Source organism: Micromonospora sp. NPDC049051, assembly GCF_043197575.1.
Lineage (GTDB): Bacteria > Actinomycetota > Actinomycetes > Mycobacteriales > Micromonosporaceae > Micromonospora.
This window is the reverse complement of the sequence record NZ_JBICTL010000003.1, coordinates 874,857-1,105,542: the sequence shown is the minus strand read 5'-3', so window position 1 is coordinate 1,105,542 and position 230,686 is coordinate 874,857. Positions and strand designations below refer to the sequence as shown.

The 230,686-nt window shown below is 75.0% G+C and carries 122 protein-coding genes (1 of these 122 running past the window's edge); 74 read left to right on the top strand and 48 right to left on the bottom strand.

Annotation, left to right across the window (positions count from 1 at the left end; translation table 11 throughout):
* The 15 genes from ACGFIR_RS16640 to ACGFIR_RS16570 form a co-directional block, all read left to right on the top strand.
* Positions 1–1,705, top strand: the 3' portion of a protein-coding gene (locus tag ACGFIR_RS16640; protein ID WP_393145793.1) for a type I polyketide synthase. 20,891 nt of this gene lie to the left of the window's left edge; the window shows 1,705 of its 22,596 coding nt (coding positions 20,892–22,596); its start codon lies off the left edge, out of view; the stop codon is at positions 1,703–1,705.
* Between the two features lie 26 nt (positions 1,706–1,731).
* A complete protein-coding gene (locus ACGFIR_RS16635; protein WP_393145791.1) occupies positions 1,732–31,509 on the top strand; it encodes a type I polyketide synthase in 29,778 nt (9,925 codons plus the stop codon).
* A 196-nt stretch (positions 31,510–31,705) separates the two neighbouring features.
* Complete coding sequence (locus ACGFIR_RS16630) at positions 31,706–32,155, top strand: hypothetical protein (protein ID WP_393003754.1); 450 nt, start codon at positions 31,706–31,708, stop codon at positions 32,153–32,155.
* Positions 32,156–32,211: 56 nt separating this feature from the next.
* Entirely contained in the window at positions 32,212–32,943 is a 732-nt protein-coding gene (locus ACGFIR_RS16625; protein ID WP_393003752.1) for a hypothetical protein, read from the top strand.
* Positions 32,944–33,789: 846 nt separating this feature from the next.
* Entirely contained in the window at positions 33,790–43,929 is a 10,140-nt protein-coding gene (locus tag ACGFIR_RS16620; protein ID WP_393145789.1) for a type I polyketide synthase, read from the top strand.
* Positions 43,930–43,972: 43 nt separating this feature from the next.
* On the top strand, positions 43,973–58,534 hold the full coding sequence (locus ACGFIR_RS16615; RefSeq protein WP_393145787.1) for a type I polyketide synthase: 14,562 nt from the start codon (positions 43,973–43,975) through the stop codon (positions 58,532–58,534).
* A 41-nt stretch (positions 58,535–58,575) separates the two neighbouring features.
* Complete coding sequence (locus ACGFIR_RS16610) at positions 58,576–69,804, top strand: type I polyketide synthase (protein ID WP_393145785.1); 11,229 nt, start codon at positions 58,576–58,578, stop codon at positions 69,802–69,804.
* Positions 69,805–69,850: 46 nt separating this feature from the next.
* Positions 69,851–83,989: a type I polyketide synthase gene (locus ACGFIR_RS16605; RefSeq protein ID WP_393145783.1), complete on the top strand. Its 14,139-nt coding sequence runs from the start codon at positions 69,851–69,853 to the stop codon at positions 83,987–83,989.
* An 11-nt stretch (positions 83,990–84,000) separates the two neighbouring features.
* Complete coding sequence (locus ACGFIR_RS16600; RefSeq protein ID WP_393145846.1) at positions 84,001–94,989, top strand: type I polyketide synthase; 10,989 nt, start codon at positions 84,001–84,003, stop codon at positions 94,987–94,989.
* Between the two features lie 72 nt (positions 94,990–95,061).
* Positions 95,062–100,020 (top strand): type I polyketide synthase, encoded by a 4,959-nt coding sequence (locus ACGFIR_RS16595; RefSeq protein ID WP_393145844.1) that lies wholly within the window; start codon positions 95,062–95,064, stop codon positions 100,018–100,020.
* A 51-nt stretch (positions 100,021–100,071) separates the two neighbouring features.
* Positions 100,072–109,566, top strand: coding sequence for a type I polyketide synthase (locus tag ACGFIR_RS16590; RefSeq protein ID WP_393003738.1), 9,495 nt, complete (start codon positions 100,072–100,074; stop codon positions 109,564–109,566).
* A 70-nt stretch (positions 109,567–109,636) separates the two neighbouring features.
* Positions 109,637–115,075, top strand: coding sequence for a type I polyketide synthase (locus tag ACGFIR_RS16585; RefSeq protein WP_393145842.1), 5,439 nt, complete (start codon positions 109,637–109,639; stop codon positions 115,073–115,075).
* A gap of 87 nt (positions 115,076–115,162) precedes the next feature.
* Positions 115,163–116,215 (top strand): ABC transporter ATP-binding protein, encoded by a 1,053-nt coding sequence (locus ACGFIR_RS16580; protein WP_393145781.1) that lies wholly within the window; start codon positions 115,163–115,165, stop codon positions 116,213–116,215.
* Entirely contained in the window at positions 116,212–117,051 is an 840-nt protein-coding gene (locus ACGFIR_RS16575; RefSeq protein WP_393003734.1) for an ABC transporter permease, read from the top strand. Before ACGFIR_RS16580 ends, ACGFIR_RS16575 begins: the two co-directional genes overlap by 4 nt.
* A gap of 345 nt (positions 117,052–117,396) precedes the next feature.
* The gene (locus tag ACGFIR_RS16570; protein ID WP_393003732.1) at positions 117,397–118,809 is read left to right on the top strand and encodes a glycosyltransferase; all 1,413 of its coding nucleotides are present in this window, start codon (positions 117,397–117,399) and stop codon (positions 118,807–118,809) included.
* A gap of 65 nt (positions 118,810–118,874) precedes the next feature.
* Here ACGFIR_RS16570 and ACGFIR_RS16565 read toward each other — a convergent pair whose 3' ends face one another.
* Entirely contained in the window at positions 118,875–121,691 is a 2,817-nt protein-coding gene (locus ACGFIR_RS16565; RefSeq protein ID WP_393003800.1) for an AAA family ATPase, read from the bottom strand.
* 559 nt (positions 121,692–122,250) lie between these two features.
* The gene (locus ACGFIR_RS16560) at positions 122,251–125,106 is read right to left on the bottom strand and encodes an AAA family ATPase (protein WP_393145779.1); all 2,856 of its coding nucleotides are present in this window, start codon (positions 125,104–125,106) and stop codon (positions 122,251–122,253) included.
* A gap of 1,360 nt (positions 125,107–126,466) precedes the next feature.
* On the opposite strand from ACGFIR_RS16560, the gene ACGFIR_RS16555 reads away from it, so the two are divergent.
* Positions 126,467–127,843: an AMP-binding protein gene (locus tag ACGFIR_RS16555; RefSeq protein ID WP_393145777.1), complete on the top strand. Its 1,377-nt coding sequence runs from the start codon at positions 126,467–126,469 to the stop codon at positions 127,841–127,843.
* Positions 127,844–127,888: 45 nt separating this feature from the next.
* On the opposite strand, the gene ACGFIR_RS16550 is transcribed toward ACGFIR_RS16555, so the two are convergent.
* Entirely contained in the window at positions 127,889–128,368 is a 480-nt protein-coding gene (locus ACGFIR_RS16550) for a cold-shock protein (protein ID WP_393145775.1), read from the bottom strand.
* Between the two features lie 174 nt (positions 128,369–128,542).
* Here ACGFIR_RS16550 and ACGFIR_RS16545 point away from each other — a divergent pair, with 174 nt between their 5' ends.
* On the top strand, positions 128,543–129,205 hold the full coding sequence (locus ACGFIR_RS16545) for a 4'-phosphopantetheinyl transferase (RefSeq protein ID WP_393145773.1): 663 nt from the start codon (positions 128,543–128,545) through the stop codon (positions 129,203–129,205).
* Here the strand turns inward: ACGFIR_RS16545 and ACGFIR_RS16540 are convergent.
* A complete protein-coding gene (locus ACGFIR_RS16540; RefSeq protein ID WP_393003722.1) occupies positions 129,202–130,611 on the bottom strand; it encodes an acyl-CoA synthetase in 1,410 nt (469 codons plus the stop codon). The genes ACGFIR_RS16545 and ACGFIR_RS16540 overlap by 4 nt on opposite strands.
* Positions 130,612–130,828: 217 nt before the next feature.
* Between ACGFIR_RS16540 and ACGFIR_RS16535 the strand changes: the two genes are divergently transcribed.
* The 5 genes from ACGFIR_RS16535 to ACGFIR_RS16515 all read left to right on the top strand — a co-directional run bounded on the left by ACGFIR_RS16535 (position 130,829) and on the right by ACGFIR_RS16515 (position 134,447).
* Positions 130,829–131,503: an HAD-IA family hydrolase gene (locus ACGFIR_RS16535; protein ID WP_393145771.1), complete on the top strand. Its 675-nt coding sequence runs from the start codon at positions 130,829–130,831 to the stop codon at positions 131,501–131,503.
* Between the two features lie 368 nt (positions 131,504–131,871).
* The gene (locus ACGFIR_RS16530; protein WP_393003718.1) at positions 131,872–132,813 is read left to right on the top strand and encodes an ABC transporter ATP-binding protein; all 942 of its coding nucleotides are present in this window, start codon (positions 131,872–131,874) and stop codon (positions 132,811–132,813) included.
* Complete coding sequence (locus tag ACGFIR_RS16525) at positions 132,810–133,547, top strand: ABC transporter permease (RefSeq protein ID WP_393003716.1); 738 nt, start codon at positions 132,810–132,812, stop codon at positions 133,545–133,547. Before ACGFIR_RS16530 ends, ACGFIR_RS16525 begins: the two co-directional genes overlap by 4 nt.
* A gap of 256 nt (positions 133,548–133,803) precedes the next feature.
* Complete coding sequence (locus ACGFIR_RS16520) at positions 133,804–134,046, top strand: DUF5988 family protein (protein ID WP_393003714.1); 243 nt, start codon at positions 133,804–133,806, stop codon at positions 134,044–134,046.
* A gap of 20 nt (positions 134,047–134,066) precedes the next feature.
* The gene (locus ACGFIR_RS16515; protein ID WP_393145769.1) at positions 134,067–134,447 is read left to right on the top strand and encodes a VOC family protein; all 381 of its coding nucleotides are present in this window, start codon (positions 134,067–134,069) and stop codon (positions 134,445–134,447) included.
* A gap of 93 nt (positions 134,448–134,540) precedes the next feature.
* On the opposite strand, the gene ACGFIR_RS16510 is transcribed toward ACGFIR_RS16515, so the two are convergent.
* From ACGFIR_RS16510 to ACGFIR_RS16475, 8 genes are all read right to left on the bottom strand, one after another.
* A complete protein-coding gene (locus ACGFIR_RS16510; RefSeq protein ID WP_393145767.1) occupies positions 134,541–135,491 on the bottom strand; it encodes a DUF6528 family protein in 951 nt (316 codons plus the stop codon).
* Between the two features lie 101 nt (positions 135,492–135,592).
* Positions 135,593–137,308: a hypothetical protein gene (locus ACGFIR_RS16505; protein WP_393145765.1), complete on the bottom strand. Its 1,716-nt coding sequence runs from the start codon at positions 137,306–137,308 to the stop codon at positions 135,593–135,595.
* A gap of 5 nt (positions 137,309–137,313) precedes the next feature.
* Positions 137,314–138,765, bottom strand: coding sequence for a VWA domain-containing protein (locus ACGFIR_RS16500; RefSeq protein ID WP_393145763.1), 1,452 nt, complete (start codon positions 138,763–138,765; stop codon positions 137,314–137,316).
* A 35-nt stretch (positions 138,766–138,800) separates the two neighbouring features.
* A complete protein-coding gene (locus ACGFIR_RS16495; protein ID WP_393145761.1) occupies positions 138,801–140,981 on the bottom strand; it encodes a tetratricopeptide repeat protein in 2,181 nt (726 codons plus the stop codon).
* Positions 140,978–141,847, bottom strand: coding sequence for a hypothetical protein (locus tag ACGFIR_RS16490; RefSeq protein ID WP_393145759.1), 870 nt, complete (start codon positions 141,845–141,847; stop codon positions 140,978–140,980). Before ACGFIR_RS16490 ends, ACGFIR_RS16495 begins: the two co-directional genes overlap by 4 nt.
* A gap of 14 nt (positions 141,848–141,861) precedes the next feature.
* The gene (locus ACGFIR_RS16485) at positions 141,862–142,944 is read right to left on the bottom strand and encodes a transporter substrate-binding domain-containing protein (RefSeq protein ID WP_393145757.1); all 1,083 of its coding nucleotides are present in this window, start codon (positions 142,942–142,944) and stop codon (positions 141,862–141,864) included.
* Positions 142,941–144,323, bottom strand: a complete 1,383-nt coding sequence (locus ACGFIR_RS16480; protein ID WP_393145755.1) for a hypothetical protein — start codon at positions 144,321–144,323, stop codon at positions 142,941–142,943. The genes ACGFIR_RS16485 and ACGFIR_RS16480 overlap by 4 nt, the downstream gene beginning before the upstream one ends.
* Before the next feature lie 249 nt (positions 144,324–144,572).
* Complete coding sequence (locus ACGFIR_RS16475) at positions 144,573–145,811, bottom strand: PucR family transcriptional regulator (RefSeq protein ID WP_393003696.1); 1,239 nt, start codon at positions 145,809–145,811, stop codon at positions 144,573–144,575.
* Positions 145,812–145,895: 84 nt separating this feature from the next.
* Here ACGFIR_RS16475 and ACGFIR_RS16470 point away from each other — a divergent pair, with 84 nt between their 5' ends.
* Positions 145,896–146,987, top strand: a complete 1,092-nt coding sequence (locus ACGFIR_RS16470) for a ferredoxin reductase (RefSeq protein ID WP_393145753.1) — start codon at positions 145,896–145,898, stop codon at positions 146,985–146,987.
* A gap of 14 nt (positions 146,988–147,001) precedes the next feature.
* A complete protein-coding gene (locus ACGFIR_RS16465; RefSeq protein ID WP_393145751.1) occupies positions 147,002–148,144 on the top strand; it encodes a fatty acid desaturase family protein in 1,143 nt (380 codons plus the stop codon).
* Positions 148,145–148,329: 185 nt separating this feature from the next.
* Here the strand turns inward: ACGFIR_RS16465 and ACGFIR_RS16460 are convergent, their stop codons facing one another.
* Complete coding sequence (locus ACGFIR_RS16460) at positions 148,330–149,895, bottom strand: polysaccharide lyase family 1 protein (RefSeq protein WP_393145749.1); 1,566 nt, start codon at positions 149,893–149,895, stop codon at positions 148,330–148,332.
* 467 nt (positions 149,896–150,362) lie between these two features.
* Here ACGFIR_RS16460 and ACGFIR_RS16455 point away from each other — a divergent pair, with 467 nt between their 5' ends.
* Positions 150,363–152,180, top strand: a complete 1,818-nt coding sequence (locus ACGFIR_RS16455) for an acyl-CoA dehydrogenase (RefSeq protein WP_393003688.1) — start codon at positions 150,363–150,365, stop codon at positions 152,178–152,180.
* A 70-nt stretch (positions 152,181–152,250) separates the two neighbouring features.
* Here ACGFIR_RS16455 and ACGFIR_RS16450 read toward each other — a convergent pair whose 3' ends face one another.
* A complete protein-coding gene (locus ACGFIR_RS16450; RefSeq protein WP_393145747.1) occupies positions 152,251–153,939 on the bottom strand; it encodes a long-chain-fatty-acid--CoA ligase in 1,689 nt (562 codons plus the stop codon).
* 108 nt (positions 153,940–154,047) lie between these two features.
* Here ACGFIR_RS16450 and ACGFIR_RS16445 point away from each other — a divergent pair, with 108 nt between their 5' ends.
* Positions 154,048–155,676, top strand: a complete 1,629-nt coding sequence (locus ACGFIR_RS16445; protein WP_393003684.1) for a glycosyltransferase 87 family protein — start codon at positions 154,048–154,050, stop codon at positions 155,674–155,676.
* On the opposite strand, the gene ACGFIR_RS16440 is transcribed toward ACGFIR_RS16445, so the two are convergent.
* Together ACGFIR_RS16440 and ACGFIR_RS16435 are read right to left on the bottom strand one after the other, a co-directional pair.
* Positions 155,633–155,809 carry a hypothetical protein gene (locus ACGFIR_RS16440; RefSeq protein ID WP_393003682.1) on the bottom strand — a complete coding sequence of 59 codons (177 nt, stop codon included), beginning with the start codon at positions 155,807–155,809 and terminating at the stop codon, positions 155,633–155,635. The two genes, ACGFIR_RS16445 and ACGFIR_RS16440, sit on opposite strands and share 44 nt — an antisense overlap.
* Positions 155,810–155,921: 112 nt before the next feature.
* Entirely contained in the window at positions 155,922–156,635 is a 714-nt protein-coding gene (locus tag ACGFIR_RS16435; RefSeq protein ID WP_393003680.1) for a spermidine synthase, read from the bottom strand.
* 115 nt (positions 156,636–156,750) lie between these two features.
* Between ACGFIR_RS16435 and ACGFIR_RS16430 the strand changes: the two genes are divergently transcribed.
* On the top strand, positions 156,751–156,999 hold the full coding sequence (locus ACGFIR_RS16430) for a hypothetical protein (protein ID WP_393145745.1): 249 nt from the start codon (positions 156,751–156,753) through the stop codon (positions 156,997–156,999).
* Positions 157,000–157,160: 161 nt separating this feature from the next.
* Here the strand turns inward: ACGFIR_RS16430 and ACGFIR_RS16425 are convergent, their stop codons facing one another.
* The 8 genes from ACGFIR_RS16425 to ACGFIR_RS16390 form a co-directional block, all read right to left on the bottom strand.
* A complete protein-coding gene (locus ACGFIR_RS16425; RefSeq protein WP_393145743.1) occupies positions 157,161–157,496 on the bottom strand; it encodes a hypothetical protein in 336 nt (111 codons plus the stop codon).
* A gap of 282 nt (positions 157,497–157,778) precedes the next feature.
* Positions 157,779–158,435: a response regulator gene (locus tag ACGFIR_RS16420; protein WP_393145741.1), complete on the bottom strand. Its 657-nt coding sequence runs from the start codon at positions 158,433–158,435 to the stop codon at positions 157,779–157,781.
* Positions 158,417–159,538, bottom strand: a complete 1,122-nt coding sequence (locus ACGFIR_RS16415; RefSeq protein WP_393145739.1) for a hypothetical protein — start codon at positions 159,536–159,538, stop codon at positions 158,417–158,419. The genes ACGFIR_RS16420 and ACGFIR_RS16415 overlap by 19 nt, the downstream gene beginning before the upstream one ends.
* The gene (locus tag ACGFIR_RS16410; RefSeq protein WP_393145737.1) at positions 159,531–160,589 is read right to left on the bottom strand and encodes a sensor histidine kinase; all 1,059 of its coding nucleotides are present in this window, start codon (positions 160,587–160,589) and stop codon (positions 159,531–159,533) included. Before ACGFIR_RS16410 ends, ACGFIR_RS16415 begins: the two co-directional genes overlap by 8 nt.
* A gap of 207 nt (positions 160,590–160,796) precedes the next feature.
* On the bottom strand, positions 160,797–161,705 hold the full coding sequence (locus ACGFIR_RS16405; protein ID WP_393145735.1) for a sulfite exporter TauE/SafE family protein: 909 nt from the start codon (positions 161,703–161,705) through the stop codon (positions 160,797–160,799).
* Entirely contained in the window at positions 161,702–162,307 is a 606-nt protein-coding gene (locus ACGFIR_RS16400; RefSeq protein WP_393145733.1) for a rhodanese-like domain-containing protein, read from the bottom strand. Before ACGFIR_RS16400 ends, ACGFIR_RS16405 begins: the two co-directional genes overlap by 4 nt.
* A 54-nt stretch (positions 162,308–162,361) precedes the next feature.
* Positions 162,362–163,765, bottom strand: a complete 1,404-nt coding sequence (locus tag ACGFIR_RS16395) for a rhodanese-like domain-containing protein (protein ID WP_393145731.1) — start codon at positions 163,763–163,765, stop codon at positions 162,362–162,364.
* 178 nt (positions 163,766–163,943) lie between these two features.
* Entirely contained in the window at positions 163,944–164,213 is a 270-nt protein-coding gene (locus ACGFIR_RS16390) for a metal-sensitive transcriptional regulator (protein ID WP_393003670.1), read from the bottom strand.
* Positions 164,214–164,425: 212 nt separating this feature from the next.
* On the opposite strand from ACGFIR_RS16390, the gene eccB reads away from it, so the two are divergent.
* Positions 164,426–165,811, top strand: coding sequence for a type VII secretion protein EccB (gene eccB, locus ACGFIR_RS16385; RefSeq protein WP_393003668.1), 1,386 nt, complete (start codon positions 164,426–164,428; stop codon positions 165,809–165,811).
* 16 nt (positions 165,812–165,827) lie between these two features.
* Here the strand turns inward: eccB and ACGFIR_RS16380 are convergent, their stop codons facing one another.
* The 4 genes from ACGFIR_RS16380 to ACGFIR_RS16365 form a co-directional block, all read right to left on the bottom strand.
* Positions 165,828–166,433 carry a class I SAM-dependent methyltransferase gene (locus ACGFIR_RS16380; RefSeq protein ID WP_393145729.1) on the bottom strand — a complete coding sequence of 202 codons (606 nt, stop codon included), beginning with the start codon at positions 166,431–166,433 and terminating at the stop codon, positions 165,828–165,830.
* 100 nt (positions 166,434–166,533) lie between these two features.
* Positions 166,534–167,400, bottom strand: coding sequence for a carbohydrate ABC transporter permease (locus ACGFIR_RS16375; protein WP_393003664.1), 867 nt, complete (start codon positions 167,398–167,400; stop codon positions 166,534–166,536).
* Positions 167,400–168,359: a carbohydrate ABC transporter permease gene (locus tag ACGFIR_RS16370; protein ID WP_393145727.1), complete on the bottom strand. Its 960-nt coding sequence runs from the start codon at positions 168,357–168,359 to the stop codon at positions 167,400–167,402. Before ACGFIR_RS16370 ends, ACGFIR_RS16375 begins: the two co-directional genes overlap by 1 nt.
* Positions 168,356–169,750, bottom strand: coding sequence for an ABC transporter substrate-binding protein (locus ACGFIR_RS16365; RefSeq protein WP_393145725.1), 1,395 nt, complete (start codon positions 169,748–169,750; stop codon positions 168,356–168,358). Before ACGFIR_RS16365 ends, ACGFIR_RS16370 begins: the two co-directional genes overlap by 4 nt.
* 116 nt (positions 169,751–169,866) lie before the next feature.
* Between ACGFIR_RS16365 and ACGFIR_RS16360 the strand changes: the two genes are divergently transcribed.
* The 6 genes from ACGFIR_RS16360 to ACGFIR_RS16335 all read left to right on the top strand — a co-directional run bounded on the left by ACGFIR_RS16360 (position 169,867) and on the right by ACGFIR_RS16335 (position 175,677).
* Positions 169,867–170,907 carry a zinc-binding alcohol dehydrogenase gene (locus tag ACGFIR_RS16360; RefSeq protein ID WP_393003658.1) on the top strand — a complete coding sequence of 347 codons (1,041 nt, stop codon included), beginning with the start codon at positions 169,867–169,869 and terminating at the stop codon, positions 170,905–170,907.
* Positions 170,904–171,722 (top strand): TIM barrel protein, encoded by an 819-nt coding sequence (locus ACGFIR_RS16355; RefSeq protein WP_393145723.1) that lies wholly within the window; start codon positions 170,904–170,906, stop codon positions 171,720–171,722. Before ACGFIR_RS16360 ends, ACGFIR_RS16355 begins: the two co-directional genes overlap by 4 nt.
* Positions 171,719–173,080 carry a hypothetical protein gene (locus ACGFIR_RS16350; protein WP_393145721.1) on the top strand — a complete coding sequence of 454 codons (1,362 nt, stop codon included), beginning with the start codon at positions 171,719–171,721 and terminating at the stop codon, positions 173,078–173,080. The genes ACGFIR_RS16355 and ACGFIR_RS16350 overlap by 4 nt, the downstream gene beginning before the upstream one ends.
* Before the next feature lie 123 nt (positions 173,081–173,203).
* Complete coding sequence (locus ACGFIR_RS16345) at positions 173,204–173,587, top strand: DUF2267 domain-containing protein (RefSeq protein WP_393003652.1); 384 nt, start codon at positions 173,204–173,206, stop codon at positions 173,585–173,587.
* Between the two features lie 269 nt (positions 173,588–173,856).
* Complete coding sequence (locus ACGFIR_RS16340; RefSeq protein WP_393003650.1) at positions 173,857–174,612, top strand: thioesterase II family protein; 756 nt, start codon at positions 173,857–173,859, stop codon at positions 174,610–174,612.
* 129 nt (positions 174,613–174,741) lie between these two features.
* Positions 174,742–175,677, top strand: coding sequence for a TauD/TfdA family dioxygenase (locus ACGFIR_RS16335; RefSeq protein WP_393003648.1), 936 nt, complete (start codon positions 174,742–174,744; stop codon positions 175,675–175,677).
* Between the two features lie 94 nt (positions 175,678–175,771).
* On the opposite strand, the gene ACGFIR_RS16330 is transcribed toward ACGFIR_RS16335, so the two are convergent.
* Positions 175,772–177,034 carry a hypothetical protein gene (locus tag ACGFIR_RS16330; protein ID WP_393145719.1) on the bottom strand — a complete coding sequence of 421 codons (1,263 nt, stop codon included), beginning with the start codon at positions 177,032–177,034 and terminating at the stop codon, positions 175,772–175,774.
* 323 nt (positions 177,035–177,357) lie between these two features.
* On the opposite strand from ACGFIR_RS16330, the gene ACGFIR_RS16325 reads away from it, so the two are divergent.
* Both ACGFIR_RS16325 and ACGFIR_RS16320 read left to right on the top strand, forming a co-directional pair.
* Complete coding sequence (locus ACGFIR_RS16325) at positions 177,358–178,992, top strand: BCCT family transporter (protein WP_393145717.1); 1,635 nt, start codon at positions 177,358–177,360, stop codon at positions 178,990–178,992.
* A gap of 126 nt (positions 178,993–179,118) precedes the next feature.
* Positions 179,119–179,697 carry an AAA family ATPase gene (locus ACGFIR_RS16320; RefSeq protein ID WP_393145715.1) on the top strand — a complete coding sequence of 193 codons (579 nt, stop codon included), beginning with the start codon at positions 179,119–179,121 and terminating at the stop codon, positions 179,695–179,697.
* 25 nt (positions 179,698–179,722) lie between these two features.
* Here the strand turns inward: ACGFIR_RS16320 and ACGFIR_RS16315 are convergent, their stop codons facing one another.
* From ACGFIR_RS16315 to ACGFIR_RS16295, 5 genes are all read right to left on the bottom strand, one after another.
* Positions 179,723–180,598: an alpha/beta fold hydrolase gene (locus tag ACGFIR_RS16315; RefSeq protein ID WP_393003640.1), complete on the bottom strand. Its 876-nt coding sequence runs from the start codon at positions 180,596–180,598 to the stop codon at positions 179,723–179,725.
* 177 nt (positions 180,599–180,775) lie between these two features.
* A complete protein-coding gene (gene prfH, locus ACGFIR_RS16310; protein ID WP_393145713.1) occupies positions 180,776–181,384 on the bottom strand; it encodes a peptide chain release factor H in 609 nt (202 codons plus the stop codon).
* Complete coding sequence (locus tag ACGFIR_RS16305; protein WP_393145711.1) at positions 181,381–182,556, bottom strand: RNA ligase RtcB family protein; 1,176 nt, start codon at positions 182,554–182,556, stop codon at positions 181,381–181,383. Before ACGFIR_RS16305 ends, prfH begins: the two co-directional genes overlap by 4 nt.
* A gap of 279 nt (positions 182,557–182,835) precedes the next feature.
* Positions 182,836–183,780 carry a class D beta-lactamase gene (gene blaOXA, locus ACGFIR_RS16300; RefSeq protein ID WP_393145709.1) on the bottom strand — a complete coding sequence of 315 codons (945 nt, stop codon included), beginning with the start codon at positions 183,778–183,780 and terminating at the stop codon, positions 182,836–182,838.
* 93 nt (positions 183,781–183,873) lie between these two features.
* The gene (locus tag ACGFIR_RS16295) at positions 183,874–184,479 is read right to left on the bottom strand and encodes a DUF4291 domain-containing protein (RefSeq protein WP_393145707.1); all 606 of its coding nucleotides are present in this window, start codon (positions 184,477–184,479) and stop codon (positions 183,874–183,876) included.
* 118 nt (positions 184,480–184,597) lie between these two features.
* Between ACGFIR_RS16295 and ACGFIR_RS16290 the strand changes: the two genes are divergently transcribed.
* Positions 184,598–185,077, top strand: coding sequence for a type II toxin-antitoxin system PemK/MazF family toxin (locus ACGFIR_RS16290; protein ID WP_393145705.1), 480 nt, complete (start codon positions 184,598–184,600; stop codon positions 185,075–185,077).
* 3 nt (positions 185,078–185,080) lie between these two features.
* Here the strand turns inward: ACGFIR_RS16290 and ACGFIR_RS16285 are convergent, their stop codons facing one another.
* A complete protein-coding gene (locus ACGFIR_RS16285; RefSeq protein ID WP_393145703.1) occupies positions 185,081–185,731 on the bottom strand; it encodes a flavodoxin family protein in 651 nt (216 codons plus the stop codon).
* Between the two features lie 117 nt (positions 185,732–185,848).
* Entirely contained in the window at positions 185,849–186,499 is a 651-nt protein-coding gene (locus ACGFIR_RS16280; protein ID WP_393145701.1) for a GGDEF domain-containing protein, read from the bottom strand.
* Between the two features lie 263 nt (positions 186,500–186,762).
* Between ACGFIR_RS16280 and ACGFIR_RS16275 the strand changes: the two genes are divergently transcribed.
* From ACGFIR_RS16275 to ACGFIR_RS16235, 9 genes are all read left to right on the top strand, one after another.
* Complete coding sequence (locus ACGFIR_RS16275) at positions 186,763–187,002, top strand: DUF397 domain-containing protein (RefSeq protein ID WP_393145699.1); 240 nt, start codon at positions 186,763–186,765, stop codon at positions 187,000–187,002.
* 185 nt (positions 187,003–187,187) lie between these two features.
* On the top strand, positions 187,188–188,021 hold the full coding sequence (locus ACGFIR_RS16270) for a helix-turn-helix domain-containing protein (protein WP_393145840.1): 834 nt from the start codon (positions 187,188–187,190) through the stop codon (positions 188,019–188,021).
* 107 nt (positions 188,022–188,128) lie between these two features.
* The gene (locus ACGFIR_RS16265; RefSeq protein ID WP_393003622.1) at positions 188,129–188,980 is read left to right on the top strand and encodes an SAM-dependent methyltransferase; all 852 of its coding nucleotides are present in this window, start codon (positions 188,129–188,131) and stop codon (positions 188,978–188,980) included.
* Positions 188,981–189,142: 162 nt separating this feature from the next.
* Complete coding sequence (locus tag ACGFIR_RS16260; protein WP_393145697.1) at positions 189,143–190,198, top strand: LacI family DNA-binding transcriptional regulator; 1,056 nt, start codon at positions 189,143–189,145, stop codon at positions 190,196–190,198.
* A gap of 299 nt (positions 190,199–190,497) precedes the next feature.
* On the top strand, positions 190,498–192,051 hold the full coding sequence (locus ACGFIR_RS16255; RefSeq protein ID WP_393145695.1) for a protein kinase: 1,554 nt from the start codon (positions 190,498–190,500) through the stop codon (positions 192,049–192,051).
* Between the two features lie 354 nt (positions 192,052–192,405).
* Positions 192,406–193,212 carry a DedA family protein gene (locus tag ACGFIR_RS16250; RefSeq protein ID WP_393145693.1) on the top strand — a complete coding sequence of 269 codons (807 nt, stop codon included), beginning with the start codon at positions 192,406–192,408 and terminating at the stop codon, positions 193,210–193,212.
* Between the two features lie 602 nt (positions 193,213–193,814).
* Positions 193,815–194,402: a hypothetical protein gene (locus ACGFIR_RS16245; RefSeq protein WP_393145691.1), complete on the top strand. Its 588-nt coding sequence runs from the start codon at positions 193,815–193,817 to the stop codon at positions 194,400–194,402.
* Positions 194,403–194,503: 101 nt separating this feature from the next.
* Entirely contained in the window at positions 194,504–195,478 is a 975-nt protein-coding gene (locus ACGFIR_RS16240) for a pirin family protein (RefSeq protein WP_393145689.1), read from the top strand.
* Between the two features lie 41 nt (positions 195,479–195,519).
* Positions 195,520–196,185 (top strand): hypothetical protein, encoded by a 666-nt coding sequence (locus ACGFIR_RS16235; protein ID WP_393003609.1) that lies wholly within the window; start codon positions 195,520–195,522, stop codon positions 196,183–196,185.
* A 249-nt stretch (positions 196,186–196,434) separates the two neighbouring features.
* Here ACGFIR_RS16235 and ACGFIR_RS16230 read toward each other — a convergent pair whose 3' ends face one another.
* The gene (locus ACGFIR_RS16230) at positions 196,435–197,088 is read right to left on the bottom strand and encodes a DUF1345 domain-containing protein (RefSeq protein ID WP_393145687.1); all 654 of its coding nucleotides are present in this window, start codon (positions 197,086–197,088) and stop codon (positions 196,435–196,437) included.
* A gap of 302 nt (positions 197,089–197,390) precedes the next feature.
* Positions 197,391–197,663: a DUF2795 domain-containing protein gene (locus ACGFIR_RS16225; RefSeq protein ID WP_089000708.1), complete on the bottom strand. Its 273-nt coding sequence runs from the start codon at positions 197,661–197,663 to the stop codon at positions 197,391–197,393.
* 154 nt (positions 197,664–197,817) lie between these two features.
* Here ACGFIR_RS16225 and ACGFIR_RS16220 point away from each other — a divergent pair, with 154 nt between their 5' ends.
* A complete protein-coding gene (locus ACGFIR_RS16220; RefSeq protein WP_393003605.1) occupies positions 197,818–198,228 on the top strand; it encodes a DUF2267 domain-containing protein in 411 nt (136 codons plus the stop codon).
* Positions 198,229–198,283: 55 nt separating this feature from the next.
* Here ACGFIR_RS16220 and ACGFIR_RS16215 read toward each other — a convergent pair whose 3' ends face one another.
* Complete coding sequence (locus ACGFIR_RS16215; protein ID WP_393003603.1) at positions 198,284–199,450, bottom strand: CaiB/BaiF CoA transferase family protein; 1,167 nt, start codon at positions 199,448–199,450, stop codon at positions 198,284–198,286.
* Between the two features lie 74 nt (positions 199,451–199,524).
* Here ACGFIR_RS16215 and ACGFIR_RS16210 point away from each other — a divergent pair, with 74 nt between their 5' ends.
* From ACGFIR_RS16210 to ACGFIR_RS16170, 9 genes are all read left to right on the top strand, one after another.
* On the top strand, positions 199,525–200,703 hold the full coding sequence (locus ACGFIR_RS16210; protein WP_393003601.1) for a glycosyltransferase family 4 protein: 1,179 nt from the start codon (positions 199,525–199,527) through the stop codon (positions 200,701–200,703).
* Positions 200,696–201,685, top strand: a complete 990-nt coding sequence (locus ACGFIR_RS16205) for a glycosyltransferase family 9 protein (protein ID WP_393003599.1) — start codon at positions 200,696–200,698, stop codon at positions 201,683–201,685. Before ACGFIR_RS16210 ends, ACGFIR_RS16205 begins: the two co-directional genes overlap by 8 nt.
* 236 nt (positions 201,686–201,921) lie before the next feature.
* A complete protein-coding gene (locus ACGFIR_RS16200; RefSeq protein ID WP_393145685.1) occupies positions 201,922–202,941 on the top strand; it encodes a TerC/Alx family metal homeostasis membrane protein in 1,020 nt (339 codons plus the stop codon).
* Positions 202,942–203,021: 80 nt separating this feature from the next.
* Positions 203,022–203,612 (top strand): sulfite oxidase-like oxidoreductase, encoded by a 591-nt coding sequence (locus ACGFIR_RS16195; RefSeq protein ID WP_393003796.1) that lies wholly within the window; start codon positions 203,022–203,024, stop codon positions 203,610–203,612.
* Entirely contained in the window at positions 203,609–204,343 is a 735-nt protein-coding gene (locus ACGFIR_RS16190; protein WP_393003595.1) for a ferredoxin reductase, read from the top strand. The genes ACGFIR_RS16195 and ACGFIR_RS16190 overlap by 4 nt, the downstream gene beginning before the upstream one ends.
* Positions 204,344–204,362: 19 nt before the next feature.
* Positions 204,363–204,656, top strand: coding sequence for a DUF6510 family protein (locus ACGFIR_RS16185; protein ID WP_393145683.1), 294 nt, complete (start codon positions 204,363–204,365; stop codon positions 204,654–204,656).
* Positions 204,653–205,096, top strand: coding sequence for a hypothetical protein (locus tag ACGFIR_RS16180; RefSeq protein ID WP_393003591.1), 444 nt, complete (start codon positions 204,653–204,655; stop codon positions 205,094–205,096). Before ACGFIR_RS16185 ends, ACGFIR_RS16180 begins: the two co-directional genes overlap by 4 nt.
* Positions 205,097–205,156: 60 nt before the next feature.
* Positions 205,157–205,690 carry a GNAT family N-acetyltransferase gene (locus ACGFIR_RS16175; protein WP_393003589.1) on the top strand — a complete coding sequence of 178 codons (534 nt, stop codon included), beginning with the start codon at positions 205,157–205,159 and terminating at the stop codon, positions 205,688–205,690.
* 148 nt (positions 205,691–205,838) lie between these two features.
* A complete protein-coding gene (locus ACGFIR_RS16170) occupies positions 205,839–207,140 on the top strand; it encodes an NAD(P)/FAD-dependent oxidoreductase (RefSeq protein ID WP_393145681.1) in 1,302 nt (433 codons plus the stop codon).
* Positions 207,141–207,185: 45 nt separating this feature from the next.
* Here the strand turns inward: ACGFIR_RS16170 and ACGFIR_RS16165 are convergent, their stop codons facing one another.
* Entirely contained in the window at positions 207,186–207,980 is a 795-nt protein-coding gene (locus ACGFIR_RS16165; protein WP_393003585.1) for a spermidine synthase, read from the bottom strand.
* Between the two features lie 62 nt (positions 207,981–208,042).
* Positions 208,043–209,020, bottom strand: coding sequence for a DUF2267 domain-containing protein (locus ACGFIR_RS16160; RefSeq protein ID WP_393145679.1), 978 nt, complete (start codon positions 209,018–209,020; stop codon positions 208,043–208,045).
* A 230-nt stretch (positions 209,021–209,250) separates the two neighbouring features.
* Here ACGFIR_RS16160 and ACGFIR_RS16155 point away from each other — a divergent pair, with 230 nt between their 5' ends.
* Complete coding sequence (locus ACGFIR_RS16155) at positions 209,251–209,565, top strand: hypothetical protein (protein WP_393003581.1); 315 nt, start codon at positions 209,251–209,253, stop codon at positions 209,563–209,565.
* 69 nt (positions 209,566–209,634) lie between these two features.
* On the opposite strand, the gene ACGFIR_RS16150 is transcribed toward ACGFIR_RS16155, so the two are convergent.
* Both ACGFIR_RS16150 and ACGFIR_RS16145 read right to left on the bottom strand, forming a co-directional pair.
* Positions 209,635–209,979 carry an STAS domain-containing protein gene (locus tag ACGFIR_RS16150; RefSeq protein WP_393003579.1) on the bottom strand — a complete coding sequence of 115 codons (345 nt, stop codon included), beginning with the start codon at positions 209,977–209,979 and terminating at the stop codon, positions 209,635–209,637.
* Between the two features lie 56 nt (positions 209,980–210,035).
* Positions 210,036–210,392 (bottom strand): STAS domain-containing protein, encoded by a 357-nt coding sequence (locus ACGFIR_RS16145; RefSeq protein WP_393145677.1) that lies wholly within the window; start codon positions 210,390–210,392, stop codon positions 210,036–210,038.
* Positions 210,393–210,676: 284 nt separating this feature from the next.
* Between ACGFIR_RS16145 and ACGFIR_RS16140 the strand changes: the two genes are divergently transcribed.
* The 5 genes from ACGFIR_RS16140 to ACGFIR_RS16120 all read left to right on the top strand — a co-directional run bounded on the left by ACGFIR_RS16140 (position 210,677) and on the right by ACGFIR_RS16120 (position 215,221).
* Complete coding sequence (locus ACGFIR_RS16140; protein WP_393145675.1) at positions 210,677–212,425, top strand: PP2C family protein-serine/threonine phosphatase; 1,749 nt, start codon at positions 210,677–210,679, stop codon at positions 212,423–212,425.
* The gene (locus ACGFIR_RS16135; protein WP_393145673.1) at positions 212,422–213,474 is read left to right on the top strand and encodes a B12-binding domain-containing protein; all 1,053 of its coding nucleotides are present in this window, start codon (positions 212,422–212,424) and stop codon (positions 213,472–213,474) included. Before ACGFIR_RS16140 ends, ACGFIR_RS16135 begins: the two co-directional genes overlap by 4 nt.
* 91 nt (positions 213,475–213,565) lie before the next feature.
* Positions 213,566–213,913 carry an STAS domain-containing protein gene (locus ACGFIR_RS16130; RefSeq protein WP_393003571.1) on the top strand — a complete coding sequence of 116 codons (348 nt, stop codon included), beginning with the start codon at positions 213,566–213,568 and terminating at the stop codon, positions 213,911–213,913.
* A gap of 70 nt (positions 213,914–213,983) precedes the next feature.
* Entirely contained in the window at positions 213,984–214,430 is a 447-nt protein-coding gene (locus ACGFIR_RS16125; RefSeq protein ID WP_393003569.1) for a response regulator, read from the top strand.
* A 257-nt stretch (positions 214,431–214,687) separates the two neighbouring features.
* On the top strand, positions 214,688–215,221 hold the full coding sequence (locus tag ACGFIR_RS16120) for an ATPase (protein ID WP_393003567.1): 534 nt from the start codon (positions 214,688–214,690) through the stop codon (positions 215,219–215,221).
* 39 nt (positions 215,222–215,260) lie between these two features.
* Here the strand turns inward: ACGFIR_RS16120 and ACGFIR_RS16115 are convergent, their stop codons facing one another.
* From ACGFIR_RS16115 to ACGFIR_RS16105, 3 genes are all read right to left on the bottom strand, one after another.
* Complete coding sequence (locus tag ACGFIR_RS16115) at positions 215,261–216,109, bottom strand: hypothetical protein (protein WP_393145671.1); 849 nt, start codon at positions 216,107–216,109, stop codon at positions 215,261–215,263.
* 344 nt (positions 216,110–216,453) lie between these two features.
* The gene (locus ACGFIR_RS16110; protein WP_393003563.1) at positions 216,454–216,882 is read right to left on the bottom strand and encodes an OsmC family protein; all 429 of its coding nucleotides are present in this window, start codon (positions 216,880–216,882) and stop codon (positions 216,454–216,456) included.
* A 78-nt stretch (positions 216,883–216,960) separates the two neighbouring features.
* Positions 216,961–217,908, bottom strand: coding sequence for a serine/threonine-protein kinase (locus ACGFIR_RS16105; protein ID WP_393145669.1), 948 nt, complete (start codon positions 217,906–217,908; stop codon positions 216,961–216,963).
* A gap of 172 nt (positions 217,909–218,080) precedes the next feature.
* Between ACGFIR_RS16105 and ACGFIR_RS16100 the strand changes: the two genes are divergently transcribed.
* The 3 genes from ACGFIR_RS16100 to ACGFIR_RS16090 all read left to right on the top strand — a co-directional run bounded on the left by ACGFIR_RS16100 (position 218,081) and on the right by ACGFIR_RS16090 (position 220,737).
* Positions 218,081–218,314, top strand: a complete 234-nt coding sequence (locus ACGFIR_RS16100; RefSeq protein WP_393145667.1) for a hypothetical protein — start codon at positions 218,081–218,083, stop codon at positions 218,312–218,314.
* 205 nt (positions 218,315–218,519) lie between these two features.
* Positions 218,520–219,266 (top strand): response regulator transcription factor, encoded by a 747-nt coding sequence (locus tag ACGFIR_RS16095; RefSeq protein ID WP_393003557.1) that lies wholly within the window; start codon positions 218,520–218,522, stop codon positions 219,264–219,266.
* A complete protein-coding gene (locus tag ACGFIR_RS16090; RefSeq protein ID WP_393145665.1) occupies positions 219,244–220,737 on the top strand; it encodes a sensor histidine kinase in 1,494 nt (497 codons plus the stop codon). Before ACGFIR_RS16095 ends, ACGFIR_RS16090 begins: the two co-directional genes overlap by 23 nt.
* A gap of 83 nt (positions 220,738–220,820) precedes the next feature.
* On the opposite strand, the gene ACGFIR_RS16085 is transcribed toward ACGFIR_RS16090, so the two are convergent.
* Complete coding sequence (locus tag ACGFIR_RS16085) at positions 220,821–221,672, bottom strand: arginase family protein (RefSeq protein ID WP_393145660.1); 852 nt, start codon at positions 221,670–221,672, stop codon at positions 220,821–220,823.
* A gap of 37 nt (positions 221,673–221,709) precedes the next feature.
* On the opposite strand from ACGFIR_RS16085, the gene ACGFIR_RS16080 reads away from it, so the two are divergent.
* From ACGFIR_RS16080 to ACGFIR_RS16070, 3 genes are all read left to right on the top strand, one after another.
* Entirely contained in the window at positions 221,710–222,396 is a 687-nt protein-coding gene (locus tag ACGFIR_RS16080) for a helix-turn-helix domain-containing protein (RefSeq protein ID WP_393145658.1), read from the top strand.
* 75 nt (positions 222,397–222,471) lie between these two features.
* Positions 222,472–223,176, top strand: coding sequence for a hypothetical protein (locus tag ACGFIR_RS16075; protein ID WP_393145656.1), 705 nt, complete (start codon positions 222,472–222,474; stop codon positions 223,174–223,176).
* Positions 223,173–223,538, top strand: a complete 366-nt coding sequence (locus ACGFIR_RS16070) for a winged helix-turn-helix domain-containing protein (protein WP_393145654.1) — start codon at positions 223,173–223,175, stop codon at positions 223,536–223,538. The genes ACGFIR_RS16075 and ACGFIR_RS16070 overlap by 4 nt, the downstream gene beginning before the upstream one ends.
* Before the next feature lie 62 nt (positions 223,539–223,600).
* On the opposite strand, the gene ACGFIR_RS16065 is transcribed toward ACGFIR_RS16070, so the two are convergent.
* Complete coding sequence (locus ACGFIR_RS16065) at positions 223,601–223,996, bottom strand: VOC family protein (RefSeq protein ID WP_393145652.1); 396 nt, start codon at positions 223,994–223,996, stop codon at positions 223,601–223,603.
* Positions 223,997–224,185: 189 nt separating this feature from the next.
* Between ACGFIR_RS16065 and ACGFIR_RS16060 the strand changes: the two genes are divergently transcribed.
* The 6 genes from ACGFIR_RS16060 to ACGFIR_RS16035 all read left to right on the top strand — a co-directional run bounded on the left by ACGFIR_RS16060 (position 224,186) and on the right by ACGFIR_RS16035 (position 230,551).
* The gene (locus tag ACGFIR_RS16060) at positions 224,186–224,335 is read left to right on the top strand and encodes a hypothetical protein (RefSeq protein ID WP_165947858.1); all 150 of its coding nucleotides are present in this window, start codon (positions 224,186–224,188) and stop codon (positions 224,333–224,335) included.
* 8 nt (positions 224,336–224,343) lie between these two features.
* Complete coding sequence (locus ACGFIR_RS16055) at positions 224,344–225,768, top strand: methyltransferase (protein WP_393003547.1); 1,425 nt, start codon at positions 224,344–224,346, stop codon at positions 225,766–225,768.
* On the top strand, positions 225,761–227,842 hold the full coding sequence (locus tag ACGFIR_RS16050) for a sulfatase-like hydrolase/transferase (RefSeq protein WP_393145650.1): 2,082 nt from the start codon (positions 225,761–225,763) through the stop codon (positions 227,840–227,842). Before ACGFIR_RS16055 ends, ACGFIR_RS16050 begins: the two co-directional genes overlap by 8 nt.
* A 297-nt stretch (positions 227,843–228,139) precedes the next feature.
* Positions 228,140–229,423 (top strand): citrate synthase, encoded by a 1,284-nt coding sequence (locus tag ACGFIR_RS16045; protein ID WP_393003543.1) that lies wholly within the window; start codon positions 228,140–228,142, stop codon positions 229,421–229,423.
* A gap of 232 nt (positions 229,424–229,655) precedes the next feature.
* Positions 229,656–230,036: an SH3 domain-containing protein gene (locus ACGFIR_RS16040; protein WP_393003541.1), complete on the top strand. Its 381-nt coding sequence runs from the start codon at positions 229,656–229,658 to the stop codon at positions 230,034–230,036.
* Between the two features lie 125 nt (positions 230,037–230,161).
* Complete coding sequence (locus ACGFIR_RS16035) at positions 230,162–230,551, top strand: SH3 domain-containing protein (protein ID WP_393145648.1); 390 nt, start codon at positions 230,162–230,164, stop codon at positions 230,549–230,551.
* Positions 230,552–230,686 lie beyond the last annotated feature (135 nt).

Genomic DNA, 230,686 nt, shown 5'->3' with positions numbered 1-230,686 from the left:
CGACCAGCCGCACCCCGCGCACCCGGCCGTGCCCGTCGGGACGGCCGCCACGCTGCTGCTGCTCCAGGCCCTGCACGACACCGGGGCGACCGCCCGGCTGTGGTGCCTGACCCAGGGCGCGGTCAGCACCGGCGACGGGGACACCGTGCCCGGCGTCGCCCAGAGCGGGCTCTGGGGCCTGGGGCTCGTGGCGGGCCTGGAACACCCCCAGCTCTGGGGCGGCCTGGTGGACCTGCCCGAGCAGGCCGACGCGACGGCGTGGGACCGGCTGGCGCGGGTGGTGACCGGCGCCGGCGACGAGGACCAGCTGGCCGTACGCCCCTCCGGGGTGTTCGTCCGTCGCCTGGTCCGTTCGGCACCCGCCGCCCCCGACACGGCGCAGCGGTGGCAGCCGTGCGGCACGGTGCTGGTCACCGGCGGCACCGGCGCGCTGGGCGCGCACGTGGCCCGTTGGGCGGCGGCCAACGGGGCGGAGCACGTCGTGCTGACCAGCCGTCGCGGCGAGCGCGCACCGGGGGCCGTGGAACTGCGCGCGGAACTCACCGCGCAGGGCGTCCGGGCGTCGGTCGTCGCCTGCGATGTCGCCGACCGTGACCAGGTGGCGGCGCTGCTGGCCCGCCTCGACGAGGACCCCGCGCCGTTGACGGCCGTGGTCCACGCGGCGGGCGCCGGCGAGTCCGGCCTGATCGCCGACACCGACCTGGCCGCGTTCGCGGGCGTGCTCGACGGCAAGGTGGCCGGCGCGCTGCACCTGGACGCCCTGCTCGGCGACCGGCCGCTGGACGCGTTCGTGCTCTTCTCCTCCATCGCCGGGGTGTGGGGCAGCGGCGGGCAGTCCGCGTACGCCGCCGGAAACGCCTTCCTCGACGCGCTGGCGGAGCACCGTCGCGGCCGTGGCCTGGCGGCGACGTCCGTGGCCTGGGGACCGTGGGCCGACGGCGGCATGGCCACGGGCGAGGCCCAGCAGATGCTGGCCCGGCGCGGCCTGACCGCCATGGCGCCGGCCGACGCCGTGCACGCCATGCGGTACGCCGTGGGCCTGCCCCGGGCGGCGCTGACCGTGGTGGACGTCGACTGGACGGTCTTCGCCCCGGCGTACGCCTCGGCCCGCCCCCGGCCGCTGCTCGACGACATCGCCGAGGCCAGGGAGGCGCTGCACGCCCTGGCCGGGGAGCAGCAGCCCGGCGGGGCGGCCGACGCCCTGCGGGAACACCTGCTCGCCCTGCCCCGCCCCGAGCGGGTCCGGCACCTGGTCGACCTGGTGCGTACCCACGCCTCCGCCGTGCTCGGCCACGCGGGCACCGACCGGGTCAAGCCCCAGCGGGCCTTCAAGGAACTCGGATTCGACTCGTTGACGGCGGTCGAGCTGCGCAACCGGCTGACCGGCGCGACCGGCCTGTCGCTGCCGGCGACCCTCGTCTTCGACTACCCGAACCCGGCCGTGCTCGCCGAGAACCTGCTCGACGGCCTGCTGCCCGAGGCGGCGCAGGCGGACGACGGCGACCCGGCGGAGGTGGCCGTCCGGCAGGCGCTCGCGGCGATCCCGCTGGCCCGCATCCGCGAGGCCGGGCTGCTGGACCTGCTGCTCAACCTCGCCGACGCCGACGGCGGTACCGGGGCCGAGCCCACCGACGAGGTCCTGGACCTCGACGACCTCGACACCGACACCCTCGTCAGGCTGGCGCTTGACGGAACCGATTCCTGACCGTTGTCCCCAGTACGGAGCTCATGATGTCTACGTCCGCAGACAAGGTCGTCGAGGCGCTTCGCGCGTCGCTCAAGGAGACGGGCCGCCTCCGCCAGCTCAACCAGCAGTTGACCGCCGCCGCCCGGGAGCCGATCGCGATCGTCGCGATGTCCTGCCGCTACCCGGGCGGCGTCGCCAGCCCCGAGCAGCTCTGGGACCTGGTGGCCTCCGGCGGCGACGCGATCGGCGGCTTCCCGACGGACCGGGGCTGGGACCTGGACAACCTGTACGACCCGGACGCCGACCGGGCCGGCCGCTCCACCACCCGCGAGGGCGGCTTCCTCTACGACGCGGCCGACTTCGACGCCGAGTTCTTCGGCATCTCGCCGCGTGAGGCCGTGGCGATGGACCCGCAGCAGCGGCTGCTGCTGGAGACGTCGTGGGAGGCGTTCGAGCACGCCGGGATCGCGCCCGCCTCCATGCGCGGGCAGAAGGTCGGCGTCTTCGTCGGCACCGCCGCGAACGGCTACGGCATGGGCCCGCAGAGCGAGGCCGAGGGGGCCGACGAGGGTTACCTGCTGACCGGTACGGCCACCAGCGTCGTCTCCGGGCGCATCGCGTACGCCCTCGGCCTGGAGGGCCCGGCGGTCACGGTCGACACCGCCTGCTCGTCGTCGCTGGTCGCCCTGCACCTGGCGTGCCAGGCGCTGCGGCAGGGCGACTTCGACCTGGCCCTGGCGGGCGGCGTGTGCGTCATGGCCACCCCCGGCCCGTTCGTGGGCTTCTCCCGGCAGCGGGGGCTCGCCCCCGACGGCCGGTGCAAGTCGTTCGCCGCCGCCGCCGACGGCACGGGCTGGTCGGAGGGCGTCGGCATCCTGCTCGTGGAGCGGCTGTCCGACGCGCAGCGCAAGGGCCACCCGATCCTCGCCGTGATCCGGGGCAGCGCCGTCAACCAGGACGGCGCCTCCAACGGCCTGACCGCCCCCAACGGCCCCGCCCAGCAGCGGGTGATCCGGCAGGCCCTCGCGAACGCCCGGCTGACCACGGCCGACGTGGACGCGGTCGAGGCGCACGGCACCGGCACCGTCCTCGGCGACCCGATCGAGGCGCAGGCCCTGCTCGCCACGTACGGGCGGGACCGCCCCGCCGACCGGCCGCTGCTGCTCGGCTCGATCAAGTCGAACATCGGTCACAGTCAGTCCGCCGCGGGCGTGGCCGGCGTGATCAAGATGGTGATGGCGATGCGGCACGGGCTCGTCCCGTCCACCCTGCACGTGGACGAGCCGACGCCCAAGGTGGACTGGTCGGCCGGCGAGGTGTCGCTGGTGACCGAGGCGACGCCGTGGCCGGCGACCGACCGTCCCCGCCGCGCGGCGGTGTCGTCGTTCGGCATCTCCGGCACGAACGCGCACACCATCATCGAGGAGCCGCCGGCCCCCGACGCCGCCGACGCCGCACCGGCCCCCACCGTGGCCCTGCCGGCGGTGCCCGTGCTGCTCTCCGCCCGATCGGAGGCCGCGCTGACCGCGCAGGCGGGCCGCTGGGCCCGGTGGCTGGAGGACGACGAGGCCCTCCGCACCGTGGACGTCGGCTGGTCGTCGGTCGTGTCGCGCTCCCCGCTGGAGCACCGCGCGGTGCTCACCGCCACCGGCCGCGAGGAGCTGCTGACCGGGCTGCGTGCCCTCGCCGCCGGGCAGCCGTCCGGCGCGGTCGTCGCCGGGCAGGCGGCCGACCGGGGCCCGCTCGCGGTGCTCTTCTCCGGTCAGGGCGCGCAGCGTGCCGGCATGGGTCGGGAGTCGTACGCCGAGTTCCCGGTCTTCGCCGCCGCCCTCGACGAGGTGTGCGCGCAGCTCGACCCGCTGTTGCCGCGCCCGCTGAAGGAGGTGCTGTTCGCCCCCGAGGGCTCCGCCGAGGCGGAGCTGCTGGACCAGACCGCGTTCACCCAGGCCGGCCTCTTCGCCGTCGAGGTGGCGCTGTTCCGGCTCGTCGAGTCGTACGGCGTGGCGCCGGACTTCGTGGGCGGCCACTCGATCGGCGAGGTCACCGCCGCGCACGTGGCCGGGGTGCTGTCCCTGGCCGACGCGGCGGCACTGGTGGCGGCGCGGGGCCGGCTGATGCAGGCGCTGCCGGCCGGCGGCGGGATGCTCGCCGTCGCGGCGGCCGAGGCCGACGTCCTCGCCACGCTCGACGGCCTGGCCGACGTGGGAATCGCGGCCGTCAACGGGCCCACCTCCGTGGTCGTCTCCGGCACCGTCGAGGCCCTGGACGAGGTGGAGCGGCTCTGGCGGGAACGGGGTACGCGCACCCGCCGGCTCACGGTCAGCCACGCCTTCCACAGCCCGCTGATGGAACCGATGCTCGCCGAGTTCCGCACCGTCCTCGACGGGCTGACCTTCGCCGCGCCGTCGCTGCCCGTCGTGTCGAACGTGACCGGCGCGCTCGCCGACGCCGACGAGATCCGCACGGCCGACTACTGGGTGCGCCACGTCCGGGAGGCCGTCCGCTTCGCCGACGGGGTCACCGCGCTGCGCGCCGCCGGCGTGGACGCGTTCCTGGAGATCGGCCCGCGCAGCGTACTGACCGCGATGACCCGGGACGTGCTGAGCGGGCAGCAGCCGGCGGACGCCGACGAGGACACCCCTGTCATCGCCGTGCCCGTCCTGCGCGCCGACCGCCCCGAGGCGCGGGCCCTGCTCGCCGCCCTGTCCGAGCTGCACGTCAACGGATCACCCGTCGACTGGCCGGCCCTCTACGCCGACGCCGGAGCGACCCCGGTCGCCCTTCCCACGTACGCGTTCCAGCGGCAGCGCTACTGGCCCGAGCAGTTGCCGGTCTCGGTCACCGGCCCGGTCAGCCCCGACGTGGTGGACGTCGAGTTCTGGTCGGCGGTGGAACGCTCCGACGTGGCGGCCCTCGCGGCGCAGTTCGGCGCCGACGGCGCGGCCCTGGACGTGCTGGCCCCGGCCCTGCCGGTCCTGTCGTCCTGGCGCAAGGCGCGACTGCGGGACGCGGTCGTCGACGGCTGGTCGTACCGGGTGGTGTGGAAGCGGACCGCCGCCCCCGCAGCCGTCACCCCGTCGGGCCATTGGCTGCTCGTGGCACCCGCCGACGACGCCCCCACCACGGAATGGGCCGAGGCGCTCGCGGGGGCGCTGACCGCCGCCGGCGGCGAGGTGTCCCGGCTGGCGGTCGACCCGCTCGCCGAGCGCGCGGACATGACGTCGCGGGTGGCCGAGGCCGTCGGGGACGCCCCGTTCAGCGGGATCGTGTCCCTGCTGGGACTGCTGGACCGGCCGCACCCCGCCCAGCCGGCGGTGCCGCTCGGCACGGCCGCCACGATGACGCTGGTGCAGGCCCTGCACGCCGCCGACGTCGCGGCGCCACTGTGGATGGTCACGCGGGGCGCGGTCGGCACCGGGGACACCGACCCGGTGCGCAGCGTCGCCCAGGGCGGGCTGTGGGGCCTGGCCCGGGTCGCCGGGCTGGAGCACCCGCAGCTCTGGGGCGGCCTGGTCGACCTGCCGGACGGGCCCGAGCGCGGCGACTGGGACCACCTGGTGGGCGTCCTGACCGGCGGCGGCCCCGAGGACCAGGTCGCCGTACGGCCCTCCGGTGTCTTCGTACGGCGACTGGTGCGCGCCACGCCGGCGACCGTGGGCACCGTCGACCGCTGGCAGCCCTCGGGCACCGTCCTCATCACCGGCGGCACCGGGGCGCTCGGCGCCCACGTGGCCCGCTGGGCGGCGGCCAACGGGGCGGAGCACGTCGTGCTGACCAGCCGCCGGGGCGAGCACGCCCCCGGGGCGACCGAGCTGCGCGACGAGCTGACCGGGCTCGGCGCCCGGGTGACCCTGGTCGCCGCCGACATGGCCGACCGCGCCCGCGTCGAGGCGCTGCTGCGCGACGTCGACGCCGACCCGGCGCCGCTGACGGCGGTGGTGCACGCCGCCGGGGTGGGCCAGCTGAACATGCTGGTCGACACCGACCTCGCCGGGCTGGCCGGGGTGCTGGACGGCAAGATCGCCGGTGCCGTGCACCTGGACGAGCTGCTGGGCGACCGGCCGCTCGACGCGTTCGTGCTGTTCTCCTCCATCGCCGGCATCTGGGGCAGCGGCGGACAGGCCGCGTACGCCGCCGGCAACGCCTTCCTCGACGCCCTCGCCGAGCGGCGCCGCGCCCGCGGCCTGGCCGCCACCGCCGTGGCCTGGGGACCCTGGGCCGAGGGCGGCATGGCCAGCGGCGAGGGGCAGGAACTGCTGGCCCGCCGCGGCCTCAGCCCGATGTCCCCGGCCCAGGCCGTGTACGCGCTGCGCAGCGCCGTCGGCCGGGCCGCGCCGTCGGTGACCGTGGCGGACGTCGACTGGTCCCTGTTCACCCCCGCGTTCGCCGCCGCCCGCGCCCGCCCCCTGCTCGACGACATCGCCGAGGCGCGCGACGCCCTGCGCGTGGTCGACGCGGAACCGGAGGACACCGCCGGTGGCGGGCTGCGGCAGCACCTGCTGACGCTGCCCCGCGCCGAGCAGGACCGCTACCTGACCGACCTCGTACGCACGCACACCGCCGCCGTGCTCGGGCACTCCGGCACGGACCTGGTCAAGGCCAACCGGGCGTTCAAGGAACTCGGCTTCGACTCGCTGACCGCCGTCGAGCTGCGCAACCGGCTCGGCGCCGCCACCGGCCTCACCCTGCCCACCACCCTGGTCTTCGACTACCCGAACCCGGCGGCCCTCGCCGACCACCTGTCGGCGACGCTGCGCCTGCACGAGGTCGAGACCGTCACCGCCTGGGGCCCCGCCGGGCCGGTCGACGACGACCCGATCGTCATCGTCGGCATGAGCTGCCGGTACCCGGGCGGCGTGGCCAACCCGGACGACCTGTGGGACCTGGTCGCCACCGGGCGCGACGGGATCAGTGGCTTCCCCGACGACCGGCACTGGGACATGGGACGGCTGCTGGCCGTCGACGCCGACGGGCAACCCGTCTCGCACACCCGCGAGGGCGGCTTCGTCGACGGCGCCACCACCTTCGACCCCGGTTTCTTCGGCATCTCGCCGCGCGAGGCGGTCGCCATGGACCCGCAGCAGCGCCTGCTGCTGGAGGCGTCCTGGGAGGCCATGGAGCAGGCCGGCATCGACCCGGACGAGCTGCGCGGCAGCCGTACCGGCGTCTTCGTCGGCGCCTCCCCGTCGGGCTACGGCACCACCGACACCCCGGCCGAGCTGGCGGGCTACCAGCTCACCGGCGGCGCGCACAGCGTCATCTCCGGCCGGGTGTCGTACACCTTCGGGCTGGAGGGCCCGGCGGTGACGGTCGACACCGCCTGCTCGTCGTCGCTGGTGGCGGTGCACCTGGCCGCCCAGGCGCTGCGCGGCGGCGAGTGCGACATGGCGCTCGCCGGCGGCGTCACCGTCATGGTGACCCCGGGCGCCTTCGTCGAGTTCTCCCGCCAGGGCGGCCTCGCCCCGGACGGGCGCTGCAAGTCCTTCGCCGCCGACGCCGACGGCACCGGCTGGTCGGAGGGCGTCGGCGTGCTGCTGGTCCAGCGGCTCTCCGACGCCCGGCGGCAGGGCCGCCAGGTGCTCGCCGTCATCGCCGGCAGCGCCGTCAACCAGGACGGCGCCTCCAACGGCCTGACCGCCCCCAACGGGCCGGCGCAGCAGCGGGTGATCCGGCAGGCCCTCGCGAACGCCCGGCTGACCACGGCCGACGTGGACGCCGTCGAGGCGCACGGCACGGGCACGACGCTCGGCGACCCGATCGAGGCGCAGGCGCTGCTGGCCACCTACGGCCAGGGCCGCCCCGCCGACCGGCCGCTGCTGCTCGGCTCGATCAAGTCGAACATCGGCCACAGCCAGGCCGCCGCCGGCGTCGCCGGCATGATCAAGATGGTGCAGGCGATGCGGTACGGCCTGCTCCCGTCCACCCTGCACCTCGACGAGCCGACCCCGCACGTGGACTGGTCCGCCGGCGCGGTGTCCCTGCTCACCGAGGCGCGCCCCTGGCCGGCGGTGGACCGGCCGCGCCGGGCCGCCGTGTCGTCGTTCGGCATCAGCGGTACGAACGTCCACCTGATCCTGGAACAGCCGCCCGCGCCCACCGCCGGTGACGAGCCGGACGCCGGTGACGAGCCGTCCCGGACGCCGTCGGTGCTGCCGGTGCTGCTCTCGGCCCGGGACGCGTCGGGACTGTCGGCGCAGGCCGGACGTTGGGCGCAGTGGCTCAGCGGTACGGAGACCCCGCGTCCGCTCGACGTGGCGTGGTCGTCGGTGGCGTCACGCTCCGTGCTGGAACACCGGGCGGTCGTGTCCGGCGCGAGCCGGGAAGAGCTGCTGGCGGGCCTCGAAGCCGTGTCGGCGGGCGAGCCCTCGGTCGGCACGGTCACCGGCCCGGGCGGGCAGCGGGGCCAGCTCGCTCTGCTCTTCTCGGGTCAGGGTGCGCAGCGTGCGGGCATGGGTCGGGAGTTGTACGCCGGGTTCCCGGTGTTCGCGGCGGCGTTGGACGAGGTGTGTGGGCAGCTGGATTCGTTGCTGCCGCGTCCGTTGCGGGAGGTGTTGTTCGCTGAGGCGGGTTCCGCTGAGGCGGAGTTGTTGGACCAGACTGTCTTCACTCAGGCCGGGTTGTTCGCGGTCGAGGTGGCGCTGTTCCGTCTTGTGGAGTCGTTCGGAATCGTTCCGGACATGCTCGCCGGTCACTCGATCGGCGAGGTGACGGCCGCGCACGTCGCCGGGGTGCTGTCCCTGGCCGACGCGTGCGCTCTTGTGGCCGCGCGGGGTCGTTTGATGCAGGCCCTGCCCACGGGCGGCGGGATGTTGGCCGTGGCGGCCGATGAGGCCGCAGTGGTGGAGTCGATCGCGGGCCTGGGCGACCGGGTGGGTATCGCGGCGGTCAACGGACCCACCGCAGTGGTGGTGTCGGGTGCGGTCGACGCGCTGGACGAGGTGGAGCGGCTCTGGCGGGATCGGGGCGCGCGCACGCGCCGGTTGACGGTGAGCCACGCGTTCCACAGTCCGTTGATGGAGCCGATGCTGGCCGAGTTGCGGGCGGTCCTGGATGGCCTTACCTTTGCCGCGCCGCTGCTGCCGGTCGTGTCGAACGTGACCGGTGCCCTGGCCGGCGACGAGATCCGCACCCCGGAGTACTGGGTGCGGCACGTGCGGGAGGCCGTGCGCTTCGCCGACGGGGTGACCGCGCTGCGGAGCGCCGGTGTGGACACGTTCCTGGAGGTCGGGCCGCAGAGCGTCCTGACGGCGATGGCCGCCGACGTGCTGCCCGACGACGACGGTGTGCTGGCTGTCGCGGTGCAGCGTCGGGACCGGCCGGAGGCGCAGGCGTTGCTGCACGCCCTGGCCGAGTTGCACGTGCACGGGGTGCCGGTGTCCTGGCGGCAGTGGTTCACCGACAGCGGTGCGCGGCGGGTGGACCTGCCCACGTACGCCTTCCACCGGGAGCGGTACTGGCTGCCGCCGGCCGGCCAGTCGGCCGACGTCTCGGGGGCGGGTCTCGGCGTGGCCCGGCACCCGCTGCTCGGCGCGGCGGTGTCGGTCGCCGGCGAGGACATGGTGGTCCTGACGGGCCGGCTGTCGGTGTCGACCCACCAGTGGCTCGCCGACCACGTCGTCTCCGGCGCCGTGGTGGTGCCGGGCACCGCGCTGGTGGACCTCGTGGTCCGGGCGGGCGACGAGGTCGGGGCCTCCCGGGTCCGTGAGCTGACCGTGCTCGCCCCGCTCGTGCTGCCCGCCACCGGCGGCGGCGTACGGGTGCAGGTCCGGGTCGGTCCCGTCGACGGGACCGGCAGCCGGTCGGTGACCGTGCACTCCCAGCCCGAGGACGACCCGGAGTCGGGCTGGACCCGCCACGCCGACGGCCTCGTCGGCGCCCCCACGGCCGACGAACCCATCCTGGGCGCGTGGCCGCCGCCCGGCGCGTCCGAGGTGGACGTCACCGGTTGGTACCCGACGGTGGCCGAGCACGGGCTCGCGTACGGGCCGGTCTTCCAGGGCCTGCGGCGGGCGTGGACCGCCGAGGGCGAGGTGTTCGCCGAGGTCGCCCTCCCCGACGAGATGGGCGGGGACCCGGCGGGCTTCGGGGTGCACCCGGCGCTGCTGGACGCCGCTCTGCACCCCGTCGGGCTGCTGCCCGCCGACGAGGCGGGCGGCGGGGCCCGGGTGCCGTTCGCGTTCGAGGGGGTGCAGGTCCACGCCGTCGGGGCCCGGACGCTCCGCGTCCGCCTCACCGCCTCCGGCAACTCCGTGCGGCTGGCCGCCGTCGACGAGACGGGCGTCCCCGTGGTGTCGGTGGACTCGCTGACGCTGCGCGAGATGACCGGTCTGGCGGCCGCCCCGGACGAGGCGCACCGCTCCCTGTTCGAGGTCTCCTGGCAGCCCGAGCAGATCGCCGCGCCCGACGGGGCGTACGGCTGGGCCGTGCTCGGTGGGCGTCCGCTCGACGGCGTCCCGCAGCTTCCGGCGTACACCGATGTCGCGGCGGTGACCACGGCGGTGTCGGACGGCACCGCCCCCGCGGCCCTGCTGCTGCCCGTCACCCCGGCGGTCTCCGGGGCGGACGTGCCCGACGCGGTCCGGTCGGTCACGGCCGAGGTCCTCGGCACGGTGCAGGCGTGGCTGGCGGCCGACCCCCTGGCGGACTCGCGGCTGGTCGTCGTGACCCGTGGCGCGGTGGCCGCCGGCACGGACGACCGCGTCACCGACCTGGCGGGGGCGGCGGTCTGGGGCCTGCTGCGCTCGGCCCAGTCGGAGCACCCCGGCCGGATCGTGCTGGCCGACCTGGAGTCCGGCGTCGACCTGGACGCCGACCTGCTGGCCCTGCTCGCCGCAGCCGCCGACGACCCCGCTCTCGGCGGGCAGCTCGCGGTGCGGGCGGGCACGGCGTACCTGCCGCGGCTGGTCCGTGCCGCCGGCGCCGCGCGCCCCCCGGCGACCCTCGGGCGGGGAACCGTCCTCGTCACCGGGGGCACCGGATCGCTGGGCGCCCTGGTGTCCGAGCACCTCGTCACCGCGTACGGCGTGCGTTCGCTGGTGCTGGTGTCCCGGCAGGGGCCGGCGGCCCCCGGCGCCGACGCACTGGTGGAGCGGCTGGCCGCGCTGGGCGCGACCGCCCGGGTGGTCGCCACCGACGTGACCGACCGCGAGCGCGTCGGCGAGCTGGTCCGGTCCATCACCGCCGAGGACCGCCTGGCCGGGGTGGTCCACACCGCCGGAGTCCTGGACGACGGCGTGGTCAGCGGGATCACCGCCGAGCGGTTGGCGGACGTGCTGGCCCCGAAGGTCACGGCGGGCTGGTGGCTGCACGAGGCGACCGCCGAGCTGGACCTCGACCTCTTCGCGCTCTTCTCCTCCGTCGCCGGGGTGCTCGGCTCTCCCGGCCAGGCCGCGTACGCGGCCGGCAACGCCTTCCTGGACGCCCTCGCCCTGCTGCGGGCGCAGCGCGGGCTGCCCGCCGTCAGCCTCGCGTGGGGCATGTGGGACACCGACGGCATGGCCGCGTCGATCAACGACGCCGACCGGGCCCGGGTGACCCGGGCCGGTCTGGTCCCGATGACGGCCCCCGTCGGGCTCGGGCTCTGGGACGCCGCCCTGACCCACGGCGGCGCGGCGCTGGTGCCGGCCGTGGTCGACCTGCCTGCCATGCGGGCGCAGAGCGCCGCCGGCCGGGTGCCGGTGATGCTGCGGACCCTGGTGGGAACGGTCGCGAAGCGTCGCCGCTCCGGCAGCGGAGCCTGGGCCGACCGGCTGGCCGGACTCGACCCGCAGGAGGCGCGTACGCAGGTGGCCCTGCTGGTGCGCGGGATGATCGCGCAGGTCCTCGGCCACGGCGGCGCGGAGGCGGTGCCGGCGGACCGGGCGTTCCGGGAGCTGGGCTTCGACTCGCTGACCGCCGTCGAGCTGCGCAACCGGATCAACAGCGCGACGGGGCTGCGGCTCACGTCGACGCTCGTCTTCGACTACCCGACCCCCGGCGCCCTGTCCGAGCACCTGTACGAGCAGCTGTCCGGGCAGGTCGCCGAGCAGCAGCACGCCGTGCGGGCGACCAACGTCGACGAGCCGATCGCCATCGTGGGCATGGCCTGCCGCTACCCGGGCGGCGTGACGAACCCGCAGCAGCTGTGGGACCTGGTCGCCGCCGGCGCCGACGGCATCGGCGAGTTCCCCACCGACCGGGGCTGGGACCTCGACCGGCTCTTCCACCCCGACCCGGACAACCCCGGGACGTCGTACACCCGCCACGGCGGTTTCCTGTACGGGGCCGCCGAGTTCGACCCGGACTTCTTCGGCATCTCGCCGCGCGAGGCGATCGCCATGGACCCGCAGCAGCGGCTGCTGCTGGAGGCGTCGTGGGAGACGTTCGAGTCGGCCGGTCTCGACCCGTCGCGGCTGCGCGGCAGCCGGACCGGCGTCTTCGCCGGGCTGATGTACCACGACTACGCCTCCGGCGTGCAGGACCTGCCCGAAGGCGTCGGCGGCTACCTCGGCACCGGCACCTCCGGCAGCGTGCTGTCGGGTCGGGTGGCGTACACGTTCGGCCTGGAGGGCCCGGCGGTCACCGTCGACACGGCGTGTTCGTCGTCGCTGGTGGCGCTGCACCTGGCCGTGCAGGCGTTGCGCGGTGGCGAGTGTGATCTGGCGTTGGCCGGTGGTGTGACGGTGATGGCGACGCCGGGGACGTTCATCGAGTTCTCGCGTCAGCGTGGTCTGTCGCAGGACGGCCGGTGCAAGTCGTTCGCCGCGTCGGCCGACGGCACGGGTTGGTCCGAGGGCGTGGGTGTGCTCCTGGTGGAGCGGCTGTCGGACGCGCAGCGCAACGGGCACCGCGTGCTGGCGGTCGTACGCGGCACTGCCGTCAACCAGGACGGCGCGTCGAACGGCCTGACCGCCCCGAACGGCCCGTCGCAGCAGCGGGTCATCCGCCAGGCACTGGCCAACGCGCGGCTGACTCCGGCCGACGTGGACGCCGTCGAGGCGCACGGCACCGGCACGACGCTGGGCGACCCGATCGAGGCGCAGGCGCTGCTGGCCACGTACGGGCAGGACCGCCCCGCCGACCGGCCGCTGTGGCTCGGCTCGATCAAGTCGAACATCGGGCACACCCAGGCCGCCGCCGGGGCCGCCGGCATCATCAAGATGATCATGGCGATGCGGCACGGCGTACTGCCGTCGACGCTGCACGTCGACGAGCCGTCCCCGCACATCGAGTGGAGTGCCGGGGCGGTCTCCCTGCTCACCGAGGCGCGCGACTGGACCGTGGCGGGCCGGCCCCGGCGCGCCGCGATCTCGTCGTTCGGCGTCAGCGGCACCAACGCCCACGTGATCATCGAGCAGCCGCCCGCCGAGGCGGACCCGACCCGCGCCGACGAACCCGCCGCCGGGCCGGTCCCGGTGCTGCTGTCGGCCCGGTCCGAGGCCGCCGTCGCGGCGCAGGCGGACCGCTGGGCCCGCTGGATCGCCGGCGACGAGGAGCTGCGCCCCCTCGACGTCGGCTGGTCGTCGGCCGTCGACCGGGCCGTACTGGAGCACCGCGCGGTGGTCGCCGCGACAGACCGGGACGAACTGCTGGCCGGGCTCCGCGCCCTCGCCGCCGGTGAGCCGGCCGCCGCCGTGGCCACCGGCGCCGGCACGCGTACGCAGCTGGCCGTGCTCTTCTCCGGTCAGGGCGCGCAGCGCGTGGGCATGGGTCGGGAGCTGTCGACCCTGTTCCCGGCGTTCGCCGCCGCGCTGGGCGAGGTGTGCGCGCAGCTCGACCCGATGCTGCCGCGTCCGCTGCGGGAGGTGCTGTTCGCGCCCGAGGGCTCCGCCGAGGCGGAGTTGCTGGACCAGACCGTCTTCACCCAGGCGGGCCTGTTCGCGGTCGAGGTGGCCCTGTTCCGTCTCGTGGAGTCGTTCGGGATCGTGCCCGACGTCGTCGCCGGTCACTCGATCGGCGAGGTGACGGCCGCGCACGTCGCCGGGGTGCTGTCCCTGCCGGACGCGTGCGCGCTCGTCGCGGCGCGGGGTCGACTGATGCAGGCGCTGCCGGCGGGCGGCGGGATGCTGGCCGTCGCCGCCGACGAGGCCGCGGTGGCGGAGTCTCTCGTCGGCCTGACGGACCGCCTCGGCATCGCGGCCGTCAACGGGCCGGCGGCCGTGGTCGTCTCCGGTGCCCTAGAGGCCTTGGACGAGGTGGAGCGGGTCTGGCGGGACCGCGGCGTACGCACGCGCCGGCTCACCGTCAGCCACGCGTTCCACAGCCCGCTCATGGAGCCGATGCTCGACGAGTTCCGCGCGGTCCTGTCTGGGCTGGCGTTCCGGGCGCCGCTGCTGCCGGTCGTGTCGAACGTGACCGGGGCGCTCGCCGACGCCGACGAGATCACCCACGCCGACTACTGGGTACGCCACGTCCGCGAGGCCGTGCGGTACGCCGACGGGATCACCGCCCTGCGCGAGGCGGGCGTCGACACGTTCCTGGAGATCGGGCCGCAGAGCGTCCTGACCGCGCTGAACGCCGACCTGCTCGCCGACGACGCGCTCGCGGTGGCCGTCCAGCGCCGGGACCGTCCCGCCCCGCAGGCGCTGCTGCACGCGCTCGCCGAGCTGCACGTGCACGGCGTACCGGTGACCTGGACGCAGTGGTTCACCGACAGCGGCGCGCGCCGGGTCGACCTGCCCACGTACGCCTTCCAGCACCAGCGGTACTGGCTCGGCGCGGGGCAGGCGCGTACCGCCGACGTGTCCGGCGCGGGCCTGGGCGTCGCCGGGCACCCGCTGCTCGGCGCGGCGGTCACCGTCGCCGGCGCCGACATGGTCGTGCTGACCGGCCGGCTCTCCCTCGCCACCCACGCCTGGCTGGCCGACCACGTCGTCTCCGGCGTGGTGATCGTGCCCGGTGCCGCCCTCGTGGAGTTGGCGGTGCGGGCGGGCGACGAGGTGGGTGCGTCGCGGGTGCGGGAGTTGACCGTCGCCGCGCCGCTGGTGCTGCCGTCGGCGGGCGCGGTGCGGGTGCAGGTACGCGTCGGCGCGGCCGACGAGGCCGGCACGCGGGTCGTGGCGGTGCACTCGCAGTCCGAAGGTGACCCGGAGGCCGAGTGGGTCCAGCACGCGGAGGGTGTGCTGGAGCCGGCGTCGGCCGACGAACCGGGTGTGGGGGAGTGGCCGCCGGTCGACGGCGTCGAGGTGGACGTCACCGGTTGGTACGCGGCGCTCACGGATTACGGCCTGTCGTACGGGCCGGTGTTCCAGGGCCTGCGTCGGGTGTGGACCGCCGCCGACGACGTGTACGCCGAGGTGCTCCTGCCCGACGAGGCGGCGGCGGAGGCCGCCCGGTTCGGCGTGCACCCGGCGTTGCTGGACGCCGCTCTGCACCCGATCGGGTTGCTGCCCGGTTCGGACGGCTCGGGTGGGCCTCGGGTGCCGTTCGCGTTCGAGGGTGTGCAGGTGTACGCCTCGGGTGCGCGGGTGCTGCGGGTGCGGTTGTCGCGTGCGGGCTCGGCGGTGCGGTTGGTGGCGTGCGACGAGTCGGGTGCGGCCGTGGTGTCGGTGGACTCCCTGGCCCTGCGCGAACTGACCGGCGTGGCCGCGGCCAGCGCGGCGGCCCGCTCGATGCTCGAACTCACCTGGCAGACCCAGGAGGTCACCCCGGCCGGGGACGCCTCCGGGTGGGCGCTGCTGGGCTCGCCGACTATCGCCGACCTGCCGGCATTCGGCGACGTCGAGGCGCTCGTCGCGGCCGTCGACGCCGGTCAGGCGGTCGCGCCGAAGGGGCTGCTGCTGACGCTCGACCCGTCACAGGTCGCCGTGCCGGAAGGGGTACGTGCGACGACCACGGCTGTGCTGGCGACGGTGCAGTCCTGGCTGGCGGCGGACGCGCTGGCGGATTCGCGGCTCGTGGTGGTGACGCGGGGCGCGGTGTCGGTCGGTGCGGAGGATCGGGTTACCGATCTGTCCGCTGCGGCGGTGTGGGGTCTGTTGCGGTCGGCGCAGTCGGAGCATCCGGGTCGGATCGTCCTGGTGGACGTCGACGGCGACGTGGATGCCGGGACGTTGGCTGTGCTGGTGGCGGTGGCGGACGAGCCGGTGGCTCACGGTGGTCAGGTCGCGGTGCGTTCCGGCGAGGTGTTCGTGCCGCGTCTGGTGCGGGCGGTCGCTCCGGCGTCGGCGGACGCCGCCGTGGTGGGTGACGGTGCGGTGCTGGTGACCGGTGGTACGGGTGCGTTGGGTGCTTTGGTGGCGGAGCATCTGGTGTCGGTGCACGGGGTGCGGTCGCTGGTGCTCGTGTCGCGTCGTGGTCTGGAGGCTGCGGGCGCGGGTGAGTTGTCGGAGCGGTTGTCGGCGTTGGGTGCGTCGGTGCGGGTCGTCGCCTGTGACGTGACGGACCGGGATCAGGTCGGTGCGCTGGTGGCCGAGGTCTCGGCCGGGGGCCGCCTGGCGGGTGTGGTGCATACCGCGGGTGTGTTGGACGACGGGGTGATCGAGCGGGTTACCGAGGAGCGTCTCGCCGGGGTGTTGGCGCCGAAGGTGTCGGCGGGTTGGTTGTTGCACGAGGCGACGGCGTCGCTGGATCTGGATTTGTTCGTGGTGTTCTCGTCGGTGGCGGGTGTGCTCGGTTCGCCGGGTCAGTCGGCGTATGCGGCGGGTAACGCGTTCCTGGACGGGTTGGCGGTGTATCGGCGGCAGTTGGGGTTGCCGGCGGTCAGCTTGGCGTGGGGGATGTGGGACACCGCTGGTATGGCGGCGTCGATCGAGGAGGCGGATCGGGCGCGATCGGCGCGGGCCGGCTTGACGCCGATGAGCGCCGAGACCGGGTTGGAGCTGTTCGACGCCGCCCTGGTGGCGGACCGACCGGCGTTGGTGCCGGCCGTGATCGACGTACCGGCGATGCGGGTAGCGCTCGGCGCCGGCCCGGTGCCGGCCGTGCTGCGTACCCTGATCGGGTCGACGGCGTCCCGACGACGGGCCGCACGGGGCGGCGACTGGGCCAACCAGCTCGCGGGCCTGGCGCCCGACGAGGCACGCGCCCAGATCGACCTGCTGGTGCGCGGTCTGGTCGCGCAGGTGTTGGGGCACGGTGGTGCGGAGTCGGTGCCGGCGGATCGGGCGTTCCGGGAGTTGGGCTTCGACTCGCTGACGGCGGTGGAGCTGCGGAACCGGTTGAACGCGGCCACGGGGCTGCGGTTGGCCTCCACGCTGGTCTTCGACTACCCGACCCCGACCGTCCTCGTCGACCACCTCCACGAACAGGTCTCCGGGCAGATCACCGCCCGCAGGACGGCGGTGCGCACCGCCAACACCGACGAGCCGATCGCGATCGTGGGCATGGCCTGCCGCTACCCGGGCGGCGTCGAGAGCCCGGACCAGTTGTGGGCACTGCTGTCCGCCGGCGGCGACGGGATCTCGGAGTTCCCCACCGATCGCGGCTGGGATCTGGAGTCGCTGTTCGACCCCGACCCGGAGCACAGCGGTACGTCGTACACGCGGCACGGTGGTTTCCTGTACGGGGCTGCCGAGTTCGATCCGGGTTTCTTCGGGATCTCGCCGCGTGAGGCTCTTGCGATGGATCCGCAGCAGCGGTTGCTGCTGGAGGCGTCGTGGGAGTCGTTCGAGTCGGCGGGTCTGGACCCGTCGCGGTTGCGGGGCAGCCGGACGGGTGTCTTCGCCGGCGTCATGTACCACGACTACGCCTCCCGCCTCATGGACCTGCCGCCGGACGCCGAGGGCTTCGTCGGCACGGGTACGTCGGGCAGCGTGCTGTCGGGCCGGGTCGCGTACACGTTCGGCCTCGAAGGCCCGGCGGTCACCGTCGACACGGCGTGTTCGTCGTCGCTGGTGGCGTTGCATCTTGCCGCGCAGGCGTTGCGCAGCGGCGAGTGCGACCTCGCCCTGGCCGGTGGTGTGACGGTGATGGCGACGCCGGGGACGTTCATCGAGTTCTCGCGTCAGCGTGGTCTGTCGCAGGACGGCCGGTGCAAGTCGTTCGCGGCGTCCGCCGACGGCACGGGCTGGTCCGAAGGCGTCGGTGTGCTCCTGGTGGAGCGGCTCTCCGACGCCCAGCGCAACGGGCACCGCGTGCTGGCGGTGGTGCGCGGCACTGCCGTCAACCAGGACGGTGCGTCGAACGGTTTGACGGCGCCGAACGGTCCCTCGCAGCAGCGGGTGATCCACCAGGCTCTCGCCAACGCGCGGCTGACTCCGGCCGATGTCGACGCGGTGGAGGCGCACGGCACCGGCACGACCTTGGGTGACCCGATCGAGGCGCAGGCGCTGTTGGCGACGTACGGGCAGGAGCGTCCGCAGGATCGGCCGCTGTTGCTCGGGTCGGTGAAGTCGAACATCGGGCACACGCAGGCGGCTGCCGGTGTGGCTGGTGTGATCAAGATGGTGCTGGCGATGCGGCACGGTCTCGTGCCGCCGACCCTGCACGTGGACGAGCCGTCTCCGCACATCGACTGGTCGGCCGGGGCGGTGGCTCTCGCGACGGAGCCCACGCCGTGGCCGGCGGTGGGTCGGCCGCGTCGGGCGGCGGTGTCGTCGTTCGGGATCTCCGGTACGAACGCGCATGTGATCATTGAGCAGCCGCCGGCTGAGGTGGTCGAGGGCGAGGTCGTCGCCAGCGACGTGCCGCCGGTGGTGCCGGTGTTGCTGTCGGCCCGTTCCGATGCGGCGTTGTCGGCGCAGGCGGGTCGGTGGGCGGGCTGGCTCGCTGCCGACGAGGCGCTGCGTCCGCTGGACGTCGCCTGGTCCTCGGTCACCACCCGACCCGCGCTGGAGCACCGGGCGGTCGTGACCGCCGCCGGCCGGGACGACCTGGTCGCGGCGTTGACCGCCCTCGCCGGCGGGGAACCCGTCGGTACGGTCGTCTCCGGCGCCGCCGGGCAGCGGGGCCAACTCGCCCTGCTCTTCTCGGGTCAGGGCGCGCAGCGTGCGGGCATGGGTCGGGAGTTGTACGGCGAGTTCCCGGTGTTCGCGGCGGCGTTGGACGAGGTGTGCGCGCAGCTGGATCCGTTGCTGCCGCGTCCGTTGCGGGAGGTGTTGTTCGCTGAGGCGGGTTCCGCTGAGGCGGAATTGCTGGACCAGACTGTCTTCACCCAGGCGGGCCTGTTCGCGGTCGAGGTGGCGCTGTTCCGTCTCGTGGAGTCGTTCGGGATCGTGCCGGACATGCTGGCCGGTCACTCGATCGGTGAGGTGACGGCCGCGCACGTCGCCGGGGTGCTGTCCCTGGCCGACGCGTGCCAGCTGGTCGCCGCGCGGGGTCGGTTGATGCAGGCGCTGCCGACCGGCGGCGGGATGCTGGCGGTGGCCGCCGACGAGGCGGCGGTGGCGGAGTCTCTCGCCGGGCTGACGGACCGCGTCGGCATCGCGGCGGTCAACGGTCCGGCGGCCGTGGTGGTGTCCGGTGCCGTCGAGGCGCTGGACGAGGTGGAGCGGGTCTGGCGCGAGCGGGGTGTCCGCACGCGCCGGTTGACCGTCAGCCACGCGTTCCACAGCCCGCTCATGGAGCCGATGCTCGACGAGTTCCGCACGGTCCTGTCCGGGCTGACTCTTGAAGCGCCGCTGCTGCCGATCGTGTCGAACGTGACCGGTGCCCTGGCCGGCGACGAGATCCGCACCCCGGAGTACTGGGTGCGGCACGTGCGGGAAGCCGTGCGCTACGCCGACGGGATCACCGCGCTGCGGAGCGCCGGTGTGGACACGTTCCTGGAGGTCGGGCCGCAGAGCGTCCTGACCGCGATGGCGGCCGACGTGCTGCCCGACGACGAGGGTGTGCTGGCTGTCGCCGTGCAGCGTCGGGACCGCCCGGAGGCGCAGGCGTTGCTGCATGCCCTGGCGGAGTTGCACGTGCACGGGGTTCCCGTGTCCTGGCGGCAGTGGTTCGCCGACAGCGGCGCGCGGCGGGTGGACCTGCCCACGTACGCCTTCCAGCACCAGCGCTACTGGCCCGCCGCCAACCGGGCGCGTACGGGCGACGTGTCCGGGGCCGGGCTCGGCCGCACCGAGCACCCGCTGCTCGGCGCGGCGGTGGACCTGGCCGGCGACGACGAGATGGTGCTGACGGGCCGGCTCTCCCTGGCCACGCACCCCTGGCTGGCGGACCACACGGTCTCCGGACTGACGCTGGTCCCGGGCACCGCCCTGGTCGAGCTGGCCGTGCGGGCCGGCGACGAGGTGGGCCTCTCCCGGCTGCGGGAGCTGACCATGGCCGCCCCGCTGGTGCTCCCCGGAAGCGGGGGCGTACGGATCCAGGTGCGGGTGGACGCCGCCGGCGACTCCGCGTACCGTGCCGTCGCCGTCTACTCCCGCCCCGACGACGATCCCGAGGCGGGCTGGACGCGGCACGCGGAGGGCGTGCTGGAGCCGGCCACCGCCGACGAGCCCGACCCGATCGCCTGGCCGCCCGCTGCGGCGTCCGAAGCGGACCTGACGGAGTGGTACGCGACGCTCGCGGAGCACGGCCTGACGTACGGGCCGGTCTTCCAGGGGCTCCGGCGTGCCTGGGCCAGCGGTGGCGAGGTGTTCGCCGAGGTGGTGCTGCCGGAGGCCACCGCGACGGAGAACGTCGGATTCGGCGTGCACCCGGCACTGCTGGACGCCGCCCTGCACCCGATCGGGCTGCTGCTGGGTGGCGACGAGTCGGCCGGCCCACGGGTGCCGTTCGCGTTCGAGGGCGTGCAGGTGTACGCCGCAGGCGCGGGGACCCTGCGGGTGCGCCTGACCCGCAACGGTTCCGGGCTGCGGCTGGTGGCGTACGACGCGGCGGGCGCCCCGGTGGTGTCGGTGGACTCCCTCGCCCTGCGGGAGCTGACCGGGGTGACCGCGCCGGGCGTGGCATCGCGGTCGCTGTTCGAGCTGCGGTGGCCGGCCGTGGAGGCCACGTCCGCCGGAGAGCCGTCCGGATGGGCGCTGCTGACCGGCGGCCGGGAGCTGGCGGCACCGGTCGGAATGCCCGCGTACCCCGACGTGGCGACGGTCGCGGGGGAGGAGTCCGTCCCCCGGGCGGTGCTGCTTCCGATGCTCCCCACGTCCGCGTCGGCGGCGGAGACGCCGGAGTTCGTTCGGGCGGTGACCTCCGACCTGCTGGCGACGGTGCAGTCCTGGCTGGCGGCCGACGCGCTGACCGACTCGCGGCTCGTGGTGGTGACCCGAGGTGCCGTGTCGACCGGCGACGAGGACCGGGTGACCGACCTGGCCGCTGCGGCGGTGTGGGGTCTGCTGCGCTCCGCGCAGTCGGAGCATCCGGGCCGCATCGTCCTCGCGGACGTCGACGGCGAGCTGGACGCCGCGCTGGTGGCCCTGCTGGACGGCGTCCTGCGGGAACCGGCCGCGACCGGCGGCCAGGTGGCGGTCCGCAGGGGCGCGGTGTACTCGCCGCGGCTGGTCCGGGCCGGCATCACGGCGGCGGAGTCGCCGACCGTGGGTGATGGCGCGGTGCTGGTGACCGGTGGTACGGGTGCGCTCGGTGCGTTGGTGGCGGAGCATCTGGTGTCGGTGCACGGGGTGCGGTCGCTGGTGCTCGTGTCGCGTCGTGGTCCGGAGGCCGTCGGTGCGGGTGAGTTGTCGGAGCGGTTGTCGGCGTTGGGTGCGTCGGTGCGGGTGGTCGCGTGTGACGTGACGGACCGGGACCAGGTGTTCGGCCTGGTGGCCGAGGTCGGCGCCGGGGAACGCCTGGCGGGTGTGGTGCACACCGCCGGTGTTCTGGACGACGGGGTCGTGGAGGGGCTGACGGCCGAGCGGCTGGCGGGGGTGTTGGCGCCGAAGGTGTCGGCGGGTTGGTTCCTGCACGAGGCGACGGCGTTGCTGGACCTTGACTTGTTCGTGGTGTTCTCGTCGGTGGCGGGTGTGCTCGGTTCGCCGGGTCAGTCGGCGTATGCGGCGGGTAACGCGTTCCTGGACGGGCTGGCGGCGTACCGGCGGCAGTTGGGCCTGCCGGCGGTCAGCCTGGCATGGGGCATGTGGGACACCGACGGCATGGCCGCCTCGATCGAGGAGGCGGATCGGGCGCGTTCGGCCCGGGCCGGCCTGACGCCGATGAGCGCCGAGGTCGGGCTGGAGCTGTTCGACGCCGCGCTGGGCGCCGACCGGGCGGCCCTCGTACCGGCCGTGATCGACGTGCCCGCGCTGCGGGCGGCGACCTCCGGCGGCCCCGTGCCGGCCGTGCTGCGCACCCTGATCGGCGTGACCAGCAGCCGCCGCCAGGCGGGACAGGGCGGTGGCGGTTGGGCCGACCGGCTCGCCGCGCTGACCGAGGACGAGGGCCGCGCCCAGGTCGACGTGCTGGTGCGGGGCCTGGTCGCGCAGGTGTTGGGGCACGGTGGTGCGGAGTCGGTGCCGGCGGACCGGGCGTTCCGGGAGTTGGGCTTCGACTCGCTGACGGCGGTGGAGCTGCGGAACCGGTTGAACGCGGCTACCGGGCTGCGGCTGGCCTCGACGCTGGTCTTCGACTACCCGACCCCGGCGGTGCTCGCCGACCACCTGTGGTCGGAGCTGGCCGGGGTGCGTCAGTCGACCGCCGGCCCGGTCGCCGGCGCGGTCGTCGGCACCGACGAACCGATCGCGATCGTGGGCATGGCCTGCCGCTACCCGGGCGGGGTGGAATCCCCCGACGAACTGTGGGAGCTGCTGGCCGGCGGCGGCGACGGGATCTCCGAGTTCCCGGCGGACCGCGGTTGGGACCTGGAGTCGCTGTTCGACCCGGACCCGAACCGCAGCGGTACGTCGTACACGCGGCACGGTGGTTTCCTGTACGGCGCCGGCGAATTCGACCCGGCGTTCTTCGGGATCTCGCCGCGTGAGGCGCTCGCGATGGATCCGCAGCAGCGGTTGCTGCTGGAGGCGTCGTGGGAGTCGTTCGAGTCGGCGGGTCTGGACCCGTCGCGGTTGCGGGGCAGCCGGACGGGTGTCTTCGCCGGTGTGATGTACCACGACTATGCCTCCCGCCTCATGGACCTGCCGACCGAGGTGGAGGGCTACGTCGGCACCGGTACGTCGGGCAGCGTGCTGTCGGGCCGGGTCGCGTACACGTTCGGGCTCGAAGGCCCGGCGGTCACCGTCGACACGGCTTGCTCGTCCAGCCTCGTCGCGCTGCACCTGGCCGCGCAGGCGCTGCGTAGCGGCGAGTGCGACCTCGCGCTGGCCGGTGGTGTGACGGTGATGGCGACGCCGGGGACGTTCATCGAGTTCTCGCGTCAGCGTGGTCTGTCGCAGGACGGCCGGTGCAAGTCGTTCGCGGCGTCGGCCGACGGCACCGGCTGGTCCGAAGGCGTCGGGGTCCTGCTCGTGCAGCGGCTCTCGGACGCGCAGCGGGAGGGCCGGCGCATCTACGCGGTCGTGCGCGGCACTGCCGTCAACCAGGACGGCGCGTCCAACGGCCTGACCGCCCCGAACGGTCCGTCGCAGCAGCGGGTGATCCACCAGGCTCTCGCCAATGCCCGGCTCACTCCGGCCGACGTGGACGCCGTCGAGGCGCACGGCACCGGCACGACCTTGGGTGACCCGATCGAGGCGCAGGCCCTGCTGGCCACCTACGGTCAGGACCGGCCCGACGACCGGCCGCTGTTGCTCGGGTCGGTGAAGTCGAACATCGGGCACACTCAGGCGGCTGCCGGTGTGGCTGGTGTGATCAAGATGGTGCTGGCGATGCGGCACGGTCTCGTGCCGCCGACGTTGCATGTGGACGAGCCGTCCCCGCACATCGACTGGACCTCCGGGGCGGTGGCTCTCGCGACCGAGCCCACGCCGTGGCCGGCCGTGGGTCGGCCGCGTCGGGCGGCGGTGTCGTCGTTCGGCATCTCCGGTACGAACGCGCATGTGATCATCGAGCAGCCGCCGGCTGAGGTGGTCGAGGGCGAGCTCGTCGCCAGTGACGTGCCGCCGGTCGTGCCGGTGCTGTTGTCGGCCCGTTCCGATGCGGCGTTGTCGGCGCAGGCGGGTCGGTGGGCGGGCTGGCTCGCCGCCGACGAGGCGCTGCGTCCGCTGGACGTCGCCTGGTCCTCGGTCATCACCCGACCCGCGCTGGAACAGCGCGCCGTCGCCGTGGTGGGCAACCGGGACGACCTCCTCTCCGCGCTCCGGGCCCTCGACGCGGGCGACCCCTCCGGTGCCGTCGTCACCGGCTCCGCCACCACCCGCGCCCAGCTCGCCCTGCTCTTCTCGGGTCAGGGTGCGCAGCGTGCGGGCATGGGTCGGGAGTTGTACGCCGGGTTCCCGGTGTTCGCGGCGGCGTTGGACGAGGTGTGCGCGCAGCTGGATCCGTTGCTGCCGCGTCCGTTGCGGGAGGTGTTGTTCGCTGAGGCGGGTTCCGCTGAGGCGGAATTGCTGGACCAGACTGTCTTCACCCAGGCGGGCCTGTTCGCGGTCGAGGTGGCGCTGTTCCGTCTCGTGGAGTCGTTCGGGATCGTTCCCGACATGCTCGCCGGCCACTCGATCGGTGAGGTCACGGCCGCGCACGTCGCCGGGGTGCTGTCCCTGACCGACGCGTGCCAGCTGGTCGCCGCGCGGGGTCGGTTGATGCAGGCGCTGCCGACCGGCGGCGGGATGCTGGCGGTGGCGGCGGACGAGGCGGCGGTGGCGGAGTCTCTCACGGGGATGACGGACCGCGTGGGTATCGCGGCAGTCAACGGGCCGGCCGCCGTGGTGGTCTCGGGTGCCGTCGACGCGCTGGACGAGGTGGAGCGACTCTGGCGGGACCGGGGCGTGCGTACTCGCCGGTTGACGGTGAGTCACGCGTTCCACAGTCCGTTGATGGAGCCGATGCTGGCCGAGTTCCGTACGGTCCTGTCCGGGCTCACGTTCTCCGCGCCGCTGCTGCCGGTCGTGTCGAACGTGACCGGGGCGCTCGCTGAGGTCGACGAGATCCGCACCCCGGAGTACTGGGTGCGGCACGTCCGAGAAGCGGTCCGCTACGCCGACGGGATCACCGCGCTGCGGAGCGCCGGTGTGGACACGTTCCTGGAGGTCGGGCCGCAGAGCGTCCTGACGGCGATGGCCGCCGACGTGCTGCCCGACGACGACGCTGTGCTGGCTGTCGCCGTGCAGCGTCGGGACCGCCCGGAGGCGCAGGCGTTGCTGCATGCCCTGGCGGAGTTGCACGTGCACGGGGTTCCCGTGTCCTGGCGGCAGTGGTTCGCCGACAGCGGCGCGCGGCGGGTGGACCTGCCCACGTACGCCTTCCAGCACCAGCGCTACTGGCCCGAGGGCACGGCCGAGAAGCAGGCCGCCCCGGACGGCGGCGACGCCGAGTTCTGGACCGCCGTCGAGCGCGGCGACCTGGCCGCCCTCGCCGCCGAACTCGGTGACGACCCCGACGCCCTGGACGCGCTCGGCCCGGCCCTGCCGGTCCTCTCGCGCTGGCGTCAGCACCGGTCCCGGGACACCGCGCTGGACGGGTGGTCGTACCGGATCGGGTGGGAGCCCGTGCGGTCGAACCCGACGACCAGGCTGTCCGGGCGGTGGCTGGTCGTCACCGTCGACAGCGGCGCCGACGCGGGCGTGGCGAAGACCCTCACCCAGGCCGGTGCCAGGGTGGACACGCTGACCGTGTCGTCCACCCTGAGCCGCGTTGAGCTGGGCGAACAGCTGCGCCGTACCAGCGGGGAGGGCTGGGCCGGAGTGCTCTGCGTCCTGCCCCGCCAGGACCGGCCTCCGGCGGACACGCCGGCGCTGCCCGCCGGCACGGCGGTGCTGCTCGCCCTCGTCCGGGCGCTGACCGACACCGGCCTGTCCGGACGGGTGTGGGCGCTCAGCCGGACCGCGATGCCGGTCACGGCCGGGGAACGGGTCGACGACGTCTGGGCGGCCCTGGCCTGGGGCCTGGGTCGGGTCGTCGCCCTCGAACAGCCTGACCGCTGGGGCGGCCTGGTCGACCTGCCCGACCGCGCCGACCGCGGCGCCCGCGCCGGTCTCGTCGCGGTCCTCGCCGACGGCACCCTGGACCAGGTGGCCGTCCGCCGCAACGGCCTCTTCGGCCGGCGGCTGTTGCCGGCCGCGTCGCCGGCCGGTGCGGGTTGGCGGCCCGCCGGGACGGTGCTGGTGACTGGTGGTACGGGTGCGTTGGGTCGGCATGTGGCCCGTTGGTTGCTGGCCAACGGGGCGGCCGAGGTGGTGCTCGCTTCGCGGCGGGGTCCGGCGGCGCCGGGCGCGGCGGAGTTGGTCGACGAGTTGGGCGCGGTACGGGTGGTGACGTGTGACGTCACCGACCGGGCGGCCGTCGACGCCCTGGTGGCGGACCTGCCGGAGCTGACCGCCGTCGTGCACACCGCCGGGGCGTCCGGCGGCACCACCCCGGCGTACGAGGTGACCGACGGCGAGCTGGCGGAGACCCTGGCCGGCAAGGTGCTCGGCGCCCTGCACCTTGACGCCGCCTGCCGGGGCCGGGACCTCGACGCGTTCGTGGTCTTCTCCTCGGTCGCGGGCGTCTGGGGCGGCGGCGGGCAGGCCGGCTACGCGGCCGGCAACGCCCTGCTCGACACCCTCGTCGCCGCCCGTCGGGCGAAGGGCCTGCCCGCCACCGCCCTGGCCTACGGCCCGTGGGCGGAGGACGGCATGGCCGCCGGGGAGACCGCCGACGGGCTGCGCCGCCGCGGGTTCAGCCCGCTCGCGCCCGAGGCCGCCGTCGCGGCGCTGGGCCGCTGGGTGAACGCCCCCGAGGCGGCACCGGTGATCGTCGACGTCGACTGGTCCCGGTTCGTCACGGCGTTCACCGCCGCGCGGCCGAGCCACCTGTTCGACCGGGTCGCCCCCGCCGTCACCGAGGAACCGGAGCGGTCGGAGAGCGCCGCCGCCACCGACGGGCTGCGGGCCAGGCTCGCGACGCTGCCGGCGACCGGCCAGGAGTCGCTGCTGGTCGACCTCGTCCGCGCGGAGGCGGCGGCCGTCCTCGGCCACCCCACCACCGACCAGGTGCCGGCGGGCCGGGCGTTCCGCGAGCTGGGCTTCGACTCCCTTGCCGCCGTGCAGCTGCGGGACCGGCTGGGCCGGGTCACCGGCCTGACCCTGCCGTCGACCGTGGTCTTCGACCACCCGTCGGCGGCGGAACTGGCCCGCTTCCTGCGTACCGAAATCGTGGTCGGCGCCGACGGCGGCGCGGCCGTCGGCGGCGTGGCCTCTGCCCGGCCGGCTGCCGACGAGCCGATCGCGATCGTCTCCATGGCCTGCCGGTTCCCCGGCGGGGTGTCGTCGCCGCAGGAGCTGTGGCGGCTGCTGGCCGACGGGGTGGACGCGGTCACGCCGATGCCCACCGACCGGGGCTGGGACCTCGACGCCCTGTTCGACAGCGACCCGGAGCGGGTCGGCACCAGCTACACCCGCAGCGGAGGGTTCCTGCACGACGTGGCCGGGTTCGACGCCGCGTTCTTCGGGATCAACCCGCGCGAGGCCCTCGCCATGGACCCGCAGCAGCGGCTGCTGCTGCACACCACCTGGGAGGTCTTCGAACGCGCCGGCATCGACCCGCACCGGGTACGCGGCTCCGCCACCGGCGTCTTCATGGGCACCAACGGGCAGGACTACGCCACGCTGCTGCTGGGCGCCCGCTCCCAGGTGGAGGGCTACCAGGCGACCGGCAACGGCGCGTCGGTGGTCTCCGGCCGCCTGGCGTACTCGTTCGGGCTGCACGGCCCGGCGGTCACCGTCGACACGGCCTGCTCGTCGTCGCTGGTGGCCCTGCACCTGGCCGCGCAGGCGCTGCGCAGCGGCGAGTGCGACCTCGCCCTGGCCGGCGGCGTGACGGTGATGTCGACCCCGGGCGCGTTCCTGGAGTTCTCCCGGCAGCGCGGCCTCGCCGCCGACGGACGGGTCAAGGCGTTCGCCGACGCCGCCGACGGCACCGGCTGGGGCGAGGGCGTCGGCGTCCTGCTGCTCCAGCGGCTCTCCGACGCCCAGCGCGACGGCAACCGGATCCTCGCCGTCGTACGGGGCAGCGCCGTCAACCAGGACGGCGCGAGCAACGGCCTGACCGCGCCGAACGGGCCCGCGCAGCAGCGGGTCATCCGGCAGGCGCTGGACAACGCCGGCCTGAACCCGGGCGACGTGGACGCCGTCGAGGCGCACGGCACCGGCACCACCCTCGGCGACCCGATCGAGGCGCAGGCCCTCCTGGCCACGTACGGCAGGGACCGCTCCGCCGACCGGCCGCTGTGGCTCGGCTCGGTGAAGTCGAACATCGGCCACACCCAGGCCGCGGCCGGCGCCGCCAGCCTGATCAAGATGGTGCTGGCCCTGCAACACGAAGTGCTGCCGGCGACCCTGCACGTCGACGCGCCGACCTCGCACGTCGACTGGTCCTCCGGCACCCTGGCGTTGCTCACCGAGGCGCGACCGTGGACCGCCGACGACCGGCCCCGCCGGGCGGGCGTCTCCTCGTTCGGCATCAGCGGCACCAACGCCCACGTGATCCTCGAACAGGCGCCGCAGCGGCCGGAGCCGGTCGCCCCCGACGGGGAAGGGCCGGCGACGGTCCTGCCGTGGCCGGTCTCCGCCGCCGACCTGCCCGCGCTGCGCGAGCAGGCCGGCCGGCTGGCCGACCGGGTCGCCACGGACGACGACGCGGCCGACCTGGTCGCCTGGGCGCTCGCCGAGGGCCGCGCCCACCTCGGCCGGCGGGCCACCGTGGTCGCCGCCGACCGCGCGACCCGGCTGGCCGCGCTGCGGGCCCTGGCCGGCGGGGAGGACCACCCCGCGCTGGTCACCGCCCGGCGGCGTGCCGGCGGTCTCGCGGTCCAGTTCTCCGGCCAGGGCGCCCAGCGCCCCGGCGCCGGCCGGCAGCTGTACGACACGTTCGGAGTCTTCGCGGCGGCCCTCGACGAGGTCTGCGCGGCGCTGGACCACCAGCTGCCGCAGCCGCTGAAGCCGGTGCTGTTCGCGGCCGAGGGCAGCGCCGAGGCCGCGCTGCTCGACGAGACGGTCTTCACCCAGGCGGGCCTGTTCGCGCTGGAGGTGGCCCTGTTCCGGCTGGTCGAGTCGTTCGGGGTGGTGCCCGGGCACGTCGCCGGGCACTCCATCGGCGAGATCACCGCCGCGCACGTCGCCGGCGTGCTGTCCCTCGCCGACGCCGCCACGCTGGTGGCCGCCCGGGGCCGGCTCATGCAGGCCCTGCCCGCCGGGGGCGGGATGCTCGCCGTCGCCGCCGACGAGGCGGCGGTGGTCGGGTCGCTGGCCGGACTGGGCGACCGGGTCGGCGTCGCCGCCGTCAACGGCCCCACCGCCGTGGTGCTCGCCGGGGCCCTCGACGCCCTCGACGGGCTCGAGCGGCTCTGGCGGGAGCGCGGCGTACGCACCCGCCGGCTGCGGGTCAGCCACGCGTTCCACAGCCCGCTGATGGAGCCGATCCTGGCCGAGTTCCGGGCCGTGCTCGACGGGCTGACGTTCGCCGCTCCGCTGCTGCCGATCGTGTCGAACCTGACCGGGCGGCTCGCCGAGCCCGACGAGATCCGTACGCCCGACTACTGGGTGCGGCACGTCCGGGAGGCCGTCCGGTACGCCGACGGGATCGCCGCGCTGCGCGACGCGGGCGTGGACACCTTCCTGGAACTCGGACCGCAGGCGGTGCTGACGGCGATGACCGCCGGACTGCTCCCCACCGACGACGACGGCACGGCCGTGGCGGCGCTGCGCGCCGGCGCCGACGAGCCGGCCGCCCTGCTCGCCGCGCTGGCCGTCGTGGACGGCACCGGGCGGGACGTCGACTGGGCGGCGGTGCTCGCCGTGCTGGCCGGCCCCCGTCCGGATCCCCGCCGGCTGCCCGAGCTGCCGACGTACGCGTTCCGGCCGCAGCGCTACTGGCCGACCCTCGACGCGACGCCGACGCCGGGCGCCGACCCGGTCGACGACGCGTTCTGGCGGGCCGTCACCGACGGCGACCTGGGCCGCCTCGGCCTCGACCCGGACCAGCCGATGCGCGAGCTGCTGCCGGAACTGGAGTCGTGGCGGCGCCGCCAGCAGCTCGACGGCACCCTGGCCGGCTGGCGGTACCGGGTCACCTGGGAACGCCGGGCGCTGACCGGCGCCGACCCGGGCACGTGGCTGGTGGTGGCGCCGCCGCACCAGGTCACCGACCGGGTGCTCGCCGCCCTCACGGCCGGCGCCGCGGCGGTGCACCTGCTGACCGTCGACCCGGCCACCGTCACCCGCGACGGCCTGGCCGCCGACCTCGACCGGCTCGCCGCCGCGCACCAGCCGACGGCGCTGCTCTCCCTGCTGGCGCTGGACGAGGCGCCGCACCCGGAGCAGACCGCGCTGCCGACCGGCCTGGCGGCGAACCTGCTGCTCGTACAGGCGCACACCGGCCGCTCCGGCCCGGCCGTGCCGCTGTGGCTGGCCACCACCGGCGCCGTCGCCGTCGACGGGGAAGCGGTCGTGCACCCGACGCAGGCCACCACGTGGGGCCTCGGCCTCGTCGCCGCGCTGGAGCACCCCCGGCACGTCGGCGGAGTCGTCGACCTGCCGGCGGGCCCGGCCGAGGCGGCGTACGCGGCCCTGGTCGGGGCGCTGGTCAACGTCGACGGCGAGGACCAGCTCGCCGTCCGGGAGGCCGGCGTGCACACCCGGCGTCTGGTCCGCGACACCGCGCGGCCGGCAACGGGTGACGGGTACCGGCCGAACGGCACCGTGCTGCTCACCGGCGGGGCCGGCACCGTCGCTCGCCACGCCACGGACTGGCTGGGCCGCCAGGGCGCCGAGGTGCTTCCGCTCGCCGAGCCGGCGACCGGGAAGCTCGGTGACCTGATGGAGCAGCTCGCCGCCGAGAGCCGGCCGGTGACCGCGCTCGTGCACGTCCCGGCGGAGACCGGCTCGGTGCCGCTGGCCGAGTTGACCCTCGCGGGTCTGGCCGCCGACCTGGCCGCCACCGTCGGCGACGTCCCCGGGTACGCCGACGAGCTGGCGCACCGGTCGCTCGACGCGTTCGTGCTCTGCACCTCCACCACGGGCGTGTGGGGGGCGGGCGGCCGGGCCGGCCAGTCCGCCGGTGACGCGCTGCTGCACGCGCTCGCGGCGAACCGCCGGCACGGTGGACTGGCGGCCACGGCCGTGGCGTGGGGCCCGTGGCAGGACGATCCCGAGTCGGCCGAGCAGGAGCAGCTACGCCGGCGGGGCCTGCCGGGTCTGCCCCCGGAGCTGGCCGTCGAGGCGTTCGGGCAGGCGCTGCGCGCGGAGGCGGAGCTGATCGTCGCCGACGTACGCTGGGACCGGTTCGTGCCGACGTTCGCGTCGATGCGGCCGTGCCCGCTGCTGACCGGGGTCCCCGAGGCGGGCGCGGCGATGCCCGCCGACGACGACCGCCAGCCGGCGGACGACGAGGCGGCGACCGCGCTGCGGGAGCGGCTGCGCCCGCTGAGCCCCGCCGAACGCGAGGGCGTCCTCGTCGACCTCGTGGGCGGCCTGGCGGCGACCGTGCTGGGCCACGCCGGGGACGCGGGGCTGGAGCCCGACCGCGCGTTCCGGGAGGTCGGCTTCGACTCGATGACGGCGGTGGAGCTGCGCAACCGGCTCCGCGCCGCCACCGGCGTCCAACTGCCCGCCGCCGTGGTGTTCGACTACCCCACGCCGGCGGCCCTCGCCCGGCACCTGCGTGACCGCCTCGTCGAGGACGGCGCCGCCGCGGCGGCCCCGCTGCTCGCCGAACTCGAGCGGCTCGACGGTGTCTTCGCGGCGGACGCGCCGGACCGGCTGACCCGGCAGAAGCTGCTGGTGCAGTTGCAGGCGTTCGTCGCCCGGTGGGGCGACGAGCGTGGTCCCGTCGAGGAGAAGGCGGCCACGCACACCCTCGACGACGCCACCGACGCCGAGATCTTCGATTTCATCCACCGCGAGCTGGGTGGTCCCGGAGGGAGCCTGCCGGGGCTGTAGGAACGGGCCGGCGCGACCGCTGTCGGCGGTCGCGCCGGCCGTGGTCGGGCGGCGTGCCGCACCCGCCCGGCCACGGCCCGTGGGAACGGCGCGCGGTCACGGCCCACGAGCCCCGCCCACCGGACGGCGGGCAGTCTGCGTCGGTAGCGGCTTCGCCGTCGCCATCGCGGCCCACCTGGTCTGGGACATCTTCGCAATGGGCTGCCTGTACTGGGAGTCCGACAATTCCACGGTCCAGTTGTTCGTCGTGCAGCCGCTGAACCTCATTGTCCTCAAGGGGCCGGCGTTCGCCATCCTGCTGTTTCTCGTCATCACCGCGCTGCGTCAGGAAACGAGGTCACTGCATCGGCACCTCCGGGACGAGGCGGGCGACCCGCGTGGCGCGATCACCCCGGCCGAGGTGCCCGTACTGGTGAATCCACCGCTGCGTCTGCGGATGCGGCTACAGGCACTCCTGCGTGGTGACCGTCCGGCCTACACGCGGATGAAGCGGCTGCACTCCGCGCAACTGGACCTGGCATTCGCCAGATGGCGCCGCGACGGAGGCGACCCGCAGCCGCCGGGGGCCGAAGACGCGCTGCGGCAGCGGATTCACGGTCTCAAGACCGAATCTCCGGTCCCGGCGACCGTCGCCGGCAACGGGTGACCCCGGCCCGGACGGGGCTCCATCCGTCCTCAATGGAGTTGTGCCACACTTCCCGGGTGACGCTGCCGCCGACGTCTGATGTGCCCGACGACCCGGGTGCTACCCCGCCGGAACCCGGCCTGGCCGCGCCACCGCCACCGCCGGCGCCGCCGAAGAACAACGGACCTCTCATCATCGGTGTCATCGCTGGGGTGCTGGCGCTGTGCCTGCTCGGGACCTGTGTGGTGGCGGCCGGCGCGTTGGTCGTCGCCAACAGGGACGACGACGGCCGGCCGGTGGCCGTCGCGGACGGAAACTCTCCCGTGCCGTCGTCGACGACACCCCCGGCACCGTCCACGGAGGTGCCGTTGCCGCTGCCGGAGGAGCCGCCTCCCACGACCGAGGCGGCTCCGCCACCGCCGCCCGCGAAGATCGGGCAGTGCATCGTCGTCAGCGAGGACGGCGACTTCCTGGGTATCGGTAACTGCAACGGCACGCGGGGCACCTACCGGGTGGTGTCGGTGGACTACGACCAGGGCACGTGCGCCGATCCCAAGTCCGCGTACATCACGGAAGACGGCTACCGCCTTTGTCTCGAGCGCCATCTGGTGCGCAACTACTGTTACAAATTCCCAAAGGGCGATGGCTGGATCGTCGGCGCGTCGAAATGCAAGGCAAAGGGCACCGTGCACATCGTCGACATTGTCCCAGGGGCCGCCAACGACAGGAAGTGCACCCGGGACTACCGGTGGAACCGCTGGTACCGGTTCACGCACCCGACTGTCGTCTACTGCGTGATGCAGTATTAGCGCCCGCCGTGATGATCCCGCATCCAATGCTCCGCGCTATTGATGTGGTCACGACAGCGACGGTGAACTCGAAGCGCACGTGACGATGTTCACGCTCTGTCGGCCAGGACCAGGTCGGGCGAGGGTGTGGCCGGTGCCGGCCGGGGAAGCGGGGCCCGCCCGTGGCCCCGGATGGCACCGCCACGCCGCCGGGTCAGCCGGGCGTCGCTGAAGGAGGCACCGAACCAGCGGTACGAGAGCGGTCGCGGCGCGGCCACCTCGGGCGCGTCCCGCCCCGGGGCCCGGTCCGGACCCCTCGCGCGGCCGGCACCGAGGTGGTGGGCGGGACGGACGACGGCGGAGCGGCCCACCGGACCCGGCCGCCCCACCTGGCCCCGGCGCACCGACTCGTCGACGTCTGCCGTTTCGGCCCATCTGGCGGGCGCCCCTGGCCAGCTCCCGCAGCGGGGCGAGCCGCGACCGACGCCCACCGAGCGTCGCTCACGTCGTGCCGCCCCGTAGCCGCTACCCTGACGCGAGGACTTCGGTCGGTCATCGATTCGCTCGGTCGCCAACCGACCCACCGGAGCGCGGCTCTTATCGATCGCCGCCACGCCGGGCCCGCCTCCCTGGTCGGCGGTCCCTTACGAAACACGGGCTAGGGGCACCCGTAGGGGCACGCTAGGGGTTGTGACCGCCGTCCGGCGACAATTACCTTTCGTCCGGCGCGTAAGACCTGGTGGGGGCTGAAACGCTTATTGTCTGGCAATTCGTGGTCGGCTGAATGGGCTTAGATCTTCGCGGCTTGTGGCGTCTGTGGACGGTATTGGGTCGCCTGTTTCTTACCGGCCCGAAGAGGTGGCGTCAATGGCGACTGAAGATACGCTCCGGGAGTACCTGAAATGGGTGACGGCGGACCTTCACCAGACCAGGAGGAAGCTCGGCGAGCTTGAGGCGGCCAACCGCGAGCCGATCGCCATCGTCGGCATGGCCTGCCGGTTCCCGGGCGGGGTGGGCTCGCCCGAGGAGCTGTGGGAGCTCGTCGAATCCCGCCGCGACGCCGTCTCCGCGTTCCCCGCCGACCGTGGCTGGGACCTGGCGCGGTTGTTCCACCCGGACCCCGACCACCCCGGCACGTCGTACGTCGCCGAGGGCGGTTTCGTCGACTCGGCCACCGACTTCGACGCCGCGTTCTTCGGCATCTCGCCGCGCGAGGCGCTCGCCATGGACCCGCAGCAGCGCCTGCTGCTGGAGACCTCGTGGGAGGCGTTCGAGCACGCCGGGATCGACCCCTCGACGCTGCACGGCCACCAGGTGGGGGTGTTCGCCAGCACCACCGGCCAGGACTACGTGGGCCTGCTCCAGCAGCCGCCGCCCGGTACGGAGGGCTACATCCTCACCGGCACGGCGGCGAGCGTCGTGTCGGGCCGGATCTCGTACGCGCTCGGCATCGAGGGCCCCGCCGTCACCGTCGACACCGCCTGCTCGTCGTCGCTGGTCGCACTGCACCTGGCCTGCCAGGCGCTGCGGCAGGGCGAGTGCACCCTGGCGCTGGCCGGCGGCGCCACCGTCATGTCCACCCCGTCCGCCTTCATCGGGTTCAGCCGCCAGCGGGGCCTGGCCATGGACGGCCGGGTCAAGTCGTTCGCCGCCGCCGCCGACGGCACCGCCTGGGGCGAGGGGGCCGGCCTGCTGCTCGTCGAGCGGCTCTCCGACGCCCGCCGCAACGGCCACCCCGTGCTGGCCGTGGTACGCGGCAGCGCGGTCAACCAGGACGGCGCGAGCAACGGCCTGACCGCCCCCAACGGCCCGTCCCAGCAGCGGGTCGTGCTCCAGGCGCTGGCCAGCGCCCGGCTCGCGCCCGAGCAGGTCGACGTCGTGGAGGCGCACGGCACCGGCACCACCCTCGGTGACCCGATCGAGGCGCAGGCGCTGCTGTCCACGTACGGGCAGGGGCGGCCGGCGGACCGGCCGCTGTGGCTCGGCTCGGTCAAGTCGAACATCGGCCACACCCAGGCCGCCGCCGGCGTGGCCGGCGTGATCAAGATGGTGATGGCGCTGCGGCACGACACCGTGCCGGCCACCCTGCACGTGGACGAGCCCACGCACAACGTGGACTGGACCGCCGGCGCCGTGGCGCTGGCGACCGAGCCGCAGCCGTGGCCCGCCGGGGAGCAGCCCCGCCGCGCGGGCATCTCCTCCTTCGGCATGAGCGGCACCAACGCCCACGTGATCATCGAGGAGGCGCCCGCCGCCGACCCCGCCCCGGCGGACGCCCCGGACAGCCCCGCCACCGCGACCGACGAGGCCACCGCGCCGGCCGCCGTCGACCCGGCCCCGGTCGACGGGGCCGGCCTCGTGCCGGTGCTGGTCTCCGCCCGCGACGCCGAGTCCCTGACCGCGCAGGCGACCCGCTGGGCCGACTGGCTCGACGACCGCCCCGAGCTGCGCCTGACCGACGTCGGCTGGTCGTCGGTGCGTACCCGGGCCAGCCTCGAGCACCGCGCCGTGCTGCTCGCCGCCGACCGCAACGACCTGGCCGCCGGCCTGCGCGCGCTCGCCGCCGGCGGCGACGCCCCGGGCCTGGTCACCGGCGCGGGCCCGCGCGGCGGCAAACTCGCGTTCCTCTTCTCCGGCCAGGGCGCGCAGCGCAGCGGCATGGGCCGCGAGCTGGCCGCCGCGTTCCCCGTCTTCGGCAGGGCGCTGGCCGAGGTCTGCGCCGAACTGGACCGGCACCTGCCCCGCCCGCTCACCCCGGTGCTCTTCGCGCCCGAGGGCGACGAGGCCGCCGCACTGCTCAACCAGACCCTCTACACCCAGGCCGGCCTGTTCGCCGTCGAGGTCGCGCTGTTCCGGCTCCTGGAGAGCTGGGGGGTCGTTCCGGACGTGCTGCTCGGGCACTCGATCGGCGAGCTGTCCGCCGCGCACGCGGCCGGCGTGCTGTCGCTCGCCGACGCCGCCACGCTCGTCGCGGCCCGGGGCCGGCTGATGCAGGCCCTGCCGGCCGGCGGCGCGATGCTGGCCGTCCAACTGCCCGCCGACACCGTCCGGGCCGCACTGGTCGGCGTCGAGGACCGGGTCGCCGTGGCCGCCGTCAACGGGCCCACCGCCGTGGTCGTCTCCGGCGCCGCCGACGCCGTCGAGGAACTCGAACGCCGCTGGTCGGACCAGGGCGTACGGACCAGGCCCCTGCGGGTCAGCCACGCCTTCCACAGCCCGCTGATGGAACCCATGCTCGCCGAGTTCGCCGCCGTGGTGCGCCGGCTGGAGCTGCACCCGCCGGCGCTGCCGATCGTGTCGAACCTGACCGGCGCCGTCGCCGACCCCGACGAGATCCGCACCGCCGAGTACTGGGTGCGGCACGTGCGGGAGGCCGTCCGGTTCGCCGACGGCGTCGAGCAGCTGCGCGCCCTGGGCGTGCGTACGTTCCTGGAGGTCGGCCCCAGCGGGGTGCTCACCGCGCTGGCCCGCGACGTCCTGACCGCGGCCGGCGCCGACGACGACACCGCCGCCGTGGCGCTGCTGCGCCGCGACCGCCCCGAGCCCACGTCCGCGCTCACCGCCCTCGCGCAGCTGCACGTCGACGGGGTCGAGGTGGGCTGGGCGCCGCTGTTCGCGGGCGCCGACACCACGCGCGTGCCCCTGCCCGGGTACGCCTTCCGCCGGCAGCGGTTCTGGCCCGAGCCGCCGCCCGCCGCCCCCGCCGCCGGTGCGGACGGCGACGACGAGTTCTGGACCGCCCTGGAGCAGGCGGACGTCGACACGCTGCGCGGCGAACTGGGCGACGACGACGAGCAGGTCCAGGCGCTGCTGCCGGCCCTGCCCGTACTCGCCTCCTGGCGCCGGTCGCGGCGGGAACGCTCCCTCGTGGACGGCTGGTCGTACCAGGTGACCTGGCAGCCCGTGCCGGTCGAGGAGCGCGACGGCCCGGCGGGCCGCTGGCTGGTCGTGCTGCCGGCCGACGACGCGCCGGCGTGGGCCGACGGCCTGGCCGGGCTCTTCGGCGACGCCGAACCGCTGGTGCTGCGCGTCGGCGCCGCGGACCTCGACCGTGCGGCGCTCGCCGCCCGGCTGCGGAACCTGGTCGACGGCCGGCCCGTCGACGGCGTGCTCGCCGTCGTCGCCGGCCAGGACCGGCTGCTGCCCGAGCACCCCGGCGTGACCCTCGCCGCCGCCGGCACCCTCGCGCTCGTCCAGGCGATGACCGACCTGGACCTGGTGGCGCCGCTGTGGTGCGTCACCAGCGGCGCGGTGGCGGCGGCCCCGGGCGACCGGGTCGCGCACCCGTTGCAGACCGAGGTCTGGGGCCTCGGCCGCGCGGCGGCCGTCGAGCAGCCGCACCGCTGGGGCGGCCTGGTCGACCTGCCGGCCACCGTCGACGACGCCACCACCCGGCGGCTCGCCGCCGTGCTGGCCGGCCACGGCGGCGAGGACCAGGTGGCCGTACGCCCCGGCGGCACCTGGGCCCGGCGGCTGACCCCGGCCCCGCCGGCGGCCGACGAGAATCCGGCCGGCGACTGGTGGTCCGGGGCCGTCCTGGTCACCGGCGGCACCGGCGCCCTCGGCGGCCACGTCACCCGCTGGCTGCTCGACCGGGGCGTCGGGCGGGTGGTCCTCGCCAGCCGTCGGGGCACCGCCGCTCCCGCCGTGGCGGAACTGCTCGACCGGTACGGCGCCGACGGGCGGGTCACCGTCGCCACCTGCGACGTCACCGACCAGCGGTCCGTGGCGGAGCTGGTGGACTCGCTGCCCGACCTGACCGCGGTGGTGCACGCCGCCGGTACCGACCAGCTCACCCCACTGACCGACACCACCCTCGACGAGTTCTCCCACGTCGTGGCGGGCAAGGTGCTCGGCGCCCTGCACCTCGACGCCTGCCTCGCCGAGCGCGACCTCGGCGCGTTCGTCATGTTCTCCTCCATCTCCGGCGTGTGGGGCAGCGCCGGGCAGTGCGCGTACGGCGCCGGCAACTCCCTGCTGGACGCCCTGGCCGTCAACCGGCGCGACCGGGGCCTGCCGGCCACCGCCGTGTCCTGGACCGCCTGGGGCGGCGCGCACGGCATGGCCGCCGAGAACGTGGCCACCGAACAGCTCAACCGGATGGGCCTGCCGCCCGTCGACCCGGAGAAGGCGCTCGTCGCCCTCGACCGGGCGCTGCGCCGCCCGACGCCCTGCGTGACCGTCGCCGACGTCGACTGGACCCGGTTCCACCCCGCGTTCACCGTGGCCCGGCCCAGCCCGTTCCTCGGCGACCTGCCGCAGGTCCGGGCGCTCGTCGCGCAGGAGGAGGCCGCCGCCCCGGCGGGCGGGGTCGCCGCGCCGCTGCGTCACCTCGCCGCGCTGCCCGCGGCGGAGCAGGAGCGGGAGCTGCTGCGGCTGGTCAACGAGCAGACCGCGGCGGTGCTGGGCCACGCCACGCCCGACGAGCTGCGCGGTCGCCCGTTCAAGGACCTCGGCTTCGACTCGCTGACGGCCGTGGACTTCCGGGGGCGGCTGAACGCGGCCACCGGCCTGCGGCTGCCCACCACGCTGGTCTTCGACTACCCGACCCCCGCCGAGCTGGCCGCGCACCTGCGCGAGCTGGTCTCCGGCGCCGCCCCGGCCGACGCCCCGCAGACCGTCGTCGTGGACGCCGACGAGCCCGTCGCGATCGTCGGCATGGCCTGCCGCTACCCGGGCGGCGTCGACGGGCCGGAGGCGTTCTGGCGGCTGGTCGCCGACGGCGTGGACGCCATCTCGCCGTTCCCCACCGACCGGGGCTGGGAGATTCCCGAGCCGGCCGAGGGGACCCACCCGCCGGCGGGCGGGTTCCTCTACGACGTGGCGGACTTCGACCCCGCCTTCTTCGAGATCTCGCCCCGCGAGGCCCTCGCCATGGACCCGCAGCAGCGGCTCACCCTCGAGACGTCCTGGGAGGCGCTGGAGCGGGCCGGGGTGGACCCGGCGTCGCTGCGCGGCACCCGTACCGGCGTCTTCGTGGGTGCCTCCACCTCCGGCTACGGCACCGGGCTGACCGAGGTCCCCGAGGGCGTCGAGGGCTACCTGATGACCGGCGCCGCGCACAGCGTCATCTCCGGCCGGGTCGCGTACGCGCTCGGGCTGGAGGGGCCGGCCGTCACCGTCGACACCGCCTGCTCCTCGTCGCTGGTGGCGTTGCACCTCGCCGGGGCGGCGCTGCGACGCGGCGAGTGCGACCTGGCGCTGGCCGGTGGCGTGGCGGTGATGGCCACCCCGACGGCGTTCCAGGAGTTCTCCCGTCAGGGCGGCCTGGCCTCCGACGGGCGGTGCAAGTCCTTCGCCGCCACGGCGGACGGCACCGGCTGGTCGGAGGGCGTCGGCATGCTGCTCGTGCAGCGGCTCTCCGACGCCCGGCGGCAGGGGCGCCGCGTCCTCGCCGTGGTGCGCGGCTCCGCCGTGAACTCCGACGGCGCGTCGAACGGCCTGACCGCCCCCAACGGGCCGTCCCAGCAGCGCGTGATCCGGCAGGCGCTCGCCAGCGCCCGGCTGACGGTCACCGACGTGGACGTCGTCGAGGCCCACGGCACCGGCACCGTCCTCGGCGACCCGATCGAGGCGCAGGCCCTGCTGGCGACGTACGGGCAGGACCGGGGCGACGCCGGCCCGCTGCTGCTGGGCTCGGTCAAGTCGAACATGGGCCACGCGCAGGCCGCCGCCGGCGTGGCCGGCGTGATCAAGATGGTCCTGGCCATGCGGGAGGGCACCGTCCCGGCGTCGCTGCACGTGGACGAGCCGTCGCCGCACATCGACTGGTCGGCCGGCGACGTGGAGCTGGTGACCCGGTCCCGGCCGTGGCCGGCGGTCGACCGGCCCCGCCGCGCGGCGGTCTCCTCGTTCGGCATCTCCGGCACCAACGCCCACGTGGTCGTCGAGCTGCCCGCCGACGCGCCCGCCGACGCCGAGGCGGCCGACGCCCCGACGCCACCGGCCGCCGGTGAGGAGCGGGAACGCGCCGCCGGGCTGCTCGCCGCCGACGTGGTGGTCTGGCCCGTCTCGGCCCGCTCCGCCTCGGCGCTGGCCGCGCAGGCGTCCCGGCTGGCCCGGCACCTGCGCGCACACCCCGGCCTCGCCCCGGCGGCGGTCGGCTGGTCGCTGGCCGCGACCCGTTCGGCGTTCGACCGGCGCGCCGCCGTGCTCGGCGCGACCCCCGGCGAGCTGCTGGCCGGCCTGGACGCGCTCGCCGCCGGCACCCCGGCCGGCAACGTGGTGACCGGCACCGTCGCCAACCACGGCGCGGGACCCGTGTTCGTCTTCCCGCACACCACCCCGGCCGGCGCGGCGGCCGGCCTGGTGGGCCGCTGCCCGGTCTTCGACGACGCGCTCGCCGAGTGCCGGCAGGCCCTCGCGCCCTGGATCGACGTCGACCCGGCCGCCCTGCTCACCGGCGCCGACCCCTCCTGGGCCGACCGACCGGAGCTGGCCCGGCCCGTTCTGTTCGCCGTCGGGGTGGCGCTCGCCGCCGTCTGGCGGCACGCCGGCGTCACCCCCGCCGCGGTCGTCGGCCACGGTGACGGCGAGGTCGTGGCCGCCTGCGTGGCGGGCCTGCTGTCCCTGCCCGACGCCGCCCGGACGGTGGCGCTGCGGGCCCGGGCCGCCGCCGGCGAGCTGGACCCCGACGGCCTCCGTGCCGGCCTGGCGGGGATCGCGCCGCAGCCGGGGACCGCCCGGCTGGCCTCCGCGGTCATCGGCGACTGGGCCGACCCGGCCCGCCTCGGTGTCGACCACTGGGCCGACCCGGCCAGCCTCGGTGCCGACCTGGCCGGCCCCGGAGCGGCGCCGAGCGTCCCCGGCGCCGACCGCCCGGCCGATGTCGCCGGGGGGCCGGAGCAGCTGGACGCCGCCCTGCGCGCCGCCGTCGCGGCCGGACACGTGACCTTCGTGGAGGTGTCGCCGGAGCCGGCGTTGGCCGCCCGGGTCTCCGCTGTCCTCGCCGCGACCGGCACCCCCGGTCACGTCCTGGACACCCTCGGCGGACCGGACGACGCCGCCATCCGGCTGCTGACCGGCCTCGCCACCGCGCACGCCCTCGGCCTGCCGGTGGAGCACCGTCGGCTGCTGCCCGAGTCCGAGCCGGTGGATCTGCCCACGTACGCCTTCGACCGGCACCGCTACTGGCTGGAGCGCACCGGCGCCCACCGCTCCGTCCTGCCCGCCGTGGGCCTCGACGTGGTCGACCACCCGCTGCTCAGCGCGGTGGCCGACCTGCCCGGCGACGAAGGGCTGCTGTTCACCGGCCGGATCACCCTCGCCACCCACCCCTGGCTCGCCGACCACGCCGTGCTGGGCACGGTGCTGCTGCCCGGGACGGCCCTCGTGGAGCTGGCGTCCTGGACCGGCCGGCAGGCCGGCGCGGCGACCGTCGCCGAGCTGAACCTGGAGGCGCCGCTGGCGATCCCCACCGAGGGCGGAATCGACCTGCGGGTCCGCGTCGGCGCACCGGACGAGACCGGACACCGGCCCGTCGCCATCCACACCCGGCGCGACGACGACACCGCACCCGACGGCTCCCGGGCCTGGCAGCGCCACGCCTCCGGCCAGCTCGCCGACACCGTCGACCCGGACCCCGCGCCGGCAGCCGTGTGGCCGCCCGCCGACGCCGAGCCGATCGCCCTCGACGGGCTCTACGCCCGGCTCGCCGCCCAGGGCTACCACTACGGCCCCACCTTCCGGGCGCTGCGCGCCGCGTGGCGCTCGGGCCAGGACATCCTCGCCGAGGTCGCCCTGGACGCCGACGCGTCCACCGACACCACGGCCTTCTCCGTGCACCCGGCCCTGATGGACGCGGCGCTGCACGCCATCGGCGCCAGCGCCACGGCCGGCGCCACCGACGCCGTGACCGGCGAGGCCGCCGGTGGCGCGCCGAGCACCGACGGTGGCCCCGACATCCGCCCGGGGCTGCCGTTCACCTGGTCGGGGGTGACCATCCGGCCCACCCGCGCCCGCGAGCTGCGGATCCGGCTGCGCGCCACCGACGCCGGCTCCGTGGCCCTGACCATCACCGACACCGGCGCGACGCCGGTCGCCTCCGTGGACGGTCTGGTCCTACGGCCCATCTCCGGTGAGCAGCTGAGCGCCGCCCGCCGCTCGGCCAGCCGGTCCCTGCACCGCCTCGACTGGGTGGCCCCCGCCGCCGGCCGGGCCGACGGCAGCCCCCGGCTGGTCGTCCTCGGCGACGACTGGCCCGGCGCCGACCGGCACCCGGACCTCTCCGCGCTGGTCGCCGACGTCCGCGCGGGCGGTGCCGTGCCCGACGCGGTGGTGGTGACCTGCGCCGGACCGGCCGCCGACGAGCCGCATCCGGCCCGCCAGGCGCACCGCGTCGCCCACCGCATGCTCGCGCTGGCCCAGCAGTGGCTCGCCGAGGACGCCCTGACCGCCGCCCGGCTGGTGGTGGTCACCCGCGGCGCGGTCCGGGTCGACCCGGACGAGCAGATCGCCGACGTGCCGGCCGCCACCGCCTGGGGCCTGCTGCGCTCCGCGCAGTCCGAGAACCCCGACCGGATCGTGCTGCTCGACGTCGACGACGACGCTCCGGCCGCCGCGCTGCTGCCGGCGGCCCTGGCCACGGGCGAACCGCAGCTGGGCGTACGCGCCGGCCAGCTCCGGGTGCCCCGGCTGACCCGGCTCGGCCCGCCCCCGGCCGAGGTGCCCGGCCCCGACCTGGCCGCCGGCACCGTGCTGGTGACCGGGGCGACCGGCCTGCTCGGGCGGCTCGTGGCACGACGGCTCGTCACCCGGCACGACGTACGGCACCTGCTGCTGGTCAGCCGCAGCGGGGCGGACGCCCCGGGCGTCGCCGCGCTGGTCGACGAGCTCGCCGGACTGGGCGCCACCGCCCGGGTGGTCGCCTGCGACGTCACCGACCGCGACGCGCTCGCCCTGCTGGTCGACCAGCTCCCCGCCGACCTGCCGCTGACCGGCGTGGTGCACGCCGCCGGGGTGCTCGACGACGGCGTCCTGCCCGCGCTCACCCCCGACCGCTTCGACACCGTGCTGCGACCCAAGGTCGACGCTGCCTGGCACCTGCACGAGCTGACCGAGAAGCTGGACCTGGCCGCGTTCGTGCTCTTCTCCTCGGCGGCCGGCCTCTTCGGCGGCCCCGGGCAGGCCAACCACGCGGCGGCGAACTGCTTCCTCGACGCCCTCGCCCAGCACCGGCGCGACCGGGGGCTCCCGGCGCTCTCGCTGGCCTGGGGCCCGTGGGTCAACGACACCGGCGACGGGCAGACCGGGCACGTCGACGAGGCCCGGATGAACCGGGGCGGCTTCGTGCCGCTCGGCGCCGACGAGGGCATGGACCTGTTCAGCGAGGCGCTGCGTTTCGCCGAGCCGGTGGTCGTACCGGTCAATCTGGACCTCGCGCTGATCGGCCGGCACGGGCCGGCGGCGGTGCCACCGGTGCTGCGGTCGCTGGTCCGCCCGGCGACGACCGGCGCGGCCCGCGCCGCCGAGCGCGACCCGGCCGAGGCGCTGCGGGAGACCCTCGCCGCCACGGCGGAGGCCGACCGCGACCAGGTGCTCTCCGACCTGGTCCGCACCCACGCCGCCGCGGTCCTCGGCTACGCGTCGATCCGGTCGATCGACGTGGAGCGCGGCTTCGTCGAGCTGGGCTTCGACTCGCTGACCGCGGTCGAGTTCCGCAACCGGCTCAACGCGGCCACCGGCCTGCGGCTGCCGTCCACGCTGATCTACGACCGGCCGACGACGGCCGCGCTGGTCGAGTACCTGCGCGGCGCGCTGCTGGCGGAGCGCAGCACGTCCGCGCTGACGGTGCTCGGCGAGCTGAACAAGCTGGAGCACGCCATGCGCGCGGTGTCCACCGGCGACACCGACCGGGCCGCCGTCGGCGCCCGGCTGCGTGAACTGCTCTCCCTGTGGACCTACACCGAGTCCGGTGCGGACTCCGCCGCCGACGAGGGCACCAGCCTCGAGTCGGCCTCCGCCGAGGAGATCTTCAGCCTGCTGGACGAAGAGTTCGGCTCGGCCTGATCCGGCATGTCGCACACCTCGAACCCCGATACGGAGCGTCCCGATGCCCACTGAGGCAGAGTTCCTCGACTACCTCCGGCGTGCGACTGCCGACCTGCGCGACGCGCGCCGGCGGGTGCGCGAGGTGGAGGCCAAGGACCGCGAGCCGATGGCCGTCATCGGGATGGCGTGCCGGTTCCCGGGCGGGGTGTCCAGCCCGGCGGAGCTGTGGGACCTCGTCGACCGGGGCGGCGACGGGGTGGGCGACTTCCCGAGCGACCGGGGCTGGGACCTGGAGCGGCTCTTCCACGTCGACCCGGACAACCCGGGCACGTCGACCAGCAACCAGGGCGGATTCCTCTACGACGCGCCGCAGTTCGACCCGGGCTTCTTCGGCATCAGCCCGCGTGAGGCCCTGGCGATGGACCCGCACCAGCGGCTGCTGCTGGAGACCTCCTGGGAGGCGTTCGAGCACGCCGGCATCGACCCGCAGGCGTTGCGCGGCAGCCGGACCGGTGTCTTCGCCGGCGTCATGTACCACGACTACGCGTCGCGGGTGCTGGACCTGCCCGACGGCGTCGAGGGCTACATCGGCACCGGCAACTCCGGCAGCGTGGTGTCCGGGCGGGTGGCGTACACCTTCGGGCTGGAGGGCCCGGCCGTCACCGTGGACACGGCGTGCTCGTCGTCGCTGGTCGCCGTGCACCTCGCGACGCAGGCGCTGCGCCAGCGGGACTGCGACTTCGCCCTCGCCGGCGGCGTGACCGTCATGTCCACCCCGGGCACCTTCGCCGACTTCTCCCGCCAGCGGGGCCTGGCCTCCGACGGCCGCTGCAAGTCGTTCGCCGCCGCCGCCGACGGCACCGGCTGGTCCGAGGGAGTCGGGGTGCTGCTGTTGCAGCGGCTCTCCGACGCCCGCCGCGACGGCCGGCGCATCCTCGCCGTGGTCCGGGGCAGCGCCGTCAACCAGGACGGCGCCAGCAGCGGGCTCACCGCCCCCAACGGCCCGTCGCAGGAGCGGGTGATCCGGCAGGCCCTCGCCAACGCCCGGCTCTCGCCGGCCGACGTCGACGTGGTCGAGGCGCACGGCACCGGCACCACCCTCGGCGACCCGATCGAGGCGCAGGCGCTGCTGGCCACGTACGGGCAGGACCGGGGCGACGGCGGGCCGCTCTGGCTGGGCTCGGTCAAGTCGAACCTGGGCCACACCCAGGCCGCCGCAGGCGCCGCCGGCCTGATCAAGATGATCGAGGCGATCCGCCACCGCACCATGCCCGCCACCCTGCACGTCGACGAGCCGTCGCCGCACATCGACTGGTCCGCCGGGCAGGTCTCGCTGCTGACCGAGGCGCGGGCGTGGTCGGCCAGCGACCGGCCGCGCCGCGCCGCCGTGTCGTCGTTCGGCATCAGCGGTACGAACGCACACGTCATCCTGGAGGAGGCGCCCGTCGACGACGCCCCGTCCACGGAGGAGGCCCCGTCCGCCGCCGCCGCGCCGGTGGCGCTCCCGCTCGCCCCGGTCTTCCTCTCCGCCCGTACGCCCGAGGCGCTCGCCGGGCAGGCCGGCCGCTGGGCCGACCACCTCGCCCGCGTCGACTCCCCGCGCCCGGTGGACGTCGCGGCCTCCTCGGTCAACCGCGCGGGGCTGGAACACCGCGCGGTGGTCCTGGCCGGCGACGCGGACGACCTGCTCGCCGGGCTGCGGGCCCTCGCCGCCGGCGAGCCGAACGGCACCGTCACCACCGGGACGTCGGCGCCGCGCGGACGGGTGGCCTTCCTCTTCTCCGGTCAGGGCGCGCAGCGCGCCGGCATGGGGCGCGAGCTGTACGCGGCCTTCCCGGTCTTCGCCGCCGCCCTGGACGAGGCGTGCGGGCACCTGGACCCGCTGCTGCCGCGCCCGCTGCGCGAGGTGCTGTTCGCCGGGGCGGGCACGCCCGAGGCGGAGCTGCTGGACCAGACGGTCTTCACCCAGGCGGGCCTGTTCGCCGTCGAGGTGGCGCTGTTCCGCCTCGTCGAGTCGTTCGGTGTCGCGCCGGACCTGGTGGCCGGGCACTCCATCGGCGAGATCGCGGCGGCACACGTGGCGGGCGTGCTCTCCCTGGCCGACGCGTGCGCGCTGGTCGCCGCGCGGGGCCGGCTCATGCAGGCGTTGCCGGCCGGCGGCGGCATGCTCGCCGTCGCCGCCGACGAGGCAGCAGTCGCCGCCTCCCTCGCCGGGCTGCCCGGCCGGCTGGACGTGGCCGCCGTCAACGGACCCGCCGCCGTGGTGGTGGCCGGTGACGTCGAGGCCCTCGACGAGGTGCAGCGGGTGTGGTCCGAGCGGGGCGTGCAGACCCGCCGGCTACGGGTCAGCCACGCCTTCCACAGCGCCCGGATGGACCCGATGCTCGCCGAGTTCGGGGCCGTCGCCGGCAAGCTGACGTTCCGGCCGCCGACGATCCCGGTGGTGTCGAACCTGACCGGCCGCGTCGCCGACGCCGACCAGCTCTGCGACCCGGGCTACTGGGTGCGGCACGTACGCGGCACGGTCCGCTTCGCCGACGCCGTCGACTGCCTGCGCGCCGAGGAGGTCGACACCTACCTGGAGGTGGGACCGAACGGCGTCCTGACCGCCATGGCGCAGAACTGCCTCGCCGAACGGGCGGAGAACGAGCCGGCGCCCCTGCTGGTGCCGGCGTCGCGCCACGACCGGCCCGAGCCGCAGGCCCTCCTGGAGGCCCTCGCGCTGCTGCACGTGCACGGCCGCACCGTCGGCTGGGCGGACCTGCTCCGCCGGGCCGGCGGCCGGCACCTGGACCTGCCGACGTACGCCTTCCAGCACCAGCGCTTCTGGCTGGAGCCGGCGGGCCGGTGGACGGACGTCTCCGGGGCGGGTCTCGGGGCGGCCGGGCACCCGCTGCTCGGCGCGGCCGTCTCCGTGGCCGGCGAGGACATGGTGGTGCTGACCGGCCGCCTCGCCACGTCGACGCACGCCTGGCTGGCCGACCACTCCGTCTCCGGCGTGGTGATCGTGCCCGGTGCCGCCCTCGTGGAGCTGGCGGTGCGGGCGGGCGACGAGGTGGGTGCGTCGCGGGTGCGGGAGTTGACCGTCGCCGCGCCGCTGGTGCTGCCGCCGGCCGGCGCGGTGCGGGTGCAGGTACGCGTCGGCGCCGCCGACGAGGCGGGCGTGCGGTCGGTGACCGTGCACTCGCAGCCCGAGGAGGCCGTCGACCCCGAGTGGGTCCGCCACGCGGAGGGTGTGCTGGAGCCGGCGACGGCCGACGAGCCGGGCGTGGGGGAGTGGCCGCCGGTCGACGCCGTCGAGGTGGACGTCACCGGTTGGTACCCGGCGCTGGCCGAGCGCGGCCTGTCGTACGGGCCGGTGTTCCAGGGGCTGCGTCGGGTGTGGACGGCCGGTGGCGACGAGGTGTTCGCCGAGGTGGCCCTGCCGGACGAGGTGGCGGGCGACGCGGCGGGATTCGGGGTGCACCCGGCGCTGCTGGACGCCGCTCTGCACCCGATCGGGTTGCTGCCCGGTTCGGAGGGCTCGGGTGGGCCTCGGGTGCCGTTCGCGTTCGAGGGTGTGCAGGTGTACGCCTCGGGTGCGCGGGTGCTGCGGGTGCGGTTGTCGCGTGCGGGCTCGGCGGTGCGGTTGGTGGCGTGCGACGAGTCGGGTGCGGCCGTGGTGTCGGTGGACTCCCTGGCCCTGCGCGAGCTGACCGGGGTGTCGTCGTCCCCGGACGAGGCGACCCGGTCGCTGTTCGAGGTCACCTGGCAGGCCCAGGAGGTCGCCCCGGCCGGGGACGCCTCCGGGTGGGCGCTCGTGGGCGCGCCGGTCGGCGTCGACCTGCCGGCGTACGCCGACGTCGCGGCGGTCACCGCAGCGGTCGCCGGCCCGTCGGACGTGGCGCCGCGCCTGCTACTGGTGCCGGCGGGCGGCCTGTGCCGACCCGGCCACGTCGAGGGCGCGGACCGCCACGACACCGACCCCGACACGGTACGCGCGGCGACGTCGCACGTGCTGGCGACGGTGCAGTCCTGGCTGGCCGCGGACGCGTTGGCGGATTCGCGGCTCGTGGTGATGACCCGGGGCGCGGTCTCGGTGGCGGCGGACGACCAGGTGTCCGACCTGGCTGCTGCGGCGGTGTGGGGTATGCTGCGTTCGGCGCAGTCGGAGCACCCGGGCCGCATCGTCCTGGCGGACGTCGACGGCGACGTGGACGCCGGGCTGCTGGGCATGCTGGCGGCGGTGGCGGACGAGCCGGTGGCGTTCGGCGGTCAGGTCGCCGTGCGTGCGGGCGGGGTGTTCGTGCCGCGTCTGGTGCGCGCGGTCGCCCCGGCGTCGGCGGACGCCGCCGTGGTGGGTGACGGCGCGGTGCTGGTCACCGGCGGTACGGGTGCGCTCGGTGCGTTGGTGGCGGAGCATCTGGTGTCGGTGCACGGGGTGCGGTCGCTGGTGCTCGTGTCGCGGCGTGGTCCGGAGGCCGCCGGTGCGGGCGAGCTGTCGGAGCGGCTGTCGGCGTTGGGTGCGTTGGTGCGGGTCGTCGCGTGTGACGTGACGGACCGGGACCAGGTGTTCGGCTTGGTGGCCGAGGTCGCCGCCGGGGAACGCCTGGCGGGTGTGGTGCACACCGCCGGTGTCCTGGACGACGGGGTCGTGGAGGGGCTGACGGCCGAGCGGCTGGCCGGGGTGTTGGCGCCGAAGGTGTCGGCGGGTTGGCTGTTGCACGAGGCGACGGCGTCGCTGGACCTTGACTTGTTCGTGGTGTTCTCGTCGGTGGCGGGTGTGCTCGGCTCGCCGGGCCAGTCGGCGTACGCGGCGGGCAACGCCTTCCTCGACGCCCTGGCGGCGTACCGGCGGCAGCTGGGTCTGCCGGCCGTCAGCCTGGCGTGGGGCATGTGGGACACCCCCGGCATGGGCGCGTCCCTCGACGACGCGGACCGGGCGCGCTCGACCCGGGGCGGCATCACCGCGATGAGCGCCGAGACCGGGCTGCGCCTGTTCGACGCGGCGCTGACCGCGGACCGCCCGGCCCTGGTGCCCGCCGTCATCGACCTGGCCGCCCTCCGGGCCGCGGCCGGGGCCGGCCTGGTGCCGCCGGTGCTCCGCAACCTGGTGGGCACGACCACGACCCGCCGCCAGGCGGGACAGGGCACCACCTGGGCGACCCGCGTCGGCGGCCTGAGCGCGGACGAGGCACGGGCCCAGATCGACCTGCTGGTGCGCGGCCTCGTCGCGCAGGTGCTCGGGCACGGCGGCGCGGAAGCCGTGCCGGCCGACCGGGCGTTCCGGGAGCTGGGCTTCGACTCGCTGACCGCCGTCGACCTGCGCAACCGCGTGAACGCGGCCACCGGACTGCGGCTGCCCTCGACGCTGGTCTTCGACTACCCGACGCCGCAGGCGCTCGCCGCCCACGTACACGCCGAACTGGCTGGCGCCGCCGCTGGCCCCGCCGCGCCCGGGGCGCGGACCACCACCCGGGTCGACGAGCCGCTCGCCATCGTCGGCATGGCCTGCCGCTACCCGGGCGGCATCGAGACGCCCGACCAGCTGTGGGCGCTGCTGGCCGCCGGCGGCGAGGGGATCGGGGAGTTCCCCACCGACCGCGGCTGGGACCTGGAGAGCCTCTTCGACCCCGACCCCGACCACCCCGGGACGTCGTACACCCGGCACGGCGGTTTCCTGTACGACGCCGGAGCGTTCGACCCCGCGTTCTTCGGCATCTCGCCGCGTGAGGCGCTCGCGATGGATCCGCAGCAGCGGTTGCTGCTGGAGGCGTCGTGGGAGTCGTTCGAGTCTGCGGGTCTGGACCCGTCGCGGCTGCGGGGCAGCCGGACGGGTGTCTTCGCCGGCGTCATGTACCACGACTACGCCTCCCGCCTCATGGAGCTGGCCGACGAGGTCGAGGGCTACGTCGGTACCGGCAACTCGGGCAGCGTGCTGTCCGGTCGGGTCGCGTACACGTTCGGGCTCGAAGGCCCGGCGGTCACCGTCGACACGGCCTGCTCGTCCAGCCTCGTCGCGCTGCACCTGGCCGCGCAGGCGCTGCGTAGCGGCGAGTGCGACCTCGCCCTGGCCGGTGGCGTGACCGTGATGGCGACGCCGGGGACGTTCATCGAGTTCTCGCGTCAGCGGGGCCTGTCGACCGACGGCCGGTGCAAGTCGTTCGCGGCGTCCGCCGACGGCACCGGCTGGTCCGAAGGCGTCGGGGTGCTCCTGGTGCAGCGGCTCTCGGACGCGCAGCGGGAGGGCCGGCGGATCCACGCCGTCCTGCGCGGCACTGCCGTCAACCAGGACGGCGCGTCCAACGGCCTGACCGCCCCGAACGGCCCGTCGCAGCAGCGCGTGATCCACCAGGCTCTCGCCAACGCCCGGCTCACTCCGGCCGACGTGGACGCCGTGGAGGCGCACGGCACCGGCACGACCCTCGGTGACCCGATCGAGGCGCAAGCCCTGCTGGCGACGTACGGGCAGGAGCGTCCGCAGGACCGGCCGCTGCTGTTGGGCTCGATCAAGTCGAACATCGGCCACACCCAGGCCGCCGCCGGTGTGGCTGGTGTGATCAAGATGGTGCTGGCGATGCGGCACGGCCTGGTCCCGCCGACCCTGCACGTGGACGAGCCGTCCCCGCACGTCGACTGGACCTCCGGGGCGGTCGCCCTCGCCACCGAACCCACCCCGTGGCCGGCCGTGGACCGGCCCCGTCGGGCGGCGGTGTCGTCGTTCGGGATCTCCGGCACGAACGCGCACGTGATCATCGAGCAGCCACCCGCCGAGGCGGTCGACGCGCGGCCCGCCGACCGGCCGCGCGCCGACGTCGTACCCCTGGTGCTCTCCGCCGTGGACGCCCCGGCACTGCGCGACCAGGCGGCCCGGCTGGGCGCGCACCTGGCGGCGCACCCGGAGCTGGCGCCGGCCGACGTCGCGCACGCCCTGGCCACCACCCGGGCCGCGTTCGGGCACCGCGCCGTCGTGCTCGGCCGCGACACCGTCGGCCTGACGCGGGCCCTGGAGTCGTTGCACCTCGGCGACGCCACCGCCGACACGGTCACCGGCATCGCGCTGCGCGGCGGGGACCCGGTCCTCGTCTTCCCCGGCCACGGCGACCCGTGGCCCGCCGCCACCGTCGAGTTGCTGGACCGGGCGCCGGAGTTCGCCGCCGGGATCGCCGCCTGCGAGGCGGCCCTCGCGCCCCACGTGGACTGGTCTCTCCCCGCCGTGCTGCGCGGCGCGGACGGCGCCCCGACCCCGGCCGACCCCGGGGTGGCGCAGGCCGTCCGGTGGGCCGTGGCGGTCTCGCTGGGCCGCTGGTGGCGCTCGCTCAGCGTACGGCCCGCCGCCGTGCTCGGCCACGCCCACGGCGAGGTCGCGGCCGCCTGCGTGGCCGGCGCGCTGTCGCTGGAGGACGCGGCGAAGACGATCGCCCTCGGGGCCGGAGCCGACCCGGACGCGCTGGCCGGGATCACCCTCCGGGCGGCCGAGGTGCCGCTGTACTCGGCGGCGACCGGCGGTCCGGTCGACACCGACGGCCTCGACGCCGCCCGGTGGTACCGAGGGCTGGCCGACGGCGTCGACGCCGACCCGGTCGTACGCGCCCTGCTCGACGCGGGCCACCGGGTCCTCGTCGAGGCCGCCCCCGAGCCCGTGCTCGACGCCGGGATGCGGGAGATCGCGGTCGCCGACGACGCCGTCGTGGTGGCCGCCGCCGACACCGGGGCCGGCGGTTGGCATCGGATGCTGACGCTCCTCGCCGGGCTCCACGTGCACGGCGTGCCCGTGGACTGGACGGCGATCCTGGGCGCCCGCACCGGCCCGCCGGTCGACCTGCCCACGTACGCCTTCCAGCGCCAGCGCTACTGGCCGCAGGCACCGGTGGCGACCGGGCCCACCCCCGCCGGCTCCGACGAGGCGGACCGGCACTTCTGGGAGGCCGTGGAACGGGCCGACCCGCAGGCGCTGGCCGCCGCGATGCGGATCGACGAGACCACGGCCCGTTCCCTCGACCCCGCGCTGCCGCTGCTCTCCTCGTGGCGCCGGCGTCGCCGCGACGAGTCCACCGTGGACTCGTGGCGGTACCGGGTGACCTGGAAGCCGGTGACCGTCGCGCCGGAGGCCACCCTCTCCGGCACCTGGTTGCTGGTCGTGCCGACGGCCGCCGCCGAGCACCCCCTGGTCGACGGCGTCGCCCGGGCGCTGGGCGAGGGCGGGGCCGAGGTCGTCCGGATCGACGCGACGGAGCCGGACCGGCAGGCGCTGGCCGACCGGCTCGCGCGTACCGGTGGACCCGTCGCCGGCGTGCTCTCCCTGCTCGGCCTGGACGACGCGCCGCACCCGGCCCACCCGGTCGTCCCGGCGGGCCTCGCCGGCACGTACGCCCTGGTCCAGGCCCTCGGCGACGCGGGCGTCACCGCCCCGCTGTGGTGCGCCACCGCCGGCGCGGTCTCCACCGGCCGGGCCGACCCGCTCGACCGCCCCCGCCAGGCGATGCTCTGGGGGCTCGGCCGGGTGGTCGCCCTCGAACACCCGGACCGCTGGGGCGGCCTGCTGGACCTGCCCACCGAGCTGGACCCCCGGGACCGGGCCCGGCTCGTGGCGGTGCTGGCCGGCGTCGACGCGGAGGACCAGCTGGCGCTGCGCCCCTCCGGGGTGTTCGCCCGGCGACTGGTCCGGGCCCGCGCCGAGCGCACCGCGACGCAGGACTGGCGTCCCGCCAGCGGCGCCGTCCTGGTCACCGGCGGCCTCGGGTCGATCGGCGCCCAGGTGGCGCGCTGGCTGGCCCGCGAGGGCGTCGGCGAGCTGGTGCTCACCGGCCGCCAGGGTCCCGCCACGCCCGGCGCCGACGCGCTGGCGGACGAACTGCGCGCCGCCGGCGCCACCGTCACCGTGGCCGCCTGCGACGTCGCCGACCCCGCCGCCGTGCGGGCCCTCGTCGAGCGGTTGGCCGGGCAGGGCACCCGCATCGGGGCCGTGTTCCACACCGCCGGCGTCGCCCACGCCGCGCCGGTCGCGGCCACCGACGTGGCCGACCTCGCCGACGCCCTGCGGGCCAAGGTGGCCGGCGCGGTGAACCTCGACGAGCTGTGCGGCGACGAGCTGTCGGCGTTCGTGCTCTTCTCCTCCGGCGCGGGCGTCTGGGGCGGCGGGCACCAGGGCGGTTACGCCGCCGCGAACGCCTTCCTCGACGCGCTCGCCGAGGACCGGCGACGGCGCGGCCGGGCCGCCACCGCCATCGCCTGGGGCGCCTGGGACGGCGGCGGCATGGTCGACGCCGAGGGCGCCGCCGACCAGATGTTCCGCTCGGGCGTCCGGGCCATGCGCCCCGACCTGGCGGTCTCCGTACTGGCCGAGGCGCTCGATCACGGCGACACCACGCTCACCGTGGCCGACATCGCCTGGGACCGGTTCCTGCAGACCTACACGCTGGCCCGCCCCCGGCCTCTGATCGCCGACGTACCCGAGGTGGCGCGACTGCTCGCCGCCGGGCAACGCGACGGCGACACGCCCGACGCGGCCTCCCCGCTGCGCGGCCGGCTGGCCGGCCTCGCCGCACCGGAACGCCGCCGGGTCCTGCTCGACCTCGTACGCGTCCACGCGGCGGCGGTGCTGCGGCTGGCCTCGCCCCAGGCGCTCGCGGCGGACCGGTCGTTCCGGGAGATCGGCTTCGACTCGCTCAGCGCCGTCGAGATGCGCAACCGCCTCGCCGAGGCGGTGGGGCTGAACCTGCCGGCGACCCTGGTGTTCGACCGCCCGACGCCCGACGCCCTCGCCGAGCACCTGGCGAGCCGGCTCACCGGCGACGACACCCCGGCGGCAGCGCCCGTGCGGGCGGCCACCGTGCTGGACGAGCCGATCGCCATCGTCTCGATGAGCTGCCGCTACCCCGGCGGTGTCACCGACCCCGAGGACCTGTGGCGACTCGTCGCCGAGGGGCGCGACGGGATCGCGGAGTTCCCCACCGACCGGGGCTGGGACCTGGCCGCCATCTACGACCCCGACCCCGACCGGCCCGGCACCTCGTACGTGCGGGAGGGCGGCTTCCTCAACGACGCCGCCGGCTTCGACGCCGCCCTGTTCGGCATCTCCCCGCGCGAGGCGATGGTGATGGACCCGCAGCAGCGGGTGCTGCTGGAGAGCGCCTGGGAGCTGTTCGAGCGCGCCGGCACCGCGCCGGCCGACATGCGGGAGACCAACACCGGCGTCTTCGTCGGCACCAACGGCCAGGACTACGCGACGCTGCTCATGGCCGCCCGCGTCGAGACCGAGGGCTACCAGGCCACCGGCAACGTCGCCGCCGTCATCAGCGGGCGGCTGGCGTACCACTTCGGGTTGCAGGGCCCCGCCGTCAGCGTCGACACCGCCTGCTCGTCGTCGCTGGTGGCGCTGCACCTGGCCTGCCAGTCCCTGCGGCAGGGCGAGTGCGACGTCGCGGTGGCCGGCGGCGTGACGGTGATGGCCACCCCCGGCCCGTTCCTGGAGTTCGCGCGGCAGCGCGGGCTGGCCCTCGACGGCCGGTGCAAGTCGTTCGCCGCCGCCGCCGACGGCACCGGCTGGGGCGAGGGCGTGGGCCTGGTGCTGTTGCAGCGGCTCTCCGACGCCCAGCGCGACGGCCGGCGGATCCTCGCCGTCGTACGCGGCTCGGCGATGAACCAGGACGGCGCCAGCAACGGCCTGACCGCGCCCAACGGGCCCGCCCAGGAGCGGGTCATCAGCCAGGCGCTGGCCAACGCGCGGCTGACCGCCGCCGACGTCGACGCCGTCGACGGGCACGGCACCGGCACCCGGCTCGGCGACCCGATCGAGGCGCAGGCGCTGCTGGCCACGTACGGGCGGGCCCGTCCCGCCGACCGGCCGCTCTGGCTCGGCTCCGTCAAGTCGAACATCGGGCACACCCAGGCCGCCGCGGGCGTCTCCGGCGTGATCAAGATGGTGATGGCGCTCCAGCACGACCTGCTGCCGCCCACCCTGCACGTGGACGAGCCGTCGCCGCACGTGGACTGGTCGGCGGGCGCCGTCGCGCTGCTGACCGAGGCACAGCCGTGGCCGGACGTGGACCGGCCGCGTCGGGCCGGCGTGTCGTCGTTCGGGGTCAGCGGCACCAACGTGCACGTCATCCTCGAACAGGCGCCCGCCGCGCCGCCGGCCGACACCGGGCCGGCCCGCCCGGCCGACGGGCCGCCGATCCTGCCGTGGGTCGTCTCGGCCGACGGCGCCGACAGCCTGCGGGCCCAGGCGGCACGGCTGGCCGAGTGGCTGCCGGGCAGCGGGACGCCCGCCGCCGACGTGGCCCGGGCACTGGCCACCGGACGTTCCCCGCTGCGGCACCGCGCGGTGCTGCTCGCCGCCGACTCCGACGCCGCCCTCGCCGGGCTGCGGGCACTGGCCGCCGGGCAGGAACACCCCGCGCTCACCCGGGGCGTCGCCGAGCCCGGCGGCGCGCTGGCGGCGCTCTTCTCCGGCCAGGGCGCCCAGCACGCCGGAATGGGCCGCCGCCTCTACGAGACGTTCCCCGTCTTCGCGGCGGCGGTCGACGAGGCGTGCCAGCATCTGGACGCGTACCTGCCGCAGCCGCTGCGCACGGTGCTGTTCGCCGAGCCCGGCACCGCCGAGGCCGACCTGCTCGACCAGACGGTCTTCACCCAGGCCGGGCTCTTCGCCGTCGAGGTGGCGCTGTTCCGGCTGCTCGAACACTGGGGGATCCGGCCCGACTTCGTGGCCGGCCACTCCGTGGGCGAGATCAGCGCGGCCCACGTCGCCGGGGTGCTCGACCTGCCCGACGCCTGCGCGCTCGTCGGCAACCGGGGCCGGCTGATGCAGGCCCTGCCCGCCGGCGGCGGGATGCTCGCCGTCGCCGCGCCCGAGGTCGACGTGCTGCGGGCCCTGTCCGGCACGCCGGGGCAGGCCGCCGTCGCCGCCGTGAACGGGCCGGCCGCCGTCGTCGTCGCCGGCGCGCAGGACGCGCTGACCGAACTGGCCGCCCACTTCGCCGAACTCGGCGTACGCACCAAGCGGCTGCGCGTCAGCCACGCCTTCCACAGCCCGCTGATGGAGCCGATGCTCGCCGAGTTCGCGGCCGTGGCGGCGACCCTGTCGTACGCCCCGCCGACGGTGCCGCTGGTGTCGAACCTGACCGGCGCGGTCGTCGACGCCGAGCAGCTCTGCACCCCCGACTACTGGGTACGCCACGTCCGCGAGGCGGTCCGCTTCGCCGACACCGTCACCCACCTGCACGCCCACGGGGTGACCCGGTTCCTGGAGGTCGGACCGGACACCGTGCTGACCGCCCTGACCGCCGACGCGCTGCCGGTGGACGCCCCGGTCGTCGTGACGGGCGTGCAGCGGCCCGGCCAGGACGAGGTGGCCACCCTGCTCGGCGCGGTGGCCCGGCTGCACTGCCACGGAGTGCCCGTACGCTTCCCGGCGCTGCTTCCCGGCGCCGGACTCGTGGACCTGCCCACGTACGCGTTCGCCCACCAGCGGTTCTGGCCGACCCTCGACGCGGCGCCGGCGGGCACCCCCGCCACCGTCCACGACGACGTCGACTCGGCGTTCTGGCGGGCCGTGGCGTCCGGCGACGGCGACGAACTCGCCGGCCGGCTCGGCCTCGACGCGGACCGGCCCCTGCGGGAGCTGCTGCCGGACCTGGACCGGTGGCGGCGCCAGCAGCAGGAGGACACCCTCGCCGGCGGCTGGCGCTACCGGATCACCTGGCGGCCGGAGGCGCTCACCGCGGGCGCCGTCGACGGCACCTGGACCCTGGTGCACAGCGGCACGGACCAGCCGGTCGTCGACCGGCTCGCCGAACTCGCCGCCGCCCGGGGCGCCACCGTGCGGCAACTCGCCGTCGACCCGGCCACGACCGACCGGAGCACGCTCGCCGCGCAGCTCGCCGGCGCCGCGCCCACCCGGATCGTGTCGCTGCTCGCCCTCGACGAGCGGGCGCACCCCGACAGCCCGGCCGTGCCCCTTGGCCTGACCGCGAACCTCGCCCTGGTGCAGGCGGTCACGGACGCCCTGCCCCCGGTGCCGCTGTGGCTGCTCACCCGGCAGGCCGTCGCCACCGGCGCCGACGACCCCGTCGCCCGCCCCGCCCAGGCCACCACGTGGGGCCTCGGCCTGGTGACCGCGCTGGAACACCCCCGGCACTGGGGTGGCCTGCTGGACCTGCCCGCCACGGTGGACACCGCCGCCGCCGAGCACGTCCTGGCGGCCCTCACCGCCGCCGGGCACGAGGACCAGCTCGCGGTACGCGACTCCGGGACGTACCTGCGTCGGCTGGAGCGCGCGCCCCGCGCCGAGGCGCCCGCCGGCTGGCAGCCGCCGGACACCGTCCTGGTCACCGGCGGCACCGGCGCCGTCGGCCGGTACGCCGCCAGCTGGTTCGCCCGGCACGGCGCGCGGCGACTGCTGCTGGTCAGCCGGCGCGGCACGGCCGCCCCCGGGGCCGACGAGGCGGTGGCGGAACTGGCCGTGCTCGGCGCCGAGGCCCGGGTGCTGGCCTGCGACCTGGCCGACCGGGACGCGGTCGCGGACCTGGTCCGCGACCTGCGCGCCGACGGCGAGACCGTGCAGGCCGTGGTGCACGCCGCCGGGGTGGGCCGGCTGAACCCGGTCGCCGCGGTGACCGAGGCGGAACTCGCCGACGTCGTGTCCGGCAAGATCGCCGGCGCCCGGTACCTCGACGAGTTCCTCGACCCGGAGCCGCTCGACCTGGTCGTGCACTTCTCCTCCATCGCCGCCGTCTGGGGCGTCGGCGACCACGGGGCGTACGCCGCCGGCAACGCCTTCCTGGACGCCTGGGCGCAGTCCCGGCCGGACGGACGGGCCCGGCACCTCTCGGTGAACTGGGGACCGTGGGCCGGCGGCGGCATGGTGACCGACGCGCACGCGGCGGCCATGAGCCGGCGCGGGGTGTCCCTGCTCGACCGGGAGCCGGCGATGGCCGCCCTGCGCGCCGGCCTCGACGGCGACGACACCGCCCTCACCGTCGCCGACATCGACTGGGACCGCTTCGCGCCGGTGTTCGCCTCCGCCCGGCCCCGGCCGTTGATCAGCGACATCGCCGAGGTGGCCGCCCAGGCCGCGGCGGCGCGCGCCGACGCCGAGGACGGCGACCAGGTCGCCGGCGAACTGCGCAAGCGGCTCGGCGAGCTGTCGCAGGCCGAACAGGTGCGGCTGCTGGTCGACCTCATCCGCACCGCCGCGGGCGAGGTCATCGGCCACGACAGCCCGTACGCCGTGGAGGCCGGACGTCCCTTCCGGGACCTCGGCTTCGACTCGCTCACCGCCGTGGAGCTGCGGGGCCGGCTGGCCCGCTCGACCGGGCTGAGCCTGCCCAGCTCGGTGGTGTTCGACCACCCGACCCCGCAGGCGCTGGCCGAGCACCTGCGGGCCGAACTGCTCGACGAGGCGTCGGTGGAGGCGCTGCCCACCCTCGCGGAGCTGGACCAGTTGGAGAGCGCCCTCGCGCTGCGCGACCCGGACGACATCGGCCGGGTGCGGATCACGATGCGGCTGCACAGCCTGCTCGAACGGCTCGGCACCGCCGAGGAACGCCGGGAGGACACCGCCGAGGTGGCCGACCGGCTGCGGGCGGCCAGCAACCAGGAGCTGTTCGACCTCATCGACCAGGACCTCGGGCTCTCCTGAGCCGCCCGGGGACCTGTGGTGTCACGAGAAAGCGAGATGTCATGGCGGACGAAGAGCGGCTGCGCGAGTACCTGACGCGGGTCGTCGCCGAGCTGCAGCAGACCCGCCAACGGCTGCGCGAGGTCACCGCCGAGGAGTCCGAGCCGGTGGCGATCGTGGCGATGAGCTGCCGCTACCCGGGCGGCATCACCTCGCCCGAGGAGCTCTGGGAGTTCGTCTCGTCCGGCGGGGACGCCATCGGCGACTTCCCCACCGACCGGGGCTGGGACCTGGACCGGCTCTACCACGCCGATCCGGACAACGCCGGCACCTCGTACACCACCTCCGGCGGGTTCCTGCGCGACGCCGGGCACTTCGACGCGGCCCTGTTCGGCATCTCGCCGCGCGAGGCGGTCGCCATGGACCCGCAGCAGCGGCTGCTGCTGGAGGTCACCTGGGAGCTGTTCGAGCGGGCCGGCATCGCCCCGCTGTCGCTGCGCGGCAGCCGCTCCGGCGTCTTCGTCGGCACCTCCGGGCAGGACTACGCCGCCGTGCTGCACCGGGCGCCCGGCGTCGAGGGGTACGTGCTGACCGGCACCGCCGCCAGCGTCGTCTCCGGCCGGCTGGCGTACACGTTCGGGCTGGAGGGCCCGTCGGTCACCGTGGACACCGCCTGCTCGTCGGCGTCGGTCGCCATCCACCTCGCCTGCCAGGCGCTGCGCCAGCGGGAGTGCGGGCTCGCCCTGGCCGGCGGCGCGACCGTGCTGGCCACCCCCGGCCCGTTCGTCGAGTTCTCCCGGCAGCGGGGCCTGGCCGCCGACGGCCGGTGCAAGTCGTTCGCCGCCTCCGCAGACGGCACCGGCTGGTCCGAGGGCGTCGGCATGCTGCTGCTGGAACGGCTCAGCGACGCCCGCCGCAACGGCCACCCCGTACTGGGCGTCATCCGCAGTTCGGCGGTCAACTCCGACGGCGCGTCCAACGGGCTCACCGCCCCCAACGGCCCGTCCCAGCAGCGGGTCATCCGGCAGGCCCTGGCCGGCGCGAAGCTCACCCCCGACCTGGTCGACGTGGTGGAGGCACACGGCACCGGCACCACCCTCGGCGACCCGATCGAGGCCCAGGCGCTGCTCGCCACCTACGGCCGGGAACGGGGCGACGCCGCGCCGCTGCTGCTCGGCTCGATCAAGTCGAACATCGGTCACACCCAGGCCGCCGCCGGCATCGCCGGGGTGATCAAGATGGTGCTGGCGATGCGGCACGGCGTCGTGCCGGCCACCCTGCACGTCGACGAGCCCACCCCGCACGTGGACTGGGCCGCCGGCGCGGTCACCCTCGTCACCGAGGCCACGCCGTGGCCGGCCGTGGACCGCCCGCGCCGGGCCGCCGTCTCGTCGTTCGGGATGAGCGGCACCAACACCCACCTCATCCTCGAACAGCCCGAGCCGGCCGGCGTCGAGAACGACCGTCCGGAGGTGCCCGCGCCCGCGCCGGTGCTGCTCACCGGCCGTACCCGCACCGCGCTGCGCCGCCAGGCCGAGCGCTGGTCGCGGCACGTCGCCGACGACGCGCACCTGCGGCCGGCCGACGTCGCCTGGACCTCGGCGGTCTCCCGCTCGCCCCTGGAACACCGGGCGGTCGTCCTCGCCGACGACCGCGACGGCCTGCTCGCCGCCCTGCACGCCCTCGCCGACGACCGGCCCGCCCCCGGCCTGGTCACCGGCGCCGCCGCCGAACGCGGCGGGGTCGCGTTCCTCTTCTCCGGCCAGGGCGCCCAGCGCGCCGGCGCCGGCCGGGACCTGTACGAGGCGTACCCCGTCTACGCCGAGGCGCTCGACGAGGTCTGCGCCCACCTCGACCACCGGCTGCCCCGGCCGCTGAAGCCGCTGCTGCACGCCGAGCCCGGCACCGCCGAGGCCGCACTGCTCGACCAGACCGTCTTCACCCAGGCCGCGCTGTTCGCCGTCGAGGTGGCGCTGCACCGGCTGCTCGGCTCCTGGGGGCTGGCCCCCGACCTGGTCGCCGGGCACTCCGTCGGTGAGTTGACCGCCGCCCACGTGGCCGGCGTGCTCAGCCTCGACGACGCGTGCGCCCTCGTCGCCGCCCGGGGCCGGCTCATGCAGGCCCTGCCCGCCGGCGGCGCGATGCTCGCCGTCGCCGCCGACGAGGCCCGGGTCGCCGAGTCGATCGCCGCGCTGACCGACCGGGTCGCCGTCGCCGCCGTCAACGGCCCCGACGCCGTCGTCGTCTCCGGCGACGGCACGGCCATCGACGAGCTGGCCGAACTCTGGACCGGCCGGGGGGTGAAGGTGCGGCGGCTGCGGGTCAGTCACGCCTTCCACAGCCCGCTCATGGAGCCGATGCTCGCCGAGTTCGCCGCCGTCGCCGCCGGCCTCGACCTGCGCGCCCCGACCCTGCCGGTGGTGTCCAACCTGACCGGTGAGCTGGCCGACCCCGCGCAGCTCACCGACCCGGACTACTGGGTGCGCCACGTCCGGGGGGCGGTCCGCTTCGCCGACGGCGTACGGACCCTGCGCGCCCAGGGCGTCGGCACCTTCGTGGAGGTCGGCCCCGACGCCGTCCTCACCGCCAGCGTTCAGGCGACCCTCGCCGAGGCCGAGGCCGGCGACGCCGCCCCCGCCGTGGTGGTGCCGGTGCTGCGCCGGGACCGCCCGGACCGCCGTACCCTGCTCGCCGCCCTCGCCCAGCTCCACGTCGCCGGTACGCCGCCGCGCTGGGCGGACGTCCTCGCCGACCGGCCCGGCCAGCTCGTCGACCTGCCCACGTACCCGTTCGAGCGGCAGCACTACTGGGTGCCGGCCGAGGCGCCCGCCGACGACACCACGACGGGCGGGGCCGGCGCGCTCGACCGGCGGTTCTGGGCGGCCGTCGAACGCGCCGACCTCGACGCGCTGCGCGACACCCTCGCCGTCACCGACACCGCCGCCGCCGAGTCGCTGCGTACCCTGCTGCCCGTCCTCGCCGACTGGCGGCGGCAGCGGCAGGAACACTCCGTCCTCGACGGCTGGCGGTACCGGGAAGAGTGGCAGGTGACCCCAGAGCCCGCCCCGGCGCGGCTGGCCGGCACCTGGCTGCTGGCGCTGCCCGCCGGCGGCGTCGACGACCCGGCGGCGCGGACCGTCCGGGCCGCGCTGACCGGCGCCGGCGCCGACGTGCAGCCGCTGACCGTCGAGCCGGACGCCGACCGGGCGGCCCTCGCGGCGACCCTCGCCGGTACCGACCTCGCCGGGATCGTCTCCCTGCTCGCCGCGGAACCGCCCACCGCCGACGGCACCGTCCTGCCCGGCCTGACCGCCACCCTCGCCCTCGTGCAGGCGCTCGGCGACGCCGGCGTGGCCGCGCCGCTGTGGCTGGTCACCCGGGGCGCGGTCGCCGCCGCCTCGTACGACCGGCTCGTCGACCCGGCGCAGGCCGCGATCTGGGGCCTCGGCCGGGTCGTCGGCGTCGAGGCGCCGCACCGCTGGGGCGGTCTGGTCGACCTGCCACCGGACCCCGACGAGCGGGCCGCCACCCGGCTCGCCGCGATCCTCACCGACTCGACCGGCGAGGACCAGCTCGCGGTACGCGGCCCCGGCGTCTTCGCCCGCCGCCTCGTCCGCGCCGCCCTCGGCGACCGCCCCCCGGCGCGCCGGTTCACGCCCACCGGGACGGCCCTGATCACCGGCGGCACCGGCGGGCTCGGGGCCCGCGCCGCCCGCTGGCTCGCCGCCGCCGGAGCCGAACACGTCGTGCTGGTCAGCCGGCGCGGCCCCGACGCCCCCGGCGCGGCCGAACTGGAGGCCGAGCTGACCGGCCTCGGGGCCCGGGTCACCGTCGCCGCCTGCGACATCGCCGACCGGGCCGCCCTCGCCGACCTGCTCGACCGGGTCGAGGCCGCCGGCCCGCCGGTGCGTACCGTCGTGCACACCGCCGGCATCGCGCAGGCCACCCCGCTGGCGGACGTCACCCCGGCCGAGTTGGCCGAGGTCACCGCCGGCAAGACCGCCGGCGCCACCCACCTCGCCGATCTGCTCGCCGACCGGGAACTGGACGCCTTCGTCGTCTACTCGTCCATCGCCGCCACCTGGGGCAGCGGCGGGCAGGCCGGGTACGCGGCCGGCAACGCCTACCTGGACGCGCTGGTTCGCCAGCGTCGGGCCGACGGCCGGGCCGGCACCGCCATCGCCTGGGGCCCCTGGGCCGACGGTGGCATGCACGCCGCCGACGCCGAACGGAACCTGCGCCGCCGGGGCCTGCCCGCCATGGACCCGGCCGTCGCCATGGGCGCGTTGCAACAGGCCCTCGACCACGACGACGTCACCGTGACGGTGGCCGACGTGGACTGGGCCCGGTTCGCCCCCGCGTACGCCTCCGCCCGCCGCCGGCCGCTGCTGGAGGGCGTACCGGAGGCGCGGGCCGCCCTCGACGGCGGCGCCACGGTCGACGACGGCGACGACGGCCCGGCGGCGACCCTGCGCCGCCGCCTCGCCGCACTGACCCCGGCCCGGCAGGAGGAGAGCGTCGCCGACCTGGTCCGCGAACTCGCCGCCGACGTGCTCGGCCACGACGGCGGGGCCGCCGCCGTCCCGGCGACCACGGCGTTCCGCGACCTCGGCTTCGACTCGCTGACCGCCGTGGAGCTGCGCAACCGGCTTGCCGCCGCCACCGGGCAGGCGCTGCCCACCACCCTGGTCTTCGACCACCCCACCCCGGTCGTGCTGGCCCGGTTCCTGCTCGCCGGCCTCTTCGGCGCCGACGCCGGGGCGGCTCCCGTCGCCGCCCCGGCAACCGTGGACGACGACGAGCCGGTGGCCATCGTCGCCATGGCCTGCCGCTACCCCGGCGGCGTCGACGACCCCGAGCGGCTGTGGCGCCTCGTCGCCGACGGCGTCGACGCGATCGGCGACTTCCCGACCGACCGGGGCTGGGACCTCGACCGGCTCTACGACCCCGACCCGGCCAACCCCGGCACGACGTACGCCGACAAGGGCGGCTTCCTGCACGCGGCGGGCGAGTTCGACCCGGGCTTCTTCGGGATCTCGCCGCGCGAGGCGTCGGCGATGGATCCGCAGCAGCGGTTGCTGCTGGAGGTTTCGTGGGAGGCGGTCGAGCGGGCAGGGGTTGAGCCTGGGGTCCTTCGGGGTTCGCGAACAGGGGTGTTCGTGGGCACGAATGGTCAGGACTATGGGGCACTGCTGATGGCTGCGGGGGAGCAGGCCGAAGGGTTCGGGGCCACGGGGAACGCCGCGAGTGTGGTGTCGGGTCGGGTGGCGTACGCGTTGGGGTTGGAGGGGCCGGCGGTGTCGGTGGACACGGCGTGTTCGTCGTCGTTGGTGGCGTTGCACCTGGCGGTGCAGTCGCTGCGGCGTGGCGAGTGCGACCTGGCCCTCGCCGGCGGCGTCACGGTCATGGCCACCCCCGCCACCTTCTTCGAGTTCTCCCGGCAGCGGGGCCTCGCGGCCGACGGCCGGTGCAAGGCGTTCGCGGCGGCCGCCGACGGCACCGGTTGGGGCGAGGGCGTCGGCATGCTGCTCGTGGAGCGGCTGTCGGACGCCCGGCGCAACGGTCACCGGGTGCTGGCGGTGGTGCGTGGGTCGGCGGTCAACCAGGACGGCGCCTCCAACGGGCTGACGGCGCCGAACGGTCCGTCGCAGCAGCGGGTGATCCGGCAGGCCCTCGCCGGTGCCCGGCTGGGCAGCGCCGACGTGGACGTGGTGGAGGCGCACGGTACGGGCACCACGCTGGGTGACCCGATCGAGGCGCAGGCCCTGCTGGCGACGTACGGGCAGGGCCGCGAGGGACACGAGCCGCTGCTGCTGGGCTCGATCAAGTCGAACATCGGCCACACCCAGGCCGCCTCGGGCGTCGCCGGTGTGATCAAGATGGTGCTGGCGATGCGCGAGGGCGTGGTCCCCGCGACGCTGCACGTGGACGAGCCGTCGCCGCACATCGACTGGTCCGCCGGCGCGGTCGAGTTGGCGACGGAGTCGCGGTCGTGGCCGGCGGTGGACCGGCCGCGCCGGGCGGCGGTGTCGTCGTTCGGTATGTCCGGCACGAACGCCCACGTGATCATCGAACAGGCCGACGAGCTGTCCGAGGCCGCCGCTCCGGTCGGGCACGGTCCGGGCCTGGTGGCCTCGGATGTCGTGGTGTGGCCGGTGTCGGCGCGGTCGAAGGGCGCGCTCGCGGGGCAGGCGGCCCGGCTCGCGGACTTCCTGCGCGAGCGCGGCGACGGCGGCGCCGGTCACCTCCAGCGGGCCGCCGGAGCCGTGGTGGATGCGGCGGCGGTGGGCTGGTCCCTCGCCGCCACCCGGTCGACGTTCGACCAGCGGGCGGCCGTCGTCGGGTCGAGCACGGAGGAGTTGCTGGCGGGGCTGGATGCTCTGGCGTCGGGGTCGCCGGCCGGCAACGTGGTCGCCGGTACGGCGTCGTCGCACGGTGCGGGTGCGGTGTTCGTGTTCCCGGGTCAGGGTGCGCAGTCGGCGCGGATGGCGGCTGGCCTGGTGGGTCGTGCGCCGGTGTTCGACGCGCGGTTGGCGGAGTGTCAGCGGGCCCTTGCGCCGTACCTGGACGTGGATCTCGTGTCGGTGTTGACGGGTGATGACGAGTCGTGGTTGGAGCGGGTCGAGGTCGTGCAGCCGGTGCTGTGGGCCGTCGGCGTCGCTCTCGCGGCGGTGTGGCAGCACGTCGGGGTCACTCCGGCTGTGGTGGTCGGTCACTCGCAGGGTGAGATCGGTGCGGCGTGTGTGGCGGGGATCCTCAGCTTGGAGGACGCGGCGAAGGCCGTGGCGTTGCGGTCGCGGGCGCTGACGGTGCTGCGGGGTACCGGCACGATGGCGTCGGTGGACCTGTCGGCCGAGTCGGTCGCCGAGCGGTTGTCGGCGTTCCCCGGGGTGGGTGTCGCGGCCGTGAATGGCCCGTCGACTGTGGTGGTGTCGGGTCCGCCGCAGCCGGTCGCCGACCTGGTGGAGGCGTGCCAGGCCGACGGGGTGCGCGCCCGACTGATTCCGGTGGACTACGCGTCGCACTCGGCGGCGGTGCAGGAGGTCGCCGAGCAGTTGCGCGCCGACCTGGCCGACGTGACCCCGCGACAGGGGCACACCCGGCTCGTGTCGACGTTGACCGGGGACTGGGTGGACCCGTCCTCGATGACGGCGGACTACTGGTACGACAACCTGCGGCAGACCGTCCAGTTCGACGCGGCGGTGCGGGTGGCCGTCGCCGCCGGGCACACGACGTTCGTGGAGATCTCCCCGCATCCGGTGTTGACGATGCCGGTCACGGCGATTCTCGACGACGCCGGTGTCACCGGGCACACCCTGGGCAGCCTGCGGCGGGGCGACGACGATCCGACGCGGCTGTTGACGAACCTCGCGACCGCCCACACGATCGGCCTGCCCGTCGACCTGACGGCCGTCCTCGCCGAGGCGGACACCGTGGCACTGCCCACGTACGCCTTCGAACGGGGACGTTTCTGGCTGGACGCGCCCGCGCACCGCGTACGCGACGTCGGCTCCGCCGGCCTCCAGGACACCGGTCACCCGCTGCTCAGCGCGGCCGTACCCGTCGCCGACGACCGGACGGTGGTGCTCACCGGGCGGCTGTCGGTGCGTACCCACCCGTGGCTGGCCGACCACGCCGTCGGCGGGGCGGTGATCGTCCCCGGCACCGGGCTGGTCGACATGGTGGTCCGGGCCGGCGACGAGGTCGACGCCGGCCAGGTGGGCGACCTGACGTTGATCAACCCGCTGGTGCTCCCGCCGGCCGGCGCGGTGCAGGTGCAGGTACGCGTGGGCCCGCCCGGCGACACCGGCGAGCGGAGCGTCACCGTGCACTCCCGCCCCGAGGAGGACGCCGACGCCGAGTGGACCCGGCACGCCGAGGGCCTCCTGCTGCCGCAGCTGCCCGCCCCGGTCGCCGTACCGGGGCAGTGGCCGCCGGCCGACGCCGTCGAGGTCGACGCCGACCTGGACGCCTGGTACGCGCAGATGGCCGAGGGCGGTCTCGGCTACGGCCCCGCCTTCCAGGGGCTGCGCCGGGTGTGGCGTGGCGACGGCGAGGTCTACGCCGAGGTGGCCCTCCCCGAGGAGGCGAGCGCCGACGCGTCCCGCTTCGGGCTGCACCCGGCCCTGTTCGACGCGGCCCTGCAGGCCAGCGGGGTCACCGCCCTGCTCGGCGCCCCGGCGGACACCTCCGGCGCGGGCTGGATGCCGTTCGCCTTCCGTTCGGTCGCCCTGCACGCCCACGGCGCCACCCGGCTGCGGGCGCGGCTGCGCCCGCTCGGCCCGGACACCGTCGCGGTCACCCTCGCCGACACCGCCGGCCAGCCGGTCGCGACCGTCGAGTCGCTGACGTTCCGCCCGGTCGCCGCGGGGCGGGCCGACGAGGCCGCCGCCCTGCGCCGCAGCTCGGTGTTCCACCTGGACTGGACGCCGCTGCCGGGCACCGACGCGGCGGCGGGGGAGACGACCCGCTGGGCGCTGCTCGGCGACGACACCCTCGGCCTCGCCGGGGCGCTCGCCGCCGCCGGGCACCCGGTGCGGGCCCACGCCGACCTGGCGGCACTGGTCGTGGCGGTCGAGGAGTCCGGGGACGTACCCGACGTGGTGCTGGACCTGCGCTCCGGCGCGGAGTCGGACCCGCGGCGGGCCGGCGAGGCCGCGCACGACGCGGCCCGCGACGCGCTCGCGCTGGTGCAGCAGTGGTTGGGCGAGCCCCGGCTGGAGCGGTCCCGGCTGGTGCTGCACACCCGGGGCGCGGTCGGCGCGGCCCCGGGCGAGGCCCCGCGCGACCTGGCCCGGGCGAGCCTGTGGGGGCTGGTGCGCTCCGCGCAGTCCGAGCACCCCGGCCGGTTCACGCTGCTCGACACCGACGACGCCGCCGCCTCCCTGGCGGCGGTCCCGGCGGCCGTCGCCTCCGGCGAGCCGCAGCTCGCGCTCCGCGACGGCGTGCCGCTGGTGCCCCGGCTGGCCCGGGCGCGCGAGGCCGGCGTGCTGCCGCTGCCCGCCGACGAGGTGCCCTGGCGTCTCGACGTCACCGAGAAGGGCACGCTGGAGAACCTCGCCCTGCTGCCCGCCCCCCGCACGACCGGGGAGCTGCCGGCGGGTCACGTCCTGGTCGGGATGCGCGCCTCCGGGCTGAACTTCCGCGACGTGGTGCTGGCCCTCGGCATGGTCCCCGACCAGGAGGTGCTGGGCAACGAGGGCGCCGGTGTGGTGCTCGGCGTGGGACCGGGGGTCACCGACCTAGCCCCCGGCGACCGGGTCATGGGCATCTTCTCCGGTTCGTTCTCCTCGGCGGCGGTCACCGACCGCCGGCTGGTCACCCGCATCCCCGACGGTTGGTCGTACACCGACGCCGCCGCCGTGCCCGTGGTCTTCCTGACCGCCTGGTACGGGCTGGTGGAGCTGGCCCGGCTGCGCGCCGGGGAGTCCGTGCTCGTGCACGCGGCGGCCGGTGGCGTCGGCATGGCCGCCGTGCAGATTGCCCGCCACCTTGGCGCGGAGGTCTACGGCACGGCCAGCCCCGGCAAGTGGCCGGCGCTGCGCGCCACCGGCTTCGACGAGGCGCACCTCGCCTCCTCCCGCAGCCTCGACTTCGCCGACGAGTTCGCCCACCGCACCGGCGGGCGGGGCGTCGACGTGGTGCTCAACGCGCTGCGCGGCGAGTACGTCGACGCGTCGCTGCGGCTGCTCGCCGACGGCGGCCGGTTCGTCGAGATGGGCAAGACCGACAAGCGGGACCCGCGGCGGGTCGCCGCCGACCACCCCGGCGTCAGCTACCAGGTCTTCGACCTCATCGAGGCCGGCCCGGAGAAGATCGGCGCGATGCTGGGCGAGCTGATGGCGCTCTTCGCCGCCGGCGCGCTGCGGCCCCTGCCCCGGCGTACGTGGGACGTCCGGCGCGCCCCCGAGGCGTTCCGCTTCCTCAGCCAGGCCCGGCACGTCGGCAAGCTCGCCCTGAGCGTCCCGCAGGCGCCCCGGCTCGACGGCACGGTCCTCGTCTCCGGGGCGACCGGCACCCTCGGCGCGCTGCTCTGCCGGCACCTGGTCACCGCGCACGGCGCCCGGCAGCTGCTGCTGGTCAGCCGGCGCGGCCCGGACGCCGAGGGCGCCGACGACCTGCTCGCCGACCTCAAGGCGCTCGGCGCGGACGTGTCGATCGTCGCCGCCGACCTGGCCGACCCGGACGCCGTGGCGGACGTGCTGTCCATGGTGGACCGGCGGCACCCGCTGCGCGCCGTCGTGCACGCCGCCGGCGTCCTCGACGACGCCACCGTCGAGTCGCTCACCCCCGACCGCCTCGACGCGGTGCTGCGGCCCAAGGTCGACGTGGCCTGGAACCTGCACCGGGCCACCCTCGGCCACGACCTGAGCGCGTTCGTGCTCTTCTCGGCCGCCGCGGGCGTGTTCGGCGGCCCGGGCCAGGGCAACTACGCCGCCGGCAACGCGTTCCTCGACGCCCTCGCCGAGCATCGGCGGGCCCTCGGCCTGCCGGCGGTCGCGCTGGCGTGGGGCCGCTGGGCGCAGGCCAGCGGCATGACGGGACACCTCGACTCGGCCGACATCCGCCGGCTCGACCGGGGCGGCATGGCCGCCCTGTCCGACGACGAGGGGCTCGCCCTGTTCGACGCGGTCTGGCGCTCGGAGCGGGCGACCCTCATGCCCGCCAAGATCGTCACCGGTGTGGCCGCGCCCGGGTCACCCGTCCACCCGCTGCTGACCAACCTGGTCCGCCCCGCCGGCCGCCGGGCCGCGGCCGGCGAGGCCGCCGACGGGCAGGCGTACGCCGAGACGCTGCGCGCCCTGCCCGACGACAAGCGGGTACGTGCCCTGCGCGACCTGGTGCTGTCGCACGTGGCGGTCGTCCTCGGTCACGGCGATCCGGCCGGCATCGAGCCGACCCGCGCGTTCCGGGAACTCGGCTTCGACTCGCTCACCGCCGTCGAGCTGCGCAACCGGCTCGGCGCGGCCACCGGGCTACGGCTGCCGGCGACGCTGGTCTTCGACAACCCGACGCCCGAGGCACTCGCCGCCCACCTGGCCGGTCAGTTCGCCCCGGCGACCCCGCAGGGCGACGCGTCGACGGCGGGCCGGGAACTGGACCGGCTGGAGGCGGTGCTCGGCGGGCTCAACCCGACCGACGACGAGTTCCGCCGGATCACCGACCGGCTGCACGGCCTGCTGGGCCGGCTGACCGAGCGGCAGGCGGACGCGGACGGCGACGACGACCTGGAGTCGGCCACCGCCGAGAACATCTTCGACCTGATCGACCGCGAGCTGGAGACGTCGTGACCACCAGCCGCAACGACATCGGCATGCCGAGTGAGGTAGGTCCACGGTGAGCAACGAGGACGAGAAGTACGTCGAGTACCTGAAGCGTACGACCTCGGAGCTGCGGCGTACCCGGCGTCGGCTGCGCGAGCTGGAGGCCCGCGACGCCGAGCCCATCGCCATCGTGGCGATGAGCTGCCGCTACCCCGGCGGGGTCGACAGCCCCGAGGCGCTGTGGCAGCTCGTGCACGACGGCGGCGACGGGATCGGGCCGTTCCCCGCCGACCGGGGCTGGGACCTGGAGAACCTCTTCCACCCCGACCCCGACCACCCGGGCACCAGCTACGTGCGCGAGGGCGGCTTCGTCTACTCCGCCGCCGACTTCGACGCCGACCTGTTCGGCATCTCGCCGCGCGAGGCCGTCGCCATGGACCCGCAGCAGCGGCTGCTGCTGGAGACCTCCTGGGAGGCGTTCGAGCGGGCAGGGCTGCCGCTGCCGGCCGTCCGGGGCAGCCGCACCGGCGTCTTCGTCGGGGCGTCCTCGCACGGCTACGACGGCATGATGGCGCAGGCCGAGAACGGCGAGGGGCACCTGCTCACCGGCAACGCCACCAGCGTCATCTCCGGCCGCGTCGCGTACACCCTCGGGCTGGAGGGGCCGGCGGTCACCGTCGACACCGCCTGCTCGTCCTCGCTGGTCGCCGTCCACCTGGCGGCGCAGGCCCTGCGCAACGGCGACTGCGAGCTGGCGCTGGCCGGCGGCGTGACGGTCATGCCCACCCCGGCGGTCTTCGTCGGCTTCAGCCGGCAACGCGGCCTCGCCGCCGACGGCCGGTGCAAGGCGTTCGCCGCCGGCGCCGACGGCACCTCGTGGTCCGAGGGCATCGGCATGCTGCTGCTCACCCGGCTCTCCGACGCGCAGCGGCACGGGTACCCGGTGCTCGCCGTGGTGCGCGGCAGCGCGGTGAACCAGGACGGCGCGTCCAACGGCCTGAGCGCCCCGCACGGCCCCTCCCAGATCCGCGTCATCCGGCAGGCCCTGGCCAACGCCCGGCTCACCCCCGAGCAGGTCGACGTCGTGGAGGCGCACGGTACGGGCACCCGGCTCGGCGACCCGATCGAGGCGCAGGCGCTGCTGGCCACGTACGGGCAGGACCGCGACGACGCCGCGCCGCTGCTGCTGGGGTCGGTGAAGTCGAACATCGGGCACGCCCAGGCCGCCGCCGGGGTGGCCGGTGTGATCAAGATGGTGATGGCGATGCGGCACGGTGTCGTGCCGCCCACCCTGCACGTCGACGAGCCGTCCCCGCACATCGACTGGACCGCCGGGGCGGTCACCCTCGCCACCGCCGCCACCCCGTGGCCCGCCGTGGACCGGCCGCGTCGGGCCGCGGTGTCGTCGTTCGGCGTGTCCGGCACCAACGCGCACACCATCATCGAGCAGGCCCCGGCCTCCGCTGAGGTCGAGGACGAGGCCGGATCCGCGCCGAGGGTCCCGGCGACCCGCACCGTGGCCCCCGTGCTGCTCTCCGCCCGCTCCGACGCCGCGCTCGCCGCGCAGGCCGGCCGCTGGGCCGCCCGGTTCGCCGCCGACGAGACCCTGCGCCCGCTGGACGTGGCCTTCTCGTCGGTCACCTCCCGCTCCACCCTGGACCGCCGCGCCGTGCTGTCCGCGACCGGCCGCGACGACCTGCTCGCCGGCCTGCGCGCCCTCGCCGCCGGGGAACCGGCCGGCACCGTCGTGGTCGGCGCCGGGTCGCCGCGCGGCCAGCTCGCGGTGCTCTTCTCCGGCCAGGGCGCGCAGCGCGCCGGCATGGGCCGGGAGCTGTACGACGAGTTCCCCGTCTTCGCCACCGCCCTCGACGAGGTGTGCGGGTACCTGGACCGGGCCCTGCCGCGCCCCCTGCGCGAGGTGCTCTTTGCCGCCGAGGGGTCGGCCGACGCCGAGCTGCTGGACCGGACGGTGTTCACGCAGGCCGGCCTGTTCGCCGTCGAGGTGGCGCTGTTCCGGCTGGTCGAGTCCTTCGGCATCGCCCCCGACCTGGTCGCCGGCCACTCGATCGGCGAGGTCACGGCCGCGTACGTGGCCGGGGTGCTGTCGCTGGAGCACGCCTGCGCGCTGGTGTCGGCACGGGGCCGGCTGATGCAGGCGCTGCCGGCCGGTGGCGGAATGCTGGCCGTGGCGGCGACCGAGGCCGACGTGCTGGCCACGCTGGACGGCCTGGCCGACGTGGGGATCGCGGCCGTGAACGGGCCGACGGCGGTCGTCGTCTCCGGTGCCGTCGAGGCCCTCGACGAGGTGGAGCGGGTCTGGCGCGACCGGGGCGTGCGTACGCGCCGGCTGACCGTGAGCCACGCGTTCCACAGCCCGCTCATGGAGCCGATGCTCGCCAGGTTCCGCGCGGTGCTCGACAAGCTGACCTTCGCCGCGCCGTCGCTGCCCGTCGTGTCGAACGTGACGGGGGCGCTCGCCGACGCCGACGAGATCCGTACGGCCGACTACTGGGTGCGCCACGTCCGGGAGGCCGTCCGCTTCGCCGACGGGGTCACCGCGCTGCGGGCCGCCGGAGTCGACACGTTCCTGGAGATCGGGCCGCGCAGCGTCCTGACCGCCATGGTCGGCGACGCCCTGCCTGCCGGGGAGAGCGTGCTCGCCGTGCCGGCGCAGCGCGGGGACCGGTCCGAGACGCACGGGCTGCTGGCCGGCCTGGCCGAGCTGCACGTGCACGGGGTGGCCGTCGACTGGCAGCCGTGGTTCGCCGACACCGACGCCCAACGCGTGGACCTGCCCACGTACGCGTTCCAGCACCAGCGCTACTGGCCCGAGGTCGGCGACGCCGCCGGACGGGCCGCGCCGGGCGACGCCGCCGAGGGGGACTTCTGGGCGGCCGTGGAGCGCGGCGACCTGACCGGCGTCGCCGCCCACCTGGCGGTGCAGGACGATCCCGCCGCGGTCGAGGCCCTCGCCCCGGCCGTACCGGTGCTGTCGTCGTGGCGGCGGTCCCGCCAACGCGACGCCGTGGTGGACGGCTGGACGTACCGGGTCGACTGGGAGCCGGTACGCCCCGCCGCCGCGCCGGCGCTGACCGGCCGCTGGCTGGTCGTCACCGCCGACGCCGACGACGCCGGCGTGGCCGGGACCCTGACCGTTGCGGGCGCCCACGTCGACATCCTCACCGTCACCCCGGGCGTCGACCGCGCGGAGCTGACCGGCCTGCTGCGCGGCCACGGCGACCAGGGCTGGGCCGGGGTGCTCTGCGTGCTTCCCGCGACCGACCGGGCGCTGCCGCACGCCCCGGCCGTCTCGGGCGGCGCCGCGCTGCTGCTCACCCTCACCCAGGCGCTCGCCGACGCCGGCCTGCCCGGCCGGCTCTGGTGCCTCACCCGGGGCGCCGTCCGCGTCGGCGTCGGCGAGACCGTCGCCGACCCGTGGGCCGCCCTGGCCTGGGGCCTGGGTCGGGTCGTCGCCCTCGAACAGCCTGACCGCTGGGGCGGCCTGGTCGACCTGCCCGCCCGCGTCGACCGCACCGCCTCCGACGCGCTGCTCGCCGTCCTCGCAGACGGTGGCCACGACCAGGTGGCGATCCGCCCGCAGGGCGTCCTCGGCCGGCGGCTGCTGCCGGCCGCGCCGCCCGCGGGTGCGGGTTGGCGGCCTGCCGGGACGGTGCTGGTGACTGGTGGTACGGGTGCGTTGGGTCGGCATGTGGCTCGTTGGTTGCTGGCCAACGGGGTGGCCGAGGTGGTGCTCGCTTCGCGGCGGGGTCCGGCGGCGCCGGGCGCGGCGGAGTTGGTGGCCGAGTTGGGTGCGGTACGGGTGGTGGCGTGTGACGTCACCGATCGGGCCGCCGTCGACGCCCTGGTGGCGGACCTGCCGGAGCTGACCGCCGTCGTGCACACCGCCGGCGTGGTCGACGACGGCGTCCTCGACGGGCTCGACCTGGCCCGCATGCAGACCGTCCTCGACGGCAAGGTCCGCGCCGCCCGGGTGCTGCACGAGGCCACCGCCCACCGCGACCTCGGCGCGTTCGTGCTCTTCTCCTCCCTCGCAGGGGTCATCGGCAGCGCCGGGCAGGGCAACTACGCGGCCGCCAACGCCTACCTCGACGCGTTCGCTGCCTGGCGCCGCGACCAGGGCCTGCCCGCCACCGCCATCGCCTGGGGCGCCTGGGCCGAGGACGGCATGGCCGCCGCCCTCACCGCCCGGCTCGCCCGCGGCGGGGTCAACCCGCTCCCCGTCGCCGAGGCCGTCACCGCCCTCGGCCGGCTGGTCAACACCGCCGAGCCGGCCGTCACCGTCGCCGACGTCGACTGGGGACGCCTCGCCGCCTCCTGGGGCCGCCCGACGCCACTGATCGCCGCCCTGCCCGGGGTGCCCGCCGTGCCCACCGGCCCCGCCCGCGCCGTGGTCGTCGGCCGGTCCCTGCCGCAGCTCGCCGACCTCGTCCGCACCCAGGCCGCCGTCGTGCTCGGCTACCCGGCCGGCCAGCCGCTGCCCGACCGCACCTTCCGCGACCTCGGCTTCGACTCGCTCACCGCCGTCGAACTGCGCAACCGGCTGACCGCCGAAACGGGCATGACCCTGCCCGCCACGCTGGTCTTCGACCACCCCACGGTCGCCGAACTCGCCGCCCACCTGCACGGCCTCACCGCCGGGCACACCACCAGCGAGGTGGTCGCCGACGGCACGGGCCGCGACCGCGAGCCGATCGCCATCGTCGCGATGAGCTGCCGATTCCCCGGCGGCGTCGCCTCGCCGGAGCAGCTCTGGGACCTCGTCGCCACCGGCACCGACGCGATGAGCCTGATGCCCGGCGAGCGCGGCTGGAACCTCGCCGAGCTGTACCACCCCGACCCCGAGCACCTCGGCACCAGCTACGTCCGGGAGGGCGGCTTCGTCACCGGGGCCGGCGAGTTCGACCCGGCGTTCTTCGGCATCAGCCCCCGCGAGGCCCTCGCCATGGACCCGCAGCAGCGGCTGCTGCTGGAGACCACCTGGGAGGCGTTCGAGCGGGCCCGGATCGACCCGACCGCCCTGCGCGGCACCCGCACCGGCGTGTACGTCGGCACCAACGGCCAGGACTACGGCTCACTGCTGATGGCCACCGGGGACGTCGACGAGAACTACCTCGCCACCGGCACCTCCGCCAGCGTCATCTCCGGCCGGCTGGCGTACACCTTCGGGCTGCACGGCCCGGCGGTCACCGTCGACACCGCCTGCTCGTCGTCGCTGGTCGCGATGCACCTGGCCGCGCAGGCCCTCCAGACGGGGGAGTGCGACCTCGCCCTGGCCGGCGGCGCCACCGTGATGGCCACCCCCGGCATCTTCGTCGGCTTCTCCCGCCAGCGCGGCCTCGCCGCGGACGGCCGGTGCAAGCCGTTCGCCGGGGCCGCCGACGGCACCGGCTGGGGCGAGGGCATCGGCCTGCTGGTGCTCCAGCGGCTCTCCGACGCCCGCCGCGACGGTAACCCGATCCTCGCCGTGCTGCGCGGCAGCGCCGTCAACCAGGACGGCGCCTCCAACGGCCTCACCGCCCCCAACGGCCCCGCCCAGCAGCGGGTGATCCGGCAGGCCCTCGCGAACGCCGGGCTCACCCCCGACCAGGTCGACGCCGTCGAGGCGCACGGCACCGGGACCACCCTGGGCGACCCGATCGAGGCGCAGGCCCTCATCGCCACGTACGGGCAGGACCGTCCCGCCGACCGGCCGCTCTGGCTCGGCTCGGTGAAGTCGAACATCGGGCACACCCAGGCCGCCGCCGGCGTCGCCGGGGTGATGAAGATGGTGCTGGCCATGCGGCACGGGGTGCTGCCGCCCACCCTGCACGTGGACGAGCCCACCCCGCACGTCGACTGGAGCGCCGGCAGCGTCGAGCTGCTCACCTCCGCCCGACCGTGGGAGCCGGTCGACGGCGTACGCCGCGCCGCCGTCTCCTCGTTCGGCATCAGCGGCACCAACGTGCACACCATCCTCGAACAGGCCCCCGCCGACGAGCCGGATTCCGAGCCGACGGCCGGCGGGCCGGGCGGGGAACTGCCCTGGGTGCTCTCCGGGCGCACCGTCGACGCCCTCACCGCCCGCACCCGCGACCTGCGCGACCACCTCGACACCGTCGACGACGCCGGGCTCACCGACGTCAGCTGGTCGCTGGCCGCCACCCGCGCGTCGCACGACCACCGGGCCGTCGTCTTCGCCGCCGACCGCGACGAGCTGACCGCGTCCCTCGACGCGCTCGCCGCCGGCCGGCCCACCCCGCAGACCGTCACCCGTGTCCCCGGCACGCCGGGCGAGGTCGCGTTCGTCTTCCCCGGCCAGGGCTCGCAGTGGGTCGGCATGGCCGCCGAGCTGCTCGACACCGCCCCGGTCTTCGCGCAGACGTTCACCGCCTGCGCCGAGGCGCTGCGCCCGTACGTCGACTGGTCGCCGACCGACGTGGTGCGCGGCGCGCCCGACGCCCCCTCGCTGGAGCGGGTCGACGTCGTGCAGCCCACCCTGTTCGCGGTCAGCGTCTCGCTCGCCGCCCTCTGGGAGTCGTACGGCGTACGCCCCTCCGCCGTCGTCGGCCACTCCCAGGGCGAGATCGCCGCCGCGTACGTCGCCGGCGGTCTCACCCTGGACGACGCGGCGGCCGTGGTCGCCCTGCGCAGCCGGATCATCGCAGGCATCGCCGGGGACGGCGGCATGGTCTCGGTCGCCACCACCGCCGACGAGGCCACCGCGACGATCACCCGCTGGGCCGGCCGGATCGCCCTGGCCGCCGTCAACGGACCCACCTCCGTGGTGGTGTCCGGCGACAGCGCCGCCCTCGACGACCTCGTCGCCCACTACGAGTCCCGCGAGGTGCGGGTACGCCGCGTCCCCGTGGACTATGCGTCCCACTCCGCCCACGTCGAGCAGCTGCGCGACCAACTGCTGGAACTGCTCGCCGGGCTGCGGCCCCGCACCGGCGAGGTCCGGTTCCGCTCCACCGTCGAGGGCGACTGGCTCGACACCGCCGCCCTCGACGCCGACTACTGGTACCGCAACCTGCGGCAGACCGTCCGCTTCGACGACGCGGTACGCAGCCTCGTCGCCGCCGGCTACCAGACCTTCGTCGAGGTCAGCGCCCACCCGGTGCTGACCATGGCCGTGCAGGAGAGCGTCGAGCTGGCCGCCGCCGACCCGGACGCGGTGACCGTCACCGGCAGCCTCCGCCGGGGCGAGGGCGGCCTCGGCCGCTTCCTGCGCGCGGTGGCCGAGGTCTGGACCGGAGGTACGCCGGTGGACTGGCGGCCCGCCTTCGCGGGCCTCGCCGGGCGGCGTCGCGACCTGCCCACGTACCCGTTCCAGCGGCAGCTCTACTGGCCGCAGCCGTCCGCCGCGCCCGCCCCGGCTGCCGGCGTCGCCGGTCCCGTGGCCGACGACGAGGTCGACGCCCGCTTCTGGGCGGCCGTGGAGGCGGAGGACCTGAGCGCGTTCACGGCCGAGCTCTCCGCCACGACCGAGTCGCAGCCGGTATCCGACGCGGCGTTCGCCGACGTGCTGCCGGTCCTCGCCGCCTGGCGTCGCCGGCACCGCGACCAGGCCACCGTGGACTCCTGGCGGTACCGGGACAGCTGGACGCCGGTCGCCCCCGACGCCGCCGGCGAGCCGACCGTCACCGGCACCTGGTGGCTGCTCACCGGCCCCGACGACACCGGCGCGGCCGAGGCCGCCTTCTGCGGCGAGGCGCTGCGGCGGCACGGCGGCACCGTCGTACCGCTGGCGCTGGACGCCGACCGCACGGACCGCGCGGCGCTCGCCGCCCGGCTGCGCGACCTCGCCGACGGTGGCGCCCGGCCCGCCGGGATCGTGTCGCTGCTGCCGCTCGACGAGACGCCCGCCCCGGCGCACCCGTCGGTGCCGGTCGGCTTCGCCGGCACCGTCACCCTCGTGCAGGCGCTCGGCGACGCCGGCGTCCGCGCGCCGCTGTGGTGCCTCACCCGTGGCGCCGTCGCCACCGGCCCGGCCGACCCGCTGCCGCACCCGCTCCAGCAGCTCACCTGGGGCTTCGGCCGGGTAGCCGCACTGGAGCACCCGGACCGCTGGGGCGGCCTCGTGGACCTGCCCGACGAGCTCGACGACGCGGCCGGCCGCCGGCTGGTGCGCGTCCTTGCCGGCGCCGACGGGGAGGACCAGGTCGCGCTGCGGTGGGCCGGCGCGTTCGGCCGCCGACTGCTGCACGCCCCGCTCGGCGACACCCCCGCCCCGCGCACCTGGCGGCCCTCCGGCACCGCCCTGGTCACCGGCGGCACCGGCGCGCTCGGCGGCCACATGGCCCGCTGGCTCGCCGCCAACGGCGCCGCGCACCTGGTGCTGGTCAGCCGGCGCGGCCGGCAGGCCGAGGGCATCGCCGACCTCGAGGCCGAGCTGGTGGCGCTCGGTGCCCGGGTGACCGTCGCCGCCTGCGACGCCGCCGACCGGTCGGCGCTCGCCGCCGTCCTCGCCGACCTGCCGCCCGAGCACCCGCTGACCACCGTCGTGCACACCGCCGCCGTGCTCGACGACTCGGTGATCAACTCGCTCACCCTGGAGCAGGTCGACTACGCGCTCAGCGCGAAGGTCACCACCGCGCTGAACCTGCACGAGCTGACCCGCGAGCTGGACCTCGACGCGTTCATCCTGTTCTCCTCGATGGCCGGCACCGTCGGCAGCTCCGGCGTGGGCAACTACGCCCCCGGCAACGCCTTCCTCAACGCCCTCGCCGAGCACCGGCGGGCCCTCGGCCTGCCCGCCACCTCGATCGGCTGGGGCGCGTGGGGCGGTGGCGGCATGGCCGACGGCGAGTTCGGCCGGATGCTGCACCGCCACGGCGCACCCGAGATGCCGCCGCGGCTCGCCGTCGCGGCCCTGCACCAGGCCGTCGAGCACGACGAGACGTTCCTGACCATCTCGAACATCGCCTGGGACCGGTTCTTCGTCGCGTTCACCGCCACTCGGCCCGGCCCGCTGATCTCGGAGATCCCCGAGGCACAGCGGTTGCAGGCCACCAAGGGCCTCGCCGAGGCGAAGGAGACCGACGAGGCCAACCCCGCCGGCGCGTTCACCCGGATGAGCGCCGCCGAGCGCCAGCAGGCGCTGCTCGACCTGGTCCGCGACCAGGCGGCCACCGTCCTCAAGTACGCCGACGGCCAGGCCGTCGACCCGCACCACGCGTTCCGGGACCTCGGCTTCGACTCGGTGACGGCGGTGGAGCTGCGCAACCGGCTCGCCACCGCCACCTCGCTGCGGCTGCCGGTGACCCTGGTCTTCGACTACCCGTCACCGACCGCGCTCGCCCGGCACCTGCACGAGGAACTGGGCGGCGAGACCGCCGTGGCCGCCGAGACCGCCCCGGTGGCGCTCGGCGACGACGAGCCGGTGGCCATCGTCGCCATGTCCTGCCGCTTCCCCGGCGGGGCCAACGACCCCGAGCGGTTCTGGCAGATGCTGCACGCCGGCCGCGACGCCGTGTCCGACCTACCCGGCGACCGGGGTTGGGACGTCGAGAAGCTCTACGACCCCGACCCCTATTCCACCGGCACCTCCTACGTCCGCAGCGGCGCCTTCCTCTACGAGGCGGCGGAGTTTGATGCCGGTTTCTTCGGGATTTCCCCCCGTGAGGCGTTGGCCATGGATCCGCAGCAGCGGTTGCTGCTGGAGGTGTCGTACGAGGCGGTCGAGCGGGCAGGGGTTGAGCCTGGGGTCCTTCGGGGTTCGCGAACAGGGGTGTTCGTGGGCACGAATGGTCAGGACTATGGGGCCCTGCTGATGGTGGCGGGGGACGAGGTGGAGGGCTTCGCGGGCACGGGCAACGCCGCGAGTGTGGTGTCGGGTCGGGTGGCGTACGCGTTGGGGTTGGAGGGGCCGGCGGTGTCGGTGGACACGGCGTGTTCGTCGTCGTTGGTGGCGTTGCACCTGGCGGTGCAGTCGCTGCGGCGTGGCGAGTGCGACCTGGCCCTCGCCGGCGGCGTGACCGTGATGGCGACGCCCGGGCTGTTCGTGGAGTTCTCCCGGCAGCGGGGCCTGGCCGCCGACGGCCGGTGCAAGGCGTTCGCGGCTGGTGCCGACGGCACCGGTTGGGGCGAGGGTGTCGGCATGCTGCTCGTGGAGCGGCTGTCGGACGCCCGGCGCAACGGTCACGAGGTGCTGGCGATCGTGCGGGGCAGCGCCGTCAACCAGGACGGCGCCTCCAACGGGCTGACCGCCCCGAACGGGCCCTCGCAGCAGCGGGTGATCCGGCAGGCACTGGCCTCGGCGCGGCTCTCCACGGCCGACGTGGACGTGGTGGAGGCGCACGGTACGGGCACCACCCTCGGTGACCCGATCGAGGCGCAGGCCCTGCTCGCCACGTACGGGCAGGAGCGCGACGAGCCGCTGCTGCTCGGCTCGGTGAAGTCGAACATCGGCCACACCCAGGCCGCCGCCGGTGTCGCCGGTGTGATCAAGATGGTGCTGGCGATGCGCGAGGGCGTGGTCCCCGCGACGCTGCACGTGGACGAGCCGTCGCCGCACATCGACTGGACCTCGGGCGCGGTGGAGCTGGCGACGGAGTCGCGGCCGTGGCCGGCGGTGGAGCGCCCGCGCCGGGCGGCGGTGTCGTCGTTCGGCATCTCCGGCACCAACGCGCACGTCATCATCGAACTGCCCGAGGACCGGCCCGCCGAGAGCGCGGAGACCGACGGCGAGGCCACCGAGGGCCGCAGCCCGGGACTCGTGGCCTCCGACGTCGTCGTCTGGGCCGTGTCGGGGCGGTCGAAGGGCGCGCTGGCCGGTCAGGCCGCCCGCCTGGCCCAGCACGTCCGCGCGCACGCCGACCTCGACGCTGCGGCGGTGGGCTGGTCCCTCGCCGCCACCCGGTCGACGTTCGACCACCGGGCCGCCGTCGTCGGCGCCGGGGTGGCCGAGCTGCTGGCCGGGCTCGACGCCCTGTCCGCCGGCGCGCCGGCGGGGAACCTCGTCACGGGTACGGCCTCCGGAACGGGTGCGGTGTTCGTGTTCCCGGGTCAGGGTGCGCAGTCGGCGCGGATGGCTGCCGGGCTCGTCGGTCGTGCGCCGGTGTTCGACGCGCGGCTGGCGGAGTGCCAGCGGGCCCTGGCGCCGTACCTGGACGTGGACCTGGTTGCGGTGTTGACCGGCGAGGACGAGTCGTGGTTGGAGCGGGTCGAGGTCGTGCAGCCGGTGCTGTGGGCCGTCGGCGTCGCTCTGGCGGCGGTGTGGCAGCACGCGGGGGTCACCCCGGCTGTGGTGGTCGGTCACTCGCAGGGTGAGATCGGTGCGGCGTGTGTGGCGGGGATCCTCAGCTTGGAGGATGCGGCGAAGGCCGTGGCGTTGCGGTCGCGGGCGCTGATGGTGCTGCGGGGCACGGGGACGATGGCGTCGGTGGACCTGTCGGCCGAGGCGGTCGGCGAGCGCCTCGGGGAGTTCCCCGGCGTGGGCGTCGCGGCGGTCAACGGCCCGTCGACTGTGGTGGTGTCGGGTCCGCCGCAGCCGGTCGCTGACCTGGTGGAGGCGTGTCAGGCCGACGGGGTGCGGGCGCGGTTGATCCCGGTGGACTACGCGTCGCACTCGGCGGCGGTGCAGGAGGTCGCCGAGCAGTTGCGCGCCGACCTGGCCGACGTGACTCCGCGACAGGGCCACGTCCGGCTCGTCTCCACGCTGACCGGGGACTGGGTGGACCCGTCCTCGATGACGGCGGACTACTGGTACGACAACCTGCGGCAGACCGTCCAGTTCGAGGCCGCCGTGCGGGTGGCCGTCGAGGCGGGTCACACGACGTTCGTGGAGATCAGCCCGCATCCGGTGTTGACGATGCCGGTCACGGCGATCCTGGACGACGCCGGTGTCACCGGGCACACCCTGGGCAGCCTGCGGCGCGGCGACGACGATCCGACGCGGCTGTTGACGAACCTCGCGACCGCCCACACGATCGGCCTGCCCGTCGACCTGAGCACGGTCCTGGCCGAGACCGACACCGTGGCACTGCCCACGTACGCCTTCGACCGCAGCCGCTTCTGGCCCACCACGGTGACGGAGCAGGACGGCGCCGAGGTGACCCCGAGCGGCGTCGACTCCGCGTTCTGGGCGGCCGTCGAGAGCGAGGACCTGGCGGCGCTCGCGGAACTCACCGAGCAGGACGCGGCGGAGTCCCTCGAACGGCTGGGCGCGGCCCTGCCGGTGCTCGCCTCCTGGCGGCGCCAGCAGCGCAACCGCTCCAGCCTGGACGACCTGCGGTACCGCAGCGTCTGGCAGCCGTACACCGGGACGCCCGTCAGTTTCCTGCCCGGCGCCTGGTGGGTGATCGCCGACGAGCGGAACCCGGAGGAGGGCGAGGCCGCCGCCGTCGAGCTGGCCGGCCGGGGCGCCGACGTCCGGCTGGTGTCGGTGCCGGAGAACCTGACCGACCGGGACGCCCTCGTCGCGCACCTGAGTGGCGCCACCCGTACCGCCGACGGCGGAACGGCCCCGGTCGACGGGGTGCTGTCGCTGCTCGCCCTCGCCGACGGCGCGGTCGACGACACCCAGCCGGTGCCGCCGTTCCTCGCCCGGTCGCTGGCGCTGATCCAGGCGCTCGGCGACCTCGACGTCGCCGCGCCGCTGTGGTGCGTCACCCGGGGCGCCGCCGGTACCACCCGGGGCGGAGCGCCCGGTCGACCGGAGCAGTCGCTGCTCTGGGGCCTCGGCCGGGTCGTGGCCCTCGAACACCCCGAGCGCTGGGGCGGCCTGATCGACGTACCGGCCACCCTGGACGACCACGGCTGGGACCTGCTCTGCGCCGCGCTCGCCGGCCTCGACGGCGAGGACCAGCTCGCGGTCGACGGCGCCACCATCCTCGTCCGCCGGCTGGTGCGTTCGCCCGGCGGTGAGACCGCCACCGACGAGGCCGGCTACCCGGGCACGACGCTGGTCACCGGCGGCACCGGCGCGCTCGGCGCGGAGGTGGCCCGCTGGCTGGCCGCCCGGGGCGCCGAGCACCTGATGCTGGTCTCCCGTCGCGGTGCGGACGCTCCCGGCGTCACCGACCTCGTCCGGGAACTGACCGGGGCGGGCACGCGGGTGACCGTGGCGGCCTGCGACGTGGCCGACCGGGCGGCGCTGGCCAAGCTGCTCGACGAGGTGCCGGCCGAGGTGCCGCTGACCAGCGTGGTGCACGCGGCCGGCGTGCTGGAGGACGGGGTGCTCGACGGGCTCACCGCCGACCGGCTCGCCACCGTCCTGCGGCCCAAGGTGCTCGGTGCCCTGCACCTGCACGAGCTGACCGTCGGGCGGGAACTGCGCGCGTTCGTGCTGTTTTCGGCGATGGCCGGCCAGCTGGGCGCGGCCGGGCAGGGCAGCTACGCCGCCGCCAACGCCTACCTCGACGCCCTCGCCGAGCAGCGGCACCGCCAGGGTCTGCCGGCCACCTCGGTGGCGTGGGGTCCCTGGGCGGCCGGCGGCATGGCCGCCACCGACCAGGCCGTCGAGGAGCGCCGCCGTCGTACGGGCGTGTCCCGCCTCGACACCGGGCAGGCGCTTACGGCGCTCGCGCAGTGCGTCGCGCGGGACGAGCCGGCGACGATGGTGGTCGGCATCGACTGGGCCCGCTACGTGCCCGGGTTCGTGGCCGTGCGGCCCAGCCCGCTCATCGCGGGTGTGGCCGAGGCGCGTCGGGCCGTCGCCGAGCGGGCCGAGGAGACCGGCGTCTCCGCCGAGTCCCTGGCCGCGCTGCTCGCCGGGCAGACCGATGCCGAGCGGCGCAAGACCCTGCTGGAGCTGGTACGCGGGCAGGCCGCCGCGGTCCTCGGGCACGCCTCGATGGACGCCGTGGAGCCGGACCGGGCGTTCCGGGAACTCGGCTTCGACTCGCTGACCGCCGTGGAGCTGCGTAACCGGCTCACCGCGGCGACCGGCGTCCGGCTGCCCGCCACGGTGGTCTTCGACTACCCGACCGCCGCCGGGCTGGCCGAGTACGTGCGGGCCGCGATCGTCGACGGCGGGGTGGTCGGGGTCGCACCGGTCTTCGGTGAGCTGGACAGGTTGGAAGCGGCGCTCTCCGGCTCGGCGCCGGACCGGAGCGCCCGAATTCGGATCACCGAGCGGCTGCGGGCGCTGCTGGCCTCCCTCAACGAGGCCGACGCGCCGGCGGGCGGCGACACGGTCGCCGAGAAGCTCCAGGACGCGACGCCGGACGAGGTCTTCGACTTCATCGACCGTGAGCTGGGGATGTCCTGACGTGATCGCTGCTGCGACGACGGGTCAACACAAGGAGTGCGCGGTCCATGGCTGACGAGGCGAAGCTTCTCGACTACCTCAAGCGGGTCACCGCTGACCTGCACCAGGTGCGCCAGCGCCTGCGCGAGGTGGAGGCCGGTGAACAGGAACCGGTCGCCATCGTCTCCATGAGCTGCCGCTTCCCGGGTGGGGTGCGGTCGCCCGAGGACCTGTGGGAGGTGGTCGCGTCCGGCCGGGACGTGGTCTCCGACTTCCCCGAGGACCGCGGCTGGGACCTCGGGTCGCTCTACGACAGCGACCCCGAGCAGTCCGGCACGTCGTACACGCGGCAGGGTGGCTTCGTCCACGACGTGGCCGACTTCGACCCGGGCTTCTTCGCGATCTCCCCCCGCGAGGCGCTGGCCATGGACCCGCAGCAGCGCTGGCTGCTGGAGACCTCCTGGGAGGCGCTCGAACGGGCCGGCATCGACCCGCACTCGCTGAAGGGCAGCCGCACCGGCGTCTTCGCCGGCAGCACCGGCCAGGACTACGGCACCGTGCTGATGGGTGCCGCGCAGGGCCTGGAAGGGCACCTGATGACCGGCAACGCCGGCAGCGTCGTCTCCGGCCGGATCGCCTACACGTTCGGGCTGGAGGGGCCGGCGGTCACCATCGACACCGCCTGCTCGTCCTCGCTGGTCGCCCTGCACCTCGCGGCGCAGGCGCTGCGGCAGCGGGAGTGCACCCTGGCGCTCGTGGCCGGGGTCACCGCCATGTGCACGCCGGCCGCGTTCGTTGAGTTCTCCCGGCAGCGGGGCCTCGCCGCCGACGGCCGGTGCAAGGCGTTCGCCGCCGCCGCCGACGGGACCGGCTGGTCGGAGGGGGTCGGCGTACTGCTGCTGGAGCGGCTCTCGGACGCGCAGCGCAACGGTCACCCGATCCTCGCCGTGGTGCGGGGCAGCGCCGTGAACCAGGACGGCGCCTCCAACGGCCTCAGCGCCCCGAACGGGCCCTCGCAGCAGCGGGTGATCCAGCAGGCCCTGGCCAACGCCGGCCTCGCCTCGGGCGGCGTGGACGTGGTCGAGGCGCACGGTACGGGTACCCGGCTCGGCGACCCGATCGAGGCGCAGGCGCTGCTGGCCACGTACGGGCAGGACCGGGGGGACGCCGCGCCGCTGCTGCTGGGGTCGGTGAAGTCGAACATCGGGCACGCCCAGGCCGCCGCCGGGGTGGCCGGTGTGATCAAGATGGTGATGGCGATGCGGCACGGCGTCGTGCCGCCCACCCTGCACGTCGACGAGCCCACCCCCGAGGTCGACTGGTCGGCCGGCGAGGTCTCGCTGGTGACCGAGGCGACGCCGTGGCCGGCGGTGAACCGGCCGCGCCGCTCGGCGGTCTCCTCGTTCGGGGTGTCCGGCACCAACGCGCACACCATCCTGGAGCAGGCCCCGGCGCCCCAGCAGTCCCCGTCGGCCGCCGCCGCGCCGGTGGTCGAGCGGCCGCTCGTGCCGGTGCCCGTGTCGGCCCGCGACGCGGCGGGCCTCGCCGCCCAGGCGGCCCGCTGGGCGGCCCGGATCGCCGCCGACGAGACCCTGCGGCCCCTCGACGTGGCCTTCTCGGCGGTCACCTCCCGGTCCACCCTGGACCACCGGGCCGTGGTGCCCGCGACCGGCCGCGAGGAGCTGCTGGCCGGGCTGCGCGCCCTCGCCGCCGGGGACCCGTCGGGCACGGTGGTCGCCGGCCAGGCCGGCAACCGAGGTTCGCTCGCGGTGCTCTTCTCCGGTCAGGGCGCGCAGCGTGCCGGCATGGGTCGGGAGTTGTACGCCGAGTTCCCGGTCTTCGCCGCCGCGCTGGACGAGGTGTGCGTCTACCTGGACGCGTTGCTGCCGCGTCCGCTGCGGGAGGTGCTGTTCGCCGAGGCGGGCAGCCCCGAGGCGGGTTTGTTGGATCAGACGGTGTTCACGCAGGCCGGGTTGTTCGCGGTCGAGGTGGCGCTGTTCCGGCTGGTGGAGTCGTTCGGGATCACGCCGGAGTTCGTGGGTGGTCACTCGATCGGTGAGATCACGGCCGCGCATGTGGCGGGGGTGTTGTCGCTGGTCGACGCCGCTGCCCTGGTGGCGGCGCGTGGGCGGTTGATGCAGGCGTTGCCGGCCGGTGGCGGAATGCTGGCCGTGGCGGCGACCGAGGCCGACGTGCTGGCCACGCTGGACGGCCTGGCCGACGTGGGGATCGCGGCCGTGAACGGACCGACGGCGGTGGTGGTCTCGGGTGCCGTCGAGGCTCTCGACGAGGTGGAGCGGGTCTGGCGCGACCGGGGCGTGCGTACGCGCCGGCTCACCGTCAGCCATGCGTTCCACAGTCCGTTGATGGAGCCGATGCTGGGCGAGTTCCGGGCCGTGCTGGACGGGCTGACCTTCGCCGCGCCGTCGCTGCCGGTCGTGTCGAACGTGACCGGGGCGTTGGCCGAGGCCGACGAGATCCGCACCCCCGACTACTGGGTGCGGCACGTCCGGAAGGCGGTGCGGTACGCCGACGGGGTCACCGCGCTGCGGGCCGCCGGAGTCGACACGTTCCTGGAGATCGGGCCGCAGAGCGTACTGACCGCGATGGCGGCCGACATCCTGCCCGGCGACGACGCCGTGCTCAGCGCGGCCGTGCAGCGCAAGGACCGGCCCGAGACGCACGGGCTGCTGGCCGGCCTGGCCGAGCTGCACGTGCACGGGGTGGCCGTCGACTGGCAGCCGTGGTTCGCCGACACCGGCGCCCGCCGGGTGGACCTGCCCACGTACGCGTTCCAGCACCAGCGCTACTGGCCCGAGGCGGGCGCCGGGTGGACCGGCGACGTCACCGCGGTCGGCCTGCGCCCCGCGCAGCACCCCCTGCTCGGGGCCGCCGTCGGCGTCGCGCACGCCGAGGGCTTCCTGTTCACCGGCCGGCTGGCCCGGCGTACCCACCCGTGGATCTCCGACCACGTTGTCTTCGACACCGTGCTGCTGCCCGGCACGGGCTTCGTCGAACTCGCCCTCCAGGCCGGCGCGCACGTCGGTGCGGACCACGTCCGCGAACTCACCCTCGAATCGCCGCTGATCCTGCCCGAGACCGGGGGCGTGGACATCCAGCTCTGGATCGGCCCGGCCGACGAGACGGGCTGCCGGTCCGTGTCGCTGCACTCCGCGCAGGACGGCGAGCCGGCCGAGGGCGCCGGCGAGCGGACCTGGACCCGCAACGCCAGCGGCGTGCTGGCCAGCGGCCCCGCCGCGCCGAGCGGCCCCGTCGGCTGGTCCGACCTGACCACCTGGCCGCCGCCGGGCGCGACCGAGGTCGGCACCGACGACCTGTACGTGAACCTCGCCGCCCAGGGCTACGACTACGGCCCGTCCTTCATCGCCCTGCGTTCCGCCTGGCGGCGCGGCGACGACCTCTTCGCCGAGCTGGCGCTGCCGGAGGCCCCCGCCGCCGAGGCCGGCGGGTACGGCCTGCACCCGGCCCTGCTCGACGCGGCCCTGCACACCCTCGGCCTGACCACGCCGGCCGGGGAGCCGTCCGGGGCGGACATGCCCCCCGGGTACGGCCGGCTGCCGTTCTCCTGGAACGACGTCGCCCTGCACGGCGCCGGGGCCGCGGCGGCCCGCGTGCGGGTCTCGCACACCGGCCCCGACAGCATCTCGCTGCTGCTCACCGACGTCACCGGCGCACCGGTCATCTCCGTCGGCTCCCTCGTCCTGCGGCCGGTCTCCGCCGACCAGCTCCGCACCGCCTCCGGCGGCGGCACCGAGTCGCTGTTCCGGGTCGAGTGGGCGCCGCTCGCGCTGCCCGCCGGCCCGTCCACCGTCGACTGGGCGGTGCTCGGCGACGCGGCGGCGCTCACCGACGCGGTCGCGGCCACCGGCACGGCCGTGGCGGCGTACCCCGACCTGACGGCCCTGGCCACGGCGATGGACGACGGGACGAACGCGCCCGGCGTGCTGGTCCTGCCGTTGCTCGACCCGCCCACGTCGGCGGACGTGCCGCGCGCCGTCGCCGAGGCGACCCACCGGGTGCTCGCCGTGCTCCAGCAGTTCCTCGCCGAGGAGCGCTACGCGGTGTCCCGACTGGTGGTGCTGACCCGGGGCGCGGTCGCCACCGACCGGGACACCGACCTGGCCGACCTGGCCGGCGCCGCCGTGATCGGCCTGCTGCGTTCCGCCCAGTCGGAGAACCCCGACCGGTTCGTGCTGGTCGACGTCGACGACGTGGCCGGCTGCGCCGCCGCGCTCGTTCCGGCCGTCGCGACCGACGAGCCGCAGGTCGTGATCCGCGCGGGCGTCGCCGCCGGCGCCCGGCTCACCCGGGTCCCCGCCGTGGCCGAACCGCCGGCCGCCCCGTTCGACTCCGACGGCACCGTCCTGATCACCGGCGCCACCGGCACCCTCGGCCAGCTGATGAGCCGGCACCTCGTCAGCACGTACGGCGTCCGGCACCTGATCCTCACCAGCCGGCGCGGCCGGGCCGCCGGAGGCGTCGCGGAGCTCTGCGCCGAGTTGGAGGCGCTCGGCGTGCGCGTCACCGTCGCCGCCTGCGACGTGGCCGACCGCAACGCCGTGGCCGAGCTGCTGGCCGCGATCCCGGCGGAGCACCCGCTCACCGCCGTCATCCACGCCGCCGGCGTGCGCGACGACGGCGTCATCTCCTCGCTCACCCCCGAGCGGATGGACGGCGTGCTGCGGCCCAAGGTCGACGCCGCCTGGCACCTGCACGAGCTGACCGCCGACCTCGACCTGAAGGCGTTCGTCTCGTACTCCTCGCTGGCCGCCACCGCCGGCGGCCCGGGCCAGGGCAACTACGCTGCCGCCAACGCGTTCCTCGACGGGCTGGCCCAGCACCGCAAGGCGCGCGGCCTCGCCGCGCTCACCCTCGCCTGGGGTCTCTGGGCCGACCGCAGCGGCATGACCACCGAGCTCGACGACGTCCACCTCAACCGGATCTCCCGCTCCGGCGTCGCCGCCATGGAGGCCGAGGAGGGGCTCGCCCTCTTCGACGCGGCCTGCCGCACCACCGACGCCGCGCTCGTCCCGGCCCGGCTGGACCTGGCCGCCATGAAGGTGCAGTTCGCCGGCGGCAGCATCCCGCCCCTGTACCGGGCCCTGATCCGCACGCCCGCCCGCGCCGCCGCGGCCACCACCGGCGCGTCGCTGGTACAGCAGCTCGCCGGGCTCGGCGACACCGAGCGGGCCGCCGCGCTCGTCGAGATCGTCCGGGGGCAGGCCGCCGCCGTGCTCGGCTACCCCGACCCGGCGGCCATCGAGCCGCGCCGGGCGTTCAGCGAGTTCGGCTTCGACTCGCTCACCGCCGTCGAGATGCGCAACCGGCTCAACAACGCGTTCGGGATGCGGCTGCCGGCCACCCTCGTCTTCGACTACCCGACCCCGCACGACCTGGCGGCCTTCCTGGGTACGGAGATCGCCGGCACCCCGGTTCCCGTCCGGCCCGCGACCCCGACCGTGGCCGTGGGCGACGACGAGCCCCTGGCGATCATCGGCATGGCCTGCCGGCTGCCCGGCGGGGTGTGGTCGCCCGACGACCTGTGGCGGCTGGTGGTCGACGGCGTCGACGCGATCAGCGACCTGCCGACCGACCGGGGCTGGGACCTCGACAGCCTCTACAGCCCGGACCCCGACGCCCCCGGCACCTTCTACGCCCGCGGCGGCGGCTTCCTCAGCGGCGTCGACCGGTTCGACCCCGGCTTCTTCGGCATCTCGCCCCGCGAGGCCCTCGCGATGGACCCGCAGCAGCGGCTGCTGCTGGAGACCACCTGGGAGTCCTTCGAGTCCGCCGGCATCGACCCCGCCGACGTACGGGGCAGCAGCACCGGCGTCTTCGTCGGTACCAGCGGCCAGGACTACGGCTCGCTGCTCGCGTACTCGCCGGAGGCAGCCGAGGGCTACATGCTGACCGGGATGACCAGCAGCGTCATCTCGGGCCGGGTGGCGTACACGTTCGGGCTGGAAGGGCCGGCGGTCTCGCTGGACACGGCCTGCTCGTCGTCGCTGGTCGCCCTGCACTGGGCCGGCCAGGCGCTGCGGCGCGGCGAGTGCGACATGGCCCTCGCCGGCGGCGTGATGGTGATGGCCACCCCGACCGCCTTCGTCGAGTTCTCCCGGCAGCGCGGCCTGGCCGCCGACGGCCGGTGCAAGTCGTTCGCCGCGTCCGCCGACGGCACCGGCTGGTCCGAGGGCGTCGGCATGCTGCTCGTGCAGCGGCTCTCCGACGCCCGCCGGCAGGGCCGCACCGTCTACGCGGTGGTACGCGGCTCGGCGATCAACCAGGACGGCGCCTCCAACGGGCTGACCGCCCCGAACGGGCCCTCGCAGCAGCGGGTGATCCGGCAGGCACTGGCCTCGGCGCGGCTCTCCACGGCCGACGTGGACGTTGTCGAGGCGCACGGTACGGGCACCACCCTCGGCGACCCGATCGAGGCGCAGGCCCTGCTCGCCACGTACGGGCGGGAGCGGCCCGGCGACCGGCCGCTGCTGCTGGGCTCGATCAAGTCGAACATCGGCCACGCCCAGGCCGCCGCCGGTGTGGCCGGCGTGATCAAGATGGTGCAGGCCATCCGGCACGGCCTCGTCCCGGCGACGCTGCACGTGGACGAGCCGTCCCCGCACATCGACTGGACCTCGGGCGCGGTGGAGCTGGCGACGGAGTCGCGGCCGTGGCCGGCGGTGGACCGGCCGCGCCGGGCGGCGGTGTCGTCGTTCGGCATCTCCGGCACCAACGCCCACGTGATCATCGAGCAGGGCGACGAGCCGGCCGACGCCGCACGCGTGGACCCGCAGCCGGGCCTCGTGGCCTCCGACGTCGTCGCATGGCCGCTGTCGGGGCGGTCGAAGGGTGCCCTGACCGGCCAGGCGGCCCGCCTGGCGCAGTACGTCCGCGAGCGCGGCGAGGTCGACGCGGCGGCGGTGGGCTGGTCCCTCGCCACCACCCGGTCGACGTTCGACCAGCGGGCCGTCGTCGTCGGGTCGAGCACGGAGGAGTTGCTGGCGGGGCTGGACGCCCTGGCGTCCGGAACGCCGGCCGGCAACGTCGTCGCCGGCGCCGCCACGCCCCACGGCGCGGGTGCGGTGTTCGTGTTCCCGGGTCAGGGTGCGCAGTCGGCGCGGATGGCGGCTGGCCTGGTGGGTCGTGCGCCGGTGTTCGACGCGCGGTTGGCGGAGTGTCAGCGGGCTCTTGCGCCGTACCTGGACGTGGACCTGGTGTCGGTGTTGACGGGTGATGACGAGTCGTGGTTGGAGCGGGTCGAGGTCGTGCAGCCGGTGCTGTGGGCCGTCGGCATCGCTCTCGCGGCCGTCTGGCAGCACGCGGGGGTCACCCCGGCTGTGGTGGTCGGTCACTCGCAGGGTGAGATCGGTGCGGCGTGTGTGGCGGGGATCCTGTCGCTGGAGGACGCGGCGAAGGCCGTGGCGCTGCGGTCGCGGGCGCTGACGGTGCTGCGGGGTACCGGGACGATGGCGTCGGTGGACCTGTCGGCCGAGTCGGTCGGCGAGCGCCTCGGGGAGTTCCCCGGCGTGGGCGTCGCGGCGGTCAACGGCCCGTCGACTGTGGTGGTGTCGGGTCCGCCGCAGCCGGTCGCTGACCTGGTGGAGGCGTGTCAGGGCGATGGGGTGCGGGCGCGGTTGATTCCGGTGGACTACGCGTCGCACTCGGCGGCGGTGCAGGAGGTCGCCGAGCAGTTGCGCGCCGACCTGGCGGGCGTGACCCCGCAGCAGGGGCACACCCGGCTCGTGTCGACGTTGACCGGGGACTGGGTGGACCCGTCCTCGATGACGGCGGACTACTGGTACGACAACCTGCGGCAGACCGTCCAGTTCGACGCGGCGGTGCGGGTGGCCGTCGCCGCCGGGCACACGACGTTCGTGGAGATCAGCCCGCATCCGGTGTTGACGATGCCGGTGACGGCGATCCTGGACGACGCCGGTGTCACCGGGCACACCCTGGGCAGCCTGCGGCGGGGTGACGACGACCCGACGCGGCTGTTGACGAACCTCGCGACCGCCCACACGATCGGCCTGCCCGTCGACCTGACGGCCGTCCTCGCCGAGACCGACACCGTGGCACTGCCCACGTACGCCTTCGACCACCAGCGGTACTGGGTCGAGCCTCCCGTGCACCGGGCGCAGGACGTCAGCTCCGCCGGCCTCCAGGACGCCGGGCACCCGCTGCTCAGCGCCACGCTGACCTTCCCCGACAGCGAGCGGATGGTCTTCACCGGGCGGCTGTCGGTGCGTACCCACCCGTGGCTCGGCGAGCACCGGGTGATGGACAACATCCTGCTGCCCGGCACCGCCTTCGTGGAACTCGCCACGTACGCCGGTGAGCAGGCCGGCTGCCCGACGGTGGAGGAGCTGACCCTGCTCGCCCCGCTCGTCCTGCCCGAACTCGGCGCGCTCCAGGTGCAGCTGACGGTCGGCGACCGGGACGACGACGGGCGGCGTACCGTCCAGCTCTACTCCCGGCCCTACCGGGACGGCTCCGACGAGATCCTGGCCGACGTCGCCTGGACCTGCCACGCCACCGGTCTGCTCGGTCCGCAGCCGGCCGACGCCGCGCCCACCTTCGACCTGGGGGTGTGGCCGCCGCCCGGCGCGACGCGCGTCGAGTCCGACGACTTCTACTCCGGCATCGAGGCGACCGTCTTCGGGTACGGTCCGGCGTTCCGTGGCCTGCGGGCCGCGTGGACCCGCGACGACGAGGTCTTCGCCGAGGTCGAGCTGCCCGCCGACCACCACACCGAGGCCGGCCGCTTCGGCGTGCACCCGGCGCTGCTGGACGGCGCGTTGCAGGCCATGTCGATCGGCGGCTTCCTCGGCCGGATGGGCGACGGCGCCGACGCCAGCGTGCCCCGCCTGCCGTTCGCCTGGACCGGCGTCTCCCTGCTCGCCGCCGGCGCCACCGCCCTGCGCGTACGCGTCGCCGCGGCCGGCGAGGTCGGCGTCTCCTTCCAGGTGGCCGACGCCACCGGCGCCCCGGTGCTGCACGTCGATTCGCTGATCATGCGCCGCGTCTCCGGCGACTCCCTCGGTGCGGCCCGCTCCGGCCGGCACGAGTCGCTGTTCCAGGTGGACTGGCCGGTGCTGCCGGTGCCCACCGGCCCCGTGCCGGCGGCCACCCGTTGGGTGGCGCTCGGCGACGACCTGGCGCTAAGCGCCGCCTGCGAGGCGGCCGGTGCCCGGGTGCGTACCGACGTCGACCTCGACTCGCTGGGCGACCTGCTCGCCGGGGGCGAGCCCACGCCCGAGGCGGTGATCGTCCCGGTCGGCGACGCCGGAGACCCGACGGACCCGGCGCTCGCCGCGCAGGCGCGCGCCATCACGCACCGTACCCTCGCCGCGTTGCGGACCTGGCTCGCCGACGACCGGTTCGCCGACTCGCGGCTGGTGCTGGTCACCCGAAACGCGGTCGCGGCAGGGGAGCGGCAGGCGGTCAACCTGCGCCAGGCCCCGGTCTGGGGCCTGCTGCGCACCGCCCAGCTCGAACACCCGGGCCGGTGCCAGCTCGTCGACCTCGACGGCGCCCCGGACAGCGCCGCGGCGCTGGCCGCCGCCATCGCCTCCGGCGAGCCGCAGCTCGCCGTGCGCGACGGGCAGGTCCGCACGCCACGGCTCGGCCGGGTTCCGGCCGGCGTGGAGCCGCTGCCCGGCGGGATCGACCCGGACGGCACCGTGCTGATCACGGGCGGGACCGGCGTGCTGGGCCGTATCCTGGCCCGTCACCTCGCCACCACCCACGGCGTACGGCACCTGCTGCTGGCCGGGCGGCGCGGCGCGGCGGCCGAGGGGATCGGCGACCTGGTCACCGAACTCGCCGGCGCCGGTACGGAGGTGACCGTCGCGGCCTGCGACGCCGCCGACCCCGACGCCCTGTCGGCGCTGCTGGCCGGGGTGCCGGCAGCGCACCCGCTCACCGCCGTGGTGCACGCCGCCGGCGTCCTCGACGACGGCGTGCTGGAGTCGATGACCCCCGAACGGGTGGACGCGGTCGCCGTGCCGAAGATCGACGCGGCGTGGCACCTGCACCGCCTCACGGCCGACGCGAACCTCGCGGCCTTCGTCCTGTTCTCCTCGGCGGCGGCCACGCTGGGCAGCGCCGGCCAGTCCAACTACGCGGCGTCGAACGCCTTCCTGGACGCCCTCGCGGCGCACCGCCGGGCACACGGGCTCGCCGGTATCTCGCTCGCGTGGGGCCTGTGGGAGCAGGCCAGCGGCATGACCGGTCACCTCGGCGACGACGACGTGCGGCGGATGGCCGAGCAGGGCGCCGCCGGCCTGGCCACCCAGCAGGCGCTGAACCTCTTCGACGCCGCGTGGCGGCTCGACGCGGCGGCTGTCGTGCCGATGCGCCTCGACGTCGGGACGCTGCGCGGACAGGCGGAGGCTGGCTCCCTCGCGCCCATGCTCCGGGCCCTGGTCCGGGTGCCGACGCGGCGCTCCGTCGACGCCAGCGGCGCCCGCTCCGGCGGGGTGCAGCTCAGCCAGCGGCTCGCCGGCCTGGCCGGCCCGGAGCGGCTCAAGGTGGTGCTCGACGTGGTACGGGCGAACATCGCCGCCGTCCTCGGTCACGCCGGCGCCGACGCGGTCGACCCGAACCGGCTCTTCACCGACCTGGGGTTCGACTCGCTCACCGCCGTCGACCTGCGTAACCGCCTCAACGGCCTGTCCGGGCTGCGGCTGCCGGCGACGCTGGTCTTCGACTACCCGACGCCGACGGCGCTCGCCGAGAAGCTGACCAGTGAGATCGCCGCCGACGCGGCGCCCTCCACGCAACCGCTCTTCCAGGGCATCGACACGGTGGAGAGCCTGCTCACCGCGATCCCGCTCGACCCGGTGGCCCGCGCCCGGTTCACCGCCCGGATGCAGGACCTGCTCGCCAAGGCGTCCGACCTGGCGGCCGGGCCCGCCGTGGAAGCGGACCGGCCCGACCTCGACTCGGCCAGCGACGACGAGATCTTCGACTTCATCAGCAAAGAGTTTGGAATCTCCTGAGATGACCAACCTTCGGATCGAGGCAGGGGCCACCCGATGAGCGACGACAAGCTGCGGTACTTCCTGAAGCGGGTGACCGCCGACCTGCACGACACCAAGCGCAAGCTGCAGACTGTCGAGGCGCGCGACCAGGAGCCCCTGGCCATCGTCTCGATGAGCTGCCGCTTTCCGGGTGGCGTGCGGTCGCCGGAGGACCTGTGGGAGCTTGTCGCCGACGGCCGGGACGCGCTCACCGAGTTTCCGGACGACCGGGGTTGGGACCTGGAGGCGCTCTACGACCCGGACCCGAACAAGCCGGGCAAGAGCTACACGCGCATCGGCGGGTTCCTCGACGCCGCCGGTGACTTCGACCCGTCCCTGTTCGGGATCTCGCCGCGTGAGGCCCTCGCCATGGACCCGCAGCAGCGGCTGCTGCTGGAGACGTCCTGGGAGGCCATCGAGCGGGCCGGCATCGACCCGCTGTCGCTGCGCGGCAGCTCCACGGGTGTCTTCGTCGGGCTGAGCACCTCGAACTACGGCATGGGTCTGCCGAACGTGCCCGAGGGCGTCGACATGTACATCGGCACCGGCAACACCACGAGCGTCGCGTCGGGCCGGATCTCGTTCACCCTCGGCCTCAACGGTCCCGCCGTCAGCGTCGACACCGCCTGCTCCTCCTCGCTGGTGGCCCTGCACCTCGCCGTGAACGCGCTGCGCCGCGGCGAGTGCGATCTGGCCATCGCCGGCGGCGTCACCGTGATGGTCACCCCCGGCGTGTTCGTCGTCTTCTCCCGGCAGCGCGGCATGTCCGTCGACGGCCGGTGCAGGGCCTTCGCGGCCGGCGCGGACGGCACCGGCTGGGGCGAGGGCGGCGGCGTGCTCGTCGTGGAGCGGCTGGCCGACGCCGAACGCAACGGCCACCCGATCCTCGCCGTGATCCGGGGCAGCGCCCTCAACCAGGACGGCGCGTCCAACGGGCTCACCGCCCCGAACGGCCCCTCCCAGCAGCGCGTCATCCGCCAGGCCCTCGCCAACGCCCGGCTCGGCACCGCCGACGTCGACATGGTCGAGGCGCACGGCACCGGCACCACCCTCGGCGACCCCATCGAGGCGCAGGCGCTCATCGCCACGTACGGGCAGGACCGGCCGGCCGACCGGCCGCTGTGGCTGGGCTCGGTGAAGTCGAACATCGGCCACACCCAGAGCGCCGCCGGCGTCGCCGGGCTGGTCAAGATGGTGATGGCGCTGCGCAACGGCGTCATGCCGGAGACCCTGCACATCGACGAGCCCTCCCCGCACGTGGACTGGTCGGCCGGAGCGGTCTCCCTGCTTACCGAGTCCAAGCCGTGGCCGGAGCTGGACCGCCCCCGCCGCGGCGGCGTCTCCTCCTTCGGGGTCAGCGGCACCAACGCCCACGTGATCCTGGAGGAGTACCGTCCGCGCGTCGCCGACCCGGCGACCGTCGACGGCGAGCAGACCGGCGGGGCCACCGCCGTCGAGCCCGCGCGCCGGCCCGGCCTGGTCGCCTCGGACGTGACCCTCTGGCCGGTGTCGGCCCGGTCGAGGTCCGCCCTCGCGGGCCAGGCGGCCCGGCTCGCGGCCTTCCTGCGTGAGCGCGGCGGGATCGACGCGGCGGCGGTGGGCTGGTCCCTGGCGACCACCCGGTCGACGTTCGACCACCGCGCCGCCGTCGTCGGGTCGAGCACCGCCGAACTCCTCGCCGGGCTGGACGCCCTCGCCACCGGCCAGCCGGCCGGTAACCTCGTGAGCGGCACGGTCACCAGCGCCGGCACCGGCCCCGTCTTCGTGTTTCCCGGTCAGGGTGCGCAGTCGGCGCGGATGGCTGCCGGGCTCGTCGGCCGTACGCCGGTGTTCGACGCGAAGTTGGCGGAGTGCCAGCGGGCCCTGGCGCCGTACCTGGACGTGGACCTCGTGTCGGTGTTGACCGGGGACGACGAGTCGTGGCTGGAGCGGGTCGAGGTCGTGCAGCCCGTGCTGTGGGCCGTCGGCATCGCCCTGGCGGCCGTGTGGCGCGCGGCGGGCGTCGTCCCGGACGCGGTGATCGGCCACTCGCAGGGCGAGATCGGCGCGGCCTGTGTCGCCGGGATCCTCAGCCTGGACGACGCGGCGAAGGCGGTGGCGTTGCGGTCGCGGGCGCTGACGGTGCTGCGCGGGACGGGGACGATGGCGTCGGTGGACCTGTCGGCCGACGCGGTGGCCGAGCGCCTGCCCGCCTTCCCGGGTGTCGGTGTCGCGGCGGTCAACGGCCCGTCCACCGTCGTGGTGTCCGGCCCGCCGCAGCCCGTGGCCGACCTCGTGGCCGCCTGTCAGGCCGAGGGCCTGCGCGCCCGGCTCATCCCGGTGGACTACGCCTCCCACTCCGAGGCCGTGCAGCAGGTGGCCGAACAACTCCGCGCGGACCTGGCCGACGTCGCCCCGCAGGCCGGCCACACCCGGCTGGTCTCCACGCTGACCGGTGACTGGGTCGACCCGACCGCGATGACCGCGGACTACTGGTACGACAACCTGCGGCGGACCGTGCAGTTCGACGCCGCCGTACGGGTGGCGGTCGCCGCCGGGCACACCACGTTCGTCGAGATCAGCCCGCACCCGGTGCTGACGATGCCGGTCACGGCCATCCTCGACGACACCGGCGTCACCGGGCACACCCTGGGCAGCCTGCGCCGGGGCGACGACGACGCGACGCGGCTGCTGGCCAACCTCGCCACCGCGTACGCCATCGGCCTGCCCGTCGACCTCGCCGACGTCCTCGCCGAGACCGAGGTCGCGCCGCTGCCCACGTACGCCTTCGACCACCAGCGGTTCTGGCTCGACGGCAGCGGCGGCCCCGACCTGGAGAGCCTGCTGGCGGGCGCGGGCGGCGACCCCGGCGACGCGAGCTTCTGGGCCGCCGTGGAGCGCGGGGACGTCACCGCCCTCGCCGAGACCATCGCCACCGAGGACACCCCGGCGCACGAGGTCCTCGACGCGCTGCTGCCGGCCCTGCCGATGCTCACCTCCTGGCGCCGGCAGCGGCGCCGGCAGGCCGACATCGACAGCTGGCGCTACCAGGACACCTGGAAGCCGCTGACCGGCGTCGCCAACCGGGGCATGAACGGCACCTGGGTCGTGGTCATGCCGACCGGCGACATCATCGAGCCCTGGCAGGACGCCTGCGTCGAGGCGTTCGCGGCGGCCGGCGCGACGCTCGTGCCGGTGGCCGTGTCCACCCCCGACGTCGACCGCGACCAGTTCGGCAAGCTGATCCAGGAGGCGCTCGCCGCCGCGTCGGGCGGCGACACCGCCGCCGAGGTGACGGGCGTGGTCTCGCTGCTCGCCTTCGACGAGCTGGCCCACCCGCTGTACCCCTCCGTGCCCGGCGGCTTCGCCGCCACCGTCGCGCTCTTCCAGGCCCTCGGCGACATCGGCCTGCGCGCGCCGATGTGGAGCGTCACCTCCGGCGCCGCGTCCGTCGGCATGGCCGACCTGCTGCGCTCCCCGGTGCAGTCGCTGGTCTGGGGCTTCGGCCGGGTCGCCGCGCTGGAGCACCCGCAGCGCTGGGGTGGCCTCGTGGACCTGCCCGAGGCCGTCGAGGACCGCTGCGCCGACCTGCTGGTCGCGGCCCTCACCACCGCCGGCGAGGAGGACCAGATCGCGGTACGCCCCGGTGGCCTGCTCGCCCGCCGGCTCACCCGCGTCCCGCTCGGCGACAGCCAGCCCGCCAACCCGTGGCAGCCGTACGGCACGGCGCTGGTCACCGGCGGCACCGGCGCGCTCGGCGGGCACGCCGCCCGCTGGCTGGCCCGCAGCGGCGTGGAGAACATCGTCGTCGTCAGCCGGCGGGGCATGACCGCGCCGGGCGCGCAGCAGCTCGTCGACGACCTCACCGAGCTGGGCGCCCAGGCCACCGTGGTCGAGTGCGACGCCTCCGACCGGGACGCCCTGGCGGAGCTGATCGACCAGATCCCCGCCGAGTACCCGCTCACCGCGGTCGTGCACGCCTCCGCCGTACTCGACGACGCGATGATCAACGACATCCGGCCGGAGCAGATCGAGCGGGTGCTCCAGGCCAAGGTCGACGTCGCGTACAACCTGCACGAGCTGACGCTCGACCACGAGCTGTCCGCGTTCATCATGTTCTCGTCGTTCGCGGGCAGCGTGGCCAGCTCCGGCGTCGGCAACTACGCCCCGAGCAACGCGTTCCTCGACGCGCTCGCCCAGCACCGGCGGGGCCTCGGCCTGACCGCCACCTCCATCGCCTGGGGGGCGTGGGCCGGCGGCGGCATGGCCGAGGGGCCGCTCGGCGAGCTGCTGCACCGCCACGGCGTACCCGAGATGACCCCCGAGGCGGCGATCACCGCGCTGCACCAGGCCGTGGACCACGGCGAGGCGTTCCTCACCATCGCCGACATCGCCTGGGAACGGTTCTCCGTCGCCTTCACCGCCACCCGGCCCGGACCGCTGATCAGCGACCTGCCGGACGTCCGCCGGCTCGCCACCGCCGAGGCGGTGGCCAGCGTCGAGACCGGCGCCGGCCCGGACTCGTTGCAGGAGCGGCTCGCCGGGCTGCCCGCCGCCGACCGGCTCGCCGTGCTGCTCGGCCTGGTCCGCGGCCAGGTCGCCGCCGTGCTCAACTACCCGTCCGCCGAGTCGGTGGACGAGCACCGGGCGTTCCGGGAGCTCGGCTTCGACTCCGTCACCGCCGTCGAGCTGCGCAACCGACTCGGCTCGGCCACCGGCGTGGCCCTCCCGGTCACCCTGGTCTTCGACTACCCGACGCCGACGACCCTGGCGGAGTACCTCTTCGCCGAGGTCGCCCACGACGACGTGGTCACCCCGAACGCGCTCCTCGACGATCTGGACCGGATCGCCGACAGCCTCGACGTGGTCGCACGGGACGAGGCGGCCCGGGTGCGCGCCACCGTACGCCTGCAGGCCATGCTCTCCCGGCTCGGCCAGGACAGCGGTGGCGCCGACATCGGCCGGCACCTCGACGACGCCACCGACGACGAACTGTTCGCGATGGTGGACAAGGACCTCGGCATCTCCTGACCCCCTCAGCTCCAGCTCTCTCCCGTCTCTTTTCGAGGAAGCGGCACTCCGATGGCCAATGAAGACAAGCTCCGCGATTACCTCAAGCGGGTCATGGCTGATCTCCACGACACCCGCCGCCGACTCAGCGAGGCCCAGTCCCAGGAACTGGAGCCGGTGGCGATCGTGGCGATGAGCTGCCGGTTGCCGGGCGGGGTGCGCAACCCCGACGACCTGTGGGAGCTGTTGCGGGAGGGCCGGGACGCCGTCGCTCCCTTCCCCGACGACCGGGGCTGGGACCTGGAGCGCCTCTACCACCCCGACCCCGACCACCCGGGCACGTCGTACGCCCGGGAGGGCGGGTTCGTCGACGGGGCCGGGGACTTCGACTCCGCCTTCTTCGGCATCTCGCCCCGCGAGGCGCTGACCATGGACCCCCAGCAGCGGCTGCTGCTGGAGACGTCCTGGGAGGCGGTCGAGGCCGCCGGCATCGACCCGGCCTCGCTGCGCGGCAGCCGGACCGGGGTGTTCGTCGGCACCAACGGGCAGGACTACGGCACCCTGCTGATGATGTCGCCCGACGGCGACGAGGGGCACTCGATGACCGGGGGCGCGGCGGCCGTCGCGTCGGGCCGGGTGTCGTACGCCCTCGGGCTCGAAGGGCCGGCCGTCTCCATCGACACGGCCTGCTCGTCGTCGCTGGTGGCGCTGCACCTCGCCGTGCAGGCGCTGCGGGCGGGGGAGTGCGACCTGGCGCTGGCCGGCGGGGTGACCGTGATGGCCACCCCGGGCCTCTACATCGGATCCAGCCGGCAACGCGCCCTCTCCACGGACGGGCGGTGCCGGTCGTTCGCCGCCAGCGCCGACGGCGCCGGGTTCTCCGAGGGCGTCGGTTGGCTGCTGGTCGAGCGGCTGTCCGACGCCCGCCGCAACGGCCACCACGTCCTCGCGGTGGTACGCGGCACCGCCGTCAACCAGGACGGCGCGTCGAACGGGCTGACCGCGCCCAACGGGCCCGCGCAGCAGCGGGTCATCAGCCAGGCCCTCGCCTCCGCCCGGCTCGCCACCGCCGACGTCGACGTCGTGGAGGCGCACGGCACCGGCACCAAGCTGGGCGACCCGATCGAGGCGCAGGCACTCATCGCCACGTACGGGCAGGACCGGGGCGACGCCCCGCCGCTGCTGCTCGGCTCGGTGAAGTCGAACATCGGCCACGCCCAGGCCGCCGCCGGCGTGGCCGGCGTGATCAAGTTGGTGCTCGCCATCCGGCACGGCCTCGTCCCGGCGACGCTGCACGTCGACGCGCCGTCCCCGCACATCGACTGGACGGCCGGCGCGGTGGAACTGGCCACCGAGGCACGCCCGTGGCCCGAGACGGGCCGGGTACGGCGGGGCGCCGTCTCCTCGTTCGGCATCTCCGGCACCAACGCCCACGTGATCATCGAGCAGCCGGCGGAGCCGGCCGAGGCGCGCCCGATCGGCTCCGCCCCCGGCCTGGTCGCCGCCGCCGCGCTGCTCTGGCCGGTGTCGGCCCGGTCGAAGGGCGCCCTCGCCGGCCAGGCGGCCCGGCTCGCGGCCTTCCTGCGCGGGCGCGGCGAGATCGACGCGGCGGCGGTGGGCTGGTCCCTGGCGACCACCCGGTCGACGTTCGACCACCGCGCCGCCGTCGTCGGGTCGAGCACCGCCGAACTGCTGGCCGGGCTGGACGCGGTCGCTGCCGGCCTGCCGGCCGGAAACGTGGTCACCGGTGTGGCGTCGAGCCCCGGCGCGGGTCCGGTGTTCGTGTTCCCCGGTCAGGGCGCGCAGTCGGCGCGGATGGCCGCCGGGCTCGTCGGCCGTACGCCGGTGTTCGACGCGAAGTTGGCGGAGTGCCAGCGGGCCCTGGCGCCGTACCTGGACGTGGACCTCGTATCGGTGCTCACCGGGGACGACGAGTCGTGGTTGGAGCGGGTCGAGGTCGTGCAGCCCGTGCTGTGGGCCGTCGGCATCGCCCTCGCGGCCGTCTGGCAGCACGCCGGTGTCGTGCCGACCGCGGTGATCGGCCACTCGCAGGGCGAGATCGGCGCGGCGTGCGTCGCCGGGATCCTCAGCCTCGAGGACGCCGCGCGGACCGTGGCGCTGCGGTCGCGTGCCCTGGCGGTGCTGCGCGGTACGGGGACGATGGCGTCGATCGACCTGTCGGCCGACGCGGTCGGCGAGCGCCTGCCGGCGTTCCCGGGTGTCGGTGTCGCGGCGGTCAACGGTCCGTCCACCGTCGTGGTGTCCGGCCCGCCGCAGCACGTCGCCGACCTCGTGGCCGCCTGCCAGGCCGAGGGGGTCCGGGCGCGGCTGATCCCCGTGGACTACGCGTCCCACTCGCCGGCCGTGCAGGAGGTCGCCGAGCAGCTGCGGGCCGACCTCGCCGACGTCGCTCCGCAGGCCGGCCACACCCGCCTGGTCTCCACCCTGACCGGACAGTGGGCCGACCCGCTCACCATGGGCGCGGACTACTGGTACGACAACCTGCGGCAGACCGTGCTCTTCGACGGGGCCGTGCGGGTGGCGGTCGCCGCCGGGCACACCACGTTCGTCGAGATCAGCCCGCACCCGGTGCTGACGATGCCGGTCACGGCCATCCTCGACGACACCGGCGTCACCGGCCACACCCTGGGCAGCCTGCGCCGCGACGACGACGACGCGATCCGACTGCTGACCAACCTCGCCACCGCGCACGCCATCGGCCTGCCCGTCGACCTGGCGAAGGTCCTGCCCGCCGCGGCCACCGTCGACCTGCCCACGTACGCCTTCGACCACCACCGGTACTGGCCCGCGCCGCCGCTCTTCCTCGCCGCGCCCGACGCCGCGCCGGACATCGACCGGTGGCGCTACCGGGTCACCTGGCAGGCCGTGCCCGACCTGCCGCTGACCTGGCTCGCCGGCACCTGGCTGGTGCCGGTGCCCGCGGCGTTGGGCGACGACCCGCTGGTCATCGACGTGCTGTCGGCTCTCGGCAACTTCGGCGCGGACGTCGTACCCGTGCGGCTGGACGTCACCGACGACCCGGCGGCGCTGGCCGAACAGTTGGGCGCCGCGCTCGTCGGCCCCGACGGACCCGTCGCCGTGCTCTCGCTGCTGGGCCTGGACGAACGCGCGCACCCGGAGCACCCCGCGACCTCGCTGGCCGCCTCGGGCACCGCCCTGCTGGTGCAGGCGCTCGGGCTGCTCGGCGTCGAGGCGCCGCTGTGGTGCGCCACCCGGGGAGCCGTCGCGGCCTGTGCCGACGACCCGGCGCCGCGCCCCGTCGCCGCCTCCGTCTGGGGGCTCGGCCGCGCCGTCGCCCTGGAACACCCCGCCCGCTGGGGCGGCCTGCTCGACCTGCCGGACGTCCTCGACGCGCAGGCCGGCGCGCTGCTCTGCGCGGCCCTCGGCGCCAGCGGCGACGAGGACCCCTTCGGCGACGACGACGGCGCGGACCAGTCCGGCCGGGGCGAGGACCAGCTCGCCATCCGCGACTCCGGGGTCTTCGTGCGCCGGCTCGCCCGGATCACCGAACCCGAGCCGACCGGCTCCGGCGACGCGGACGACACCTGGCGGACGCGCGGCACCGTGCTGATCACCGGTGGCACCGGCGGGCTGGGCGGGCACCTGGCCCGCTGGGCGGCCCGCTCCGGCGCCGCGCACGTCCTGCTGGCCAGCCGGCGTGGCCCGGACGCCCCGGGGGCCGCCGAACTGGAGGCGGAGCTGACCGACCTCGGCGTACGGGTCACCGTGGCCCGCTGCGACGTCGCCGACCGGGCGCAGGTGGCCGACCTGCTCGCCGCCGTCCCCGGCGACGCCCCGGTGACCGCCGTGCTGCACACCGCCGCCGTCCTCGACGACGGGATCGTCGACACCGCCACGGCGCAGCGCCTGCACACCGTCGCCGCGCCCAAGTGCGCCGCCGCGCTGCACCTGGACGAGCTGACCCGGGACCTCGACCTGGACGCGTTCGTGCTCTTCTCCTCGGTCGCCGGCACCACCGGCAACGCCGGGCAGGGCGCGTACGGGGCCGCCAACGCCTTCCTCGACGCCCTCGCCGAGCGACGCCGGGCCGAGGGACTGCCCGCCCTCTCGGTGGCCTGGGGCGCCTGGCGCGGTGCCGGCCTGCCCGCCGACAACGAACGCGCCCAGGAGCGGCTGCGCCGGGGCGGCATGATCGGCATGGACCCGGAGCTGGCCGTCGAGGCCCTCGCCCGGGCGCTGCGGCGCGCCGAGACCACCACCGTCATCGCCGACATCGACTGGGCCCGCTTCGCCCCCGCGTTCACCCTGGTGCGGCCCAGCCCGCTGCTCGCCGACCTCGCCGAGGCGCACGAGGCGACGCAGCCCGCCCCGCAGGAGACCGCCGAGGAGGAGACGGACGTACCGTCGGCCCTGGCCCGGCGGCTCGCCGGGCTCGCCCCGGCGGAGCGCGCCGCGACGCTGCTGGAGCTGGTGCGGCAGTGCGCGGCGACCGCGCTCGGCTACGGGGCCGCCGACGACATCCCGGCCACCCAGCCCTTCCGCGACCTCGGCCTGGACTCGCTGACGGCCGTCGACATGCGCAACTTCCTGGCCGCCGCCACCGACCTGCGGCTGCCCGCGACGCTCGCCTTCGACTACCCGAACCCGACGGTGCTCGCCGCGCACCTCGACGAACTGCTCACCGGGATCGCCCCCGACGTGGCCGCCCCCGCCCCGGCCGCCGCGGCCGAGGACGACGACCCGATCGCCATCGTGGCGATGAGCTGCCGCCTGCCCGGCGGGGCGGACACCCCGGAGCAGCTGTGGCAGCTCCTCGCCGCCGGCGGCGACGCCATCGGCGAGTTCCCCACCGACCGGGGCTGGGACCTGGACCGGCTCTTCGACTCCGACCCGGAGAAGGAGGGCACCAGCTACGCCCGCGAGGGCGGCTTCGTCACCGGCGCCGCCGACTTCGACGCCGGCTTCTTCGGCATCAGCCCCCGCGAGGCCCTGGCCATGGACCCGCAGCAGCGGCTGCTGCTGGAGGCGTCCTGGGAGGCGATCGAGCGGGCCGGCATCGACCCGCACACGCTGCGCGGCAGCGCCACCGGCGTCTTCGTCGGCACCAACTACCAGGACTACCGCAACCTGATGTTCAGCGCCGAGGGCGCCGAGGGGCACCTGATGACCGGCAACGCCGGCAGCGTCCTCTCCGGTCGGGTGTCGTACACCCTCGGGCTGGAGGGCCCCGCCGTCTCGGTGGACACCGCCTGCTCGTCGTCGCTGGTCGCGCTGCACTGGGCCTGCCAGGCGCTGCGTCGCTCGGAGTGCTCGCTGGCTCTCGTCGGCGGCGTCACCGTCATGTCCACCCCCGGGGTGTTCGTCGGCTTCAGCCGGCAGCGGGGGCTCGCCCCCGACAGCCGGGTCAAGGCGTTCGCCTCCGCCGCCGACGGCACCAGCTGGGGCGAGGGCCTCGGCCTGCTGCTCGTCGAGCGGCTCTCCGACGCCCGCCGCAACGGCCACCCCGTGCTCGCGGTCATCCGCGGCAGCGCCGTCAACCAGGACGGCGCCTCCAACGGCCTCACCGCCCCGAACGGGCCGTCGCAGCAGCGGGTGATCCGGCAGGCGCTCGCCAACGCCGGCCTCACCCCGGCCGACGTGGACGCCGTCGAGGCGCACGGCACCGGCACGAAGCTCGGCGACCCGATCGAGGCCCAGGCGCTGCTCGCCACGTACGGCCGGGAACGGCCCGCCGAGCAGCCGCTCTGGCTCGGCTCGATCAAGTCCAACATCGGCCACACCCAGGCCGCCGCCGGCGTCGCCGGGATCATCAAGATGGTGCTGGCGCTGCGGCACGGCTACCTGCCGCAGACCCTGCACGTCGACGAGCCGACCGACCAGGTGGACTGGAGCGTCGGCGCGGTCGAGCTGCTCGGCGAGGGCCGCCCGTGGCCGGTCACCGACCATCCGCGCCGCGCCGCCGTCTCCTCGTTCGGGATCAGCGGCACCAACGCGCACACCATCCTGGAGCAGGCCCCGGAGCCGGCCGAGGTCGAGCAGCCGACGGGGGACCCGGCCCGGCTGCCGGTGGTGCCGGTGCTGCTGTCGGGTCGTACGGCGTCCGCGCTGGGCGCCCAGGCGCAGCGCTGGTCCGAGCAGCTCACCGGGCTGGAGGCCCCGCGTACGGTCGACGTCGGCTGGTCGTCGGCGGTCTCCCGGGCCACGCTGGAGCACCGGGCCGTCGTGCTGGCCACCGACCGGATCGCGCTGGGCGCCGGGCTGCGCGCCCTCGGCGCCGGCGAGGACTCGCCGCTGCTGGTCACCGGCGTGGCCGCGCCCCGGCCGAAGGTGGCGTACCTCTTCTCGGGCCAGGGGGCCCAGCGGGCCGGGATGGGACGCGAGCTGGCCGAGGCGTTCCCGGTCTTCGCCGCCGCCCTCGACGAGGCCTGCGCCGCCCTCGACGCGCACCTGCCCCGCCCGCTCAAGCCGCTGCTCTTCGCCGAGCCGGACACCCCCGAGGCCGGGGCGCTGGACCGCACCGAGTTCACCCAGCCGGCGCTGTTCGCGGTGGAGGTGGCGCTGTTCCGGCTGTTCGAGGCGTGGGGGGTCCGCCCCGACGCCGTCGCCGGGCACTCGATCGGCGAGTTCGCCGCCGCCCACGCCGCCGGCGTGCTCTCCCTGGCCGACGCCGCCGAGCTGGTCGCCGCCCGGGGCCGGCTGATGCAGGCGCTGCCAGCCGGCGGGGCGATGCTCGCCATCGCCGCCACCGAGGCCGAGGTGACCGCCGCGCTCGGTGACCGCGCCGACCGGGTCTCCGTCGCCGCCGTCAACGGTCCCGCCGCCGTCGTGGTGTCCGGGGCCGGCGACGCCGTCAAGGAGCTGGCCGCCGAGTGGACCGCCCGGGGCGTCCGGATCCGGCGTCTCACGGTCAGCCACGCGTTCCACAGCCCGCTGATGGACCCGGTGCTCGACGACCTCGCCGCCGTCGCCGGACGGCTGCGGTACGCGGCCCCGACCATCCCGATGATCTCCACCGTCACCGGCGCGCCGGTCGACGTGGCGGAGATCGGCACGCCGGAGTACTGGGTGCGTCACGCCCGCGAGGCCGTACGCTTCGCCGACGCCGTCGCGGCGCTGCGGGAACGCAACGTCACCGGCTACGTCGAGATCGGCCCGGACGGGGTGCTCACCGCCCTCACCCAGGCCGTGCTGGCCGAGGGCGCCCCGACCGGCGGCCGGACCCCACTGGTGGTCCCCGTCCTGCGCCGGGACCGTCCCGAGCCGACCACCCTGCTGCGGGCGCTCGCCGCGCTGCACACCCACGGCGTCTCCCCGGACTGGTCGGCCCTCTACGCCGGCACCGGCGCCCAGCGGGTCGAACTGCCCACCTACACGTTCGACCGGCAGCGCTACTGGCCGGAGCCGCCGCCCTGGGCCACCCTCGTGGCCTCCGACGAGGACACCGAGGTCGAGCGCCGCTTCTGGGCGGCGGTCGAGGCCGAGGACCTCGAGTCGCTGGCCCGCGACCTCGACGTGCACCGCGACCAGCCGTTCGGCACCGTCCTGCCCGCCCTGTCGGCGTGGCGCCGGCGCGGCCGGGAGCGGGCCCTGGTGGACGGCACCCGGTACCGGGCGGTCTGGGAACCCATGGCGGACGCCGCGCAGGAGCAGGATCCCGGCCGCTGGCTGGTCCTGCTGCCCGCCGACCGGGCCGACGACCCCGACCTGCACTCCTGCACCTGGGCCCTGGGCACCGAGGTGACCATCGTGCCGGTGGACACCGCCGCCGACCCCGACGAGCTGTGCGGAGGGTTCGCCGACGTGCTCACCGAGGCGCTCGGCGCGGGCGACGGACCGCTGTCGATCCTCTCCTTCCTGGGCCTGGACGACGCCCCGCACGCCGAGCATCCGGCGCTGCCGCGTGGCCTCGCCGCGACCGTGCACCTGCTCCAGCAGCTCGTCGACCTCGACGCGCCGGCCCGGCTCTGGTGCGTCACCCAGGGCGCCGTGGGCGTCGGCGACGACGACGTCCCGGCCAACCCCCGGCAGGCGATGCTGTGGGGCCTGGGCCGGGTGGCCGCGCTGGAGCAGCCCGCCCGCTGGGCCGGGCTGGTCGACCTGCCCACCGACCTCGAGCCCTGGACGGCGATGCGGCTCGGCGGCATCCTCACCGGCGGCGGTGTGGAGGACCAGCTCGCCGTCCGCGCGTCCGGGGTGCTGGTACGGCGGCTCGTCCCGGCCACCACCGCCGGGGAGCCCACGCCGTGGCAGCCCCGGGGCACGGTGCTGATCACCGGAGGCACCGGCGCGCTCGGCGGGCACGTGGCCCGCTGGGTGGCCGCCGAGGGCGCGGAACGGGTGGTGCTGACCAGCCGCCGGGGCACCGACACCCCGGGCGCCGCCGAGCTGCTCGCCGAGCTGACCGGCCTCGGCGTGGACTGCCGGGTCGCCCGGTGCGACGCCGCCGACCGGAGCGCGGTGGCCGAACTCCTGGCCGACCTCCGGCGGGAGGGACCGCCGCTGCGCGCGGTGGTGCACGCCGCCGGGGTCAGCGAGGTGGTGCCGCTGGCCGACACGACCCTGGAGGACCTGGCGTACGTCATCGCTCCGAAGCTGTCCGGCGCCGAACACCTCGACGAACTGCTCGACGACGCCGAGCTGGACGCGTTCGTGCTCTTCTCGTCCATCGCGGCGGTGTGGGGCAGTGGCGGGCAGGGCGCGTACGCGGCCGGCAACGCCTACCTGGACGCCCTCGCGGAGCGGCGACGTGGCCGGGGGCTGGCGGCCACCTCCGTCGCCTGGGGACCGTGGACCGAGTCGGGCATGTACACCGAGGGGGCGGCGGAGCAGCTGCGTCGCCGCGGCCTGCGGGTGATGCCGCCCGGCGTGGCGATGGCCGGGCTGCGGCACGCCCTGGCCGCCGGCGACACCTGCGTCACCGTCGCCGACGTCGACTGGGCCACCTTCCAGCCGCTGTTCACCTCGCTGCGGCCCAGCCCGCTGCTGGCCGACCTGCCGGCCGTACGCGAGCTGTCCGCCGCCCCCGCCGAGGTGCCGGACGCGTCGTCCGCGCCCGTCGCCCGGGACCTGCTCGCCGGGATGCGGGCGCTGCCCGCCGACGAGCGGCGGGCCGCGCTGCTGGAGATGGTGCGGGTCGACGCGGCCAAGGTGCTCGGCCACCCCTCCGCCGACGTGATCGAGACCGACCGGGGCTTCCTGGACCTCGGCTTCGACTCGCTCACCGCCGTGGAGCTGCGCAACCTGCTCACCGCGGCGACCGGGCACGACCTGCCCACCACGGTCGTCTTCGACTACCCGACCCCGGCCGGCCTCGCCGACCACCTGTACGAGGAGCTCTTCGCGGACGGCGTGGCCGGCGACGACGGCGACGAGGAGTCGGTCCGCCGGGCCCTCGCCGCGATCCCGCTCGACGAGCTGCGGGCGGCGGGCCTGCTCGACCAGCTGCTCCAGCTGGCCCGCACGAGCGCCGGTACGCCGGCCGTGGCGTCCGCCGCCCCGGCCACGTCGCCCGCGCCCGAGACCCAGATCAGCGAACTCGACGTCGCCGGCCTGGTCCGGATGGCCCTGGAAGGCTCCGACTCGTGACCCGGCTGGCCCTGAGGAGCCCCCGATGACTGTTTCCCTGGACCAGGTCGTCGGCGCGCTGCGCGCGTCCCTGCTCGACAACCAGAAGCTCAAGCAGCAGAACCAACAGCTCACCGCCGCGCTCAGCGAGCCGGTGGCGATCATCGGCATGAGCTGCCGGTTCCCGGGCGGCGTCGGGTCGCCGGAGCAGCTGTGGGACCTGGTGGCCGCCGGCACCGACGCCATGTCGGCGTTCCCCGACGACCGGGGCTGGAACCTGGGGGCGCTCTACGACCCCGATCCCGACCCCGACAGCCGGGGCACGTCGTACGTGCGGGAGGGCGGGTTCCTCTACTCCGCCGGGGACTTCGACCCCGCCTTCTTCGGCATCAGCCCCCGCGAGGCCCTCGCCATGGACCCGCAGCAGCGGCTGCTGCTGGAGACCGCCTGGGAGGCGTTCGAGCGGGCCGGCATCGACCCCACCACGCTGCGCGGCGCGCCCACGGGTGTGTACGCGGCCACCAGCAGCCAGGGCGACTACGCGGCGCTGCTCACCGGGGTGACCGGCGGCGTCGAGGGTTACCTCGGCACCGGCAGCGCCGCCGCCGTGGCCAGCGGCCGGATCTCGTACGCGCTGGGGCTGGAGGGCCCGGCGGTCACCGTGGACACCGCGTGCAGCTCGTCCCTGGTCGCGCTGCACCTCGCCTGCCAGGCGCTGCGGCTGGGCGAGTGCACGATGGCGCTGGTCGGCGGGGTGTCGGTGATGGCCACCCCGACCGTCTTCGTGGAGTTCTCCCGGCAGCGCGGCCTGTCCACCGACGGCCGGTGCAAGTCGTTCGCCGCCGCCGCCGACGGCACCGGCTGGTCCGAGGGGGCCGGCATGCTGCTGGTCGAGCGGCTCTCCGACGCCCGCCGCAACGGCCACCCGGTGCTCGCCGTGGTACGCGGCAGCGCCGTCAACCAGGACGGGGCGAGCAGCGGGCTGACCGCGCCGAACGGCCCGTCCCAGCGCCGGGTGATCCGGCAGGCGCTGACCAACGCGGGGTTGACCGCCGACCAGGTGGACGTCGTGGAGGCGCACGGCACCGGCACCACCTTGGGCGACCCGATCGAGGCGCAGGCGCTGCTGGCCACGTACGGCAAGGAGCGGCCCGCCGAGCGTCCGTTGTGGCTCGGCTCGGTGAAGTCGAACATCGGCCACACCCAGGCGGCGGCGGGCGTCGCCGGGGTGATGAAGATGGTGCTGGCCATGCGGCACGGGGTGCTGCCGCCCACCCTGCACGTGGACGAGCCCACCCCGCACGTCGACTGGTCGGCCGGGGCGGTGTCCCTGCTGACCGGGGCGCAGCCGTGGCCGGAGACCGGTCAGCCGCGCCGGGCCGGGGTCTCCGCGTTCGGCATCAGCGGCACCAACGCGCACGTCATCATCGAGCAGGCCACCGCAGCGGACACCGACGACGCCCGGCCGGCCGGTACGCCCGCCCCGCCGGCGCCGTGGATCGTCTCCGCCCGGTCCGCGCCGGCGTTGGCCGGGCAGGCCCGGCGGTTGCTGGAGCACCTGGCCGACCAGCCTGACCTGGACCCCGCCGACGTGGCGTACTCGCTGGTCACCACCCGCGCGGCCCTGCCGCACCGGGCAGCGGTGATCGGCGGGGACCGCGACGCGCTGCTGGCCGGCCTGCGCGCGGTCGCCGAGGAGAGCAGCTCCTCCGGGGTGGTACGCGGGGTGGCCCGCCCGGCCGGCAAGGTCGCGTTCCTCTTCACCGGCCAGGGCGCCCAGCGCCCCGGCATGGGCGCCGAGCTGTGCCGCCGGTTCCCGGTGTTCGCGGCCGTCTTCGACGAGGTGGCCGGGGAGCTGGACCGGCACCTGAGCCGCCCGCTGCGGGAGGTGGTCTTCGCCGAGCCCGACTCGCCCGAGGCGGAGCTGCTGGACCGCACCGAGTTCACCCAGCCGGCGCTGTTCGCCTACGAGGTCGCCGCGTACCGGCTGGTCACCGCCTGGGGGCTGCGCCCGCAGCACCTGCTCGGGCACTCGGTCGGCGAGCTGGCCGCGGCGCACGTCGCCGGCGTGCTGTCGCTGGCCGACGCGGCGACCCTGGTGGCGGCCCGGGCCCGGCTGATGCAGCAGCTGCCGCCCGGCGGGGCGATGCTGGCGGTACGGGCGTCCGAGGCCGAGGTGACGCCGCTGCTCGACGAGCGGGTGTCGCTGGCTGCCGTGAACGGTCCCCGGTCAGTGGTGCTATCCGGCGACGAGGAGGCCGTGCTGGCGGCGGGTCGGCGGCTGGCCGCCGAGGGCCGGCGGTCCCGCCGGCTGCGGGTCAGCCACGCCTTCCACTCCGCCCGGATGGACGACATGCTGGCCGACTTCCGGGTCGTCGCGGAGAAGGTCACCTGGCATCCGCCGGCCGTGCCGATCGTCTCCGACCGGACCGGCGAGCCGCTCACCGTCGCCCAGGCCACCGATCCGGGCTACTGGGTCGAGCACGTCCGCGACACGGTCCGCTTCCACGCCGGCGTCGCCACCCTGGCCGCTGCGGGCGTGGCGACCTTCCTGGAACTCGGCCCCGACGGCGCGCTGACCGCGCTGGCCCGCGAGTGCCTGCCCGACGTGGAACCGGCGGCCTTCGTGCCGCTCGGCCGCCGGGACCAGCCGGAGCCGGCCACGCTGCTCGCCGCGCTGGCCGCCGTCGACCTGCGCGGCGCCGGAGTGGACTGGGCGGCGCTCTTCGCCGGCAGCGACGCCGCGCGCGTCGAGCTGCCCACCTACGCCTTCCACCACGAACGCTTCTGGCCGGACCCGCCCACCGTGGACCTCGTCCAGCCCGCCGCGACCGGCGAGGACGAGGAGTTCTGGGCGGCCGTGGCGCAGGGGCGACCGGACGCGCTGGCCGCCGCGCTCGGCCTGCCCGCCGACCGGCAGGACGCGCTGACCGAACTGCTGCCCGCCCTGGCGTCCTACCGGGACCGTCGACGTCGCGGCTCGGAACTGGACGGGCTGCGCTACCGCGCCGACTGGGTCCGCGTCGACCCGCCCTCCGCCGGCACCGTGCCGGCCGGCCGGTGCCTGGTGGTGGCCGGGGCGGACACGGACGCCACGGCCGTGCTGGCCGCGCTGCGCGCCGAGGGCCTGGACCCGGTGCTGGTGACCGTGGGCGACGACCCGGACGAGATCGCCCGGGTCCTGCCGACCGACGGCGCCCCGTCGGCCGTGGTCTCGCTGCTGGCGGCGGGGGTGCCCGTCGAGGCCACCGGGACGGCCGTGCTGGCCGGGACGGCCGCGCTCGTACGGGCCCTCGGCGCCGCCGGGAGCGGCGCGCCGGTGTGGACCGTGACCCGGGGCGCGGTGGCCGTCGACGCGCACGACGCCGCGCCCGGCATGGCCGGCGCGTACCTCTGGGGTCTGGGCCGGGTGCTGGCGCTGGAGCAGCCGCGCCTGTGGGGCGGACTGGTCGACCTGCCGGCGGAGCCGGACGACACCGCGCTCGCCGCGCTCGCCCGGATCGTCGCGTCCGGCGGCGACGAGGACCAGCTGGCGGTACGCCCCGGCGGGGTGTACGCACGCCGGCTCCGGCGTGCCCCGGCCGGCGCCGCCGACGTCGACTGGCGGCCCCGGGGAGCGGTCCTGGTGCACGGGTCCGCGCAGGTGCGTACCCCGCACCTGCTGCGGTGGCTCGCCGAGCGCGGCGCGACGCACCTCGTCCTCGTCGGCCCGGTGGCGGACGCCGACACGATCGGGGGGGACGTCACCGTCACCGCCGTCGACGACCTCGACGGGCTGCCCGAGGCGCTGGACCGGCTGGCCGCCGCCGGCACCGAGGTCCGTACCGTCCTGCACGTCGCCGACTCCGACGGGGCCGGCGACCCGGTCGCGGCGCTGGAGCCGCGCGACCTGGCCGACGCCGTGGCCGCCCGTACCGCCGCGGTGGAACTGCTCGACCGGGCCTGCGCCGACCGGCCGGTCGACGAGTTCGTCGTCTTCACCTCCACCGCCGCCGTCTGGGGCAGCGGGGGAGCGGCGGTCGCCGCCGCCGCGGGTGCCGGGCTGGAGGCGCTGGCCGCCGGCCGACGCGCCGCCGGCCGTCCGGCCACCGTCGTCGCCTGGGTGCCCTGGGCGGAGGAGGTCACCGACCCGGCACAGCTGCGCCGTCGGGGGGTCGATCCGCTCCCCGCCGAGCTGGCCGTGTCCGCGCTCCAGCAGGCCGTGGGGCGCGGCGACGACCAGCTCGCGGTCGCCGACCTCGACTGGGCCGCGTTCGTGCCGGCCTTCACCGCCGTACGGCCCAGCCCGCTGCTGCGCGGCGTGCCCGAGGCGACGGTCGACGCCGACCGGGACGCCGCCGGCGGCGAGGCGACCGATCCGGCCCGGGCACTGCGTGAGCGGCTGGCCGGCGTGCCGGCCGGCGACCGGCACCGGATCCTGCTGGACCTGGTCCGGGCGCGCGTGGCCACCGTGCTCGGGCACGCCTCGCCGAACGCCGTCGAGGCCGACCGGGACTTCCTGGAACTCGGCTTCGACTCGCTGACCGCGCTGGAACTGCGGGACGCGCTGCGCCAGGAGACCGGGGCGGAGCTGTCGGCGACCCTGCTCTTCGACCACCCCACCCCTACGGCGCTGGCCCGTCACCTGCTCGGTCAGCTCCTCGGCGCGGACGCGGCCGGGGACGGCGCGAACGACGCCGGGGCACCCGCCGCGGAGAGTGCCGGCGGCGGTCTGCTCGGCGGGTTGTTCAACCAGCCGAAGGCGCGCGAGGACCCGGCCGGGTACGCCGAACTCCTGGTCAAGCTCGCCCAGTTCCGGCCCAGCTTCAGCGAACCGGCGCAGCTCACCCGCCCGGCCGGCATCCTGCGGCTGGCGGAGGGGAGCGCCAGGGCGCAGCTGGTGTGCTGCTGCACCATGTCGCTGCTCTCCGGCGCGCACGAGTACGCCCGACTCGCCGCCGGCTTCCGGGGCGTACGCGACGTCTGGGCCCTGCCCAACCCCGGGTTCGGGGTGGGCGAGGAGCTGCCCGCCGATCTCGACGCGTTGCTGCGGGTGCACGCCGACACGGTGCTGCGCGCCGTCGGCGCCGGCCCGTTCGTGCTGGCCGGTCACTCGGGTGGCGCGATGGTGGCCAACCTGCTCGCCGGGGAGTTGGAACGCCAGGGCCGCTCGCCGGACGCGGTGGTGCTCATGGACACCTACCCGGCGAACAGCGAGGTGCTCGGCGGGTGGGTGCCGCAGCTGCTCGACGGGATGATCGACCGGGACACCGCGTACACGCCGATGGACGACTGGCGGACGACGGCGTGGGCGGGCTACCTGCCCCTGTTCCTGGACTGGCAGCCGACCGAGATGGCGGCGGCGACCCTGCTGGTACGGGCCAGCGAGCCGCTGGGGGAGTGGGACGGCGAACCGGACGGCTGGCGGTCGCGCTGGCCCTACCCGCACGAGGCGGTCGACGCGGCCGGTGACCACTTCAGCATGGTCGCCGACCGGGGACCGGAACTCGCCGGCACGGTCCAGCGCTGGCTGGCCGCGCGGGGCCTGTGACCGGTCCCGCCCCTGGCGTGCCCCTAGCGCCCCCTATCGGCACACGTACATCTATCGGACCGAGGTTCCAGGACGGAGCATGACGACGTGGACGAGGCAGTGGTGGTCACGGAGCTGGTCAAGCAATACCAGCCCAACATGCCACCGGCGGTGGACGGGCTGAGTTTCTCCGTCGCCGCCGGTGAGGTCTTCGGCCTGCTGGGGCCGAACGGTGCGGGCAAGACGACGACGATCGGGGTGCTGACCACGCGGGTACGGGCCACCTCGGGCCGGGCCCGGGTGTGCGGCGCGGACGTGATCGGCGCGCCCGCCGTCGCCCGGCAGCTGCTGGCGGTCGTACCGCAGCGGGTGAACCTGGACCGGGCGCTGACCGTCCGGCAGAACCTGCTGTTCCACGCGGCGTACCACCGCGTGCCCCGGGCGCAGCGCATCCGGCGGGCGGACGAGCTGCTGGACCAGATGGGGCTCAAGGACTTCGCGAACTCCCGCACCGACTTCCTGTCGGGCGGCCTCGCCCAGCGCACGATGATCGCCCGCGCGCTGATGCACTCGCCCCGGGTGCTCTTTCTCGACGAGCCGTCCTCCGGCCTCGACCCGCAGTCCCGGCTCTTCGTGCACGACCGGATCGCCGAGCTGAAGCGGGACGGGGTGACGGTGGTGGTCACCACGCACGACATGGACGAGGCGGAGAAGCTCTGCGACCGCGTCGGCATCGTCGACCACGGCAAGCTGCTCACGCTGGACACCCCGTCGGCGCTGACCCGGACGCTGCCGGGCAGCAGCACCCTGACCCTCGTGGTGACCCCCGGCGCCCCCGCCGAGGAGGTGCGGGCCGCGCTCGAGTCGATCCCGGACGTGGAGCAGGTGGAGCACTTCAAGGTGACGGCCCCGGCGCCCGCCGCCGCGCCGGCGTTTCCGGGCATGCCGGCGATGCCGATGCCCGCGCCGGCGCTCGACGCGCCCGCCGATCCGGGCGCCCCGCTCTCCTTCCGGCTGTACACCAGCGGCCAGCCGGCCAACGCCATCCCGATGGCGATGAAGATCCTCGCCGACCTGGGCTGCGAGGTTCGTGACCTCAACATCGGCCAGCCCAGCCTGGAAGATGTCTTCATCCACCTGACCGGAAGGGAACTTCGGTGAGCGTCGCCGCCCCCGCCCCCCCGTCCGCACCGTCGCCGGCCGCGGCACCGCCGCCGGTGCGCGCGCTGGACCAGTTCGCCACGTTCCGGGCGGTGCTCTCGCGGGACCTGTTCGTCACCGGCCGGGAACTGATCGGCTTCCTGCTCCAGGTCTTCATCCAGCCGCTGTTCATGCTGCTGATCTTCGGCAAGGTGCTCGGCGACCTGGGCTACGCCAGCGACGACTTCAGCAACGTGCTGCTGCCCGGCGTCATCGCGCTGAACGCCTTCCTGATCGGGCTGGAGAACACGGCGCTGCCGATGATGATGGACTTCTCCTTCACCCGGGAGATCGAGGACCGCCTTCTGTCGCCCATGGCGATCCCCCTGGTGGCCCTCGAGAAGATTGTCTTCGGCGGCATCCGCGGCCTGATCGCCGGCGTGGTGCTCATTCCGGTCGGCATGCTCATGCTCGGTGTCACCTGGCCCGCTGCGGTCATCCTCAAGGTGATCGCGGTGCTGGCGATCGGCGCGCTGGTCGGTGCGGCGGTCGGCCTCGCCTTCGGCACGCTGGTGCCGACGCAGCACATCCAGATCATGTTCACCGTGGTGATGACCCCGATCATGTTCACCGGCGCGACCCAGTTCCCGCTGCTCGGCCTGGACTCGCTGCGCTGGTACCAGGTGGTCTGCTCGTTGAACCCGCTGACCTACATCAGCGAGGCGACCCGGTCGCTGGTCGGCCCGCCGGGCGTCGAGTCGCTGCCGCTCTGGCTGTGCATGTGCGTCCTCACCGGGGTCTTCGTGGTGTTCTCGGCGATCGGCATGCGTGGCTTCATGCGTCGCGCCATGGACTGACCGCCCCAGGATCCGATCCGCCGATGGCCCGAACCGCTCCCGCGGTTCGGGCCATCGGCGTGCGCCGTGAACGGGCAGGTCACCGCGTCGAAATAACCGCGAAGGAAATTCATCTCACCGGTGGGCGTTTCGTGTCGACCGTGGCAGGCTGTATGGACGGCGAGGGATCCTTCGTCCGGTTGCCCCGCGGCGGCAACCGTCTGATCGAAGCCTCCGTCGAACGTTGTCTCACGGCACACGTCGCATCCGACCCGCCGCCGACGAACGGCTCCCCGGACAGCCCGTCGGCGCGTACGTGACGGTCGGGCGCGCGGGTCGCCGCACAGGCGGAAGGAGTGGCGGACGGTGGACACCACCGGAGACGACCGCGGCCCAGCGGTGCTGGTCGTCACCTACAACAGCGCGGGGATGTTCAACCCGTTGCTCAGCATCGTGGGCGAGCTGAAGGCCCGCGGCGTCGGCAACGTCCACTTCGCCTCCACTGAGGACCGCCGGGCCGACGTCGAGGGGCTGCGCGGCCCGGGCCGGGTCACGTTCGTGTCGCTCGGGCCGCCCCGGCCGCAGTCGTCACCCGAGACCTGGGACGATGCGACGTACCGGCAGTTGACCACGAGCGACCGGGTCGCCAGCTTCGCGCGCTACCTCGACGTCAGCACCGACTACGACCACGTGCGGCAGCTCTACCAGCGCTGCCTGCGGGCGATCGACGAGATCGGACCGACGCTGGTGGTGGTGGACAGCCTCGCCAGCTGGGCGATGGACGCGGCGCAGACCCGTGGACTGCCCTTCGTGATCAGCGTCTCGCTGCCGCCGTCGAACTTCCTGCAGGAGCAGTTGCCGGTGCGCTACCCCGCCCCGTTCTCGGGACTGCCGCACCGGATGACGCCCCGGCAGCAGGCGGCCAACACCCGCTTCCGCAGCCGGCTCGTACGGGCGCTGATGGAGCCGGAGCGGTTGCGGCGTAGCCTCGCGGCCGTCGACAGCCGGAAGGCGGCCGGCATCCACAACGCGGAGATGCGCCCGGCGGGCTACGTCGAGGCCGCCGAGGTGCTCATGGCGTACACGGTCTTCGGCTTCGAGTACCCGTTCGCGACCGCCCCGGAGAAGCTGCGGATGCTCGGCCCCGTGGTGCCCCGGGAACTCCCGCCGGCCGACGGGGACGAGGAGCTGACCGGATGGCTCGACGAGCACCCCTCGGTGGTCTACGTCGGGTTCGGCACCATCATGCGCCTGTCGCAGGGGCAGGTGGACGCGATCGTCGAGGTCGCCGAGCGGCTCGGGCCCGAGCACGCCGTGCTGTGGAAGGTGCCCGCGCGCCAGCAGCACCTCCTTCCGCCGCCGCGGCGGCTGCCGGGCAACCTGCGGGTGGAGGCGTGGCTGCCGTCGCAGCACCGGGTGCTGGCCCACCCGCACGTGCGGGTCTTCTTCAACCACGGCGCCGCCAACGCCATCCACGAGGCCGTCCACTTCGCCGTACCGCAGCTGGTGATGCCGTTCTGGCTGGACTGCCCCGACGGCGCGGTGCGCGCGGTCGACAGCGGGGTGGCGCTCTGCGTCGAGCGGACCGACGCGCTCGACGTCGAGGACGTCCTCGCCAAGCTCGGGCGGCTGCTGGGTGAGGAGACGTTCCGGGCGCGGGCGCAGCTGTGGAGCCGGCGGATGCGGCAGGCCGGCGGGGTCACCGCCGCCGCCGATCTCGTGCTGCGGCACCGCGACGAGGCGGCGGCCCGGCGTGGCGTCGGGCTGGTCGTCGGTTGAACCGCAGGCCGCCGTACGCGCCGACGGGGCGCGGGGCCTTCGCCACCGCGCCCCGTCGGGGGCCGTCAGGACGCGGCGCCCTGCGTCTCGTCGGCCAGCGCCTCGGCGTAGGCGACGAGCCGGGACGGCAGGTCGGTGCGGCGCTTCACGTCGAGCTTGCGGTAGACCCGCGTCAGGTGCTGCTCGACGGTGCTCACCGTGATGAAGAGCTTGCTGGAGATCTGCCGGTTGGTGTGGCCCTGTGCGGCCAGCGCGGCGACCCGGCGTTCGGCGTCGCTGAGCCCGTCGTCCGGCTCCTGGAGTTCGGCCGCGGCCGGGTACGCCGGCAGGCCGCTGCCCGGCTCCCGGCGGATCAGCCGCTGCGCCAGCACCGACGCCCCGCAGTCCTGGGCGAGCTGGTAGGCGCGGCGCACGAGCAACCGGGCGCGGGCGGAGTCCCCGGCGCGCTGGAGCGTCTGGCCGGTGTCGCCGAGGGCCCGGACGAGCTCCAACCGGTCGCCGCTGGACTGGAGCAGGTTGACCGCCTCGGAGAGCAGCTTGCGCCGGTGGTCCTGGGCGGCGGTGGTCGCGAGGAGGCGCAGCGTACGGCCCCGGGTCCGGTCGTCGACCCCGTGCGGCACCCGCAGCTGCTCCTGGAGGAGCTGCGTGGCCTGCGTCTTGTTGCCGACGCTGAGCTGCACCCGGGCCAGCTCCAGCCGCCACGGCACCAGGCCGGCCGCGTCGATGCCCCAGGTGCGCATCAGCTCGCCGCACCGCCGCAGGTCGGTGGTGGCGGCGTGGGGCCGGCGTACGGCCAGGTGGTGCCGGGCGCGGGCGGCCAGGTAGTGCAGGCCCAACGGGGTGCGGAACATGCCGGGCGGGATCGGGTGGGCGAGCCACCGGTCGGCCTCGGAGAACCGGCCCGACTCGGTCGCGGAGGCGACCAGGGTGGACAGCGGGCCGGCGACCGCCACTCCCCACGCGGGGGCGGGCATGTCCGCCAGGGCGGCGCGGGCGTGGTGCTCGGCGCCGGGCAGGTCGCCGACGCGCAACGCCGCCTCCGCCCGGATCGCCCGGATCACGGCCCGCCAGCCGGGCGCGTGCTGGGCCGCCGGACGGCCGAGCAGCACGTCGCCCCAGACCGCGGCCCGGTCCGACCGGCCCGCCCAGAGCAGCGCCAGCAGGGGAGCGGTCAGCAGGCCCAGGGCGCCGTCATCCGTGTGGTGCCGTTGCAGGAGCTGCTCGGCGGTCGCCACGGTGTCGTTGTCGGCGGTCGGCGTCAACGCGGTGCCGAGCACCGTCACCGCCTGCAGCAGCGGGCTGATCGTGGTGGGCGCGCTCGCGGCGCGGCTCCAGGTGGTCGGGGTCTGCCGCACGCTGGCCAGGTGGTCGGGGTGGGAGAGGGAGACCAGCAACTGCATGATCCGCAGGCGGCCGGGCAGGACGGCCGAGCCCTGCTCCTCGTCCGCCGAGAAGGCGCCGACCGCCTCGGTGGCCTCGTCGATGCGGCCCTGCCACAGCAGGTAGGGCACGGCGGACAGACCAGCGTCCGTGGACCAGCCGGCGGCCCGCGCCGTCTGCACCAACTCGGTCAGCTGCCCGTTCACGGTCAACGGGTTGATCTGCCAGCGGGCGTTCACCAGCATCTCGGTGGTGGCGGTGCGCTGCTGCTCGTCGACCGGGGCGCGGGAGAGCAGCCGCAGGCAGGCTGCCGCCACGTCGGGACGGCCCGACGCGAGCGCGTGACCGGCGGCGTCCTGGAGCACCGGCACCATCCAGGACGCGACCGCCGAACCGGCGGCCACGAGGTGCTCGGCGACCACGCTCGCCTCGGCGCCGCGGTCGTGCAGCACCTCGGCGGCCCGCTGGTGCAGGCTGCGCCGTTCGTCGGCCGACATGTCGCCGAGGATCGAGCGCAGGATGCGCGGGTGGCGCAGTTGGTCGGACTCCATCAGACCCGAGGTACGCAGCACCCGTACGGCCGGGACCGTGGACTCGGGCACCACGTCGAGCAGGTGGCCGAGCAGTTCGGTCGTCGCGGGCCGGTTGAGCACCGCGAGCGCCTGGGCCACCCGGCGTACCCCGGGCTCGTGCCGGTAGAGGCAACCGAGCACGGCCTGGTCGAACGCGTCACCGACGACCGGGCCGTAGTCGTCGCTGCTCTCGCCGCTGGCCCGCTCCTCGAGCAGCGCCCGGGTGAGCAGCGGGTTGCCGCCGGTCATCCGCACGCAGTGCTCGGCGGTCCTGCGGGCGTCGGCGTCGTCGACGGCGCCCTCGACCAGCCGGGCGACGGCGTCGACGGTCAGCGGTGGCAGGCCGATCCGGGAGAAGTGCGGCTGGCTGAGCAGCTCGGCCCGGAAGAGCGGGTGCGGGGGGCGCAGCGTCGACGCCTCGGCGAGCACCACCATGATCCGGGCGTGGCGCAGCCGCCGGGTTACGTAGAGCAGGCAGTGCAGCGAGGCCGGGTCCGCGTGGTGCACGTCGTCGACGACGAGGATCAGGGGCCCGGTGGCGGTCAGGTCGAGCAGGGTGGCGAAGAGGCCGTGCAGCAGGGGCGCCCAGGCCCGGTCGCCGTCGGCCGCCTCACCGCCGGGCTCGGGCAGCGGTACGGCGAAGGTGGCGTCGCGCAGCAGCTTCTCGACGTGCGCCGCCGTCTCCGGGGCGAGCCGTGCGGTGTGGAACAGCTGCCCGACGACTCCCAGGTGGAGCCCGCGCTCCGCCCGCGAGCCGGCCGCGCTCATCACCTGCCCGCCCGCGCCGGCCGCCCACTCGCTGAACGACTCCAGCAGGCTCGTCTTGCCGCTGCCGACGGCGCCGGTGACCAGCGCGACGTGCCCGCGCTGTTGCTCCTCACATGCGCGGAACGCGCGCCGCAGACGGGTTGTCTGTTCCTCTTGCTGCACCAACACCAGCGGGTAAGCCCTTCTTGTACGCGGTGCGGGCCCGGGACCCCGGTGTGCCGACACCGCCCCCCCTGCCGGACAGCCGCCCCTCCACCCGCGACTACCGGATAGGGGTGGAGCGCACCGGGCCGCCGTGCCGGGTGGACCTGGAAATCTTCCGCCGGACCGGCGTTCTGGCCGTACGGTCCGCGCGTCCAGGCGAGTCTGGCACCGGCGCGGTGGTGCGACAACGGGCGCGAGACCCCATCGTTTCGCGCACAAACCTGCGGCCCCGGATCGCATTTAGGGGTTGCGCGAATCGCAATGAGGGGTGTCGGAGTCAGCCAGCCGGGGGAGACGACGCCCCGATGAACGGCTGATGTCGGGTGTGCAGCTTGATGGTGCCACATCGGGCCTGGCGGCGCACGCCCGTTGGCACGGACAGTGGCGGTGGGCGGACTCGCGGCGACGGTCGCCGGCAGCGACGGTCCGGTGACGACCGACCGGGTTGCGGGAGCCGTGACGGCCGGCGAGAGGCGAGGCGCGCGGGGTGGGGGCCGGGGTGGACGGACCGGCGGGATCAGCGCGGCCGGGGCCCGGAAGGCCGGCGGCCCGGGTCGTCGGGGCCCCGTGACGGTGGATTCAGCACCGTCGCACCGGGACGGTCCAGCCGCAGTCGGAGGGCCAGTTCGTTGCGGGAGTTGACGTCCAGCTTCCGATAGATCCGGGTCAGCCGCTGCTCGATCGCGCTGACCGTCAGGAAGAGCTGCTCGGCGATCTCCCGGTTGGTGTGGCCCTGGGCGGCCAGGGTGGCCACCCGGGACTCCGCGTCGGTCAGCCCCTGGATCACGACCACCGTGCCGGCGCGGACATCGGCGGCACCGCTCTTGGCGGTGGGGACACTGGGCCGCAGCATCGGGATGCCGCACTCCTCGGCGAGCGCCCGGGCCGACCGCGTCGCGACGCGCGCCTGCCGTCGGTCGCCGGCCTGCTGGTAGGCGTGACCGAGGTCGGCCAGGTTGTGCGCCAGCTCCATCCGGTCGCCGCACTGCCGCAGCAGCAGCACGGCGCTGCGCAGGTGCGGGATCCGGTCCTGTCCGTCCTCGGTGGCGGCCAGAACCCGCAGCGCGGCGGCCCGGTACCGGACGTGGACGGGCCGCAGCCGGGCCAGCTCGTCGCGGACCAGCCTGCCGGCCTGCTGGCGGCGGCCCATCCGGAGCAACGCCCGGGCCGACTCGGTGCGCCACGGGACGAGGCCCGAGAAGTCCAGCCGCCACCGGTGCATCAGCTGTCCGCAGAGTTGGAAGTCGGCCAGCGCGGCCTCGGGGCTTCCGGCGGCGAGGGCGTGCGTCCCGCGGGCGTGCAGGTAGTGCAGCCCGATCGGCGTCTCGAAGATCGCCGGGGGCACCGGCACCTGGAGACAGGCCGCGGCCGTGTCGAGCTGGTCCATGTAGGTCAGGGCCCGGATCCGGACGGCGAGCGGTATCCCGATCACCACACCCCAGCCCTTCGGCGAGAGCTGCCCCAGCGCCTCGTCGGCCAGCTTGTCGGCGCGGGGAAGGTCACCGAGCCGGCCGGCGATGGCGGCCCGGAGGGCGGTGAGCGTTGCCGAGGGGGTGGGGTGGTGCGGGGCGGCGGGGTGGCGTCCCAGCCGGTCGCACCAGTCGCCGGCCAGGTCGAGCCGGTCGGCGTAGATCATGGCGATGAGGGCGCAGACGGCGGTCCACATGTGGGGTTCGTCGTCCAGCCCGGTGGTGGACAGCGTCCGCTCGGCCTGCTCGACCACGCTGGCGTCACCCCGCTCGAGCACGGCGGACAGCAGGGTCGTCCCCTCGATTCCGCGCTTCACACGTGCCAGCGTGAGCGGGTTCCGCGCGGCCACGGTGGGAGCGGGGCGGTCGACCGTCACGCCGGGGTAGAGCGTCGACATCCAGCCCGTGATCACGAGTAGCTCGGCCACGGACCGCGGATCGGCGCTGTCCGTCCGCTCGCTCAGGTGTCTGACCAGCTCGACGGCCTTGTCGATCTCACCGTGCCAGAGGAGGTACTGGATGGGGCCGGCGGCCTGCTGGCTGCCGAGGTGCCCGGCGCGGATGGCGGTGGCGACGCCGATCAGGTGGGGGATCGCGGCCTGCGGGTCGAGCCGCCACTCGGCGCGCGCCAGCGCGGACCGGATCCGCGCCCGCAGGCACTCGCCGGCGCCACCCCGGTGTGCGCGGCGCAGGTACCGCAGGGCGGTGTCCACCTCGCCGTCGAGCAACGCCTGCTCGCCGGCGTCCAACAGGGTCTGCGCCATCCAGGGCTCGGTCAGCTCGTCGATTCCGACCAGGTGCGGCGCGATCCGCACCGGGGGCGCGTCGTCGTCGTGCAGCAGACCGGCCGCCCCCAGATGCAGCCGTACGCGTTCCTCGGCGGTCATCCCGTCGATCACGGCCTGGGTCACCGCCGGATGGCGCAACCCCTGATCGTTGATCAGCCCCGCGCTGGTCGACTCGTCGATGGCGTCCAGCGCGGTGCGCGACCGGGCGTCGACGAGGTGCGGCAGCAGGGTGCCGTGTAGCGGCTCGCCGGTCACGGCGAGCACCCGGGCGGCGTTGAGCACCAGGTGGTCGCAGCGGTACAGGCAGTTCAGCACGGCCTCCCGGAACGACTCCCCGATCACCGGACGGTCGGCGGGCCGGGGCGCCGCGGCCCGGTCGTCGGCGAGCGCCTGCACCAGCAGCGGATTGCCGCCGCTGATCAGGTGGCTCTCCTCGGCGATGCTCCGGGCGACCGGGACGCCGAGGCGCTGGGCGAGCAGTTGGAACGTCCCCTCGGCGGTGAGCAGCGGGAGGCGGATGCGGTGCAGCCTCGCGGGTTGCAGTAGTTCGGCGTGCACGTCCGGACGCCACGGCCGGGTGCGCGGGGCCTCGGTCAGGACGATCAGCACGGGCAGGCCGGCGATCCGTCGGGCCAGGTAGTCGAGGCAACGCAGCGACGGGACGTCCGCGTGGTGGATGTCGTCGATCGCGACGACCAGCGGGCCCCGCGAGGCCATCTCGAGTAGGGCGGTCCCGATCGCGGCGGTGGCCCGGGCGGTGTCACCGTGCTCCGTGTCGGCGTCGGTCCAGGCGAGGACGCCCGCGTCCAGCAGCCGTCCGAGGCGGGCCCAGGTGTCCGGGCTGCCGGCCTCGTGCAACGGCGCCGCGCGTACGAGTTGCCGGACCACCTCCAGCGGTACGGTGCGTTCGGCGCGGGAGGCACTCGCGCTCACGACCCGTGCGCCGGCGTCGTGGGCCCGTCGGGCGAAGGTCTGCAACAGCGTGGTCTTGCCGGAGCCGACCGGACCGGTCAGCACGGTCACCGTCCGGCTGGTCGGCGAGGCGTCGTTGCGGAACAGGTCCGTGAGCCGGCGTTCCAGCAGGCTGAGTTGGCACGACCGCTCGGTCAGCTCCATCGACGCCGCCTCCGGGGGAGCGTGCGGTCCGCGGTCACCGGATGGGCCGCTCGCCCTGCGCGGCCCCGGAGCTCGACCAGATCGGAGACCGGCAATTCTTGACCCATTCCATTATTAGCAAATATCGACAAACATCGAGCTTTGACCGAGGTGCCACCGGCTGGCTCGACCGGTCGGTTACTCCGAGTCGCGCTCCAGTCGGCGTCGGCGGCAATTCTGCAGCCCTCTCCCGGGCTGACCTCCCCCTATCGACTCCCGTGATGGTGGGAGTATGTCAGTTCGGCAATTGGGCGGCAAGCCGAGGTTTGTAAAGGATGGGCAAACATTCTTACCCGTCTCGGGTGGCGAGATCGGGCCTTGCGCCCGGATCGACAACGGAAAGTCGTCGCGCGGTCCCGTTACGTGACAGAGCGCTCTCGTAACCCATTGGTCCTGCCATTCTGGCCCGCTTGTCGATTGGCGACCGGGCTTTTACGTGCTAGGCGTCCGGTTCGTTCCCCGGTGCGTCGTCGCGGTGCGCCCCGGGCCTCGGCCGGTCACCCCCGTTCATGGCCGCTGGGCCTGTTCCGCGGGTGCGGGGCGCAGGCGCTGGAGTCGTCGTGTAATCGCTGTTCAACTCAGCGTTGATAAAACCTCGTCGACTGTCGGGGCCGTCTCGGCCCGGGCGATGGCGGGCGGCGGCGGGTGCGTCGGCTGGCGTGGTGCCGAGGTGCGGGGGTTGCGTCGGAGGTCGGGCGTGCGGCCCGGCAATTGCCGCACGCCCCGATTGTTGCGGTGCGGAAGACCGCCCACGCGAAGTGCGACTGGTGGCTGCCCGTTTCGGTCGAGGATCGGGAGCCGGCATGCGCCGGCGGGTGCCTACGATTCGGACCTTTGGGAAATTCAGCGATTATGTTGTTAAAAAAGAATTATGTATCTGCTGCCCGATGATGGCCGGAGGCGCTGACCGCCGGCCGCCGGAAGAGTCTCCTCCGATATTGCAGGCGTCAATGCATAACACGCACCGACGTAGTCCGTCAGGTTTTCTCCGGCGGAATCCGAGTTCGATTTCCGCACGTCCCGTCAAACGGATATGGCTCCAATATGTACGGCGCTGAAATAGTCGCCCCCGCCGATCGTCGCCCGAGTGGGAACAGCATCCCGTCCTACCTGGCTGGTCGGCCCCGACAGGGGATCCGGGCGCGGCGGCTAGGGGTTGTGCCGGGCGATAGCCCGGGCCTAATTTCGGGGCACCCGTTTCCAACGTCGGGTCAGCCGGATATGGGGCCGTGCGGGCCCATGACCTGAAGGGTTCTGTGGCCGTCGTGATGTCCCAGCTGCCGCCGCGACTCGTTGACGCCCTCCGCAGGGGATAGCGGAGATGACACTGCTGCCGGCGCTGCGGGGATTCGGTGCGGATCGGGCCGACGCGGTCACGGTGGCCGGCACGACCCTGTCCAGCGAGGCCCTGCTCGGCTGCGTCACCGCGGTCGCCGACCGGATCAGGGGCACGGACGCGGTCGCGGTCGACGGCGCACCGACCCCGGAGGCGGTGGTCGGAATGCTCGGCGCCGTCCTCGCGGGCGTCCCGCTCGTACCACTGCCGCCCGGCGCCGACGAGTGCGAACGGAGCCGCATCCTGCGGCAGTCCGGGGCGACGGTGGTGCTCGGCCGCGACCGTTCCGGGTCCCACCGGCTGCCCACGGTCCCGGTCGACCTGCGCGAGCGCTCCTCGACGCATCATCCCGAGCCGGAGCCGGGCGCCGACGCGGTCATCCTCTACACCGGTGGCGCCGCGGGGCCGCCGCGCGGGGTACGCATCTCGCGCCGTGCCATCGCGGCCGACCTCGACCTGCTGGCCGACGCGTGGCGGTGGAGCGAGGAGGACGTGGTGGTGCAGGGCACCCCGTTGTACCGGGCGTACGGCCTGGTCGTGGGCCTGCTGGGCGCGTTGCGGGTCGGCAGCCGCTTCGTCCACCTCGACCGAGACGCCACCGCGGGACCGGTCGGCACCATGCACCTGGCGTTGCCCGAACAGTGGGCGCGGATCGCGCTGGACGGGCCCCGGGCCCGCGCGCTGTCCGCGGCGCGGATCCTGATCTCCGCGGACGGCCCCCTGGCGTCCGCCGTGGCCGAGCGCCTCCGACTACTCACCTCGCACACCCCGGTGCAGGCGTACGGCACCACCGAGACGCTCATCGCGCTGACCGGACGGGCCGCCGACCGCACGGTCACGGGCGTCGTCGGCACCCCGCTGCCCGGCGTCGAGACGCGCGTGCTGGACCGCGAGGCCCGGCCGGTGCCGGCCGACGGCGAGTCGGTCGGCGAACTCAGCGTCTGCGGGCCCACGCTGTTCAGCGGGTACGTCGGGGGGCCGGGCTTCGCCGCCGGTCGCTGGCACGCCACCGGCGACCTGGCGAGCGTGGCCGCCGACGGCTCGTACCGGATCATCGGCCGGTGCGGACTCGACGTGGTGCACAGCCGGGGCCGGCGGATGCACGCCGGGCAGATCGAGGAGGCGCTGCTGAGTCACCCCGGGGTGCGCGACGCCGCCGTCGTCGGCACGCCGCACCACGCGCTCGGCGAGCAGGTCACCGCGTACGTCGTCGCCGAAGGGCTGACCGCGCAGGTGCTCATCGACCACGTCGGCCGGCATCTCTCGGCCGGGCAACGACCCCGGCGGGTGCACTTCGTCGACGAGTTGCCCCGCAGCGCGCTCGGGCGGATCAGGAAGTCCCTGCTGATCGCCGGCGGCTGAGCGGACCGGACAGCGGGCGGGTGCGCCACCCGACCCCCGCGTCGGTCAGCCCTCCACCCAGCCGTGCCGTCGGGCCAGGTCCAGCATCCGGGCGCGCACCGCCACGATCTGCGCGCCGGTCAGATCCGACACGGAGGTCACCAGCGCCTCGGTGGTCTCCGTGCAGAAGGCGCGCTCGGAGAGCACGTCACACAGGCCCTCGTCGTCCTCCGCGCCGCCGGTGGCCGGTCCGCCGTCCCTGCTGCGCCCGCCGCTGACCGTCACGCCCGTCCGCGCCGCAGCCGCGGTGCCGCCCGCCGGGTTGCGCTCCGCTCCCGGGGCGGCGCCGATCACCCGCACCAGCACGGCCTTGGGACCGCGGTCGGTCTCCACCGCGTCGTACTCGACCGGGACGCCGGGCGTCAGCGCCCACTTGTCGCCGTCCAGCATGTTCGCGTGCACGAACACGTCGTCGCTGCCGTTGTCCGGGGCGATGAACCCGTAGCCCCGCACCTCGTCGAACCGCACCACCTTGCCAGTAAGCATCGCTTTTCCCGCATCCATCCGACCAAAATCCGCATGCCCCGCCCGTGGGACCGGGGCCGGCCCCCAGAGTGGCAGCCACCCGTGTGGCCCGGCACCCGTACCCGACCCCTATGGTGCACCGTACCGCCGACGCGGGTGCGGCGAGGGTTGCCGCAGCGCCTAGCATCGGCGAACGTGATCGAGCAGATCCTGCCCCCCGCCGTGGCGGTGGCCGAGTCCTTCACGGACCCCACGGGCCTGACCCTGTTCCCCGAGGAAGAGGCGCTGGTGGCCCGGTCGGTGGAGAAGCGCCGCCGGGAGTTCACCACCGTGCGGCACTGTGCCCGCCTGGCCCTCGGCGACCTGGGCCTCGCCCCGGCGCCGATCGTCTCCGGCGCGCGGGGTGCCCCGGTCTGGCCGGACGGGGTGGTCGGCAGCATGACGCACTGCGAGGGCTACCGGGCGGCCGTCCTCGGCCGTACGACGGCGTTCGCCACCCTCGGGGTGGACGCCGAGCCGCACGCGCCGCTGCCCGACGGGGTGCTCGACGCGATCGCCCTGCCGGCGGAGCGGACGCGCACCGCCACGCTGGGCGCGGCCCGCCCCGCCGTCTGCTGGGACCGCCTGCTGTTCAGCGCCAAGGAGGCGGTCTACAAGGCGTGGTTCCCGCTGACCGGCCGGTGGCTGGACTTCTCCGAGGCGGACATCGTGTTCGACCCGGCCGGCACGTTCGAGGCGCGGCTGCTGGTGCCCGGCCCGGTGCTCGGCGGGGCCGAGGTGACGGGCTTCGCCGGCAGGTTCCTGGTCGAGCGGGGACTGGTGGCCACCGCGATCAGCATCCCGGCCGTCGCGTCCTAGTCCGCGCTCAGCCGCGTCTTCTGCACCTTGCCGAGGGCGTTGCGGGGCAGCGCGTCGACCAGGCGTACCTCGCGCGGCCGCTTGTGCGCCGACAGGTGCCGGGCCACGAAGTCGATCAGTTCGGCCCCGTCCACCCCGTCGCCCACCACGTACGCGGTGACCTGCTGGCCGAGGTCGGGGTGCGGGGTGCCCACCACGGCGGCCTCGCGGACCCCCGGGTGCGCCAGCAGGGCGTCCTCCACCTCGCCGGCGCCGATCCGGTAGCCACCGCTCTTGATCAGGTCGGTCGACGCCCGGCCGACGATCCGGTGCCAGCCGTCGGGGTCGACGGTGGCGACGTCCCCGGTGCGGAACCAGCCGTCCGGGGTGCGGCTCGCCGCGTCGGCGTCCGGACGGTTGAGGTACCCGTCGAACAGCGTGGGACCGGTGACCTGGAGCTCGCCCATCGCCGCCCCGTCGGCCGGCAGGACGGCGCCGTCGTCGTCGACGAGCCGCGTACGCACGCCGGGCAGCGCCAGCCCGACGGTGCCCGGTCGGCGTGGACCGTCCGCCCGCGCGCTCACCGTGATCAGGGTCTCGGTCATCCCGTACCGCTCGACGGCCCGGTGACCGGTGAGGGCGGCGAGGTCCGCGAACACCGCCGCCGGCAGCGCCGCGCTGCCCGAGACGAGCAGCCGCGCCGGACGCAGCGCCCGGGCCGCGTCCGGGTCGGCGGCGATGCGGGACCAGACGGTCGGCACCCCGAAGTACATCGAGCCGTTGGCGGCGGCGTACCGGTCGGGGCGGGGCCGGCCCACGTGGTGCAGCCGGCTGCCCAGCCGCAGCGGCCCGAGCACGCCGAGCACCAGCCCGTGCACGTGGAACAGTGGCAGGCCGTGCACCAGCAGGTCGTCCGGCGTCCACGCCCAGGCGTCGGCGAGCCCGTCCAGGCAGGCGGCGACCGCCCGGCGGGAGATCACGGCACCCTTCGGGGCGCCGGTGGTGCCGCTGGTGTAGAGGATCACCGCGGTGCGCGCCGGGTCCGGCTCGGGGTGCACGGTGTCCGACCGGCGGGTCAGGTCGACGGGCACGACGGGCCGGCCCGCGCCCTCGGCGGTGCGTTCCGCGCCGGCCGCCACCAGCAGCGCCGCCGCGCCCGAGTCGCGCAGGATGTGGTCACGCTCCATCGGCCCCGCGTCCGGCGGAACCGGCACCACCGCAGCTCCGGCGGTCAGCGCGCCCACCACGCCGACCACCGTCTCCAGGGTCGCCGTGGCCTCGATCGCCACCCGGTCGACGCCGTGCAGCTCGTCGGCCACCGCCGCGGCCAGGCGGCGCAGTTGGTCCCAGGACACCGCCCGGTCGTCGACCCGGATCGCGTCCGGGCGCTCGTCGGTGCCCTCCGTCAGCCAGCTCAGCAGCGGCATGGTGCGATCCTCTCAGCGGCTCGGGGCCGGTCCGACCCCGGCCGGGGGCGCGCCGGCACCGGACGCCGGGGCACCCGGGACGCCGGTAGGGTCGTGGGCAGCCGGCGGATCCGGGTGGGCGCGTGCGCCGCGCCGGCAGGACCGGGACGACGGTCCTGACCGTAGTCGGGGCCTGGGGGGCCTACCACCCCTACCGGCCGGGCCGGACGGGCGGGAGGTGACAGCGGTGGTCGCGGACGCGACGACGGTACCCGACGGTGTCCGGGCCGTGGTGCTCGACCTCGACGGCGTGCTGGTCGACAGCCTGGCCGTGGCCAGGGAGGCGTTCGTGCTGGCCTACGCCGAGGTGGTGGGCGACGGCGTGGCCCCGGTCGAGGAGTACTGCCGCCACCCGGGTCGGTACCTGCCGGAGGTGCTGGAGCTGATGGGCCTGCCGGCGGCGCTCGCCGAGCCGTTCGTCCGGCAGAGTAACCGCCTCGCGCACCGGGTCACCCCGGTCGACGGGGTGGCGGACCTGCTCCGCACCCTGCGCCGGCGGGGGATCGGGCTGGCCGTGGCCACCGGCCGCAGCGGCGTGCGCGCCCGGGACCTGCTCGGCCGGCTCGACCTGCTGCCGCTCGTCGACCACGTGGTGGGCTCGGACGAGGTGCCCCGCCCGAAGCCGGCGCCGGACATCGTACGGCGGGCACTGCACCTGCTCGGGGCCCGGCCGGCGGAGGCACTGATGGTCGGCGACGCGCCGAGCGACCTGGTCAGCGCGCGGGCCGCCGGGGTGGTGGCGGTGGCCGCGCTGTGGGGCGAGTCCGACGAGCAGACCCTGCGCGCTGCGGGACCGGACGTCGTCCTGACCCGGCTCGGCGAGCTGCTGCCGCTGTGCCCGGCCCGGCGATGACCAGCTGACCCTCGACCGGCCGCCGACCCTGGAACGGACGCCCGCCCTCGCCCGGACGTCGAGCATGGGACGGGCAGCGGCCTCGGGGCGGCGCCCGTGCGGACCGGACACCCGGGGTGACCGGTCGACACCCCTGCCTCCGGGACGCGTCGTCGGTCGGCACCCCTGTCCCGGGTCGTTTTCCATGTCGACACCCCCGATTCGTCAGCTGATCAGTTGATCGGGACATCGGTTGGCCGGATGATGTCGGGCGGCGGTCGACCTGGCTCCGGCCGGTACCGGCCCGTTCCCGCAAGCCGACGCCGCGATCAGCCGAGGGGTCCCGCCCTTCTCGACGGCAAACCGCACGTGAAGGAGGACCACCCCACATGCCGGTCATCGAAGTCGATCATCTGCAGAAACGGTACGGCGAGAAGATCGCGGTCGACGACGTATCCTTCACGGTCGAACAGGGCGAGATCTTCGGCGTCCTCGGCCCGAACGGGGCCGGCAAGACGACCACCGTGGAGTGCGTGCAGGGGTTGCGTCGTCCCGACGGCGGCACCATCCGGGTGCTCGGGCTCGACCCGGTCCGCGACCGCACCGAGGTGCGTCAGCGCGTCGGCGCCCAGCTCCAGGAGAGCCAGCTGCCCGACAAGGTACGGGTGTGGGAGGCGCTGGACCTGTACCGGTCCTTCTACCGCAACCGGGCCGACATCGACGAGCTGCTGACCGACCTGGGCCTGGCCGAGCAGCGCAACACCTACTTCCAGAAGCTCTCCGGCGGGCAGAAGCAGCGGTTGTCGGTGGCCCTGGCGCTGGTCGGCAGGCCGGAGGTCGCCATCCTCGACGAGCTGACCACGGGCCTCGACCCGCAGGGCCGCCGGGACACCTGGGACCTGGTCGAGCGCATCCGCGACCGGGGCGTCACCGTCGTGCTGGTCACCCACTTCATGGAGGAGGCGCAACGCCTCTGCGACCGGCTCGCGATCATCGACAAGGGACGGGTGGTGGCCATCGACAGCCCCGCCGGCCTGCTCACCCGGGTCGGCAACGAGCACCGGGTGCACTTCCGTCCGGCCGAGCCGGTCGAGGACGCCCTGCTGCTCGCGTCGCCCGACGTGACCGGGGTGAACCGCTACGGCGCGGAGATGACGGTGACCGGCACGAAGGACGTGCTCCAGTCGGTCATGTCGGTGCTCAACGGGCGCGGGATCACCTACACCGACCTGCGGGTCGAGCAGCCCAGCCTCGACGACGCGTTCGTCGCCCTCACCGGCCGTGGGGGCCGGACCGCCGCGCAGTCCCCGACCGACGGGAGGTCGTCGTGAGCGCCCTGTCCAAGCTGATCGCCGTCGAGACGAAGCTGTTCCTCCGGGAGCCGGTGTCGTTGTTCTTCGTCTTCGCCCTGCCGATCGGCCTGATGCTCGTCTTCGGTCTGCCGCAGCGCGCCGGCACGGCCGCCGACACCGGGCAGCACGCCGAGCAGACCTTCCTGCCGTCGCTCGCGCTGGCCCTCACCATCGGCATGCTCGCCCTGTTCACCCTGCCGATGGCGCTCGGCATCTACCGGGAGCGTCGGGTCCTGCGCCGCCTGGCGACCACCCCGGTGCAGCCCGCGCTCCTGCTGGTCGCCCAGGTCGTGGTCAACCTCGTGATGGGCGTGCTCGGCGCGGTGGTCACCGCGATCGCCGTACGGTTCCTGCTGGATCAGCCGGCACCGGCCAACGTGCCCGGGTTCGTGCTGGCCTTCCTGCTCGGGGTGGCGTGCCTCTTCGCCGTCGGCCTGCTGATCGCGGCGCTGGCGCCGTCGGCCAGGGCAGCACAGTCGATCGGCCCCGCGCTGTTCTTCCCGCTGCTCTTCCTGGCCGGCGCCTGGTTGCCCCGCGACCGTATGCCCAGCGCCCTGGCCGCCGTGGCCGACTACTCTCCGCTCGGTGCCACGGTCGACACCATCGGCGCGGCGTGGGCGGGCGCCAACCCCGAACTGCCGCAGCTGATCGCCCTGGCCGTGACGGCCGTGGTCGCCTCCGTGGGGGCCACCCGGTTCTTCCGCTGGGAGTGAGACCCGGGGCGTCCCGGTCGGTGCGGGGGACATCGTCGCTGCCCAGGGCCGTTCCTAGGGGTGCCCTAAGGGTGTCGGCCGAATGTGATCTGCATTACGTTCGAAGCTGAACGGGCGGCCGGTCACCGGACAGAGACGTTCGACCGCGAAGCGTCCGTTCACCCGGCAACGGGTGTCGTCAGGCCTGTGTGGACGGAGCCGCCGCTCCCACGCGGCGGCTCCTCCGAGGTGTGCGGAATGCGACGGAGGTCGTGCCATGAAGGACGTTTCGCAAGCTGATCCGGTCACCCGGGACGCCGCCGGCGTCATCGACGTCGTCCTGGAGGGCGGCCCGGTTGACCTGCCCGCCGACCTGCGCAGCCGGCGGGTGGCCGGGGCCGAGGAGAAGATCAAGGTCCTGCACTACGGCGGGTACGAGCACTTCGAGCGGGGCGCCAGCGCCGCCACGGTCGACCCGGTGGTCTTCCGCTGGACCGGCCGGACCCGGATCGCCGAGTAGGAGAAGGGCGCAGCAGTCTCATGAGGGCACAGGACCAGCGGCCGGGACCCCACCTGACGGTCGTCGACACCAACGAGGCGATCGCCTTCTACACGGACGTCTTCGACGCCGTCGCCATCCAACGGGAGTGTCTGCTCGACGGGCGCGTCCTGCACGCGGAGTTGGCCGTCGGCGGCCACCGCCTGACCGTGAGCGAGTGGTGGGAGACGGGCGGCCCGTCGTCGACCGAGGGCCGCGACGACGTGTTGACCATCGAGCGGACGGACCCGGAGTCGGTGCTGCGGCGGGCGGTGGCCGCCGGTGCCCGCGTCGAGCCGGCCGCCGACCCGTCGTGCCGGCCGCTGCTGCGCGATCCCGCCGGCCTGTGCTGGACCGTCGTCGGACCAGCCCGTCCGGCGTAGGTCTACCCTGCCCTCCACGCGACGGGGCCCGCGCTCGCCGAGCGCGGGCCCCGCTGTGGTGCGGCTGTCCCGGCACGCGGTGCCGGGCCCCGGTCACTCGAAGCCCGGCGTCCAGATGCGCGCCTTGTAGAACTCGGCGCCCGAGCGCTTGCGGTCCGGCGACTGGGAGAACCGCACGGTCGGGCTGCCCCAGGTGCGGGAGCCGGTGTTGTCGGCGCGTACGGACACCACCTCCCCGGAGGAGTGCCGCACGTACGACTTCACCCGCGTCTCGCTGGAGATCTTCCGTTTGGTGAACGAGCCGCCCGAGGTGTTGATCTCGTAGACGCCGTCGGTCGCGGTGCACAGCAGCTTGTACCTGTTGCCGTAGTCGGGTTGCAGGTCGTGCCCCAGGTTGCTGCTGCCGAGGCTCACCGAACCCCCGTAGTACTTGAGCCGGGTGTTGCGGTAGGAGCCCTCGACCGCGTAGTGCACCAGCTTGCCCTTGCCGATCGCCCAGAGGATCTTGTAGGTCGGGTCCCAGAGGACGCCGTGGGCGCCGGGAAGGCTGACCGTCTGCACCTTGGCCAGCGAGCCGAGGTTGCCGACGCTCGTCGGGGCGTAGAGCGTGAGGTAGCCGTGCGAGCTGGCCACCACGACCGAGCCGTTGCCCGGGATCCGCTCGATCGCGTGCGGGTTGCCGCCCGGGGTCGCGCTCCAGGCCAGGTCGTTGAGCTCGGTGTGCTTCTCGCTGTCGATGTCGACGATGCCCGCCCGGCCGCCGGAGGCGACCATGAGCGCGATCCAGCCCTGCTTCTGCGTCGAGCGGATCTTCACGTCCGACAGGTTGGACCACGCGCCGCCGCCGGGGCTGAAGCTCCAGTGCACGTTGGCGTCGGTCCAGCTCTTGTTCTTGTGGAACACCAGGATCTTGTTCTTGACCTGCTCGGTGGTGGCCACGTAGTAGCTGGTCGCCGCCTGCGCGGGGGCCGGGCCCAACAGGGCCGCGGTCGGCGCGGCGACCGCCCCGGCCGCCAGCCCGCGGAGAATCGTGCGTCGCTGCATGCTCAACATCCTCCCGTGATCATGTTGAGTCACACATTCTGCCACTATCGTCCACATTGGTCTGTGCCTTTCGGCGAGGAGCGAAGGAGTGACCTCGGGGCTCAGGGGCGGCGGGCGTTGCGCTTGCGTACCGCGAAGAAGAGCGCCGCGGCCCGGCGGACGCCGCCGGGACGTCGCGGGTCCGCGGCGATGTCGTGCAGCAGGTCCCGGTCGGCCCGCCCCGCGGCCAGCGTCATGAGCAGGGCGAAGCACTCCCGGGCGCCGTCCCGACCGGTGGGGCCGTCGGCGCCGTCGGCCCAGTGCGTCAGCAGTGCCGCGAGCACGTCCGCGCGGAACGACGGCGTGCCGGCCTCGCCGGCCCCGGCGCGGCCGGCGAGCAGGTGCCCGGCGGCGATCGCGCCGTCCGGCTCCGCGAGGCGCTCCCGCAGGAAGGCCGGCGCGACGGCGGCCCGGCTGATCGCCTGCAACGCGACGAACCGCGTCGAGCGGGTGTTCATCAGCGTCACCCACTCGTCCGGGCGCCAGTCACGGGCGAGCGGCCCGGCCGCCAGGTACTCCACCAGGCTGGGCCAGACCGAGGCCAGGGCGTGCCGGTCGGCCCGGAAGAGATCCGTGGCGAGCAGGATCTGCCGTACGTGCGCGGGCCAGTCGGGCAGCACGGTCGCGGGGGGCACCGGCGCGTGGGCCGCCGACCAGTCGACGACCGCCGCCACCGGATCGCCGCCGGCGACGGCGGCGGTCGCCGCCACCTCGACGAGGTCGGTGTGCCGGGCACCCAGCCAGGCGGCCACCGCCTCGCCCCCGTCGGGGCGGTGCCGCAGCGCCGCGCAGGCGTCGTCGAGGCTGTCCCGGCCGCCGCGCAGCAGGGCGCGGACGAACTCGTCGAGCAGGGCCTCCGGGCCGGGCTGCGGGGATGCCCCCGCCTGCCCGCCCTCCCAGACCAGCACCGCGATGGTGGCGGTGAGCGGATTGTGGACCGGCCCGGTGATGCGCTGGGCGTGGGTCCAGTCCAGGAACCTGCGGGCCGTGGCGCCGTCCGGGAACCAGCGGGCCGCCAGCAGCGCCACGTCGGCGTCGGTGAAGTGCGCCAGGTGGTACGCCGGGTAGCCGTCACCCAGCACGGCCAGCTCGTCCTCCGCCAGGTGCCGCGTGGTCACCAGGAGCCGCCAGGGCCGCGGCGGGCCGGCCGGGCCGGGCGGACGGGCCAGCTCCGCGAGGCGGTTGAGCACGACGGCCCGCTCGTCCGGGTCGGTGACGGCGTCGAGCGCGTCGACGCAGACCAGCCACCGCCGGCCGGGGGCGGGGGGCCGCTCGACGTCGAGCGGGACGCCCTCCCCGGGGTACGCCTCGGCGAGCGCGGCGGGCAGCGGCCGGTGCACCAGGGCGGCGGCCGGCAGGCTCACCAGCACCGGCCCGGCCGGACAGCGCCGGCGTCGACCGCGACCGGCGAGCCACCGCCGCGCCGACCGGGCGCTCTCGTAGCGTACGAGCGCCGTCTTCCCGCTGCCCGGCTCCCCGATCAGCAGCACGTCGCCGGTGCCGGTGAGCAGGTCCGCCACGTCGACGCCGTCGCCGGACGGAGCGAGCCGCGGCACCGCGCGACGCGGCACGTACACCTCGGACAGTGGCTTGACGTAGCCCCCGAAGCGGTGCGGGTGGACGATGCCGGCGTCCTCCTCCCTCCGCCACACCGGGCGCAGGGCGGCCCACCAGCCGCGCCGGCTGCGGGTGTGGCGGCGGACGGCGACGAGCGCGCCGGCGAGCGCCAGCGTGCCGCTGACGACGCTGGCGACCTTGTCCGAGACGTCCAGGTCCATCGGGGTCAGGGGCGGCCGGCGCCGGGCTGCTCGGCCGCCAGGTGGTGCGCGCCGCATCCCTCGCAGTACGCGCCGGTCTGCTCCTCGTCGCAGTGCCACCACGGCGCGGGCGGCCCCGCCGGCGCGGCCCGCTGTGCCGGCGGCTCCTGCGGTCCCCACCGGGACGTCTGGTGGGCCACGACCAGGGAGGACTGCGTGAGCCGGGCGTCGACGTCGGGCCTGAGCCGCACCCGGCCGCCGGCGGCGTCCAGGACGTCCACGATGCGGGCGAGCAGGGTGACGTCGTCGTCGCGGCCCGTGGCGTGGGCGAGCGCCACCGCGTGCCCGAGCTGCTCCTCCGCCTCGGCGACTCGGCCGGCCCGGGCGGCCGACAGCCCCCGCTGGACCGCCGCCGCGTAGTCCTGCTGGCGGGTGTAGTACGCCACGCTCTCGTTGATCTCCGAGTAGCGCAGCGCGTCCTCGGTCCACTCCACGGTGAGCGGCGCCTCGACGGGCGCGGCGTCCGCACCGGCGTGCACGCTCAGCCAACCGATGCGCCGCCGCACCCCGGGCGCCATCGCGTCGACCTCCAGGGCGACGTGGTAGTCCCGCTGGTCGTGCGGGCTCCACGCCCCGACGGGGTAGTCGGTGGCCAGCTCGCCGGCCGGCACGCCGCGCCCGGTCAGGTCGGCGAGCGCCGGGTGCACCTGCTTGACGAAGCGGACCCGGGCCAGCCCCGTGGTGCGTACGCGCAGCCGCACGTCGGGGACCCGCCGGGACATCGCCCGCCCCAGCACCGTCCGGAACTCGTCGGCGAGCCCGGTGAGGTCCTCCACCGGCACGACGGGGTTGGCGCCCAGTGCCTCCGCGATGCCCAGCAGCTCCACCGCGTCCCAGTCGTGCACGCCGTCGGCGGAGCCGATGGCGCGGCAGTCGACGGTGAACCGGCCGACGCACTCGTCCACCGCCGCCCGCAGGTCGGCGGGGCGTTGGGACTCGTTGCGCCCGTCGGTGAGCAGGATGACGTGCCCGATCGCGTCCGGTCGCGTGGCCAGCAGCTGGCGGGCCAGCAGCAGCCAGGTGCCGATGGCCGTGCCGCCGTGCGGCGCCAGGTGCCGCAGCGCGTTGCGGGCGGCGGCACGGGTGGTCTCGTCGGCGACCGCCAGCTTGCGGTCGCCGGGGTAGACCATGGTGGCGTGCGCGGTGCCGGACACGACCGCGAACGCGACCCCGTCGGGCAGGGCGTCGATGGCCGCGGCGGTGGCCTGCCGGGCGGCGCGCATCTTGGCCTGGGGCGCCCCCATCGAGCCCGAGGAGTCGATGAGGATCACCTCCGCGAGTTCGTCGTGCCGGACGTCCTCCTGGGTCGGTTCCTCGCCCCGGACGGTGGCGACCACGTCGAGCACCGCCCCGTCGGCGGAGATGCACTCGGTGTGGTGCGCGCGCAGCCGCAGCGGCAGATCGTTGGCGGGGGACACGGATGACCTCTTTCCGTCGGGGCCGGCGGTCGGGCTCACCACCACGTCACCGGCCGGTACGCGTTGGCCAGCTCGACGAGCGCGATCCGTTCCCGCCGGTCGGCGGTACGCCGGGCCCGGGAGCGGCAGCGGCGTTCGAACGCGCGGCGCAGGGTGTCCTCGTCGAGCGGGTGGCCGAACAGCCGCCGGCCGCCGTGGCGTCCCTCGGTCAGGTCGCAGCCCAGCGCGATCCGCAGGATGTGCGCCTCCACCTCCTCGCGTTCGCCGAACGGGGGCAGCTTGTCGACGGTCGCGGCCGCGTCGAGCGCGGCGTCGAGCCGGCGTCCGTCGTCCGGCGCGTCGAGCAGGATCCGCACCGCGCAGGTCACCGCCACCGGCGAGGCGCGGGAGGATTCCGGCACCCTGAGCAGGGCGTCCGCCGCGCTGCGGGCGTCGGCCGTGGCCAGCAGGCAGCGGGCCAGCCCGAACGCCGCGCCCACCACGCCCGGATCGGCGTCCCACACCCCCCGGTAGTGGTCGGCGGCCGTGCGCGCGTCGCCGTCGAGTTCGCAGGCCACGGCGTACGCGAGCCGGGTGGACACCTCGCCGGGCAGCCAGCCGTAGACCTGTTCGAAGCGGTGCCGGGCGGTGCTGGTGTCCCGCCCCACCAGGGCCACCAGCCCGCGGTGCCACCACAGCGACCAGTCCCGCAGGTCCTCCGGGAAGCCGGCGAGCAGCGGTCCCGCCTCGTCCGCCCGCCCGGCGGCGAGGTGGGCCCGCACCGCGCGGTAGGTCACCTGCGCGGTCCGTTGCGGCGCGGTCCGCAGCAGCTCGATGAGTTCGGCAGGGTCGGCGGGACCGAGCGAGGCGAGGAACCCGGCGGCCGGGTCGGCGCCGTCGACCAGGGGCGTGGGCAGGCCGAGCATGATCTCCACGGCGTCGAGGGCGTCGCGGTCGGTGTGCAGGGCGAAGGCGCACGCGGAGGGGCTGAACAGGGTGGACCGGGTCGGCCGGGGCACGCCGTCGGTCGCCGAGCTGACCTGCCGCCGTACGCCCCGGACCTGCTCGCGCATCTCGGCCGCCGAGGCGAACCGGTCCTCGGGCTCGGTGGCGGTGGCGCGGGCGAGCAGCCGCAGGAACGGGTCGAGCCGCGCGGGCACGGGCAGCCGCAGCACGTCCTGCCCCGCCGGGACGCGGGTCACCTCGGTGGAACGGGGCACCAGGGTCAGCGCGGCGAGGGTCCGGCCGACGGTGTAGAGATCCGAGCGGATGCTCGGGCCGGCGGGCCCGAGCCGCTCCACCTCGGGCGCGGTGTAGCCCGCGGTGCCCCACGCCGGACTCACCGTGTTGTCGATCCGGCGGGCCGCGCCGAAGTCGACCAGTTTGATCGGGTCGTTGGCGCCCTGCCCGCCGACCCGCATCACGTTCTCCGGCTTCAGGTCGCAGTACAGCCAGCCCTGCTCGTGCAGGTACTCGAAGGCGTCGAGGATCTGCACGGCGTAGCCCAGCGCCTGCGCCACGTCCACGGCGGTCGACCCGCCGCCCGGGCCGGCCGTGCTGCGGGCCTCCTCCAGGGTGCCGCCGTTGACGTACTCCATCACCAGGTAGCCGGCGTCCCGATCGGACTCGGGCCGCAGCGCGTGGGTGATGGTGACGATCCCCGGGTGGCTCAGCGCGATCAGCGCCTGCCGCTCGGCGACGAACGCCGCGACGGCCTCCCGGTCCTCCGGGTTGCGCTGCCCCTTCAGCACCCGCCACGCGCCGTCCATGTCCTCGTCGCGGGCGAGGAACACCCAGCCGACGCCGCCGTTGCCCAGGCAGCCCACGATCCGGTAGCGCCCGGCGCGCAGGTCGCCGTCGGCCAGGGGCGGGGTGAAGGAGTACCGGGTGCCGCAGTCGGGGCAGAACCCGGCGACGCGGGGCAGCCGGGGGCCGCGGTGGCGGTGGCACCGCGTGTTGCCGCAGTAGCGGGAGTGCTCGGGCACGACCGGCTGCGACACCACCGCCGTCAGGGGGTCGTGGGGCCGCGCGGTCGGCAGCACGGCCGGGCGCTCCCACGCCCGCGACGACGTACGCGGCGGCCGCGGGTCGACCGCCGGTGCCCGGACCGCGCCGCCGGCCGCGTCGGGCTCGGCCTCCGCGCCGGCCCCGCGGCACTCGTGGCCCCACAGCCGGCAGAACCCGTCCTCGTCGACGGTGCCGGGGCAGTTGCGTGCCGCGCAGTCGTCCGCCGTCATCGCGTACCCCCGTTCACGGTCCGCTGGTAGTCGCGCACCGCCCGGCTCGCGCCGGTCACGGTGAAGGCGTCCGGGCGCAGGGCGGCCAGCGCCTCCCGGTACGCCCGCTCGACCTCCGGGTGCTCGGCGCGGCCCTCGTCGGCGGCCTTCTGCCGGTAAGCCTCCAGCCGCCCGGTCAGCTCCAGGTGGCAGCCCCGGCGCAGCCGGCGCCGCGCGGTGTCGGTCCGCTCGACCGCCCGGTCGACGGCGGCCCCCAGGGACCCGTCGTCGCGTTCGGGCTGGACGTCGCCGCGCCACCACTGGCCCCGGCCCGCCGCCTCGGCGGTGGCGAGCCGGTCCAGCAGCCCATCGACCGCGAGCGCCGCCAGCGGATCCGTCCCGTCGCCCAACCCCTCGCCGGCGGCCTCCGCCGCGAGCTGCCGGAGCCGTTCGAGTGAGGCGCGCAGCCGCCGGGCCCGGACCGCCAGCCGGTCCCGGCCGTACGCCTCGACGATCCGGCGGATCCGGGCCACGTGTTCGCGGGCCGCGACCAGGATCTCCTGGACGCTCATCGCCTCGGTGTGCACCGGTTCGCCGGTCGCCGCGGTGAACCGGACCTGGCAGGGGTCGTCCAGCAACCGGGCCAGGGCCTCCGCGCCCGCGCCCGTCGGCTCCTCGACGCCGTCGAGGTCGTCCACCAGCCGGTCGAGGGCCAGCGACAGGCAGCCGAACCGGTGCAGCAGGTCCCGGGCCTCCTGGGCGCCAGCGGCGGCCGGACCGTCGGGCTGCCGGAAGGCGTCGGTGACCAGTTGCTGCACGTCGAGCAGCTGCTCGCAGACCCAGGCGTGCGCGGCGAGGGTGGCGTCGAGGCGTTCCCGCACGGCCATTCACCCACCGCCCATCAGTCGGCCGGCCGCGGGGTGGTCGGCGTGGGGTCGGGGGGCGGCCACCGCGTGGTCGCCGGCCCGGGCGAGGGCATGCCCCGGTCCCGGTGGCCGGCGAGCCACCGGTCGTGGGCCTGCTGCCACACCGTGGCCGTACGCGGCTGCGCCAGCACGTGGTTGACGAACGAGGTCAGCTCCCGGCCCTCGGTCAGGTGGAACGCGAAGGCGTGCGGCTCGTCGGTGAACCAGGTGCAGTTCTCGTCCCGGTGGTGGGCGCAGGACCGCCGCTCCGGCCGGGGCGCCTCGGTCACCAGCGTCGTGTCCGGTGCCATCCGGGCGAAGCCCAGCAGGATGTTGTCGTCGGTGCTGACCCCGTCCACCTGGCCCTGGCGCAGCATGACCAGGCAGTCGACCGGGTGGGGAGCCTGCACCGGCACCGGCCGCAGGCCTCCCGTGGTGCGGTAGCCGGCGATCATCGCCAGCGAGGTGGTGTTCGCGGCGGCGCAGACCCGCCGGCCGCCGAGCTGTTCCATGCCCGCGAACTCCGGGGTGCCGTCGGCGCGCCTGCGGACCAGCACCGTCTGCCCGGAGTCGAGGTAGTCGTTGGAGAACAGCACCCGCCGGGCCCGCTCGCAGGACGCCGTCAGCGAGGTGGCGACTACGTCGATCTCGCCCTTCTCGAGCATGGTGAAGGCGCCCTGGCCGGGTGGCACCGCCTTGAAGGTGAGCCGGGCGCGCGGGTCGTCGCCGGGCCAGAGGGCGCTGGCCACCGCCAGCATCAGCTCGATGTTGAAGCCCTCGAACCGTTGGGTCTGGGCGTCCCAGTGGCTCATGGTGGCGTCCGACGGGTCCACGCCGGCGACCAGTTCGCCCCGCTCGAGGATCCGGCGCGGTGGCGTCGGGGTCGGCGGGAGGCTGCGGCGTACCGGGCAGACCCCGCCGGTCTCGTCGGTGTTCGGCACCGTCGCCACCCCGGGCGGGCGCGCCGGGGGAGCGGGGGAGGGGGCCGGGGGCGCGGCGCAGCCGGCCAGGGCGGCCAGCAGCGCGAGCGACGCGGCCCGCCCGCGCCGCTTCGGCGGGCTGCGCCGGGGCGTGCTCACTGGTACTCCAGGTAGCGCTGGCGCAGCCCGGCGACCACCCCGGCGGCCGCGAGCAGGGTGACCCACGCGGCGGCGCCGCCCAGGTGGCGGCGCGCCTCGGGCAGGTCGGCGACCATCCGGGCGACCTCCTCGTTGCGGGTGGTCAGTTCCGTCAGCAGGTGCCCCTCGGCGGCGACGAAGTCCCGGCCCGCCGATCCGTCGCCGAGCACGGTGTCGACCGCGCCGCGGAAGGCGTCGGGTGCCTTGCTCTGCCGGGCCGGCCAGACCGTCTTCTCCAGGACGGTGCAGTCGATCCGGTCCCCGGGCGGTGCCGACCCCGTGGCCGGGGGCCGGCAGAGGTCCCGGCTGTCGAAGTCCGCCTTGTGCCCGGCCGGGTCGACGCTGGCGCCCAGGCCCAGGTAGACGTCGGCCCGCCCGGCCAGCAGGGAACCGAGTCGCTGCTGGGTGGCGCTCTGCGCGTCGATGGCCCGTTCCAGCTCCGGGAAGCCCCGATCGGCGTCCGGCCAGTGCCACCACGAGGAGGCCAGCATGGCCAGTACGGCCACGGTGCCCGCCGAGGCCAGCAGCAGTCCCGCGTTCAGCCGGCGGCGGGTCCGCCGGCGCAGCCACACCTGCACCAGCACCAGGGCGGCGAGGGCGGCCAGCGGCACCAGGACGGACGCGGCCAGCCACGGGCGGGCGTCGGCGCGGGCGTCCAGCAGCAGCCTGGTGTCGTAGTTCCACAGGCCCTGGGCCGCGGTGAGCAGCTCGGTGGACATGTAGTGCGACGCCTGGCGGGCGTAGGCGGAGGCGAGCACCGCGCGGGCCGCCGGACTGCCGGTGCCGGTCTGCTCCCCGCCCGCCGGTGGGCAGGGTTCCCGGTCTTCGGCGGTCGCCGTGGGCAGCGGACCGGCCACCCGCAGGGCGGCGCAGACCACGTCGCGGTAGACCTTCAGCCGGGCGGCGATCGTCGCCAGCCGGGTGAGGCGGTCCGGGTCGTCGACGGCCCGGCCCATCGAGTCGGTCAGCGTGCGCTCGACCTCGTGGACGGACGCGTCGTAGGCGGCCACCAGCGAGGCCCGCCGCTCCTCGTCCGGCGGCAGCAGGAAGACGGCGCTCGCGGCGACGTCCGCGTCGGCGAGGCCCTGGTAGATCTGCCGGGCGGTGGTGCTGGTGTCCACGGCCGTCGCCGCGGAGCGCTCGCCCAGCGTGGTGGCCGACGCGCGGGACTGTACGGCGACGACGGCGGTGGCGGCCAGCGCGGCGAGCAGCACCGCGCCGCTCAGCACGATCAGCGCCGGGGTCGTCCGGAGCGCCTCGCGCAGGCGTCCCGGGCGCGCGGGCCCGGTGGCCGGGGTCGCGCGGTCGGCCCCGGGCTCGTCCCCCGTGTGCGACGCCATGCCGGTCCTCCCGCTCGCCGAGGGCCCGTCCGGCGGCCTCCTGGCGGAAGGCGTCGAGGTACCGGAGGCGTCCCCCGTTCGCCCCGCCGGCGGGTCCACCGCGGCCTTCGGCGCTGGGGCCGGCGGCCGGTCGGCTGATCACGGACGGGGGAGGACAGGCTGACATCTTCCGCGCCAGGGCGGCACGGGTATGTCCGATATCTGACCACAGCGTGACCGGCTCGACACGCAGCGGATCGGTGCGTCGGATCAGGACGCCGTCTCGTCGCCCTCGGCGCGGGGCGGGAAGGCCAGGGCGAGGGTCAGGTCGAGGACCGTCGCCGGGTCGCTCAGGCGCTCGCCGTAGAGCTCGCGCAGTTTGCCCATCCGGTAGCGGACGGTCTGCGCGTGCACGAAGAGGTCGGCGGCGACGTCGTCGCGCCGGCCCTGGTGCAGCAGCCAGGAGCGCAGGGTCTCGGTGAGTCGTTCGGCGGTGCCGGGCGGCAGCGACGCGAGCGGCGCCAGGACCCGGGCGCGCAGGTCGGCGACGGCTTCCGGGTCGGTGCTCAGCACCAGCTGGGCGAGGTGTTCCTCGGTGTCCAGCGCCGGGCCGTCGTCGCCGGGGCGCAGGCCGAGCGCCAGGGCCCGCAGCGCCCGCTGGTAGGAGGAGGCGACCCGGGTCCAGGGTCGGGCGGGGCCGAGCACGGCGCGGCGCCCGTGCAGCACCCGGGCGAGCTGTCGCCGCCGGTCGCCGTGGCTGTCGGGCACCAGCAGCACCGCCAGGTCCTCGCCCGCCCCGCCGCCCGGCGGGTCGTCGCCGCTCTCCAGGGTGCGCGAGGGCAGCCGCGCGAGCGCCGCCCGGAGGTTGGCCCGCGACAGCAGGACGACGGTGAGGGTCTGCGGTGGGGGCCAGTCGGCCCGCTCGGCGCTGCGCAGCAGCGCGTCCTCGGGCTCCCCGGCGAGCAGCCGCTGGGTGAGCCGTTCCAGGTTGCGCCGCCGGGCCTGCCCGGCGCTGGCCAGCTCGTCGGCGTGACCGGCCACGCTGGCGGCGGAGAGTTCGTCGATGTACGCGAACATCAGCCCGGCGAACTCGGCGACGGTGGCGGCGGACGATCCGCCCTGCACGGTGGTGGTGGACATCTCCCGCCAGGAGACCCGGGCGCCGACGCGGTACGCGGCGAGCAGCGCGTCCATGCTCCGGCCGGAGCGCGCCTCGCCGCTGCCGAGGGCGTACGCGGCCTCCAGCGCGCCGGTCAGCGGAGTGCTCGGGTCACCGCCGTGGGACCGCCCGATGAGTTGGAGGAACGTGCCGAGCGCGAGCTGCACCGCCGTCTCGATCTTCTCGCGCATCTGGCCGGTCAGGGTGCCGGAGTAGCTGGGCACCTCGGCGGTGATGGCGGTGACGGTGCGCTCGGCGAGCAGAGGCAGCCGGTCGTGCAGATCGCCGGCCACCCGGGCGTCCAACTCGAGGCGGGCCGCGCGCCGCGTGGCCTCCGAGCGTTCGGACACGTTTGTTCCCTCCGCACAAAAAGCCTCGTTGAGTTTACCTTCGCAGGTCAAGATTTTATGCCATTCTGCCGCGACTATCGAATCATGACCACCACCGTCCCGAACCCCTCCGGGAAGGCGGCCCTGCGGGGCCGGATCCTTCGGCTGGCCGCGTCGGTCACCACCCCGCTGCTGCCCGACGACTACCTCGACATGGTCGCCCCGCTGCGCTCCGGCGCCGACCTGCGCGGCCGGATCCTCGCCGTGCGCCCCGAGACCGCCGACGCGGCGACGCTGGTGATCCGGCCCGGCCGCGACTGGCGCGGGCACACCCCCGGGCAGTACGTCCGCCTCGGCGTCGACGTCGACGGCGTACGCCAGTGGCGGGCCTACTCGGTCACCTCCGCGCCGGCGCGTCGGGGCGGGCCGATCTCGGTCACCGTGAAGGCGATCCCCGACGGGGTGGTCAGCAACCACCTCGTCCGCCGGGCCCGGCCCGGGACGCTCGTCCAGCTCGACCAGGCCCAGGGCGACTTCGTGCTGCCGGGCCGGCCGCCGGCCCGGGTGCTCTTCGTGACCGCGGGCAGCGGCGTCACCCCGGTCATGGGGATGCTGCGCGCCGACGTGCTGGGCGGCGCCGACGTCGTCGTCGTGCACTCGGCACCCACCCCGGACGACGTGATCTTCGGCGCCGAGCTGCGGGACCTGGCCGCGCGGGGCGCGATCCGGCTGGTGGAGCGGCACACCGACACCGACGGGCTGCTCGCCGTGGACGACCTCGACCGCCTCGTGCCCGACCACCTCGACCGGGAGACCTGGGCCTGCGGCCCGGTCGGCCTGCTCGACGCCCTGGAGCAGCACTGGACGGCCGCGGGGCGCGGCGACCGGCTGCACACCGAGCGGTTCCGGCCGACCGTCATCGCGACCGGCGAGGGCGGCACCGTCACCTTCGCCCGCTCGGGTGTCACCGTCAAGGCCGACGGCGCCACCCCGCTGCTCGACGCCGGCGAGAACGCCGGGGTGCTGATGCCCTCGGGTTGCCGGATGGGCATCTGCTTCGGCTGCGTCCTGCCGCTGCGCCAGGGCGCGGTCCGGGACCTGCGCAACGGCGCACTGACCACGGCGGTGCCCGGCGACGGCGTCCGCATCCAGACCTGCGTGTCGGCGGCGGCCGGCCCCTGCGACATCGACCACTGACCGGAGTACCTGACGTGACCGTGATCCAGAACAAGCCCGTAAACCCGATCGCCCACCTCACCGCCGAGGACATCGAGACCATCGGCAGGGAACTCGACGCGATCCGCGACCGGGTGCTCGCCGACCGGGGCGAGCGGGACGCCGCGTACATCCGCCGGGTCGTCTCCACCCAGCGCAAGCTGGAGATCGGCAGCCGGGTCGTGCTGCTGTTCTCGCTCTTCCCGCCGGCCTGGATCGTGGGCACGGCCGGCCTGACCGTGGCCAAGATCCTGGAGAACATGGAGGTCGGCCACAACATCCTGCACGGCCAGTGGGACTGGATGCGCGATCCGAAGATCCACTCCACCACCTGGGAGTGGGACATGGCCAGCCCGGCCGAGCAGTGGAAGCACTCGCACAACGAGCTGCACCACACCTACACGAACGTCCTCGGCAAGGACAACGACCTCGGCTACGGCATCATGCGGGTCGACGAGGACCAGCGCTGGCACCCGATGCACCTGGGGCAGCCGCTGTGGAACTTCGTCAACGCCTGCTTCTTCGAGTACGGCATCGCCGCGTACGACCTGGAGCTGGGGCGCAACCTGCGCAAGGGCCGGCACAAGGACCCGGAATTCCGGGCCCGGGCCAAGGCCGTCGGCCGCAAGATCCGCCGGCAGGTCCTCAAGGACTACGTCCTGCACCCGCTGCTGTCCGGGCCGTCCTTCCTGCACACCCTGGCCGCCACCTTCACCGCCAACGTGCTGCGCAACCTGTGGAGCCACTCGGTGATCATGTGCGGGCACTTCCCGGAGGGCGTGGAGACGTTCTCCAGGCGGTCCATCGTGGGCGAGACACGCGGTGAGTGGTACGTGCGGCAGATGCTCGGCTCGGCCAACATCAGCGGCAGCCGGCTGATGCACATCATGACCGGCAACCTGTCGTACCAGATCGAGCACCACCTCTTCCCGGACCTGCCCAGCAACCGTTACCAGGAGATCGCCCCCGAGGTACGGGCCCTGTTCGACCGGTACGGGCTGAGGTACACCACCGGCTCCCTGCCCCGGCAGGTCTTCTCCGCCTGGAAGAAGGTCGTCCGGCTCTCGCTGCCCAACCGCAGGACGCCCGCCCGGGCCGACGACCGTCCCGCCCCGGCCCTCGCCACGTCCGGAGTCTGATCCTCCGCCGCCCGCCGCCCGCCGCCTTCTGCTCGTTGCGGGACGCGCTGGGCGGCGGCGCCGGGTTCGGCCGCGGGGGAAGCAGGGGCCGGGGCGCGGGGGCCGTCGTGTCTGACGACCCCCGCGCCGTCGCCCGGCGACCGGTGGTGGGAGCTGCGGGACCGCCGGTGCCGGACCGCGCGCCGCTAGCCGGCGTACGTCTCGAACTCGGCGACCTTCGGCGCGCCGCCCGAGCTGGTGATCCGGTAAGTGATCTTGGCTAGCGACGTCGCGGGGAAGGTGATGGTGCCCGCCCCGCTGCCGGAGGCCAGCACGGCACCGGTGCCGTGGTTGACGAGCTGCCAGGACCCGATGCTGCCCTGGGTGCCCGACGGCTCACGGATGACGACCCGGGACACCGTGGTCGCGGAACCCCACTTGATCGAGATGTCCCCGGTCGCGCCCTCCGGCGACCAGTAGGTGCTCAGGCTGCCGTCGCGCACGTTGCCGTAGCTCGTACCGCTGGCCTTGCTGGAGCCGTCGGAGCCGGCCCCGATGCTGAGGTTGGTGCCGCCGGGCTGGGTCGGTCCCGGCGTGGGGCTGGTGGGAGCCGGGGTGGGGGTCGTCGGCCCCGGGGCGGGGGTGGTCGGCGCCGGCGACTGTGGCGTGCAGTTGCCGTCCGACTCCCGCAGGCCCATGTTGGCGCCGGCGGTCTGGCGGACGACGTCCGGCACGCAGCTGGCCCCGTCGAGGCGGTAGGAGTACGGGATGCTGACGCTGGTGTTGGAGACCGGGTCGGGGCCGGCGGGGTTGTTGTCGCCGCTGCGGCTGGACCAGGTCACGTTGTCGAAGATGTTGCCGGCGACCTGCCAGTAGCCGGCCTCGCTGGTGTAGAAGGTGCCCAGGACGTCCTTGGAGTTCCGGAAGTAGTTGTTCTCCACCTTGGCCCTGGCCCCGGCCCGGGAGTTGATGCCGGACTCGTGCAGGCTCACGTAGTGGTTGTTGTAGATGTGGGCGATGCCCCCGCGCAGCAGGGGCGTACGGGAGTCGATGTTCTCGTACAGGTTGTGGTGGAACGTGACGAAGCCGTTCGAGCGGTCGGTCTCGCTGGAGCCGATGAGGCCGCCACGGCCGGAGTTGCGCAGGATGCTGTAGGACAGGGTCACGTACTGGGTGTCGTCCTTCATGTCGAAGAGGCCGTCGTACCCCTCCGACTCCCCACCCGAGGCCTCCAGCGTGGCGTGGTCGACCCAGACGTTGCGGACGCCACTCTCCATGCCGATGGCGTCGCCGCCGTTGGACGTGGGTGAGCCGGACTTCTTGACGTTCCGGATGGTCACGTTCCGGATGATGATGTTGCGGGCCTCGCGGATGTGGATGCCCAGCTGGTCGAAGACGGCTCCGGTGCCGACTCCGATGATCGTGACGTTGCTGATCTGCTTGAGTTCGATCACGCCGGCGGCGGTGTTGCAGCTGTTTCCCGACACCTTGGCGGTGTTGCCGTGGTTGATGGTCCCCTGCACCTCGATGATGATCGGGGTGCTGCTGCTGGGCCGGGTGCACAGGGCCGTGTGGATCCCGGTTCCCGTGCTGACGCGTACCGTCTGCCCGCCCGCGCCGCCGGTGGTCCCGCCGTTCTGGGTGGCGTAGCCGGTGGCGGTGCCGACGGCCGCCGACGCCTCGTTCATCGGCAGGGCCGCCACACCGATCGCGGCCCCGACGGCCGTCGTGGCCAGTGCCACCTGGAGTCGCAGGGCGACTGGTCGTCTCATCTCTCGCCTCACTTCGTCTCGAATGCCGGGTCGTGCTGCCACCTGTCGTGGGTCGCGTCGGCGGATCGTCGGGGCTGCTGGCTGCCGGACGGCTCGCTGGTCGACCCTGAGGTGGGGGTGCTGTTCCGATGTGGATCGGGTCGGCGGTCGCGCTCCGGCTCCGACCTCGGGGCCGCGTCGGCCGCGAGGCCACCGTGACCGTGTCGCCGCCCGTTCCGCCCTGTCGTGGTGCCGTCGCCCGGTGCCCGGAAAGCGCTTTCCAGCGAAGGATAGGGAGCCGTCGATAAATCTGGCAAGGGCTTGCCCGGATTGCGGTGTCTTATCCGGGCTCGCCCGGTCGCGGCGGCTGCGGCCCGCACGGCGTCGCATGGTGCGCCGGCCGGCCGGATCAGTCAGGATGACCTGCGCGAGGGCGTCGCCCGGGCCGCGCCGCGGCCGCCGGCCCGTCCCTCGAGGGAAGGAGACCCGTGTCGTCCAGCCTGCTCTCCCGTCGCGACCTGCGCTTCCTGCTGCACGACTGGCTGGAGGTGACCCGGCTGACCGAGCGGCCCCGCTACGCCGAGCACTCCCGGGAGACCTTCGACGACGTGCTGGAACTCGCCGAGCGGGTGGCCACCGAGCGGTTCGCCCCGCACAACCGGGCCGCCGACCTCGCCGAGCCCACCTTCGACGGGGGTCGGGTGCACACCATCCCCCAGGTCAAGCAGGCCCTCGACGCGTTCGCCGAGACCGGGCTGCTGGGCGCCGGCATGGACGCCTCGGTCGGCGGCCTGCAACTGCCGCACGTCGTACGGGCCGCCTGCTTCGCCTGGCTCCAGGCCGCCAACGTCGGCACGTCGGCGTACCCGCTGCTGACCCTCGGCAACGCCAACCTGCTGCTGGCGCACGGCAGCCCGGAGCAGATCGACACCTGGGTCCGGCCGATGGTGCAGGGGCGCTTCTTCGGCACCATGTGCCTGTCCGAGCCGCAGGCCGGCAGCTCGCTGGCGGACATCACCACCCGTGCCGAGCCGCAGGACGACGGGACGTACCGGCTGCACGGCACCAAGATGTGGATCTCCGGCGGCGACCACGAGCTGTCGGAGAACATCGTCCACCTCGTGCTCGCCCGGATCCCCGGCGGCCCGCCCGGGGTCAAGGGGATCTCGCTGTTCATCGTCCCGAAGGTGCTGCTGGGCGACGACGGCGCGCTCGGCGCCCGCAACGACGTCGTGCTGGTCGGCCTCAACCACAAGATGGGCTACCGGGGCACCACCAACACGCTGCTCAACTTCGGCGAGGGCGTGCACCGGCCGGGCGGGCGCCCCGGCGCGGTCGGCTACCTGGTCGGCGAGGCGCACCAGGGCCTGGCGCAGATGTTCCACATGATGAACGAGGCGCGCATCGGGGTGGGCGCCGGCGCCACCGCGCTCGGCTACACCGGCTACCTGAAGTCCCTGGCGTACGCCCGGCAGCGGCCACAGGGCCGCCCGCTGGCCGACAAGGACCCGGCGGCGCCACAGGTGCCCATCGTCGCCCACCCGGACGTACGCCGGATGCTGCTGGCGCAGAAGAGCTACGTGGAGGGCGCCCTGGCGCTGGTGCTGTACTGCGGCCGGCTGCTCGACGAGGAGAAGACCGCGCCCGAGACGGCCGACCGGGAGCGGGCACGCCTGCTGCTGGACGTGCTCACCCCGATCACGAAGAGTTGGCCGTCGCAGTGGTGCCTGGCCGCCAACGACCTGGCCATCCAGGTGCACGGCGGCGCCGGCTACACCCGCGACTACGACGTCGAGCAGCACTGGCGGGACAACCGGCTCAACCCGATCCACGAGGGCACCCACGGCATCCAGGCGCTGGACCTGCTGGGGCGCAAGGTCACCATGCGCGGCGGGGCCGGGCTGGCGCTGCTGGTGGAGACGGTCCGGGCCACGACCACCCGCGCGTGGAAGGCCGGCGGCGAGGTCGCCGAGCTGGCCGCCTCGCTCGGCGCCGCCCTCGACCGGGTCTCCCTGGTCACCCGCCGGCTGTGGGGCACCGGCGATCCGGAGGTGGCGCTGGCCAACGCGAGCGTCTACCTGGAGGCGGTCGGGCACGTGGTGATCGCCTGGATGTGGCTGGAGCAGGTGCTCGTCGTCGAGGCGGCCGGCGGCCCCGGCGACGGCCCGGACGCCGACCTGCACGCCGGTAAGCGGCAGGCCGCCCGGTACTTCTTCCGCCACGAACTGCCCCGCACCGGCCCGCAGTTCGACCTGCTGGACAGCCTCGACCGGACCACCCTGGAGATGCGCGACGACTGGTTCTGATTCGCGCGCCGGGGCGTCGCCGGGCGTCGGGTCCGGGCCGCCGGTGCGGGGCCTGCCCGTCCCGGTGGTCTCAGCCGCCGGCGAGCAGCCGGTCGCGGACCTCGCGGCGCAGGACCTTGCCGAGCTGGGAGCGGGGCAGCTCCTCGACGACGACCACGCGGCAGGGCACCTTGTACCCGGCCAGGTGCCGCCGGCACGCCGCCCGGACGTCCGCCTCGTCGAGCTGGGTCCCCTCGTCGGCGACGACCGCCGCCACCACCTCCTCGCCGTGCTCGCCGGGCAGGCCGACCACGGCGGCGTCGCGCACACCGGGAACGCTACGCAGCGTGTCCTCCACCTCGGACGGGTAGACGTTGAACCCGCCCGTGATGATCAGTTCCTTGATCCGGTCGACCACGCTGACGAAGCCGTCGGCGTCGGTCACCACGACGTCCCCGGTGCGCAGCCAGCCGTCGGGCAGCAGTGCCGCCGCCGTCTCCGCCGGGCGGTTCCAGTAGCCGGCGAACACCTGCGGCCCGCGGACGAGCAGCTCGCCCGCCTCGCCCGGGGCGCGGTCGCGCGACGGGTCCTCGGGGTCGACGATGCGGATGTCGGTGGACGGGAACGGCACGCCGACCGTGCCCGGCCGCCGGGCGGGGGAGACCGGGTTGCCCAGGGCGACGGGCGAGGTCTCGGTCATGCCGTAGCCCTCGACGAGCAGCCCGCCGGTGACCGACTCCCACAGCTCGACCGTCGCCGGGGGCAGCGCCATGGCGCCGGAGATGGCGTACCGGGCCGAGGAGAGGTCGACCCCACGCTCCCGGGCGGCCGTGGCCAGCTTCTCGTAGATCGGCGGGACGGCGGGCAGGAAGGTCGGCGGGCGGCGGCGTACGGCGTCCAGCGTCTGGTCCAGGTCGAAGCGGGGGAAGAGCACCAGCGTGGCGCCGATGCTCACCGAGAAGGTCAGGCAGAGCGTCAGCCCGTACGCGTGGAACAGGGGCAGCACCGCGTACACCGTCTCCTCGCCGTCGCGCAGGCCCGGCACCCAGGCGCGACCCTGCGCCGCGTTGGTCCGCAGGTTCCGGTGGGTCAGGATGGCGCCCTTCGGGGTGCCGGTGGTGCCCCCCGTGTACTGCAACAGCGCCGTGTCGTCGGGGCCGGGGGCGGGGTGCGCGGCGTCGAGCGGGCTCGCCTCGGCCACCAGCCGCTCCCAGGACAGCGCGCCGGGCGCGGGACCCGTCATCGCCGCGCGGGTGGCCCGCGCCCGGGCCAGCGGCAGCCGCAGCGCCCAGCGTTTGCGCCGGGGCAGCGCCCGGGTGAGGTCCACCGCGACCACCGTCTCGACGGCCGTCTCGCCGGCGGCCTCGCGTACGAGGGGGGTGATCCTGTCCCAGACCACCGCGACGCGGGCGCCGTGGTCGGCGAGTTGTCGGGCGAGCTCCTGCGCGGTGTAGAGCGGGTTGTGCTCCACCACCACCGCGCCGAGCCGCAGCACGGCGTAGAAGGCGACGACGTGCTGCGGGCAGTTCGGCAGCACCAGCGCCACCCGGTCGCCCCGGCCGACGCCGAGCCGGCGCAGCGCCTCGGCCGCCCGGCCCACCTGGTCGGCCAGGTCGGCGTACGTGGTGCCGGCGCCGAAGAAGTCCAGGGCGACCCGGGGACCGAACCGGCGGGCGGCGTCGCGCAGCAGGTCGACCAGCGACTCGTCGGACGGCGTGACGCTCGCCGGCACGCCCGGGGCGTAGCTGCGCAGCCAGGGCCGCTCCACGCTCAGGTCCATGTCTCTCCTCCGCCGTACGTCCTGTTCCTACCCCACGGTAACCTACGGTTGCGTAGGTAGCGGTCGAGGTTCCCCCCAGCCGACCCGCGCCGGTCGTACGATCCAGGGGTGCGGGATCGACGGGTCGCAGCGCTCTGGTCGGTGTTCGTCCTGCTCGCCGCCGGGTCGTCGGCGCTCGTCACGCTCCGCCCGGACCGCCTCTCCGACCTGCACATCTATCGTGGCGCGCTGCTGCACCTGCACGCGGGCCGACCGCTCTACGAGTTCGTCGCCGACAACGGCGGCCCCTTCACCTACCCGCCGTTCGCGGCGCTCGTGCTCTGGCCGGTCGCCGCCGTGCCGGAGGGCGTCGTGCAGGGTGCCTGGCTGGTGCTCACCTGCCTCGCGGTGGTCGCCATCGCGGTGCCGGTGGGCCGCGTGCTGGCCGACGGGCACCGCCGGCACCTGGTCGTGCCGGCGGTCGCCTGCGCCCTGATGCTCTCCGCGCCGGTGCAGAGCAACCTGCGCTTCGGCCAGGTCAGCGTCTTCATCGTGCTGCTCGCGCTGCTGGACGGCATGGGCATGGCCCCGGCCCGGCTGCGGGGCGTGCTCGTCGGGGTGGCCGCCGCCGTCAAGCTGACCCCGCTGCTGTTCGTGGTCTACTTCCTCGTCACCGGCCGGTACCGGGACGCCGGGCGGGCCGTGCTGACGTTCCTGGCCTGCGCGGCGCTCGGCGCGGCCGTCCTGCCGGCGGAGAGCGGCACGTACTGGACCGAGGCGGTGCGCAACACGTCCCGGATCGGCAACCTCGCCTCCCTCGGCAACCAGTCGGTGCACGGCATGCTGTTGCGGCTCGGCCTCGACCCGGGATCGTTGCCGGCGCTGTGGGCGGCCCTGGTGGCCGTCGTCTGCGCCGTGGCCCTGCTGCGTGCCCGGCACCTGGCGGCGAACGGGCGGCCCGGTCACGCCGCCGTGCTCGTCGGCTGCGCGACCGTCGCCGCGTCCCCGGTCTCCTGGACGCACCACCAGATCTGGCCGGTCCTGGCGGCGATGCTGCTGATCGGGGCCGCCGGGTTCGCCCGCCGGGTGGCCGGCGCCGCCCTGCTGGTGACCATGGTGGTCTCGCTGGGCGTGGTGCTCGCCCCGGTCTCGCCGACCCCCGGCATCCAGTTCCTCCTCGAGAACGCGCGGGCGCTCGGCGTCGCGACGCTCTGCCTCGCCGGGTTCGGCGGGGCGGCGCTGGCCGTGGCCGGCGCGCGGCGCCGCTCCCCGGCGGCCCGTGGCTGGCTGCGGGCGGGCACCACCGCCGCGCTGGCCGTGGCGTTCTTCGCCGTGCAGCCGCTGCCGGCCGGCGCCGACCCGACCTTCAAGGCGTACGCGCTCGCCGACGTGGACAACCCGCGTTACTTCTTCGTCTGCCGCGGCCCGGTGCAGTGCGCCGCGTACGGCACGGACGCCCCGGTGACGTTCGGCACCCGCAGGGAGAAGACCAAGGTCCGGGTCAACGGCGTGGTGTCGCCCGCCGTGGCCCGGCTGGAGTACCACTCCGCCCCCGGCGGCGCGCCCCGGGTCATCCCGCTGCTGGCGCCCCACCCGGGCCCCCGGACGTTCTCGTTCCGGTCGGCGACCATGGCCCACGGCCGGCTCGTCGCCTACGCCGCCGACGGGCGACCGCTGGCCACCTACGACGAGGAGTTGGCGGCGGCACTCGACGTCACCGGCGCCCGGCGGAGTGGTGCATCGCCTGCCGCCCCTTGACCACGGCCAGGACGACGACCACGGCCAGGGCCACCACGCCGATGATCACCAACCAGCGGACCGCCTCCAGCAGCAGCCCGAGCAGGACGAGCGCGCCCGCGATGACGCCGACGACCCAGAGCATGGTCCGCATGTCCACCTCCGTGACTCCCGACCGCGCCGCGCGGCCCCCGCCCGCCTTCCCGCTGCGCACGGCGGCATGCCGGCGCCGGCCCGGGCGTCCGTCGTCAGGGCGATCCCCGGGGTCAGCGCCGGGCGACGTACACGGTGTTCGCCGACTCCCCGCCGGTCAGCGGGTTGGCGAACGGCACGACGTGCGCCCGCGCGGTGCGGAACACCGTGGCGAGGGTCGCCTCGAAGTCGGGATCGGGCGGATCGTCCGACCAGAGGGCGAACACCCCGTCGGGGTGCAGATGGGCGGCGAGCCGGCGCAGCCCCTCCGACGTGTAGAACGCGGCGTGGGTGGGGTGCAGCACGTTGCGCGGCGAGTGGTCCACGTCGAGCAGCACGGCGTGGAACCGCCGCCCCGGCTCGCGCGGGTCGAAGCCGCTGCCGTCGGCGACGGCGGCGAAGAAGTCGGCGTGCACGAAGCGGGTACGCGGATCGGCGGCCAGCCCGGCGGCGAAGGGCAGCAGTTCCCGACGGTGCCAGTCGATGACGTCCTCGATCGCCTCCACCACCAGCAGCGAGCCGACCCGGTCGTCGGCGAGCGCGGTGCGGGCGGTGTAGCCGAGCCCGAGGCCGCCGACGACCACGTCGAGGTGCTGCCCGGTCAACGGGGCCAGGCCCAGCCGGGCCAGCTCGATCTCCGCGACGGGGAAGAGGCTGGACATCAGGAACTCGTCGTCGAGCTTGACCTCGTACACCTCGACGTCGAGCGACGGGTCGCGGCGCCGACGCAGGCTGATCAGGCCGATCGGCGTCTCCCGCCAGGCCAGTTCCTCGAATCGCACTCCCACGGGCGGGATGCTACCCGGCGCGCCCTGGTGCACCCGCGCTGAACGTCGCGCGGGCAATCCTAGTCACTGCGCCCGGCAGGCCCTCGCCGAACCCTGACGGGCCCACCATCATCTGATGCAGCAGGATGACGAGATGGCCGCCGAGGACGCCACCCCAGATCGCATGACCGAAGCGGAGATTCACCAACTCGCCAGGCTGCTCGCACGGTACGCGGCCCAAGAGTTGGACCAGTTCGAGCATTGGTGTGTCGAATCGCCGTACGGCCCGGTGTTCATCGACATCAGTCGACGATGCGCTCCAGGCACCGAAGACGCGTACCACGTCCTCTGGCCCCTACCCGGTCAACCCCGCGACCCGCACTAATCTCGCTTGAACCCGCGAGACCACGGCGCCTGCACCAGACCGCCGAGCGATCTCCTGCTGGAGTACCAGAGCACTCGCGGTTCGACGAGGCGTGCACGGTGGCAGCGCGGAATGGGGTCGAAGGGCGACCCCTACCACCGATCTTCGACCCCATTCTGCGCCTAGCCGTTGTTGAGGATCCAGGTGTACCCCTGGCAACCGACCAGAGCGTCGCACGAGTACAACCTGATCCCGCTGCCGCGCCCGCCGAGCGGGTTGGGACTGGTGCTGTCCTCATAGAATTCCTTGTTGCAGTAGCCCCAGACCCCCGTGGTCAGATCGTTGCTGCACGTGCCCCTGCGGTAAAGCACCCAGGTGCTTCCGTTGTGCAGCCAGTTCTCCCACTGGGCATAGTGGCCACGGCCGTTGGTGTAGGTGTCCACCACCCAGAACTTGTCGCCGTACTTCTGGAAACACGACTTGCCGTACGGGCCGGTCTGGCACACGGAACTCGACAAACCGGGTGACGACGCGGCCACCACCTGGTCGTTTTCTCATGCGGCTGCTGTCACGTCACCGGTACCCACGGATGCGCCGGCGCTGGTCGCGACGAGAGCAGTGACCGCAAGTACGGCCCCTGCCGCTGCCGCCGTGATGCGGTTTCGTAGCTTCCCCATGATTTCCTCCGATCGGGTCATGAAAGGACTGCGGAGCTATTCCGTCTGTCCTCTGCCCGAAGGCTAGGGCGGGGCAGCAGGGTGCCGTGACGGTCGATCGACCCACGGCCCGTGTCAGGTGCGCTACAGCTCTTCCAGCCGGACCAGGCCGTCCTGAATGGCCCGGGCGACCAGCGCCGCTTTGGTGGAGGCCGGGCGTCCGGCGTTCGCATAGCGGATGCGGACCCGGTCGATGTAGCTGTTCACCGTACGCACGGACAGGCCGAGCTTGCGGGCCACCATCTCCTTGGACTCACAGGCGAACCAGTTGACCAGCACGTCGACCTCTCTCGGCGTGAGTCGCGGCCGGTCGGGCCGGGCGTCCGTGCTGATGGCGCGGGCCATGGACGGGGAGGTGTAGGGCAGGTCCTGGCCCGCCGCGCGGATCGCGGGAACCAGGTGCCCGGGCCCCTCAGTCTTGGCGAGGCAGGTGAGTGCGCCGAGGTCGAGACAGGTGAGGAAGGTGTCGCGATCCTCTCGCATGGTGTAGACGATCACTCGACGGCCGGCGTCGACGAGCCGCCGCAGGTCGGGGTACGCCGGGACCTGCCCGTTGAGCAGCAGGTCGAACACGATCACGTCGGCGGACAGACCCGGATCCGTCCACGCCACCGCCGGTGTCCTGCCGGCTTCGACAACCTGGACCGGCGGTTCGGCCGCGCCGCACCACGCCTCGATCCCGGAGATGATCGCGGGGTGGTCGTCGATGACCACCACCGTGTTCAGCCCCGCGCTTGCCATGTGGCCTCTACCCACACTTTCGCACCGTGTACGAGTCGGGTGACGGTCACCCCGCTGTGCACGGCGCCGCCTGCCGGATCGCTGTCGGCGGGATCGCTGGCGTCGGCGTCGGCGAGGAGACTCACCGTGACTCCGGTCGCCGAGCCGAGCACCGTGACCCGCATCTCGGAGGTGACGTTCGGCAAGATGCGCAACACGGGCTCCGTCAACGCGCGACGTACCGCCAGCGGTGGTGTCGGCCGTTCCCCGCACGTCCCGAGGTAGATCGCGACTCCGTGGCGTTCCGCCGGATCCAGGCAGGCGCGTAGTTCGTGCAACAGCGGATCGGCCGCCTCGTCATGTTCGGCGAACAGACGGCGTAACCGTGCCGCCGCCACGGCGTAGGCGCTGCGGGCCCGCTCGTCGCCCAGGTTCACCGAACCGGTCGTCAGGTCGGCCAGCAGCGGTATGGACGTGGTGGCGAGGTCGGCGTATCTCAGCCGGCGGTCGGCATGCAGGTGCTCCGCGATGGCCTCGGCGGTCCGCACCCGCTCCGCGTCGGCGGTGGCGGCCGACGAGGTGGCCACGAGGCCGCGCAGCGCCTTGGCGCCGGCCAGGACCGGCAGTTCGCAACCGAACATGATCGCGGTGACGACCACCAGGTCGGCGGTCTCGTGCCCCTGTCCGAGCAGCGCCAACTGCGCGAAGCTCGCGACCGTGTACGTGCCGAGGAAGACGGCCGCACCCACGACGCTGTGGTCCACCAGCAGCAGGATCCCGAACCAGCCGATGACGCCGTAGGACCATTCCTCTTCCGACATGAGTTCGGCGGCGGGGATTCCGGTGGTCGCCAGCACCGCCGCCGCGATCACCGCCGCCACCAGGACCCAGCGCGGCCGGCCGAGCGGTTCGTCCCGCAGGATCCGCACCCCGGCCACGACGGCGACCACGGTGAGGATCGCGAAGGCGAGCACCTGCTGGGCCGGGCTGCTGTAGGTCTCCGAGCCCGTCGCCAGCAACGGCAGGGCGAAACCGAACAGCGTGGTGACCGTGATCCCCAGCGTGGCCAGGCGTAGGCCGCGCAGCAGCTTCGCCGCCATGAGGTGAGCGACCGGCTCAGTCATCCGGGACCTCCAGGGAAATCCGGGTGCCGGCGCCAGGACGGGACGTCACGACCGCTCGTCCGCCGACCCGTGCCATGCGTTGCGCTATGGACTGCGACACCCCGCGCCGGTGTGGCGGTACCCGTTCCGGCGCGAAGCCCCTGCCCTGGTCGGAGACCTCCACCAGGATCCGGTCCCCGGCTCGCCTGACCACCAGTACGGCGGTGTCGACGCCGGCATGGCGCGCCACGTTCGTCAGCGCCTCCCGAGCCGCCGCGCTGATCGCCGTGGCGGGGATCGCCGGCATCGGCACGGCTGCCGGCGAGTGCACCTCCACTGCGACGGGGGCGTGCCGCGCCACCTGGTCCAACAGCCGTACCAGGTCCGTGTCGCCGTCGGGGAGGTCCGGCTGCGCGGCAAGGATCTCCAGGTCGCGGGCGGCCTGTGCGGCCAGCCACGGCTCGGTGCCGTCGACCATGCGGGTGCCGACCGCGAGCAGGGTGGCTGCCGCGGTGTCGTGCAGTACCGCCAGGTGCTCCCGTTCGTCGGCACGTCGGGCCGCCGCGACCGCGGCGTCGCGCCGGACCCGTTCGCTCGCCGCGACGGTCCGGTCAGCCTGCTGGGCTCCGGCCCGCACGAGCAGGAACAGCACCCTGGACAGGCCAGCCTCCGCGAAGGTCCACAGGCCGAGCGGAACGGTGCCCGGCCACGTCCCGGGCAGGGCAAGTGCGTTTCCGGCCAGGTGCGCCACCACGACTGCGGTGGTCAGCAGTACGCCGCCGGCTGCGGTCGTGAGCCACTGGTGCGCGATGGCCGTGACCGTCACGACGGCGAGGACCCAGTTCGTACTGTCCACCACCGCGTCCGGCGGCACGGTCCAGCGCTGGGTCAGGCACAGCAGCATGATCACCAGGGTGTCCACGGGCAGGAGCCACCCGCGGGAGCTGAAGCGGACATACACCACGCTCCAGGCGGCGAGCCCGGTGGCCACGCCCACGACCAGCGCGCGCCGGTCGGGGGCCGCCTGGAACAACGCGGCGCCGCTCACACAACTCAGCGCCGTGGTGCGCATGAGGACCGCGTAGCGTCGACCCAACCGGCGCAACTCGCCTTCGGTGGCGCCGGCAGGCTGCGGTGGTAACGGACCCGGTCGCCATGCGCTCATGACGGCGTCCCGTCCTTCGACCGCATCGGGCTCATCCCGGGGCGGAGCGGGAGCGTCGTGCGCGCCCGGGCCGACGACTACCTGCTCGAACGTCCACCAGTGTCAGCGTAATTCTTACATCGATCCCTGTCTGTGCCCAGTCGTATTGGAGTCAGACGACACCGGGCGCGGCGGAACCCGCTGGCGTCTCCGTCGCACCCCGGCGACCGCCACTGCCACCACCACCGTCGCCGTCGCGACGGTCCACGGCAGCGGGGCCGTCCGTAGTTGTTCGGGCAACTGCTGGGCCAGCACGAAGACGCCCATCGCCGCCACGAACCAGCCGAACGCGGCACGCAGCACGGCCTCCGGGACGCGCCCGGCCAGCCGGCCGCCGGCCAGGCTGCCGACGACGGCGGCGGCGGTCACGGCCGTGGCCAGGCCCGGGTCGATGTCGACCGTGGACAGGTAGCCGGCCAGCCCCGCGAACGACTTCATCGCGATGACCACGAGTGAGGTGCCGACCGCGACCGGCATCGGCAGGCCGCCGAGCAGCGCGAGGGCCGGCACCACCAGGAACCCGCCGCCGGCGCCGACCAGCCCGGTGACCAGCCCGACCAGCACGCCGTCGAGGAGCACCCGCGCCATGGGCAGCTCACGCCGTTGCCGCCCCGGGCCGGCGCGCCGACCGCGCAGCATGGCCGTCGCGGTGGCGAGCATCATGACGGCGAAGCCGGCGAGCAGGACGGCGGCCGGGACGTACGCGGCGAGGCGGCCACCGGCGTACGCGCCGGCCATGCCCGCCGCCCCGAAGAGCAGGCCGGTGCGCCAGCGGACCCGACCCGCCCGGGCGTGCGGCAGCGCGCCCACGACGCTGGTCACCCCGACGACGAGCAGCGAGGTGGCGATCGCCTCCCGGGCCGGCAGGTCGGCGACGTAGACGAGCAGCGGTACGGCGAGGATGGATCCGCCGCCGCCGAGCAGGCCGAGGCTGACCCCGATGAGGACGGCCAGCGCGACGGTCAGCGCGAGGCCGCCGGTCACGGCAGCGGCCGGGGCGTTGCGGGGTCCCCCAGCCGGCTGACGAGGGTCTGCACGTCGCAGCTCGCGCCGCGGTTGTAGGGCAGCCTGCCGAGCAGCATGCCCATTGCGCAGGTGTTGGTGACGGCGGCGAAGGTGAGGCCGGCGCCGATGAGGCCGGCGACCCACTTCAGGCCGGGTACGAACACCGAGCCCAGGATGCTGAGCAGCACGATCGAGCCGGCGACGAGGCGGACCTGCCGCTCCAGCTCCCAGCGGGGCGTGCCCCGCCGCACCGGTCCCTGGGCGGCCTGCCACGCGGTCATGCCCCCGTCGAGGACCCTGAGGTGGGGCAGGCCGACACCGGCGAGGGCCTCACCGGCCCGGGCGGCCCGGGCACCGGAGCGGCAGATCAGCACCACCGTCTCGTCGAGGTGCCGCCGCAGCTCCTCGCGGTGCTCCCTGAGCACGTCGAGCGGGACGTTGTAGGCGCCGGGGACGTGGGCCGTCTCGAACTCCGCGGGGGTGCGCACGTCCAGCATGCGGGGGGCGCGTCCGGATTCGATCAGCTCGCGCAGCGTGCCGGCGTCGAGGGTGGCGGGGTGAGTGTTCGGTGAAGTGTCCATGTCTCCTCGTCAAGGGGATGCAGCGATGAGTCGTCGTACGGGGGCGCGGGTCGGTCAGGCGGCGCGGGGGCTCATGGCGACCCCGGCGGCCTCGGCCCGGTCGAACCTGTCGTCGATGACGACGACCTCGCGGCCCGCGTTGGTCAGCAGGGACGCGGCGACGGTGGCCCGGTACCCGGAGCCGCAGTGCACCCAGACGACGCCGGCGGGCACCTCGGCGAGGCGGCCCGGCAGGTCGGGCAGGGGGATGTGCACGGCGCCCTCGACGTGACCGCCGGTCCACTCGTTGGTCATCCGGACGTCGAGCACGACGTCCGGGGCGGGCAGCCCCGCCGGGGTGTCGCCGGCCCGGGCGGCGGCCAGCGCGGGGAAGTCGGCCATACGCAGCTCACGCAGCTGCCCCGGCTCCGTCGCCCAGTGGCCGGGGTCGCCGGTGGCCTGGGCGGCCGGCCGGTCGATGCCGATGCGGACCAGTTCGCGCTGGGCGTCGGCGACCTGCTCTTCGGTCTCGGCCAGCAGGGTGAGCGGGGTGCCCCAGTCGATGAGCCAGCCGAGCCAGGTCGACATCGGGCCGTCGAGCCCGAGGGCGACCGTGCCCGCCAGGTGCGACGTGGCGTACGCCTTGCGGTGGCGCAGGTCGACGACCCACTGGCCGGCGGCGATCCGCTCCCGTAGTTCGGCGGCGTCGGCGCGGCCGACCGGGGTGAGGTCCACCGGCGGCGGGCCGGCGAGGTTCGCCACGCCCATGTGGGCGTAGTACGCGGGGTAGGCGTCGAGCCCGGCGAGGGTCTCGGTGACGAACTCGTCGGCGGCCAGCCGCAGCACGGGGTTCGCCTGCTTCTCCCGCCCGATGGTCGACTCGGGCGCGTCGGACTGGCTGGCGGAGCAGAAGCTGCCGAATCCGTGGGTGGGCCACACCTCGGCGCCGTCGGGTAGCAGGTCGGCCAGGCGCCTGGCGGAGGCGTGCTGGTGGTGGGCGAGTTCGTGGGCGTGCTGCCCGCCGAGCAGGTCGGTGCGGCCGGTGGTGCCGAAGAGCAGCGAGCCGCCGGTGAACACGCCGACCGGGCGCCAGCCGGCGCCGTCGGCCTCGTCGAGCACGTACGACAGGTGGTGGAACGTGTGCCCCGGCGTGGCGAGCACCCGCAGCCGCAGTGCGCCGGAGACGGGCACCGTGTCGCCGTCGGCCACCGGCGTCCGGTCGAAGCCGACCTCGTCGTCCGCGCCGACGAGGTAGCGGGCGCCGGTCACCCGGGCCAGCTCCAGTCCGCCGGAGACGTAGTCGTTGTGGATGTGGGTCTCCAGCACGTGCGTGACGCGGACGCCCTTCTCGCCCGCGAGGTACAGGATCCGGTCGATGTCGCGCTGGGGGTCGACGACGATCGCCACCGTGCCGTCGGAGGCCAGGTAACTGCGGTCGCCGAGCGAGGACGTCGCGATGACGGACACCTCAACTGCCATTGCCGTGCTCCTTGAGGGTCAGATACCCCGGGGGGTATATGCCGGACACACGTCGGGTATGCCGACGCGTGCGCTGTGTCTACCCGCACGCGCTGCTGTCACGCGGGCGCGTACGGGACGTTCCCGTCGATGACGGTCAGGCGAGGACGGTCATTCGGTCGCGGTCGTTCGGTCGCGGTCAGGCGAGGGCGAGGAAGAGCTTCTCCAGCTCCTCCTCGGTCATCTCCGGGGAGTCCCCCCGCTCGCGGGCGGCGGTGCAGTGGCGCATGCCGGAGGCGATGATCTTGAAGCCGGCCCGGTCGATCGCCTTCGACACCGCGGCGAGCTGGGTCAGCGCCTCGCGGCAGTCCTGGCCGGTCTCCATCATCTCGATGACCGCGTTGAGCTGGCCCCGGGCCCGCTTCAGGCGGGTCAGGGCCTCGCTCGTCATCTCGGGTCGAAGCTGCACCGCACGCCTCCTCGCTCACTCCACGATACCCCGGGGGGTACCCGTACGTGCCATGCTACCTGCTCACGTGAGGAGCGTCCGCGTCCGCGTGGTGATCCTGTTCGCACCGTCGGGGTGCCCCGCCGGGAATGCGGCGCCCCCGCGACGCAGGGTCGTCGGCGCATCGACGCAACGCTTATCCTGTGCCCCGACCGCCCACCGGAAGGGATGCGATGCCGTCGCGGCAGGACCAGCTGCACTCGTACCAGTTCACCGTCCAGCGGGCGGTCTCCGCCCTGGTGATGCGGGAGACCGACCCGGCGCAGTCGCCGTTCCGCCGGCTCGCCGGCGCCGGCCTGGCCAGCGTGCTGGTCGCGGCCATCGGGCTGGGCGGGTTCGCCCTCTACGGTCTCTTCACCGGGGGTGGCAGCACGTGGCGCGACCCGGGCGCGGTGATCGTGGAGAAGGAGTCCGGCGCCCGGTTCGTCTACCGGGAGGAGAAGCTGCACCCGGTGCTCAACTACGCGTCGGCTCTGCTGATCATCGGCGCGGAACGGCCGAAGACGGTGCTCGTCTCCCGCCGCGCCATCGACGGGGTGCCGCGCGGGCTGCCGCTGGGCATCGCCGACGCCCCCGACTCGCTGCCCGCCAGGGGGCGGCTGTCCACCGCGCCGTGGACGGTCTGCTCCGTCGCCGCCGAGGCCGACCGGGCGACGCCCCGCTCAGCCCTGCTGATCGGTGTGGCCCCCGGCGGGGGCCGGGCCCTGGGCGATGACGCGCTGCTGCTGCGCGACCCCGACGGCGGGCTGCACCTCGTCTGGCACCAGCGCCGCTACCTGGTGCGGGACAGCAACCGGGTGCTGGCGGCCCTGGCGACCACCCGGGCCGGGGCGGTCCCGGCGGCCCCGGCCCTGCTCAACAGCCTGCCTGCGGGCGCGGACCTCGCGCCGCCGACCCTGCCGGATGCGGGGGAGCGCTCCGCGGCGGTGTCCGGGGCGCGGGTCGGCGACGTCTACCTGGTGCGCAACTCCGGCGGTGGCCGGCAGTACGCCGTCGCGCTGCGCGACGGCCTGGCCGGCATCACCGAGTTGCAGGCCGGCCTGCTGCTCGCCCGCACCGGCCAGGGCGAGCCGAAGCCGATGACGCTCGGGCGGTTCGCGGCGCTGCCCAAGCTGCCCGACCTCACCCCGACGGGGCCCACCGCCCCGCCGACCGCCCCGCCCCGGCTCGCCGCCGCCGACGGGGCGGCGCTCTGCGCCCGGGTGGGCGACGACGGCGGCGTCACGGAGGTCCGGCTCGGCGTACGGCTGCCCGACCTCGCCGCCGCGCCCCGCACCGCCCCGGTGGCCGGGGGCGGGGTGCGCGCCGACCACGTCGTGGTGGAGCCGGGCCGGGGCGCGGTGGTCGAGGCGGTCGCGGCGCCCGGCGCGACCGGCGGCGCGGTCTCCGTGGTCACCGACCTGGGCCGGCGCCATGCCCTCGCCGGCGGCGAGGTGCTCGGCACGCTCGGCTACCGCGACGTGCGGCCGGTACGGCTGCCGGCCAGTCTGGTCGCCCTGGTGCCCGCCGGCGCCACCCTCGACCCGGCCGCCGCGCGGGTCGTCGCCGCCCCCGCCTGAGTCCGCCCCGCGTGGATCAGTCGGCGGGGCGGCGCAGCACGGTGACGGCGAAGTCGGCGTCGTCGCGCCACGGGCGCAGGTCCCACGTGGCGAAGCGGTGCTCCAGCCGCAGCCCGGCGGCGACGGCGTCGGCGTCAAACCCGGTCAGCGGGTAGCCCCGGTCGGTGCCGAAGCCGACCGCCAGCACGCCGTCGGGGCGCAGGTGGGCCGCGACGCGGCGCAGCACCTCCCGCTCGGTGCCGGGGGCGACGAAGGCCAGCACGTTGCCGGCGACGACCGCCGCGTCGAACGGCTCCGGCTCGCCGACCGCCGCCAGGTCCAGCTCGGCCAGGTCGGCGACCAGCCAGCGCGGGCCGGGATGGTCGGCGCGGGCGGCCTCGACCAGCGCCGGGTCGGCGTCCACCCCGACCACGGTGTGGCCCCGGGCGGCCAGCGCCGCGCCCACCCGCCCGGTGCCGCAGCCCGCGTCGAGGATCCGGGAGCCGGGCGCGACCAGCGCGTCCAGCAGCCGGGCCTCGCCGGCCAGGTCGGCCCCCTCGGCGGCCAGCCGGCGGAACCGGTCGATGTACCACTGCGAGTGCTCCGGACCGGTGTCGGTCTCCCATCGGGTCGGGTTTCCCATGCGGCCACCGTAGCCGGGCCACCGGCCTCCCCGCCGGGTCGGGGCGGTGGTCACCCGGCTCATCCTCGGTCAGTGCCCACCGCCCGGCTACCCCGCCGCCTCAGCCCTTCTCCGCGCCGCTGGTGAGCCCCTCGGTGAGCAGGCGTTCGCTGGCGAAGAAGAGGATCACGATGGGCAGGGTGAGGATCACCGAGCCGGCCATCAGCACCGTCTTCGGCACCTCGACGCCGTCCGCGAGCTGCGCCAGGCCCAGCGACACCGTCCACCGGTGCGGCTTGTCGACCAGGAACAGCAGGGCGAACAGGAACTCGTTCCAGGCGATCATGAAGTCGTACAGGGCGACGGCCATGATCGACGGCGCGGCCAGGGGGAGGCTGACCCGGCGGATGATACCGAGCCGCCCGGCGCCGTCGATGGCCGCCGACTCCTCCAGGCTGACCGGGATCGTCTCGAAGTAGTTGCGCAGCATGTAGACCGAGACGGGCAGGGTCTGCGAGATGTAGACCAGCACCAGGCCGAGCAGCGAGCCGCGCAGCCCGGCCCGGGTGAAGACCACGAAGAGCGGGATGGCGATGACGATCGACGGGAAGAGGTAGACCGCCAGGAAGAGGAAGTCGACCTGCCGCCGGCCGAAGAAGCGCAGCCGGGCGACCGCGTACGCGCCGGGGATCGCCACGGCCAGCGTCAGCAGCGTCGCCGCGACCGCGACCAGGCCGCTGTTGCGTAGGAAGGTGAGGAAACCCTGGCCGCCGTCGTCGACGGCCCTGACCACCTCGGCGTACGTGTCGAAGGTCAGCTCGCCGAGGCCCACCACCAGCGAGCCGGGGTCGAGCAGCAGCCGCTCGATGGGGCGCACCGAGAGCACCAGCATGTAGTAGAAGGGAAAGGCGGTGACCAGCAGGAACGCGGCGATCACCAGCCGGCGCAGCCAGCGCAGGCCCACCGTCTCGATCCGGTCCCGGTCCATCAGCCGTCCCTCCGTGCGCCGAAGAAGCGCAGGTACACCACCACGAACACGATGAGCACCACGGCGAGTACGACCGCCTGTGCCGCCGCCGCGCCGATGTCCGTACGCGCGGTCAGGAACTCGTAGACCCGGACGCTGACCACCTCGGTGCCGGCGGCGCCGCCGGTGAGCAGGTAGACGTCGTCGAACTTGTTGAACGTCATGATGAACCGCAGCACGCCCAGCAGGCCGATCACCGGCAGCAGCTGCGGCAGCAGGATGTGCCGGAACCGCTGGGTGGGCGTGGCCCCGTCGACCCGGGCCGCCTCCTCCAGCTCGCCGGGGACCGCCTGGAGCCGGGCGAGCAGGAACAGGAACGCGAACGGGAAGTAGCGCCACGCCTCGAAGGCGACCACCGTGGCCAGGGCGGTCGACTCCTGGGACAGGAACGGCACCGGGGTGTCCCAGCCGAGGAACCGCCGCCCCCAGTCGTTGACGATGCCGAGCTGCGGGTCGAGCATCACCTGCCAGACGAAGGTGACCGCGACCACCGGCGCCACGTACGGCAGCAGCATCGACGCGCGCACCAGGGTGCGGCCCCGGAACGGCCGGCGTACGACCAGCGCCGCCACCAGGCCGAGCACGATCGAGCCGGCGGTGCTGGACACGGCGTAGACCAGCGTGGTCCACAGCGTGTCGGCGAAGCCGGGAGTGTTCAGCACCCGCTCGACGTTGTCCAGGGTGAACTCGCCGAACAGCCCGGTGCGCCGCAGCGTGGCCAGGCGTACCCGCTGGAAGGCCAGCACGACGGTCCAGACGATGGGTACGCCGATCACGGCGACCACGACGAGCAGGGTCGGGGCGACCAGCGCGAGCCCGGCGCGGGACTCTCTGCGGCGTAGGGTCAGCGGCCGGCGGCGGGCCGGGGCCGGCCGCTCCCGGGCGGGGGAGCGGCCGGTGCCCGGTGGGGCGGTGGTCAATTGACGCCCGCCTTGATCGCCTCCACGTCCTTCTTCGCCCGGCCGGCGGCCGCGGCGGCGTCGGTCCTGCCGGCGATCACGTCGTTCAGGGCCTTGGGCACCGGCAGCTCGCCGAGGATCGCGCCGACCAGCTTGCCCTGGCCCTGGGCCAGACCCCAGCGCTGGAAGGTGTCGGGGCTGCGCCGCAGGCTCGCGAGCACGTCCTCGCCGTAGACCTCGGCGAGCGGCTTGCGGGTGTCGACCCCGGCCTGGCTGGTGTTCCAGGCGGTGAGGAACTTCTCCGGCTCGGTCAGGGTGCCCTTGCGGACGGGGAAGCGCCCCTCGGGGGACATGCCGAACCAGCGCGGGTAACCCTCGCCGAGCATGTGCTCCACGAGGGCGCTGGCCGGGCCGGTGGCCGCGCCGTCGAGCACCGCCCAGGAGCTGATCTCGCCGTACTGGGCGGGTTCGGGGCCGTTCGGGCCCTTGATCGCGGTGACGAAGCCGCTGTTGCGAGCGAGGAACGCCGGGTCGGCCTGGCACTGCGGGCAGGTCGGCCGGGCGTCGTTACGCAGCCCGGCCAGCTCGTCGAGGATGAACGGCGACCAGACCAGCATGGCGGCCTTGCCGGCGAAGTAGGTGGCCCGGGTGGTGTCGACGTCCTGCGCGCCCTTGACGGAGTTGGTGCGCATCAGCTCGCCGTAGAACCGGAACGCCTCGACGCACTCGGCCGAGTCCAGCTTCACGGCCCCGGAGTCGTCGGCGAGCTGGCAGTTGTTGGCCAGCGCGAGGTGTTCGAAGGTCTGCTGGGTGAACACGTCGCCGGGGGCGGTGGCGGCCGTGATGCCCGCGACGCCGCCGGTGTTGAGCCGTGTCGCGGCGGCGGCGATCCGCTCGTACGTGTCGGGGGCGGGCAGCCCGGCGGCGGCGAACAGGTCCTTGCGGTAGACGAGCAGCTGGCCCCAGCCGTCGCTGGGCACGGCGAGCTGCACGCCGTCGTCCGAGGTCAGCTCCAGGGCGCGCGGTGCGAAGGTCTGCCGGCCGAGTTTCTCGACGACCTCCGCGTTCGCCGAGGGGTGCAGCAGTTCGTTGCCGGCGAGGGTACGGACGCCGGCGAGCGGGAGCGCGCCGACCACGTCGGGCAGCTCCCCGGCGGCGGCGCTGGTGGCGATCAGGGAGGGGAACTGGTCCTCGTTGACGGTGACCAGGTCGACGGCGATGCCGGTGCTGGCGGTGAAGTCGGCGATGATCGCCTTGGTGGCCGTGACCCGGTCGGCCACGTCCTCCAGGCTCCACACGGTGATCTTCCTGCTGTCGCTGTCGGATCCGTCGTCGCCGCAGGCCAGCAGACCGGCCCCGGTGACTGCCATGATCAGGGTGGCGGCGAGTATCCGCATCGGAGGTGCTGACATCGGTGGCACTCCTCTCGAAGGGTATACAAAGGATTGAACGCCTTCGATTGATCAATTACAAGACATATGCCGATTTATTGCCTACGATGGAACCCAGTGCTACCGGGATGTGACTCATGGTCAACTGGGTTGTCTCACTCGCCGGGCCCCGCCGGATCAGCCTCGAGCCCTGCCTTCCGGACCCGCTCGGCCCCGGCCGGGTCCGCGTCCACACCTGCTACTCCGGCATCTCGGCCGGCACGGAACTCACCCTCTACCGGGGCAGCAACCCCCGGCTGAGCAAGGACTGGGACGACGTCAGCCGGATGTTCGTGCCCCGGCAGAGCACCGTGCCGTACCCGCTGGTGGGCTTCGGCTACGAGGAGGTCGGCGAGATCGTCGAGGTCGCGCCCGACGTGGTCGACCGGCGGGTGGGGCAGGTCGTCTGGGGCATCTGGGGGCACCGCGCCGAGGCCGTCGTGCCCGCCGACACGGTGCACCCGCTGCCCGCGAACCTGGACCCCCTCGCGGCGGTCTTCGCCCGCCCCGGGGCGATCGCCCTCACCGCGGTGCTCGCCGGCGACCTGCACCTGGGCGACTGGGTCGCGGTCTTCGGGCAGGGCGTCATCGGGCTGCTCGCCACCCGGCTCGCCGTCCTCTCCGGCGCGCGGGTCGTCGCCGTCGACCGGGTACCCGCCCGGCTGGCCCAGGCCGCCCGGCTCGGCGCGCGCCTCGTCGTCGACGCGGGCGCCGAGTCGGCCGCGACCGTGCTGCGCCAAGCCACCGACGGGAGGGGCGCGGACGTCTGCCTGGAGCTGTCCGGGGCGTACCCGGCGCTGCACGAGGCGATCCGCGCCACCACCCACGCCGGCCGCGTCGTGGCCGCCGGCTTCTACCAGGGGCAGGCCGACGGGCTCGGCCTGGGTGAGGAGTTCCACCACAACCGGATCCAGCTGGTGGCGGCCCAGGTCTCCGGGCCGACCCCGGCACCCGGCATGGCCGGCCGGTGGACCGGGGCCCGCGTCGCACACACCTTCATGGACCTGGTGGCCGAGGGCAGCGTCGACCCGCTGCCGCTGGTGAGCCACGTCGTCGACGCGAGCGCGGTGGCCGACGCGCTCGCGCTGCTCGACCGCGGTGACGCTGACGCCCTCCAAGTCGTGCTGAGGTTCCGATGACCATTCCACTCGCCTGCCAGGAACAGCTCCTGCCGGGCACCGACCTGATCCAGAAGTACGCGCTCGCCACCGCGCTCGGCTACGACGCGATCGAGCTGCGCGGCCGAGGCGACCTCGGCCTCGCCCGCCGGCTGCCCGAGCTGCGCCGGGCCCGCGCCGCCGGGGTGCCCATGCCCACCGTCTGCGTCGAGATGGACCACTTCATCGGCGACTTCGACCCCGAGCGGTCCCGCGACGCCGTGCGCAACCTGCGCTCCCAGCTCTCCGTGATCGCCGAGCTGGGCGGCGTCGGGGCGATGACCCCGGCCGCGTGGGGGATGTTCTCCCGGCGGCTGCCCCCGTTCGAGCCGCCCCGGCCGCCGGCCGGCGACCGGCAGGTGCTCGTCGACGCCCTGGGCGAGCTGGGGGAGCACGCCCGCGCCGAGGGGGTGACCCTCTTCCTGGAACCGCTCAACCGGTACGAGGACCACATGGTCAACCGGCTCGACGACGCCGTCGCCCTCTGCGCGGCCGTCGGGCTGCCCTCGGTGCGGGTGGTGGCGGACACCTTCCACATGAACATCGAGGAGGACGACGTGCACCGGGCGCTGCGCGCCGCCGCGCCGTACCTCGGGCACGTGCAGGTCAGCGACTCCAACCGTCACCAGCCCGGCGCCGGGCACCTCGACTGGCCGGCGCTGGTGCGCACCCTGTTGGAGATCGACTACCGGGGCTGGCTGGCGTTGGAGTGCCGGCTGCGCGGCGACCCCGTACGCGCCCTGCACCAGGCCGCCACCGTGCTGCGGCACGCGCTGCCCCGGCAGGCGGCGGCATGAGCACCGGCACCGCCGGCGGCGCGTACACCGCCGACGCCGGGGCCCGCGACGCCGGGGCGCTGCGCCGCCTCGCCGTCGCCACCCTCGAGGCCAACTGGGAACACGACCACACCGTGCCCTCGCGCACCCTCTACCCGCACCAGTGGAGCTGGGACTCGGCGTTCATCGCGATCGGCTGGTCCCTCGTCCGCCCCGACCGCGCCTGGCGGGAGCTGGCCAGCCTGTTCCGGGCCCAGTGGCTCGACGGGCGGGTGCCGCACATCGTGTTCAACCCGGCGCTGCGCGTCGGCTCCTACTTCCCCGGGCCGGAGTTCTGGGCGTCGGCGCTCGCCGAGGGCGCCCCGGCCGCCGCCACCTCCGGGCTGATCCAGCCGCCCGTGCACGCGCCCGCCGCCTGGCTGGCGTACCGGCGGTGCCCCTCCGAGGCCGCGCGGGCGGCGCTGCGCCGGCTCTATCCCCGGCTGGTGGCCCAGCAGCGCTACCTCGCCGCGCACCGGGACGTCGGCGGGGGCGGGCTGGCCTGCATCGTCCACCCGTGGGAGTCCGGGCTGGACAACAGCCCCGCCTGGGACGCGCCGCTGGCGGCGGTGCCCGCCGACGCGGCCGTCATGCGCGCGTACCGCCGGCACGACACCGCCCACGCCGACGCCGCGCACCGCCCCACCGACCTCGACTACGCGCGCTACGTCGCGATCGTGGCGTCCTACCGCGAGCGCCGCTACCGCGACGACGACCTGGCCGCCCGGCACCCGTTCCTGGTGGAGTGCCCCCTCGTCAACGCCGCGATGGGCGCCGCCGAGCACGCCCTCGCCCGGATCGCGCCGCTGGCCGGCGCCGACCCCGGCCCGCACCGGGAGCGCGCCGCGCGGATCACCGAGGCCCTCCTGAGCCGGCTGTACGACCCGACGACCGGCACCTTCCAGCCCCGGGACCTGCGCGCCGACCGGCTCGTGCCGACCCGCACGGTACTCGGCCTGACCCCGCTCGTGCTGCCCGACCTGCCGGCGCGGCAGGCGTCGGCACTGGTCGCCGAGGCGTGCTCCCCGCGCTTCGGGCTGGCCGCCCGGATGGACCGGCCGCTGCCCAGCCACGACCGCACGGCGCCGGGCTTCGAGCCGCTGCGCTACTGGCGCGGGCCGAGCTGGATGAACATCAACTGGCTGGTGCGGCGAGGGCTGCTGTGCCACGGACGACCCGACCTGGCCGCCGGCCTGCGCGACTCGATGATCGAGCTGGTGGCCCGCTCGGGCTGCCACGAGTACTTCCATCCGGACACCGGGGCCGGGCTCGGCTCACCGGCCTTCAGCTGGACGGCCGCGCTGCTGCTCGACGTCCTCGCCGCCGACCCGACCGGCTGAGCCGATCCGGCGGGGCACCCGACGGATCCGGCGGCGATTCCCGCTCGGCGACGCCGCCGGTCGCGACGGTTTGCCGACACCGGGCGCGGGTAAGCGCGGGGCCGGTGACGACAGGAGGCGGCCGTGCGGTTTCCCCTATTCGTCGATGCGGTGTCCCGCCGCGCCGGCCTGCCCACCACGCAGGCCGCCACGATCGCCCGCGCCGTGTTGCAGACCATGGTGGAGCGGATGAGCGGCGGCGCTGCCGCCCGCCTCCCCGACGAACTGGACGGGTACCTCACGGGCCCCGGCGGCGACGGCGCGGCTCCCGCGCCCGGACCGGCGGACTTCGTCCGTCGGGTGGGAGAGCGGGCCGGGGTGGACGAGGCCACCGCCCGGACGGCCACCGGCGCCGTCTTCGCCACCCTCCGGGAGGCGGTCACCGTCGACGAGTTCCGCGACATGGTGGCCCGCCTGCCCCGGGATTTCGACGGCATGACGCAGCCGATCCCCCGTCCGGACGCCTGACCGGCCGTCGCGCCGCCACCCGTCGAACCGCTCCCCGCGGCGACCCGGCACGCGGATCTCCGCGAACCGGCGACGCGCCCTATGCTTCTGTCGACATGGCCCCATAGGTGTTTCATGAGGCCGCTCGTGGAGCATGGCGAGCGGCCCACGTGGCCGGTCCAGCGGCGTCGACGGCTGCCCCGCACCCCGGGCGGCCCGGCCCGCCGGAGCGGCCACGCACCCGCTCCAGCGCCAGCGGCACTGGAGCGTCCCCCGACGAAAGGCGCGCGGTGACCTGGTTCCTCCCCGCCGACGACCGGCGCTCCGCCCCGGTCCAACTGTTCTGCCTGCCCTACGCCGGCGGCGGCGCGAGCATCTTCCGGCGCTGGCAGGACGGTCTCCCCGACGTCGAGGTGCTGCCGGTGCAGCTGCCCGGCCGCGAGAACCGGATCAGCGAGGACCCGGCGTTCCGGGCCGCCGACGTCGCGTACGCGATCGCGGAGCGGATCCGTGGCCCGTACGCGATCTACGGCCACTCGATGGGCGGCCGGGTCGCCTTCGAGATCGTCCGCGAGCTGCGCCGCGCCGGCCGCCCGCTGCCGCTGCGCCTCTACGTCGGGGGCGCGCGTGCCCCGCACGTCAACGCGCCCAGCCACTTCGACGGACTGTCCGAGGTGGACGACGACGAGTTGCTGCGCCGCCTGGAGGCCGGCGGCGGGTTGCCGGCGGGGCTGCTGGAGTATCCCGAGCTGGTCGAGCTGCTGCTGCCCCTGCTGCGCGCCGACTTCGCCCAGGTGGACGGCTACCGCTACACCCCCGAGGAGCCTCTGCCGATGCCGATCGTGGCCTTCAGCGGGCGCGCCGACGACACCGTCTACCGGGAGCACAGCGGCGGCTGGCGGGAGCACAGCAGCGCCGGCTTCACGTTGCACGAGATCGACGGCGGGCACTTCTTCCTCAACGAGCGGCTGCCCGAGCTGCTCGCCGTGATCCGCGCGGACCTCGCGGCGGCCCACGCCGAGGCGGCCGCCCGCCGCCACGGCTGAGCTGACCGGCACGGGCCGCCGCCGTCCGGACCGCCGTCCCGCCACGCGCGACGTCGGCGGGGCGAGGAGCCGTCAGCACCGCCATCCGCCGACGTCCGCGACGTCGGCGGCGACGACAGGAGTGAGAGCATGAGTGATCCGGGCGCCACGCTGCCGGTGGTCGTCGAGAACGACGGCCGCGAGCTGACCGAGCTGATCGCCGCCCGCCGCGCGGAGCTGCGCGCGAGCCTCGTGGCGCACGGCGGCCTGTTGTTCCGCGGGTTCGACGTGGGCGGCGTCGAGGGCTTCGACCGGGTGGTACGGGCGCTGTCCGGTGAGCCGCTGCTCTACACCGAGCGTTCGTCGCCCCGGCACGCCATCGCCGGCCGGGTCTACACCTCGACCGACTACCCGCCGGACGAGGAGATCTTCCTGCACAACGAGAACTCGTACCAGGCCCGCTGGCCGCTGACGTTGTTCTTCCACTGCCTCACCCCGCCGGACACGCAGGGCGCCACCCCGCTGGCCGACGTCCGCCGGGTGCACGACGAGATCGACCCGGCGGTACGCGAGGAGTTCCTCCGCCGCCGCTGGATGCTGGTACGCAACTTCCACAGCGACTTCGGCGCCCCGTGGCAGCACGTCTTCGGCACTGAGGACCGTGCCGAGGTCGAAGCGTACGCGGCGGCGAACCGGATCGAGGTGCAGTGGCAGGGCGCCGACGGGCTGCGTACCCGCGCGGTGCGCGACGCGGTGCACCACCGGCCCGGCTCGGACACCCCGCGCTGGTTCAACCACGCCACGTTCTTCCACGTGAGCACCCTGGCCAAGGACCTCCAGGAGGGACTGCTCGCCATGTTCGGCACCGAGGGGCTGCCGGCCAACACCTACTACGGCGACGGCGGCGAGATCCCCGACGACGTCGTGGAGCACCTGCGGGCCGCGTACCGGACGGCCAGCGTCCGCTTCGACTACCAGCGCGACGACGTGCTCGTCGTGGACAACATGACCGCCGCGCACGGGCGGGAACCGTTCACCGGCCCCCGCAAGATCGCCGTCGCGATGGCCGAGGCGCACACCCCCTGACGCTGCTGTCCGGGCCGCTGGCCCCGCACATCCCGCCGGTGTCGAGCGGGCCGGCACCGACCTCAGGCCTCGTCGCGGCGGCCCGGCGCCGACCTCAGGCTTCGTCGTGGCGGCCCGCGACGTCGGCCTCCGGCAGCTCCTCCGGATCGGCGACCCAGGCGGAGAAGACCGGAATCCCGTGCCACGGGCCGGGCTCGCCACCGCCGGGCCGGTCGTCGGTGGCGACCGCCACCACGGCGTACGGGTGGCCGAAGCGCAGTTCCGCGATCCGGGCCACCCCCTCCGGTGGCAGGCTGACCGCCGAGGCGAAGCCGGTGACGGCGGCCGCCTCGAAGCCGTACCGGCCGTAGCGGGCCACCGCCGCCTGGGCCGCCTCGAAGTCGAGCCCCGGCGAGCCCAGCAACCCCTCGAACGCCCCGGCGACGGCGGAGAAGCCCAACCCGGATGCGGTCAGGTCGTGCCGGCTGCGGGCCGACCAGCAGGGCAGCACGGCGCTGACCCGCTCCTCCCGCCCATCCGGCGCGTACGTGTAGGTCGGCTCCTCGCGCAGCGTCCACAACGGACCGTCGCCCAGCGGGACGTCGAACAGGGACCGCCGCTGTGCCGGCAGTTCACGCTCCGGCGTGTCGGCGGCGGCCGTCGCCATCTCGTGGGCCGCCGCGAGGACGTACCCGGCCGGTACGTCGGGTGCCGCGGCGACGGAGACCACCAGCAGCCCGGCCCCGCCGGGGGCGGTACGCGCCGGGGCGGCGTGCGCGGCCACGGTGCCGGCCCACACGGTGTCCGCGATCCAGCAGCGGTGGCCGTACTCCGGGCTGCGCAACACCCGGCGCAGCCCGCGGGCCCAGGCGCTGCCCGGACCGAGGGCGTCGGCCGGCGCCACCTGGAACGGATTCGCCCACGAGACGCGGGTGGCCAGCGCGCTGGCCAGCACCAGCAGCACCCGGGGGGTGACCTCCAGTGGGAACGCGTCGATGAGACCGAGCGTGTGCTCGCGGGCCCACGCGTCGAGTCCGGCCTGGTCCGGCAACGGCCCGGTCGTGGTCGACGCGGGCAGCGCCGACCGCCAGCCGTCGAGCCCGGCCGTCGCGACTCCCGGCTGCTGCCAGAACGCGGTCGCCGAGGGCACCAGCGGATGCGGCGCCGCCAGCAGGGCGCCGGCGGCTGCGGCGGCGGCCTCCGCGTCCGTGCCGAGCGCCTCCTCCAGCGCGGCGCGGGTCGAACCGGTGGCGGCCGGCGCGGCGAGCGCCAACAGCAGCCACGCGCCGAGCGGGGACGCGACGTGGTGCCCGTCGCCGATCACGGCGTGCAGACGGTCGGCGTAGTGGGCCAGGGGCGTACGGATGTCGGTCGTCACCGCCCCACTGTGCCCGCTCGATGAGGTCACGTCACCACCACCGTGGAGCGCCCCTCCGGTTTTGTCACAGCACTGTCATGAGACCGCAGGGTCCCCTCCACCATCGACGCCGAGAGTAATCGCCGGTCGTCGCCGGCGTCCCTGGCAGTCGAACTCGGGCGGGTTCCCCTGAGCCCGCCCGTGGACGGCGGGGCGCTCAGCGGTACCTGTCCGAATTCCCGGCGCCCAGACGGGTCGCGGGACAACTTGAGATGCGGGCCGACCGGCGCGCGGCGCCGGCAATGTGGCCTGCGCGCCCGGACGCCCACGGAGGTCCACAGACCATGACCGTGTCCGCCACAGGCCCGGCAATCGACGACACCCCGCCGGACGGCGCACCACCTGGACCGGGCCACCCCCGGCAGGGCATCGACCGGACGGTGCTGGGCGTCGCCGCCGTGGTGTCCGTCCTCTTCGTCGCGTGGGGCATCGTCGCCACCGACAACCTGGCTTCGGTCAGCGGCACCGCGCTCGACTGGGTGGTGCGCTCGTTCGGCTGGGTCTTCGTGCTGGCCAGCACCGGCTTCGTGGTGCTCTCGGTCTGGCTGGCGTGCAGCCGGTACGGCCGGATCAAGCTCGGCCGCGACGACGACAAGCCCGAGTTCTCCACCGTCTCGTGGGTGGCGATGATGTTCAGCGCCGGCATGGGCATCGGCCTGATGTTCTGGGGTGCCGCCGAGCCGCTGTCGCACCTGGCGACCCCGCCGCGCGGCCTCAACGAACCGAACACCCCGCAGGCCGCCCGGGTGGCCATGGAGTACTCCCTGTTCCACTGGGCACTGCACCCGTGGGCGATCTACGCCGTCGTGGGCCTGGCGCTGGCGTACTTCACCTTCCGTAAGGGCCGGCGAGGTCTGATCAGCAGCGCCTTCTTCCCCCTCATCGGGGAGCGCGCCGGTCGTGGGCCCGGCCGGGCCATCGACGTCTTCGCGATCCTCGCGACGCTGTTCGGCTCGGCCGTCTCCCTCGGCCTCGGCGCCCTCCAGATCAACAGCGGCCTGACCAACCTCTGGGACGTGCCGAAGTCCACGCCGCTGGCGATCGGCATCATCGCGGCGCTCACCGTCGCGTTCGTGGTCTCCGCCGTCACGGGCGTCAAGCGGGGCATCCAGTTCCTGTCGAACACCAACATGGTGCTCGCGGTGGCGTTGATGTTCTTCCTGCTCGTGGTGGGCCCGACGGTCTTCGTCCTCAACACGCTCACCGCGTCGACGGGCGGCTACCTGTTCAACCTCGTTCCGATGAGCTTCCGCACCGGCGCCTTCGGCGGCGAGCAGTGGATGGCCGGTTGGACCATCTTCTACTGGGCCTGGTGGATCTCCTGGACCCCGTTCGTCGGCGCCTTCGTCGCCCGCATCTCCAAGGGCCGCACCATCCGGCAGTTCATCCTCGGTGTGGTGGCCGTCCCGAGCCTCGTCAGCATCGTCTGGTTCTCGGTGTTCGGTGGCACCGCCATCGACCTGCAACTCGGCGGCACCGACCTGTCGGCCGCGGTCAAGGAGAGCCCCGAGGCGGCACTCTTCGCGGTGCTGCGGGAGTTCCCGTTCTTCACCGTCACCGCGATCGTGGTCATGGTGCTGGTGGCGCTCTTCTTCGTCAGCGGCGCTGACGCCGCCTCGGTGGTGATGGGCACGCTCTCCTCGCGCGGCAATCTGGAGCCGAAGGCCTGGCTGGTCTCGATGTGGGGCATCCTGACCGGCCTGGTGGCCGCGGTGCTGCTGCTCGCCGGTGGGCTTTCCGCCCTCCAGTCGCTGACCATCCTGGCCGCCCTGCCGTTCCTGTTCGTGATGGTCGGCATGGTGGTCGGGTTGCTCCGTGAGCTGCGGCGCGAGCCGGACAGCGCCACGATGCCCCCGCAACTGCGCGCCCTCGTGTCGGCCACCGCGCCACCGGCACCCACCGATCCCGACGCTTCCTGACCGATACCAGTGGCGGGGGCCGTCCCGGACCGGGGCGGCCCCCGCCACGCCGTGCTCGGACGTACGATCGGGCGTCCGTACGGCGGGGCCACGCAGGATCCCCCGGGCCGATTGAGGAGGCGCGCAGTGACACAGGCCCCGCCCGTCGCCGCGGCGGTGCCGCGCCTGATCGTGCTCAACGGGCCGCCCGGCTGCGGCAAGTCGACGCTGGCCCGGCGGTACGTCGAGGACCACCCGCTCGCGCTCGACCTCGACATCGACCGGATCCGCGACCTCATCGGCGGGTGGCGTGAGCAGGCCGGTCCCGCCGGCCTCCTCGCCCGCGGCGTCGCCCTGGCGGCGGCCCGGACGCACCTGACCGGCGGCCACGACGTGATCGTCCCGCAGTTCCTCGGCCGTGTCGACTTCATCGAGCAGGCCGAGCGCGTCGCGCACGACACCGGCGCGGACTTCCACGAGATCGTCCTGCTCGACGACAAGGAGAACGCGCTGCGGCGCTTCGCCGAACGCAGCCGTACCTCCAGCGACCCTGGGCATCTCGACGCCCAGCGCCTGCTCGACCGCTACGGCGGGGCCACTGAGCTGGCGGCCATGTACGACCGGCTGCTCGCGGTCATGGCCACCCGGCCCGGGACGCGGGTGGTACGCACCGAGCACGGCAGGGAGGACGAGGCCTACCAGCGGCTCCTCGCCTGCCTCGCGTAGGGCGCGGTCACCCGACCCCGCCGGGTCAGCAGTGGACCCGACCGAGGAATTCCCGCACGAGCGGCACCACCTCGTCGAGGTGCGTCTCCAGCAGCCAGTGCCCGCCGTCGAGCAGGTGCAGTTCCGCGTCGGGCAGGTCCCGCAGGTACGCCCGCGCCGCGCCCTCGGGCATGTAGCCATCGTGCGGTCCCCACACGATGAGGGCCGGCGGCCGGTGCCGGCGCAGGTACTCCTGCTGGCGCGGAAACCAGGCGAGGGTGCTCCCCTGGTCGGCGAGGAGCCGGACCAGGGCCGCGCGTCGGGGCGGATCCAGCAGTGCCGCCGCAAGCCGCCACAGGTCCGGGCTCACCCGGTCGACGAGCCGCTCGGGTAGCTCACCGAGGAACTCGCCGCGGAAGCCCGCCTCGCTGACAGCGGCGGCGAGGCGCTCGCGCCCTTCCTCGCTCGGGTGGCGCCAGAACCGTTTGAGCGGCTCGTACCTGGGGCCGTGCTGGTCCTCGTAGATGTCGCCGTTCTGGATGACGAGCCCGGCGACCCGCTGCGGCGCGGCCATCGCCAGGCGCAGCCCGAACTGGCTGCCGTAGTCCTGTAGGTAGATCACGTATCGGGTCAGCCCCAGCACCTCCGTGAAGCGTCGGAGCATGCCGGCGTAGGCGTCGAAGGTGTACGCGAACCGGTGGGGATCGGGCGTGTCGCTGTAGCCGAAGCCGGGGTGGTCGGGGGCGATGGCCCGCCACCTGTCGCCGAGGGCGGGCAGGAGGTTGCGGAACTGGAACGACGACGAGGGGTAGCCGTGCGGCAGGAGCACCACCGGCGCGTCCGGCGGCCCCGCCTCCCGGTAGAAGATCGTGATCCCGTCGACGTCGACGGTCCTGTGGTGCACGGCTGCGTCGGCCACCATGGGTCTCCTGACCGGCCACGGAACGGGTGGACGTCTCGACGGTGCCAGAAACCTGTCCGTACCGGGCGCTGTTCGGCCCTGATCGATCCCGGTGGGAGGCGTGGTGCCGGCGCTTCGGCACGCCCGCGCGGTCCTGACGTTCCGGAGCCGCGGGCGGGACGCCTTCCGCGCCGACGGCTACGGACGCTCCACGCGGATCGGGTCGCCGCGGACGAGTTCGTCGTGGATGCGCCAGCGGGCGGTGACGACGGCGCGCCCGGCGGCCTCGTCGCCGTCCGCGATGCGCTGCCGCAGCAGTTCGAGGGCGAGGCGGCGGTTGAGGCTGAACTGCCGTTCGGTGTCGACCACGACGACGAGGCCGGAGGGACGGTGGGTCGCCCGTACCGCCGTGCTCGCCTTGTTCCGGTGCTGGCCGCCCGGGCCGCCGGTACGGCAGGCCACGATGTCGACGTCCGCCTCCGCGAACGTGGTGGCCGGGCCGTCGAGCTGGCACGGCCGGGCGACGACGTACCAGTTCTTGCGGCCGGTGCCGGCCCGGTAGGGGCTGGGGGCCTGCCAGCACAGGGTGCCGGTCCACGAGGCGGCGAACGCCTCGGCGTCGGTGCCGGAGATCCGGATCAGGGCCGACCGGTGGGTGCCGGGCCGGTCGCCGGGCACGGTCTGGACGCGCTGGGTCGTCAGGCCCCGCCGGGCAGCGTCGGCCTCCAGGCGGCGCAGCAGCCGGGCCAGCGCCCACGCGCACTCCTGCGGGCCGCGCCCGGCGGACATGAACAGGTGCAGGGTCACGACCGCCCCCGGCCGCGGCGCTCGTCCCGGCGCTCGGGCCGGGCGGTGGACCCGACGTCGGGCGTCTTGTAGGTGATTAGGGGGACCGTGGTGGCCACGGGGGTGGCCAGGCCGTGGTCGACGAGGTCGCCGATGACCCGCTCGATGCGCTTGTAGGCGGTGGGTGCCTCCTCGAAGAGCAACTGCCGGTCGCCGCACACCACCAGCGACCCCACCGGGGTACGCCGCAGCTCCTCGACGGTGTGCTTGGCGCGGCTGCGGCGCAGGGCGTCGGCGCGGGACATCTTGCGGCCCGCGCCGTGCGCCACGGAGTGGTTGGCGTCCGGGCCGGCGTGGGCGGCCACCAGGTAGGAGGGGGTGCCCCGGGTGCCGGCGACGAGCACGTCGCGGCCGTCGCCCGGCGCCGCCCCCTTGCGGTGCAGGTAGACCCCGTCGCGGACCTCCACCAGGTTGTGGCACTGGTCGACGACGGGCTCGGTGGGCTCGGCCCCCAGGGCGTGGGCGACCCGGGCGGCGAGCAGCCGCCGGTTGAGCGATCCCCACCGTACGGCGTCGTCGTGCGCCGCCAAGTAGGCGCCGGGATCCGGTGCGGGGCCCGCGCCGTGGGCCTCGGTGTGCGTGCGCAGGATCCGCTCGCCCAACCCTCGCGAGCCGGAGTGCACGACGAGCACGAGGTCGCCCGCGGCGAGCCCGAGGCGGCCCGCGTGGCCCGGCTCGTAGACGGTCCCGACGCGCGCCAGCTCGACGAAGTGGTTGCCCCGACCGACGGTCCCGAGTCCCTCGGTGTGACCGCCGGGGATGTCACCGGCCACGACGGCCCACGCGGGGTCGTCGGCGTCCCGCTCGGGGTGCAGCGGCCGGTCGAGGTCGGGGAACCGGGCGGCGAGCCGCTCCGGCACGGCGCGCTTGAGTCTGATCGGGAACACGGCGATGCCGCAGCCGATGTCGGAACCCACCAGGAACGGGTACAGCACGGTGGACGCCATGGCGGCGCCGATGGGGGCGCCCTTGCCCGGGTGCAGGTCCGGCATGGCGGCGACGTGGACCATGCCGTCGAGGGCGGCCACCTGCTGGCACTGCGTCAGGGCGTCGGACTCGATCCAGCTCGTGGGGGAGGCGAACACGGCGACGGTCGCCGGGGTGGACTGCGGCAGGGAACGGTGAGGAGACAAGGACGCTCGCTTCTCGCGCAGAGGGGAATGGACGGACGGCGCCACGGCGCCGGTCGGTGCCGCGCCTGTGGCGATGGGGTGCTGGCCGTCAGAACGTCATGGCCGACACGATTCCGAAACCGTCGGCGTGCGGCAACCGGTTATCCGCCGCGTCGTTCGTGGCCCCTCGCCAGCCGTGGCCGGGCCGAAGCACGCGCGTCGGCACGCGCGCCAGGCGTTCGGGGCGCGAGCCGTGGCCGGGCCAGGGCACGCGCCCTGCGGCGCTCGGCCGGGGCGCGGTCAGGGCGCGGGCAGGGCGCCGAGGCGGTGCAGCAGCTGCCGGCCCAGCGGCAGGCGCTTGGCGGCGTCGCCGTCGGCGCGGATGTCCACGTTCAGCGCGAAGCAGTACAGCCGGTCGCCGCGCTCGACCCAGCCGACCCACCATCCGGTGCCCGGGTCGGTGGCGTCCGTCTGGCCGGTCTTGCCGTGCAGGGCGTACGCGGCGGTGCGCTCCAGGCGCAGGATGTCCCGGACGGTGGCCTGGTGTCCCCGGTCGGCCGGCAGCTCGCCACGGGCCAGCCGGGCCAGCCACCGCGCCTGCTCGTCGGCCGAGATCTCCAGCGGCCCGGCCAGCCAGAACCGGTCCACGACCGATCCGACCTGGCCGTTGCCGTAGCCGAGCCGGTGCAGCCACTCCCGTTCGCGGTCCGGCCCGATGCGGCGGGCCAGCTCCTGGAAGACGGGCACGTTGGAGACGCGGACCGCGTCGCGCAGCCCCATGTCCCGCTCCCACGCGGCGACGCGCTGCGGCCAGCCACCGTACGGGACCTTCTCCCGCTCGTCGCGCACCACGCCGGTCTCGAGCGCGATCAGGCTGTGCGGGATCTTGAACGTCGAGGCGGGGATGAACCGCCGCTCGGCCCGCTCCCGGTCGACCATGACGACGCGCCCGGCCGTGACGTCGTACATGACGAAGGTGCCCCGCAGGCCGGCCTGCCGGAACAGGCCCGCCAGGTCGTCGCGGACCTCGACCGCCGGTGCGGCCGGCGTGGGCGACGGCTCCGCGGCGGCGGTGGCGTCGGTCTGCCGGGGTGTCACGGGCGTGCTTCCGGTGCAACCGGTCGCGCCGGCGAGCAGGATCAGGGCGACGGCCGCCGCGACCGCGCCGCGTCGCGGGGAGCGGGCGCGCGTTCCGGCGAGGCTCGGCTGCGCGGTCAGTCCCCGCGCCCGCGTCGGGAAGGCCATTCCGTCACCACCTCCGTTCGTGCCGGCACCGTCGCCTCAGTCAAGCACGGTCAGGGGGTACGCCGCGCCCGGCGCTCGCGTCGTCGCGCCGGTTCACGGGCGCACGGTCGCGCCGATCACGGCGGCCACGTCGGGCGGCAGCGGGTACGGGCGCTCCGGCGGCAGCAGCGCCTCGGCGGCGGCGTCGTCCCCGGCGTCGAGCGCCGCGCGCACCGCGTGGGCGGCCGGGGTCACGTCGGTCAGGCCGACCAGCCACTCGTCGACGTAGCGCCGCACCGCCTCGCCGGAGAGCCCGACCTGGAGGGACCGGTGCGGCAGCGGAGCCAGGCGCAGGGACCGTTCCGGGTCCCACTGCACCCGTACGGGGCTGGCCCGCAGCCGCCGCGACCAGGTTTCCCGGTCGGGGTGCAGGTCGCGGTCGAAGCTGCTCGGGCACGAGTTGGTCAACGCCCACTCGAAGCCGGCGCGGGTGATCTCGACGGCCAGCACCCGCTCCTGCCCGGGCTTCGCGGCCCACCCGCAGCGGTACATCATCCAGCGGAACGACGGCTTGATCCAGGTCATCCGCTCCCGCTTGAACGGTGGCACGAAGCGGCCGGCGGCCAGCGCCGGGTGGGCGATCTCCGGCGGGTACGCCTGGTAGACGGTCACGGTGTCGGCGGTGTGCCGGGCGCGGACCTGGTGGAGGGGAACGGGCATGGCGCCGATCCTGACGACCCGTCCCGGCCCGGTCCACCGGATTGTTCCGTCCCGGCCCTCCGGTCCGCCGGTCGTCCCGCCAGGGCCGGGGCCTGCGGTGGGGGATAGGCTGCCGGTCGTGGCAGGACTTCTCAGGAGCGTGGCGGCGCGCATCGGCAGTGTGATCCCGGCACCGCGACCCCGGCCCGGCACGGCGCAGCCCGCCCGGCCCCGCCAGGTGGCCGCGTTGCAGCGCCGGCAGCTGTCGTACGCCCCGGAGCTCGACGGGCACGCCGACCCCGGCGAGATCGTCTGGACCTGGGTGCCGTACGAGGACGACCCGCGGCAGGGCAAGGACCGCCCCGTTCTGGTGGTGGGCCGGCACAGCCGGACCCTGTTCGGGCTGATGCTGTCCAGCCAGAGTGAGCGCGACGGGCAGCGGCACTGGCTCGGGCTCGGTCCGGGCGAGTGGGACCGGGACAAGCGGCCGAGCTGGGTACGGCTGGACCGCGTGCTGACCATGCGGGAGGACAGCATCCGCCGGGAGGGCGCGGTGCTGGACCGGGCGCGGTTCGACCGGGTCGGGCAGGCCCTGCGCGCCGGCTACGGCTGGCGCTGACCGTCAGCCCGGCTCGCGGCTCGGGCCGATCCCGGCGTCGCGGGTCTCCGGCGGTGGGTACGGCTGCTCGGCCAGCAGCCGGGCGAGGTGCGCGCTGTTGAGCGCCAGCGCCTTCGTGGTGCGTCCCGTGGTGTCGGGCTTGGGTCGGGCGTCGAGGTAGTCGACCTTGTGCAGCGCCTCGCCGACCCAGTAGGTGGCGCCCGCCGCGGGGCAGGTGAAGCCGACCTCGTTGAGTGCCTGCTGTACCTCGCCGATCGTGTGGTGCGCGCCGTCCTCGTTGCCGACGACCGCGACCCCGGCCACCTTGCCGTAGGTGAGCAGCCGGCCCTCGGCGTCGGTCTCGGAGAGTTCGGCGTCGAGCCGTTCGAGGACCATCTTGCACACGGCCGACGGCTGACCCAGCCAGATCGGTGTGGCGATGACGAGGATCTGCGCGGCCATCAGCTTGGACCGGATGGTCGGCCAGCCGTCGCCGTCGCCCTCGTCGGTGGAGACCCCGAAGCGCACGTCGTGGTCGACGACCCGGATCAGCTCACCCGGCACGCCCTGGTCGGCGAGCGCGTCGAGCACCTCGTGCCCGAGCACCTCGGCGCTCGACGGGGTGGGGGACCGCTTCAGGGTGCAGTTGAGGACCAGGGCCCGGATGCTCGCCACGGTGCTTCCCCTCTCGGCCGGTACGGGGCTGGTCCTCCCGGCATACCCCTCAACCGCGGCGAGACACGTCGAAACGCCTCGCGTCCGGCCGCCGACCGGGCAGGAAGGGCGGCCCGCTCAGCACTCCGCCAGGCGGGCGGTGTCGACGAGCTGCCGGGGCGCGCGGGCCGCCCCGAGGCTCTTGGCCCGGTACATGGCGGCGTCGGCCCGGTCGAGCGCCTCGGTGAGCTGCGCCGGCCCGGTGACGGGGGCGAGCCCGACGGAGGCGGTCACCCGGACGCTGAGCCCGCCCAGCGGAATGGGCGCGGCGAGGCTCTCGCAGAGCCGCCGGGTGGCGTGTTCGATCCACCGCCGGTCGATCGTCGGGCTGGCCAGCAGCCCCGCGAACTCGTCGCCGCCGAGGCGGGCGACCAGGTTGTCCCCGGCGAAGGCGGCGAGCCGTTGGGCGACGCTGATCAGCACCTGGTCGCCGGCGGCGTGCCCGTAGCGGTCGTTGATCTGCTTGAAGTCGTCGAGATCGAGCACCACGGCGATCAGCGGCTGCCCCGCCGCGTCGGTGAGCAGCGTGGCGGCCAGGCGGTAGAACGCGCGGCGGTTGGGCAGGCCGGTGAGGGGGTCGTGGCTGGCGGCGTGCCGCTCGGCGGCGAGTTCCGCCTGTAGGTGCCGGATCTCGACCTCGGCCTGGATCGCGCGGCGCCGCAGCTGCCAGGAGGTGACGAGTGCCCCGGCGGCACAGATGCCGGACGCGATGGTCAACGGATCCGGCACGAGACCTCCCATCACCACGAATGTCTGCGGCCCCGACGCGACGGTCCGCGCCCGCGCCAGGTCTCGTCGGACCGTGGGCGACAAACCCACGGTCGGTGACTCTGAGTGAACGGACGGGTACCGTCCACGTGCGTTATCATGCTCGCTGTCCGATGCAGATGCAATAGCAGATGCACGTGCAGGAAGCCCTTCGTCGATGCCGTGCGCCACTCGCGAGCCACCGCTGCCCGGCGTCGCGGGGGGCTCGCGAGAGAAAGACGCCCATGCAGCAGCCTCCGAACGGCGTTCCCATCAGCCAGTTGCCCCCGCTTCGCTGGCAGAAGAGTCGCCGGAGCAACCCCAGCGGCAACTGCGTCGAGCTGGCCGAACTGCCCGGGGGTGCCGGCATAGCCCTGCGCAACTCCCGGCATCCCGAGGGGCCGGCGCTGATCTACACAGTGGACGAGATCGCCGCTTTCGTGCTCGGCGCCCGCGACGGCGACTTCGACGACCTCATCGCCTGACGCGTCTCGTACGCGGGACAGATTTCGCGCACTGAAGGAGTTCACCTCACTCACAGTTCATGGCATGCTTACACGTCGGCCGCGCGGGGGGCGCCTGGTCGGCATGAACCGGCATGTGGAGGTCGGCTGTGACGATGGGTCCCGCCGAGGGCGGTGGTGGGGGGACCGGCCCGACGGTGCTGCGCATGTTGCTCGGCGCCCAACTGCGCCGGTTGCGCGAATCGAGCGGGGTGACCCGGGAGGGCGCCGGATGGGAGATCCGCGCCTCCGAATCGAAGATCAGCCGGATGGAGCTGGGCCGGGTCGGCTTCAAGGAGCGCGACGTCGCGGACCTGCTCACCCTCTACGGCGTCACCGCCTCCGCGGAGCGGGAGGCGCTGCTCAAACTGGCCCGCGACGCGAACAGCCCGGGCTGGTGGCACCGCTACGGCGACGTGTTGCCCGGCTGGTTCCAGTCGTACCTCGGGCTGGAGGCGGCCGCCGTGCTGATCCGCAGCTACGAGGTCCAGTTCGTCCCCGGCCTGCTCCAGACCCGGGAGTACGCCCGGGCGGTCGTGCTGCTCGGGCACGGGCGGGCCGCGCCCACGGAGATCGAGCGCCGGGTCGCGCTGCGCATGCAGCGTCAGCGGCTGCTGCACCGCGAGCGCCCGCCACAGCTCTGGGCGGTCGTGGACGAGGCCGCGCTGCGCCGGCCGATCGGCGGCCCACGGGTCATGCGGGACCAGGTGACCGCGCTCATCGAGGCGACCAAGTCGCCGAACATCCGGCTCCAGGTCATCCCGTTCGCCGCCGGGGGGCACGCCGCCGCGGGCGGGGCCTTCACCATCCTGCGCTTCGGCGACCAGGAACTGCCCGACATCGTCTACATCGAACAGCTCACCAGCGCGCTCTACCTCGACAAGCGCGACGACCTCGACTACTACGCGGTGGCGATGGAGCGACTCTGCGTCGAGGCCGAGCCGCCGGAGCGTACGCCCGAGATCCTGGGCGGGATCCTGGACGACCTCTACCCGGCGTGACCACGGCGGGGTCTCGCCCGACTCGCGCGGCGGCTACCATGGTCGCCGACCGGCGACAGTGGACGGACGCCCCCGGTCGCGGGTGGCGCAGAGTCGTGGAGGCTGCCTTGACCACCGATGCCCCGGGTGCGACGACCGGCCCCGCCCACCCCAGCGACCGCATCGACACCGCGGTGGCTCACCCCGCGCGCCGCTACAACTACTGGCTCGGTGGCAAGGACAACTTCCAGGCCGACCGGGACTCCGGCGACCGGATGGCCGCGTCCTTCCCGACCATCCGCACCGCCGCCCTGGAGAACCGCCGCTTCCTCCAGCGGGCCGTGCGGCACCTCGCGCGGGACGCCGGCATCCGCCAGTTCCTCGACATCGGCACCGGCATCCCGACCGCCGACAACACCCACGAGGTGGCCCAGGCGATCGCCCCCGAGTCGCGGGTGGTCTACGTCGACAACGACCCGATCGTGCTCGCGCACGCCCGGGCGCTGCTGACCAGCGCGCCCGAAGGCGCCACCGCCTACATCGACGCCGATCTGCGCGACCCGGAGCGCATCCTGCACCACCCCGACCTGCTGCGCACCATCGACCCGTCCCGGCCGGTGGCCCTGATGCTGGTCGCGATCCTGCACTTCGTCAGCGACGACGACGACCCGTACGCGGTGGTCAGGCGGCTGCTCGACGCGCTGCCGTCCGGCAGCTACCTGGCGGCGTCGCACGCCACCGACGACTACCTGCCCCGACACGTGGCGCAGGAGGCGAAGGCGGTGGCTGCGCGGGCCGACGGGCCGCACGGCCTGATCAACCTGCGTACCAAGGCCGAGTTCAGCCGGTTCTTCGAAGGGCTGGAGCTGGTGGAGCCCGGCGTCACCTCCGTCGCCGACTGGCGTGCCGAGGACGCCCCGCAGCCCCGCCCGTCGGTGGCCGAGGTCAGCATGTACGGGGCGGTGGCCCGCAAGCCCTGACCGCCCCCGCCCTTCGCCGGCCCGGACCGCTGCGGTCCGGGCCGGTTCTGTGCGGCCCCGTGCTCGTCCGCCACCCCACCCTCCCGCTTACGGCGTTGACGGCGGCACCCCGCGCGCCTAGTCTCTGTATCGATCCAGTCTGAATCGATACAGAGGAGCGCGGTGAAGCCGACCCTGCAAGCCGTCGCCGACGCCGTCGGCGTGTCCCGCAGCACCGTCTCCAACGCCTACAGCCGCCCCGACCAGCTCTCCGCCGCCCTGCGCCAGCGGATCCTGGACGCCGCCCGGCAGCTCGGCTACCCCGGCCCGAACCCCACCGCCCGGTCGCTGCGACGCGGCTACGTCGGCGCCGTCGGGGTGCTCTTCGAGTCGCAGCTGTCGTACGCCTTCACCGACCCCTTCGCGGTCCGCTTCCTGGCCGGCGTCGCCGAGGCGGCCGAGCGACACGGCACCAGCCTGCTGCTCGTGCCGCTGCCGGCCGACGAGGCTGCCGCGCGGCGGGCGGTGGAGAACGCCGCCGTCGACGGCTTCTGCGTCTACTGCGTCGGCGACGAGGGCTGGGTGGTCGACGTGCTCCGCGATCGCGGCCTGCCCGTCGTCACCACCGCTCCCCGCGACGACGCCGGCCCCGACGAGCGCTACGTCGGCATCGACGAGCGGGCCGCCGCCCGGTCCGTCGCCGCGCACGTCGCGGGGCTCGGGCACCGGCGGGTCGCCCTGCTCGGCGACGCCGTGCGGCCCGGCGTGGCACCGGGCGAGGTCCGCCTCGCCGACGTGGCCGACGTGGCCCACCCGACCACCCGGGCGCGCCTCGCCGGGTTCGCCGACGCCTTCGCCGAAGTCGGCGTCGCCTGGTCCGAGCTGACCGTGCTCGCCGCCACCGCCAACAGCCGGTCGGCCGGAACGGCCGCCGTCGCCGCGGCCCTCGCCGCCCCCGAACCGCCCACGGCGGTGCTGGCCTGCGCGGACGTGCTGGCCCTCGGCGTGCTCGACGCGCTCGCCGGCGGCGGCCGGCCACCCGTCTCGGTCACCGGCTTCGACGACATCGCCGAGGCCGCCACCGCGGGCCTCACCACCGTGCGGCAACCCGCCGAGGAGAAGGGACGCATCGCCGCCCGGCTCCTGCTCGACCCGCCCGCCGATCCGGCGGCGGCGCACGTCCTGCTGCCCACCACACTCGTCGTCCGGTCCTCCACCGGACCCGTCCCAGGGAGCTGACCATGGAACAGCCCACCGGCTTCATCCTCGCCGTCGACGCGGTGAACCGACACGTCAACTCCGCCCGGCCGGACGCCCCCGTGCGCCCGGAGCGGCCCCGCGTCGCGTGACTCGCGCCCACCCGACTGGCCACCGCCGGCGCCATGCGCCGGCTCGCCGACCGCATCCAGCCGCCGCCCGTCGCCAGCACGCCGCGCTGCTCCTGAGCGCAGGCCGTGGCCCGCCCGGACCGGACGACCGGCACCCGGGCGGGCACCGCGCTGGTGGCGACCGGCCCCGGCAGGGCAGACTGAACGGCTATGTCGCCGTTCTCGCCCACCCTGCGGTTGCACGACCGGTACGTCCTGCGCGAGCGCATCGGTCTCGGCGGAATGTCCGAGGTGTGGCGCGCCGACGACGCGGTGCTGCACCGACCCGTCGCCGTCAAGGCCCTGACCCGGGAGTTCGCCACCGACCCGCAGCTGCGGGCCACCATCCAGCGCGAGGCCCGCGCCGCCGCGCGGCTCACCCACCCGCACGTCACCCAGGTGTACGACTACGGCGAGGCGACCCTCGACGGCGGCATGGTCGTGCCGTACCTGGTGATGGAGTTGGTGCAGGGGCGCAACCTCGCCGACCGGCTCGCCTCCGGCCCGCTGCCCTGGCCGGAGGCGGTGCGGATGGCCGCCCAGGTCGCCGGCGCGCTCGCCGCCGCCCACCGCATCGGCGTCGTGCACCGCGACGTCAAGCCCGGCAACGTCATGCTCACCGAGACCGGCGCCAAGGTGCTCGACTTCGGCATCGCCGCACTCGCCGGACCGCTCCACCCGCGCGCCGGACAGACCGGCGAACTGCTGATGGGTACCCCCGCCTACTTCGCCCCGGAGCGGATGCGGCCCGGGCCGCCCAACCCGGCCAGCGACGTCTACGCCCTCGGGGCGCTGCTCTACCGCACCCTCACCGGTCGGGCCCCGCTGCCCGTGCAGACCTGGGAGGACGCGCTGGAGGTGCACGCCGGACACCGACCGGTGTCGCCCCCGCGCGTCCCGGGGCTGCCGGCCGACATCGTCGAGCTGACGCTGGCCTGCCTCGCCACCGACCCGGCGCACCGGCCGAGCGCCGCCGCGCTCGCCACCCGCCTCGGCGCCGGTGTCCCGGCCGGCCCGCCCACGGTCGTCGCGCCGCCCCCGCCGACCGCCACGTCGCACCTGCCGGCCGCCGCGCCCGCCCCGCCGGCGCATCCGCCCACGCTGATCGACCGCTCCCTGTCGGCGCCGGCTCCGGGGCCGACCACCGGCCGCGCCGGGGTGCCGTACCCCGCCCCGGCGGGCGGGCGTCATCCGGTGACCACCCGTACGGCCCGACCCGGCCCGGCTGCAAGCACGAGGACGACGCGCGACCGGCCCCTCACCGCACTGGTCGCCGTCGGCGTCGCGCTGCTCGTCGGGCTCGTCGGAGTGTTCGTCCTCGCCGACGACGGAAGCCCGCCGCCGGCGGCGGCCCCCGTCACCGACGCGCCCACCACCACCGAGCCGGCACCAGCGCCGACCAGCGCCTCCGCCCCGCCGCCGGTGACCGCGCGGCCCGACCCGGTCGCCCTGCCACAGTTCGTCGCCGAGTTCGCCGCGCTGCTCGCCTGGGCGCAGGCCCGCGGCGAGATCGACCGCAAGACGGTCGAGGGGCTGCGGGACAAGCTCGCCGACCTGGCCCGGGGCAAGCAGAAGGACCGGGCCAAGCGGGTCGAACAGCTGCGCGAGCGCCTCGCCAAGGCCGCCGACGAGGGGCAGATCCCGCCCGACACGGCACAACGCCTCGACGACCTGCTCGACCGGGTCGTCGCGGGGCTGCCCGACGACGACGAGGACGACGACTGAGCCGCTCAGCCGACCTCGACCGGCGAGCCCACCCGACCGCCGCGCACCACCTGCGCGTACGCCCCCCACGCACGGCTGCGGGCCCAGCTGCGGCAGCGGCGCGACCCGGTTGAGCCGGGCCGGTACGCGCAGCGCCTCGCTCTGCCGGGGGAGCGGCGTGCGCCAGGGTCGGCACCGCACATCGTGGGGTCGGGGCGAGCACCCGCAGCACCAGCTCCGGGCCGATCCGCCGCTCGCGGCCGACCCAGTCGTTCTCGGCGAGCCGTCCCTCCGCGCCGCCACTGTGGAGCGTCCGTCGAGCGGAGGGGCCGGCCCCGTGGCGGATTCTCAGGAACGGTTCGTAGCGTGTGGGTCATGATTCGTACCGCGCACGCCCTGCTCGCCTCCGGCACCGACACCGCGGAGGCCGCGCCGCCCGAGGACGGACTGGTCGGCTTCGTCATCGGACTGGTCGAGCGGCTCGGCGGCCCCGGCGCGGGTCTGGCCGTCGCTCTGGAGAACCTCTTCCCGCCGATTCCCAGCGAGGTGATCCTGCCGCTGGCCGGCTTCGTCGCGGGTCAGGGCCGGATGAGCGTGGTGAGCGCGATCTTCTGGACCACCCTCGGCTCGCTGCTCGGCGCCCTCGCGCTGTACTGGATCGGCGCCGTGCTGGGCCGGGAGCGGATCCGGGCGATCGCGCAGCGGCTGCCGCTGGTCAAGCTCAGCGACGTGGACCGCACCGAGGAGTGGTTCCTGCGGCACGGGGTGAAGGCCGTCTTCTTCGGCCGGATGATTCCGATCTTCCGCAGCCTGATCTCCATCCCGGCCGGCGTGGAGCGGATGCCCGTGCTGACCTTCGCGGTCTACACGACGCTCGGCAGCCTGATCTGGAACACCACCTTCGTGATGGCCGGCTACCTGCTCGGCGACAACTGGCACCTGGTCGAGGGCTACGCCGGCGTGTTGCAGAAGGTGGTCATCGTCGCCTGCGTGGCGGCCGCCGGCTGGTTCGTGGTCTCCCGGATCATCCGGGCGCGGCGGGGCGTGGCGGAGGCCGTCGACCCCGTTCCGCCCGTCGACCCCGCCCCGCTGCCGTCGGCGCCGGATCCGACGGGGCGGGGCACGATCTACCGCAGCGCCCACTCCGACGCGCAGGCCCCGCACCGCGACCTGTCCCGCTGAACCCGGTGCGGGGCGCCACCCGCCGCCTGCGCGTCCTCCCGGGCGGGATCTTGGTCGGAAAGCGCCCCCGCGAGCGCCGTTTCGTACCAGGATCTCGCCGGCTCACCCCGCAACCGCCCACGTCGGGTGTCGGGTTTGTGAGTAGATGTCCGGATGGGGCTTGGCGGTATGTGGTCGTCGGGGGTCGGAAAGGCGGGGTGTCCGGTTCGGGGTGTGACCGGCCGCATCGTGGGGGCGGAATCGTGGCCGGGGCGGGGTCGTTACACCATGCGTACGACCGAGCAGGGCCAACCCGCTCCGTGCGGGCAGGGGCCATCCGCCCGAGGGTACGAGGCCACACCTCGATCGAGGTGGCGGGCTGGGATCCCGGGGAATGGTGGCGGGCCGGTCGTGGTTACACATGGTCGCGGTCGACGTGAGGGCATCCCCCGCCCCGCGAGACAGCCCGGTTCCGCAGGCTGGCGTGACCGATCTGATCTTCCTCCAGTGGTGTTGCTGGAGTTTTCCCCTTTGAGTTCGTTGGGCGCCTGACGGTGCTTGCATCCGCGTGTAGCCGATCCCCCTCGGTGCGTGGGTGTCGACCCCCGAATGGAGCATCTGTGATGAACACGATTCTGCGTAAGAGCGTTCTTGGTGTTGCGGGTCTGGCGTTTGCCGGTGGCGTGTTCGCCGGTCCGGTTGCCGCGCATGCCGTGCCGGTGGTGGAGTCGGTGCCGGTGGCGGTGGCGGCTGACAAGCCGTCGGTCGACAAGGGCAAGTTGGTGCCGCATGGTGTGCAGGGTGCGCAGTCGCGTGTCGACCTGTCCGACGAGCAGGTGGCCAACGTGAAGGCGATCATCGCGGCGACGAAGAAGGCCGGTATGGACGAGCGGGCGGCCGTGGTGTCGATCGCGACCGCGTTGCAGGAGTCGAAGCTGGAGAACCTGGGTCACCTGGGTGACCGCAACGACCACGACTCGCAGGGCCTGTTCCAGCAGCGTCCGTCCAGCGGGTGGGGCACGGTCGAGCAGATCACCGACCCGGAGTACTCGACGACGGCGTTCCTGAAGGGCCTGAAGCAGGTCGACGGGTGGCAGGAGATGCCGCTGACGAAGGCCGCGCAGACGGTGCAGGTGTCGGCGTACCCGGATCACTACGCCCAGTGGGAGCAGATGGCCGCCGACCTGGTGGCTGAGCACTGGAACAGCTGACCCGCGTACGTGAATGAGTGATGCCGCTGGCCGGTACCCCACCCGGGGTGCCGGCCAGCGGCATGCCCGGACCGGTGGCGGCTCGGGCGTACAGTCGGGCGGTGGAGCGCACCGAGAAGATGCCCGCCGCCGAGACCCGACCACCCGGCGTGACCACGGCCGATCCCGGCAGCGTCCTGCTGCCGGGCCACGACGTGCCGCTGGGTCGCTACACCACCGTCCGCCGGCTGCTTCCACAGCGGCAACGGCGGATGGTCGGCGCGTGGTGCTTCGTGGACCACTTCGGCCCGGACGACGTGGCCGAGCGGCCCGGCATGGAGGTGCCGCCGCACCCGCACACCGGCCTGCAGACCGTGACGTGGCTGCTCGACGGGGAGATCATGCACCGGGACAGCCTGGGCAACGTCCAACCGATCCGTCCCGGGCAGCTCAACGTCATGACCTCGGGGCACGGCATCGCCCACTCGGAGCGGTCGCCCGAGCGGCATCCGCCGCTGATGCACGGCGTGCAGCTCTGGGTGGCGCTGCCGGATCCGGCCCGCGCCGGAGCCGCCGACTTCGCCCACCACGCCGACCTGCCGCGCTGGCGCGACGGCGAGCTGGACGTCACCCTGCTCGTCGGCGAGTTGGCGGGCGAGCGGTCCCCGGCCGTGACGTACACGCCGCTGCTCGGCGCCCAGCTGGAACTGCGCGGGCCCGCACCGGCCACGCTGCCACTGCGCGCCGACTTCGAGTACGGGCTGCTGGCCATGTCCGGCACCGCAGAGGTCGACGGGGTGCCGTTCGCGCCCGGGGCGCTGCTCTACCTCGGCGCCGGCCGGGAGCGGCTGACCCTGACGGGCGAGCCGGGCAGCCGGCTGCTGCTGCTCGGCGGGGCCCCGTTCGAGGAGCCGCTGGTGATGTGGTGGAACTTCGTCGGCCGCTCGCACGAGGAGGTGCTCGCCGCCCGGGAGGACTGGATGGCGGGGCGACGCTTCGGCGTCGTCGCCGACGATCCCGCCCCGCCGTTGCCCGCCCCGGCGCTGCCGACCACCCGCCTCAAGGCGCGCGACCGCAGCGGCGGGCTGCGGGGCTGAGGCGGCAGGCGTGGCCGGGCGCGGCGCGGGTAGACGCCGGCATGCCGACCACAGCCACTTCCCGCGTCGAGGACAGGAAACGCCTGGTACGCCGGCTCGCCGGCAGCGGTCGAGGCTTCGCCGAGCAGTACGGCTTCCGGGTGATCAACAATCCGTCGAGCCTGTTCCAGGTGCTCTGCCTCGCCGTACTGCTGGCCCGCCGGGGTGACTTCCGGCGTGCCGTGGACAGCGCGCACGCCCTGCCCGCGGCGGGCTGGGACAGCGCCGCCCGGCTGGCCCGTTCCCTGCACGCCGACCGGGTGCGCGTGCTGCGCGACAGCGGCCAACGCGGTGACGTCGACGCGCTCGCCGACACCCTCGGTGATCTGGCCCGCGCGGTGGTGGAGCGCTACCGGGGCGACCTGCGCCGGCTGCGCGCGGCGGCCCACCACGACCCGGCCCGGGAGCGGGAGCTGCTCGCCGAGCTGCCCGGAGTCGACGCCGAGGTGGTCGACCTGTTCCTGCGCGAGGCCCAGGCGCTGTGGCGGGAGGTGGCGCCGGTGGCCGACCGTCGGGCACTCGTCGCGGCCCGCCGGCTGGGGCTGGGGCGCTCCGCTGACGACCTGGCGGGCCTGGCCGGCAGCGGGGAGTCGGAGCGCCTGGCCTGGCTGGTCGGCGCGCTGGCCCGGGTCGACCTGGAGAAGCGGTACGCGGAGCTGACCGCCTGACGCTCGGTGGGCTGGCCCACAGTTCCGCCGTAATCAGCCGAACGGATGATGTTTCATCGTATGATGGTCGCGGCGCTGATGACCGCCCGGTTCGGGCGTACATCGACCGCCTGTTGGTCGCGGCCCGGTTCGGGCCCGACCAGCCACCGGACAGGTGCTGTGTGGCGCCCCGGTCGCGGTTCGCGACGGGGGCGCCCCGCCTGTCCGGCACCGCGGCGTCCCGCCCCTGCCGACCGCGTCGCCGGGCTACTACCTCGCCAAGCCGGCCAGCAGGTTCACCGTGACCGCGATGATGAACGCCCCGAACAGGTACGACACCATCGCGTGTCGCAGCGCCGTACGGCGCATCTCGTTGTCGGTCAGTGCCGTGTCGGAGACCTGGAAGGTCATCCCGACGGTGAACGCCAGATAGGCGAAGTCCGAGTAGCGGGGCGGATCCGCCTGGTTGAAGTCGACCCCGCCGTCCGGCCCCGTGTAGTAGATCCGCGCGTAGCGGGCGGCGAACACGGTGTGCACCACCAGCCAGGACAACACGACGCTGAGCACGCCCAGCCCTCCGTAGACGTTGCGGGCGGGTGCGCCGGACGCGTCGTGGGTCCGGGTCACCACGACGCCGACGGCCAGCAGGCTGGCCAGGCAGGCGATGAGCAGGAGCGCGTCACGCGCCGCCCGGTTCGGGTCCTCGTGCACGGCCACCAGGGCCGTACGCCGCGCGTCCATCGGCCACAGCTTGTGCCAGACCAGCACCAGCCAGCTCAGCGCGGCGGCGTCCCAGCCGGTCAGCGGCGCCAGCTCCGGCGTGACGGTCAGCGCGGTGAGCCCGCCGACGATCACGCCGACCACGCCCATCACGGTGAGCTGGATGGCGGCCGGGGTGTGCCCGACCGGCCGGCGGGTCGTCATCCGTCACCGGTGCGGTCCCGCCCGGCGCGGGTGCCGCGATACGGTCCGGCCCGGCCGCCGGTACGGCTGCCAGCTAGCGACCCGGTGCCCGTGCCGCGCCGCGATCCGGTGGGGCTGCCAGACCGCGACCCGGTGCGCGTGCCGAGTCGCGATCCGGTACGGCTGCCGCGCCGCGACCCGGTGCGCGTGCCGCATCGCGACCGCGCGCCCCGCGACCGCGTGCCCCCGTGCGGCACCGGCAGGCCTGGCGGCCCCGGCACGTCCGGCGGCCCCGGCAGGCTGCTGGCCCGGAACAGCAAGGCTCAGATGCCGCGCAGGTGCTGCGACACCCGCTGGTGCCGCTTGTCCCGGGCCTGTGCCGCCCGTTGGGCGGGGCCGACCTCCGGGGCCGCCTCGATACCCGCCGAGCGGGCCACCTCGTTGCCGTTGGCGTAGTCGACCGGGGGCAGGGCCCGCAACGCGCGCAGCACGTCCGGCGGGGCGCCCTCCCGTTCGGCCTCGCGTACCACGTCGTCCTTCCCGGCCGGGTAGTCCAGGCTCGACAGGTACTGCAGCACGTCGGCGTAGCTCGCCATGGTGTCGGCTCCTCCGGGGCATCGATCGGGTCACGACCGGCGGCGGTTACCCGCACCACGGGTCGTCACGCGCCGCCCGGTGCGGAAATTGCCGTCGTTTCCCGGCCGGGCCGGCGGGTACGCGCAGGCCCCGACGCAACCCGAAGGAGACCGGATGAACTACGACACCTTCGTCGACCAGGTCGCCCAGCGCACCCGTACCTCCTCGGACCAGGCCGTGGCGCTGACCCGGGCGACCCTGGAGACCCTCGCCGAGCGCCTGACCGGCGGGGAGGTGCTGGACCTGGCCGCCCAGTTGCCCAAGCCGTTGCAGCTCGTGTTGAAGCCGAGCCCGCGCACCGAGTCGGCGGAGCGGTTCGGCGCGGCCGAGTTCGTCGCCCGCGTCGCCGTGCGGGCCGGCGTGACCGAGCCCGCCGCCCGCGACGCCGCCCAGGCGGTCTTCGTCACCCTGCGCGAGGCGATCAGCGGCGGCGAGTTCGACGACGTGGTGGTCCAGCTGCCGCGCGACTACCGGGACATGGTCGAGCCCGCGATGGCGCCGGGCGCCACCCTGCGCCGGTCCTGAGCCGGCGGCTGATCCCCGGGCGGCACCCTCGCCGCCGACAAGGTCCCGCCGGCGCTCAGGCGACGGCGCCGGCGGCGCGCAGGGCGGCCACGCGCTGCGGGTCGAGGCCCGCCTCGACCAGGACCTCGTCGGTGTGCTCGCCCGGCTGCGGCGGCGGGCGGCGCAACGCGGTCGGGGTGCCCGAGAAGCGGGGTGCCGGGGCCGGCTGGGTCACCCCGTCGCGTTCCACGAAGGTGCCCCGCGCGGCGAGGTGCGGGTGCTCCGGCGCCTCCCGCCAGTCCAGCACGGGCGCCACGCAGGCGTCCGAGGAGCCGAGCAGCGCCGTCCACTCGTCCCTGGCGCGGGTACGGAACAGCCGCGCCCACGACCGGCGCAGGGCCGGCCAGTTCGCCGGGTCGGTGCGGTCCAGCGCCTCGTCCGGGGGCAGCGGGAAGCCGGTACGCCGGACGAGTTCCTCGTAGAAGCGTGGCTCCAGGGCGCCGACGGCCAGGTACCGGCCGTCGGCGCACTCGTACGTGTCGTAGAAGGGGGCGCCCCCGTCGAGCAGGTTCACCCCGCGCGCGTCCTGCCACATGCCGAGCCGGCGCAGCGCGTGGATCTGGGTGCTGAGCACCGCCACGCCGTCGACGATGGCCGCGTCGACCACCTGGCCCCGCGCGCCGCCGCGCACCGCGTACAGGGCGGAGACCAGGCCGAGCGCGAGCATCATCGCGCCGCCGCCGAAGTCGCCGAGCAGGTTCATCGGCGGCACCGGGCGCTCGCCGGCCCGGCCGATCCCGTGCAGCGCCCCCGTCAGCGCCACGTAGCCGATGTCGTGCCCCGCGTACGGGGCGGCCGGGCCGTCCTGCCCCCAGCCGGTCATCCGCCCGTAGACGAGCCGGGGATTGACCGCGAGACAGTCCGCCGGGCCGACACCGAGCCGCTCGGTGACCCCCGGCCGGAAGCCTTCGATCAGCGCGTCGGCGCCGGTGACCAGGGCGAGCACCGCCTCCCGGCCGCCCGGGGACTTCAGGTCCACCCCGACCGAGCGGCGTCCCCGGTTGAGCAGGTCCGGGTGCGGGGTGCCGAACGCCGCCGGGTCCACGTCGGTGGCCCGGTCCACCCGGATCACGTCCGCGCCCAGGTCGGCCAGCATCATCGCGGCGAACGGGCCGGGGCCGATGCCGGCCAGCTCGATCACCCGTACGCCGGCCAGCGGGCCGGCCGCAAGGTCCTCGGTCATCGGCACACCATAGGCGAGGCGCGTTTGCCTCGTACGGGGTCGGGAACCCGCCCGCCGAGCACGGGGGAGGTGGCGTGGCCGACGACCGGATCAGGGTGGCGATGCTGCACGGTCCCGGTCGGCCCGACGCCGACGGCGTCAGCGACTACGTGACGCACCTCGTCGGGGCGCTCGACGGCGTGGGCGTCGAGGTGACGCCGGTGCCGGTACGCCCCGACGGCGACCGGGAACGCTGGCGGGCCGCGACCGTCCGGGCCGCCCGCCGGGTGCGCCAGCTGGCCCCCGACGTGGTGCACGTGCAGTTCGCCCCGTCGGCGTACCGGTTCTCGGGGCAGCCGGGACTGCTGCCGTGGCGGCTGCCCCGGCGGGTGCCGCTGGTCACCACCCTGCACGAGTACGGCTGGTGGGCCTGCCCCGGCTGGCTGCCGGGACGGCTCTGGTCGGCGCTGGAGCGGGCCCGCTGCTGGGACCGGGAGTCCGGCCGGCTCGTGCCCGCCAGCGCGGCCGTGATCGTCACGAACCCCGGCCACGGCGAGGTGGTCCGCGCGCGCACCGGCCGGACGGCCACCCACATCCCGATCGCCCCGAACGTCGTCGACCACGTCGGCGCGCCCACCGCGGGGACGGGCCTGCGGGCGGAGCTGGGCCTGCCCGAGGGGGCCCCGCTGCTGGCCTTCTTCGGCTTCGTGCACCCGGTGAAGGGAGTGCGGTACCTCATCGAGGCGCTGCCCGCGCTGCGTCGCGACCACCCGGACCTGCGGCTGCTGGTGGTCGGCGGCTTCACCTCGCAGGCGCTACCCGAGCGGGAGGCGCAGGAGTTCCGCGCCGAGCTGACCGGGCTGGCCCACCGGTGCGGGGTGGCCGACGCCGTGACGTTCACCGGTCACCTGCCCGCCGAGCGGGTCTCCGCCGCGCTGCACGCCGCCGACGCGGCGGTGCTGCCGTTCACCGCCGGGGTGAGCACGAAGAGCGGGGCCCTGCTCGCCGCGCTCGCGCACGGCCTGCCGACCGCCGTGACGCAGCCCGACGACGGCGACGGGGAACTGCGCCGAAGCGGCGCGGTGGCGGTCATCGGCGCCCGCCGGGACAGCGCCGCGATCGCGCGTACCGTCGGGCGGCTGCTCGCCGATCCGGTGCTGCGCCGCCGGCTCGCCGAACGCGGGCGCGCCTTCGCCGCCGCGTACTCCTGGCCGAGGGTGGCCGCCGCGCACCGCGACCTCTACGCCCGGACCCTGGGCCGCGCGGATGCCTGACCGGTACGCGGACATCCTGGTGGTCGACCTGCTCGGCGGGATCGGCGACCTGATCATGCTGCTGCCGGCGGTGCACGGCCTGGCCCGCCGCAACCCCGGCACGCGGCTGCGGGTGCTCACCCACGATCCCGGGGCGGACCTGGTGCGCGTCGACCCGGCGGTCGCCGAGGTGCGCACGCCCCGGCACGGCGGGCCGGGCGCCGAACGGGAGGCCGTCGTCGAGGCGCTCGCGGCCACCCGGCCCGACCTGGCGGTCACCACCACCCGCTACGACGGCATCCCCGACCTGCTCGCCGCCGCTGCCGGACAGGCCGTGACGAACCTGTGGCGCGATCCGCCGCCGGAGCAGCCGGTCGGCGACCGCTACCTGGAGATCCTCTGCGCCGAGGGGCTGCTCGGGGCGGCCGACCGGGCCGTCCGGCCCCGGGTGCACCTCGCCGACGGGGCCCGGCGGGCAGGGGAGCGGGCGGTGGCCCGGCTGGTGGGCGAGCCGCCGGCCCCGCCGGTGGTGCTCGTCACCGACGCGGGCATGGCGGTCAAGCGCTGGCCGCAGGGGCACTGGCGGGAGCTGGCCCGCGCCCTGACCCGGCGCGGGCACCCGGTGCTCACCGTGGGCCCGGTCGACCCCACGGCGCCGGTCGGGGCGCCGCTACCCCGCTCGGACCTGCCCACCCTCGCCGGGCAGTTCGCGGCGGTGGGCCGCCGCGGTGGGGTGGTGGTCGGGCCGGACACCGGGCCGGTGCGGCTCGCCGCCGCGGCCGGCGCGGCGACGGTCGCGCTGTTCGGTCCCACCGACGCCCGGCGGTACGGGATGGGCGGCGCCGACCTGCAGGGCCTGCCCGGGTGCGCGTACCGGCGTCCCACCGCCATCACCGAGCAGCCCTGCTGGTGGGAGGCGCGCTGCCCGCTCGACGCGGACGCGCCGGCGTGCATGGTCGACCTCGACGTGGACGCCGTGCTCGCCGCCGTCACCGCCCGCTGACCCGCCGCGTACCGCCCGACGGATAACGCGTACGTGCAGGTGAGGTGACGGACGAGCGATCTGGTGTGCCCCGTTTGCCGCGTCCACGGGCCTGCCCTAACCTTGTCGCGACGAGGGGAGTACTTCCCACGAGCCATCCCGGTCAGTACGGCGTGCCCGAAACACGCCTCGGGTGGCTGCCCACCAAAAGTGGGTGAAGGAGACCTCGAACATGACAGGGTGTTCGAGGAGGCTCCATGTCCGATTTGCCGTATCTTGCCGCCACCGGTCTCCAGTCGGTGGGCACGCCCACGCTGTGGGGCGTCACCATCGCCGCCGTGATCCTGCTGCTGGTGCTGGACTTCCTGGTCACCCGCAAGCCGCACGAGGTGTCGATGCGGGAGGCGCTGGGCTGGTCCGCCTTCTACATCGCCCTGCCGCTGGCCTTCGGCGCCTGGGTCTGGTACCGCTTCGGCTCGAAGCAGGGTGTGGAGTACCTCACCGGTTACCTCGTCGAGAAGTCGCTCTCGGTCGACAACCTGTTCGTCTTCATGCTGCTGCTGGCCGCGTTCGCCGTACCGGCCGAGCTGGCCCAGCGGGCCCTGCTCTACGGCATCACCGGCGCGCTGCTGCTGCGCGCGGTGTTCATCGCCATCGGCGCGGCGGCCCTGCAGACCCTGGACTTCGCCTTCCTGATCTTCGCGATCATCCTGCTGCTCACGGCGGCGAAGCTGCTGCGTGACGCCCTCACCGGGCACGAGCAGGAAGTCGACATCAGCAAGATGCGGTCGGTGCGGCTGCTGCGCAAGTTCATGCCGGTCACCGAGGACTACCACGGCCCGAAGATGGTCGTCCGCATCGCCGGCCGGCGCACGCTCACCCCGTTCGCGCTCGTGGTGACCGCGCTGCTGGCCACGGACATCGTCTTCGCCGTCGACTCGGTGCCCGCCGTCTACGGCATCACCGAGGACCCGTACCTGGTCTTCGCCACCAACGCGTTCGCCCTGCTGGGGCTGCGCGCGCTCTACTTCGTGCTGCACGCCGCGCTCAGCCGGCTGGTGCACCTCAGCTACGGCCTGGCGATCATCCTGGCGTTCATCGGCCTCAAGCTCGGCCTGCACTGGGCGCACGGCATCTGGCCGGGCGTGCCGGAGATCCCGACCCTCGCCTCCCTGGGCGTCATCGTCGGCGTCCTGGTGATCGTCACCCTCACCAGCCTGCGGGCCACCAGCAAGGCCGGCCGGGGCGAGAAGGAGATCGTGATCGAACGGCACTGAGGCGTCACCCGTCGCGGTACGGTCCCGTCCGACCGCGCCCGCCCGCCCGATCCGGCTGCTACGACTGACGGGTGGGAATCGTGTCACCGGGCTTCCAGGGTCGGCCCCGCGCCGCGGAGCCGACCCTGCCGCCGGGGCAGTACCTGACGCGGGACTTCCCCGTGCTCTCCGCCGGCCCGACGCCGAAGGTGCCGCTGGAGACCTGGGAGTTCGTCATCTCCACCGAGACCGGCGTCGAGTTCCGGTGGAGCTGGGACGAGCTGATGGCGCTGCCCCAGGAGACCCCGACGGTGGACATCCACTGCGTGACCCGCTGGTCGAAGCAGGACACCGACTGGCAGGGAGTCTCGCTGGACACGCTGCTGGAGGGGATCGACACCGGCGCTGGGTACGCGCAGGCCCACTCGTACGGCGGTTACACCACGAACCTGCCGCTGGCCGACCTGCGCGGCGGTCGGGCGTGGGTCGCGCACCGCTTCGACGGCGCGCCGCTGCCCGCCGAGCACGGGGGCCCGGCCCGGCTGCTCGTACCGCACCTGTACTTCTGGAAGTCCGCCAAGTGGGTGCGCGGCATCCGGCTCACCGTCGAGAACCAGCCCGGATTCTGGGAGACCGCCGGCTACCACGACTACGGGGACCCGTGGCGTGAGCAGCGGTACCAGGGCGATTGAGCGCCCCGCTGCGGTGGCGGGTCGCCCGGTTGCGCGAGCGCCGGGTGGAGACGCCCACCGCGCAGACCCTGGTGCTGGAGGTGCCCGGCTGGCCGGGCCACCTGCCCGGGCAGCACGTCGACGTGCGGCTGACCGCCCCCGACGGCTACCAGGCGGCGCGGTCGTACTCGCTGGCGGCCCCCGTCGACGGGGACCGGGTCGCGCTGACGGTGCAGCGGGTACCCGACGGTGAGGTGTCGCCGTACCTGATCGACGTCTACGCCGAGGGCGACCCGGTGGAGGTGCGCGGCCCGGTCGGCGGCTGGTTCGTCTGGCGGCCGGAGGAGACCTCGCCGGTGCTGCTGGTGGCGGGCGGGTCGGGCGTCGTGCCGCTGATGGCGATGGTCCGCGCCCGCCGCGCCGCCGGCAGCCAAGTGCCGTTCCGGCTGCTCTACTCGGTGCGCACCCCGACCGACGTGTTCTACGCCGACGAGCTGCGCCGCCGGGTCCGCGACGACCCGGGCCTGGACGTCGCGTACGTGTACACCCGTGAGGCGCCGGAGGGCTGGCGCGGCGAGCCGCACCGGATCGGGCGGGCCGACGTCGCCAGCCACGGCTGGCCGGCGGAGCGGGAGCCGCTGTGCTACGTCTGCGGCCCGACCGGGTTCGTGGAGACCGTCGCGGACCTGCTCGTCGGGCTGGGCCACCGGAGCGGGCGGGTGAAGACCGAACGGTTCGGCCCGACCGGATGAGCGTCGAGAGGAGCGGACGATGACCGACCCGTCGTACCTGGACGGCAACATGCTCGACGGCCCGCTGCGGGAGCTGTTCGCCGTCGACCTGAGCACGGCCACCGGGCGGTGCGCGCACTGCGGCACCCTCGGTGAGTTGGCCGGCCTGCGGGTCTACACGCACGCGCCCGGGCTCGTCGGTCGCTGCCCGAACTGCGCCGAGGTGATGCTGCGGCTGGTCCGCTCGCCCGAGCACGCCTGGCTGGACCTGCGCGGGGCCACCTTCCTGCGGGTGCCGATGGCGGCGGAGCAGCCGTACCGGAGCCCGCGGTGACGGCGGGGGAGGGCGACGCGACCCGCGGATCGGACGGCGACGGGGCAACGGAGGAGGCACTGCGGGCGCGATCGGCACGGGAGGTGTTCGACGACCACCTGCGGTTGGCCGCCGAGCACCGGTTCGCCGAGGACCTGGCGCGCAACGTGTCACCGTCGTGCGTGGTCCTGGAACGCCGGGGAGTGTTCCGCGGCCACGCGGGGGTCCGCGAGCTGGCCCGGTGGCTGGAGGACGAGCTGCCCGGCGCCCGGTACGAGTACACGAACCGGATGGTCGAGGACCGGATGGCGTTCCTGGAGTGGACGGCCCAGATCGAGGGCGTACGGGTCCGCGACGGGGCGGACTCGTTCCTCATCGAGCAGGGCTGGATCGTCGCCCAGACCATCCACTACACGCTGGAGCGGGCCGGCGCCCCGGCGGACCCGCCCGCAGGCAGGTGAGAGCCGGGCCGCTCGCAACCGGCTGGACAACGGCGGGGCCCGGGGCGACAGTGGTTCGCCGTGAGATATCTGCGTACGGCGGGCCCGGCCGCCATCCGTCGGCCCCGTCCCGGCGACGAGGCCGAGTTCGTCGCGGCGGCCCGGCGCAGCCGCGACCTGCACCACCCCTGGCTCGCCGCACCCGACGACCCGGCGCGCTACGCCGCGTACCTGCGCAAGATCCGCCGCCGTGACCACGCCGGCTACCTGATCTGCGACCGGGACTCCGGGGCGATCGCCGGCTACGTGAACATCAGCGGGATCCTCCTGGGGGCGCTGCGTGGCGGCTACCTCGGCTACGCCGCCTTCCTGCCGTACAGCGGCACCGGGCACGCCTCCACGGGGGTCGGTCTGGTGGTCCGGCACGCGTTCGACACGCTCGGCCTGCACCGGCTGGAGGCGAACATCCAGCCGGGCAACGAGCCGTCGCGCCGCCTGGCCCGCAAGCTCGGTTTCCGGCTGGAGGGCTACTCGCCGGACTACCTGTTCATCGACGGGGCGTGGCGCGATCACGAACGGTGGGCGATCACCGCCCCGGCACCCGCCGTCTCGTAGGCATCTCCCTGCTGATCCCGCCGGGTGCGGACGTTCGGGCGACGCGGGGAGGTGGAGGCGGTGAGGGTGCCGGGTATGTCCGGTTGGCCGGGTGACAGCCGTCCGACTCGCCGCGTTTGTCCCGCCCCGGCGCGGGTACGGGGCCGCAATGACGAAACCTCGTGTGGTGATCGTGGGGGCCGGGTTCGCCGGTTACCACGCGGCGAAGACGTTGAGCCGGCTGGCCCGGGGCCGGGCCGAGATCGTGCTGCTGAACTCCACCGATTACTTCCTCTACCTGCCGCTGCTGCCCGAGGTTGCCGCCGGCGTGGTCGAACCCCGCCGGATCTCCGTGCCGCTGACCGGAACGCTGCCCGGGGTGCGGGTGCTCATCGGCGAGGCCGACCACGTCGACCTGCAGAACCGCTGGGTCGGCTTCACCCAGCCGGAGGGCGACCGCAACCGGATCGCGTACGACCGGCTCGTGCTGGCCGTCGGCAGCGTCAACAAGCTGCTGCCCATCCCCGGCGTGACCGAGTACGCGCACGGCTTCCGTGGCCTGCCCGAGGCCCTCTACCTGCACGACCACGTGGTCCGGCAGATCGAGCTGGCCGAGCAGGCCGAGGATCCGGCCGAGCAGCGGGCGCGCGCCACCTTCGTGGTCGTCGGCGCCGGCTACACCGGAACCGAGGTCGCCGCACACGGCCAGCTGTTCACCGACGAACTGGTCTCCCAGCGCCCCCGACTCAAGATCCGCCCGAAGTGGATGCTGCTGGACGTCGCGCCCCGGGTCCTGCCCGAGCTGGACGAGCGGATGTCGAAGACCGCCGACCGGGTGCTGCGCCGCCGCGGCGTGGACGTGCGGATGGGCACCTCGGTGGCGGTGGCCACCGCCGACGGGGTCACCCTCACCGACGGCGAGTACGTGCCGACCTGCACCCTGGTCTGGTGCGTCGGCGTACGCCCCGACCCGTTCGTCGCCGAGCTGGGTCTGCGTACCGAGAAGGGCCGCCTGGTCGTCGACGAGTACCTCACCGTCCCCGGCTTCCCCGAGGTGTACGCGTGCGGCGACGCCGCCGCCGTGCCCGACCTCACCCACCCCGGGCAGATCTGCACCATGACGGCGCAGCACGCGCAGCGGCAGGGCAAACTGGCCGCGCACAACATCGCCGCCTCCTACGGGCAGGGACGGCGCAGGCCGTACAAGCACCACGACCTGGGCTGGGTGGTGGACCTGGGCGGCCGGGACGCGGCGGCGAACCCGCTGAAGGTGTCGCTGTCCGGGCTGCCCGCCAAGGCGGTGACCCGTGGTTACCACCTGCTGGCGATGCCGGGCAACCGGGCCCGCGTGAGCGCCGACTGGATGCTCGACGCCGCACTGCCCCGTCCGGCCGTGCAGCTCGGCCTGGTCCCGGCCAACGCCGTTCCGCTGGAGAGCTCCTCGCCCGAGGTGGCCGTCCGGGCGCGCTGACGCGCCGGGGCCAGTCGTTGTCCGAGCGCGCGGTCGGGCCGCGATTCAGCGCGCGGTCAGGGTCGCGTCGGTGGCGGGACGGGCGCCGGCCACGAACGCGTCCAGGGCCGGCCCGTGCAGCACGCCACCGGGCACCGGATCCCGCGCGACCCGGGCGGACAGCCGGGCCACCGGCAGTCGCCCGGGCCGCGCCGCGGCGGCGAACACCACGTTGCCGTACCGCCGCCCGCGCAGCATCCGGCGGTCGGCGACCAGGCAGACGTCGGCGAGGACGGCCCGCAGGGTCGCGGCGTGGACCCGGGCGAAGACCAGCGGCGGCAGGTCGGTGACGTTGACCAGGAGTACGCCGTCGGGGCGCAGCGCCCGGGCCACCTCGGCGACGAACTCCACGCTGCGGACGTGGGCGGGCATCCGCGCCGCCCGGTAGATGTCGACCAGCACCAGGTCGTAGCCGGCCGAGGGCAGCCGGGTCAGGGCGTCCCGGGCGTCGGCCACCCGTACGTCGACGCCGGCGGGCGGCGCCGGCAGCTCCCGGGTCACCAGGTCGACCACGGCCGGATCGCGTTCCACGACCAGCTGCGGCGAGCCGGGCCGGGTGGCGGCCACGTAGCGGGGCAGCGTCAGCGCGCCGCCGCCGAGGTGCAGCACGTCCAGCGGGCGGCCGGGCGGGGCCGCCAGGTCGACGACGGCGGCCATCCGCCGTACGTACTCGAAGCGCAGGTGCCGGGGGTCGGCGACGTCCACGTAGGACTGCTCGACGCCGGCAGCGAGGAGCGTACGCCCGGTGGGGCGGGCCGGGTCGACGACCAGCTCCAGCCGGGGCGCGTCGCGGGGATCCACCCCGGCAGGCTAGCCGAGCCGGGGTGGGCCGGCGGGTGGCCGCCCGCCGGCCCACGCGAGCCTCAGCCGGCCGCCATCCCGGTGCCCGCCTCGTCGATCGCGTCGTCGACGGCGTGCGCGAGGTCCACGTCCATCGCGGTCACCGCGCCCGCCTGCCGGGACCGTACGGTCAGCACGGCGCTACCCGGGTCGGGGCGGCTGATCCGCGGGCTGCGCCCGGTCTCCTGCCGCAGGCGGTCGATCCGGTCCAGCACCCGGTCGAGGTTGTCCGCCGGCAGCTGGACGGTGCGGGTCAGCGCGTTGCCGTCGCCGGACCAGTACGGCAGGTCGCCGAGCGCCTCCCGCAGGTCCGCGTCGCTGAGCGGGGGCGTCGCGCTGACCGCGCCGACCACCCCGCCACCGACGGGCGGCGGTTGCAGGAGGTCCCGCAGGCCGTCGGGCACGTGCAGCGACTCGATCAGGTCACCGTCGTGGTCGGCCAGCGCCGCCACGGTCGCCTCCGCCTGGTAGCGGGCCTGCTCCGGGGTACGGCCGCTGATCCGGCCCACCTCGGCCAGGAAACCGGGCAGTTCCCGGTGCCGGCGGATGCCGTCCACGGGGACGACGTCGTGCAGCTTGGCCGGCACGGCCGCCAGCAGTCGGCGGCGTTCCGCCTCGTCCAGGGCGAACGCGAGGACCAGCACGGTCGACTCGACCCCCACCTTGGCGCTGCGGAAGTCGGCCCCGGTACGCCGTACGACGTCGTCGACGAGCGCGTGGTAACCCATCGGCGTACCGTCCGGTGCGCCCGGTGCCCGCTTCGGCAGGGGGCGGCCGGCCTCCGGGACGCCCGCCGGCGGCGGAGCCGGCCCGCCCCGGGTGCTGTCCGGCTTGTGCCGCCCGGCCGGCGGCGGACCGGCGCGCTTGCCCTGATCCAGGTGCGTGATCTGCTTGGAGGCGCTCAGGCTGGCGCCCGTCTCGCTGGCCTGCATGCCGCGCTCGCGCGCCTGGCGGGCCAGCGCCCGGCGGCGCTGGTTGTCGCCCTCCATCTGCTTGCGCATGGTGACACCTCGCTTCCGCTGGTGTTCCCGTCGCTTCCGCCGGTCGCCTTCCCGTCGTCGCCGGCACCGAAACGGACGCCGGCGGCCGGGCCGGCGACGCCTGCGGGGCGGGACGCCGTTGGCGCCTGCGGGGAAGCTTCATCCGGCCGGGGTGAGGGCCCCTCACCCGGTGGGGGCCGACGATCGCAGCGGACCGGGGTACTTCCGAGAACGCGGAAGGGCAGGTCGTCATGAAGCGGATCGTCGAGATCGTTCCCGCCCGACCCGGCTGGTACGCCCGCTGGCGCCTCTCACCCGAGGACACCCGCTGCTACCCGGTGAGCCTGTGGGCGCTGCTGGAGGAGGGTGACGGCTCGGGGCGCGAGGTGGTCGGGGTGGACTGCATCGGGCAGTGGCCCGGCGCGGACGACAACGAGGCGGGTGGGGTGTTCGTCCGCTATCTCTTCCAGACTCCCGATTCCGGGCCGCCCGAGGACGCCGAGCCGCCAACCACGGGACAGCGGCGGAGCACCGGGCCCCGGCTGCAACCCGTCACCACACCCTGATCATCACTCCGGCCCCCGGCCCCTGGTCCCAGGGTCGGGGGCCACCCCTCGCCGGTGCGGGGGACCGGCTCAGCCCGCCCGGCGGATGTCGCCGTCGGCGGCGCGTTCCACCATGAGCAGCTCGGTCAGGCCGGTGCGGTCGAGCAACTGCTGGAGCTGGGGACCGACCCCGCAGAGCCGGACCGCGCCCGTGCCGCCCTGATGGGCGGTCAGGAACGCGCTGAGCCCGGACGAGTCGCACAGGCTGACCGCGCTCAGGTCGAACAGGAGTTCCTGGTAGCCGTCGCGGCGCAGCTCGGCGGCGGCGGTGACGAGGTCCGGGGCGGTGTCGAAGTCCAGCTCACCGGACAGCCGGAGCCGGGCGCGTCCGGCGTCGAGCCGGGTCACCTCGATGGTCAACAGCTGGGCGGCCATGCGTCCATGTTCCCAGTCGGGGGCCGCCGTGCAAAGCCAGGGGCCGTCGGGTCGCGTCAGAGCGTGCCGGTGGGGCGACGGGCGGCATCCTCGGCCGCCGTCAGGCCCTCGCCCAGCGGCCGGGCGAGCAGGCCCGTCACGCCGGTCATGTCCAGGATCGTCTGCAGGAACCGGGGCACCGCGTGCAGGCGGAGAGCGGTGTCGCACTGCTGCCCCTCGCGCCACGCGTGCACGATCACCCCGAGGCCGGTGCTGTCGATGAAGAGCAGGCCGCCGAAGTCGAGGACGAGGCTCTGGGGAGCGTCCACGAGCATCCGGTCGACCTCGGCGCGCAGCGGGCCGGCGGTGGTGTAGGCGAGGTCGCCCCCGACCCGGATGAGCGGTGCGGCCGGATCGGACAGGTCGACTGCCATGCTCAACGGAGTAACCTCGGGTTTGCTCCGGTATGACAGCACGATCACGCCTTTCCGCAGGCCGCCTGGGTGCAGGGGTGAGGGGATCGTAACAATCCCCGGCGGGTCCCGCCCGGTACGCGAGCGCCGCCCGGGCTGCTCCGGGCCGTACCGCTGCGGGTGCATCAGGGCGACGGCTGCCAGGTGGCGGTCGCGGCACACGGGCGTAGGGTGGTGTCAGAGATTTGACCACCTGCGCCGCGTCGCGGTGCTACGGCCGTCGACAAGGAGTGGGGCTTCAGCTGGTGACTGCTGCCGACGTGCGGGACTGGGAGCCCGGCGACGGACGGATCTCTACGCCGCGTGCCGCACGGGCCACGGCGTGGTCCGCCGACGCCCCGGCTCGCCCCGCACCCGTGCGCGCCGACCGGGAGCACCGCACGCCCGAGTGGTCCGAGGTCGTCGAGCACTTCCGCGAGGGCCTCGTCGTCTGTGACGCGGGGGGTGTCGTCCGGCACGTCAGCCCGGTCGCGCAGCGGCTGCTGCCCGAGGTCGCCCCGGGTGAGCTGCTCGCGGCGGCCGGCATCGCGGGGCTGGCCGGCGACGCCGAGTTCAGCCACCACGGCCGCCGGCTGCGTGCGCGCCGGGTGCCCCTGTCGGGCGCCCGCTGCTGCTGGTACGTCGAGGACGTAACCGACAGCGTCACCCGCTCCGACGCCCTGCTCGCCGAGCGGGCCCGCTCGGCGTTCCTGGCGGTCGTCGGTGAGAAGCTCGGCAACCCGCTGCACCCGGACCGGGCCGCCGCGGCGGTGGTCCGGCTGGCCGTGCCGACGCTGGCCGAGGTGGCGGTGCTGGTGCTGACTCCCCGTTCCGGGCGGGCGCGCTGGTGGCGGGCCGCACGCAGCGACGACGACGCCCCGGTCGTGGACAGCGGCGTCGTGCCCGCGTCCGACCTGCCGGCGGCGATCGCCGAGGGGCTGGACGGCGGGGAACCGCACACCGTCGACTGGCTGGTGGAGCAGGCCGTGGAGGCCGGCTGGCTGTCCGGGTCGACCCCGGCGGAGGTCTCCGCGCGGGTGGTGCCGCTGCCGGGCCGGGACGCCCCGGCCGGCGCGCTGCTGGTCGCGCGGCGCGTCGAGCGCGGCTACGACGGGGCTGACGTGGACCTCGTCCGGGCCTTCGCGGCCCGGGCCGGGGCGGCCCTGACCACGGCGCTGCTCTACCGCGACCAGGCCGAGGTCGCCGACACGCTCCAGGCGAGCCTGGTGCCGGTGGAACCGGCCGAGGCGACGGGCGTGCAGTGGGGCACCGCCTACCGCCCGGCCCAGGCCGGACTGCGCATCGGCGGCGACTTCTACGGTGCGCACCGGCTGGCCGACGGCGGCTCGGTGTTCTTCCTCGGTGACGTCTCCGGCAAGGGTGTCGAGGCGGCTGTCTTCACCGGCCAGTTGCGGCAGTGCCTGCAGGCGCTGCACCGGGTCGAGTGGCAGCCGGGGCGGCTGCTGAAGCTGCTGAACGACGCGCTGCTGGAGACCAGCCAGGCACAGGGGCAGGGGCGTTTCGCGACCATGGTGCTGGGCGTGGTCCGCGCGCAGCGCGAGGGCGGCCTGACCCTGACGATGGCCGGTGGCGGCCACCTGCCGCCGCTCGTGCTGCGCAATTCCGGCGAGGTCGAGCCGGTGCCGCTGTCCGGCATGCTGGTCGGCGTGGTCCCTGATCCCCGCATCGGCGAGGTGACCGTCCGGTTGGAACCGGGCGAGACCTGCCTGCTCTACAGCGACGGGGTCACCGAGGCGCGCGGCGGGCGCCGCGGCGACGAGCAGTTCGGCACGGAGCGGCTGGTCCACGCCCTCAGCGGCTGCCAGCGGATGCCGGCGCCCGCGCTGGCCGAACGGGTCGAGCAGGTGACCTGCGACTGGTTGGCCCACGGCGACCACGACGACATCGCCGTGCTCGCGCTGCGCGCGACCGGTCCGGGTGAGCGGGCGACCCGGCATCTGCACGCGGTGCCCGACACGGCCACGCCGGCCGAGGTGAGGGGGATCCGACCGTGACCGCCACTCCGACCGCCGCCGAGGCCACTGCGGCCGGCGCCTGGTCCGGATACCTGGACTGCCTCCAGGAAGCCGACGAGTACGCCGCCGTCGAGGTGGCCGTCGGCCTGCTCGAGGCCGGCGTGCCCGCCGAGCGGCTTCTGCTCGACCTGGTCGCGCCAGCGCAGGCCGAGGTCGGGGAGCGGTGGGCGCGCAACGAGTGGAGCGTCGCGCAGGAGCACGCCGCGACGCACATCAGCGAGCGGGTGGTCGCGGCGGTGGCCGCGTACGCGAACCCGCGCCCGACGCGGGGCCGGGTGGTGGTGGCCTGCATGGACGGTGAGTGGCACGCCCTGCCGCCCCGGCTGGTGGCCGAGGTGCTGCGGTTGCGCGGCTGGCAGGTCACCTTCCTCGGCGCGAGCGTTCCCGCGCCGCACCTGGTGTCGTACCTGCACCGGCACGACGCCCACGCGGTGGCGCTCGCGTGCGCGCTGCCGATGCGTCTGCCGCACGCGCACCGCATGGTCGAGGCGTGCCGCCGGGTGGACGTCCCGGTGGTGGTGGGGGGCCGGGGATTCGGGGTGGACGGTCGCTGGGCACGCCGCCTCGGCGTCGCATGGGCGCCCGACGCCCCGAGCGCCGCCGACCTGGTCGCCGACGAGCGCGCGCTGCGCCGCGTCCCGCCGGCGGAGCTGAGCCACCTGGCCGACGACGAGTACACCAGCCTGGGCAAGCGGCGCGGCGAGCTGATCGACGGGGCACTGGCGGACCTGAGCGAACGCGTACCGGGGACACGCGACTACACGCCGAGTCAGTTGGACTTTACGGTCAGCGACCTCGGATACATCGTGGACTTCCTGGCCGCCGCGCTCTACGTCGACGACAGTTCGCTGTTCACGGAGTTCGTCGACTGGCTGGTCGAGATCCTCACCAGCCGCGGTGTGCCTGCCGCCACGCTGGCGTCGACTCTGGAACACTACGGGCGGGTCCTGCGCGACTTTCCCCGGGCCGCGCGGTTCCTGGCGGCGGCCCGATCGGCCGCGGCCACGGCGGGCGGCCAGCCCGGGTGACGCTGAGCGCCGGTGCGGCCGTGCCGGTCACCCCTGCTTATACTTGCCACACTGCAAGGATCGTCCTGTGGTGGAGCGAGGGAGACCAGGGGTGACGTTCACCGTCACGTACGCCGACCGCGACGGCGGGGCGACGCGCCTGCGACTGGCCGGCGAGCTCGACCTCAGCACCGCGCCCGAGCTCAACGCCGCCATCGACCGGCTCGTCGACGCCGGCAAGCGCCGCCTGCTCGTCGATCTCACCGACCTCACCTTCTGTGACTCCACCGGGATCGCCGCCTTCGTCCGGGGTGACAACCGGGTCGCCGCCGACGGCGGTTGGCTGCGGGTGACCGGCGCGAGGGGGCGGGTCGACCGGCTGCTCCAGGTGACCGGGCTGGCGGAGGTGCTCAGACACGATTCCGGCAGGGCCGACCCGACAGCGCGCTCCGCCGGCTGATGGGCTAGATTTCCCCGCCGGCACAGAGCGCCTAGCGATTCTCCGTTCCACCGACACGAAGCAGGTAGTGATGGGTGCAGAAACCCCGAGTCCGGTTCGCATCCTCGTGGTGGACGACGACCCGGGCGACGTGCTGATGATCGAGGAGGCCCTCGCGGACTCCGACGTCGACAAGGTCATCGATGTCGTCAGCGACGGCCAGGAGGCGATGGAGTTCCTGCGTCGCGAGGGTCGCCACACCGACGCCCGGCGGCCGGACGTCATCCTGCTCGACCTGAACATGCCCCGGATGGACGGGCGGCAGGTGCTCGGCGAGGTCAAGGGCGACGAGGACCTGCGTACGATCCCGATCGTCGTGCTCACCACCTCCAACGCCGACACGGACATCGTGGGCAGCTACACGTTGCAGGCCAACGCCTACGTCACCAAGCCGATCGACCTGGACGACTTCAACGACGTGGTGCGCCGCATCGACGAGTTCTTCGGCCGGGTGGTCGTGCTTCCGAAGCGCTCCTGAGCCGCCGCCCTGCCCGGCGACGGCAGCAGGTACCGCCCCGACCGGTGGCGGCAGCAGGCGCAGTCCCGTCCGGCGGAGGCAGCAGGTGCCGCGCTCGCCGGCTGGCCCGGCCGGGCGCCTCTGCGCGGATCGTCCCCGCCGGCGCGCCCGGCCGCGTCCGCATGGTGAACAATTTTCCCGAACCCCCTCCGCTGCCGCCCCCAGCGCCGAGGATCCAGGGTGGGGAAGGAATCACCGGCTGCCTGGGGGGCGACAGTATGAGGTTCTGCGTCGTGGAGACCGGATACGACCAGGGGCAGGTCGATTCCTGCCTGGACGAGATCGGCATCCGGCTGGCCCGGCTGGCCGCCCGGGCGGAGGGCGCCGCGAGGGCCGGGCGCGAGTGGGACGAGATCCGGGACGAGGCGACGGCGCTGCGTGGGCTGCTGCAACGGCTCGACCTCGGCGACGCGGACCGGACCCGGCGCGCCGGCGAGGCGGCGGACCTGCTGACCCGCGCGCGCGTCGAGCTGGACGCCGCCCGGGAGGAGGCCCGGCAGGTGCGCGAGCGCGTCTACGCCGAGGCGGTGCAGGCCCGCCGGGAGTTCGAGGAGGCGCTGCACGCCCGGCGCCGGCGCGAGGAGCGGGTGGACCGGATCCTCGACGGCCTGACCACCGAAACTGTCCCGGCCGACACCCCGACGGCTGCGGCCGCGGTGCCGGGCGGCGGTGTGCCGGCTACCCGGATCGGCGCCCGTGGCGGCGCGGACGCGGCCAGCGACCCGCCGGGCGGCCGGGCCGGGATCCGCTGACCCCGGTGCCGCAGGGGCGTCACGTGCCCCTGGCGGCCGTCACGTCAGCGCGGCGACGACCGTGGTGGCCAGCCCCTCGTGCTGGGCGTACGCGTCGGGGAAGGCCGAGATCTGGACGGCCTGGGCGGCACCGGCCACGCTCATCTGCTGCCAGCCCGGCACCTCCCGCAGCGCCTCGTAGAAGGCCCGTGCGGCGTAGGCCGGGCGCATCAGGTCGCGTACGGTGCCCCAGCCGCTGCTCGGGCGCTGCTGGAACAGGCCCACGGAGTCGTGGTCGGCGCCGCTGCCCTGGTGGGGGTACTGGCTGGACTCCGGGAGCACGTCGCTGGCGAGGTTGTAGAGCCGGCTCTCCTGCATGGCGGTCGCCACGGCGACGATCATGGCGCGGCGGGGCATCTTCAGCTCGGCGCCCACGTCCACGATGATCTTGGCGTTGTCCATCTGCGCCTGGGTGAGTCCGGCGACCGGGCGTGGGCGGGGCGGCGGGGTCGGCTTGCGTGGCGCCTTGCGGGTCGCCGAGGGGGTCGGCTTCGGCGTCGGGCTGGGGCTGAGCGAGGGCGAGGGGGAGGCCGAGGGGGTCCGCTCCAGTGACCGCGAGGCGCGGTCGTCGTCGACGGCCCGCTCGATCAGCGCCTCGGCCACGGGCTCCCGCGCGGTGTCGGCGTCCCCGCGCGTGCCGGCGAACGCCGCGACGCCGAGGCAGCAGGTCACGCCGGCGGCGAGTGCGGCCCGGACGGGGGTCGAGGCGAGCAGGGCCCGGCCGCCACGGCGCGGCGCCTCCCGTACGCGGTGACGGCCTGTCGTCCGATCGGTTGAGGTGGGATCGTCCGGTCGGGTGGCCGGCGGATCCTGGGTCAGCTTCTGGTCGAGGGGATCGTCGTGGTGCACCCGCCGAGGCTAGAAAGCTGAGCGCCGCCTGCCATCGGTCTGCTTGGTGGCATGCGCCACAATTTGCGTCGATCTGCGGGGCGAATGGGGGCGGCGGGCAAGGAAAGCCGCCATTCGCCCTTGTCCACCCCTCCGTATTTATCCGATTAGGGGTAGGAAAACGGGTGGAAGTTGGTCTTGGGTCGGGGCGAAACGGGCGGAGCCGGACCCTCCACCGAACGGTGGAGGAGCTCCCCCGAGTCGGACGACCTCCGGTCGGTCAGCGGGGCGACCCGACGCGGGGACGGCTGGTCCCGGTGCCTACCGGCCGTGCCGGGGCCACCAGAGGCGTCCGGAGGGGGAGGTCAGTGCCGGCCGTTCTCCGCAGGCGTCACGGTGAGCCGGTGCCGGCTGCCGTCGCCGCTGGAGAAGGGCCACAGCCGGTCCGCGTGCTCCACCAGCTCGGTCAGCTGTTGCCGGCTGAGGCCCGCCGACGAGATGGAGGCGTGCACGTCGGCCCGGTACCTGCCGTCGTCGTCGCGCCCGAGCTTCGCCTCGGCGCGTACCTGCACGGTGTGCGCCTCGTCGGTGATCTCGCCCGCCGCCTCGACCGCCGCGTGGTGCAGGCAGGACGCGAAGGCGGCGGCGAGCAGCTGCTCCGGGGTCAGCCCCGAGCAGTGTGGCGCAAGTGGGGACGCCAGAGCCGTGGACAGGCTCCCGTCGTCGGTGCGTACGTGGCCGCCCTCGGCGGTCGCGGTGGCCGTCTCGTTCAGCCAGGAGCTCGATTCCGGCATCGCGTTCCTCCCGTCGCTCACCCGCCCGGCTACCCGGCACCCGGGCCGTGAAACCGCAGGTGACCGGCGCGAGGAGGTTCAGCCGGCCTGGGTGGACCAGTCGGGTAGGGGAGCCGCCTCGGTCGCCTCGGCCGCCGCCCGCTCGGTCCACGGCGAGATCGGCCCGCCACGCTGCCGCGGTATGGCCGGCTGGCGCAGCGGCACGTACACCCGGGCGTCCACCGCCTCCGCGAGCAGCAGCGCGGCCATCAGGCTCGACGGCCGGTCCGCCGGGTCGTCGGCCAGGCAGTTCGCGCACAGGTCGGCCACCTCCGGCGGCAGCCCCTCGATCTCCGGCAGCGGCAGCGGCGGCTGCCGCAGGCGCGCGCCGAGCAGCTGGGTCGTGCTGCCCGCCTCGTACGGCAGTCGCCCCGTCAGGCAGTAGTAGAGCAGCACGCCGAGGGCGTACATGTCGGCGGCCGGGGTGGCGGGCGCCCGTTCCAACTGCTCCGGCGCGAGGTAGGCCGGCGTGCCGACCACCATCCCCTCCGGTGACCGGTCGGGGGTGCCGGACGGGGTGGCGATGCCGAAGTCGAGCACCTTCACGCCGCTCGGGGTCAGGATGACGTTCGCCGGCTTGACGTCGCGGTGCACGATGCCGTGCGTGTGGGCGGCGGCGAGCGCGGCGCTCACCTCCGCGCAGACCCGTACGGCGATGCGCCAGTCCAGCGGCCCGGCCCGCAGGTGCTCGGCCAGCGTCTCGCCCTCGGCCAGCTCCATGACGATGTAGGGCACCCGGCCCTCGGGGCCCGTCCCGCAGGTGCCGAAGTCGTGCACGGAGGCCACGTTCGGGTGCACCAGCCGGGCAGCGGAGCGGGCCTCCGCGCGGATCCGCTCCACGGAGGTGTCCTGACCCTCCTGCCCGGGGGACATCACCTTCACCGCGACCGGCCGGTCCAGCACCGCGTCGTGGGCCCGCCAGACCTCCGACATGCCGCCGATGCCGATGCGCTGTTCGAGCCGGTACCGCCCGTCCAGCGTTCTCATCGACCGCTCCCTGCCCCTCGTGGCCCGTCCCCACGACGGGTCGCCAACGCTGCGGTACCCGGGCTCCGATCAGGGCAAACCGCTGCGGGATCCGGGCGGGGCCACCCCCTGCTGCGGTAGCTTGCGAGCCAGACCCGGTGTCGGGGCGCGGTACGGGAGGGCGGGCGCAGGGATGAGCGAGGTGACCGTACGCTTCGTCGACGGCCCGGCCCACGACCTGGTCCGGGAGTTGCCCGCCGAGCCCGACGGCTCCCCGCCCGCGCACTGGATCCTGCGCCACCCCGACGACGCGGGGCCGGGTACGGGTGGCGGGCCAGACCACCTCTACCGGCGGGAGCACCCCGTCGGCGGCGGCACCTGGACGATGCGCTTCGTGCGCACCTACCCGGTGGGCATGACCGAGTGAGCCCAGCCGGCGCACGCCGGGCCACCCCGAGCAGCCCGGCCCGCGAGCGGCAGCCGACCAGTCCGACAGTCGACCAGTCCGGTCGCCCGAGCCGGGCGGCAGCCGAGCCGGGCGGCCGCCGGTCCGTGGGCGGAATGAGGCAGGCACAGCGGGGGCACAGGTGGCGCACAGGCCGGGCACAGCGCGCCGGCACACGATGGGGGCCATGGTGACGGACGGGCGGACCGGGGCGGGCCGCGTGGAGCTGCGCCGCCCCGACGGGGAGCCGGTGCGGGTGCTGGTGGTCGACGACGAGCCCACCCTGGCCGACCTGCTGTCGATGGCGCTGCGCTACGAGGGCTGGCAGGTGCGCACGGCCGGCGACGGCACGTCGGCGCTGAGCGCGGCGCGGCAGTTCCAGCCCGACGCCGTGGTGCTCGACGTGATGCTGCCCGACGTGAACGGCTTCGAGGTCCTGCGCCGGCTGCGCGAGCACGCCCCGACGGTGCCGGTGCTCTTCCTGACCGCCCGGGACGCGGTGGAGGAGCGGATCGCCGGGCTCACCGTGGGCGGCGACGACTACGTCACCAAACCGTTCAGCCTGGAGGAGGTGATCGCCCGGCTGCGGGCGTTGCTGCGCCGCTCGGGCTTCGCCGTGGCCGCCCGCTCGGACGCGGTGCTCACCGTCGGCGACCTCAGCCTCGACGAGGACAGCCACGAGGTGCGCCGCGCAGGCCAGCCCATCACCCTCACCGCCACCGAGTTCGAGCTGCTGCGCTACCTCATGCGCAACCCGCGCCGGGTGCTCAGCAAGGCGCAGATCCTCGACCGGGTCTGGAACTACGACTTCGGCGGCCAGGCCAACGTGGTGGAGCTGTACATCTCGTACCTGCGGAAGAAGATCGACGCGGGCCGCAAGCCGATGATCCACACGCTGCGCGGCGCGGGGTATGTCCTCCGACCAGCGGAGTGAGCGCCCCGGTGGCCGGCTGCGCCACCGGCTCGCCGGGCTGTCGCTGCGTACCCGCCTGGTGGTCATCCTGGTCGCCCTGCTGGCCCTGGTCAGCGTCGCCATCGGCGGCATCACGACGGTCGCGCTGCGGCAGTTCCTGATCGACCGGGTCGACGACCAGCTGGCGCCGATGCGCGGGGGCCCCGGGCGCGTGCCGTCGCCCTTCGAGGTGCCGCCCGGCGCCATCGGCGGGCCGGAGGCGCGGATTCCCCGGGGCCTCCCGCCGGGGACCGTCGTCGCCGAGGTGGCCGACGGCCGGGTGGTCCGGGCCTGGACCCTGGCCGGTCGGGAGGAGCGCGCCGTACCCCCCGAGGACCTGAGCGGTCTCGCGGACGTGCCCACCGACGGCCGACCCCGCACCCGCGAACTCGGCGGGCACGGCGACTACCGGGTGGTGGCGCGCCAGCTTCCGGGCGGGACCGTGCGGGTGCTCGGCCTGCCGCTGTCGGGCGTGTCGGAGACCGTCTGGTGGCTGGTCGCCGCGCAGGCCGGCGTGGCGACCGTGGGGCTGCTGATCGCCGGCGGGGCCGGCGCCCTGATCGTGCGGGCGACCCTGCGCCCGCTGCGCCGCGTCGCCGCCACCGCCGGCCGGGTCAGCGAGCTGCCCCTGGACCGCGGCGAGGTCGCGCTGTCGGTGCGGGTCCCGGCCGCCGACACCGACCCGCGCACCGAGGTCGGGCAGGTGGGCGCGGCGCTCAACCGGATGCTGGGGCACGTCGGCGCCGCGCTCGCCGCCCGCCAGGCCAGCGAGACCCGCGTACGCCAGTTCGTCGCCGACGCCAGCCACGAGCTGCGCACCCCGCTGGCGGCCATCCGGGGGTACGCCGAGGTGGCCCGGCGCGGCCGGGACGAGGTGCCGCCCGACGTGGCCCACGCGCTGCGCCGGGTCGAGTCGGAGAGCGCCCGGATGACCAGCCTCGTCGACGACCTGCTGCTGCTCGCCCGGCTCGACTCGGGCCGCCCCCTCGCGGTCGAGCCGGTGGACCTGTCCGCCCTGGTGGTGGACGCGGTCGGCGACGCGCACGTCGCGGGGCCGGAGCACCGCTGGCGCCTCGACCTGCCCGACACGGTCGTCCGGGTCCCCGGCGACCCGGCCCGGCTGCACCAGGTGCTGGCGAACCTGCTGGCCAACGCCCGCGTGCACACCCCGCCCGGGACCACGGTCACCACCACCCTGCGGGTGGCCGGCGACGTCGCCGTGCTCGGCGTCGTCGACGACGGTCCCGGCGTGCCGCCGGCGCTGCGGGACGAGGTGTTCGAACGCTTCTCCCGGGGCGACAGCTCCCGGTCGCGGGCGCACGGCAGCACCGGCCTGGGCCTCGCGATCGTGGCCGCCGTGGTGGAGGCCCACCACGGTGCGGTCGAGTTGGACACCCGGCCGGGGCGGACGGTGTTCACCGTCCGGCTGCCGGGCGCCACCACGGACGCCTGACCGCGCCCCTCCCTGGCACGCCCGACTGCGCCTGCCCTCCACACCTGCGCCGACGCCCGGGGCGCGGCGCCGGCGGACGACCTTCAGGCGGCCAGCAGCTCGGCGAGGGCCTGCGCGATCCGTTCCGCGTGCCGCCCGTCCGGGTCCTCGTCGGCGTTGAAGTCGGTGACGCTCATCCCGATCAGTCGACCCGAGTGCACCAGTGGTCGGGCCAGCGCGGTCAGGTCGGCCCAGTCGAGGCCGTCCGGCTCCGGATAGCTGACCGCCGGCAGCACGAGCGGGTCGAGCACGTCGAGGTCGAGGTGCAGCCAGGCGGGTGTCGTACCGACGGCGAGGTCCCGGCCCACCGCTGCCGCGTCGGCGCCGCGCAGCCGGGTGGCCGGCACCAGGTGCACGGCCGGGTCGATCCGGGAGGCCTCCCTGCCGTCCGTGTCCCGGTCGAGCGACCGGTGGCCGAGCACGTGCACCTGGTCGGGGTCGACCAGCGGCCCCTCCCGGTCGAGGACCCCCGCCGGGCCGTGGTCGGTGACGATCGACAGGTCCATGTCCGCCGCTTCACCGGTGGGCGAGGTGCGGCCGTCCTCGAAGTCGAGGTGGGCATCGAGGAACCACAGGTCGAAACCGGAGGACAGCCCCTGCAGGATGCCCGGCAGGATCGCGCAGTCGCCGCCGAGCACCAGCGGCTGCCACCCCGTGTCGATCAGGGCCGTCACCCGTACGGCGATGGCCCGGGTGGCGCGGCGCACCTGCTCGACGCCGATCACCCCGGTCTCCGGGTCGCGGGCCGGGTCGTCGATCAGGGTGTCGACCGCACCGGCGTCGGCCACGCCCAGCCGGCCCAGCAGCCCGGCGGACCGCAGCGCCGCGGGCGCCAGCCGCTCGCCCCGGCCGCGTCCGGAGGAGTCGAGGGGGGCGTCGAGCACCGACCATCGCACATTCGGAGGCTAGCCCGGCCGTGGCAGGCTGGGCGGCATGTACCGGGAACGTCCCGCCGGGTTCGCCGGCGCGGTGCTCTGGACCAGCGACACGGCGGCGGGCGCCGCCCCGACCAGGGTCCTTCCCGACGGCTGCGTCGACCTGCTCTGGTCGAGCCGCCGCGGGCTCACGGTGGCCGGCCCGGACCGCACCGCCCACCTCAGCGGCGGCGGGCCGGCGGAGCGCTGGGTGGGGCTGCGGCTGCCGCCGGGGACGGGCCGCGCGGTGCTCGGCGTACCGGCCGTCGAGTTACGCGACCGGCGGGTGCCGCTGGCCGAGCTGTGGGGCGAGCGGGACGTCGCCCGGCTGGCCGAGCGGGCGGAGACGGCCCCGGCCGAGGTGCTCACGGAGATCGCCGTGGGGCGGCTGCGGGCGGCCGGCGGGCCGGACCCGCTCGGCGCCCGGGTCACCGCCGCGCTGGCCGCCGGCGCGAGCGTGGCCGCGACCGCCGCCGGGACCGGCCTCGACCCGCGCGCCCTGCACCGCCGGTGCCGCGACCTGTTCGGGTACGGCCCGAAGACCCTGGCCCGGATCCTGCGGATGGGGCGCGCGCTGGCGCTGGCCCGCGCCGGCACCCCGCTGGCCGAGGTGGCGGCCCGCTGCGGATACGCCGACCAGGCCCACCTCACCCGCGACGTGCGCGACCTGGCCGGCGTGCCGCCGACGGCCCTGCTGCCCCGCTGAGCGGCTGTTACGAAAGACCTGTCCAATACGCGGGGAGGTCTAGCGCCAATAGGTTTGCTATGGAAACCTGTTGGCATGACTTCAAATGCGGTTCCTGCCGGCGACGATCCCCGCCGGCTCCTCGCCGAGGCGTACGGCCTGGCACGACGGGTCCGCCTGGCCCAGCGGGTGACGTGGCTGCCGCTGCTGGTGCTGGCCGTGGTGACATTCGGTGCGATTCCGGTCTCTGGATGGGGGCCCACCGTCGTCCGCGACTGCCGGGCGGCGGACGGCGGTCAGGTGTGCAGGGTCTGGGAACCGGTCCCGCAGTTCTACTGGCTGGCGGCGCTGTTCCTGGCGTACGTGGTGATCGCCGGCGGCTACCTGCGTGTCGCCCGGGCCCGGGGAGTGGACACCCGGGTGCGGCCGTACGTGCTCACCGGCGTCGCGCTCGCGGTCGTGCTGTTCGCCGCCATCGCGGCCGGCGCCGGTGCGTGGCTCGTTCCCGACCGTCAGCTTCTCGACCCGTCCGCCTTCGTGCAGGTCCTGTTCCGGCTGCTCACCCCGATCGGCGGGATCGGGCTGGCGCTGCTGGTGCTGGCCTGGCTGGAGCGGCATCCCGCGTTGCTGGCGTTCGCCCTCGGATACCTGACGGTGGTGCTGGTGCCGATCACCTTCGGCTGGGGGGCCCACTGGGGCGGCCGGTGGCAAGCAGCGCCAATGTTGATCATCAGTGGCGGCGTACTGCTGCTGGGCGGCGCCGGCTTCGCGCTGGCACAACGGCTGCGGGGGCCCCGGTGACCGGCCCCGGTGACGCCCCGGCGCCGGACGGGACGACACCCACCCATCCGGTCACCGAACTCGACGATGTGGTGCACCAGCGGGTCAGGCTCGGCATCCTCACCATCGCGCACGAGGCCCGCCGGGTCGAGTTCCGGTTCCTGCGTACCCAGCTGGATCTGACCGCCGGCAACCTCTCCAAGCACCTGAGCGTGCTGGAGGCGGCTGGCCTGATCCAGGTCGAGAAGGGCTACGAGGGCCGGCGCGGCCGTACCTGGATCACCCTGACCCCGGCCGGCGGGACCGCGCTCGCCGAGGAGATCGCCCAGCTCAAGCAGCTCATCGCCCGTGTCGAGATCAACCGCCCGCAGGAGGGCCGATGACCAGGCGCTGACCCGCCGACCCGCGCGCCACCGCTGTGGCCGTGCCGCGCCGGCGCGCCTGATCAGCCGTGCGGCAGCGGGCAGAACAGGTCCACGCCGTTGCCGTCGGGGTCGAGCACCACCGCGTACCGCTGGCCCCAGTAGGCGTCCCACGGCGGCAGGTGGCCCTCGTGGCCCTCGGCGACCAGCTCCGCGTAGAGCCGGTCCACCTCGGCCGGGTCGGCGCACCGGAAGGCGAGGCTGGCCCCGCCGCCGCTTGTGGGCGTGAAGTCCGGGTCGAACGCGCGGATGGTCTCGACGGTGTCCCAGGCCAGCCGCAGGCCGCCGGGCAGGGTGACCTCCACGTGCGGCGCGGTGTCGGCGTCGGCCGGGATGTCGAGGCCGAGCCGCCGGTAGAAGGCGAGGGAACGGGGCAGGTCGCTGCTGACCATGCCGATGAGATCGAGTGTCGGTGCCATGGCGCCACCGTAGGCACGCGCCCGCACGCGCGTCTTGAACGAAACGGACAGCGGACGGAGTGCCGGGTGTGGCCCGCACGACCGGGACGATCGGCGTACCGTGGCAGACAACTCCGGCTTTCCGGGCAAATCCTCCAAGAGGTCGTGCCCGCGTATGCCGATCTCGAGACGCGAGGGAAGGAGCGGTCGGTGGAACACCTGGCCTACCTGGACGCGGGGTCCGGCAGCCTGATCGTGCAGGCGGTGGTCGGCGGGGTGGCCGGCGCCGCGGTGGCGGCCAAGCTCTACTGGCGGCGACTGGTCGACCGGTTCCGCCGCCAGCCCACCGACCAGCGCTGACCCGGCCCATGGCGAACTCCCGCACCGGTCTGCGCGCCGAGCCAGGTTCCTTCCGCGACCCCGCCAACCGGGTCTTCCACCTCGACGGCGACGTGCTGCGTGGGCTGGACGAGCGGGCCGCCGGGGAGTGGCGCGCGCTGGCCGCCACCGAGTTCTTCCCACCGCTGCTCGCCGCCGGCAAGGTGTGCGGCACCGAGGCGGTCGAGTCGCCGACCGCGCCGGCGGGCGACCGGTGGGCCGCCGTGCTGCGCCACGAGCGCATCCCGTTCGTCTCCCACCCGTACGAGTGGTCCTTCACCATGCTGCGCGACGCGGCGCTGCTGCACCTGGAGATCCTGCGGGCGGCCCTGCCCGCAGGGTTCACCACGAAGGACGGCTCGGCCTACAACCTCCAGTGGCGCGGCGCCGAGCCGGTGTTCATCGACGTCGGCTCGTTCACCCCGGCCCGCGACGGCGAGCCCTGGGCCGGCTACCGGCAGTTCTGCCAGACCCTGCTCTACCCGCTGCTGCTCGGCGCCCACCTCGGGCTCGACTTCCAGCCCTGGCTGCGCGCCCGGGTCGATGGCATCGAGCCCGACCAGATGCGACGGCTGTTCGGCGGTGCGCGGCGGCTGCTGCCGGGCGTACCCACCCACGTGCACCTGCACGACGCCATGCAGCGGCGCAACGCCCGGGCCAGCACCGCCGACGTCCGGTCCCAGCTGCGGGCGGCCGGCTACTCGCGAGAGCTGGCGCTGGCCACCGTACGGGGGATCGAGAAGCTCGTCCGGCGCCTGGAGCACCGCCCGCCGGCCAGCCACTGGGTCGACTACCAGCGCACGTGCGCGTACACGGCCGACGACCGGGCCGCGAAGGAGCGCTTCGTCGCCGAGGCGTTGGCCGACGGGCCCCGGCCCCGCCTGGCGCTGGACCTCGGCGCCAACGACGGCCGGTACGCCCGCCTCGCCGCCCGGCACGCCGACTACGTCGTCGCCGTCGAGCAGGACCCGGCCGTGCTGGACGGGCTCTACCGGGACCTGCGCGCGCAGGGGGAGCGGCGGATCCTGCCCCTGGTGATGGACCTCGCGGACCCGTCGCCCGGCGGTGGCTGGCGCGGCGTCGAGCGGGCCTCGTTCGCCGACCGGGCCGACGCCGACGCGATCCTCGCCCTGGCCGTGGTGCACCACCTGGCGATCGGGCGCAACGTGCCACTGCCCGAGGTGCTGGACTGGCTGGTGGGGCTGGCCGCCCCCGGCGCCCGCGTGGTGGTGGAGTTCGTCCACCCCGAGGACCCGATGGCCCGGCGGCTGCTCGCCAACAAGCCCGAGGGGCTCTTCCCCGACTACCGGCCGGCCGAGTTCGAGCGGCTGCTCGCCGCGCGCTGCCGGATCACGCGGCGACTCGACCTGCCCTCGGGCACCCGCACGCTCTACACGGCGGTCGTGGGTGGCTGAGCCGGCACCCGGACCGAGCGCCGGACCGTCGGACCCCGGAGCGCAGGCCGCGTCGCACACCCGGCCGGCGTCCGGCCGGTGGCCGGGCTGGGCGGGCGGCTGGCGTACGGAGCTCGGGCGGCTGGCCGAGGTGACGGGGCTGGTCGGGCTCGTGGTCACCCAGCCGCTGCTGGACGTCCTCGGGCGCAGCCCCGACTTCTTCCTGTTCCACCGCGCCGGGCGTCGGGAGATCCTGCTGCTGGTGGCGCTGGTCGCGCTGGTGCCCACCGCCGCCGTGGCGCTGCTCGGCGCGCTGTCCCGGCTGGCCGGGCGCACCGCCCGCGCGGCGACGCACACCCTGCTGGTCGGCCTGCTGCTCGCCGCGCTGGCCGTGCAGGTCGGCCGGCACGGTACGCCGCTGCGGGGCGTACCGCTGCTGGTGCTCGCCGGCGTGGTGGGGGCCGCCGGGGCCGCCGCGCACCGGCGGTGGCGCGCGCCCGGGCGGGTGCTGCGGCTCGCCGCGCTCGGACCGCTGCTCTTCGTGGGCCTGTTCGTGTTCGCCTCGCCCACCACGACGGTGGTGCTGCCCCGGGGCGAGGGCGGCGCCGCCGGGATGGCCGGGCCGGGCAACCACCCGCCGGTGGTCGTGCTGGTCCTCGACGAGCTGCCCCTGGTCTCCCTGCTCGGCCCCGACGGGCGGATCGACGCCGCCCGGTTCCCGCACTTCGCCGAGCTGGCCGGCGGCTCCACCTGGTACCGCAACGCCACCGGCGTCAGCGGCTGGACGCCCTACGCGCTGCCGGCGATGCTCACCGGCCGGTACCCGCAGCGCGCGGCGGCGCCGCACTACTCGCAGTACCCGGACAACCTCTTCACGGCCTTCGGCGGCCTGTACGACATCCGGGCCGAGGAGAGCATCACCCGGCTCTGCCCGCCCAGCCGCTGCGAGCAGCCGGTCGCGCCGGAGCAGGGGATGGGGGTGCTGATCCGGCAGGCCGGCGGGCTGCTGCGCCAGCTCACCGCCCCGGTCGACAGCCGCGTCGACCCGGAGGACTCGTACCGCGAGCAGACCCGCGCGGAGGCGGGCATCGACGCCGCCGAGCCGGTGCCGGCGGACCCGAAGTTCCGCTGGGACAGCCTGGACGACAACCAGCCGGCCCGCTTCACCAGCTTCCTCGCCGGGCTGCGGCCGGCGCCCCGGCCCACCCTGCACTTCCTGCACCTGCTGATGCCGCACTCGCCGTGGGCGTACCTGCCGTCGGGGGTGCGCTACGACGCCCCGCACGACCTGCCGAACGACGGCGACGGCTGGGCGGAACTGGCCCGCCGGCGGCACCTCGCGCAGCTCGGCTACACCGACCGGCTGATCGGCCAGACCCTGCGTACGCTGCGCTCCGCCGGCCTCTACGACAAGGCCCTGCTGGTGGTCACCGCGGATCACGGCGTCAGCTTCACCCCGGGCGCCCAGGGCCGGGGCATGGACGCCATCCGGACCGCCCCCGGCGAGGTCGCCTGGGTGCCGACGTTCGTCAAGACCCCCGGCCAGCGGGCCGGGCGGATCGACGACCGGAACTGGCAGCACGTCGACCTGCTGCCCACCATCGCCGACGAGGCCGCGATCCGGCTCCCGGGGCCGGTCGACGGCCGCTCCGCCCGGCAGGCGCCGCGTGCCGAGGCGGGCAAGGTCTTCTACGACCGTCCCGGCGAGCCGACCCCGATCTCCGGTGGCGTGCCGGCCCCGGTCGCGCCGCCCGCGTTCCATCCGCTGGTGGGCACCGCCGTCGGCGACCGTCCGGTGGGCGGGAGCGCCCGCGTCGCCGACCTGGCCGCGTTCGGGGCGGTGGACCCGGACGCCGGGCGGCTGCCGGCCGCCGTCTGGGGCGACGTGCCGGAGGAGGTGCCCGACGGCACGCCGCTGGCGATCGCCGTCAACGGCCGGGTCGGCGCGGTCGTCCCGGTGGTCCCGCGCGACGCGGGCGGACGGCGCTTCGCCGCCCTGCTCGCCGACGACCGGCTCTTCCACGCGGGCGCCAACCGCCTCGACGTCTACCGCGTGGCCCCCGACGGCGCCCTGCTGCGCCTCGCCCTCTCCTGACCCGTCCCGCCCCGGGCATCCGATCGACGTCGGTCGAGGGGTCCGCGCCATCGGGAAAGCGCGTTCCAGGGCGCGGACCTCATGCTCAGCGTACGGCGGCGCGGGGGCGGACGGTAGCGTTCCCAGGCGACGCCGGCTTCGATGCGTCCGGGATTGAGTGGGTTTCTCGGCCCGCAGGTCGGGAAACGGGTGACGCATGCCTCACCGTCGAACCACGACGGGCGGTACTACCTCGACCGTGATTACGGTAAAAGCGAAGGCAATTCAACGCAGATCTGCCGGCGAAGCGAGGGAAACATGACGGAAGTCAAGCTCGATCACTCCGGTGGGCAGCTTTCGATGCCGGTGCAATCCGCAGTCGAGGGCCCCGCCGGCATCGGGGTGGGCAAGCTGCTGAAGGAAACCGGGATGACGACGTACGACCCCGGTTTCGTCAACACCGCGGCCTGCTCGTCCGCCATCACCTACATCGACGGCGACGCGGGGATCCTGCGTTACCGCGGGTACCCGATCGAGCAGCTCGCGGAGAAGTCCTCCTTCCTGGAGGTCTCCTACCTGCTGATCTACGGTGAGCTGCCGACCCAGCAGCAGTTGACCGACTTCACCGAGCGCATCCGCCGGCACTCGCTGCTGCACGAGGAGATGCGCCGCTTCTTCGACGGCTTCCCGCGCGACGCCCACCCGATGGCCGTGCTCTCCTCGGCCGTCAGCGCCATCTCCACCTTCTACCAGGACAGCCTGGACCCGTTCGACTCCCGCCACGTCGAGATGTCCACGGTGCGGCTGATGGCGAAGGTCCCCACCATCGCCTCGTACGCCTACAAGAAGTCGATCGGGCAGCCGCTGCTGTACCCGGACAACTCGCTGGGCTACGTGGAGAACCTCCTGCGGATGACCTTCGGCGTGCCGGCTGAGGCGTACGAGGTCGACCCGGTGATGGTCAAGGTGCTGGACATGCTGTTCATCCTGCACGCCGACCACGAGCAGAACTGCTCCACCTCGACCGTGCGGCTGGTCGGCTCCAGCAACGCCAACCTCTTCGCCTCGGTCTCGGCCGGCGTGAACGCGCTCTTCGGCCCGCTGCACGGCGGCGCCAACCAGGCCGTGCTGGAGATGCTGGAGAAGATCCAGGCCGACGGCGGCGACGTCGCGTCCTTCGTACGCAAGGTGAAGGACAAGCAGGACGGCGTGAAGCTGATGGGCTTCGGGCACCGGGTCTACAAGAACTACGACCCGCGTGCCGCGATCGTGAAGAAGGCGGCCCAGGACGTGCTCGGCCGGATGGCGAAGCCGGACCCGCTGCTGGACCTGGCCATGCAGCTGGAGGAGATCGCCCTCGCCGACGACTTCTTCGTCTCCCGCAAGCTCTACCCGAACGTGGACTTCTACACCGGCCTGATCTACAAGGCCATGGGCTTCCCGACCAAGATGTTCACGGTGCTCTTCGCGCTGGGCCGGCTCCCCGGCTGGATCGCCCAGTGGCGCGAGATGATCAACGACCCGGAGACCAAGATCGGTCGCCCGCGGCAGATCTACACCGGCTCCGCCGAGCGGGCGTACGCCCCGTTCTCCGAGCGCTGACCGCCACTCCACGGCACCTGCAGGCCGTCGACCCCACCCGGGTCGGCGGCCTGCCGCCGTTCCGTCGTCCGGGGCATTCCCGAGGCGTGCCGGAACGCGGCGGCCCCGCCGGCGCACCGGAGGTCAGACTGCCCCGATTAGCTATTCAGGATCTTGCATATCCGGGTGCTCCCTCTTACGATCTTCGAAACCGCTTACCGGAATCGGAGCGGTCAACCACGGGGAGTAAGAAATGCGGAGATCCAAGTCGGTTGTCGCGCTCGCTCAGGCGGCGCTCACCCTGGCCGCGGCGGCCGGGATCGTGGCGGTCGCGGGGGCGCCGGCGAGCGCGGGTTGCAGCCACGCCTGGTCCGACAAGGACTACGGCAGCAACCAGGTGCAGGACGCCGGAACCACCGGCCTGGCCCTGCGTACCGGCCCGCACACCAGCTGCGGGCTCGTCACCCGGATCCCGAACGGGCACTGGGTGACCCTGGACTGCCAGGGCTACGGCGACACCATCAACGGCTGGAACGGCTGGACCCACGTGCGGTACGGCAACGGCGGTCCGACCTACTCGGGCTGGGTGTTCGACCACTACCTCGACGACGGCGGCTCGTACATCGACTGCTGACCCGTCCGCCCGGCGCGGGCGGTGGTGCGACGCCCGTCCAGCCATCCGAGATCTCGCACCTACGGACGTCTGCACTTTCGAAACCGTCCACCGATATCGGGGCGGTCGACCACGGGGAGTAAGAAATGCGGAGATCCAAGTCGGTTGTCGCGCTCGCTCAGGCGGCGCTCACCCTGGCCGCGGCGGCCGGGATCGTGGCGGTCGCGGGGGCGCCGGCGAGCGCGGGTTGCAGCCACACCTGGTCCGACAAGGACTACGGCAGCAGCTACGTGGAAGGCGCCGGAAGTACCGGCCTGGCCCTGCGTACCGGCCCGCACACCAGCTGTGCACTCGTCACCCGGATCCCGAACGGGCACTGGGTGGCCTTCGACTGCTGGACGACGGGCGACTACTACAACTCCTACGACAACTTCTGGCAGCACGTGCGGTACGGCAACGGTGGTCCGACGTACTCCGGATGGATCGCCTCGTCCTACCTGCACGACCCCTACGACGGGAACCTCGCGGAGTGCTGAACCGGTCGGGGGGGGGCGCGCGGGCCCCCCCCCCCCCCCCGGCGCCGGGCCCGGCCCGCCCCGCCCCCCCCCCCGGGCCCCCCGCCCGCCCCCCCGGCGCCGACGCCCTGGGGTGCGGAAGAAGCGGAGGCCCGC

What these genes read in the sequence shown, in the direction of transcription:
- ACGFIR_RS16170 (WP_393145681.1), top strand. Translation starts at nt 205,839, where the DNA reads ATGACGAAACCTCGTGTGGTGATCGTGGGGGCCGGGTTCGCCGGTTAC.
- ACGFIR_RS16270 (WP_393145840.1), top strand. Translation starts at nt 187,188, where the DNA reads ATGTTGCTCGGCGCCCAACTGCGCCGGTTGCGCGAATCGAGCGGGGTG.
- ACGFIR_RS16520 (WP_393003714.1), top strand. Translation starts at nt 133,804, where the DNA reads ATGAAGGACGTTTCGCAAGCTGATCCGGTCACCCGGGACGCCGCCGGC.
- ACGFIR_RS16125 (WP_393003569.1), top strand. Translation starts at nt 213,984, where the DNA reads ATGGGTGCAGAAACCCCGAGTCCGGTTCGCATCCTCGTGGTGGACGAC.
- ACGFIR_RS16200 (WP_393145685.1), top strand. Translation starts at nt 201,922, where the DNA reads ATGTCCGATTTGCCGTATCTTGCCGCCACCGGTCTCCAGTCGGTGGGC.
- ACGFIR_RS16120 (WP_393003567.1), top strand. Translation starts at nt 214,688, where the DNA reads ATGAGGTTCTGCGTCGTGGAGACCGGATACGACCAGGGGCAGGTCGAT.
- ACGFIR_RS16215 (WP_393003603.1), bottom strand. Translation starts at nt 199,450, where the DNA reads ATGACCGAGGACCTTGCGGCCGGCCCGCTGGCCGGCGTACGGGTGATC.
- ACGFIR_RS16615 (WP_393145787.1), top strand. Translation starts at nt 43,973, where the DNA reads ATGCCCACTGAGGCAGAGTTCCTCGACTACCTCCGGCGTGCGACTGCC.
- ACGFIR_RS16065 (WP_393145652.1), bottom strand. Translation starts at nt 223,996, where the DNA reads ATGGCACCGACACTCGATCTCATCGGCATGGTCAGCAGCGACCTGCCC.
- ACGFIR_RS16230 (WP_393145687.1), bottom strand. Translation starts at nt 197,088, where the DNA reads ATGACGACCCGCCGGCCGGTCGGGCACACCCCGGCCGCCATCCAGCTC.
- ACGFIR_RS16275 (WP_393145699.1), top strand. Translation starts at nt 186,763, where the DNA reads ATGCAGCAGCCTCCGAACGGCGTTCCCATCAGCCAGTTGCCCCCGCTT.
- ACGFIR_RS16150 (WP_393003579.1), bottom strand. Translation starts at nt 209,979, where the DNA reads ATGGCCGCCCAGCTGTTGACCATCGAGGTGACCCGGCTCGACGCCGGA.
- ACGFIR_RS16220 (WP_393003605.1), top strand. Translation starts at nt 197,818, where the DNA reads ATGAACTACGACACCTTCGTCGACCAGGTCGCCCAGCGCACCCGTACC.
- ACGFIR_RS16480 (WP_393145755.1), bottom strand. Translation starts at nt 144,323, where the DNA reads ATGGCGTCGCACACGGGGGACGAGCCCGGGGCCGACCGCGCGACCCCG.
- ACGFIR_RS16495 (WP_393145761.1), bottom strand. Translation starts at nt 140,981, where the DNA reads ATGACGGCGGACGACTGCGCGGCACGCAACTGCCCCGGCACCGTCGAC.
- ACGFIR_RS16440 (WP_393003682.1), bottom strand. Translation starts at nt 155,809, where the DNA reads ATGCGGACCATGCTCTGGGTCGTCGGCGTCATCGCGGGCGCGCTCGTC.
- ACGFIR_RS16365 (WP_393145725.1), bottom strand. Translation starts at nt 169,750, where the DNA reads ATGTCAGCACCTCCGATGCGGATACTCGCCGCCACCCTGATCATGGCA.
- ACGFIR_RS16470 (WP_393145753.1), top strand. Translation starts at nt 145,896, where the DNA reads ATGACCACCACCGTCCCGAACCCCTCCGGGAAGGCGGCCCTGCGGGGC.
- ACGFIR_RS16510 (WP_393145767.1), bottom strand. Translation starts at nt 135,491, where the DNA reads ATGCAGCGACGCACGATTCTCCGCGGGCTGGCGGCCGGGGCGGTCGCC.
- ACGFIR_RS16045 (WP_393003543.1), top strand. Translation starts at nt 228,140, where the DNA reads ATGACGGAAGTCAAGCTCGATCACTCCGGTGGGCAGCTTTCGATGCCG.
- ACGFIR_RS16560 (WP_393145779.1), bottom strand. Translation starts at nt 125,106, where the DNA reads ATGGAGCTGACCGAGCGGTCGTGCCAACTCAGCCTGCTGGAACGCCGG.
- ACGFIR_RS16205 (WP_393003599.1), top strand. Translation starts at nt 200,696, where the DNA reads ATGCCTGACCGGTACGCGGACATCCTGGTGGTCGACCTGCTCGGCGGG.
- ACGFIR_RS16380 (WP_393145729.1), bottom strand. Translation starts at nt 166,433, where the DNA reads ATGGGAAACCCGACCCGATGGGAGACCGACACCGGTCCGGAGCACTCG.
- ACGFIR_RS16055 (WP_393003547.1), top strand. Translation starts at nt 224,344, where the DNA reads ATGGCGAACTCCCGCACCGGTCTGCGCGCCGAGCCAGGTTCCTTCCGC.
- ACGFIR_RS16225 (WP_089000708.1), bottom strand. Translation starts at nt 197,663, where the DNA reads ATGGCGAGCTACGCCGACGTGCTGCAGTACCTGTCGAGCCTGGACTAC.
- ACGFIR_RS16505 (WP_393145765.1), bottom strand. Translation starts at nt 137,308, where the DNA reads ATGGACCTGGACGTCTCGGACAAGGTCGCCAGCGTCGTCAGCGGCACG.
- ACGFIR_RS16040 (WP_393003541.1), top strand. Translation starts at nt 229,656, where the DNA reads ATGCGGAGATCCAAGTCGGTTGTCGCGCTCGCTCAGGCGGCGCTCACC.
- ACGFIR_RS16255 (WP_393145695.1), top strand. Translation starts at nt 190,498, where the DNA reads ATGTCGCCGTTCTCGCCCACCCTGCGGTTGCACGACCGGTACGTCCTG.
- ACGFIR_RS16460 (WP_393145749.1), bottom strand. Translation starts at nt 149,895, where the DNA reads ATGAGACGACCAGTCGCCCTGCGACTCCAGGTGGCACTGGCCACGACG.
- ACGFIR_RS16095 (WP_393003557.1), top strand. Translation starts at nt 218,520, where the DNA reads ATGGTGACGGACGGGCGGACCGGGGCGGGCCGCGTGGAGCTGCGCCGC.
- ACGFIR_RS16590 (WP_393003738.1), top strand. Translation starts at nt 100,072, where the DNA reads ATGGCCAATGAAGACAAGCTCCGCGATTACCTCAAGCGGGTCATGGCT.
- ACGFIR_RS16335 (WP_393003648.1), top strand. Translation starts at nt 174,742, where the DNA reads ATGAGTGATCCGGGCGCCACGCTGCCGGTGGTCGTCGAGAACGACGGC.
- blaOXA (WP_393145709.1), bottom strand. Translation starts at nt 183,780, where the DNA reads ATGGCCTTCCCGACGCGGGCGCGGGGACTGACCGCGCAGCCGAGCCTC.
- ACGFIR_RS16410 (WP_393145737.1), bottom strand. Translation starts at nt 160,589, where the DNA reads ATGCGCACCACGGCGCTGAGTTGTGTGAGCGGCGCCGCGTTGTTCCAG.
- ACGFIR_RS16105 (WP_393145669.1), bottom strand. Translation starts at nt 217,908, where the DNA reads ATGAGAACGCTGGACGGGCGGTACCGGCTCGAACAGCGCATCGGCATC.
- ACGFIR_RS16630 (WP_393003754.1), top strand. Translation starts at nt 31,706, where the DNA reads ATGGGCTGCCTGTACTGGGAGTCCGACAATTCCACGGTCCAGTTGTTC.
- ACGFIR_RS16350 (WP_393145721.1), top strand. Translation starts at nt 171,719, where the DNA reads ATGAGCACCGGCACCGCCGGCGGCGCGTACACCGCCGACGCCGGGGCC.
- ACGFIR_RS16185 (WP_393145683.1), top strand. Translation starts at nt 204,363, where the DNA reads ATGACCGACCCGTCGTACCTGGACGGCAACATGCTCGACGGCCCGCTG.
- ACGFIR_RS16540 (WP_393003722.1), bottom strand. Translation starts at nt 130,611, where the DNA reads ATGCCGCTGCTGAGCTGGCTGACGGAGGGCACCGACGAGCGCCCGGAC.
- ACGFIR_RS16110 (WP_393003563.1), bottom strand. Translation starts at nt 216,882, where the DNA reads ATGCCGGAATCGAGCTCCTGGCTGAACGAGACGGCCACCGCGACCGCC.
- ACGFIR_RS16610 (WP_393145785.1), top strand. Translation starts at nt 58,576, where the DNA reads ATGGCGGACGAAGAGCGGCTGCGCGAGTACCTGACGCGGGTCGTCGCC.
- ACGFIR_RS16415 (WP_393145739.1), bottom strand. Translation starts at nt 159,538, where the DNA reads ATGACTGAGCCGGTCGCTCACCTCATGGCGGCGAAGCTGCTGCGCGGC.
- ACGFIR_RS16550 (WP_393145775.1), bottom strand. Translation starts at nt 128,368, where the DNA reads ATGCTTACTGGCAAGGTGGTGCGGTTCGACGAGGTGCGGGGCTACGGG.
- ACGFIR_RS16155 (WP_393003581.1), top strand. Translation starts at nt 209,251, where the DNA reads ATGAAGCGGATCGTCGAGATCGTTCCCGCCCGACCCGGCTGGTACGCC.
- ACGFIR_RS16395 (WP_393145731.1), bottom strand. Translation starts at nt 163,765, where the DNA reads ATGGCAGTTGAGGTGTCCGTCATCGCGACGTCCTCGCTCGGCGACCGC.
- ACGFIR_RS16420 (WP_393145741.1), bottom strand. Translation starts at nt 158,435, where the DNA reads ATGGCAAGCGCGGGGCTGAACACGGTGGTGGTCATCGACGACCACCCC.
- ACGFIR_RS16355 (WP_393145723.1), top strand. Translation starts at nt 170,904, where the DNA reads ATGACCATTCCACTCGCCTGCCAGGAACAGCTCCTGCCGGGCACCGAC.
- ACGFIR_RS16075 (WP_393145656.1), top strand. Translation starts at nt 222,472, where the DNA reads ATGACTTCAAATGCGGTTCCTGCCGGCGACGATCCCCGCCGGCTCCTC.
- ACGFIR_RS16430 (WP_393145745.1), top strand. Translation starts at nt 156,751, where the DNA reads ATGCAGCAGGATGACGAGATGGCCGCCGAGGACGCCACCCCAGATCGC.
- ACGFIR_RS16450 (WP_393145747.1), bottom strand. Translation starts at nt 153,939, where the DNA reads ATGGACCTGAGCGTGGAGCGGCCCTGGCTGCGCAGCTACGCCCCGGGC.
- ACGFIR_RS16295 (WP_393145707.1), bottom strand. Translation starts at nt 184,479, where the DNA reads ATGCCCGTTCCCCTCCACCAGGTCCGCGCCCGGCACACCGCCGACACC.
- ACGFIR_RS16245 (WP_393145691.1), top strand. Translation starts at nt 193,815, where the DNA reads ATGAACACGATTCTGCGTAAGAGCGTTCTTGGTGTTGCGGGTCTGGCG.
- ACGFIR_RS16090 (WP_393145665.1), top strand. Translation starts at nt 219,244, where the DNA reads ATGTCCTCCGACCAGCGGAGTGAGCGCCCCGGTGGCCGGCTGCGCCAC.
- ACGFIR_RS16235 (WP_393003609.1), top strand. Translation starts at nt 195,520, where the DNA reads ATGCCGACCACAGCCACTTCCCGCGTCGAGGACAGGAAACGCCTGGTA.
- ACGFIR_RS16250 (WP_393145693.1), top strand. Translation starts at nt 192,406, where the DNA reads ATGATTCGTACCGCGCACGCCCTGCTCGCCTCCGGCACCGACACCGCG.
- ACGFIR_RS16145 (WP_393145677.1), bottom strand. Translation starts at nt 210,392, where the DNA reads ATGGCAGTCGACCTGTCCGATCCGGCCGCACCGCTCATCCGGGTCGGG.
- ACGFIR_RS16100 (WP_393145667.1), top strand. Translation starts at nt 218,081, where the DNA reads ATGAGCGAGGTGACCGTACGCTTCGTCGACGGCCCGGCCCACGACCTG.
- ACGFIR_RS16635 (WP_393145791.1), top strand. Translation starts at nt 1,732, where the DNA reads ATGTCTACGTCCGCAGACAAGGTCGTCGAGGCGCTTCGCGCGTCGCTC.
- ACGFIR_RS16555 (WP_393145777.1), top strand. Translation starts at nt 126,467, where the DNA reads ATGACACTGCTGCCGGCGCTGCGGGGATTCGGTGCGGATCGGGCCGAC.
- ACGFIR_RS16080 (WP_393145658.1), top strand. Translation starts at nt 221,710, where the DNA reads ATGTACCGGGAACGTCCCGCCGGGTTCGCCGGCGCGGTGCTCTGGACC.
- ACGFIR_RS16400 (WP_393145733.1), bottom strand. Translation starts at nt 162,307, where the DNA reads ATGGACACTTCACCGAACACTCACCCCGCCACCCTCGACGCCGGCACG.
- ACGFIR_RS16490 (WP_393145759.1), bottom strand. Translation starts at nt 141,847, where the DNA reads ATGGCCGTGCGGGAACGCCTCGACGCCACCCTCGCCGCGCACGCCTGG.
- ACGFIR_RS16315 (WP_393003640.1), bottom strand. Translation starts at nt 180,598, where the DNA reads ATGGTGGCCGACGCAGCCGTGCACCACAGGACCGTCGACGTCGACGGG.
- ACGFIR_RS16620 (WP_393145789.1), top strand. Translation starts at nt 33,790, where the DNA reads ATGGCGACTGAAGATACGCTCCGGGAGTACCTGAAATGGGTGACGGCG.
- ACGFIR_RS16375 (WP_393003664.1), bottom strand. Translation starts at nt 167,400, where the DNA reads ATGGACCGGGACCGGATCGAGACGGTGGGCCTGCGCTGGCTGCGCCGG.
- ACGFIR_RS16160 (WP_393145679.1), bottom strand. Translation starts at nt 209,020, where the DNA reads ATGCGCAAGCAGATGGAGGGCGACAACCAGCGCCGCCGGGCGCTGGCC.
- ACGFIR_RS16325 (WP_393145717.1), top strand. Translation starts at nt 177,358, where the DNA reads ATGACCGTGTCCGCCACAGGCCCGGCAATCGACGACACCCCGCCGGAC.
- ACGFIR_RS16360 (WP_393003658.1), top strand. Translation starts at nt 169,867, where the DNA reads ATGGTCAACTGGGTTGTCTCACTCGCCGGGCCCCGCCGGATCAGCCTC.
- eccB (WP_393003668.1), top strand. Translation starts at nt 164,426, where the DNA reads ATGCCGTCGCGGCAGGACCAGCTGCACTCGTACCAGTTCACCGTCCAG.
- ACGFIR_RS16530 (WP_393003718.1), top strand. Translation starts at nt 131,872, where the DNA reads ATGCCGGTCATCGAAGTCGATCATCTGCAGAAACGGTACGGCGAGAAG.
- ACGFIR_RS16515 (WP_393145769.1), top strand. Translation starts at nt 134,067, where the DNA reads ATGAGGGCACAGGACCAGCGGCCGGGACCCCACCTGACGGTCGTCGAC.
- ACGFIR_RS16035 (WP_393145648.1), top strand. Translation starts at nt 230,162, where the DNA reads ATGCGGAGATCCAAGTCGGTTGTCGCGCTCGCTCAGGCGGCGCTCACC.